This is a genomic window from Vibrio penaeicida, assembly GCF_030689305.1.
Lineage (GTDB): Bacteria > Pseudomonadota > Gammaproteobacteria > Enterobacterales > Vibrionaceae > Vibrio > Vibrio penaeicida_B.
The window spans coordinates 1-176,947 of record NZ_JAUYVM010000012.1 but is presented as its reverse complement, the minus strand read 5'-3'; the positions used below and the strand labels follow the sequence as shown (position 1 = coordinate 176,947).

Here is a 176,947-nt window from a genome sequence, read left to right as displayed (position 1 = left end):
GGTTACGCCCCAGGCATCGAGACCACGACAGGTCCGCTTGGTCAGGGCATCACTAACGCCGTGGGCATGGCACTGGCTGAGAAATCGCTTGCCGCGCAGTTCAACAAAGACGGTCACGACATCGTGGACCACTTTACCTATGCTTTCATGGGTGATGGTTGTCTGATGGAAGGTATCTCGCACGAGGCATGTTCTCTTGCAGGCACGCTAGGTCTGGGCAAGTTGATTGCGTTCTGGGACGACAACGGCATTTCTATCGACGGTGAAGTGGAAGGCTGGTTCTCTGACGACACCCCTAAGCGTTTTGAAGCGTACGGCTGGCATGTCATTCCTGCGGTAGACGGTCACGATTCCGACGCCATCAACTCAGCGATTGAAGCCGCGAAAGCGGACCCACGTCCAACCCTTATCTGTACCAAAACCATCATCGGTTTCGGTTCGCCAAACAAGTCGGGGTCACACGACTGTCACGGCGCGCCATTGGGTCATGAAGAAATTGCAGCAGCACGTGAGTTTTTAGGTTGGGAGCACGGTCCTTTTGAAATTCCGCAGGAAGTTTACGCAGAGTGGTCTGCGAAAGAAGCAGGCGCAGCTAAGGAAGCAGCGTGGAACGAGAAATTTGCAGCTTATGAAGCAGCATATCCAGAGCTTGCCGCCGAGTTCAAACGTCGAGTAAACAACGAACTGCCTGCAGAGTGGGAAGCGAAAGCAAGCCAAATCATTGCAGACCTTCAAGCTAACCCTGCTAACATTGCGTCACGTAAAGCGTCGCAAAATGCGTTGGAAGCGTTTGGGGCTATCTTGCCGGAATTCATGGGCGGCTCGGCTGACCTTGCGCCTTCAAACCTGACTATGTGGTCGGGCTCTCAATCACTGACGGCGGAAGACGCATCGGGCAACTACATCCACTACGGTGTACGTGAGTTCGGTATGACAGCCATCATGAACGGTATAGCTCTGCACGGTGGTTTCGTACCATACGGCGCGACTTTCCTTATGTTCATGGAATACGCACGTAACGCGATGCGCATGGCGGCACTGATGAAAGTGCAGAACATTCAAGTGTACACGCACGACTCTATCGGTCTGGGTGAAGACGGTCCGACTCACCAACCGGTTGAGCAAATCGCCTCTCTACGCCTAACGCCAAATATGAGCACATGGCGTCCATGTGACCAAGTGGAATCAGCAGTCGCTTGGAAACTGGCGATTGAGCGCAGAGACGGTCCAACATCGCTTATCTTCTCTCGTCAGAACCTAGCACAGCAAGAGCGTGATGCCGCACAAGTGGCTGATATCGCGAAAGGTGGTTACATCCTGAAAGACAGCGATGGCAAGCCAGAGCTTATCTTGATTGCAACGGGCTCTGAAGTTGAGTTAACCATCGAAGCCGCAGCGCAACTGACAGCAGCAGGCAAGAAAGTACGTGTCGTTTCTATGCCTTCAACCGATGCGTTCGACAAGCAAGACGCCGCTTACCGCGAATCAGTATTGCCTTCAGACGTAACCGCTCGTATTGCAGTGGAAGCCGGTATTGCAGACTTCTGGTACAAGTACGTGGGCTTCGACGGTCGTATCATCGGTATGACAACATTCGGCGAATCTGCACCAGCGGGCGAGCTGTTCAAGATGTTCGGCTTCACGGTTGAAAACGTAGTCGAGACCGCTAACGAACTGTTGGCTTAATTCGTCAGGCTTACGCCAGATTCTGTTATCGATTCAATGTCCTGCTCTTGTGAGTGGGGCATTTTTACTTTTGACCTACCGATCCCATAGGTTCATCAATATTGTCTAAATCAACCAAGTTCCAAGGCATCCCTTTGTTGCGATATATTCGCTTTTTCATCCATGTATAGTCCGCAACGTCGTGATCGAGCCGCTGCCCAACAACGATACAACGTAACGTTATGTCGCTTTCGTTGATAATAGAATGCGCTTCTCCACCAGCGGGGTGCCCAATAAAATCGCCTTCTTCAATTGAGAACTTTTCATCCCCTATCCGTGCTGTTCCCTTTCCTTCAAGTACATAAACACATTCATCCTCAAAATAATGAACATGATGTTCCGTGGATTCAAAGCCGGGTTCAATTTCAACAATGTCAAATCCAAAGCCTTTTATTCCAACCAAGTCCCCAAGTGACTTATTGGTTCTTTGAGCATTTTTATTTAAAAAATGCGTTTTATCTGTTCCTTCAAATTCGTCTATTTCTTGTTTTTTTATCAAACCATTTTTCATACATGCTTCCCTTGTGCATATTTCTTTGAATCATATCCAAACATACAGAATATACAGAACACCAAACCCTAAAGTGACGTGTATCACATTCTTCAAAACACTTTACAGAATGAAAGACCTTAAACCAACACACCAAACAGAATGTAATCCAGTTTAATTGGAAGTACTCTACTCCTTTGTATAGAAAGGTATTTTTAACAGGATGCCATCCCATTAGTTTAAGGTGCAATCTATCCGCTCCATCATTCATGCGCTCAATACTTCAGCATATAGAACGCTTGACCTTATAATGTTTTGGTTTCAGTATGTCGTTCGAATTGAGGGGAAGTCATTTTTTATCAGGCAATTAGCATGGGTAATAGACCTTTCCTCTCCGAATTCTTTTGAACATAAATGGATTAATTATGAAAAAAACTCTTTTGGCAGTGGCTGTAATGGCAGCGGCAGGTTCTGTAAACGCAGCAGAAGTTTACAACAATGATGGTTCTACTCTTGAAGTTAACGGTCGTGCATTTGCCGTTATGCAAGTTGAAGATAACGGCACTGGCTCTGAATCTTCTATCAACGATGGTGGTTCTCGCCTTGGCTTTACTGCTAAGCATCAAGCAACTGAAGGTGTCGCAGCCATCGGTCGCTTCGAAGTTCAATACGGTGACGCAGGCACAGCATTCACTTCTCGTGATTTCTACGCAGGTCTTGAGTTCACCAACATTGGTACGCTGACATTTGGTCGTCAAACTACCATTTTTGATGACGTGTCTTTCCGTGGCGGATTCGATGAGTGGTATGGCTACTCTCAAAGCCTTGAAGATCGTGGTCGTGATAACGGTATAGTAAAATTCACAGCATCTAACTTAGTTGAAAACTTAACGGCAGGTGTGACTTACCAATTCGCACAAGCAGACAACAACAAGCGCAGTGGTTTTACTATCGCAGGTGCTTATGACCTTCCTATGGGTCTTGGTCTTTCCGCTGGTTTTTACGACTATCAAGATGAAAAAGTGAATGCTGACAACGTCAACTTCTCTGGGTTCAACTTAGGCGCGAGCTACAAATTCAAAGCGTTTAAAGTGGGTGCAGACTTCTCTATGGAAGATCAAGCAGGCACAGACGTAATGGCTTGGCGCTTAGGCGGTGAGTACAACATCGATGCAACACGCATCTATGGCGGTTACGGCCAAGTTGATGAAGATAACGCACCAACAGACTCAGGTTTTTACGCGGGTGTTGGTTACGCACTAGGTTCGAAAACAACGGTATTTGTTGAGTACTCTCAGCTAGATACTGAAGCGAAAGGTGATTTCGAGTCAGGCGCGACTGCAGGTATCGTTGTTAACTTTTAATGCGTAGTAGGTTCTCTGTAGTAATGCATTGAATCTATGCGATGCGCATAACCAAAGTTAACGAAAACCTTTCCATGGTTTTAAATTTCTAAATTTCATTTTGAAGAGCAATTAATCCACTGCCTTCTGACCGGATAGAGCCTTTGTCTATCCGGTTTTTTTCTGCTTGTAAACATCCCTTTTTTGGTGGTCTTCTAAATTAAATGAAATATCTGATATGGAATGATGAGATACAGTTAGAGTCAGGTAAGTTACTTTACTAATACATATCGCTAGTAGGAGGCAAGATTATTTCGAATAAACAGCCCGACGACTCTTTATTTAATAGTGTGATGGACGCACCTAATAATTCCTCCAACATAGTTTTACAAATAGCCAGACCCAAACCATGATGCTCTCGGCACAATTCTCCAGAAAAAAATGGGTCAAATATTTGGTTACTTTGTGTTTCAGGTATACCTACCCCGAAATCTTCTATTTGAATGGCAAATTCTCCATTTGCACGGCTTTGTATAGAAATAGAAATACTGACTTCGCGCTGATCCGTAAAGGCATGATCTATCACATTTTCAAATAAAATGCTCAAGGCAGTTGCTAAAATGTATGGAGAGGTAAGTAAACTTATATCACTTTTATAATTTTTAATTAAATTTATAGGTGAAACGCGATGTTGTCGTAGGTAAGCCAAGGAAAACTTTACAACTTCTTCAAACTTTATGTTATCAGCAACGATCGAAAGTTCCTGAGGGTTGAGAAACTTAGTACGATCTATAATTGCCCTAATTTGTTCTTCTGCTCGACTTGATATTTCCATTGATCCATTTAACGCATCATGATCGCTTTTACGAAATGCGACCTTACCCTCTCTAACGCTTGTATTATTCATTAATTTGTTAGTATTTTCGCGCGTTAACTCTAAAGATAAGGAAAGGTTACTTAAAGGAGTGTTGATGTGATGGCAAATGCCTGTGATCATTGAGTTTAATGCAGATTTTTTTTCTTCTCGTACCAACGCTATTTGAGATTCGTTTAATTTATTCTGCGAAGATATTTTTTCTTTATGCTCTTTTTCTTTTTCATGCGTCTCATGCATTAATTCTTGGTGTAGGTCAGAAATTTTTCGACTAGCCAACCTGAGCTCCATTTGATCCATCACTAATTTGGCCATTTTTTCCAATAAGTCAATCTCTTCTTGTGTGATTTCTCTTGGTTCAAAATCGATAACACATAGCGTTCCCAAATTGCAGTTTGTAGACGTTTTAAGTGGCACGCCAGCGTAGAATTGTAAGCCAAACTCACCAGCCACTAGAGAGTTCGACAGTGTACGTGGGTCAACCTTGGCATCACGGACAATATAGGCACTATCATCCATGATAGCTGAGGAACAGAGACCTGGCTCTCTGTCAATTTGATTAACCTCTAAACCATGGTGAGACTTAAACCAAATTCGATTTTTGTCTACTAGGCTGACAATAGCTATAGGTGTTTTTAGAATATAGGCTGCAAGTGCTGATATATTGTCAAATGCGCCATCAGATGGCGTATCCAGTATCTCAAACCGTTCTAATTCAGCTAAACGTTTATTCTCTAGTATCTTATCCATATTAAATACTCAATATTTAATTAATTGCCTTTACTTTTAAAATTAGCTCAATTGTGAATATTTTCAACGACCGATTATTGACCCGCCAACCTGCTTTCTATTGGGTTTATAACAATCACAGTAAGTGTTCATAAATAGCGAAGGAAAAACGCTTGAGAACAAGGCAAAAAATTTCGATAAGTAGTTATTCTACAATAAAATTTTTTAATGCAGTTATCGAGTGTTTTAACATGCTAGAATGAGTAATTACTTACTACAATTGGTATTAGTTTCAATCCTACCTCAACGGTGTTCAATGCATTGGTTATGCTCTGACAGGAATGAGCGTCGAACGTAACAATTTCAGTAGGACACTTTAGTAGAGAGAAAATCACTCTTTATTAATGACGATGTAGCTTTTTATGGGGAGTTACCGGATATAACCCTTTTGTTTGTCTATCCGGCTTTTCTTGTTATCAAAAACAAAAAATGGAACTTATTTTTCTGCTAAGGCTTGGCCTTCAAAGCGGATACCTTCCCATCCGAATTTAATAAAGTTCCGAATGTTCTGATGATCATCGCCTTCTGGATTCTCTAGTACATCTTTACGGTAAAAATCGCCAAAGCAAGAAAGTGTGCTCTTCGGGTCTAAATCTTGAATCTTCGCAAACGCAAAGATCTTGCACGAACCGTTGTTTTGCCCCACTTCATTCAGTGTCTCGCCATTTTGAAATTCGGTTGGCGTGAATTCGTAGTTTGATTCAATCACTGAAATAACATCTGCAAATTGAACAGAGTTTGGAGACTCAGATAACGTAGTAAGAAGATCCTGTAAATCCATGGATAAAATTCCTTTTGTAGCTAGCTAAATTTGATAAGGTTTAGTTGGCTGAGCAGTATACCCAGCCAGCCCAAATACTCAAACCTTTGTCCCCTATCCACTTAGCGCCTTATTGGATTTGTGAACTTTCCTTGCATTAAAGATAAACACTATCAACACTGCCACGACGAATGGCGCCACATAGAGATTAAGTTTCTGCCAACCTATCGTTGCTTCTAGCCAGCCAGACAACATTGCCGTTATCGCAACACACCCAAATACAAAAAATTCATTAAATGCCTGTGCTTTTGAGCGATTTTTATTGGCGTAAGACTGGCTAAACAGCCCCGTTGCCGAAATAAACATGAAATTCCACCCAACACCCAGCAAAATTAACGCGGTGGTAAAGTGCCAAATGGATTGCCCGTGGACATTAATAGCAATACACGCAATAAAGATAAATCCACCCGTCACAATCATCGCGCGAGCACCGAATTTCTCGATCAAGCGCCCTGTGAAAAATGCAGGAACGAACATACCTAATACATGCCATTCGATGACTCCAGCCGCTCGGGTGAAATCAAATCCACACCCAAGCATAGCAAGTGGCGTTGCTGTCATTAATAGATTCATCACAGCGTAAGACACCATTGCAGCAAATACAGCGGTCATAAAGTTTGGCTGTTTAATGATCGTGTGAATGGAATCGCTCACTTCATTGCTCTTGTGTTCTTGAGGAGCAGGAAAACCTATCGTCTGTAATACTATCAAAGCAATGATATTGAGTAGCAAGACGGCGCCAAATGCCCCTATATATAGCCCCTCGGGAAACATGGTGTGAGACATTACCGCCAAATTCGGGCCCAGCACAGCCGCCAAAACACCACCAGCCATCGAAATAGATATTGCTCTGTGGCGGGCATTTTCATCACTGACTTCAATAGCCGCAAATCGATAGAGTGTCCCGAACCCGATGCCGATACCTAGCAAAGTAGTCGCGACGCAAAATAGCCAAAAATTGGTTTGGTTTAACGCGAACGTAGCCAATAGCGCGCCAGAAATCCCAATAATATTCCCTAAACTGAAACCTTTTCTTCGTCCCAATTTTCCCATGATCAAAGAAGCAGGGATCGTCGCAGCCATGAGCCCTAGGAACTGCAGACCGACAGGTAAAGTAATCAAACTTGAACTCGGCGCAATCTCTTTTCCGATAAGACCAACAACAGAAATCAATACTATGTTGCCCGTCATGAGCAATGCCTGACACAAAGATAAAAGCCAAACATTCTTATTCATTTATATTCCTTTTAAATCGCTGACGGTATGCCATTGGGCTTATACCATATTGACGTTGAAAAACATTTCTCAAGTTATCGCCACTGACTAACCCAGCGGCTGTAGCAATTCGATCCAGTGTTAAATCGCTGTTCTTTAATAGGTCACAAGCTAGAGTTAAACGCTCTTTAACCACATATTGGTTTGGGCTTAATTTAATATCTGACTGGAAAATACGGTTGAGTTGACGGCTACTTAATCCCACATGGGAAGCAACATCCTCAACTCGAATATCCACTTTTAAATGCTGATGAATATAGCGAATCGCACTGGCGACGCGTGTATCACCTGAGCTTTGAGCCATTTGCAACGAGACAAATTGAGACTGACCTCCTGGTCTTCGATAGAAAACCACAAGCTCCTGCGCAACTGCAACGGAAGTCGCATAGCCCAAATCTTGTTCGACAAGAGAAAGGCAAAGATCAATGCCAGCTGTAATACCGGCAGAGGTTGATACCTTACCTTGATGAAGGTAAATCGCATTCGAATCTACACGAATAAGTGGATAACGCTCTTGAAGAGCATCGCAGTGTCGCCAGTGGGTTGTCGCGCTTTTATTGTTGAGAATACCTGCTTCAGCTAACCAAAACGCACCAGTACAAACTGAAGTAACACGTCGGCTATTTTCCGCTCTAGCGAGAAGCCATTCACAAATATCCTCACGCCCCAAATACGTTCGAGATTGATTCCCACCTGGAATGATAAGCGTGTCTAGCTCATCCAGATCATCCCAGCTTTTTTCAGCGTAAAGCGTTAAACCACCATCCGACTTCAATTTTCCTTCTTCGAATGAAAAAATGATGACTTCATAAGCAGGATGTTCATTGAACTTATTGGCAGAGGAAAATACTTCCGCAGGACCGATTACATCAAGGCTTTGGCAACCAGGGTAAGCAAAAATCCCTATTTTTTTCATTCATACCTCATGTGCTCGATTTCTCTCTAACACTTAGAAGTATGAATTGAATCATGGTTGTCCACAACGACGAATATCAGATCATTTCGGACATAAGATTATGACGAGTGTTATGTTTCCTGTACACACCCTTCATCGAAAATCCTAAACCCATTTTTGCCCGCGGCTTTCGCTTTGTACATAGCAATATCCGCTTGCTTAATCAGCGCTTCTGCCCCGAGTTTACTTTCTGATTGTGGGTAAAATGTGATTCCAATACTCGCTGACACATGCAAAGTGTGACCTTCGTGAACCATAGGGACGGCGACCGCTTCCAGTATCCGACTGATAGGAATGTCATAGGCACACGGTTTAGATACGTTTCGAATAACAAAAACAAACTCGTCTCCACCAAACCTAGCAACGGTATCACCAGCGCGAATGCTTTTTTGGAACTGTTCTGCAACGTGTTCTAACATCATGTCACCGACAAGATGACCATAGCCATCATTGATTTTTTTGAATCCATCTAAATCCAAAAAGAGAATGGCAATGTGTTTCTTCGAACGTTCCGTTTGAAGCATAGCTTGGCTTAACCGGTCGGTGAGCAGAATTCGGTTTGGCAAGCCAGTCAACGAGTCAAAGTGCGCGATATAATTTAAGCGCTCTTCGTGCCGTTTTTTTATTGTGATATCAGAAAAAATGCCGACGTAGTGGGTAACTTGACCATGTTCATTTCGAATCGAGCTGATGTTCAAGTCCAGCGCGACTTCTTCGCCGCTGGAGCGCTTAACCCAAATTTCATCATTCCAATGCCCTTCCTTTCGCAAAGCTTGGGTCATTTCAGTAAATTGCTTGGCTTGCATGAACCTATTTTGGAATTCCAACAGATTCGCGTTTTTTGACTCGTCAATACTTGAGCCTGCAAACATAAGGCAGGCATCATTGACTTCAATAATGTCCAACTTTGCATTGCTGATGAAAATGCCTTCATTGACATGCTTAAATACGCTCGCTGCCAACTTTTCTTTTTCTTGAGCGACATAGGTGTCGGTAATATCCCTAACAGCACCTACAGTAACGTCAGGCCGACCATTAGCAGAGAACAGCGTTTTACCTTCTTGGATCACGTGCTTGATTCGCCCATCGGACATAAGCAAACGGTGACTGACATAAAAAGGCGTTTTGTTTTCTAAAGACTCTCGAAAAGCGCGATCTACTTTTACTCTGTCTTCCGGATGAATAACATCAAGGAAAAGCTGATAGGATGGCTCGTGTTCATCCTCTTCAAGCTCAAAAATATGGTAGATTTGCTCCGACCAATAGAGCGATTCGGTTTCCAAGTTAAGTGTCCAACTTCCTATATTCGCGATACGTTGCGCTTGAATTAGGTTACTTTGGCTATCTTCCAGATTTTCAGTGTGCCCACGAATAACCGTTTCAAGGTTCTTTATACTCGCCACGAACGCCCACAAAATGATGATTTCTGCCAAAACGTAACCAAGTACCCCCCACATCATGGCTTGGTTAACCGTTTTAGAAAACTGTTCGTATAGCGGCGAGGCGTCTTTCCAGAAAAATACTTTGCCTACTTCTTCATTACTACCTTTTAAGGTGTCGGCATAGCTAATGATAGGAAGCTGAATCACGTTAAGCGGTTTACCATCAAACTCAACAACGTTTTGTTTGTAACCTTGTTTGATTAAAGATGAATCCGTCAACTGCCGAATTAAGTCTGAGAAAATAGGAGTGGACTGGTGTTTGATGATACAAAGGCAGCCTTCAATGTATTGCAAACGATGGTAGTCTTCCTGATAGTCTAACCACATGGATTTCGCGAGAGATGAGGTTCGCAGTGTCACTCCCGCCTCTACATCGATATGATCTCCTATACGTTTAAGCATATTGCTTAAAGGTACCCCGACATCAATAGCAGCTATAACAGAACTATTTTCTTTTACGTCCTTATGAGCTTGCGCTTCATTGTAATCTCCAAGAACTGGGGCAACAGCCCTAAGTGCAGCAATCGTTCTACCCACTTCGTATCCAGCTTGCACATCTGCATTGGCTATTGCATTGGTTACCGTCTCCCGAACTCCATCAACCGAGTCACCATAAAGACTGGGTTGATCCAACCTCAAAAAAGCTTTTGCATCTGGAGATAAAAATATTTGCAACGTTTTAATGTAGTACTGCTCTTGAATCATTTGCCAAGCAGGTTTGAGCTGGTTGGTAAGTTTTTGCCGAAGCAAGTCATTGAGAATCTCATTGCCATTCTCTTTTTGCTGCGGATTGTTCACTCTTTCGCGGATTAAGCTTTTTACGTTGGGATCATTGGCGATGACTGTTGCCAATAAACTCATGTCGACTTTAGATTGATCCAAGACGGTTTGATAGCTCTGAGTAATTTGCTGAGCTTGCTCTTCGATAGAGACTGAAAGGGACTGTTTTGACGAGTTAATGCTAATGAAAACAAAAATCACATCGATCAAAGCAATGATCACACTGAGTATGATGAAATTATTTCGATGGTATTTTGACAGGTACTTCATAGCGTACCAACCCTCGCTCAATCGGAACTACTTACTCCGTATGCAAACATCCATATTTGCAACAGAACCATCCAACCCAACCTTCATACGCACAAAATGGGTTCACACTGACAAGGGGTTTGCGCAGAAGAAAAGGTTTGCACTGAAAAAGTTGCGCCATTAGCGCACACTTTGTTCGGGTTAATGCATCCAGTGTCCAATTTTTATTGGACGAATTCGACCCTTACGAGTACCTACTTGCAGCAAGTATCAAAAATGAGCCATAGAATGAATAGAGTTGTTAATAATTTGAAGGGTAACTGATAACAGGATTAGAGAACCTATGAGGAAGTAAGCGCCTGTAAACCTTTTCTAGAGCAACATAGCCAACATAGGGCAACAGATGATACTCAAAATAAAGGAAGTATTTGAGTATCATGACCTTGCTGCTCTAAACAATAATGACTTTTATATTTTGTTCAATAAGCGCTTGTTTGTGTTCTTCAGATATCCCACTGTCAGTAATAAGAACATCAACGGTACTGCACGGTATCACTTTGTACACACTGACTTTTCCAAATTTGCTGGAATCGGTCACCACCACAGTTTTCTTGATGGATTCACACATAACACGATACAAACGAGCCTCGTGCTCACTGTGTGTCGTAATACCGTAATCCAAGTGAATACCATCCACACCCATAAAAATCTTATCGAAGTGGTAATCTTTCAAGCTTGACTCAGCTTGGGGACCATAAAATGATTGGCTGTCACAACGTAACGTTCCACCTGTTATCATGACATCCAAACCAGACGAATTAGACAAAGTCGAAACAATATTCAAACCATTTGTCATCACGACTAAATCAGATTTATCCGCAATGAGTTTGGCTATGTATTCTGTCGTTGTCCCTGCCCCAAGAATAATCGCATCTTTGGGCTGAATGTGTTTCACCGCCTCTTTTGCTATAGCAAGCTTTTCTGGCGTGTGGTGTGTCAATTTAATTTTGTTCGATGATTCAGCCAAAGAAGACTGATTGCGAATAGCCCCACCATGAGAACGTATTAGCAAACCTTTCTCGTCAAGGTAGTCGAGGTCATTCCGTATTGTTACTAGGCTGACATCGTGTAATTCGGATAGCTCGTTTACTGAAACACTGCCGTTTAAATTCAGCCTATTCAGTATACTTTCCCTTCTTTTACTCGTTTGACTCATCTTGAGAAGCTACCCTCTTCGCAGTAAAAATTCGCGCTAACAACCAAAGCGAGGATTGTACATGAGGATAATTTTTATAACAATTACCCACTGTTAAGCCGAGAAGTAACGCAGAGTTATGCTGTCCTCCAATCGAAAAAATCGAGTACTCTAGAGCCCGTTTAGTTCTTCCAGCCGCGATGTGCCTTCCATCGGTCCGGTCACCGTTACAGAGCGCGAACCACACTTTGCCGCAATACGTAGGGCTTCCTCTATGTTTTGTCCTCTTACTCGACACGCAATATACGCGCCGCCAAAACAATCTCCGGCGCCTGTAGGGTCAACTTCGTCCACTGCGAAAGGCGGTTGAACGTACTTTTTGCTTTGAGTGAATACAGTCGCACCTTTTGAACCGCACTTTAAAACCACTTCCTTCACGTTAAAGTGTTCGAAGTAATCGTTAATTGCAGTACTCTGATCTTCAAACTTAGATAACGTCGTGATTTCCGCTTCACTTGGCAAATAGGTGTCGGTATTTTCAAGGATCTGGAGAAGTGAACGAGCCATTTTGTCATCTAACAATTCTTTACGAATATTAGGGTCAAAAGACACCGTTCCACCGTTTTCTTTGACTCGTCTTATAGCCTCAAGAGTAAGCTGTACGATGTCTTCGCTGATCAAAGAAGAACCCATGACATGAAGGTGCGTGCAATCTTTAAATACCTCTAGGTTCGCGTTGTCTAGACTCAGCTTTCCACACGCCGCATTTTTAATGTTGAAGATAAAATCACGATTACCATCCGAGTGATAAGTTACAAAGGCACTTCCGGTGGTTTCCTTCTCTAAAACGGTTATCCCACTCACATCGACGCCATCATTGCGAAGTCGATTGATGTTCAATTCCCCAAACCCGTCATTTCCAACGGCAGACACAATGGCGCATTCCACTCCTAGCTTAGCAACTTGGTCAATAAATATCGCAGGAGCGCCACTTGGAAACGGGCCAGAAAAAAGTCCGGTTTGTGATAATTGCTGGTTACGCTCTGTCGCCATTATCTCAACGACGATTTCGCCTATGGTTACAATTTTCATCATTTACCTTTCTTGTTTTTGTATACGTCTATTCCTACCGCGATGAGAATCACGATTCCTTTCACGATGAGAGAAACAAAGAAATCGACATTCATCAGGCTCATAACATTACTTAAAACAGCGATAATGAGCGCACCTATTAGGGTACCAATGATGGTCCCTCTGCCGCCGGTTAGAGATGTCCCTCCGAGAACACAGGCTGCAATGGCGTCAAGCTCCATTCCATTTGCTGATGTAGGTTGAGCCGAGAACATTCGGGACGCCAACATGACGCCGCCTATCCCGGCCATTAGCCCTGTAAGCATGTAGGAGTAGACCGTCGTTTTCGATACATTTATTCCTGAATAAGCGGCTGCTTCAGGGTTCCCACCAACGATATATATCTTTCTTCCAAATGTTGTTTTGGATAATAGAAAATGGTTGAGCGCAATCATCACAATTAGAATGATGATAGGAAATGGTATTCCAAGGAAATAGCCATTAAATACAAACTCAAAGGGCGCATTGTCATAGAGAGAAATGGCTTTACCATCACTGGTCAGCATTGCCGCACCACGCCAAATCCCCATAAAACTCATTGTTACGATAAAAGGGTGTACACCTAACCATGTAGTAATAAAGCCATTTGCAAACCCACAAAATACGGAAACCCCAAGAGCGATGGGCAACATGAGTGAGAAAGGCAATCCATTCGTTAGCCCCACAACCAATACCAGCCCAGTCAAAGCGACAATAGAACCAACAGACAAGTCTATTCCAGCCAGTAAAATGGCGTAAGTCATCCCGAATGCGACAATTGCGACAATCGATGTTTGAAGCAATATGTTGGTAAAATTATTCATCGATAAAAAGTATTCAGATAGAAATGAAGACACGACGATAAGTAGAATGAGCCCACCTAAAATCCCACCATACTCCTTTACGATCATCCTAATCATTTGAATCCACTCCTGTCGCGTATACCATAACTTTGTCCTGAGATAGTCCTTGGGTACTCAATTCTTTAACAATTCGTTTATTGCGCATGACAAACAATCGGTCACTCATATTCAGCGCTTCTGGCAATTCTGAAGAAACCAAAATCACCGCTGTCCCTGTCGCCGTCAAATCTCGAATGATGCTGTAGATTTCAAATTTTGCGCCTACATCCACCCCTCGTGTCGGTTCGTCCAAAATCAGAATGTCTGGCTTTTTTTCTAGCCATTTAGCTAGCACGACCTTCTGTTGATTTCCTCCACTCAATGACCCAACAGATTGGTTTTCATCGTGAACCTTAATGTTCATTTTTTTGATGCTGCCTTTTGTAATTCGAAGCTCTTCGCTGGGGTTTCTGATGCCTACGGTTGCCACATCTTCAAAAGAAGCAAGATTGCAATTGATATGCACACTGTGATCCAGCACCAAGCCTTCTTCTTTTCTGTTTTCCGTCACGAACGCAATCCCATATTTTATCGCGACGCTAGGGCTAGATATGTTCAGCGACTTTCCTTTCACTTCGATACTTCCTTGATACGGCAACATGCCGAAAAGCGCATTCATAACATCAGATCGACCAGAACCAACAAGCCCGAAAAAACCGACAACCTCACCAGCATGAAGATCAAAGCTGACTTCTTGGAAATAGGCCGGATTCGTTAGCGTCCGGACCTTAAGAACAGGTTCGCCCAGCGGTTGTAGCTCATCAATTTTGTCGGGATAAATATCATCCATTTCTCGACCAACCATCATGGTGATCAATGAATCTATGTCCGTTTGTTCTTTTTCTACCGTGTCGATGTACTGTCCATCACGCATCACGGTGATGTCGTCTGAAATTCTCATGATTTCAGCCATTTTATGACTGACATAAACAACGGCTTTACCGTCGGACTTAAGTTCAGCAATGATGCGAAATAAAATTTCCACTTCTGAATCAGAAAGTGAAGAAGAAGGCTCGTCAAAAATAACGACTTCAGAAAAGTAGCTTAACCCTTTGGCTATTTCGACCAGCTGTCGCTGTGCCATAGACAGTGCGCTGACTTTTATCGTTGGGGAAATGGGTATCTTGTACTTTTCAAGAAGCGCTTTGGCGTTTTCTATCATTTTTGAGTCGTCAATAATTCCTCTCGTTTGAGGTTCATTATTGGCATAAATATTTTCGGCAACGGTCAAGTTGTTACACAGAGAAAGCTCTTGGAAAATAATCGCAATTCCGCTCTCTCTAGAATCCATTGGTGATTTAAAATTTGCCTCGCGACCATTACGTGAGATCTGGCCTCGTGTGGGTGAATGGACACCAGCTAGCATTTTAAGTGTCGTGGACTTTCCACAACCATTTTCTCCCAAAATCGTGTGTACTCGGCCCGATGACAACTGAATAGTAAGACCATCCACGGCTTTTACCGCACCAAAATGCTTGCTTAGATCTTTTGTTTCTAAAAGAATTTTTTGCATAAAGACGTCCTGAATGGAATAGAGCTTTTCAGCTCTATTCCATTCCGATAGCTACATTCCAGTATAAAGAACAGGCACAATTGGGTATTCAGAATCGACTTTCTTACCATTTAAGTGATCAACAGCTGCTTTAACCGCTGTTTTACCCATAGTATCGGCATCTTGTTTAACCACGCCTATCAAATGCGCATTGTCGTCCACCGCTTTGATCCCTTCTGGCATACCATCAAAGCCAATAACAACAGCTTTTGAAGATTGTTTGGTTACCGCTAAGCCTGCGCCTATCATCATGTCGTCGCCAAACGCAAAAATCAGATCAGTCTCGGGGTTGGCTTGAAGCATGTTAATGGTTGAGGTCAAAGACTCCTCACGAGTTTTCCCAGGTTGGACAGCAACAATTTCAATGTCTGTATTGGCTACTGCATCGCGGAAACCACGTAGTCGGTCTTCTACTGAAGAAATGCCAGGGTAAGACAGCATCACAACTGTCCCCTTTCCTTTTAAATGCTTCTTAGCCAGTTTTCCAGCTTCCACACCACCACCATAATTATCGGTCGCGATATGCGAAACCACTTTACTTTTCTCTGCACCTATATCCACGGTGAGTACAGGAATATTGGCACGCTCAGCTTTTTTCAAAGGTCCTCGGATACCTTTAGAATCGACAGGTGAAATAATAATCGCGTCTACATTCTTTATAATGCAGTCTTCGATATCACTGATTTGTTTTGCCAAATCTTGGTTAGCGATAGACACTTTCAAATCTGCTTTGTTTTCTTTCGCTCCTGCTTTTAAACCTTCACCTAATGCGATGTAAAATGGGTGTGATTGAGTAAGTAGGGAGGCACAAATGGTGTGTTCATTGGCAGCGTGAACATTCATTGAGAACGCTGTCAAAATTGATAACGAAGTAAATAAGTACTTAATATTTTTCATCTTACTTTCCTTGTATTCCACGTTTGATTAGGACGTTATTCGTCCATTTATCTATTAGCGGCCTGCCCGTATATGTAACTGATACCTCATCTATTTTAGATTACCCAGTTAGGTGTACGTTTTATGACCACAAATTCAGCAAGTACAAAAATGATACAACAAGATATAAAAAGCAAAGGAAAGCTAACACAAGTTAGATATCGATCAATTTTTATCGATATCTAAGTCAATAACAAATAAAAAATGCGATTTCAGACTCGAAATTACCAATAAAAGCGATTGAAATCACATTAAATTGCATTTTCAGACTATTTTTCAATCTACGTGATCAATCTTTTGTTTTTTTTGAACACTTTCTTTTAAATTCCAGCAACAACAGAAAAGAAAGCATTCGAAAGGATTTATAGTGAAAGAGTTGCTTAATTTGGTTACGCAGCATAAATCAGGGAAAAGAGTCGGTATCTATTCTGTCTGCTCTGCTCACCCTTTGGTGTTAGAAGCGGCGCTAAAGCAGTGTTTACAAGATGGACAGCCCGTTCTCATAGAATCCACTTCCAACCAAGTAAACCAATTTGGTGGTTATACAGGGATGACCCCAATTCAATTTAGGGAATTGGTCTTTTCTATCGCAGAATCAATATCGATGCCTTTGGATAAAATTCTACTGGGCGGTGATCACCTTGGTCCTAACTGTTGGCAATCGGAACCAGCAGCGTCGGCAATGAGTAAATCTGAAGACTTGATACAAAGTTATGTAGAAGCAGGGTTTCGGAAAATTCACCTAGATTGTTCAATGCCTTGTTCAGACGACCACACACCACTTAGTGATGAAACAATCGCGCATCGAGCGGCTGTTCTTTGCTTGGTTGCAGAAGAAACCTGGAAAACCGTCGGCGGACCAGCACCTGTTTATATCATAGGCACCGAAGTTCCTACGCCGGGTGGTGCACTAGAGCCACTTGAAAGCACCCTAGAAGTTACCGACGACAAAGCGGCAGAACAAACGATCACGGTGCATAAAGAAACCTTTTCCAGCAAGGGTTTAGAAGAGGTTTGGCAACGGGTTATCGGTCTCGTTGTTCAACCCGGTGTCGAGTTCGATCACCACAATGTCGCGCATTACAAAACCGAAAAAGCAAAACCTTTAAGTAGAATGATAGAAGGTCACCAAAATCTGCTGTTTGAAGCGCATTCCACCGATTACCAAAGCCAAAGCGCATACAGACAACTCGTTGAGGATCATTTTGCGATTCTTAAGGTAGGGCCAGCCTTAACGTTTGCTTTGCGCGAGGCACTTTTTGCATTAGCCGATGTGGAAGAAGAATGGATAGACAAGAAAGAGAGCTCAAATCTTAAGAGAGTGATCGAAGAGGTTATGACAAACGAACCGATTTATTGGCAGCGCTACTACGAGACATCAGGTAAGCAGCAGTATATCGACAGGCACTACAGTTTGAGCGACCGCATTCGGTATTACTGGCCAGATAAGAAGGTAAATCAGGCCGTAGAACAATTATTCGAAAATTTGGTTCACTCTCCTCCTCCAATAACCTTGTTAAGCCAGTACTTACCTAATCAATCAAAAAAAATAGGCAATGGGGATATCTCAAACCACCCGAAAGAAATCGTTTTAGACAAGATCATGGAAGTCACCAATACCTATAGCCAAGCGTGCCACTCAAACACGTAAGCACGAGTCATCACATTTAACTTTACGGCTTGCTCTCACCGTTGGTCTCTTTAGATAGCGCGGGCATTCATTAAAAGGGAAAATTTATGAACAACATCATAAATAGCAATTACTGGTTAAACAAAGCAAGGCATGAAGGTTACGCCGTTCCCGCGTTTAATTTTCACAACCTAGAAACAGTGCAAGTCATCTTAGATACTGCCAAAGCAATGGAATCCCCTGTTATCTTGGCTGGCACGCCGGGCACCTACCAATACGGGGGTGCGAGAGAGCTGATCCATATGGTGAATGCCGCCGCATACGAAAGGAGTATTCAAGTCGTAATCCACCTTGATCATCACCATGAGATTGCTGATATAGAGCAAAAAGTGAAGCTTGGTGTTCGCTCTGCCATGGTCGATGGTAGCGCTTTGCCATTAGAAGACAATATCAAGCTCACAAAAGCGACCGTTAACCTTTGTCACTCTTATGGCTGCTGTGTGGAAGCTGAAATTGGTCAGCTTGTAGGCCAAGAGGATGACTTGATTGTCGAATCGGTCGCGGATCCCTATACCAACCCCGACGACGCGGTAAAACTAGTAGAACAAACCAATATAGACTCACTTGCTGTAGCGATAGGCACGGCTCATGGGCTCTACAAAGACGAACCGAGACTAGATTTTGACCGCCTAGAGCGAATAGCAAAACTCATTGATATCCCTTTGGTATTGCATGGTGCATCGGGCGTCAGTGTTGCGGATGTTCAGCGCTGCATTTCTCATGGCGTTGCTAAAGTCAACGTGGCTACTGAGTTAAAAATCGCCTTTGCTGATTCCTTAAAACATGCGTTTAATGAGGACCCGACAGTCAACGATCCAAGAATTTACAACGAAGCACCAAAAGCGGCCATGGCAAAGTTGGTAAAAGAAAAAATCTTGATGTGTAAAAGCGAAGGAAAACTTTAGGTTACTTGGAAAAATTAAGAACAGAATATGCGGCTCTGAATCCAGCATCTTAAGATTATTTGGATACAAAGCGCCTGTTTTTATTGAAAAACATAGGCGCTTTTTCTTTCTAATGTCTTTCGACTCAAACCTGAATGGGCTATTTTACGACGATGCGTCCATTAATAGGCTGTACCGGACGAGCGTTCATCCCCGTCGATTGAGCAAACGTATCGATTTGATCTTTGCTCGCACTCAATGGCTCTTTCATTAATACCCAACGCACACCTTCGCTGCATGGTGGTGTGGTGAGTGAGCCATTAAAGCGGTAATAATCTTGCTCCTCAGGTAGCAACTGAGCAAGATCGAAACCCGCATCTAACGGTTTTTTCTCTTTAGATTTCAGCGTGTCGCTCAATAACGCTTTCAGATACTTATTCGGCTTAGATTCCAGTTCATACATAATGCCAACGACCGCCAACTCCCCTTTCGTATTCGCGTGTACAAAGTGAACTTCTAGTGGGAACTGTTTACCTAGAATGGTGTTCTCAGACGGCGTATGGAAATGAAATTGCTTCAATTCATATTCTCCGCCTTCTAATGTGAGCGTATTATGCCCTTCAACGTTCACTTGAATGGCGTGCCCATTATTCACAACTTCGGTCGCAGAGCCGTGATAAGTCAGCGTTACTGGCTGCTTTTTTGCTTTTAGTGCATCAGATATATTCACTGGTGACTGATTTTTACCTTCCCCACACGTTGCAAACAGTTTTGCCCACTCGTCAACGCCATGCTTACCTTCGTACGACCAATCTGCCGCCATCGAAGGCATGGCAATTGATGAAGCCAAAACGCCTGCGACCAGTGTCAATTTTACATTTTTCATATAGTTGCCTCTTTCAATTAACAATTCTCACGCATTAACCAATTAAAGGTGAGGTATGAAAACCATGGAAACACTATATTGCGGAATGCCCTTAACTATTTTTATGCAATTAATGATTTCATTTCTCACATATTGCACCGCTGTAACACAATGCATATCTCCTTACCTTTCCCATGGCAAAAAGAGACACGTATCTGTCCTTGATATTAACACTAAATTATTAATATCTTTGTTATTAACTATTCCCTGCATTCCCAACTTTGTTACTGAATTTCGCGGATTACTTCTATGCTCTGCGTAGGCATTTCTTTATCATGTTTTCATCGAAATTGAGTAATCTCATGCTCAAGCAATGGAGTACAAGTGCAAACCTATAAAGATGAAATATCACGTCTCGTTAAACTGGCTACCCCCATTCTTCTCGCTTCTGTTGCACAAACGGGTATTGGATTCGTAGATACCGTAATGGCTGGTGGAGTAAGCGCAACCGATCTCGCTGGAGTCGCAATTGCCACCAGCATTTGGTTACCAACCATTTTGTTCGGAATCGGCATATTGATGGCGTTAGTGCCAATCGTTGCTCAGTTAAATGGGGCGAATCGTAAAAGCGAAATAGCAAATGAAGTGCAACAAGCCATCGCAATGAGCTTGTTTGTCAGTGTGCCTATCATCGCTGTTTTCTTCCAAGTGCAGTGGATCTTAGGGTTAATGAATGTCGAGCCTAAACTGGAAGAGATTTCAATAGGCTATATGAACATGGTGATGCCTGCTGTGCCTGCCGTGATGCTTTTTCAGGCATTTAGAAGTTTTACCGATGGTATGTCATTAACCAAACCCGCCATGGTCATTAGTTTTATCGGTCTTTTTGCGAACATTCCTTTGAACTGGATGTTTGTTTATGGGGAGTTTGGAGCTCCAGCAATGGGTGGCGTTGGCTGTGGTGTGGCAACAACCATTGTTCAATGGCTAATGCTTTCTGCCATGGTGTTTTATGTAGTGACCGCACGAAAGCTCAAACCTATCGGCACTTTTTCTAAATTGTATTTGCCCAAATTCAGTGCTCAGCGCAGGCTATTTAAATTGGGATTCCCGATTGCGGCGTCTATTTTCTTCGAGGTCACGCTCTTTTCCGTTGTTGCCATCATTATTGCACCTCTCGGTTCGGTTGTGGTTGCCGCGCATCAGATAGCGCTTAATTATTCCTCGCTTATCTTTATGCTTCCTCTCAGTTTAGGGGCTGCAGTGAGTATTCGAGTTGGGCACCAACTTGGAGAAAGTAACGCAAACGGTGCCAAAGTTTCTGCCAATGTTGGGTTTATTGTTGGATGCTCACTTGCGGTGTTAACCGGTATTTTAACAGTGGTGTTTCGCGAGGCCATTACTGAACTCTACACAGACAATGCTTCTGTTATTACCTTTGCCATGCATTTACTTTTGTTTTCTGCCGCTTACCAAATGGCAGACACCATCCAAGTTATCGCCGCTGGTGCACTTCGTGGCTATAAGGACATGAGAGCCATATTCTATTGCACCTTTGTGTCTTATTGGCTACTTGGTTTACCCGCCGGGTACGCGTTCGGGATGACGGATATCTTCGGCGAACCCATGGGGGCTGCAGGCTTTTGGGTAGGGTTTATTGTCGGGCTATCGGCAGCCGCTTTACTGCTGTCGCTCAGGTTAAAATGGATACACAAACAAGACGAATCCGTTCGTTATAGCTATATGGCTAAGTAATCGCTGAATGCTTTGCGATTGATACCTCTACTTTTTGGAAAATTCATAGACTGACCCAATAAAAAAAGAAGCTCCGACCTAAAAGTCGGAGCTTCTTTTTTGGGTTTCAGTTACGCTGTTCTTTCTTTGGTGAATTATACCTCAGTTTCTTTTAAAGCAGTAAGAAAATACGCCACGCCATTTTCATCGTTTGACCGCGTCCTTGTGCACTGAGGAATCGCTTCAACTAACTCATGCATCGCATTACCCATAACGACACCTTCGCCAGCTTGTTGCAGCATTTCTAAGTCATTCATTGCATCACCAAAGGCAACAACATCGTTCATGGTTATGCCTTTCTTCGATAAAAAATGCTTTATCGCTTCTGCTTTAGAAAGCCCTTTCATCACTATGTCGATGGTGTTTGGAGAGGACTTGCAAATATTGGTATGTTCACCAAATTCCTCTTTTAAGATCATGCAGTAATGGTTCACTTTTTCTTCACTTCCTTGAAGCAAAATTTTCAGTGCTTCGATACTCTTTATCTCTTCTTCCGTGATGTAATCACAGGTTAGCCCCGACTGGGTTATGTACTCTTCAAAGAAAGAATTCTCTTCGATCATGTGCCAACCTTTTTCCGAAAACACCGTAATATGAAATGGAAGATCTATCACCCGGTTCAATAGGGACTCACTCAATGTTATGGGTAAACACTGCGTAAATTGCGCGTAAGATTCGGACCCTTTAATCATCGCCCCGTTGCAAGAAACAATAACCGGATTAAACGAAAGCCCAGTGAGTGCACGCCTAGCGTCTGTGTCAAAACGCCCAGTTGCCACCATTACCACAACGCCATCCTGATAGAAATCTTCCAGTACCTGAATCGTTTCAAGTGATAGCTCCCCTTGGCTATTCAATAGAGTTCCATCGAGATCCGATACAATTGCTTGAAACATATAATATTCCTTTAGAGAAAGCCGCTACAAAGCGGCTTAAGTCAACCAATAAATTAGAGCATTACAAAGCGATAGCTTTTGTTCCTTCAACGACATGTTTCAAGCTTTTTGATAACACGTCTTGTGAAGCCGTAAGCTGATCTACGTTCATAATGAATCGATCGAACACCTCTTGAACGTTTTGCTTAGAAAGCTCGTTAGAATCGAAAAACAGCTTTAACATCAAGTTGTCTGGCGTTGGAACCAAGCACAAAACCGTTTGGTGGTTACTTCCACTCACGACGTCAACCACTTCATATAAAAAAGGTGGTTTTTCCGCTGTTTCACCATCCGGCATGTTTTCAAACACAAATAAGCTGCCAAATGGTGAGGTCGGTATCCATTGCTCATCGTAGTGATTAAGCTCATGGAAAGCGTATTGCTGTCTATCAAGCTGGCTTAGCGCAATGTCCTCCAAATGTTTCCCTACGGATTTGTTCTTTATTCCTTTTACTCGTAACACTGGGCTGGCAACAAATAAACCAAATAGAGACTCAACATTGTCGATTTCCGCTGGTCTGTCACTCATGGTGGTACCAATACAGATATCTTCGGTGTCCAAAACCTCTGCCAAGGTTGCGCACCAAGCCAATTGTGTTATCTGATTCGGTGTGTAGCCACTGGTTTCCGCAAACTGATAAAGCTTCTTTGTTTGGGCTTGTGTGAGCTGACCACCAATACCCTTCATCCGCTTTTCTACAAACGTATCTATGGGTTTCTCGTTAGAGAATGGTAAGCGCTGATTCAAAGATGCCCCTTCTAGATAGCCTCCCCAAAATGCGTTCGCTCCTTCACGATCAAACGTGTTCAGTAAGTACTCTGGGAAAGGCTCAAAGCTTAACGGTGTGACCGAAACAGGTTTACCTGACATCAATGTTCGATAGTCCTTCATCAACTCGGCATTTAAAATTCCAACCGACCATCCATCAAACAAAATATGATTGAAGGTTTGAATCAAATAGTGCCTGCCTTGTGATGCGCGAATACACACGAGTTTTATCAGTGGTGCATGTTCGATGTTGAACGGCGTATTTCGCTCTAACAACGTTTTGTCACGTATTTTTTGTTCTAACAGTTCGTTATCAACTTCTGTCCAATCCATCATTTCAAAGGGGATAGTCACCTTCTTTTTAATAAACAGATTAGGGTAGCCTGCAAACGCTTTGTCGGTAAATCCGGCTCTTAACACATCGTATCGTTGAGCCGCTAAATTCCACGCTTGTTCAAGTATTTCTGGATCAAAATCCCCTTTTATTTCCGTGACATTTTGGTCTATCTGAAAATCTGGGTTTATCCGATTAAAGTACATTAGCTCACGTTGAACGCCTGTTGCTTGATACACGGATTCAATCTCAAACTGGTTTTGAATTCGATCAAGCTCTTCCATACTGATTTTTGAATTAGGAAAGTCGCTTGGCGTAAAGGTTTCACGCAAGTTTTCTTGTGTGCAGTGATCAATAATGGCTTCTAGGCTTTCAATAAAATCGTGGGCAATTTTAGCCACTTTTTCTCGCTTGAAGCTGCCTAACACGTCCATGTGCAATTGGTTATCTTGAACTCGACCTGCCACAGTAAGAACATTGTCACTCTTATTCGTAGCGGCTATTTCCTCGCCAGAATATTGGTTTGCCAATGTCCACGAATTCGCTTCTTGGCTCGCGCTAAATTGACCGAGGTAATTAAAGCTCACCTTTGGCAACACCTGCTGTTTTAGGCGATTTGTTTCCGAGGGTAAGAAACTTCTCAACGCGCCATAACCCAACCCTTTTTGCGGAATTTGGCGCAAGGTTTCTTTGTTTGTTCGAATACTAGCAGCAAGGCTGTTTTCGCTGAGGATCTTGACTGGGAACGCCGTCGTGAACCAACCGACAGTTTGGTTAATGTCGTATTGTTCTCCAATGTTTTCTCGACCGTGTCCTTCCAGCGTTATGTATGAATCGTCATTACCATGCCATCCCTTAAGGCTCATGCCTAAAGCCGTTAAGAGCAAATCATTGATTTCCGTTTTGTAAGCGTGGTTCGCCTCGGTCAGTAATTTCGATGTTCTGACAGGATCCAGCGTGACCTTTGCCACCGTCGTTTCCGGCGTTACGTCTGGGTGCTGCTGATAATCGGGCTGATCTTTCGTTTGATCGAGCCAGTATTCTTGCTCGTCTGAATGATGTTTCGCGTAGTCCTTAACCGCTAACACCCATTGGCGATAACTTGTGCCTTTATCTTGTGGTTGCTCACCTTCATAGAACCTTTCTAAGTCATCGACGATGATACGCCAAGACACAGAATCCATGACCAAGTGATGGAACGCACAGTAAATCATCGACCCTGTGCTCTCCCCTCCCTTGCTTTCACTGCTCTTACTATCGCCACCGTCCAAGTACACAAACTTCCAAAACGGTCCGTTTTCGATATCGAAGTCGCTCTGCCATTGTGTCATTAAGTTATGGATTTGGTTTTGAGTATCCCTTAAATCGCAACACAACACCGCTGGCACATGAACTTTATCGATATATTCTTGTGCAACAACACGGCTATTTTGGTGTGTGAAACGTAATCTCAGCGCATCGTGCTGGTCCACCAACTTTTGAAGTGCGGCATTCAAGCGGCTTTCGTCTAAGTTGGGAACTTGAATCAGAAAAGACTGATTAAAGTGATTAGGGTTTGCCAATTTCAGTTCATCAAACCATTGCTGAATGGGCAATAAATCGAACTCACCAGCGAGGTTACCCTGCTCCGATACAATGTCATTTTGTGTGTCATTTTCGGCAATGTACTTAGCTAGCAATTCGATGGTCTTATTCTCAAAAATGGCGCGAGTAGTACACACATGCCCAAGCTTTCTGAGTTCCGTTGTCACAAGGATACTCTGGATGGAATCGCCACCAATTCGGAAGAAATTATCCCTAACACCTATCTTTTTGAGTTCCAATACCTGCATCCAAACAGCACAAAGATCTCGCTCTATCTGTGTTCTCGGCGCAAGGTAATTGTCATCGTCTATCATGGTAGGCTCTGGTAACGCTCGTTTATCGAGTTTCCCGTTCACCGTTAGAGGAATACTCTCTAGCACCGTAAAGCTGGAAGGCACCATGTAATCCGGAAGCTGGTTTTCTAATCTCTGGCGTACTTCTTCAATTTGGCAAGCCTCGTTTGTCGGGACGATATAGGCAGCCAGAGACTTATTGCCATCTTCTTCGATATCAATCACGACAGCCTGTTTAACCCCTGAAACCTGGTTTAACCTACTTTCGATTTCACCCAGTTCAATTCGGAAACCCCGTATTTTAACTTGGCAATCATTACGACCGAGATACTCTAAATTTCCACATGGTAGCCAACGTACGAGATCGCCTGTTTTGTATAGCCTACTCTCTTGATTATCCATCTCGCTATTTTGCGTAAATGGGCTCGGCAGGAATGCCTTCTCCGTTAAGTCTGGTCGATTTAAATAGCCACGAGCTAACCCACTTCCTCCAATATACAGCTCACCAATGGCACCTTTAGGGAGTGGCTGTAGTTGCGAATCCAACACATGCAACTCACGATGAGACACAGCCGCACCAATGGGTATGGTTTTGTCTGTAAGACCGGATTCTATTTCATAGGTCGTCGTAAATGTTGTGCATTCCGTCGGACCGTAACCATTAAGAATATGCTCGGGCTTGTGTGGAGATTCCGCTAACTCCTTCATAATTTCTGGTGTTAACGCTTCGCCACCAACGAGTAAGCACTTCAAGTTAGCAAAAAGGGTTTTGTCAGCAATATAGAGGTAATCAAACAGGCTGCGTGTCACCCACAGAATGGATACGTCTTCTATTACACTCCTAAAACGTTCAATGTTACTTGCCAGCTCTTTGGTGTCGGCAGGAATGATGAGTCTGCCACCGTTTAGCAACGCCCCCCAAATTTCCAGCGTCGCCGCATCAAACACTGGGCTGGATAGGAACAGGAAGGTGTCTCGGCTATCAATGTCGATGTAGTTCGCGTGAACAACAAGATCGACCATGGAATGCTGCTCAATCATGACGCCTTTCGGGTTACCCGTGGTTCCGGAGGTATAGATGATCGCGCCTAAGCTGTCACTGCTGGATTGACATGTCACATTACTTCTCGAATTCATGTGCGCGCTTAGTTCCAAGCTATCGACAGCAACCCAGCTTGCATTTGTGTGCCTTGCTTGAAGCGCTTCACTATCAACTAAAGATTGCCTGTCTGCCAGCACCAAGCTAACACCTGTATCCGCGAGGATAAATGAAGCCCTCTCTACTGGGTAGGTGGTGGATACTGGTACATATGCGCCACCCGCCTTGAGTATCGCCAGCATACTGATCACTAGATCGATGGATTTATCTTGATACAGGGCGATGCAAGTATCCGGTTCCAAGTCGGTTTGATACGCTTCTCGGTGCCAATTTTGAATATAGTGCGCCAGCGCATTGGCTTTACTATTTACTTGCTCATACGTGAGCTGCTGCTGTTCGGACTCTAGCGCAATAGCGTTTGGTGTCTGATTAGCATGATTCTCAAACCAATGCTGTAGAGTATGAGTGGATCGTTGGCTTTGGCTGGAGCGGTTCACTGAGTATGTGGGCTCTGCTACGATATTTTTCTGTAGCAACGTAGTATCGCCCAGCGATGAATTGAGGATGCTTACCAGTAAGTTAAGCAGCCGCTGGGAAGACACTTCACCTAACCAATCCTGACCGTACTTAAGAACAAGGCTCATCGATTCATCGTGTTCATACGCCATCAGTACAAGCGGGTAATCCAGCTTTTCGACAGAAGAACGGAATTCGACATGGGCGCCAATGCCCTCCGTAACCTTCTCCGGCATTGGGTAGTTTTCAAATACCATAATGCTGTGGAACAAACGTTCGCCATCGGATTGCAGATCCGACAATGCGATATTACTGTGACTGTTCAGCTCCGAGATAGATTCTTGGATACCATTTAGCACTTGCTGAACCGATTGTTCCGCGCACCAATTAACGGTAATTGGCAAGGTATTGATGTATAAGCCAACACTCTTTTCTATTCCTTCTACCGGAATGGCTCGTCCTGAAACGATGGTGCCGACGTTGGTTTGTTCATCTTGAGTGAAAACTTGAATCAATTTATGCCACGCAAACTGAAGCGCCACGTTTGCAGTAACACCCGAAGACACACATTGTCTTTTCAGCTCGTGGTACGCATCTCCATCAATGCGTAGCGACGATTCTGATGGGTTGGATATTTCATCGATATCAGTCAGTGGCACTTTTTTATCAAACATGACACTTATGTCGTTTGCTTGTTCAAATAACGCCTTCTTGTCTTGCCAAAACGCATCTGTTTCTTTTTGCTGGCTAGACAAGAATGCTTGCGCGTCGAGGTAAGTGTTCTCTGGGTTTACTCGTATCTCGCCCCCGTTCTCACTCGCATCATAATACTCATGCACTGCGCCTAACAGGAGTGGGATACTCCAACCATCACAAATGGAGTGGTGCTCTGTTTTCAATAAGGTATAACGCTGTTCTGCGAGTTTAATAACAACAAATCGAATCAGTTTTGGCTGGGACAAATCAAACGCTTTGTTTCGATCCAAACGCTGAATGTTACCAATTTCAATTTCTTGCTGATCTGGCGAAAGTGAGGTTAAGTCAACGCACTCGAAATCCTCTTCGGTTAGCTTCGCATTGCGGTGAACAATTTGGATGATTTCACCGTCTTCCCAATCGAAGCTGGTACGAAGAATAGGAAACGTCTCTGCTGCTAACGTCCAAGCTTTAACGTACGTTTTTATGTCAAGCGCACACGCATAGTCCAGTAGTAATTGAACTCGGTAGGCATCGTCGTTTGGGTGATTAAGGCTGTGGAATACCAAGCCGCGCTGCAAATGCGTTGCAGGGTGAATAGCCTCAATATCGGCAAAGCGGTTTTGTAATCGCCTTAGTCGACTAATCGAAAGCGACGGCACTGCGTAGTCACTTGGCGTTTTAATTCCGCCTTTATTCCCCAGCATATCTGTATGCTCGATAACGTTTATCAGCGAATCTTTTAGCGCTTTTTCAAAAGCAAAGGTCGATTCAGAGTTAAGACGCGAGTCGATATAGATAACAAGTTCGTCGTTCGTTACAACACAATTGAGTGCTAGCGCAGTTTTATCGTGGTTTCCTTCACCAATAGTTTGCCCGACGTTCTCTGGCCGAATTGCCCAATACTCATCTTCCCCTTTGGTACTCAGCTGCCCAAGGTAGTTGAAACTGACATTTGGCAGTGCGTAGTCGCCAAAATCGGGGGAATGATAGAAGGTGCCAAAGACCGCGCCTTTATTTGGAATGCTTCGCACGGTTTCTTTGATTGAAATTACGGTGTCTTCAATGCCAGTTCCGGTACTCAACGCTATCGGGCTGATACTGGTAAACCAACCTACTGTTTGTGTGACATCGGCTCGTTCATTAATCGCTTCTCGACCATGTCCTTCCAGCAGTACGTGTTGTGTTGACGAACCGGTCACTGTTTTTAAGGCGATTGCTAACGCACTGAGTAACAGGTCATTAATTTCCGTATGGTAGCCGTGGTTCGAGCTGCGCAAGAGCTTGGAAGTTAACGCGCTATCCAAAGAAAGCGTTGATTGAGTCGATTCTATTTTCGCTGCAGGCAAGCACTCAACGTTTTCTAATGTCGAACGCCAATACTCTTTTTCGTTCGGGTGCGCTTGTGCGTAGTCGAGAAGCAGTTGAGACCATTGGCGGTAACTGGTGCCTTTCTGAGTAAACTCACCGCCTTCAATGAGATGCTTTATGTCATTCACTAGAATACGCCATGAAACCGCATCCATGATTAGGTGGTGAAATGCGAAGAATACATGGCTCGTCCTCGCCAGTGCGTTTTTCAATAACGCGACGTTCCAAAGTGGTCCTTCAAACACATCAAAATTTGATTGAAGCTGGGTTAACGCAATTTGATCTTTGGCGTGGTCTTCCCCTATTTCTAACACTTGAATATTAGGGGCAGCCATGTGTGATCCATAGGTTTGAATCACTTCCCCATCATCCAAACTAAAGCGCGCACGCAATATGTCGTGATGCTCCGCCACCTTTGTCAAAACATCATTGAGATTTTCAACACCTAAGTCGTTTGGTATCGAGAAGGTAAACGCTTGGTTCCAGTGGTTTTGGTTGGTGAAAGATTGGTTGAAAAACCACTTCTGGATGGCATTGAGTGATAGGCGCCCTTTTAGGCTGCCTTGCTCACTGAACGGTTGTAGTGATGCTCCTCTATCTTGCATCAATTCGTTATTGTTTTTGATTCTCTTGGCAAGCTGCGCAATGGTTGGCTGGCTGATGATGTCTTTTACATCCAACGCATAGCCTATTTTTCTAAGCTCCGTTGTGACCAAAATAGCCAGTATCGATTCGCCGCCAATGCGGAAGAAATTATCGGTTACACCCACAGACTCAACCGCGAGTGTTTTCTTCCATATATCGCAAAGATCGCGCTCGATTTGATTACTAGGAGCAACATACAAATCCGACGAATCAATAGCGGGCTCAGGCAGTGCCGATTTATCCAGCTTTCCATTCATCGTGATGGGTAAGCTATCGAGCGAGGTAAAGCTCGACGGCACCATATACTCAGGCAACTTGGATTCTAATGTTTCCCGAATGGTCTCAGTGTCTACGCCTGTTCCTTCAAACTCAGCTTCTTCAAACGTAGCTTCTTCAAATGTATAGTACGCAGCGAGTACTTTTATGCCTTCATTTTCCCTGTCTACTACCGCCGCTTGAGCAATACCTTCAATGTCAGCAATGGCAGCTTCAATTTCACCCAATTCAATTCTAAATCCTCGAATTTTCACTTGGCTGTCGTTACGACCGAAGTATTCAAGATTTCCGCATGGTAGCCAACGCACTAAGTCACCCGTTTTGTACATCTTGTCAAAACCAAGCTCTATGTCTTCTGCGGTAGCATATGGGTTTTCTACAAAACTGGACTGCGTTAAGTCATCTCGATTTAAGTAGCCACGAGCCAAACCCGCACCGCCAATGTATAGCTCCCCAACCACACCTTCAGGCACTAACGTGCGTTGCTTGTTCAACACATACAATTTTCGATTGAGTATCGCTCGGCCAATTGGCAGTGTTTTGTGTGTTTCATTACGCTGAATGCGATAGGCGGTAGACACCGTCGTTGCTTCTGTCGGACCATAACCATTCACAATAATGTCTGGCCGAGACGTTTGATTGGCTATTTGATTCATGAGAGATGGCGTTAGAGCCTCTCCCCCAATCATAAGGAATTTTAGAGAGTTAAATACGTCATTATCGGAGACATAAAGGTGATCAAACAAAGCTGTCGTTGTGGCTATCATGTTGACGTTGTATTGCTGCAACATGGCTTTAAAACCTGCAACGTCACTGGCCATTTCTCTAGTATTACCCGGAACAACCAATGTCGCCCCGTTCAACAACGCTCCCCATATTTCAAAGCTTGAGACGTCAAACACTGGGCTAGATAAGAAAATGAACACATCCGTTGCTTCAATTTCTACGATACTCGGCTGCGCAACCAACGAGGTTATCGAATGTTGCTCAACCATTACCCCTTTTGGGTTTCCGGTGGTACCAGACGTATAGATGATGGCACCCAGATCGCGTGCTCCTGCGACAGGTTTCAAATTTGCTTTGCTGCGTGAATTGCCCAGATCTGTGTTATCTGTAGCTAGTAAATAAGGCGAAACTTCTAGGTTCTGACACGCTTCGCTGAGTGCAACCAGTGACTCGCTGTCGGTCAAGACCATACTTGCATGCGTATCTTGAAGAATGTACTGAATTCGCTCCGACGGATAACCAACCGCCATAGGAACGTAGGCAGCCCCCGCCTTAAGAATTGCAATGGCATCAATGAGGAATTGAACCGATTTTTCTTTAAAAATAGCAATCTTGCTATCCGGTTCAATAGCCTTGCCATGGCTAGAAAAATACAGCGACCGTATCTCCGAAGCTAACTGATTCGCGCGTTCATTCACTTCTTTATAAGTTAAAGAAATATCATGATCTTTGAGTGCGACATTATTTGGATGGCTTTCCGCCATCTGTTCAAAGCGTTGGCTGATTGAAGATAACTCGGCTGAGGTCTCGTCGTGAGTTGAACCGAACTGGCTCAGCCGTTGAATTTCATTTTTTGGAGACAGCACTAGCGAGTTTAATGGCGCTTCAGGATTCAACATGGCTTGTTCGAGCAATGCCGTAAAGTACGCAGGGATGGATTGCGCACGTACAGGGTCAATAAGAGAACTGCGGAACCGAATCGCGAAGTCAAAGTGCGTTTCACTCTCCATATACTCTACAATCATTTTGGCAGAGCCAATATCCGCATGCACATCCTCCATTTCTTGCACTTCGCAATGTTCAATGGATAGCCCAATATCTCGCCTTACGGCTTGTGAGATTGCGATATCCACATTTCGAATACCACTCGCCTTGGCAAGTAAAAGCGTCGGCAGTTCGTTGTATCGACGTTTGCCTTTTTGGTAGGTTTTCCCGAAGGAAGCGACGTTTTCATTGTAAAGTTCTTTAAACGAGCGTTCTTGGCTAATGTCTATCGGCAAAACCGCAGAGTTCACATTGGATCCAAGTGATATCGTTCGCCCTTCTTTTATAGCAACGGGATACCCTAGACCAAAACTCTCTACGCCACTGCATATGGCGATCAACGAACCCCAAACCTGTGAAAAAACATAGAAAGGAGAAATACGGCGAAGTGAAGATCGCTGTTTTAAGGACTCCCACTCTGTTTTCGCAAGGGTAAAGTTAACAGCCTGTACATCTACCTGAACCTCGCGTGCGCTCTCAAATGGAATTGCGCTACTCAAGTCAAGGTTGCGTACCCTCTCTTTCCAGTACTCTTCTCCCCCTCCAGCAATGAGCTCATCCACACTCTCCTGCATGGCAACATTCGCATGGTGAACCTCCGATTCAGATAACCATACATGGCTATAATCGCCTTTATAGTATTGGCTGATGACGTTTCCAAACTCTTCTAATGAAGCTCCACCTAACAGAAGATGGCTTATGACGATAACAAAGTCGTGCGTGTTTTCGTCGATTTTGAAAAGCCCAACGCGATACAACGGTCCCTTGTCTAATCGGATTGGTTCTTGGATAAATTGCGAATAACCATTCCGCCCTTCGAAATGTTGAAAGCTTGATATCGTTGTATTCTTAACCCAGTACAAAGCTCCATCTTCCTCACTGATGTGCCTTCCAAACAACACATGGTCTTCAAACAATTTGATACAAGCAGTCTCTAACTGGTTGATGTTGAGATCACCTGAAATTCGCTGACCATATACCATGTTGTAGTCATAGCTATCCGGATTAAGTTTGTATTCGTTCCAGAACAAATAAGAGTATGGAGATGCGGTAATTTTTTTCATTTTTTTGTCTCTTATCGTCTGTCGATTCTGCAAACCCATGTATTGTCAGGGTCGAAAGTTGGAATGGTGGTGTTGTGAAAAGCAATCAGCATATTGATAGGTTTTTCTGATTTCACGTCACTTTTCGTAAGGTCAATAACCTTAGAAATTCGTTGCTTAGGCGTGAGGATTTTGCAACGGCTGTGGAAGTTCATCGCAACGTTTATCGACCATTCAAAATGTCGGTGGCTTGTGCCAGACATGTCCAAAATTTCAGCGCATTCATCGTTTACGCCAACAATGGCGTACATGCCGTCTTTTTCCACGTAATGAATCTCGTCGTAAAGAGGGTGAAGTTTCGTATATTGAATGGCTTGTCGGTTTTTCTCTCTACCTAAGTTGTTACTAAGAGAATATGTAGAAATGTCATAGGGGTCGAAGAACTGATAGCTCTCAATATGACTACTGGTTAACACTAATTCAACGAATGGAATTACTTGCGTTGAATCTGTGAAATATTTCTCGAAGATCTTTTTATAGGTTTTGATTTTTCGATCATCGGAATAGCATATTTCTAAATCCACACCGTCTAAATGAGCGTGTTGGAAAAAATCGATTAACACACGTGAGGATTTCACGGATTTAGAGATACCTAAGTCACCCATTAGGTTAATTACGAAATGGCGTTCATTAAATTGATATTCGTAAACCTTAGACATAAATATGCCCAAGCAACTTGAAAGAGATTTATAGTAGATCCCTTTTCGGTTACGTTCCTTTTGGTAATTGGGGTCTAAGAAGTGCTTCCACTTAAAAAACGCCTCTCCTCCAAGATCTCGACCATAAAAATCCGCAAGCAGTTTGTAATGCTCTTCTTTGATGTCCGATATTTCAAATTCCAACATATTTAGTCCCCCGACGATAATATAAAATGCGCGCAGCTACTCTCTGGACACGAAGAAACAGAGCGAGCCCCTTATTAAGCTGAGTAGAAGCCATGAATAACAAGAAGCGCCACAATAGATGAGACGCCAATAATTAATGGTCATTTTCAAACAAATACAAAAAGTAACCCTACCATCGTTAGACGGTGAGCAAATATTTCATATCATTCATTAGAATTTTTATTATTTATTTTCAATAATCAGTAAAAATACAGAAAGAACGGCATAAAAATCAAAGACCCACTATCAAACCGCCAATCAAAACCAGATTAAACCATTGTATTTTATGTGTTTTATGTATTCTTGTAAGTGTCACTAGGTTTTCTTATTATATAGCTTTAAAAAGCCATCAAACTTAATGATATATAAGGTAAACACATATATTTTAAATTCATGAGCCTTGTAAAGCTGTCTCCATCCATTAACTAGCATTTAAGAACACTCAACCAAAGCAACTTTAAATAAATATTTTTACCAAACAAATAAGAAAAAATTACAATTCAAATTTACAAAGCGTTGATGACACAAGTTTCACTGAAATCCATGACGGAAGAGTTTCTCATACTAAACAATGTAATTTCTCTTACAACTAAGATCGTGAAAATAATTTTGTTCAAGTGATTTGTATCATATGTAAGAGTCTCAAACATGCAGCATTCATTTACATACTATCTTATTGTTTACAAAAGTATTAACACTGCGAGAATCAATTATTAGAATTAAGAAACTGGGGGTAGAACCCATTAATAAATGTTATTTTATTCGTGAGATTGATTCTAAAAAACAACCGTCTTTGTTTTATAATATTTTCAAATATTGGGTTATTGCAAATTATCGTGATATTCATCCAGAATGTTTAATCACTCTATTTAATTATGATATCTACCTGGTTTCGTCGGGAAATTAGACTTTTTAACGGACTATTTTTTCTTAAAAAATTTACACTCAGACAACAGAAAGTTGTTGGGCTTATGCTTAAGAGCTATCTGGTTGTAGGGTTCTGAGTACTTCTGTACGTATGTTATAAAGCGAGGTTGTTTTAGTTGATGATTCAAAATCCACAATCGTAAAACTTGTGTACGATATAGGAATCGTTTAAGCCGAATGGCTATTTGATTATGTCGTGATATGACAATTGGAACCGTATCAAAATTTTTTTGTATTCTATGAAGGTGTGCCTATCAGGACTTTCGCTGATGGAAACTATTCTCTTTTAAAGTCAACTCTCTTATAAAACCACTCCCCTTATAAAATGCAGTTCTACAAAAAAAAAGCAGAAAGGCTCTCCCCTTTCTGCTTTACCATTGAGTCACAATTAATATAGATATTACTTAATTGCGGCTTTGATTAACGCTTTTGCTGTTTCTGCATCACTCGCTGTATCTACCTTGGTAAAATAGGTCAGTGCCATATTTTTAGGCTCATCAACATTCGTAATAACAATGTAATCATCCTCGATACCATAACCAAGCAGAGTTTGTGATACCTGCATATTGTCTTTTGGCGAGCCAACAATCACGATGGCTTTCGCTCCGCTGAAACGTTCTTTTTCTAAGGAAGAACCCTGCTGCAGAACAATACTTGAATCAAGTACCGCCACCTGATGATTTTCCGAAGCATAGAGTGCTCGTTCACCCGATGTTGCCTCAACAGGTCCTTCCAAGTTGACCATTTCCGTTATCAAATCCAGCGGCGAGTTTGTGACATTCTCGACTAAAACATGAACGGGCTTCGCCAATACCGAGACAGAAAGAAACGTTGAAACAGTTAAAGCCAATATTGATTTCATTTTCATAATTTTTTTCCTGTAATAATTTATCTATTTAGCGTTCCAGTTTCATGTACTCGATACAGTTTTCCTGACGTACCCTGTTCACACTTGGTCCTCACAGAAAAGTTCTGTGCTGCGGAGTAAGTTGCGAAGCTGTCTTCAACAGTCGTAAAAACATTGCTATTGTAATCTGCATCATACTGACCACGGTCCATACTTAATGTATGTCGGAATATTTGGTTTCGTATGCCTCCATTAGGATCACAGTTTTCTGAATTAACTCTTTCGCGCCACATGGTAAATGCAGGAATATTAATATCCCTCCAAGCCGATACACCGATTCGATTATCAGCGACGTTACTCGCCCCTTCATGAGCGCCCGTATTAAAGGATGCTATCGGCCATATAGCCTCTACGTTCAGTTTATATTCTGAACTTGAACCCGTATCTGACGTTAATTCTGTACCATGCACGGTCATGACAGTTTCATTGGTTGAATACGAACGTTCATTAGTAACACCTAGGTTCAAAGACGTTCCATCCCCTGTACCACTGTCGAAACCAAAAGAAATAGTTGTCGATTTATAAATATCCAGTGTTTTATTTCTTGTGCTAGTTGCAGGGCTGAAGTCATCTAAACTCCAATAGGGTGAATTAGCATCCCCACCGGGCACCGAAGGATTATTTCTTGCGTCAACCGTTTGTATCTGTGTTTTGACGTTATTAAACACATTAGTGAGTTGATTTGCCCCCCAAGCATTCCAGCTTGCTACAAGATCTGGTGTACCAGGCAAATCGCTGTTGTTATATCTAGGCGCTCTATCGCATGCTCTTGGCAATGGTCCACCTAAACAAGAAAAACTTTGGTTCCTTAATTGGGCACCGATATCAGCGTAAATTATATATTGCGTTTGGTTCCCTCCAGATAGCATGATCAGCTCTAACTCATTGGTTATGTCAACTTGCTCGTTCATCTGAGCGTAGAAATTTCCACTCGCTGGATAAATAGTGTACTTAAACTGTGCTAATGAAACTTCGTTTTGCCCTCCTCCGATAGTCCCTTTGGTCAAAGGAATATACGTACATGTATTTTGAGACTCGACACCACTCACCTTTAATTGTTTTAACTGAGCATTAGCTACTTTGATTCGTGAATTGTACGACTCACAAATCTCCCGTACTGTTTGATTAAAGGGATTGACAACGATAGGGCTTACCGAGACCGTACTTACATTTGCATTAACGCCGAATGATACAAACGAAGCCAAAATGGCACTCGCCAATGCCCCAAGCCTAGCTGGATTGTTATGTTGATTAACTATCATAAAATTTCCTAAATAGTACTTATTGGATTAAAAATAACTCTACTAACGACGAATCAGCCGAAATGTAGAGCTGCAAAATAAGTAACACAAAAAATATTTAACACCATATATACAATTATATTATTAGGGGAAAGATCACATTTTATATATTGCACGTCATTTTATAAATTATATTTATAGGAAAACACAACATAGATATTAATCTTTGATATCAAGCAATTAGAGGTAACTACATTTCGAAGGGATCCAGTAAGGACCAATTCAACAACACATTTATCTCATTGATATTATTGTAATATTTAAGTTACTCATGTGATTTATAGTTTATATTCATCGGAATTAATAAATTTAAACTTCAGGAACAGTGTGTTCATAAAATAAGAACAGTGAATTAAAAATAAAAAATTTTTCTATTAGATTATTTAGTTACTGTATTTTTTAGGTGTTAATTGTAATTTCTAAAAAATGAGAAAATGTAGACGAAGAATTATTCGGACAGTAATACGGATTAATTTAATTTTGTAGGAAATAATTTTGATCGGAAGGTTGTTTTTTTTGATACGTTCTTTATTTTATGTATTATTTATTTGATTAAATACTAGGTGATTTCTGCCACAAAAAACTTTCTTTTATTGTTATGGGGATCTTTATTTAACTTATAAATACAGCTCAAAAACAATAAACTCTAACTATCTTAAGATGCTTGGGTATATACCGAAATGGTCTCAAGGCACTGAGTATAGAATGTAGGGTCTCGACTTATCTTTGGCGTAAAAAAATGGACGCCTCAGCGTCCACTTTTTGCCAATATCTTATGTAATTACTGCGCAATACCACCTTTCGTTAACTTCGCTGGGTCGAGCAGCTTTTGAAGTTCTTCACGTGTTAGATCCGTTTCTTCTTCCGCCACGTCGATAATAGCGCGTTGCTCTTTGTAGGCTTTCTTAGCGACTTCTGCAGCTTTCAAGTAACCGATAACTGGGTTTAGCGCTGTTACTAGAATCGGGTTCTTAGCGAGCGCCACTTGCAAGTTATCCTCACGTACATTGAAGGTCGAGATTGCTTTATCGGCTAATTGAGTAGATGCATTCGCCAATAGCTCGATACTTTGGATAATATTCAACGCGATAACAGGCAACATAACGTTCAACTGGAAGTTACCAGACTGACCACCCACGGTGATGGTTGCATCGTTACCAATCACTTGTGCTGCTACCATTGCAGCTGCCTCAGGAATAACAGGGTTCACTTTACCCGGCATGATGGAAGACCCAGGCTGAAGGGCTTGCAGTTCAATTTCACCCAGACCAGCTAATGGACCAGAGTTCATCCAACGAAGATCGTTCGCGATTTTCATGATGGCAACAGCGCCTGTTTTTAGCTGGCCAGACAATCCAACAATCGCATCTTGGCTAGACATGTTGTAGAAGAAGTTTTCACTCGAAACGAACTCTACGCCTGTTGCTGCCGAAATATTCTTCGCAAACAGACCAGCAAATTCCGGAACCGCATTGATGCCAGTACCGACTGCTGTACCGCCCTGAGCTAATGCTTTAACGCGAGGTAATGTTTCTTCAATGCCACGCTGTGCTGAGTCAATTTGGAATTTCCAACCGCGCAGTTCTTGCGACAAAGTCACTGGCATTGCATCCATTAGGTGGGTACGACCCGTTTTAACGACATGTTCAACGGCGACGGCTTTCTCTTCCGTTTTATCACTCAAATACTTAAGCGCGGGTAGAAGTTGCTTTTCTGCGGCTAGTGCAGCGCTAACAGCAATAGCGGTAGGAATAACATCGTTGCTGCTTTGCCCCATGTTCACGTGATCATTTGGGTTTACGTCTTTGCCTACTTTTTGAGAAGCCAGCGTCGAGATAACCTCGTTGGCATTCATGTTTGAACTGGTGCCAGAACCCGTTTGGAACACGTCTACAGGAAACTGTTCTAAGTGCTGACCATCAATGATTTCCTGACAAGCGGATGAAATCGCGTCGGCAACGTCTTGCTCTAACAGATTAAGCTCGGCGTTGCTTTTTGCCGCTGCTTGTTTCACAAACGCTAAAGCCTGAATGAATTTGGCTGGCATGGTGATGCCACTAATTGGAAAGTTGTCTACCGCGCGTTGAGTTTGTGCTTGATACAATGCTGCTTCTGGCACTTGCACTTCGCCCATGCTGTCTTTTTCGATACGGTAAGTGGTCATTCTATTTCCTTTATAGATCGGTAGTGTATTGGATGTTTTGCAGGTCTTTTTGTAGCGAAAGAAAACGCTCGTAGCCCGCTGATGAATGGCAGTAATGCCGCTTTAGCGCAATAAGAGGACCGTGAATTTGATCTAAACAGATTTGCCGTAATATCCGACAATTGGTGGCGTCATTGATGGTTTCTAGAAGGTTGTAATACACTCTGCGAAGAAACAGTTCTTCCAATAGTGGATTAGCGTAGTCTGTCCCCTTTCCATACCATGAAGCCAAATTAAGAGTAGCTTGGATATAGCTAAAAACCACTTCGTGCTCAAACCCGTTTTCTTCGGTATGAAACAGAAAGCGATCTTCAGCTTGATAGAACGTTTGATATAAAAAGGTAGACTCTTTCATGATCGACTCAATTAAACTAAATCTTATTGATAACCATTATCATTCTAATTGAGTCGATGTTTCAATGTTTTTGTCGTTAACTAATCAAATATTGCTGTATGAACGACATATCAGGCTCGATACACAAGCCATGCCCTTTGGGTAAACCGATCATGCCGTCTTTATCTTTAACCTGAGACAACACATCTAGCGAATGAACAAGTAGGTCTTCTCTGAATCGGTTTGGGGTTGTGTCGTATTCCAACATCGGTTGAACGGGATGTGCGCCACCAGGTAAATCGGGCATCGAAGCAAGAAGGTGAATATTAGTTGCTACAGCAATGGCGGAGCCCCAAACATGGTTAACAACAGGAACAAAATGGCTATGAGCCATGGACAAGACTTTTTGATACTCCGTTATACCACCGAGCGCACAGGTTTCTGGTTGCAACAAATCCACGCATTTGTGCTCAATCAAATCACGGAATCCCCACCTCGAAAACTCCGCTTCACCACCAGCAATACACATGTCCAAATGGGTACATAAGTCCCGATAGCCTTGTTTGTCTTCTGGCGCGACGGGTTCTTCAAACCAACTCACACCAAGCCGCTCTAGTTCTCGTCCTAAAGGCAAAGCTTCACGCGTGGTATAAGCGTGGTTGGCATCCACCATGATTTCGATGTCCTTTCCGACAGAACTTCTCACCGCTTCAACTAACTCAACATCTTTTGTCACGCCCATACCGATTTTCATCTTCATGGCTTTGAATCCCATTGAAGCAATCTTCGCGCTTTCTTTTTCGAACCTTTCTTTTAAGTCCGGAACGCGTTGCAACATCATCCCGTAGCCGTATACCGGAATTTCATCTCGAAATGCACCACCGAGTAATTGATACAACGGTTGCTCATAGAATTTGCCTTTAATGTCCCAAAGTGCGATATCAACACCCGAAAGAGACTGCAAAGGCATGCCTTTTTGTCCATGGTCGCGCAGCAAGTTGTACACTTTATGCCAAATCACTTCGTTGTCTAACGGGTTCATCCCTATTATCAATGGCGCAATCACTTGTTCCACAATGGTTTGATTCGCCAGTGCTACTCCACCGCCACCGAATGCTTCGCCGTAGCCCACTAGCCCGTTGTCCGTTGTGATCTCGATAATATGAGCCGTTCTTTTGGCGTAGTATTGCTGCGAATAACCCAACTCTTCTTCTAGGTCATATTGCAGTACATAACTCTTCACCTTTGTTATTTTCATGGTGACCTCTTTACTTCCCTGTTGTACTGACTCAAATTGCGACAAACATCATCTCGAAAGATCAGTCTTCCGAACCAAGCGATGCCACTCAGCGACAAATTCTTTAGCATTCTTTGCAAATTCACTATGCGGTATACCTACTCGATAGAGAGCACTGCCTAACCCAAAGCCACTCGCACCAGATTGTCGATATTCCGACATGTTTGAAGGGGTAATTCCACCGACTGGCAACACCTTTACATGCTTAGGTAGTATGGCTTTCCACGCCTTTAAACCTGTCGCTAAAACTTGTTCAGCGGGAAACAATTTGAGCGCAGTAGCACCAACCTTGAGTGCACCGAAGGCTTCACTTGGCGTCGCGACTCCGGGAATCACCACAAGGTTTTTGTTCGCAGCGTACTCGATGAGCTCGGTGTCCATGTGCGGCATTACGATCAATCTACCCCCTACACTCTCCACTTCGTCAATATCAGTTGTGGTTAACACCGTGCCAGCGCCAATAAGACAATCATTTCCTAAACCGCTCGCCAATATCGAGATGCTTTTAATCGCGTCTGGTGAATTTAAAGGCACTTCGATAATGGAGATGCCTTCATCAACTAATATCTTTGCGTATTGCAAAATATCGGTTGGGGTGATGCCTCTTAAAATCGCTACCAAGCCGCATTGACTTAGGTGCCGAGTTAACTCTGTTGCTTGTTGTTCTGAATCCATGAATGCATCTCCCAAATCCCTTGTGCAGCCGTATTGCTGTATTGCTTAATGTTCATTTCCGACTTGAAAAACCTCAGCGCCATTCGGTATAGGTCGCACAAGTGCTCATCACCTATCAGAGATATTTCAGCTGGCAAACCGCCCAATGCCGTTTTTGCTTCCTTGATTTCCGCACCTATCAACAAACCAGAGAGATAAGAGAACCGATGGGCGCTTTCGACTTCTTCGAACAAAACGGCACTTCGACAAGAAAACAACTCGGACATGATCCCTGCTGCATTCAAGCTTGCATTCACGCCTTTGAGAAACGAGTCGATGTCGAGCGGTTGTTCCTCTTCACTGTATCCAGCCGCAAGTATCGAGTGCTTTCTTAGGAGCGAGTACAACTCTCCCGTCATGTACGTTTGAAATTCTGCAATCTGAAGGTTTTGAACCAACACCCACTTGCAATGAGTGCCGGGGAGAACGATCCATCCATCGTAAGTTCGTTCCCAGCTATTCAGGAAAGGCAGTAACTGCGTTTCTTCACCACGCATTAGGTCGATTTGACGCCCTTGATAACTCACACCAGGAATCAAATTCACCAATTGGCAATCTTTGGTGAGGAGCGAATGTCCTCCAGCGTGCAGGTCTTCAATGGCACAAGGCGCTTCAACATACGGTACTTCTACCCAACCTATTTTGCTTGTTACCATTCCTGTCAGATAGACATGTAAGGCAGGAAAAGCCATCAACCAGTCGTCGACGGCGGCATAAAACACTTGTTCGTAAGTCAGCGTTTTTCCGCCACTTTCTGGTAATTGAAGTACCCCCCATGGAAAGCTTTTCTCTGCCATAAGATCGCCCTTATCACTGAGTAGGTAAGCTCGCAGCATGGTTGAACCCCAATCCATCGCTATAACACTGGCTGTGTGCGTTTTCATTCCGATCTGTCCTTAATCCAGCGCTCGCGTAATTCTTTTCACTGCTAAGTAATCGTGCAGAGCTAAGTGCGAGCAATCGCATCCGATACCCGACTGCTTGATCCCTCCATGGGGCAAGTCGATACCATATTTCACACCATTGATTTGGATTTCGCCAAATCTAAGCTGTGTTGCACAACGCTGGGCTTTCGCTAGATCTTGCGTAAACACATAAGCGGTGAGCCCTGCATCTGTGTCATTAGCATGATCCAGTACTTCCGCTTCATTTTCAAACTCATAGATTGAGACAACAGGGCCAAAAATTTCTTCTTGGTACATTCGCATCTCACTATTCAAATTGGTTAACACGGTTGGCATATAGAAGTGACCCGTGTGTATCGAATCAGGCTTATTTCCACCATATAACAGTGCCGCGCCTTTAATGACGGCATCTTGTACCAGCTCATCCACCCTTTTTAGAGCTTGCGTATCAATTAGAGGACCCATTTCATTGTCACTTTGAAGCCCGTAACCGACCTTAACCGCTTTCGCTCTTTCGACGACTTTAGAGGCAAATTCACTCGCGACACTTTTTTGTACAAATACACGGTTTGGGGTGACACAGATTTGCCCGCAATTACCAAACTTTACCGCACACACAATATCGGCAGCGAGATCCAAATCGGAATCGGCAAACACTAGCACAGGCGCATTCCCTCCTAATTCCATTGAATACCGCTTAATGGAGGTAGAACCTGTTTTCATAATGTGTCTGCCCGTTGCTATCGAACCTATCAGCGTTAGCATGGACGGAATGGTCGAAGCTGAAAGCGCATCGCCGACTTCTGCGTCATCGCCACACACAACGTTTACAACCCCAGCAGGAAGGCCAATATCGTGGCACAGCTTTCCAACTAAATACGCTGACATGGGTGACTTTAACGAAGGCTTGATGACAATAGGACAACCCGACGCCATAGCTGGACCAATCTTGAACGCGAAGTTCAGCAGTGGGAAGTTCCATGCAAGAAATGCCGCTACAACACCGACAGGTTCATGAACCAATTCGTGGCTGTGTGTTCCCTCTTTATCGAGAAGAGAATCGGGGCGAAATCTTGATATTTCTTCTGCATAGAAAGCGAGGCTGTTTACTAAAGACTCAAAATCTTCTTGCGTCCCCGCCCAGTTTTTCCCCATTTCTAATTGAATGGCTTCACGAAGTGCTGTTTCATTTTCAATCACCGCATCTCGCAATTTGTTCATCCACTGAACGCGCTCTGAAATGGTGGTGTTCGACCATGTAGCAAAGGCTTTTTCCGCCGCTTCAAGTGCGCGATTCGCATCGGATGCATTAGCCTTTGTTATCGAGCCTGTCACTTCTAGAGTCGCTGGGTTCACAACGTCGTAAACGGATTCGGTTGTGACCAGATCGCCACCAATGTACATAGGTAAAGTGTTCATGCTTTTCTCCTAAAACGGTTTGGTGTCTAAAAACAGATCTAGCCAGTCAACTTCAGCCTGAGACAGTGTCAGAGACGCGGCGTGCAAAGAGGTTTTCACTTGTTCGGGTGTTTCTGCACCATTAAGTGCAATCACCGGAAATGGCTGATTGAGCACATAAGCCAATGCCATTTCAAACATGTTGAGACCTCTAATTGAAGCCAGCTCTGTCGCGCGTTTTTTCCTTTCGAAATTGGCATCGGAATAGAAAACACGTACTAAATCTTCATCACTGGTATCGTTAACGTCACCTTTAGCAAAGAACCCTCTCCCCAATGCAGACCAAGCAACGAGTGGGAAGTCATGTCGAGTAAACCACTGTTTGTCGCTTTCTGAAGTCACAACCGTATCTGGCCAAAATGGCTCGTTGGCTTTTGCTAGGGAGAAATGAGGGCTTGAACTCATCATTTCAGCTTTGCCATTGACCCGTGCATAATCAATAGCTTCTTGGATCCTTTCTGTACTCCAATTCGATGCGCCATAAGCACGGATACGCCCTTTTCTTACTTCCGCATCGAGCGCATCCACTAGCGGTCCAACGGGTTGAGTAAGGTCATCTCGATGGAACATCCAAATATCAAGATAATCGGTTTTTAACCTCGCTAAGGATCCATCAATGGCACGGTGAACCGATTCTGGGTTCACTTTTGCCCCTCCCGGATGAAGAGGCGCACAGTAGCCAGTTATCAAACCCTTAGTCGCAAGCACGATTTTTTCACGTTTATCTGGGTTGGCTTCTAACCAATCCCCAATCACCATTTCTGAATAGCCGTGTTCTTCAACTGCGCCGTATACTTCCGCTGTGTCTACGTATGTGCCGCCATATTCAACAAATGCATCCAACAAACTGAAATCGCGATCCTTCGAATCAGGGTGGAAAATCATTGTTCCTAGCCCGATAGCCGAAACAGGCTTATTGATGGATTGTAATGAGTACGTTTTCATCGTCATTATTCCTTATGAACAGTTGAGATCGTTAAGAGCAGCAAACACCTCTTAAGACCTATAAACGAATGAGAAAATTAGGTTTTTCCTGTCTTCCTTGAAAGTGCATCAATCGACACAGCAATTAATAAAATTGCGCCGGAGAACATTAATTTATCCGCTGCACTGGCACCTGAGAGGTCGAGTCCATTCCCTAAAGACCCAATCACCAGCGCACCTAGAATGGCATTCCACACACTGCCTCGACCACCAAAAAGTGAAGTACCACCAATAACCGCTGCGCCTATTGCATCTAACAAAAGTGGCCCACCTGCGAAAGCATTAAACGATACAGAGGCATAACGAGAAGCCCCGACAATTCCAGCCAGTGCCGCCATTAAACCGGTAATAGCAAATGCGGCGATTTTGATTTGGTTTAGCGATATGCCGACTCGTCTTGCTGATTCCGGATTGCCACCAACCGCAAATAATGCTCGACCAAATGGGGTGGATGTTGTGATCCACGCGAATAATAAGCTGATGCCAAACAGGATGAGCACTACCAGCGGAACACCTTTGTAGCTATTGAGTGTCATAACCGCAGCCCCGGCTAGCACCGCAAAGAATAGGATTTTTCCGGCGATACCCGAGACAGCATCTTGCTCCAGCCCCATTTTCTCTCGCTGGTGATATTCACGAGTGGCGAACAAAATCATTAGGAGAATACCTGATGCAACAATCGCCCACCCGAGCCAATCTGGAAGGCTTGTTGTGGTAATACCGCGGATAAATGGGTCGCGTACGTTTATTGCCCCATGAATGCCCAAAATTTTAAGCATCAAGCCCTGAAAGCCCAATAAACCAGCCAGTGTCACCACAAAGGAAGGAATTCCAATATAGGCAACCAAGCTGCCTTGAAACATACTTAAGACAACCCCCGCTCCAATAGCAGCTATGCATGCCAGCGGCGCAGGTATACCTAAATTGGTCGTCAATACTGCTAAAATTGCCGCACAAACACCTGCGGTAGCCGCAACCGATAAATCAATATCGCCCAATAGCAAAAGTATCGTGATGCCCACAGCCAAAATGCCGACTACGGAACTTTGCATGAAGAGAAAATAAAAGTTTCGAGCACTTAAGAAAGCCGGTTCCGTGATACCGAAATACGTCCAAATGGCGAATAAGGCAAATAATACGGGCACAAAGTTGCCAAATTTGGAGCTTCTGAGCTTGGTAAATAGGCTCATATTTTGAGAAGGTTTAGCCGACATGCTTCACCTCCTCTTCATGACCGCGAGTCATCGCGACAACTATTTCATCAGGGTTGGCTTCATGAGTGTTGTAGACGCCAATATTCTCTCCGTGGCGCATGACCGTGATTCGATCGCACACTTCAAAAATATCGGATAAGTTATGTGAGATATACACAACAGCATGATTGGTTTCACGCAGTCTTTTCACTACATCGAGCACTTGCCTGGTTTGAGCAACGCCCAACGCGGCAGTGGGTTCATCCAATAGCACCACACTCGAATCTGCTCCGACTGCACGTGCAATTGCGATTGCCTGCCTTTGCCCGCCAGACAATACTTCTACTTTTGCCCTAACCGATTTCAGTGTTTTTACTTGAAGCTGACCTACCGCTTTAAGTGCTTTTTTCTCCATTTGGAGGTGATCCAATGGTTTTAGCGCTCTTGGTAGCCAATTTAACCAACCACTATCGATAACGGGTTCGCTACCGAGTGACAAGTTTGCGGCCACATCTAAATTTTCACACAAAGCCAAATCTTGATAGACAATCTGTATCCCGAGTTGATTCGCACTTTGGGGCGAATCAACGGCGACATTTTTGCCATCGACAAAGAACTCACCGTGGTCGGCAATATAAGCACCAGCAAGGGTTTTCATTAATGTCGATTTACCCGCACCGTTGTCGCCAACCAGTGCCATGACTTCCCCTCGCTGAACTTCAAAATGCACATCTTTAAGTGCTTCCACACTGCCAAATGATTTCCGAATTCCGGAAACTTTCAAATGAGGGACAACTGAGTCTTGTTCCATTGGCACTCCTTGCCTTTCTTCGTCCATGTTTTCATTCGCTGTGCCGACAACTAGATGACGTCGGCACAGTATTTACGCGTCATAACCTTGTCTGCACGTAATGACCTTATCGACACGTAATAAACTTATTTACAATTCAAAAACTTATTCACATGTCACCAGTCTATCTGTGCATCACAAATCTACTGACAGAAACGTGTTTTAGCGGCTTCACCCTGACACACATCCGATTTTTCAATTGAAGGATCGTTATCAATAACGTATGCCACGCCGTTTTCACCCACTACGGAATAGTGTTCAACAGGAACGAAGGATACATCCGCGTCTACGCCATTTTTAACCGTGCCTGATGTCAGTGAATCCACGCTTTGACCATTCAGAAGTTTGTCGACAACCTGTGCCGTCACACCCGCCATTTTGTCGAACGGTCGCCATACTGATTGCGTTTGCTGCCCAAGCAAAATTAGCTGAAGTGCTTGCACTGTCGCATCCAAACCACTGACAGGAACATTTCCCGACATGCCTTGTTCTTCAAGTGAAGCGATCGCTGCAGCAGCATTACCATCGTTCGAAGAGACAATACCCTGAACGTTGTTATCCAACTTGGTCAGTGCTTGGTCCATTGAGCGACGAGCAATCGCGGGGTCCCAACCTTGTGTCCAGTTTTCATACCCCAGCTTTCTTTCGCCAGAATCAAACAAAGGTTGAAGCACATTCATTTGCCCTTTAAAGATCACCGCTGCATTCGGATCAGTCGGTGAACCTTTCAACATGACTAAGGTGTCACCTTTACTGGTGTTATCGACGATATGTTGAGCTTGTGATTCACCCGTTTTTTCCATAGAGGCTTGAATCCAAAAGCTGGTGTTTTCTGAATGAATCATTCGGTCGTACGCGATAGTAGGTACGGACGATTCCGCAGCAGAGTCGGCAATGATCGCTGCTGATTCTCCGTCGATTGGAATAACGACCAATACTTTCGCGCCACGCGTTAAAGCTTGCTCCGCTTGGCGCTGCTGGGTGGCTGTATCGTTATTAGCGTTAAACACTTCTACTTTTGTATCTGGCGAAATGTTTTTCATCGCTTCCACAAAAAAGTGGGCGTCTTGGCTTTCCCAACGGGGATTCACGTTTTCTGGTAGTAGCATTGCGACAAAATCTTCTGCCAGTACAGGTGTGCTGGTCATCGCAACGGCAGACGCAAAGGTCGCCATTGTTAACATCGCTTTTGTTTTCACGTTCCTAATCATGTTTTACTCCTGCTGTTCATTTCCCTTTGTTACAGCCCAATCGCTCTAGATTTGAAGAGCGAACCGTTTCTATTTCCTAGTCGATCATTGAGATTTCCCGTCTAACCTTTCTTTAAGCCGATCACTGGCATCCACCAGCAAGTTCAGCATTCGGTTTTTCGCTTCTTCCCCTTCACCTTTCGCGATCAGTTCGTATACTTCACGGTGAAAGGGAATGGACGATTCGTTTTCTCTTGGGTCGGTATTGGTCATTCGAATACTGCTAAGGAGTGCAGAAAAAATGATGCCTTCTAAAGCACCTAAAAATTCATTGTGTGTGGCTCTTAATATTGAGCGATGAAATTGTGCGTCAGCGAATACGAAATCTTCCGTAGAGCTGGTTTCTTTTTCCATCGCTTCTATGGCGTGTTTAATGTTTTGCAAATCTTCTTCTGTCGCACGTTGGGCTGCCCAAAATGCGGCTTGAGGTTCGAATATCACCCGCACTTCCATTAACTGTGCGAGAAATTCGTCGGTCGGTGGTGTGGCTTGGTACCATGCCAATACATCATCATCTAACAGCCCCCAATCGTTTCGTGATCGTACTTTTGTGCCGATCCCCCTTCTTACCTCTAATAGCCCTTTGCCGACTAAAATCTTAATCGCGTCACGCACGCTAGAACGGCTGACCTGATACCTCTCAGCCAATGCGCCTTCTTCTTCTAATAGATCGCCTGGCTTATATAGCCCTGAAACCACTCTGCGCCCTATCTCTCGCGCCACTTGACTGGCTAGACTTGGGGTTAAGCCTGCTATTTGTTTCAAATTGTAGTAAGAAAGCTCATTCATAGGATGACCTTAAACATCTGATGTTTACGTTGATATTATTAATGCATCTGTTTATTTTTTAATCGAGTGAATTTTATACGCGGAATGGCCGCTTCTTAATCTTGAAACGCCATTCTCAAGATTGAAGCAAAAAGAATAAGGGATTTGATGAGTAACCAAGATCCGCATTATGGAGGTGATACAACGAGAGAGTATTGAATAAAAAAAGCACAGCCAAGATAAGCTGCGCAAAGGTTTGGAGAAATTTTATGATACTTTGAATAAGAAGTGAGGAGGGACGAGATCACCCAACAGAAAGCAATCTGTTACCTCGACTTCAGGAAACTTACTGCTCCCATAACAGAAACCACAATCAGTCCAGCTACGAACCCAGCCAGACCGTTAAGTAAAGTCGGCAGAAAACCGTTTATAAACGGGATAGACGGGATGGAGGAAATGATGGTTTCAATTAAGTGATGGATCACAGGAACACCATGAACCACTATACCTCCGCCCACCAAAAACATTGCCAGTGTGCCAACGATTGTAAGCGTGTGCATGAGTTTTGGTGCAAACGCGACTAGACCGTCACCAAGTGCAATAATAACCCCATCACCCTGCCCTTTTTCTTGCAGATAGAAGCCAAGATCATCAAGTTTTACGATACCAGCAACCAAACCATAAACACCGATTGTCATCAGTAAGGCAATCACACTCACAACCAATACCTGAGTGGTAAATACTTGGTTTTGTACGGTTCCTAACGCAATCACAATGATTTCTGCCGACAAAATAAAATCGGTACGAATGGCACCAGCAATTTTCTTTTTCTCGTACTCTTCTATGTTTTCAACATGCTCTGAGACAGAAACAGGCTCCTCTTCTTCCTCTTGTACGTGAAACATTTTCTCTAACACTTTTTCTGTACCTTCAAAGCAAAGAAAAAGCCCGCCCACCAATAAAAGAGGCGTAATCAACCATGGAGCAATAGAACTAATTAGCAGCGCTGATGGCACCAATATGAGCTTATTTTTGAACGAACCTTTAGCAACAGACCACACTACAGGGATTTCTCGGTCAGCACGAACGCCCGAAACTTGCTGAGCATTCAGGGCGAGATCGTCCCCTAAAACTCCAGCTGTTTTCTTTGCAGCGACTTTTGACATCACAGCGACGTCATCTAAAACCGTAGCAATATCATCCAACAACGTTAAAAGACTTAATCCAGCCATATAATCCTTCTGAATAGCAACGACATCTAATAGAATACGCGGCGATCCAACTTTGAGCCTTCTCTACCACGTCAAAACAAAGTTCAAATTGAAACTTTAAGAAACACATAATAACACTTTGTTACACTTCAAAATATCAGTTTTTGAATCTATTTTTCTATTGCGTTTTCTTAATTAACAAACAGTTACCGTACTATTACCGTTTTATTTTGGACCAACTTTGTGTTTTTTGCCGTGTTAGACACGGTGAAATCCCGAAATTGAAACATTTTCTCGTCATTCTCAAAATCGGTGTAAATTCGATCTTGCACATATATATAGTACGATATACTATATATGCAATTTTGATTCGATAGGTAACGTCATGAAAAATATAGCTGTACTGCTCATCTCACTTACTTTATCCACCGCTGCCTATGCAGATGTAACGATTCAGAAAAACAGAGTTGTGTGCGAAACCAACGCTTCAATGCAAAAATTCGTGAAAAGAAAAGCGGTAAAGAAGAACGCGCAATTGCCCGATGGCTGTCGTGTTCTTGAGCGGAAAAGAAAAGTGGAGGTTTTGAAAAACTTCACAAGTAAAGGCTATGTACTGGTAGAAACTAAGTTGGGCGACAAACTATTTGTCAGTAAAGAAGCGCTCTCTCGGTAAGGTCTGTTGCACTTAGATTGCAGGCTTGTACGGGAACGTAACCTCAAAAGTTGTGCCTTCTCCAGGTCGACTTTTGCAGTTTATTTTCCCGTCGAGTAAATGAGTCACAAGGTTATAAACAACGGCAAGACCTAAACCATTTCTTCCTTGCCCTCTTTGGGTTGTAAAGAAAGGATCAAAGATTTTGGCTAAGTTTTCTTCATCGATTCCTTTTCCTTTATCTTTAATCACAATACTTATGTCGGTGCCAACGACTTGAGTTTCGATTTCAATGACTTTTTTGGTCGTTTCATCAGAGTGATGGACCGCGTTTTCAATTAGGTTATTCATGACATCTAGGAGCGCTTCTTTAAAAACAAACGCCGATATGCCCGACTGCCCTTCAAGTTCAATTTCTACGTTGTCTTCAGACGTAAGATCGTGATTCGTGACGATGTCTTCGATAAGCTCCGACACCATAACTGCATCTTCATGGACACTTTCATGTTCAATCGCAATTTTCTTAAAGCATTGAATCAACTCTGACGATTTTTCTAGGTTGTCTTGCACCATCTCCAAACAAGATTGGGAATCGGCAATAAATTGTTCGCAGCTTTTCTTCGACAATTTTCCACTGGAAAGCAGCTTTTCAAAGCTCATGACTTTCTCTTTCATATGGGATGCAGAGGTGATACCAATACCAATCGGCGTATTCAGCTCGTGTGCAACGCCCTTTACAAGTACGCCTAACGACGCCATTTTCTCTGATTCCACTAGCTTTGCTTGTGCTTGTTCTAGCGCAAACACATTTTCTGTTAGATCATCAAACGATTCTTCCAATTGCTTGGTTCGCTGATCAACCTGCTCCTCTAATTGCAAATTTAAACGATCTAACTTCTTAGACGCTTTTCTTAAGCGAGTAATGAGTGAGACAAGAATCGCTATACCCGCAATAACGGCCAATGCAGTAATAGCCAACGTCGTGTATTCGCGATTTCGGTAGTCTCGTAGCAATCCATTGATGTGTTTCTGATCTTGCTGAATAAGCACTGCGAGTATTTCACTTACTTCCGTTATTTTGGGTGACAAATACTCGATGAGGTCAAACGCGATGGCATCTGAATTACGTTTGGCCAGTGCAATAATTTCGTTTCTTTCCGGTACCATTTCCTTCGTCAAAATGGCTAACCACTTCACATCGTCGTTGTTTGGTAACTGATCTCTTAAATTACTAATCGATTCTTCTAGAAGCTCATTTGTTTCTATAGAAGAAGACACACCGAGTTCGATCAAACCTGGTTCATTCTCAATCACCAATCGAACCAGCTCCGTTTCCAGTGAATTCACTGCCGATGTAGCAGTAAGAATCGCGTTGGACCGTCTTTCTGACAAGTCTATGGTTCGTTCTATTTTATTGTTGATTTGTAACAGCGAACTCGCCGCCCAAATACCCAACACAACAAGCATTGCAAGCACGAATATTGATGCTGCTAACATTCTGTCTTTACGATTGCGTAACATACTCATAGTTGGTCTCAAGTCACTCGCTTAACTCTATTTAATAACCCGTTTACGTCACGATCTATTCTGAAATCCAGCATATTCCCTTAGCAGCTCAGCGCTATTCATTCATTTGAGTATAGGCTAACAATAGGTTTGAGCTAAATTTTAACCAATGTGATCGACTTCAAAGACAATCACTCTAAGTTACCGGTAACATTTCCATCACAACGTTACCGGTAACATTACAACAATAAACCGGAGTTGATGTGAAACTTAACAGGGATAACCTCAATGAAAACTGTATCGAAAACACTTGTACCTTCGCTAATTGCTGCTGTTTTGTCGTCTTCCGCATTTGCTGCAGACTTCAAATTAAAAATCCAATCTTCCGATCCTTCAGGAGATAAAAACTTTCAGGTTCAACAAGAATGGGTTGAACGCGTAGAAAAAATGTCTAACGGGCGGATCGACATCGATCTTCTTCCTGTTGGTTCGGTGGTGAAACACACCGAAACCCTGAATGCGATCAAAATAGGCATCCTAGATGGCCATATCACCGCGACTGGGTATTTCTCGGGTAAAGATCCTGCGTTTGGTTTGATTGGTAACATGGTCGGTGCGTGGTCTGATACCACTCAACTGCTCCAATACATGAACTACGGCGGCGGCAATGAATTAATGACAGAGCTGTATGCCCCTTATGGCGTTCAGTTTGTCGGTGCCTCTACGACTGGCGTTGAAGCGTTTGTATCTAAGGTTCCCCTAGATGGTGTCGATGATTTGAAAGGGCTAAAGCTGCGCGCGCCTGAAGGGCTCGTCCAACAAGTGTTTGCTGCTGCGGGCGCAACACCGGTTAACCTACCTGGCTCGGAAGTATTTACTGGCTTGAGCAAAGGCGTTATTGATGCTGCCGATTACACGGTATTTTCAACGAACCAAAAAGCAGGCATGAACGATGTCGCTACCCACCCCGTTCAACCTGGCTTCCACTCACTGCCACTTATCGACGTTTCGGTAAGCCAAAAAGCGTGGAAAAAAATGCCAGAAGACTTGCAAACTATCCTTAAAACATCGGTACGCGATCTTTCATACGACATAACGACACAGCTTAAAATTGCTGATCAAGCTGCACTGAAAGAAGCATCTGCCAATCCTAAAATCACAATTCACGACTGGTCTGCGGATGAACGTAAGAAATTCCGTGAAATTGCGAAAAGCCAATGGAAAGTATTCGCTGAGCGCTCGCCTAACGCTCAAAAAGTCTATGACTCTGTTACCAGCTTCTTAGAAAACAACGGCCTACTTTAAGGCATCGATTTCTGGTAGTTGCACTGCATTATTACCAGCGCAGCTGCCAGAGTCTCAAGGATAAATAGTTGTATGAAACATTCTTCTACCGACACTCAAAGTGACGACGCTCCTAAAAATGCACTTGATCGCTTTATTGTTAAACTCGGTAATTTACTTAGCCTTTTGTTTATCTTTACCGTCGCAATTTCATTTTATGAAGTGTTGATGCGTTATGTGTTTAACGCTCCGACAACATGGGTACACGAGACGGCATCTTTTATTGGTGGTTCACTATTTGTGATAGGTGGTTTGTACGCGTTCGCACTGGATAAGCATGTTCGAGTCGTTCTTATTTATGATCATGTTTCACCCAAAACCCGAAAGTATTTAAACCTTGTCCACCATATTGTTGGATTAACGTTTGCAGCGATGATGGCTTACGCAGCCTACATAATGGCGGCAGAAGCTTGGTTTACGCCATGGGGTGAATTTCGTTTGGAAACTTCAGGTTCGTCTTTGAACCCTCCTTACCCTGCCTTGCTGAAAGGAACAATTTTTGTTGCGCTGAGCGTACTGACTTTGCAATTTTTACTTCACTTGATTGCCGAAATTCGCAACCTAAGGAAGAAAACGGATGTTTGATTTATCTTCAATAGGCATTGGCTGGGGCAGCCTACTCATGCTTGCGTTAATGATCGGCTTGCTGCTCACTGGTATGCAGCTTGCGTTTGTTACCGGCTTTGTTGCGTTGTTTTTCACCCTTGGTTGGTTTGGGGTAGATGCACTGCCTTTAGTTACGAGCAGAATGTACGGCTTCGTCGACGGCTACATCTTCCTTGCCGTCCCTATGTTTGTGTTAATGGCGGCATTACTTGATCGCTCGGGCATTGCTAGAGATCTCTTTGATGCCATGAAATCCGTTGGGCGCAAAGTTCGCGGCGGTGTTGCTGTTCAAACACTATTTGTTGCGGTTCTGTTGGCATCTATGTCGGGCGTTATTGGCGGTGAAACCGTCCTTCTTGGTATCCTCGCATTGCCTCAAATGCTGCGCCTAGGCTACGACCGAAAACTCGCTATCGGCACAACCTGTGCAGGTGGTGCCCTGGGTACGATGCTGCCTCCTAGTATCGTCCTTATCATTTACGGTTTAACCGCTAGCGTATCAATTGGAGACTTATTTAAAGCGTCTTTTCTGCCCGCATTCATGCTCGCAACGTTTTACATTCTGTATGTGTTAATTAGATGTAAACTCAACCCCAGCCTAGCTCCATTGCCTAGCGAGGAAGAACTTGCGCAAGACCAAGCAGAGTCGCCCAACTATTTTAAAGCGCTGTTCTTTCCATTGTTGTCTGTTGCTACTGTACTGGGCAGTATCTACACGGGCGTTGCTTCAGTTACAGAAGCCTCTGCTCTTGGTGTCGTCGGTATCATGCTGAGTGCTGTCATTCGCAAAGAAATGAACGCGACCATGCTAAAAGAAAGTGCCATCGCAACAATGCGAACCTGTGGCATGATCATGTGGATCGGCATCGGCGCATCTGCCCTAGTTGGTGTTTATAACTTGATGGGTGGTATTGATTTCGTAGAAGAAACTATTTTATCACTCAGTGGCGGTAGCCCAACGGCAACACTCATCATTATGATGATCATTTTGTTGGTTCTTGGCATGTTTCTCGACTGGGTTGGCGTCGCGCTGCTTACAATGCCAATCTTTGTACCTATCATTATAAGCCTTGGTTACGACCCAATTTGGTTTGGCGTGGTCTTCTGTCTGAATATGCAAGTATCGTTTCTTTCTCCACCCTTCGGTCCTGCTGCATTTTATCTTAAGTCGGTGGCACCAAAAGACATTAGCTTGGGAGAAATATTCACCTCCCTATTGCCCTTTATTGCTCTGCAAATACTCGCGCTGACTCTAGTGATCGTATTTCCTCAATTGGCGTTGTGGTGGCAGTAGCAAATTGATTTTAGGTAAGGTTGCCCTTTGGGTTGATCTAGTAAAGATTTTTACGTGCTGACGACATCCGTCAGCACAAAGGAAATAGTGCTCCATGAATAATAAGAAAATTTTGGTAATGGGTGTTTCAGGTTGTGGTAAGAGCCTTATCGGAAGCAAGCTCGCCCTAGCGCTCAAGTATCCGTTTTTCGATGGCGACGATTACCATTCCGCCCAGAATATCGAAAAAATGCAGCATGGCGTTCCGCTGTCTGATCAAGACAGGTTGGGTTGGCTGCATAGGCTGAATTCGCTGTTTATTGATAACGACCGAATTGTGATTGCATGTTCTGCACTCAAGCCAGAGTACCGCGACATATTGAGAGAAAATGCTCAAGACATCACTATTGTCTACCTAAAAGGCGATTTCGACACTATATGGTCTCGACACCGTTCTCGCCCTAATCACTACTTTAACGGCAAACAAATGCTAGAAAGCCAGTTCAACACGTTGGTTGAACCTTTGTCATCTGAAGCCATTACGGTCGATGTCACTGCCAACGTTGAAGACGTTCTCGCCTCCGCTCTGTGCAGTATCCGAGCTATGGAGAATCAAGCGTGATGGATGAAATCAAAACGGTGTCTGTTGTCGGTTTAGGTGTTATGGGGAAAAGCCTTGCGCTAAACCTGTTAGAGAATGATTACTCGGTCATTGGATTCGACCTCAATACCAACTTAGTTCAGCGCGCTCATAGCGAAGCCGAGAACCTAGCGACCTCTGCAAAGTTTTTTCCGGCATCGATAATGTCAGCGATCATTTCAGGTTCACAGAGGCCGAGAATCGTTATCTTATCGGTTCCCGCTGGTGATGTGGTTGATCACGCTATCGAAGACTTGTTAGAAGCAGGGCTATCCGAACAAGATATTGTTATCGACACTGGAAACAGTTTATGGACCGATTCAATTAGCCGAGAAGACAAATACAATGGGCGAGTTCGATTTTTCACAACGGCTGTTTCTGGTGGTGAAATGGGTGCTCGATTTGGTCCCTCACTAATGCCAAGTGGGAATGTTGAAGACTGGAAAAAGGTACAACCGATACTTGAAGCCATTTCTGCCAAATACAGTGACAGCGTAACCAAAGAGAATACAACGTCTAGCCCTTGCTGCGCATACATTGGTCCTGCTGGATCTGGGCACTACGTCAAAATGGTACATAACGGCATTGAATACGCCGATATGCAGCTTATCTGCGAAGCGTACCATTTGCTGCGTGATGCTTTGGATTTAAACGCAAGCGAAATTGGCAAAGTGTTTGAACGTTGGAATCAAGGTGTTTTAAGCAGCTACCTTTTAGAAGTAAGTGCGGAGGTTTTGCAACACCAAGATGACAAAAGCGGTAAACCTTTTGTTGATATCGTCCTCGATAAAGCGGAGCAAAAGGGAACAGGGCTTTGGACAGCGTTAAACAGCCTTCAAGTTGGGTGCCCTGCACCTTCTTTAACCGAAGCCGTTTATGCCCGCACACTTAGTGTCCAAAAAACGCTTCGTCAGTCCATCTCTACGCAGCCCACCCCTAAAATTCTTAGTCAGCCTTCCGCTCATGAAAGCTGTTCTGTAAAGCGTGAAACGTTCATCAATAACCTTCACGACGCCATGTACTGCGCAAAAATCAGTATCTACGCACAGGGCTTTGATTTGATGCGCGTGACGGCTTTAGAACAAAACTGGGATCTAAATTTTACCGAGATTGCTCAAATTTGGCGCGCTGGCTGTATTATTCGAGCGGACTTGTTAAACCCTATCGCTGCTGCATTTGCTGAGGGAGGTCTTGATCAATCTAAGCTGGAACACCTGTTCTTAAATCGCTCGATACACAAGATTTTGCAAGACAATCAAGAAGGTTGGCGAAAATCCGTGATGAGTGCTGTTTCATTAGGGGTTCCTATTCCGGTGATCGCATCTTGTTTAAATTATTTCGATTCACTTCAATGCGATACGTTACCTGCAAATTTGCTGCAAGCTCAGCGTGACTACTTTGGTTCTCATGGTTATTCACGTACCGATGAACCCGAGGATAAGAAATATCACACCACGTGGCACAGCCACTCCAAAGAAGAAGTCCGAATCTCCTAAAACATTTCTTTCTATCACCGATATTTCTCACATAATTTACGATTATTCGCTGCTTTTTTAAGATGCTTTCCATAGAATGTTACCAGTAACAATTCTATGGAAAGCCGTATAGTGAAGAAAAAGCGCCCTACGCTACAAGATGTCGCCGACCTCGTTGGAGTGACTAAGATGACGGTAAGCCGTTGCCTTCGTGACCCTTCACAGGTATCCGAAAATTTGAGTGTAAAAATTCAGAAAGCCGTTGAAGATCTGGGGTACATTCCTAACCGGGCTCCTGACATTTTGTCTAACGCAAAGAGCAAAGCCATTGGCGTCCTCGTACCTTCATTAACCAACCAAGTCTTTGCAGAAGTGATTAGAGGCATCGAGCAAGTCACTGCACCAGCAGGCTACCAGACCATGATTGCTCACTATGGCTACAGTTCCGATATCGAAGAGAAGAATATTGCGTCCCTTCTCTCGTACAATGTGGATGCCATGATCTTATCGGAAAGTGTCCACACTCCAAGGGCAAAAAAGATGCTTGAAGTGGCTGCTATTCCTGTCATCGAAATCATGGACAGCACCTCTGAACCACTTCACCAAGCCGTTGGATTCGATAATCACGCCGCTGCAAAATCAATGACTGAAGCCATGATCCAATCTGGCAGAAAAAACATCGCTTACTTTGCGGCGCGTATGGATTTACGTACTCGATTGAAAATGGCAGGCTATCGCGAAGCCATGACTAACGCAGGGCTCCCCCCTCTCGAACTGCAAACAGAAAGTGCTTCTTCATTTACGTTAGGTGCAGAATTGCTCCAAAAAGCCATTGCGGATAATCCAGATATTGATGGCATTTTTTGTACCAATGACGATTTAGCCATTGGTGCATTTTATGAATGCCTTCGATTGGGTATACGAGTACCGGAACAAATGGGCATTGCAGGTTTTCATGGCCACGACATAAGCCAAGTTATGACCCCAAGGTTAGCCACTGTTATTACCCCTCGTGAAGAAATTGGCGTGACCGCCGCAACGGAACTGTTAAAACGACTTAATGGAGAACCCATTACTGATGAAGTTATTGATCTGAAATACTCGGTGGATACGGGGGAAAGCTTGTAGAGCGCATTAGCTGAGTAAAATACGCAATCTAAAAAACTTAAAATAAACGAAATGGAATGAGAAAAGGAGCCGGAGCTCCTTTTGTGCTTTATTGCTTTATTGCTTTATTGCTTTATTGCTTTATTGCTATCCATTATACCCAGTATCTCGATTACGACACTGTTATCCGAAGCGACCACCAATGTAATCTTGCGTTAAAATATGCTCTGGCTGCTCAAAAACACGCGCTGTTGTGTTCACTTCTACTAAGTTTCCAAGATGGAAATACGCCGTTCTATCAGACACACGCGACGCTTGTTGCATCGAGTGAGTCACAATAACAATACTGAAGTTGGTTTTTAGCTCTTCGATAAGCTCTTCAATAATGCCTGTCGCGATAGGATCGAGTGCAGAACATGGCTCATCCATTAAAATCACTTCAGGTGCTATCGCAATAGTTCTCGCAATACACAGCCTTTGTTGCTGACCTCCCGAGAGCCCTGTGGCTGGTTGATCTAAGCGATCTTTAATTTCTGTCCACAACCCTGCACGTTCTAGCGACTGCTGAACCAATTCGTCCAATTGATCTTTGTCGTCGACTAACCCGTGAATTTTTAGCCCATAAGCGACATTGTCGTAGATAGACTTAGGAAATGGGTTAGGACGCTGAAACACCATCCCAACCTGAGAACGTAACTCTACCGTTTCGACACTTTTGTCGTAAATGTTGCTTCCATCAAGCGTTATCGACCCTTTCACCATGCAACCAGGAACCGTATCGTTCATACGATTCAAACAACGCAGAAAGGTCGACTTACCGCAACCTGATGGTCCTATCATCGCCAATACTTCACGCTCAGCAATATCAATATTCACATCTCTTATCGCAGGCTTAGCACCGAATTCATAATCTACATGAACATCTCTTGCTGCCATTCTTGGATTATCGACCAGTGGAATACCTATTGTTTTGTCGGGCGCTGCAGCGTGTTCTGGTGGTGTCGCCTTTTCCATGTGCGAACCGTTCATTGCGCCTGATGTTGTATCTAGTGTTGTTGAAACCATCGTCTTTTCTCCTACCAACGACGCTCTAGGCGTTTACGCATGATAACTGCGCATGCATTCATGAATGCCAGAAACGCCAGCAGCACCATAATTGCGCCAGAGGTGTTTTCGACAAATCCTTTTTCGGGGTTTTCCGCCCATAAATATATTTGTACTGGTAAAGCGGTTGCCGCATCCAGCGGTCCTGATGGGACGTCCACAATAAACGCGACCATACCAATCATCAGCAACGGCGCGGTTTCGCCGAGGGCTTGCGCCATGCCTATAATGGTTCCTGTTAACATCCCAGGCATCGCTAAGGGCAAAACGTGGTGCAATACCATTTGCATTTTTGATGCTCCTACACCTAACGCGGCATCGCGAATAGAAGGAGGCACGGCTTTTATTGCGGCACGGCTAGAGATAATAATCGTGGGTAATGTCATCAGCGTGAGAACTAACCCTCCGACCAAAGGGGCAGACCGCGGTAAATCGGCAAAATTGAGGAAGATAGCCAATCCGAGTAAGCCAAACACAATCGAAGGCACAGCCGCTAAGTTATTGATGTTGACTTCAATCAGTTCAGTGATTCTGTTTTTTGGAGCAAACTCTTCTAAGTAAATCGCTGCTGATATCCCTATAGGAAAACTCAGCGAAAGCGTAATAAGTAGAGTAAAGAACGAGCCAACTGTCGCACCCCATATCCCAGCCAGTTCTGGATCGCGGCTATCGCCATTCGTGAAAAAGTTGGTGTTAAACGTCGTGTTGATGCGACCTTGACCTTTGAGTTCACTAAACCATTCAATGTCTTTGTTTTTAAATTGACGTTCGTCTTCTGGCAACATTGCATCAATGTTGCCCTTATTAAACTGGTTAACGTTGTCGCCAGCGAGTGCGTAATATGTAATGGTTTGACCGACTAAAGAAGAATCCGCCAACACTTTGTCTCTCAAGTCGTATTCTGCGCCGTTAGAAAGAAATCGGTATAACTGCCTTCTCTCTTTTCTCGACTCAACGTCTGGCAGCGCGACTTTTATCGCGTCTCGCAAAACATTCCTATAGCTGGCGTTGAACAGCGTGTCTTCAGACAAGTCACCATCTTCAATGCGTAACCTATCATGTGACAATGTCACTTCCAATTTAATTTCTGTTGTATAAAACGCGGTATACCCTTCGCCAACAATGGAAAATATCAGCACGAATAGAAAACTGAACGCTAACAGAATGGACGTAATTCCATACGCTTTAAAACGACGCTCTTTGCCCATTCGGCTAGCAAGCCCAGACTTAATTCGCTCTTTCTTTATGCTGGCGAGTCGTTGCAGTTGATCAGTCATATTGTTCCCTATACTTCTTCACGATTCTTAACGCCACAAAGTTCAGCGCCAGCGTGACCACAAATAAGGTTAAACCCAGCGCAAATGCTGCCAATGTTTTAGGGCTGTCGAATTCCTGATCGCCAACCAATAACGTGACAATTTGAACCGTAACAGTCGTGACAGAATCCAGTGGATTAGCGGTTAAATTTGCAGACAATCCTGCCGCCATAACAACAATCATGGTTTCGCCAATTGCCCGAGATACCGCTAACAGTAATCCACCAACAACCCCTGGAAGAGCCGCAGGGACGACCACATGTTTAATGGTTTCAGATTTTGTTGCACCTAAACCCAGTGATCCATCACGAAGGGATTGCGGAACCGCAGTAATGACATCATCCGATAATGAAGACACAAATGGGATGATCATGACTCCCATAACAACACCAGCGGCCAGTGCACTTTCGGAAGACGAACTATCGATGCCAATACCTTGCGCTATATCGCGAATGAAAGGAGCAGCCGTCAGTGCAGCGAAAAAGCCATAAACAACAGTAGGAATACCAGCTAAGATTTCTAATACAGGCTTCACAATGTTCCGGACGCGCGCATCGGCGTATTCCGCAAGATATATCGCACTCATTAACCCAACGGGCGCAGCAATACACATCGCGATAAGCGATATCATTAGCGTCCCTGTAAATAAGGGAATGGCACCAAATGCCCCGCTTGCCCCTTGTTGATCTTCACGTAATGCTATTTGCGGTGACCACTCCAAACCAAACAGAAAATCGGTTGCAGGAATAATTTGGAAGAAGCGAATGGCTTCAAAAAGAACCGATAAGACGATGCCCGCCGTTGTTAGAATTGCCAGAGTTGAGCAAAACAGCAGGAACATCTGCAATATTTTTTCTACATGATTCCTAGCTTTAAGCTTTGGTCTTACAGCACGCCAGCCATAAGCTAGCCCTAATAACGTGACCGACAACACCGCCACAACACGCAACGTATTCCCTATTGAATTTAAGCGTTGATAATATTCTGCAGCGCTTAGTAACACATTATCTTCAGTGGATGTTATTCCAATGGCGATATTCACAACTTGGCTAAATGCCAAGTTTTCTGAACCTATTTTTGCTACCAATTCAGATGGCACTTGTGCCATAACTAATGTGGAGATGAGCGTCGGTTCAAGTGTTTGCCACAGAACCAAAAGAATAAGTGCAGGTACGGCAGCTAAAGTTGCTGCGTAGGACCCATAATAAGCAGGTCTTGAGTGAAGGCTATTCAACCCACCAGATTGAGATGCTACCGCCAAAGAACGATGTCTGGCTAAGTAAAACGCGACTGCGGTCAGTGCGAGTAGCACAATAACCAGTGTCGATGTGTCCATACTACGACTCCCAGAAAAAGGAGGAAGGAATCGCTCCTTCCTCATGCATGGGGTTACTACAGGTTAGGAGTCAATTCCATGGCTCCGTTGCGTACCACTTTCCAATCTCTTGCAGACAAAGGAATCAAACCACGATCCGCTAGATAACCTTCATCACCAATGGCATCTTCTGAAGTAAACGCGCGAACGTATTCTTTTAGCCCAGGAATGACATTCTGATGCGCTTTCTTAACATAGAAGAATAGAGAGCGAGACACAGGGTAAGAACCGTCACCGATGGCATTAAACGTCGGGGATACGCCAGCAATCTTCGACCCTTGAACCTTGTCTGAGTTTTGATCTAGAAAACTGAAACCGAAAATGCCAAACGCCGCTGGATTTGCTTCCAGTTTTTGAACGATCAAGTTGTCGTTCTCACCCGCTTCAATGAAGACACCGTCTTCACGTATACCGTGACAAATCGCTTTGTATTTACTCTTGTCTGATTTTTTAAGTGCTTTAATATCGGCAAATTTCTTACAGCCACCTTCCATAGCGAGTTCAACAAAAGCGTCGCGCGTACCGGATGTTGGTGGAGGACCAAGCACTTCAATTTTCCTATTCGGAAGCGCTGGGTTAACTTGGCTCCACGTTGTATAAGGGTTATCGATGTAATTGCCTTTGCCGTCTGGAACAACTTTCGCTAGCGCTAGGTAGATATCTTTTAACGTGAGATCCAATTGCTGAGATTTCTTCGAGTTCGCAAATGCGATGCCATCGTAGCCAATTTTGATCTCAACAATCTCACTCACACCATTTTTTGAACATAGCTTGATTTCAGAGCTCTTGATCTTACGTGATGCATTCGTAATGTCTGGTGTATTCTCTCCTACTCCAGCACAAAACAACTTCAAACCACCACCTGAACCAGTTGATTCAATTTTTGGCACAGAAAATTTACTGGTGCGTCCAAAACGTTCAGCAACCACCGTTGCAAACGGGTATACAGTGGACGAACCAACGATGCTGATGTAGTCGCGCGAAGCTGCAGCTGCGTGACTTGCACCAAATACTGCTGCTGCGGCACAGCTCGCCGCGATCAAAGCTTTCAATTTCACAATCAACCTCCAAGTCGATTTAAACGTTGCGATCCAAATCTGGATTTAAAGTGTTTTGCTCTAACGAGCACATTTAACGTATACCCACTTACCCCGCTCTGCGTTACTTCCTGTGCAGCTGCAAAATTCGCGGTCATGCCTAAGACGTTAGGATTGCTATATGACAACTTATTGACACTTTAATTAATTAGATTTGACAGAAAAAAGAAGTGAATGATCGGTCAATAATTGGTCATTATTTTTTAGGGATCTCGATATTTTACGTCTAGGGTTGTGAGATTCAAAAAGGGAATGGCTTAGAGAAATGAGGTGGAGATTTGCTATGGAAAGGCCAAACCGTCGGTTAGAACTTGATGTTATGAACCCACAGAAAGACGTGACGCCGGGCGTTAACAAAAACGTGCGTAAACCTCGTATTCTATTTCTGTGCGATGGTAAAAACGCTTGGTCTGGATTGGCAGCTTCTATCCTTCACGAAAAAGCTGGGAGCTTTTTTGATGTGTATGCGGCGTCATATTGTGAACCAAAACATTCCACCAAAACCATTCTTAATGAATTAGATATGGAGAGCCTCACTCGAATAGAAACCCGCAAACTTGAGCAGTGTAACCACTTAGACTACGAGTATCTGATCGCTCTTTCACCCAGCGCACTCGTTAACACAAAAGCACTACCAAGACATCGAAAATTCATACCTTGGAACATTGAGGATGAAGCATATCCAGAGAACCAAATTAACGAGCAGCTGAACTATTTACTCTCTCTGTACCTTTATCAGTAAGAAGCAATATACCCCACTACTTACTGCATTCGTTCGATTCTAGCCAATCCTCTAAGAAGACTTCTATTTGCTCGTACTGACGAATGTTGTAGTTACTGACATAATAATTGGCGTAGATGTCATTGATTTTCACACTACGCAAACAGGTATAATCGTTGCCAGCATCGGAATCACATGTCCCCCAGAATTCGTAGTTTCCACCTTTCTTTTTAAAAGCAAGCCAATCATAAGGGCTAGTGCCTTCATAGAAGTACAGAGACTTTACCTCTTTAGATTTCGTTAGTGGATTATTACCAAGCTTGGGCACTTCTAAACTACTCTGTGTGAGGTTAATCATGAGGTTTTCGAACACAGCACTACCATTTGGACGGATAACTTGATGCTGAAATTTTGGCACATGTTTCGCTATTTCATCGCCATCGAAATATAGCGAAGGACCATAGCCATCACTGGAATCGAAATTTTTGTCGCTGGTATTTAAATTCATAACAGTCCCAGGTGAGAGGTGGCTTTCAGGTAAACACATTCCCCCCCACTCAAGCATGCTAGCCTTAGAACTACTGCATATAAACAACGTGATACATAATAAGTATTTGATCATCTTGCCGTTGCTCCTTGATAACCAGTGGCGGAATCACAACTGTAGATCTTGCCATAATTTCCTAAAAGGCAAAGCCGTTGTTGTAACCAATACCCAGTTCTTCGATACAAATCGACATTTAAACAAAGCATCATCAATCATTAACTAGACTGTCATTTGTACCTCCTAAGTTATTACCTAGAAACGTTGTAACGACTTCAAGCAGGTTAATATGAAGCAAAAACTTGATGTTAGAAGCATGTTTATCTCAGACCTTCATTTAGGGTTTAAAGATTGCAAAGCGGATTACCTCCTCGACCTCCTTCGAAATTGCCAAGCCGATACCCTCTACCTTGTTGGAGACATCATTGACCTACAATCCCTTCGAAAACGTATGTTTTGGCCTTCCAGCCACCATAGAGTGATCCATAGGCTCATTAAGCTTCAACAAAGTGGGACTCGTGTTGTCTATATTCCGGGTAACCATGATGCCGCGATGAGGCGTTACTTAAAGCAATTTTTCGCAGGTGTCGAGATTCTGCCTTACGCTGAATACGTGACATTAACTGGAAAACGTTACTTGGTTTGTCATGGCGATCAATTTGATTCAGAGGTGTGCCTTGGTAAATGGCAAGCGACTTTAGGCGATGTGCTTTATGATCTCTTGCTGTTTATCAATCGCTGGTACAACACATTTCGAACCATGGGCGGCATGGAGTATTTCTCGCTTTCTAATTACATCAAAAAGAAGATACCTAAAGCCAACCAAGCCATTGCACGTTATCAGCAAGCGGGTTTGAACTACGCAGAAAAGAATGGGTACAACGGCATTATATGTGGCCATATCCACTACCCTGAAATCGCCTACCGTGGCGACATGACATACATTAACGACGGCGATTGGATTGAGAACTGCACGGTATTTGTAGAACATCACGATGCCAGCATGGAGCTGATCTACTGGACAAAGCAACAAGCCAGTGTTTCCAAAATACCAAAAGCAGCGTAGAACGGGTCTCATTCATGGCACTAAGGCTCTGATAAACTAGACTAATAGTTAATCCAATATGCTTGAGCTTAGAGAATGAACGTAGAGAGCACCCTATCCTCACTTTATCGCGCTGAGTCGCCCAAGATACTGGCTTCGTTGATCCGTATTTTCGGTAATCACAATATTGATCTTGCAGAAGATATGATGCACGAAGCGTTCAATACGGCACTTCTTAAATGGCACGAAAAAGGGCTGCCAGACAACCCGAAAGCTTGGCTCATTCAAACCGCTCGGAATCGCGCCATTGACGTTATTCGATCTCAAAAGAATAAACTCAAGCTTTCAGAGCAGCTTTCTGATTTACTTGAGAGTGAATGGACCATGAGCCACTCGGTAGATGAGTCATTTAACGAACCATACATTCGTGATGAACAACTACGAATGATCTTTCTCTGCTGCACCACTGACATTAAGCCACAAAATCAAATTCCATTTATATTAAAAGCACTCTGTGGCTTTAATAACCGTTCTATAGCCAGCGCTTTGTTGTTGCCTGAAGAAACCGTTAAGAAACGCTTACTGAGAACCAAACAACAACTAAAAGCCTTACCGGATCAACTGCCCAATGAAGAAGACTACCAACGGGTTATCGAGCGCGTTCATACCGTTCTTTATTTGTTGTTTAACGAAGGTTTTCATTGCTCCGACCATAAATCAGCGATTCGCAAAGAATTGTGTCAGGATGCTATTGCGCTGATGAAGTTGGTGATAGAGCACCCCACTCTTCCTAATAAAGAAACCCTTTCACTGTTTGCACTGATGCATTTTCATATAGCGCGAATAGATACACGGCTAGATGAGCACGATGCCCTGATCCCTTTAAACCTACAAAACCGTCAACTATGGAACGCTAAGTACATAGACGCAGGCTGCAAAATGCTATCCATCGCAAAAGCAGCCCAAACTTCTTTAGAAGGGCGCTTTTTTCTGGAAGCGGCGATAGCCGAGAAACATTGCACCAGCCAGACATTTGAGGATACGTGCTGGAAGGATATTGTTGGCCTTTACAAATCCTTGGTCGAACAAACCGATTCAGATGTGGCTAGGCTCAATTTAGCCGTTGCCCTTGGATACGCAGGTTTTTCAGAGCAAGCCATTGCAGTGGTGACACAACTTGGGAGTTCACCCCTCCTGTCCAAGACACATATGTTAGACGCCACCATGGCGCACTTACATGCAATGACGGGTGATGAAGAAAAAGCCTTCGCGTATGCAAAAGCATCGGGTGAAAAAGGAGGTACACCTCATGAGCAAAAATTGATGCACCAACAACTCACTCACCTTTTACGCGGTTAACTTAATTCAGAGATAACATTCGTTTGAAGTGATATATGCAATCACCTAATCCCAATACTCAGTCGCCATACCGAACCCAATTGCCAATACATCATCAATTCACAAATACAAAAAAAGCCTAGGTTGGCAGTTAACCTAGGCTGCTGTTCGATACCAATTTGGGTACTGTCTCTGAGCTCAAAGAGACAGCTCTTTATCCACCCATTTCCATGATTTCTCGCACTTCGACCGAGCAACCAGGGTGATTGAAAATCGGACACGTCTTGGTGATTTCAACCGCTTCATCAAAGCTTTCCGCTTTAACAATAGAGTAACCAGAAACCAGTTCTTTAAACTCACTCGCCGCGATGTCGGTGACAACGCCTGCTGAATCAACGCGTTTTCCACCATAGTTAAGCGGGTCCCCCCCTTCGACTAACTGACCTTTTGCACCGAGGTTTTCCATCCAATCAGTCCATGCCTGCATAGCGGTTTCCATGTCTGCTGGTGTTGTATTTTGTGCCCACTCCGGATCGCCACCTACGTAAATCAACATGTAATTGCTCATTCTATTTCTCCTTGTTAAAAAACTTGTTGTTTGAACTAACTCATAATTGGTTAGTTACTACCTAGACGAACTGCTTTTGAGTTGAGGGACACTTTTTTCGAACTATTTTTATCTTTTTAAAAAGGTTCGACTTTTCATAAGGTTAAATTGATAACAATTTCGGACATGACTTTTTAACCTAAATCCGTAAAATTCACCGCTCCCTTACTACTTGAGTATATAAGCCAATATGTCGAAGGCGCCGCGTTGTTTCACTTCTTTTGAATCGTCTACCGAGGCTTACTCGCTTCCAGAGCGTTTTACGTTTCCGTTTTACTACGAGCCCCACCCGCTTTGCGTCTTGGCCGCGGAACAGCTTCAACGACACTTGCAAACTCAAAGCGAATGGCAACATAACTTTGGTTTAGAAGGAGATGAAGCCCCCGGAAAAGGGAAAATGTTTGGTGTGCTTCTGGTAGAAACAGAGCAGTCGGAGATCGGCTTTCTATCTGCCTTTTCTGGCAAAATTGCGGATCAAAATCTATTAACGGGGTTTGTACCTCCGGTATTCGATATGCTCTCTGAAGACAGCTTCTACCAAGATGAATTGGAAGAAGTCACGCAGATCAATAGTCAAGTAACAGAACTAAAGTCGAACCCTGATATTACTTCACTTAAAGCATCCATCAACGTATTACAAAGCCAGCGAGATGAGGAAATAGAGGCGCATCGCCAACTCATGATTGCAGGTAGAGCGAGTAGAAAAATACAGCGAAAAGAAGCAGAGTTAGCCGCTTCAGAAAACACGTTAGATCAAAGTGCATTTTCCATATTGATTGAAGAATTAGGCAAACAAAGCGTTGCAGAGAAGAACAAACAAAAATACTTGAAGCTGGAATGGCAACAACGCATCTACCAAGTTCAAGCGAAACTCGATGGCTTCACCCTTCAGCTTGAGTCTCTGATGGAAAAACGCAAAGTGTTGTCTGCCAAGTTGCAAAACAAACTGTTCGACCAGTATCGATTTTTGAATCAATCCGGAGACATGAAATCGCTGCTGGATATCTTTGCCGCAACCAGTAACCCAATCCCACCAGCTGGCTCCGGTGAATGTGCTGCTCCTAAACTCTTGCACTACGCGTTTGCCCATGGCTTAAAGCCGCTCGCTATGGCGGAATTTTGGTGGGGCGTATCGCCTAAATCTGAAGTGCGCCAGCACAAAAAATATTACCCAGCTTGCCAGAACAAATGCCATCCCATTCTAGGGCATATGCTGGAAGGCATGGAATTAGACGATAACCCATTACTTGAAAACCCAGCAGAAGGTAAAGAGATTGATATTCTCTATCAAGACGAAGCCATCGTTGTGGTGCACAAACCGGCTGAATTTCTTTCCGTACCCGGGCGCTTTATTCAAGATTCGGTTTACCATAGGCTTCAACAGCAATTCCCTGACGCAGAAGGGCCTTTTGTTATCCATAGGCTTGATATGTCGACCTCGGGTATTTTGGTGTTTGCCCTTACCAGACGCGCCAATAAGAGCCTTCAAAAGCAGTTTATTACCCGCCACGTACAAAAACGTTATGTCGCCATGATTGAAGGCGAGCTTACTCCTCCCGCTGGCGATATTCACCTGCCGCTGAGAGGCGATCCAGACGACAGACCAAGACAGCTCGTGTGCTACGAACACGGAAAAGCGGCAGAAACGAAATGGGAAGTGGTTTCGGTAAACTCGGGTAAAACCAAAGTGCGGCTTTATCCCAAAACAGGCAGGACCCATCAATTGAGAGTGCATTGTGCCCACCATCTTGGCTTGGCTATGCCGATTGTTGGCGACGATTTGTATGGCACAAAAGCCAACCGTTTACACCTGCATGCAGAGTGGCTGTCGTTTGATCACCCGTACACGAAAGAGCCGATGACATTTCAAGTCGATGCCGATTTTTGATTCTGTAAAAAAACAGATCCTATTGATTTAAAGGAATGGCATTCTCAACTTTGTAAAAAATTAGGTATTTGAGATCAAGGCGCTACGTGATTGTGCAATGAAGTGATTATAATTCCTTTCACTTTAAAGACCTAAATCCATTACAGGGAAGATCACGTGTCGTCAAACGAAGAAGTTGAAGGTCGTCGCCCATTGAAGGTGCGCCAAGCCGGATTCAGTAAAAGAATTGCCGCTTGGTTAGCTGGGAAATCCATTACTCCGAACCAAATCTCCATAGGCAGTGTCGTTTTTTCCGCATTATCCGCCATCTGCTTAAGTGCCTACCCGTTCGCTTACGAATACGCAGAAACGGCTAGTGCATTCATCCCAAATACATTGCTTGTTTTAACCGCTCTGTTTATTCAATGTCGACTGCTTTGTAATTTGTTTGATGGCATGGTTGCGGTAGAAGGTGGAAAAAGTACGCCTTCTGGTGAACTGTTCAATGACATTCCAGACCGCGTTGCGGATTCCTTTATCTTTATCGCGCTTGGATTCCACCTAAGCGCCTTCTTTCCTTATGCTATGCATTTAGGCTGGGCAGCGGCGTTACTGGCTGTCTTTACTGCTTACGTTCGAACACTCGCCACCAGTATTGGCAGCAAAAGTGATTTTCGCGGACCAATGGCAAAGCAGCACCGCATGGCGTTAGTGACTCTGGCTTCAATCGCGACGATCTGGGAGCACCTTTGGTTCCCACAAGGCAGCATTCTACTCGCCACACTCATTGTGATTGTTTTAGGCTGCGTGATTACCATTGTTAGACGAGCACGCGCGGCTTATGTTTTCTTAGAATCAGGTACAGAGAGCTAATATGTTCGGAGTTCCGCAATATTCGTTTTATGTCATGGTTCTGGTTTTGGCATTATTGTGCTTGGGCAGTGCCGTATGCTGGTTCAAAAAACTCAAACACCCAGAAAAAGACTACACCGAACTGAGCCAAAGAATTACCTCTTGGTGGTGGATCATAGGCTTGGTCTTTTTCGTTTTAATACTCAGCAAAAACGCCGCTATCGCCTTTTTTGGGTTTGTGAGCTTTCTCGCCTTGAAAGAGTTCCTTTCCATCATCCCTACCCGTCTAACCGATAGACGCGTCATTTTGTGGGCGTACATTGCGATTCCACTGCAATACTTGTGGGTCGGGTATGAATGGTATGGAATGTTCCTCATCTTTATCCCCGTCTACGTATTTTTGTTCTTACCGATGCGCATGGTGTTACTGGGCGAAACCAAAGGGTTTATCCATTCTGCTGGCGTTATTCACTGGGCAATGATGTTAACCGTGCTGTGTATCAGCCACATCGCTTACTTGTTGGTGCTGCCGGTTAAGAATGTAGACGCTGGTCATATTGGTCCGATTCTGTTTTTGCTGTTTATGACGCAGTTAAATGACGTATCGCAATACGTTTGGGGTAAGTCGTTTGGCAAACGAAAAATTGTGCCGAAAGTCAGCCCAAATAAAACATGGGAAGGGTTTATTGGTGGGGTTGCAACCATTTCATTAATGAGTGCCGCTATCGCGCCTTTTCTTACCCCGTTCTCACATGCACAAGGCTTATTAGCTGGTGCATTGATTGCGTTTTCGGGTTTTGTTGGCGATCTGGTTATCTCCTCGGTAAAACGTGATCTACAGATCAAAGACAGTGGCACCCTTATTCCAGGACACGGCGGTATTCTTGATAGGCTAGATAGCCTTACTTTTACCTCGCCGCTCTTTTTCCATTTACTGTATTACTTGCACTATTAAGAGGGCACACACATGAATCGATTCGTTAAAGTGCTCTTTTTTGCCTTGGTCGTAAAGCCCTTTGTTCTCATTGTGATCGGGCTAAACGTACGTGGGCGTGATAATTTTCCTAAAACCGAAGGCTGTGTTGTTATCGCCAATCACAACAGCCATCTCGATACACTCGTATTGATGAGCCTATTCCCTCTCAATCGAATACATAAAATTCGCCCTGTCGCTGCCGCCGATTATTTCTTGGAGCAAGGCGGATTCAAAGCTTGGTTTGCCAGTGTATGTATCGGAATTTTAGCGTTAGATAGAAAAGGCAATACCGATAAAAATGCCCTTTTTGATGAATGCCATAAAGCACTCGACAATGGTGACACCTTAATTCTTTTTCCTGAAGGCAGCCGCGGGAGCCCTGAAGAATTCAGTGAATTGAAGAAAGGCATATACTATTTGGTTGAGCAACATGCCCATATAAAGGTGATACCGGTTTTGATGCACGGGCTAGGAAAAGCCATGCCGAAAGGCAGCAAAATCCCTGTTCCATTTAATTGCGATTGCATAATTGGAGAAGCTTTACCTACCAGTCATTCCGCAGATGAGTTTCTTGATAATGTCATTGTGTCTTTCACCGACCTTTCTGAGCATTGCTTAACTCGCGACAAATCCAAAGATCTTGAATTCAATCAGCCGGACATAAAGCTCAACACCGAAAGGTTAACCATTCGTCGAATCAAGCTTGCTGATAAACAAGATGTATCGCACTACGTAACCAACCCAGACGTTGCGCGCTACCTTCCTGAAGGTGCGTTGGACGCACAAAAAATGGATGAATGGCTAGAACAAGAAATCAACGGCACGCCCACAACCTATGCGGTTGAATTAAAAGGAAGTGGTAAGGTGGTTGGGCACATGATCTTTCACCCATGTTTTAACGAATACACCTTTGAGATTGGCTGGGTTATCCATTGCGACCACCAACGAAACGGATACGCCTTTGAAGCTGCTCAAGCGCTGATCGACTATGGGTTTTCTAAAGGGAACGTACACAGAGTGATCGCAACGTGTCAGCCACAGAATACCTCCTCTTATCGATTAATGGAGAAACTGGGCATGCGACGCGAAGGTCACTTTAAAGAGTGTGTTCACCGAGAAGACGGCGAGTGGTGGGATGAATACCTGTACGCGATTTTAAAAACTGAGCTTTAATCTCAAAAAGAACGTTAATCATAAAAAATCTGAGGCGGCTGTTAAAGCCGCCTCAGATTCATCTTGGCTTGGTTTACTTAACGCTTGGTTTACTTAAAGCTTAGTTTACTTAACAATACCAATCTTCTTGCGATCCAATGAAATAGCAATTGCGACAATCAGCAGCGCACCACGAGCCACCTCGCTCCATGAAGGAGGCACGCCCGCAATGGTCAGCCCGTTTGAAACGACCGTAAGTATGAGAGCGCCAATGATTGTTTTTACAACGCTGCCATGGCCCCCAGTTAACAAGGTTCCGCCCAAAGCAACCGCAGCAATGGCATCGAGCTCCATCATCATTCCTGCTTGGGGCGTTGCAGCACCAGAACGCGCTAGGTTAATAACCGCTGCAAGACCTACCATGAAACCGGCTGCCGCAAAGACTTTGACTTTCACAACATTAACGGAGACACCAGCCAAAGATAACACTTCCTCATTCCCCCCCAATGCCTTGAGTTGCTGACCAAACGCCGTTTTACGGTAAAAAATCCACATCAATACCGCGATAACCGCCGACACAATGAAAATCGTAGGATATTGCCCTAGCTCTAATAGCCACGGAGCAAAAACCGAACGAATACCACTGCTGCCTTGAACCTCATTTTCAGTAATGTAGATTGAGCTTCCATCTGAAATAATGATCAGAAGCGCTCGCAATATAATCAGCATGGCTAAAGTCGTCACAAAAGACGGAATTTTGAGCACAGAAATGATCAAACCATTGATAGCACCTACAAACATACCGGCCACAACACCAAGGACTAAACCAACGTCACCGAAGTACATCATGCCCATTGCACCAATAAAGGCACTGAAACCAAGGCTCGAACCAACAGAAATGTCGATTGAACCCGTCGTTACAATAATCAATTGAGCAAACGCCAACAGCATTAACACAGGTAACTGCTGCGCAATAAACGTCCAGTTACGTTCAGAAAGAAATCGGTCACCACTGATGATTCCAAACAGTACAATGACCAAAACAATGGAGATAAAAGGGACATTTGAACGCAGCAGCTCCATTCTCGCTGCATTCCTTGTGGATACATCTACGCTCATGCCTGTTGATCTCCTAATAACTTAAGCATTCCTAATTCCTTTTATTCCCCAACGGTTATTGCTTTAATCAACCGTTCTAGTGTTATCTCTGATTTATCAAACTCTTTCGATGTCACCCCGTGATGGGTCACAATGATTCTGTCGGCTAAACGAAGCACTTGATCCAAATTGTGGCTAATCAAGATCACTGCTGTTCCATTGTCTCTCACTTGCTCAATGAGCCGCTCGACCTCTTCCGTCTCATTGGGCCCCAACGCCGCTGTCGGCTCATCAAGAATGATGATGTCTTTTCCCCATGCGATAGCGCGCCCTATTGCAATGCTTTGTTGTTGCCCACCGGACATCTCTGATATCGGTTGAGTCAGGCTTTGAACCGTTGTCACGTTAAGCATTTTCAGCGCTTCACGTGTTTTCTTTTTCATTGCCTCTTCATCGACAAACAAGCCAAACTTGGTTGGGATTCTTCCTAAAAACATGTTGTAGGGGGCGCTCATATTCGGCACTAATGCCAAATCTTGATACACCACTTCAATGCCTAACTCGCGCATTGTTTTCACAGAATGCTCTGCCCTTGGTACGGGAACCCCTTTTATAGATATGGTTCCCGTATCCGGAGTGTGAACGCCCGAAATCATTTTAATCAGAGTTGATTTTCCTGCTCCATTTGCGCCAACAACAGCCAGAACTTCGCCACTGTTTAAAGCAAAAGATCCGTCACGAAACGCGTGAACACCACCAAAGGATTTTGCCACGTGGGATACTTCTAATATCGGTTTACTCGTTGAATCCATTCATTTGTCTCCTTGTTGGTCGAGCACTTTGCCTAAAGGGTCTATCACTATGTCAGCGGCAGATGAGCTGGATGAGATAAGTGAAGCGTTAGGTAGGTCTGTTTTGTTCACTTTGTTTTGCGCTTCTTGCTCACTCTTCCCACCAGTTAAGTGACGCTCGATCAGTCTTCTTTTCAAAACATCTCTTGGAACGTCAATAAATATCTTTAAATCAAGCGCATCACGAATGCATCGCCACTCACCTACATTGAAAAAAATATAGTTACCTTCCACGATAAAGACACGGGTCTCCCTACGGATTTCAACGCCCTCTTTTATCGGGTTGTGCAGCTCTCGGCTATACGTCGGCCAGTAAAACGGCTTATCTTCACTTCGCAGCCGGTCGATATCTTTTTTCATGCTTTGAGCATCAAAGGTATCGATTCGTCCTTTATGTTTCGTTAGCTGTTTCTCATGCAATTGCTGATTCGTGAAGTGATAGCCGTCCATAGGGCAGTATTGTGCACTTATCGCATGCTCATGATTTAGCGCGTCCACCAGTGCTAACGCTAACGTAGACTTTCCGGCTCCAGGTGCACCACTAATGCCAACTAGGATGACATCCCTATTTCTTTTCGCTTTTTCACAGATGGTTCGGATAATCGCATGGTTCATTTCATCCAGCTCCTTGTCCCCATCTGAGTACATGCTCTCGCAGCAATCACCTTTGCTTGCTCTAATGCGTTTAGAAAGTCGTGATTTTCTGCGTAGAAATAGCAAAATGCCCCGTGAAAAATGTCACCTGCGCCCAGCGTGTCTACCGCATCAACATCGCAAGCGGGCAACTCATGGATCTTGCCATCGCTAGAATACCTCACACCTTTTTGCCCTAACGTTACCGCCCAATTTTCAAACCCATTTCTATGGCTATCTGGAGCGTTAAAAGCGTTCAAGTACGACTCCACACCCAACGGCTTAAACTTTTCAGAAACAATAGGGATATCCGCTAAGTTGAGAAAAAACTCGCTCCACGGCTTCTCACTGCCCCCGTCTAACACAATTGGGCAACCTAACCCTTTTATTTCTTCTTGATACTTTTCAACAAAGTGGCGTTCATATTGATCGATCAAGACCAAATCAAATTGCTGTTCAAATACAGATAGATTATGGCTGACATCCCTACATTCTTCTTGCGCGGCATTCACTACGAGCCTTGCCGCATCATCGGCAGATGAAATGATGGAAGAAACCGGAATTTGATAGGCCTCTTCTTCACAAATATCGATGTACTTAACCTTGTGTTCTTTGAGGTCGGCTTCCACAATCTCTTTCGCTGCGCAATCTCGACCTAGCGAAGTCAACAGTGTCACATTCGCTCCTAACCAAGAGCACGTTACCGCCGCATTCAACGCAGATCCGCCAGCTCCCATGAAATTACTGATTGCTTTTGCTTTTGAATCTGGCTTAGGGAAAGACGATACCAAGCTGATCACGTCGAGGGTGGAACGGCCAATAAATAAAACGTTACTCAATTCGATTCCTCCGAGTGTGGTTTTAGTCTTCAGAGGAGAAGGCGTGATGCCTTCATCCCATGAAACGACTGACTAAAACTACGACTTGAACTCTAGGGTCTGTTGACCTTAGTTACTTAACAAATTGCTCCCAACTTTTTGAGAAGCTGTCGATAAATCCTGGGAGATTTGCGTCAGGGTTATAAACCCTAGATAAACTGCGAATGTCTTCAGGGCTTAAAATACAGCCATTGAGTAACCCGTTAGAGTAAGTATCTACGTTGGCTTTTGTTACCGGAATCAAACTGAAAAGGGGTTGTGTATCTTCAACAGGGAATCCGTGAAGGTAATCGTACAGTTGGATTAATCCAAAACCGCCAACCATCCAGTGACCACCGATACTGAACTCAAGACGATCATTTTTGATGTGTTGAGCCACTTGTTCATCTATATCGGTTGTAATCACCGAGACGTCCGTTCGTTTCGCTTGTTCGATAGCGAATTGACTGCCGAGACCGGCAACCGCGCCAAGAACAATGATGGCGTCTAACTCACCTTCTTGAAAACGCGCTAAATACTGCTCGGCGTACTTAATGCCGTTTTCACGGGTAAGTCGATCCCATGATTCTGCAATCACTTCTACATCCGAATGATTTTCAAATACACTTTCAGCGCCTTTCCAAATTTCCTCAGCCGACGTTACGCCTTTTTGGTTCCAAATCATGGCAACTTTTTTATGACCAGCGATCACCGCGGCTTGTGCAATAGCTTCACCCCATGTGGTGTTATTTTGAGTCACTTGCCCAATAAAGTACTTCCCATTGGGGTAATCTCTATCGTAGTCACTGACAACCAAACGACCTACAGCGACGCCAGGGGTTTTATTTCGCTCGAGTAAACGTGCAACTTGCAGACCCGCGGGGGATGTTAATGGGTTGAATACAACGCCATCTGGTTGCGAAGCGATAATCGACTCAGCTTGGCTAATGTGCTTTTCTTCCGAGTTTTGGTCATCGAATTCGTTTAATTTCACTCCCAGCGCATCCGCGACGCATCGCTCGAATCGATGGCGATTGATCACCCAAGGATTGGTTTCAGGTTGTCCTAAATCTGCAATTTGTAATCCCTTTTTGGGTTCTACCGCAGAGCTAGGTAATGACAATGTTGATGAAATAGCAGCGACGACTGCCATGTTCAGTAACGTTCCTTTTTTCATGTCCTCGTTCCTTCTACGTATCGATGCTTAGGCATCCAATAAACTTGGTGGATGATTACCACCCATTTTCAAGCATTCATGAGTACAACGGTTAAACACAAATGCGAGTTCTCTGATGTTCTATGCTGTTTTATGAATGTTTTCTGCTGTTAACTAATCGATAGATAACTAGCGAGAAAGGTCGCCATGCGCATATCGGCTCGCCATGTCATCCAGCGAAATTGGCGTAATCTTTGAACCATGCCCCGCGCACCCAAAACGTTCAAAACGGTTGAGGCAAAGGGTTGTTAATTCTTCCATGGCTGCCAGCAAGAATTTTCTGGGGTCAAACTCTAGTGGTTCTTGCATAGCGAGTTTTCTAAACCGACCTGACATTGCCATGCGGCAGTCGGTATCGATGTTTATCTTACGCACTCCCAGTTTGATCCCACGCTCAATCTCCTCTACCGGCACCCCATAGGTTTGAGGCATTTCTCCGCCAAATTCGTTAATGAGATCCTGTAGATATTGTGGTACAGACGACGCGCCGTGCATCACTAAATGCGTGTTGGGGAGCTTATTATGAATGGCTTCAATCACATTCATCGCGAGTATTTCACCATCGGGTTTACGGCTGAATTTGTAAGCACCGTGGCTGGTACCACACGCAATGGCAAGCGCATCGACACGCGTTTTTCCAACGAAATCTACGGCTTGGTCGGGATCCGTCAGAAGTTGGCTTAACTCTAGTTTGCCTACTGCCCCAGCCCCGTCTTCTGCCTCTGCTTCGCCGGTTTCTAGCGAGCCAATACAACCCAGCTCACCTTCAACAGAAGCCCCAACCCAGTGTGCCATTTGGGAAACGCGTTGGGTGATATCAACGTTGTACTGATATTCACTAGGAGTCGAAGCATCGCGCTCAAGTGACCCATCCATCATGACGGATGTAAACCCATGTCGAATGGCAGACAAGCATGTTTCCTCACTGTTGCCGTGATCCTGATGAAGCACGATGGGTGTTTTGGGAAACATTTCTGACAAGGCGGTCACCATTTTGTAAAGCATGATGTCACCTGCGTAGCTTTTCCGAGCATTGATACTGGCTTGTAAAATCACACCAGAATCGCATTTCGCTGCCGCTCTCACTATCGCTAGCCCTTGCTCCATGTTGCTGATATTAAATGCGGGCACGCCATAATCGTGTTCTGCTGCGTGGTCCAAGAGTTGTCTTAACGTCACTATAGCCATAATTTCCGTATATACCTTACATTTAATTGTTACCTGCAATTAAATGTAAGGTATATAATTGCACCAAACAATTAATGAGTTATCAAATTGTGAAATAGATCGTTTTTTAATCAAGAGAGATCGTAAAGGGAGATACAGATATCAAAGAAAAAGCCCTCTCCAATCAATGGAAAGGGCTTTCTACAAGGTATTTAATACGTTATTCGATTTTCTATTCTGAAACCTTCTTCATTCCAAATGTTTTGAGTGAACGAATCGTTGCGTTGCCTTTTTTAGCGTAGACATAAAGCCCATCGCTCGTTTCATCTGAAAAAATGTTGTTGGTCATTGTCGTTCTGCCATGATCAGTAAAGATTTCTACCGAAATACTGTCCATGAAAATTCGTATGTTTAACTGATCGTCTCTCGTTGATTCTAAGGCGCAGGTTCTGCGCAGTGCAGAAATATTGCCAGACTGAGAACGATCAAACGCCAACTCTCCTCGCTTGAAGTCAAGTTCAATCAACGTTTTTTGCTCCCCTTTACTGCGGATTTCAAAGACAATGCTTTCACACTCACTCGCGGATACATCAATGTCGGCAAGAATTTCACAATGAATGTTGTCTCCTGCAGTGAAAGCAAACTTTTCGCCATCACTCAATTCAATTTGGCTATACCGCTTAGGTGAAAGGCGCAACATTTCCACTTCAGAAACCGGTCTAAATGACAATTTTCCATCTTGGCAAAGTGACACTTCTCTTGGTAGGGAAATACTCCCATACCAGCCGAGATCACTAGTGTCATAGGTCCCATCACACCAAGGCATAAACGGCCAAGATCCGATCCACGCTTGAATCAAAGTTCGTCCTTGTTCATCATCGAATACTTGAGGTGCGTAATAATCAAAGCCCCAGTCAACCGATCCCATAACAGACCAGTGGAATTTGCCCGTTTTGTAATCCAAATCCCCAACCAAATATATGGCTTGTCGCTGTTGAAGTCCCATAGGTGAATACATTAAGACGTGTTTTCCACCTAATTTGAACATGTTCGGGCACTCAAGCATGGTACCTAACTCACCAAGACTCTCGACACAATACCCAACAAACTCCCATTTTTTCAGATCGTCAGATCGGTGCATGCACACTTTACCAAACCCGTTGGTCTCGTAGTTAGAGGCGTTAATTAAGTCGCTAACCCCATCAGTAACACCGGTAACCATGTACCACTTACCTTCGTGTTTCCATACTTTGGGATCACGGAAATCATGGAGGTTAATACCTTCTGGTGGGTCGGTAATAATTGGATTTCCATCGTATTTGTCAAAGTTGACACCGTCTTTCGAGGTCGCCATACATTGCACTTGTCTGTCCTGAGCGCAGCCCGTATAAAATAGAGTGAGCTCTCCATCATTGTTCACGGCACTTCCGGTAAAGATGCCACCGCCACCCCAACCATCATAATCTTCACTTGGTGCTAAAGCTTCTGGCAGCGTTTCCCAATGAATTAGGTCATTACTGGTTGCGTGCCCCCAATGCATGGTTCCCCACTTTCCACTAAACGGGTGATGCTGATAAAACAGGTGATAAACCCCATCTATTTGAACCAAACCATGAGGATCATTGATCCAACCTACAGGTGCTTGATAATGGTAATGTTCACGCCAATGATGCTGCTTTATGTCGGCACTATGTTTCCTAATATACTGTTCTACTTGATTTATTTTATCTTGATGCTTCTTTTTGTCGAATGTCATATACGTCCCTGTGCGATTCACACTTCATTTAATTGTTAGGTGCAATTAAATTAGGCTATTTAATTGTAGAGAACAAATATAGTATGGTTAACTTGAGATTGCGCTCACACTCTCTCTGTTAGATACTTAAAAGAATACGGATAACCCGTTGATTTAAATGGGTTTACAGCTCAATTGGTCATGTACTTATTAATCCATTGATATCCATAACAATAGAAGCAGATTAAGGTTTTAAACGATGAAAAGATCTCTACGCGGTGGTGTTGGTGTGTCCATGGACGACGTTCAAAGCCACAACAAACGCGTTATCCTTACCGCCCTGCACCAAAACGGAAGCTGCTCGCGCAAGGAAATAAGTCAATCCGTTGGATTAGATCAGGCAACCGTAACCCGCGCAATCAAACCTCTTATTGAGGAAGGCATAATTGTTGAAATCGGAACCCAAAAAGCGGCGCGAGGTCGGCGTTCAATCGATTTAGGCTTCAATGAACAGTACCTAAAAATCTTATCGATTAGGTTGCAACGCCTGAACTTCTCGATTTCTATTTTTGATTTATCTGGAAAACTTATCCATACGCAAACTCATCCTATCGACCACGATTTAAACTTTAGCGTGGTTGCCAACGACATCATTTCACTCGTCAAAGAGATCAAAGTAGCGCACCAAATAGAATTATTGGGGATTGGCGTCGCCATGCCTGGTCCTTTTTTAGAGTCGGATCATCGAATGATGCTCATGACAGACACAAAAAATTGGCAAGACTTCGACTTTATTGCCTATTTGGAAGAGACTTTTGAAGACTGCCCTATTTACGCCAGCCACGATGCGAAAGCTGCGTCATTGTCGGTATGGAAAGAACTGCGTGCACAATATTCACCAACAGCCTTGCTCTATGTTTCTCTGGGTCAGGGGGTGGGTTCTGGTCTTGTTATTGATGGTCAGGTGTATCACGGTAGTCTTGGTTCTGCTGGGGAAATTGGTCACACTTCGATTAACTTTCAGGGAGAGGAATGTAAGTGCGGGAACATTGGTTGCTTAGAACTGTATTGTTCAAGCAAGGCACTGATTCAACACTACGAAGATTTAACCCAAAGCCAATCGGTCACACTAGAATCTGTGATATCAAAATTTCATGAAGGCGATGTCGATGCGAAAAGTGCCGTTCATCACCTCGCAGTCTGTTTATCGCATGGACTAATCAATATTGTGAATCAGCTCAACCCAGACTTCATCGTTATTGGCGACGAACTTGCGGCACTCGGTCAAGGTTTCTTAGATGATGTTACGCTCAACACAACGAAAAGGCTTCTGCCAGATTTGGCCCATCACTTAACGATTTTGCTTGATGCAGGCTCTGAAGATATTGTTCACAAAGGTAATTACCACTTGGTTATGTCTAACGAGCTGCTGATCCCAACAACCCATCTTGGTTTTACAGGCTAACTGGTAGAATTAGGGTTAAATTAATTCGCACAAAATTTAACTGAAAAAGGGCAACACCCTCTAAAGTTTATAACATTGATTTAAATATGTTGGGCGTGAAATTAAACTTCGCCTCTTTCTTTTTTTAAATAGACTGCGATCTCTGATCGTGTTCTTTCCCTTTGTTTTTCGATTTCTCGCAGACATATTGACGCAGACTCAAATTCTCGGTTTTTTATCTTTCGTTCTGCGTCTTTGCATAATTGCGATAGACCGTCAGCACCGGCCGTGGCACTGGTGCCAGCTAAATCATGTAACAAATCCACCATGAGGTCTGGTTGTTCTTCCACTTGTTTTATTTCAATAGATACTTCATTAAGATCCAATAGGTACTGCTGCATTAGTTTTAGATAAACACGCTTGTTGCCCCCCATACGCGCAATAGCAAGGTCAGGGGAAAATAGCTGACCTTTATGCGGCACATCTTGCCATTCTTGGCTATGTCTAACTGTTCTTCTTTGAGATAACCCCTTAGATAGGGCACTGGTCAAATGTGTAAGATCAATTGGTTTAGGGACGAAGTCATTCATTCCTGCGGCGCGGCATTGTTTCTGTATTTCAATGGTGGTATTTGCCGATAATCCAACAATATAAAGCTCGTTTCCATACGGGAGGCTCCGGAGTTTTCGGGTCGTTTCCAACCCATTCAGACCTTCCATTCTGATGTCCATCAGGATTACGTCAAAACGTTCTTTATACACTTTGTCTAACGCTTCTTCACCACTTCGGACGATGCTGACAATCATTTCGAAACTTTCAAGCAATGCTGAAATCATGTCGAGGTTCATGTTGTTGTCATCAACCGCCAATACCTTTCTACCACGCAATGCTTGATTACGCTCCTGAGCTTTTTCACTATCTAAAGCTGTTTCGTTCGGATATTGACACTTCTCGACTTCTAATATCGCGGTAAATCGACATTGGGTTCCCTTACCAAATTCACTGCTAATTTCTATCTGCCCTTGCATCAATTTTGCAAGTTGTTGGCTAATCACTAATCCTAATCCCGTCCCACCATATTTTCGAGTTGTAGCGATGTCGGCCTGCTGGTATTGGTTAAAGAGCGTCGATAGTTGTTCCTCTGTCATACCAATGCCAGTGTCGTTGATAATGAAATTCAGGTTAGCTATCGCATCCGAATGATTGGTTGCAATCACATCTAAACTCACTTCACCGCGATTCGTAAACTTTACAGCGTTCCCTACTAAATTGACTAACACTTGCTGCAGCCGCAATGCATCTCCGATCAGAAAGGGCGGAACATTACCATCAATATGAATGCGAAAAGCAATTTGACGTTGAGCAACTTCTAAATTGAGCACGTGACTGACGTTATCGACCACTTGCTTTAAGTTAAAGGATGTTTTTTCAAGCTCCAGTTTCCCCGCTTCTATCTTAGATAGATCGAGAACGTCACTAATGAGGTGAGCTAATGAATGAGATGCGACATCCACTTTATAAAGGTAGTCCCTCTGTTCTTCACTGAGGTTATCCCTCAAGCAGAGAGTGGTAAAACCGATGATGGCATTGAGTGGTGTGCGAATTTCGTGGCTCATATTCGCTAGAAACTGTCCTTTAGCTTGGTTGGCTGCTTCAGCCTCTTGTTTGGCATGTTGTAACGCTTCTTCACTTTTCTGAAGTGCCACTTCGCGTTGGCGCAATTCAGAAACATCCGTTGCTGTCAGGAGTACACCTTGCAACTTCCCTTGGTGGCTGTAGAACTGCTCTCCCTTAATTAGATAGACCGCGACAGTTAACGTTCCATCACTGCGATATAACCGACTTTCTATCTCTAAATGGCTGAGACGATTAATGGTGTATACGAGATTAGAGATGCTAGTGCTATTCGGCTCTATTTGTCCGATATTCTCAAACGCGTCGGTGGGTACAATCTCATCAACATTCAATGTCCCTAAACTTATTTCCCCCCAACCAAGGTGCTCCGAAAATACACGATTAATTTGAGTAACAATGCCATTTCGATCCGCAACAATTAACAAGCTGTCCATCGTATCATTGATGCTGCGAATGTAAGCATTCAACTCCAAGAGTTGTTTGTTTTTCTTTTTCAGTGCATTCTGCTGGTATTCCATTTCCAGCAGAATTTCATCCATCGCTTTTGTTACAGCCAGTAACTGCTGCTCTTTGGCTGTCCCGGCAGCGTAAAGTGCATCAATTTCTTGCTTTAACTGCTTCAGCTCCTGTTCAGCATCTTTATTCACACCAATACTCACGTTGCCCTGAGAGTCATTCATGATTTCTTGCTGTTTGTGATCTACAATGCGCTACCCGAAGTACCTCTTTTTTCACTGTGTCGATTGCACTTTCAACGGAGGCAGATAGCTCAAGGTGAAAACTTCTGACACTTTCTATTTGCACTCCTATTAGCGCCAACTCAGGACAGGGGTCAACTAGTACTTTCACAGCATTTAATAAATAACTCAGCCCACCATTATGGTCTTCAACTTGGTTGTCTATATTGATGACTTCATTGACGTCAAGGTATCTCCAGCTACCAGCAGCATCTCCTAAATCATAAGCATCTATCATGAGTACATAGCTACAACCTGAAAAAAATGGGAGGGCATTTAAACCTACCACTCCACAATCAAATACTTTCATCTGAGTAGGCAGATTTTCGTCTAGTAGATGAGAAGCCACCATTGGTCCGACACCATCATCACCATGTAATCGATTTCCAAAACAAAGAACATGCAACATATTGCTCCTCACATCCCAAAGTGAATCTTACGTCTATCTGGTAACATATGAACCGTACACACCAAACACGGGTCATGAGATCGAATAACATGCCCAATCAATACGGGTGATTTGGTATCCTCAACTGGTAATCCAAGCAAGCTTTGTTCCCAATGTCCATGCTGACCCTGAGTATCTTTAGGGGACGCATTCCATGCAGTGGGGGTGATAATTTGATATCGATTAACAACGCCATCCTTGATGCTTACCCAATGACCTAACCCACCTCTGGCGGCCTGAACTAGACCATAGCCCTGACCATCCGTTTCTGATTGCGGATTGGGTGGAATGAAATGATCGCCTGCAAGGTTATCAATCAGAGAGTCAACTAGCCGCAGCATTTGATTGAGGCTGTGCCCTATACGACGTAGGCGCGAAAACTGACGTAACCAAGTGGATGCCCCTTCCTCTTGGAAGAGCGATTGAATGAGCTTATCTTCACCAATGAAAAGTTCTGCCATTGGACCAGTTTGCACAACTTCGTTTCCATACCGAGGAGCTTTTGCCCAGGTATATCGGTCGCTGTCTGGCTGGAAGTCAGGAAGAGTCTCCCCATTTGATGGATGCTTACCGTTTTTATAGGGTTTGAACCAAGAATGACGAACATGCTCGTTAATCAGGCTCTGATCAAAGTCGCGAATTTCGCCATTTGTCGTACTATAATACCCGGGAGGAAATACCACATCTTGAGGGCTATCAGCGTCACAAACCGCACCATAACTCAGCATATTCTCCACTCCTATACCTAACTGGTGCAAGTTCAGCTCTCTGGCGAAGCGAGTAAACAACCCCGTCGCTGATTGACGAAAATTGTTTGATTCATCTAACAACTGAAACAGTCCTTGACGATCCGTTAGCGTAAGCCACTTATCCAACGCCAACCCTGTTACACTGCGTTCGTACCAACGAACAAGATTAACAACGGTGTCTTTTGCCTCAATCAGTTTACGTATAGTAGGCTTACTGACCACGCCCCCGGGTAAAATAAATGAAGAGTGCGGCCATTGTCCCCCAAACAGTGCGACGACACCGATAATGTCGCGAGAATAGGCCAATGCCTCTAAGTGGTGCTCCCCTTTAAACGGTTCGAATTTAGACATAATATCTGCGTACAGCGCATGATGCTGATATGACGGATGACAAAAATCGACTAAAAACATAAGAAAAGACTGGCGAATATCATTTTGAACACTTTCAGCCAGTAAACATAAGCTACGAATGCGCATAGCATTATCTGGCACTGGGGTTTGCCAAATTTGTTCTAGTGCTAATGTGGCGGCATAAAGATGTGCGGTACCGCAAATACCGCAAACTCTTGGAGTGATCACCGCAGCATCACGAGGCGTCCTGCCTATCATAATTTGCTCGAACCCCCGATACATCACGCCAACGCATCTAGCATCGACCACCACGTTATCTTCAATATCCAACTCAAGCTCCAAATCGCCTTCGACTCTGTTGAGATCAATATTCAATGTGCGTCTGACCATCATGGCTCCATTTCTCTTTTTTTGACGCGCGTCGGCGCAGCCGCTTTGGCTAAATTCTTATATGCCATGTAATTAGCTCGCTCTACACCAACGGGTAACTTAACAGGGATCGGCCCCAGCTTTTCAGTATGAAACATATCTTCGTCGCTAGGAAATTGAGGAGAAGTACAACCAAAACAAGGCACGCCAGCTCTAGTTTTGCTGCTTTTGCCATTCCAAAGGTCAGTATTGCAAGTGGCTTGCGTATACGGTCCCTTGCAACCAAGATTAAAATACATACAACCATTTGACCCGAGTTCTTCTTCCTCTACATCATATTCGTGATACTCATTTCTAGTGCATCCTTGATGTACAAGAGTGCTGAAAAACTCTCGGGGCCGATTCAGCTCATCAAGCTGAAGTACGATACCACTAGCAATCATCGCCAGCGTTTTCGTGATCGTATTAGGATGCGCTGGGCAACCTGCAATGTTAATTACCGGGAAATAGGCTCCTGAACGCCACTCTGGTGGTAACAGTCCTCCCATACTATCTTTAGTAAATTGTAAACCAACACAGTCTGAGGGGTTAGGGGGAGCGGCATGTACACCTCCAAACGCTGCGCACGTTCCCATTGCAACAACATATCTTGCTTTATCGGCCAGACGAGTCACCCACTCTTTTTTGGACTTTTTACGGTATTGATCAAACATTCCGGTCCCATCAGGTGCCGTAATGATGCTACCTTCAACACACAAAATATCTAGAGCTTGTTTACCACTCAAAATATCTTCAATCACTTCATCCAGATCTTGTTCTATAGAAAGAGAGAGTGAAGGTTGCCAGAGCAAGCGCAGTCGATACGTTTCCAAGAGATTGACGAAAGAGGGGCGATCAGCGTTTAACAACGCCATAGTATCTCCACCACAACTTCCTGTTTGAAACCACAGAATGGTCATTTCCTTATTTTCCATGCTGTTTCTCCTTACTCATTTTCTTGAGTTTATCCCAAGACTTTTTTATCCCATTTAATCCATGAAGTAGTTAATAGAAATGCGTTATTCTCAGCCATTTCTTAATTTATGAGCAGCAGCAACGAATGCCTGACCTAAAGCTAAGCCGCCATCATTAGCTGGCACGTACTGGTGGGTGAGTACCGTGAATCCATGAGTTGTAAGCAAAGTATAGGTGCATTCAAGCAAGAGATTATTCTGAAACACGCCACCAGTAAGAACAATGCATGGAGTTTGGTCAAATTGCTCACAAAGTTTGAGCACCGTTGCTAGCACCGCGTGGGCTAATCCAATATGAAATCGTTTTGCGATATCCGCTTTGCTTGTGCCGGAATGCAAATCATCAATCAATGCTCTCCACATTGGCTCCGAGCTAACGATCAGGTTGTTATCAATTCGCCATTCAAACGGATACGCAATATCCTCAGGTTGACCTTGTAAGGCACAGGCTTCCAGTAGCATTGCCGCTTCACCTTCGTAGCTTGTTGATGTCGGAGTGAGTGACAACGCAGCAGCAACAGCATCAAACAAACGCCCTACAGAGCTGGTTTTCGGGCAGTTGAGTTGGTTAGTGACCATACTCCGTAGTGTTTCGAGTGGTTGCTCATTGAGCGACGCGGCCGCTTCCCAATCATTGATATAGGAAAAGTCTATCGAGTATCGGTCAAGCCACGCCAACAAATTTCGCCATGGTTGGGTGACCGCCTGAGCACCACCAATTAAAGGGATAGTGTCTAAGTGTGCTAAGCGCGAATATCCAGCGTAATCTGCCTTAAAAAATTCCCCTCCCCAAAGCGTGCTGTCATCTCCGTAACCTATCCCATCAAATACCACACCCAGCACTTCAGGGTGTTGCAATGGAATTCGATTTTCCGCTAAGCAACTCACAATGTGGGCATGATGGTGCTGTACCGAAACAACGTTGACCGGTTTCAGACCGCTGGCGATATTCTCGTTTAGGCTATTGGCATATTTTGATGCTATATATTCCGGATGTGAATCATGAGCCAGAATCGTCGGCGAAAACTGAAACAACGCTTTATAATGCTCAATCATGGAAAGAAAATCCTGCCAAACGCGATGACTTTCTAAATCGCCAATGTACTGACTTAGTACTGCCCCCTTTGACGTCAGCATACAGAAAGTATTTTTTACTTGCCCGCCAACGGCCAACACTGAACCAGTGTTTTCGAATCCTTCAGGAACTTGGATTGGTAATGGAGCGTACCCCCTTGCACGGCGTAAGAGCTGTACTCCTAAATGGGTTTGACGTGCAACGGAATCATCCACACGAGTAACGATGTCTCGATCATGCATCAACCACACATCCGCAATATCCGAGAGGTCACTCAACGCCTGCGCGTTATCTGTACACTGAGGATTTCCGCTGATATTGGCAGATGTCATGATTAAAGGGCGTTCAACGTGGCGCATCAACATTAAGTGCAACGGAGTATTAGGTAACATAACTCCAATTTCATTCAAGTTAGGAGCAACGTGCTCACTAATTTTCTTTAACCCTGCCCTCTCGTATGAAAGAGAATGTTTTTGAGGAAGTAAAACAATCGGAGCGGCACTGCTTTTCACAAGACGTTCACTTTCTGGCGTAATGTGACAATAGTGACGAACCATATTCAGCTCACTCATCATGATCGCAAAAGGTTTAGCTGGTCTAAGTTTGCGAACTCTTAATGTCTCAACCACAGTGTTGTTGGTTGCATCGCAGACCAGGTGAAACCCGCCTACCCCTTTTACAGCAGCAATTTGACCTTCAATGATCCTCTTGCCCAATTCTTCAATACCATCACTGTTTTCGAATACCAAGGAATCTCCCGACTGATCGCATAACCACACGCTCGGACCACACTCTGGACAGGCGACAGGCTGAGCATGAAAGCGTCGATCTACGGGATCCGTGTATTCGTGATTGCAAGCTTCACAAAGCGGAAAGACCGCCATGCTTGTCAGCGGACGGTCATACGGCATGGATTTGATAATAGAGAGGCGAGGACCGCAATGGGTGCAGTTGGTAAAGGGATAACGATATCGTCGTTGGCTTGGGTCTGATATTTCTTTGGCACAGGCTTCACACATGGCCGCATCAGCAGGGACTCCAGCGGTGATGTTGGCGCTAGACTGGCTCGTAGAGATACTAAAACCGACGGGACAGTTTTCCTGTTCGATGATAATACGGTCTATGCTTTCTATGTTTGCCAAAGGGGGGCATTGACGATGAAGTTCAGCAATAAACGTATCGTGGCTAGCTTTACTATTCCACAATTCAATAAGCACACCTTCACCGTCATTAAACACTTGTCCGTTAAGCCGCATATTGTTAGCAATACGCCAGACAGTAGGACGAAACCCCACTCCTTGCACTACACCAATCACTCGCAAGCGTTCACCTTTCATGCACTCCCCTCTCCGTTATGTCGTGAGAATACAACGCACATCGACACGTCCGGCACAGTAAATGAATACATACCACTTACTACACTGAGAGTGAATAAACACCACTTAATGATATAGCCACGCCAATAATCTTGGTAAAATGCCCTACATGACGGTTTTTGTCTTGTCTCGGAAGCATGAAACTAAACAAAATAGCCCCGATTGCATGCAATAGTGCCGTTGAAAAAATAAAGCCTAAGCAATAACCTATTACCCCTGCTTCAAACGGAATTTCCGCACCATGAGCAAGACCATGAAAAACCGCAAAACCCGCAACGATAAGTGCTCCAAATCTAGCACTGACATTGAGACCAGCAGTCAACAATAACCCAATCAGTACAGCTGATAATCCAATTCCGGGTTCAACAATGCTTGCTGAGATCCCAACACCCACCATAGCAAGCAGTGCTGAAACGGTCATTGCCAGTACAAAGGCCACTGGTACCTTCCAGAGTACGCTGGTATTGTGCTGCTGATAAGCGAGTTGAGCCGCCCACCCACCAACCGCTATCATCACGAGTGCGTGATCGAGTCCGGTTAAGGGGTGAAGTACTCCTGCAGCAATACTGCCCATATTACCCGTCGCATCGTGTGCAAAGACCATTCCCGAGAAAAAAACGGTAAACACCGCGCCTAATTTAACTGCCAGTTGATTCCACTTCATTGTGATAACTCCTTGTTAGGTATATATATTGATGTTTATATCCTGCGTTCAACAAATCCGTGGGAGCTGATCGCCAACCAGCATATCAAGCAGACGCTCACTGCCCAGTGGTGTTATCGTTGTCACCGCAGGTTTAGGTTGATGTTGAGCAACTGCTTCGATTTTGCCAATAATGGCCGTTTGCTCTGCACCTTCTATTCGTCTCAACACCGCTACACAGTCGTCGGCATAAGCTTGGGGAACAACAGCCACAAACTTGCCTTCATTGGCGAGGTACAAAGGATCAAGACCAAGTAATTCACACAACCCTCTGACTTCTGGGCGAACCGGAATAGCGGATTGTTCAAGTACAATTCGCACCTGACTACTGTGAGCAAATTCATTAAGGACCGTCGCCAAACCTCCCCTTGTCGCATCCCGTAGACAATGAATATCCGGACATGCTTTGTGAAGCGCTTGAACTTCCCGAGTGAGTGGACGGCAATCAGAAGTAATGGAGGCTTTGATCGCTAGATCATTTCTTTTTGTCATAATGGCGGCAGCATGATCACCGACCCAACCATTGACGATGACCACATCCCCTGGTTTCGCCCGATCAGCTCGAATGTCTATATCAGGTGCAATGACACCTACACCACTAGTATTAATAAAAATTTTATCTGCTGTTCCGCGATGCACTACTTTGGTGTCACCGCTGACAATGGCGACGTTTGCCTTATCTGCCGCTCTGCGCATACTTGCAACAATCTGGCGAAATGTTTCGAGAGGTAGACCCTCTTCAATGATAAAACCGCAGGTAAGATAGAGGGGCTGAGCACCTCCCATAGCCAGATCATTGACCGTACCATTCACCGCCAGAGAGCCTATATCACCGCCAGGGAAAAAGATTGGATCAACGACGAAAGAGTCTGTCGTAAACGCAAGCCTGTCGCCATACTCTGCTAACTGGCTCAACGAAATACGAGCTTGATCTTCCAGAGGCGCCAATATTGGGTTTTCAAAAGCAGCAACGATCTCTTTTTCAACTAGGTCCCGCATCGCTTTACCACCACTACCATGAGACAGCGTGATCGCTTCCAGAAATGGCGTGCTATCCATTGAACTTTGTTGCTGCTTCATACTTACCTCACATACCCGCTATACCGTTCGTTCGACACTGCCACATTACTCTGCGCTAATTTTTTGTTTGGGACTCTACTCTGGCACCATAACTACGCAAGTGCTGGGGCTCTGATACCATGGTTATAATAAGCCGCGCATGCACCTTCCGATGAAACCATCAACGCGCCTGTTGGGTGCTGTGGCGTACAGCTTTTTCCGTAAAGCTCGCACTGCCAAGGCTTTATCAGCCCCTTTATGACTTCCCCACATTGGCAAGCTTCCGGATCGGCGATCTTTGTTTGAACGAGCGCAAATTTACGTTCCGCATCCCACAAAGCGTACTTATCACTTAATTTGACGCCCGCTTCACCAATATCACCTAGGCCTCTCAACTCCGTGACATTATGTGCTTGATAGACTTCTGCCATCGCTGCTAGCCCTGAATAGTTTCCACTGTCGTGGACAACGCGGCTGTATTGGTTTTCGACCTCACATCGCCCTTCTGAAATTTGTGTTATTACCATGAGCAGTGATTGGAGAACATCAAGCGGTTCAAACCCAGTGATAACGATAGGCTTCGAGTAATCCTGTGCAATGAATTGAAATGGTTCAGTGCCCACTACCATGCTGACATGACCTGGGGCTAGAAAACCATCCAGATGTAAGTCTGGTTCTCTCAATACTGCTTCTATCGTTGGTGCCGTTGTAATGTGATTACAAAACAAGGAGAAATTAGTGACCCCTTCACGTTCAGCCTGCTTTACTGTCAGTGCGGTACTAGGCATTGTCGTTTCAAACCCAAGTGCAAAAAAAACCACTTCACGAGTCGGGTTTTGCTTGGCAAGTGTCAGCGCATCTAACGGCGAGTAAACCATTCGGATATCATACCCAGCCGATTTTGCGTCAAGTAGGCTTCCTTTTGAGCCCGGCACACGCATCGCATCACCGAAGGTCGTAAATATAACGTTTGGCAAGCTGGCAATATTTATGCAGTCATCAACACGCCCCATCGGCAAGACGCATACAGGACATCCGGGACCATGCACCATTTCTACCCCTTCAGGTAGCAACGATTCGATACCATATTTAAACAGGGTATGAGTATGCCCTCCACAAAACTCCATCAGTTGTAAAGGTTTAAACACGTCCCCTCTGGAAAGGGTATGACGCTCAATATCGGCAACTTTTGTATGAATCGCTTTAATGATCGCTTTTGCCTTATCTGGATCTCGGAACTCATCGACATATTTCATCTCACTTCTCCACAGGTAATCAATTTTGCTGCATTACCTTCATTTCTTCTTCCAGTTCGCCAAGTTCGGTAAGCAACGATAATGTTTTCTGCGCTTCTAACTCATCGATGATGCTCATCGCAAACCCCACGTGAACTAAGACCCAACTTCCTACATAGTTTGATAAAGCGTGAGAGTTTGATAAGGCGTGAGAATTTTCGACAATACATGCGATATTTACCGAGCGTTCAATACCTGATATATCAACGGTAGCAATGCAATTTTTCTCGTCCACGATAGCGACAATTTGACCCGGAATTCCAAGGCACATATTCATTTCTCCTCAACACGCTTGGCTTGTGACGACTAGGATCTGGTAATTTACGTATCACAACCAAAGTATGGTTAACTACTGAGTTTATTTGGCTCCAGACCGTAGCGGTCTAGTTTGGCTCTCAGACCAACCCGCGATAAACCAAGCTCTAACGCAGCCTGACTTTTATTCCATTTAAGTCTTATCAATGTTTCACGTAAGATTTTTGCTTCCAACATTTCAACTCTGTCTTTCAGATTACCTTCCATCCCTAGTAGAGATCCTTCATCGGTTTCAATGTGCCGGGTGCCTTGAATAACATGAGGAGACAATAAATCGGCGTCCAACCAGTCATTTTTTGCTAACACCAAAATACGTCGCACCTCATTTTCCAGCTCACGCACATTCCCAGGCCAGTGATAATCCGTCATGCACTCTATCGTCTGTTTAGTAAATCCTTTTACCTGTTTGTTATATGTTTTCATGGTGTTGCGTAACACGGCATCTGCGATAACAGCAATATCCATTGGTCTGTCCCGCAACGATGGGATATGAATTGGCATAGCAGACAATCGGTAGTAGAGGTCTTCTCTAAAGCGCCCTTCTTTGACGTCTTTTTTGAGATTCCGATTGGTCGCCGAAATAACACGCACATTCACGTGTCTACTACGATTACTTCCAAGAGGTCTCAACTCACCCTCCTGTAAAAAGCGCAGTAATTTAACTTGAAACTCCAGAGACGTATCCGCAATTTCATCCAACAGCACAGAACCTCCATTCGCCTGCTCAAGTAATCCAGTACGTTCTGATGCCGCTCCTGTAAATGCCCCCTTGGTGTGACCAAAAAGCTCACTTTCTAGCAATTGAACAGGCAACGCCCCGCAGTTTTCCGTAAGAAACGGGCGATCAGAACGATGGCTAGCATAATGAAGGCAGCGCGTGATCAGCTCCTTGCCCGTTCCCGACTCCCCAGTAATGAGCACAGGGATATCAAATGGTGCAACTTGTTCTACCTGGTCGAAAATAGCCATCATAGGGCTTTCAGGTGAACAGACAATTTGTTCAAAACTATGATGTCGTTTGAGTCGTTGGCGCTTTTCTCGATTAATTTTATGAACCGAATCAATCGAACGACGCAATTCCAGATTCAATAATCCATTTTCTTTTTCCAGTGCATACAGCCAGCAAGCATTTCTCACGGTAAGTAGCAACTGCTCTGGTTGCCAAGGCTTGGGAATAAACTGGTAAATCCCTGCTTCGTTAATACTTTGAATGAGCTCATTGGGCTCAGTGTAAGCAGATATCATCATACGTACGACATCTGGCCATTTTTCTCTTACCTGTGTGAGAAACTCACTACCACTAGTATTGGGCATTCTCTGATCGGCTAAGACGACTTGCACAGGCATCTCCAATAATGCCTTTTCCGCTTCTTCAACGCTTTCTGCAGTGATCACGGCAAACTCGTCCTGAAGATTTCGCCTTAGCGCTTGTAGTGACAGACGTTCATCATCCACCACCAACACCACTGGGCGTTCTGTCTGAATAAAATGTTCACTGTCACGCGGCTCGTTTAAGTCGTCCATGTATGCCTTGCTTACTGAATCTTCGGTACGGTGCCCAATTGACACTCGAGTTCCTCGAGTTGTTTACTGAGCACATCTTTACGCTCCATTAATAGAGTGTTTCGACGCTGATGAATCCAATTCAACCAGCGATCCATTCCTACTCCTGATGTGGCAGACACTTGAATAATGTCTGCGCTGGGATTAACTCTGTTGATGCACTGTATACATTCATCCAGATCAAAATTAAGGTGCGGTAGAAGATCAATCTTATTAATCAGTATTAGGTCAGAAGCCGCAAACATATCGGGGTATTTCAGCGGTTTGTCCTCACCTTCCGTAATAGAGAGAATCGCGACTTTGTGAGCCTCCCCTAAATCGAATGAAGCTGGACAAACTAGGTTTCCCACGTTTTCAATAAAGAGTACGCCGTAATCCGGTAGCTTTAACGTTTCCAATGCGTGACCCACCATATGCGCATCCAGGTGGCAACCTTTCCCGGTATTGACTTGAACCGCTTTGACGCCAGTTGATCGAATACGCTCTGCGTCATTTGTCGTTTGCTGATCGCCTTCAATAACCGCTGTAGGAATAAGAGAGGCGATACTTTCTAACGTTGCTGTGAGTAAGCTGGTTTTACCTGAACCAGGACTGGATACCAGATTTAGAACAAACTGGCTTTTCTGAGTAAAAAGGCGGCGATTTAACGAAGCATATCGGTTATTTTTTCCCAGAATATCCTGCTCGATTTGCACCATTCTAGACTGGCTTAGCTCAGGTACATGCGCGCCTGCCGGTCCATGACCAAAATGAATGTCGCCCTCATGCGTTTGATCATCATGTGAATGATGATGTTCATGTGAGTGTGTGGACTGATGTTGAATATCATCGTCCGTAGATTTCTCAATCGACACTTCACCGTCGGAGCATCCGCATACAGTACACATTAGTTCACCTCCACTTCTTTTATTCGCATCTCATCGCCTCCGGTAAGCAGCAAACCAAAGGAGCCGCAATATTGACAAGGCGAATAACGAGCTTCCAGCTCTACTGTCCTCTGGCAGGGCTCACACCAAGCACTTCCCGCAACCCGCTCGATAATTAATTCCGCACCATGCGCGATAGTGTCGTTGGCAACAACGTCAAAGCAAAACCTTAATGCGTCGATCTCCACACTGGCTAACTGACCAATTTCTAAGCAAACGGTTTTCACTCTCGAAAATGATTGCTGTTGAGCCTGCTGATCCAATGTCTGAACAATGCTTTCACAAATGGACATCTCATGCATAGACACACCTTCCAGAGTTGCAGGACCGTGGATGATGTCGTTAAAGCCCTTTTGTCGACAAATCTTCCTTGACCTGCAAGATAGTTATTTCCAAAGAATAGTTATTACTAGGAATCGTTATTACCAAGGGACCAATACAAAGATCATGCCATTTCCAGTAAATACATAGTACACATCTCTTTAACCAATAAATAACACCCACTTAACAATTGTGGGATTTATTGATCCGTTTACCCATCGAAAATATTACTTACTCCGAGTGAACAGCCTCTTTCCAGTTTGGACGAAAACTGGAAAGAGGCTGTTCACTTGACATATTCAATCTAACGCCGAGATTTATGGAAGGAACATAAGAAAAGAGCCCAAACATCAGTACAAGGGCTCGGTTGGCGAATTCTATATATCGGAAAATCATCACTTTCATAAACAGTGAATATCGCTACCTACCTTTGTATAACGTTGGATAGCTAGACTGGATTTACGAACGACCTCTGCCACCGGTGGCAATATAGTGTGTTAGCTCAGATTGCTGCTGACCGATAGCTGACACCGTGTGATGGACCCGTTTCACAATCGCTCGCATAAAGTTAAAGATAACTTTCGGGTACTCATCAACTAATGAGTCAATATCCTGCCGATCAAAGCACAGGACAGATGCATCGCCGAGCGCCTGCACAGACACGCTTCTTGGTTCACCATCAATAAAACTCAGTTCACCAATCAAGTCGCCTTCTTCAAGTACATGCAGTAGCGTAATTTTATCTGTTTTCTGGTTCTCCCTGACTAAACCAAGGCGTCCGGTTACGACCATATAGAAACTGCTTGCTGAGTCTCCCTGATGATATAAAAATGCTCTATCTTTGAGCTGTTCAATTCGAGCTGCTCGCTGAGCGAGTACCTGTGCTCCCTCCTCTCCAATGTAGGAGCCTATCGGTGCCTGAATTATCTGCTTCACTACTTGCTCTATTTGGGGTTTGTTCATTACTTCACTCCTTAATTTAATAAGACTTAAACGTTCGCCATTGCCAACCCGCACGGATAAACACCCACGGTCATCACTTCATTGATAGCGCGATTTAACCTTTTCCGTGCGCGCTCAGTAAGACCGAGTTTAAGCTCCCATTCATCACCTTTTATCGCTAACAGCCAAACATCCGGATACGACTGATACACGTTGTGGCACAGAGCTAAAATGGTCTGCACCGTAATGGCATGTGAAGTAAATGAATCATCCAGTCTTGGCTCGACTCTTGATAGGGAAAAACTCTTGGTATCAGAGCTTTTTGTGGCATCAACAAACAACACTCTTTTGTGGCGACGCAATAAATCCACGTCTTCAAAAAAGAGCTGATAGTGTCGAACCAATACGCCATTGATATCGGGCTTCTCCTCAATGTCATCAATAAAAGCCCATCCCAAACCATCATCTTGCCTACCGATATTGCCAATTCCATAGATCAGGTCAAACGAGTTAAGTGGTATCGGACTATCTGTATTTTTCATCCAATAGCCTCCCTGATTTATCAATAAGGGAGACTTTCAACGGCATTTGCCCCATTGCATGAGTCGCACAACTTAAACAAGGATCGTATGCTCTAATCCCCACTTCAATTGCATTCATCATGCCTTCAGTGATCTCTGGTTTGCCCGAAATCCAGTCCTGTGCCACCGACTGCACCGTTCGGTTCATCACTTGATTATTTTGAGTGGTAGAGACGATCAAGTTGGCAAACGTCATGTTACCGGCTTCATCAGCACGATAATGGTGAAGTAGCGTTCCACGAGGTGCTTCAACAACTCCGATTCCCTCTCCCGTCCAAGCTCCTTTTTCTGGGGTGATGATCAGTTGCTCGCCTTGTAAGTCTGGATCAACCAACAGCTCTTTAATCAGTTCTGCAGAATGAAGAATTTCAATCGCTCTCGCCCAGTTGGTATGTAACGTCATATTATTCGCTTTACCGTGTGTGTAACTATGAAAGCTTTCCAGTGCTTCTTGAGCTAATGGCGTGTTGTAACGGCGCGTTACGTTAACCCGTGCAAGCGGACCAACCCGAACAGAACCCGATTCTCTACCCAAAGACTTAAGATAAGGGAACTTCATATAGCTCCATGGCTCAGTCGCTTCAGAGAAGTAATTAAGATAATTATGATAATCCGTTTCTAGAACCGTATTCTTGTCTTTGTCGATAACTTTCAATGTACCGTGGTAGTAGTCAACGTCTCCGTTTTCGTCAACAAGACACATATCCAAGGCTTCCACGACACCAAAGCTATCAATTTCTTTTCTATGCTTTTCATGGTAATCATAGAAAAGATCTAGGGCATCTTGAGCATAATCAATGACTTGATCGATAGAAAGAATGTCTTTGTCACCGCTTAGAAAACGATCCCTTTGTTCCTCAGACATATTGCTATTTACGCCTCCTGGAATGGAGCTGATCCCGTGCATCCGTTTACCCAATACCGCCTGAATAAGCTCTTGCCCCCAACGTCGAAGCTCAATCACTCTTTTAACTAAATCGGGATTTGCTTCAGCAAGCCCTAAGATATTCCGTTTTTCTGGTGCCTCTTCAATTCCAAACACCATCTCCGGAGCAATCAGATAGAAATACGCCGTAACATGTGACTGCAACTGTTGAGCGTAATGCCCTAAACGACGCATTTTTTCTGGCGTAGGCAGCATTTGGATGCCATCACTCAATCCTACACCGACCATGTCATCAAGTGCTTTCGCGCCACACAAATGGTGGCTCACAAAACAAATACCACAAATGCGTTGTAACAACATTGGGGCTTCCCAATATGGGTGCCCCTGAATAAATCGCTCAAATCCCCTAAACTCGACAACCTGCAGTTTAGCGTCTGTTACTTTATTACTGTCATCAAGTTGCAGTGTTACTTTCCCGTGCCCTTCTATTCGGGTAACCGGATCAATCACCAATGTTCTGCTCATGAGAATCCCCTTCCATTGTGTTAGTCATACCGATTTATCGATGATGGTAAGTCGATCTCACGACCATTCACGAAATCATCTAAAACTTTAAAAATGGCGTCCCCATCAGGTGGGCAGCCGGGTATGAAGTAATCCATTTTTACAACTTGATGCGCGGGGTATACTTTGGTTGTGATACGCGGAACATCAATATGAGGGATGACGTTGTCCGAACCAGGTGGACGTGTCGTTGAAGAAATGTACGCTTCCTCTAAACATTCGGTTAAACTGACTTGATTGCGCATAGCCGGAACACCGCCCCATACAGCGCAAGCACCGACAGATATAAGGACATCGCAGTTTTCGCGAAAATGCTCAAGCGTTTCGATGTTCTCTTCGTTAGCGACGCCTCCTTCAACAAACCCGATCACACATCGCTCTGGTATACGCTTCACATCAGTAATGGATGAACGAGTAATCGTTACTTTTCCCAGTAAACCGAGGATGCGTTCATCCATATCGAGGAAAGACAAAGTACAGCCCCAACAACCGCATAACCCGATCATGGCCACTTTAATTTTTTCTTCACGAAGTGCCTTCGTTTCCGCATCCAGCGGAGTTTTCGGTAGTTCGTGAGAGTAAATCACGTTGGTATTACTAGTACTCATTTGTGCTCTCCTCTTAAAGCGCGTTCACGAACGGTTTCGATCTCGAATTTCCGCTTACCTATCGGGGCATCAAATCCCACCGCCTTTTTGAGGATGCAGCCTACCGGGCAGATATCCATCGCGGATTTCGTCTGCTCGTCGCTCATTTTATTCGCCAGTTCAACGTCTATCTCTATCCGAGCTTTTGCTCCTCGATGACTGATGTTGAAAATTTTCTGCCCAGTTTCTTCATCACGAATAAACTCGACACAGCGTTGGCAAAAAATACAACGATCACGCTCTAACCAAATGTTATCGGCGCGGAAATCATTTTCGGTGATGGGAAAACGATATGGAAAGCGAGACACCATCATGCCGACTTCGTAACCGACAGCCTGAAGATCACACCTACCACTCTTTTCACAACTTGGACAATTGTGTTTGCCTTCTACAAACAATAATTCAATCAATGCCTTACGCATATCTTGAACTTCGGGTTCTTCCACTTCTACAACCATCCCATCTTGAACGGGAACCGTACATGACGCGACCGCATTGCCGTTCACCTTACAAGTACAGACCCTACACGTTCCCAAACAAGGTTTTCCCCGTTGGTAGCATAATGATGGGATGTATACTCCAGCGTCATTGGCTACATCAATCAACCCCTGTCCTTCTTCCGCGGTTACGGTCTTTCCATCAATTGTGAGTTTAATTGTCATTTGACTGCCTCCGATGCTTCCACAGTGCCTTTCCTTGTCTTCGGCATCAGGATGTCAGATGCCACCGCATATCCTTCCATCGCTTCATTGAGATCAAAGGATGCCAATAAAGGGCCTTGTTGCAGAGTGAGCTTTTCTTGGTAGATTTCCGGAAACTGGTTCAGGGTTGTCAGAATGGGTTTAGGAGATGTCGTACCCAGACCACAACGGCTTGTACTGCGTATGATGTTTGACCAAGCAATAATTTCATCCAGATCTTCCTCAATGGCATGACCTGCAATGACTAAATTAAGTTTGTCGTAAAGCGCCACGTTACCAGCACGGCAAGGAACGCAAATCCCACATGACTCTTCCACAAAGAAGTGGATAAACTCACGTACAATGGTCAACAAATCCCGCTGGTGATTGAATACCATCACCGAGCCATTACACGACAAATCGTTGTAGTCAAACGTTCTTTGCGCGCCTTTAGACACAGAAACACATTCACCGGAAGGGCCACTGACTTGTACCGCGCGGGCATTTTGTGCACCGACTAATGACAACACGTCAGAGAGCGTCGAACCCCATTCGATTTCATAGATACCCGGTTTATCTACATCTCCAGCCACACTGATTAATCGAGTGCCCGCTGAAGAGTTTGTTCCCATCGCCTCATACCACTTCGCCCCTTTTTGCATAATGCTTGCAACGGTGGCAAAGGTTTCTACATTATTTACTGCGGTGGGTTGACCAAGATACCCTTGCTGAACTGGAAAAGGCGGTTTAACTCGAGGTGTTCCTCGTTTTCCCTCACAAGATTCAATGAGTGCAGACTCATCGCCACATATGTAGGCTCCAGCCCCCAATTGAATGCGAATGTCAAAACTGAAGTCCGTTCTACCCTGTATTTGATCGCCCAATAAATTCTGGCTTCTCAAAGCACTCAATTTTTTCTCAAGGTATGGCACCAGATAGCTATACTCTGAACGAAGATAAAGTATCCCCTCTTTAGCTCCAATGGCATACGCCGCTACAATCATACCTGCAAGCACTTGTTCCGGACTTTTTGTTAATATCACTCGGTCTTTATAGGTACCGGGCTCCCCTTCATCCGCATTACATATTAGGTACTTTTCCTTCCCTGGCGCGTCACGACAAAGCTGCCATTTCAATCCGGCAGAGAAACCAGCACCACCACGACCACGTAGCTTTGAGGCACTAGTGGAGTAAACCACCTCTTCAGGACGCTTAGCGAGAATATCAGTCACAATGGCTTTTATATCAAAATCATCTTGAAAGAAGATCGGACCCGATTGATGGATCTGACTCCCCGCTAGTGCTTCAATATATTCAATCGTATCATCCGGTAACTGTTGCGGATTTGCCAAAGCTTGAGCAGTAGTGCCGTTTTGCAAGGCCGTGATAACGGATCGGACTTTTTCAGGATCAAGGTTCGTAAAGGGAATGCCATCAACCAGCATCGCAGGCTCTTGATCAGATAATCCAATACAGTGGGTATCGAAGAGTCCAAAACGACCATCTACTGAAACCTCTCCAAACTGACACCCAACCACTTCTTCCAGCGCTTTTCGAACCGATTCGTAGCCATTCATACGTGCGATCACGGTATCGGCAAGATAGATCTTGTGCTCACCAGATGGTCTGTCATGAAAAAAGTGGTAAAACGACAGTGTTTCCTGTACATCCAGAAAAGACAGATTTAGACCAGTGGCTAACTCTTCTACGGCTGACGGGGAGATAAATCCGTCTTGGTTTTGAACTTGCCATAACATATCAATTAGCCTTTCTCGGCGATGTTGATAATGGTTTAAAATTGAAGATACGTCATTGCTCATATGTGCACTCCTTGTCACGTAATACCGGCTACCGGCTCATCCACGTTACTTCCCAGTAATTCAATTTATTTAATTTTTATTTGCTGTTACTAATTCGAGTATCTGACGAAACTCAATCAGTATGGCTAGAGGAAAAACAACAGTGTGGCTAGAGGAAAGCTATAAACGTGTTTTTCCCTTAGGTTATGTGGTTATGCAAAGGGTAAGCCAATGGTTAATAAAATGTTAAAACTCTATTTATTCAGTTAGATATGACCACACACTCGCCATCTAGGATTATCTAAACACTCAATTCCCTTCCACTTTTTGCTTAGACTGGTTACTCAACTTCCAGTTATTAAACGCAACCCAATTCATGCCTAACTGACACCTTTACTGCTTATTTCCAAGTTCACTCAGTGATGTCATAAGGAGCAAAATCAACTGCTTCACGAAATTCTGTGAGTGTTTCCTCGTAATCTGATGTTCGGAAAATGGCGGAACCAGCGACAAAGCAATCCGCGCCTGCGTTGGCCAGTAGAGCGACATTATCTAAGTTAACTCCGCCATCAACCTGCAAACGGATTTCACGACCTGACGCTTCGATCATTTTTTTGACTTCCGCTATTTTGTCGAGCGCTGAGTCAATAAACACTTGTCCCCCAAACCCAGGATTAACTGACATCACCAAAATGAGGTCAATTTTATCCATCACATATTTGAGCGTTTCAGGTGAAGTTGCAGGGTTAAGCGCGACACCCGCTTTGCAACCACAGCTATTGATTAGCTGTAAAGTACGATCGAGGTGCGAACACGCTTCTTGATGGACGGTAATCCATTCCGCACCCACTTTGGAAAAGCTCTCAACCAGTTGGTCAACAGGCTCTACCATCAGATGAACATCTAGCGGAGTGGTGATACCACGCTGGCGTAGATGTGTGTGTAAGGCTCGACATACATCCGGACCAAAAGTCAAATTTGGTACAAAATGGTTGTCCATGACATCGAAATGGATAAGGTCAGCGCCAGCATCAATCACTTTTTCGACCTCTTGACCAAGACAAGCAAAATCGGCGGCTAAAATCGAAGGGGCTATCCATGGTTTCATTGTTCTCTTCCTACTTTGTTTGATCTTCCAGGTTCAACTTGTTTGCTTTTTCAAGTTCAATTGGTTTGAGTCATCCGTTTCTTTGTAATAGCGTGTCAACCGTTCTACTTCTTCTTTGGCACCAAGAATCACCGGCACACGCTGGTGTAGTGACTCAGGTACAACAGAAAGTAAGCGCTTGTGACCGGTTGTCGCCGCTCCACCAGCCTGCTCAATAATAAAACTCATCGGATTTGCTTCGTACAACAGCCTCAAACGACCATTTTTTACATTTTCTCGACTGTCTGCGGGATAGAGGTAGATACCTCCTCGCATCAGAATACGATGAACCTCAGCCACCATTGATGCGATCCAACGGGTATTGAAGTTGCGCCCCCTTGGTCCGTCCTCGCCTTCAATCAGTTCATCGATGTAGCGACGAATGACATTGTCCCAATAACGATGGTTAGAAACATTGACGGCAAATTCGCTGGTTTTTGGGGCGATAGTCATTGCTGGGTGAGTAAGAATGAACTCTCCAATATCATGATCGAGCGTAAATCCATTCACGCCATGCCCTGATGTAAGAACCAGTGTTGTCGACGGTCCATAAAGCACATAACCTGCACAAACCTGACGTACTCCGGATTGTAGGAAATCCTGTTCCGCTGGTTCACTCACGCCTTCAGGGCAACGTAAGATAGAGAAAATCGTCCCGATTGAGACATTGACATCGGTATTTGATGAACCGTCTAGAGGATCAAATACCAACAAATACTTTCCTTTAGGGTATCGCCCTGGGATCTGATAAACGTCTTCCATCTCTTCAGACGCCATCCCCGCAAGATGACCAGACCACTCAAGTGTTCGCAACAAGATCTCGTTAGTGATTACATCCAATTTCTTCTGCGTTTCCCCTTGAATATTTTCACTTTCTGCACTGCCTAATACATCGATAAGTTGACCACGGTTAACGTCGTCTGCGATCTCCTTGCACGCAGTGATAATGGCGTTCAAGAGCAATGTAAACTCACCAGTGGACTCCGGAATGCGGCGCTGCTCTTCCATGATAAATCGAGTAAATGTAATTCCTTTGCTCATAACAACCTCCTTATGCTCTTATTTCGTTTTTGGAGAAACGATCATGAGTGGTTTCGACACTGACTCGGTTTGAGCCATGAAATACTAAATCTTCAATCAAAGGCTGCATAATCAGCTCCATCGCGAGCCCCATTTTCCCTCCGGGAACAACGATATTATTACGTCGGGACATAAATGAGCCGTGAATCATGTTCAACAAGTATTGGAAATCAACACCCGTTTTCTTTGGATCCTGGAACCGAATCACGACCATACTTTCATCCAGTGTAGGAATAGCACGTGCAATAAACGGATTCGAGGTATCGACCATGGGTACGCGTTGAAAATTAATATCAGTGCAGGAAAATTGAGGTGTGATGTAATGTACATAGTCATGCATACGGCGCAAAATGATGTCAGTAACCGCTTCACGGCTGTACCCACGTACGCTGGTATCACGGTGAATTTTCTGAATCCATTCCAAATTCACTATCGGGACAACACCAATAAGCAAATCCACATAACGAGCAACGTTACAAAATTCGGTCACCACACCGCCATGCAGACCTTCGTAAAACAGCAGATCAGTCCCTTCCTGAATAGACTCCCACGGCGTAAAGGTACCAACCCGATGATTAAACTGTTGTGCTTCCTCTTCATTGTGAACGTAATGTCGAAATTTCGCTGTTCCTGTTTCGCCATAGGTTTTAAGTGTTTTTTCAAGATCCTTAAAGAGATTCCCTTCCGGACCAAAGTGACTGAGGTTCCTTCCATCTTTCTGAGCCTTTTCAAGGCGTGCTCGCATCTCTGCACGGTCATATCGGTGATAACTGTCACCTTCAACGATCGCCGCTTTATAGCTGTTTCGCCGAAAAATCTGCTCCATAGCATTTTTTACCGTTGACGTTCCGGCACCAGAAGATCCAGTAACGGCAATAATGGGGTGTTTAATAGACATAATGGGTACTCCTTAGCTTGTGACAGCGGCTAAGTCTCCAGATTGGTAACGGGACGCCATTGATTCCAGGCTGATTGGCGTTATCTTCGAAGCCATACCTGCACAACCAAAAGCCTCGTAGCGCTCTAGACACAGCGCTTGCATTGCATCCGTAGCCGCTTGTAGAAACTTGCGTGGATCAAACTGTTCTCTGTTCAAACACAAGTACTTTCTGACTGCTCCGGTGCTTGCCATGCGTAAGTCGGTATCAATATTCACCTTTCTCACACCATGCTTTATCCCTTCAACAATTTCTTCAACCGGGACTCCATAGGCTTGCCCCATGTCACCTCCGAAATCATTAATAATGGCGAGCCAATCCTGTGGTACGGAAGAAGAGCCGTGCATGACAAGATGGGTATTAGGTATACGTGTATGGATGGCCTTAACCCTATCTATCGCGAGAATGTCTCCGGTCGGTTCTCGAGTAAATTTATACGCTCCGTGGCTAGTACCGATGGCAATCGCCAACGCATCTACATCGGTCATCGAAACAAATTCGGCTGCCTGCTCTGGGTCGGTTAACAGCTGATCTGGTTGCAATATTCCTTCAGCACCAGAGCCGTCTTCCTCTCCTGCCATACCGCTTTCGAGCGAACCCAAGCAGCCGAGTTCACCTTCAACAGAAACGCCTCCCGCATGGGCGATCTCTACAACTTGTCGGGTAACTTCACAGTTATATTCGTAGCTGGCTGGCGTTTTCATGTCATCCCGTAACGAACCGTCCATCATCACGGACGTAAATCCGTTCTGAATCGCTTGTAAACACACACTTGGTGACGCACCATGATCTTGATGGACAACAATGGGTATCTGTGGCCACTGTTCGGCAGCTGCTAACATCAAGTGACGAAGAAATGTACTGCCTGCATACGTCCGCGCACCGGCAGACGCTTGCAAAATAACAGGTGCATTACAGGTTGCTGCTGCACGCATAATGGCATGGACTTGTTCCATGTTATTCACATTAAAAGCAGGTACGCCATAACTGTATTCCGCCGCATGATCGAGCATTTGTCTAAGACTGATTAACGCCATAATAGTTATCTCCTTGTCCTAAGACAGAATAATTTAAATTGGACCTATTCAATACTTGGTTATTTTTATTACTCAATGATTCATTGGTGTAAATAAATTTTCATATAAATAACTTCGCAATTTATATAGGTGTAAATTCTGATGTAAAATCGCTTATATTCATTATTGACTTAAAAAATAATCATCTAACAACATTAATTCACAGCATGACAATACAAACCAATAAGAATTAATTAGCCAGATGATAAACATAGCTTATACGATACAAAGTTACTTTAAATATCATATAGATACAGATTAAATCACGTTGAAGCAAAAATAATAAAGCCTGTTTATCCCAATTCAAACAAACAGTTAATAATTAGTCATGAGAAAATATAAAAGCCATAAGTTAACTTTTACTTATGGAAACCATAATTATTTCCAATTTTCATAAATAAAATTGTCCTATAACAATATATATACATCGCGCTCATACCTTAGAGCTGATGAACCACCATCTGAAGAAGGAAATGATTATGGCTAAAAATTACCAAGCGGGGGTTAAGGAATATCGTGAAACCTATTGGGATCCGACTTACCTACCTGCGAACACCGATCTATTAGCTTGTTTTAAAATAGACCCTCAACCAGGTGTTCCGAGAGAAGAGGCAGCAGCAGCCGTTGCAGCCGAGTCTTCAACCGGAACATGGACAACTGTCTGGACTGACTTGTTAACCGATTTGGACTACTACAAAGGTCGCGCTTATGCCATTGAGGACGTGCCTGGGGATGATACCGCCTTCTATGCATTTGTTGCCTATCCTATTGACTTATTTGAGGAAGGATCGGTAGTCAATGTACTAACATCGCTGGTGGGAAACGTGTTTGGTTTTAAAGCGATACGTGGATTACGGTTAGAAGATGTCCGTTTCCCGATCGCTTATGTCAAAACGTGTGGTGGTCCACCAAATGGCATTTTTGTCGAACGTGATCGTCTGAATAAATACGGTCGAGCTTTGCTAGGTTGTACCATCAAACCTAAATTAGGTTTGTCTGCCAAAAACTATGGTCGTGCCTGCTACGAAGGGTTAAGAGGCGGCCTGGATTTCACAAAAGATGATGAAAACGTTAATTCGCAGCCTTTTATGCGGTGGCGTGACAGATTTGGTTACGTCGCCGAAGCTATACACCGCGCGGAAAGCGAAACCGGAGAGCGCAAAGGTCATTACCTTAATGTGACCGCAGCGACGCCGGAAGAGATGTACCGCCGCGCAGAATATGCAAAAGAGCTAGATATGCCAATTATTATGCATGACTTCTTTACTGCCGGATTTACCGCCAATACAGGATTAGCAAACTGGTGCCGAGAGAACGGCATGTTACTGCATATTCACCGTGCCATGCATGCGGTAGTAGACCGCAACCCTCGCCATGGTATTCACTTTCGCGTACTAACAAAGTGTCTTCGTTTGTCAGGGGGGGATCATCTCCACTCAGGAACAGTCGTGGGCAAACTGGAGGGGGATCGCAACGCCACACTCGGATGGATAGATATTATGCGTGAACGGACCATTAAAAAAGATCGCTCACGTGGCATTTTCTTTGACCAAGATTTTGGCTCCATGCCCGGTGTATTCCCTGTCGCATCTGGTGGTATCCACGTTTGGCACATGCCAGCATTGGTTTCCATTTTTGGAGACAACGCGATATTCCAGTTTGGTGGCGGCACACTGGGCCACCCTTGGGGAAATGCGGCAGGTGCAGCTGCAAACCGTGTTGCTCTTGAAGCTTGTACTTTAGCTCGCAATGAAGGCAAAGATCTTGAACGGGAAGGTAAAGAAATACTGAAAGCTGCTGCGAAGCACAGCCCCGAACTCAAAGTCGCAATGGAAACATGGAAAGAGGTTAAATTTGAGTTTGATACGGTAGACAAGCTAGATACCGCTCACGCTTAATAAATCCACAGTTACATCAGATTCACAACCACCTCATTAAGGAGAATGACGATGAGTGAAGTTAGAGATTACCCATCAAGGCTAACCGACCCGCACAGCCGAAAATTTGAAACCTTTTCTTACTTACCGCGTTTAACGGCAGAGCAAATTCGTAAACAGGTAAACTATATAGTGAAACAGGGCTGGAACCCTGCCATCGAGCACACAGAGTCGGAAGAAGCGAGTTCCTCCTTTTGGTATATGTGGAAACTCCCCATGTTTGGTGAGACAGATGTAGACCAGATTCTGTCGGAAGCTCAGCTCTGTCACAACAGTAATCCAAATCACCACGTTCGTATTATCGGCTATGACAACCTAAGCCAAACTCAGGGAATGGCAACCGTTATCTACCGTGCGCCTGGCTTCGAATAACATAGGCTTCGAATAACATAGGCGATACACCAGAGCGTCCGTTATTTTGGAACAAAAAGCCATGTCAGCAGACGACGTCAAGTAAGTAAGCTGGTAAAGGTGGTGAAACACCCCATATCCGGCTCTTTTCTCCACACATAGGATGGAGCTTAAACGATGAATCAAGCAATCAAAGCGTTACCCACCCTTAATCAATACATGATTGAAACAGAGCCTTATTATCAAGAAACAGGCGATGAACTTGCTGCATACCTTGCCGCGTATGATGCACGTATCCCAATGATGCTAAAGGGGCCAACCGGTTGCGGAAAAACCCGTTTTGTTGAACATATTGCCTGGAAGTTAAAACGACCGCTGATCACCATATCGTGCCATGAGGATATGACTGCATCCGATCTGGTTGGTCGGTATCTTCTCGACCAAAACGGTACTTACTGGCAAGACGGTCCATTGACTACGGCCGCGAGAGTAGGAGCAATTTGTTATCTTGATGAAATCGTTGAAGCACGTCAGGACACCACTGTTGCCATTCACTCGCTGACGGATCACCGCCGCACCCTATCACTCGAAAAAAAAGGAGAACTCATCTCCGCTCATCCTGATTTCCAGTTAGTGATTTCATATAACCCAGGTTATCAAACTCTGATGAAGGATCTGAAAACATCGACCAAGCAACGTTTTGCCTCGCTGGTCTTCGATTATCCCGAGCCGATGGTTGAAGCCGCCATTATTTGCCACGAAGCCGATGTGGACAGTGACACAGCAGAACGGCTGATCCGTATTGCTGGTCATGCTAGAAATCTGGTTGGGCATGGGCTGAATGAAGGGATATCTACCCGTTTGCTGGTGTACACAGGTCAGTTAATTAAAAAGGGAATCACCCCCATTGCTGCCTGTAAAATGGCGCTGGTTCATCCTCTTAGTGATGACCCCGACATCTGTGAAGTCATAGAAACGGCGGTTAGAGGCTGTTTTTAGAATCTGTTATTGGCGAAGATATGAGGATTGGAGCATGGAAGCGACTGAGGCACTGACAAGTCAATTACTTGAATCGATTCGAGCTGGCTCTCCGTCTATCAATGTTAAAGGAGAAAAAAGTCTAGACGATGACCTTACCCAGCTTGAGGAAGCCATCATTCAGACGACCGCAACACTCCCACAACCTGTGGTTTGGTATTGTGTTCGCGCAGCTTGCTCTATTTACCAACGAAACCCTAATCGAACTCTATTGTATTGCTGGTTTCACAACGTCACAGAAATGGTAAATACCTGCCACGGTGATACGCCTTACCGGGACAATGTTGAAGTACTATGTGCACTGGTTCAACAAACAGAGTCAACACTATTTGTACTAAGTGAATTGATGGGGACAGAGCGCCTTATACAATTTTTAGACTCACTTCTAATCGCATCCACTCGATTAAAATCGGCTGCCGCATTGAAGCAATATCTCTCTTTAACGGAGTCTCTCGCCACACAAGCGCCCCGATGTTTAGCGCCTTTTTTAAATTATTTAGATAAATACCTTCGCCAGTTATCGATATCCGGCTTAGAACATTGGGCAATGTGGGGTGTACGCGCGTTTGCTCACCAAAATGAATCATTACATAGCTATTTTTCTTTACAAACCAGTGACAGCCTTTCTGTATTTCAGCAACAGAAAAATGGTCTTTTGTTCGTCGATACTCAACGTCAGTTGCAATATTTTTTATGCGCTATTTGGGGAGAGGATTTTTTGCTCCGCCCTGTTAGTGTTCAATTTAATGACGAGAGCGCTGCTACCTCCAATATGCGGCCTTCAATATTGCACCAGATGATTCTGTTACCAGATGCTATCGATGATTACTCCAGCTCTCTCCCAGACTGCGACCACCAAGCGGATCAGGTAGGTATTCCTGCTAAACTGATGTATCGAGCTGCCGCCGCTCATTGCGCTGCCCATATTCGGTTTTCTACACCCCGTCGCCGTTGTGATTTCACACCGCTTCAGCAATTTTTTATTGGTGTCATTGAGGATGCTCGTGTTGAAGCGCTTGCCATCGAGGTGTTTCCAGGGCTCAAAACGCTTTGGCACTCAATTCTCTCTCTTCCCCGTCATCAAGTCTGTTTGCCTGAGTCAGGGTTAACCTTGGTCGAACGCGTAGTCGTTGCATTATTGAACCAAGATTCCCGTGATCCTCATCCACTGGTCGTAAAAACGTGCCAACGCTTTGCGAAACTGTTAGCGCAGCCCAATCCCACACATGCAGCCGCCGTTAATCAACTAGGGGTATGGTTAGCCGAAGCACTACCATCACATTGTCGTCATACGTCGGTTGCTCAGTATTCTCGGGAAGTCATCCCTTATCGCGACGATAACCAGTCTCTTTGGCAAGACAAAGATGAATTGGATAAATGGGCATCACTCAACCCTCCTCAGGTGAAAAAAACCGTCAGTGTTATGGAAATGGTTAATGAACTGGATTGTGAGCTTGCCGATGATGATGCTCAGGAAATATGGGTTCTTGAATCAGAATTTTTCCGTGATGGTGATCCTGAGGACGTCAGTATCAATACGCTCGAAGGAACAACGCAAGTGTCTTCCCCTTTTTATTATCCGGAATGGGATTATCGGTCAGCAAGTTCGAGAGCAAACTGGACAACGGTTACGGAACACACGGGTAAGATGGGATCATCGGCTAACATTGAACAACTGCTTGATATTCATCGCCCCTTAGTTAAACAGCTCCGACAATTAGTGGAAACAGTTCAGCCCAAAGGATTACAAAGGCTTAGAAAACAGAACGATGGTGATGATTTTGATCTGGATGCTTTGATCGAAGTTTATAAAGAAATCAAGCGTGGTAGCTTACCCGATTTAAACGTTGATCAGCGTTTAAAAAGACATCAACGCGACCTGACGGTCGTCCTATTGTTAGACTTGTCTGAGTCAACAAACGATTCCATTGACGATCATGGTACAACGGTCATCGATATGACCAAAGAAGCAACGACTTTATTAGCAAGCGCAATTGAACAAATTGGCGACCCTTTCGCCATTCACGGCTTTTCTTCTAATGGACGTCATGATGTCCAATACCAATGTATTAAAGCGTTTAAGCAGGCTTTTGATGATAATGCAAAAGCAAAATTGGCGGGGATAAGAGGAGCATTGTCCACTCGTATAGGCGCAGCCATGCGCCATGCTGGCCATTACCTTATGAAACAACCCCAAAGTAAAAAGCTGATCTTGTTACTCAGTGATGGAGAACCATCAGATATTGATGTACGTGACCCTGAGTACTTAAAATCCGACACACACAAAGCGGTTGATGAATTACTTTGTCAAGGTATTACACCTTATTGCCTAACCATCGACAAAAACGCAGAAACATACATCGATGCGATTTTTGGGCAAGGACGCTACACCATTTTGAATGATGTAACTCGATTGCCACCTTTGCTGCCGCACCTTTTTGCGAGCTTAACGAAAAAGACAGATTAGAGAACGGGTTAGCGGAATGTACCTAACCATTGAATGGATAGATAGTTTCCAATGGATAGGTATTATCGCATTCCATTGATGACGTAATTTATGCGTTCTGGATTAAAAGCAAAACGTTAAGTAAATATATTTCTATAGGCACAAATTATGCAGAACCAGTAAGCTATCTAATCGTTGTTCAGGACTGTACATGCATTTAACTCTTCGCCAACTGAATATTTTCTATGCCGTTGCGAGCCAACTCAGTTATACAAGAGCGTCAGAAACTCTTCACCTAACACAACCTGCCGTTTCTATGCAGGTAAGACAACTTGAAGAAAATATCGGACTTCCCTTATTCGAACAACTGGGTAAATCACTTTTTCTTACCTCCGCGGGTGAGGAGTTGGTGGGGTACTGCGAGCGCATAAATTATATCGTTAGTGATGCCGAAAATACGTTCAACAGCATGAAATCACTGTCTAGAGGGAAGTTAAAAATTACCGTTGCAAGTACAGCCAATTACTTTGCGGCGAGTTTACTTTCTGCTTTTTCTCAACAGCACGAACACGTACAGCTAGTGTTGAATGTGACGAATCGAGATCACTTACTAAAAGATCTAAAAAACAACCTCTGTGATTTAGCAATAATGGGTAAACCACCTTCAGAGTTGGACGCTGAGAGTACAGTGTTAATGGAGAATCCCTTAGTCGTTATTGCGCCCCCAAATCATCCGTTTTCCAAGAGAAAAGCGATTCCTCTTACCACCTTAACGCAGGAATCGATCGTGGTACGAGAAAAAGGTTCGGGTACGCGTAGCGCGATTGAGCGTTTTTTCGATTTACACGGTCTTTCATTTAACGTGTCCGCAGAAATGAGCGCCAGTGAAGCGATTAAACAAGCCGTGTCTGCCGGATTATCGTTAGGGATTGTCTCTTTACATACCATTCAACTTGAGTTGGAAGCAAACAAACTGGTCGTTCTTGATGTAGAAAATATGCCTATAATTAGGCATTGGTACTTAGTCCGCCACAAAGAAAAAAGGTTGTCACCTATCGCAGAGGCTTTTCAGCAATTCTTACTGAATCAAGTACAGAATATGTCACCAACTGATTTCCTAAACGTGGAAAATATGGTGGATGAATAGAGTCTGTTTATCATACAAGAAAATTGACAACGAGAAGTCAACACGCTCTAGTCATACCAAGGTAGTGTCAACGTAAAACATACCCCTTTGTCAGGGTTATTTTCTGCGGTAAGAACCCCCTTATGTTCAACCACTAAACCGTAACTGATCGATAAACCTAGTCCGGTTCCTTCTCCGACTTTCTTAGTGGTAAAAAAAGGATCAAATAGATGCTCTAAATGACACGGTTTAACACCAGTACCATTATCTTTAATTTTTAGAACTACACTGTCCCCACAACGTTCACCCGTTATCGTGACTTTCGGCTTGGCTTCTTCTTTCAAAGCGTCTAACGCATTGGTAAGCAAGTTCAGTATCACCTGCGTTAGTTGACCTTCATTTCCTTGTACTGGCAAATTCTTTGGCAGTAACAGCACAATATCTGCCATGGACTGGTTACTTTTTGTAATCCAATTCACTGCTTTTTTAACCAATGCGGAAAAATTAATGGCTAATTTATCTGTGGCTCCCTTAGCACTGAACGACTGCAGATCTTTAACGATATTATTGATTCTTAGCGATGCTTCAAGAACGTCATCAGCAGCAGGGACCAGCTCCGTCAATGTATCTTCAAGACAATTATCTTTATTGGAATCTCTTTCGCAAGAGAACTCATTATTACGGTGTAACTCAAGAAGTTTAGTGAGATCACGTTGAATGATATGAGCATTACCAATAATAAAACTGACAGGATTATTAATTTCGTGTGCGACCCCAGCGACTAATTTTCCTAGCGAAGCTAGCTTGCCAGTCTGGATCAGTTGTCGCTGAGCGTTTTTCAACTCTTCGAGAGTTTGAGTCAATTGGGTATTCTTCTCCTCTAGGGCTGAATGATAACGACGCAAAGACAAATGAGTTTCTATCCTCGCCTGCACCTCCGCCATTTGGATTGGTTTGGTTACATAATCCACAGCACCGACCTCAAACGCTTTCAGTTTTTCATCGATATTACTGTAACTGCTTATTACAAGCACAGGAATCTCTGACAATGCTTCATTGGACTGCATCCGTCGACATACCTCGTAGCCATCCATATCCGGCATATTCAAGTCAAGTAACAGAAGATCTGGGATATCCTTTTGCATGCCTTCTAAGGCAGCAATACCCGAATAATAGCCTTCAGTGCGAAACCCTAAATCTACAAGTAACTCACAAAACGTGTCACACAAAGTTTTGGAGTCATCAATGACTACAATTTTTTCCCGTTTTTCTTGACGTGTATCTTCTGTTTTTTTAGCCACAAACGTCAGCAACCCTATCCCAATAAATTATTTCTCACTCGTGCTTTAGCATATACCCAAACGCCCCCAAGGTACTAGGTTCAGCGAATTTTTGATTGGAAAATAAGATGATGACCAGTTTAGTTTATAGGTCATAAATCAATTCAATTACGACATTTTTGAATATGAACTTACGTTACAATTCATAATATTCTTTACTCAGCCGTCTAAAGAATCCCTTCCAACTTCAATAACGCTTCTTTGCGTTCTAACCCACCAGCGTATCCGGTTAACTTACCGCTTTTGCCTATCACGCGGTGGCACGGCACAATCACAGATATAGGGTTTTTGCCGTTGGCAAGCCCGACTGCTCGCACCGCTTTCGGGTTGCCAATAGTGTTTGCGAGATCTTGATAACTCCAAGTTTCTCCAAAAGGAATTTGCGTTAACGCTTGCCACACCTGTTTTTGGAAATCGGTGCCTTTTGCTGCAAGAGGTACATCAAAGGTTTTTCGACCTCCATCGAAGTATTCCGTAAGCTGCTTGCAAGCTTCAGCTAACACATTGTGCTTGCGATCTTCACGTCCAAGTTCTTGTGGTTTTGTCGTATACGTTTCAAACCAAATACCTAGCAAACCGTCATCATTCGCTTGGATCGTGACATCCCCCAGTTTGCTGGACAAAATGGTATAAACGTTTTCAGATAAATTTTTCATAGCGGTAAATTCCAACAATGTAAGGTGGCGTAACTGCCCCAAGGGGCGACATTTTCAGGTGACATTTCTGGATAGTGGACCATCGCCTTCTTAACGACGAGATCGCCACTTAAAAAGCAATTGGCTATGGACTGACCACGAAGCTGAGCGTAATTAATGGTCCACGGTCCAACCCCTTTTATTTCTATCCATTCAGATGGATCGGCATCGGGATTGTTCAAACAATAATCTGCAAATCGAGCCAGCGTTTCTTTTCGACTGTTGGGCATTCTAAGGAAGGTTAATTCCGCACTTGCCACTTTCTCTGGCGTAGGGAAATAACGGATACCCGAACCGTCTTTTGAGTTATCTGTCGAATTCAGTTTCTCAGTCAACAAATTAAGCTGACCTATCGCCGCTTTAACCGATACTTGCTGACCTAAGATGGCTCTTACCCCTGCTTCCCAAGGGCTCCAAACGCCGGGGATTCTGATCCCACTTTCTCGGATTAGATCTGTCGCTATCGCTGTTAGGTGATGCTCAACTTCGGTAATACTCACATCAAGATCAAACATTCGACGTAACTTGACCACGAGTGCTTTCAATTGGGTTATATCATCAAGTTCGAATTCAACCTGCATGTGCTGATTAGAAATCACAGAAGCCCGAAACCACCCTTTTGATCCATTTAAACTAAAGTGCCGCTCGTAAAAATCATCTCCAATGGTTTCGACCCCTTCAATGGAGCGCATCCGATAGAAATTCAGCATATGCTGCCAGTGCAAAGGCGATTTGAAGCCTAAACGTATATGGTTGGTTTTCGATGCATCACCCTCAGATTTTCTTACTTGGGTCGGTGTTAGCTTTAGCAAGCTTTTAAATGCATCATTGAACCGCCTTACACTGTTAAAGCCACTGGCAAACGCAATGTCACTAATGCTTATTGAGCTTTCATGCAAAAGCTGTTTTGCGAACATCAGCTTGTGATATTGGGCGTATTGCTTGGGAGACATGCCGAGGTACTTATCAAAGAGTTTTCTTAGGTAGCGATCAGATATACCCAATCGATCAGACAAATCAGAAATACCACCAGATTGCAGAGCCCCTTGCTCTATCAGTTTGATCGCACGCTGGAACGACGTTTCTGCCCCTTTCCAAGCCCACGAGCTGGGTGCGCTGTCTGGTCGACAACGCAAACACGGACGAAACCCAGCCTGCAAAGCTTGTGCTTGGTCGAAATAGTAAGTCACGTTCTTTTCCTGCGGTAAATTTGCAGGGCAAATAGGACGGCAGAAAATACCGGTTGTTTTTACGGCTACATAGAAACGACCATCAAACCGCTGATCTCGTGCCATTCTTGCTCGCTGACATTCCTCAATTGAAAGTGGTTGATTACTCATTGGCGTCGCATCCTTAGCTGAAAACTCTGATTTCATATGTGAAGCTGATGTTATCCAGTCTACTCAATTTTGAAACGCAAACTAGCCATTTTCGGAACCAAATGAGAATTCACCGAATAGTGAGATTTATAGACGTGAGGTCAGCCCAAAAACAATAAACTTTCTTAGTGACAAGCTCATATTCAACTAGTGGATATAAAACGTGAGTGATAGATTCCAATCAATCCTAACTCAATAGTTTTTAAGGAATTTTCCATGTTTAAAAAAGCATCAGCTTTAGCACTGACCATTAGCAGTGCGTTGGCGTTTTCTGCTCAGGCAACCAGCCTTTCTGTTTCTGAGCCTCTTTTAAATACCACTTTCCCTTCTGCTTCCGGCGTGGTGATAGACGGTACAACATTGTATGCAGTTGGTGATGACTCGCCTTGGCTTTACAACATGGACTTGGATTTCAATATCCTTAGCCAAGACCTGATTAAGCATTACCCAGTTGGCGACAATGGTCGAATTCTTAAAAAAGTAAAACCAGACTTTGAAGCCATGGAGTCGTTCACCGTAAACGGCCGCCCAGCTTTGGTTCTACTCGGATCGGGAAGCAAACAAGACATTCGCGAATGGGCATACGTCATCAGCAAAGATAAGGGCGTCAAGATTGAACGTTCACTGGTCGCGCTTTATGAGCAGTTATAACGCGCAAGTAAATTCAGCGGTAAGCAAGAGCTAAACATCGAAGGACTGGCTATTTCAGAAGACACGGTTTACATCTTCAACCGTGGAAATGGCGGTTCAAACATTATCTTTTCCTTAACGGCTGCTGAGTTTGAGGACTACCTTTTAGGTAAGCAAGACAAAATCAACTCTTTACGTACGTATCATGTTTCGCTTCCTAACGTTCAAGGATTTGAAGCGGGTCTTTCTGGCGGCACCTATTGGGAAGAAACGGATAGCTTAGTATTTACCGCTTCGGTAGAAGCAACAGGAGATGCCTACAACGATGGAGAGATCTTAGGCAGCTTTGTCGGCCATTTCGAAGTAGGACAGCTCAGCGAAACAAAGACATTGGATCTTAGCCCATACGCTCAATCGATCGACAAGAATGGTAAACCAGTAATTACCAAGGTTGAATCCGTTTCGATTAAGGTCAGTACCCCAGAATCCATTGAAGGCGCATTAGCCAGCGATAACGATGACGGTACGAGCGAGTTTTTCTCGTTTAGTTTACACAAGTAGGACTTAGCCCATTCGCTGCCATATATAAAACCACGCCTATTCTCACTGTAGAAATAGGCTTGGTTTGCAGAAAATATGGCAGTTTATTTTTATTCCCCCACAGATCTCATTTCAGCTATTGACTTTTAAGCCACAAAAAAAAGCTCACATCATTTCTTTTTAAGCTCATTGGTATTGAAGGAGCTTACCATCCAAAACCTGATTGTGCCGAATGTATGAATTCATAAGAGAGGCACAATGAGTGTGACTTCACTCATATTTCCGTTTAACCGCCTCATTTATTGGAATGAATATCTGGTTTACAGTATAAGTAGATGCTAATTTTCGAGATATGCATCGCAACACATTAGGGTCTGATGACCTTTCGCGGTTAAATTTTGTTCGAGTTCAATGCGTTTTAATCGCGGCTCAAGGTATGCAGCCTAGTCACTCTACGTAAATACCTTGTAACAAAGAGTAAAGCGTATTGAAACGAACCCTTTGGGCAGTATTTGTGTGCTATTTCTACTGCGTTATCGCCTATTGATGTAGAGCGACTACACCGAATAAGCTCTGCCTTGCATAAACAGCACACAAATTTCTGCAAAAATCATCTCGAAAGGTCATCAGACCCTAAGGACTATCAGTGAAAAAAGGAATTTTATTTACGGCTCTCGCTATCGGATTACCATTTTCCGCTTCCTCAGCAGATTTAACCGTTACGACACCAAAACAAAACACTGCCTTTCCGTCCGCCTCTGGAATTGTTTACACCGAAGACATGGTTTATGCCGTAGGTGACGATTCTCCATGGCTATACAAGATTGGTTTGAACTTTCGAATCGCAGACAAAGATCTCATCAAACACTACCCAGTCGAAGAAAATGGGCGCATCCTTAAAAAAGTAAAACCTGACTTCGAAGCGATGGAGTTGTTGAAGGTCAACGGTAAGCCTTCCTTTGTTATGCTTGGCTCTGGAAGCAAATCCGGCATTCGTGAATGGGCATTTGTTGTTAGCCAAGATAAGCAGATCCGTATCGAGCGTTCACTCATTCCTTTATACGAACAACTTTACCGAGAAAGCCGTGAATACGGTGTAGAAGAGTTAAATATTGAAGGCTTAGCCGCTTCAGAAGGAACTGTTTTCATCCTAAATCGCGGAAATGGTGGCTCAAACGTAATATTCACTGCCCCTGTACAGCAGTTTGAAGATTACCTCACGGGTAAAACAGACACGATCGCTAACTTAGGCAGCAACAAAATCACGTTGCCAGAAGTGGGTGGATTTGAAGCGGGTCTTTCTGGCGCAACCTATTGGAAACAAGCGAAACGATTGGTGTTTACAGCTTCAGTTGAGGCAACAGGCGACGCTTATAACGATGGCAAAATCCTTGGCAGCTTTGTTGGGTCATTCCCCGTTTCTCAACTTGAGTCTGGTAAAGAACTCGATCTCACTAACGTAGCCAAACCCGTCTCTATTAAAGGTAAGCAAGTTATCACTAAAGTTGAATCGGTATCCGTTACCCAAGACGGTTCGCAGGCAATCAAAGGCGTTCTTGCCAGTGATAACGATGATGGAACCAGCGAGTTTTTCAAATTCCGCCTTACTCAGTAGCGCTACGAAACAATAAAAACGTTATTCCAAACGCTTTCAAGAATACAACCAAAAAGAGCATCCAAATGGATGCTCTTTTTTATGTTCTTACGTTATCTAAATAGAGATTATCGACTATTTACCGCGACGCGCTTTAATTCGGTTCATCATAGAGAGTCTGCGTTCAGCAGAAGCCTGATCTTTCGGTGCGTCTGGGTTATTGGTGCGACCACGACGTTTCTTAAACGCATCTTTGCTGTTGAGTTTTTCAACATAAGCTTCACGGCGTTTTGGCTCATACCCAGGTTGCTCTACACGGCGAATACGCTGCTTGATGAGGTTTTCTACCTGAACCAACGTCAACTCTTCTTCACGGCTAACAAAAGAAACCGCATGGCCTTGTTTACCTGCACGACCCGTGCGGCCAATACGGTGAACGTAGTCTTCCGCAAGGAAAGGCATGTCGTAGTTGATTACGTGAGGCAGACTTTCAATGTCCAGACCTCGAGCAGCAACGTCTGTTGCAACCATCACTCGTGCTTTGCCTTCTTTAAAATCATCCAATGCGCGTCGGCGAGCACTTTGTGCTTTATCACCATGGCAAAGTACCGCTTTTATGCCATCTAATTTAAGCTCTTTAACAATCTCGTTAGCCGTTTCTTTGTAGTTCACAAACACGAGAACTTGTTGCCAGTTTTTACGACCAATCAGCTCAGAAAGCAGTTCGGTTTTACGCTCTTGGTCTACCGGATAAACAACATGGGCAACGGTCGCTGCTGTAGAGTTTTCATGGTCAACGCTAATGCGTTTAGGTTTGCGCAAAATATCCGCAGAAAGCTGGTTAAGCTGGCTAGATGTTGTCGCAGAAAACATCATGATCTGAGGTGCTGTTTCAACTTCCATCATGATTTCGCGTACCGCGTTGATGAAGCCCATATCGAGGATTCGGTCGGCTTCATCAAATACAAGAAATTCAAGGTTAGCTATTGAAACGTTGCCTTCTTGCATGTGTTCACTCAAGCGACCAGGTGTTGCAACAAGAATATCAACACCACTTTCCAACTGGCGAACCTGAGATGACATCTTATTGCCACCGTAAACGGCTGCCACACTGAGAGAGGTGTATTTGGTGTAAGCTTTTATATTGTCTGAAATTTGTGCAACCAATTCACGAGTCGGAGCCAAAATCAGAGCACGTGCAGTTCGGCGCGAAGGCTGCTTGCCCGAATCCAATAAGTGTTGGATCACTGGTAACGAGAACGCCGCCGTTTTACCTGTACCCGTTTGCGCGGTGGCAAAAATATCGTGCCCTTTACGCGCCATAGGGATGGCTTTTTGCTGGATCGGCGTAAGTTTTTCGTAACCGATTTCGGTCAGTGCTTTCGCTACATCAGGAGCGAAACCTTGAGAAGAAAATGACATTGAAGCAAGGTCCTTTATCAGACAACCTTTAATGGCTGAAACGCAAGCCTATACTTCGCTTGCCAGCCAAACTGGTACATGAATTTCAATTAGCGGCATAGTATACCCAACTGTACTGAATATGCGAGTACCGACACAAAAATAGCAAAAAACCAACCTTACCCTGACATTCAAAACCGTAACGTGACTTTAACCATTTTTATACTCGCTTAGGTTTTATAAACTCGAAAGCAGCGTATTCACATGCATATTAAGATCTTAGTGCGCTTCAAATTAACCGCATTAGGCACTTTTAATCACACTATGCGTTTTTCCATGTAATGGATTACTTACCCCAAAGGTTAAACGAACTTCAGTAGGATGCACAAACATGTCAGTTGCCACTCAACCCACCGAAAAGCTTTACTTAAAAGTAGAAGCCGTCAACATCTATGCCACTATTCTCGATACGTCTCAGCTAAGTGTTATTAGAGGCAGCTCGAATATCATAAAAAATGCCATAGAAGAGCTCAGTAACATAGAAGATCTTCGTGAAAAGAAAAGCGACATCGAAGGAAAGCTCATACCTATTACTACTGGGGGGTCAATTGGTATTTTCAAAATGGAAAACGCTGTTGATCAGGACAAATTGATTTGTACGGTGAGAGAATTTCTCACAAAATCAGTTGGCGGGTTGGGCAAATATTTTACCTTTGTGGTCAATACCGTCACTGCCAGCACTTACCTAGAAGCCAAAGAAGCGCTCATTGCATTGGGTAGGCACAGCCAGCTCAATCAACTCTCCTTACCTGCGCCAGGCGTTATAGACAACCCAAACGGTATATGTGCGTACAACGGTTTTCTTCCCACTGTTCAAAAATCGCAACTTCCCAATACAGCCAATGAAAATGCATCAGAAAGCGTTAACCAGCGTTTTCAAAAAGGTCGAAAACTGCGCACAAGTATTTATTTTGAAGGTAAAGACAAATCCTCTAACGAAGCACAGTACCAACTTAGCCAAGACTTACATCAACTTGCCGGAACCCACCCCACACTTTCACTAAATGGAAAAATCGCCGTTATATACGCCGACGGGAACAGCTTCGGGAAAATTCAGCGAGAGGCGATTGAAAACGCATGCAAACAAGGTAGTGAATCCAGCCAAGAAGATGCTCAAAAAAGTTACGATGACGAACTCAAAAAAATTCGGCAAGACTATCAGAAGCGACTTATCGACTTATTTGTAACCCGACAACCAGAATTGAAAGGCAACGAAAAAACTACCCCAATCCAAGTCGAAACCTTATTGTGGGGTGGCGATGAAAGCACCATTGTGGTCCCTGCTTGGTTAGGGTTTGACGTGCTGCAACATTTCTTCGAGCACCACAAAAACAAAACATTAAATGGTCACCCCATCACCTTTTCGGCTGGCATGGTGCTTTGTAGTGCGAAAACACCTATTCAGAAAGCACAACAGCTCGCAATAGAGCTTGCAGACAACATCAAAGAACAACCGAATGGTCGGCAATTCAATTTGTTCGATTACGCCGTATTGGAATCTATCGATTATTTTGTCGAAGACAGTATAGAAGACTTTTGGAAAAAACAATTCCACACTCAAGCTAAATGTCGCCGTCCTATTGGATACCAAGAAAGTGCTTCGCTGGATGAAGCCCTAAAAGCCGCTCTAGACGCCTTGCCCCGCCATCGAGTTTATTACTTTGTGAAAACCTTCCTACCCCTTCCGGTAGAAGCATTTGAGCTACAGGAAAACCTCACACCGGAACGAGTGCAAGAGCAAAAAATGCTCGCGCAGAAAGAACACGAAGCCCAACAACTGGAAAATACAACTAAGTTCCAACACCGCACTCAATTAGTGAACAACATATACACCGATTTGGTCAACGGGTTGAATGCCGAAAGCAAAGACATACTCGAAAAGCTCGGTTCGATTTTCCAATACCTACCTAAAGAAAAGAAGAAAGAAAAGAAAAACAAAGAAGAAGAAAAATTGGCACACCTCACGCACGAAAACCCTTACTTCTGGATACATCTACTGGAGCTATACGACTACTTAGCCCCAGAAGCACCAAATAACTCGAACACCCAACACCAGAGTGAGGAACAATAACATGACAGAACTACACTCATACAAATGCAAGTTAACCCTCATCCTTCGTGCGCCATTTATTACTAAGACCACAGGTGCGATTGCGTTTGGGCTTGACACCGAAACGCTAACACACAACGGGCAAATGGTGATCCCCGGTAGGCTGGTAAAAGGCAATATCAGAGACAAAGTCAGCAGATTTTATAGTGCGCTCAAAGAAGCTCAACTCCCGCTAGCGCCAGAGCTTAAAAGCCTTACAGACAAGCTATTTGGTAAGGAAGGGGATGAAGGGAATTTAAAAGAAACCGCGTTACTCACCTTCCCATGGCGTTTTATTGAAACGTCAAACAGTGAAACTCAAACGCAATCTCACATCGCATGGGAAGACACCCAACGTTTCCGTATAAAAATAAATGAAAGTACTCAAGCTGTAGAAAAGGGGCACTTGCAAATCATTGAATCCAAATACGCCACAGGGCAAAGCATCACCTTTGAAGGGGAAATTTGGCTAAATAACGCAACAGAAACCGATAGAATTAACGCTGAAAAATGGTTGAACAAAGCTTGCGAACAGCTAACAGAAGGCGCGCTTGGCGCGTTTAAAACCGTCGGATTCGGACAAGTGCAAAGCGCTACCCTAACACCATTTGCAAAACATCAGGCACGACAAAACCAAAACTGTCATCTACCCGCATTCGACGCAAACGAAAACACATTCCCAATTCGATTAAAGTTTGACCACCCTATTTGCTTTCCAAGCAAAAAAAGCAAACTCGATAACCACCTAGAATCCAGCTCAAAGCTCGCAGGCAACATCATCAAAGCCGGGTTTGCCAACGCCAAAAAGCACCTGAAAAATTCAGTGCAGCTTAACGAACACTTTGACAACGTCGTCTTTCGACACGCCAAACCAGTTAGCCCATCCATGCACAACCGGCCAAAACAACGCCCACTCTCGCTTGCCAAAATCAACGACAATCGTGAGCCGATTTTTGTCAACCTTGCAACGCTTACTAAGCCAAGCCTGTTTAAAAATGCGGAGGGAGCCTTCGTTGCCCCTACATTTTCTACCGACTGGAAGTACTCCGACTGGAACTCTCCTGCAAAAAGCTCAGAAATAGAAAAAGACAAGGAAAAACTGGTCAAGCTTTTCGAACTGGGTGATCACTTCCCAACTTCCACCTACAGCGTTCACACTGCCATTGATGAGAAAACAGGAGCCGCCAAAGAAAGCAATCTTTACAGTATGACGGTCATTGAAGTCGACAACACTGAATGGCTATCCGAAGTAGTACTTCCCAACGGGTTGTCACCGAAAATCAAACAAGAAATCTACACCAGTATTCAAGATATTCTCGCTTACGGCATACCTGAAATGGGCAAAACTAAAGCCAGAATGACAGGAATCGTAGAAGCTCCTATTGCAAGCAGCTTATTTACCAGCAAAAACGAAACAAAAGAGATTAACCTATGTGAAGAAAGCTTGATAAGTATCAAGCTCGAATCGGATGCGCTTTTGTTCTCTACTCAATCACTCCAAACACAGCAAAACCTTCACCCTTTGTATTCTGATTACTTTGATAATGCCGTAAACAAACAAAATGAAGGAAACAATGGTAATAAACAAAACGAAGTTAGTGGAGAAAGTACAGGGTTAGAACTCATCGTATTTTATGCATCACAAACCTTGGGTGGCGGCGACTATTATTACCACCGATTCTCAAAAGATCTCGCCAAAACTCAGGGCATTGAACAATACATCAACTATTTAACCTCGGCCGGATCCGTGTTCACGTTCAAAGTCATCAACGCAGAAAAAGCCAAGCAAACCCTAGAACATTGGAAAGCTTACGGATTACCACTGCCTAAAGATTTGCAAAGCCTAACATTCAACCACACCCCTTACCTCCCGCAAAATGGATTTGGTGAAATCAGCGTCATGACCAGTATGCAAGCCCCTGATTTAAAGAAACAAAATAAAATGGTGATAAAAAGTATTAACACAGCAGGAGGCAACCATGAGTAGCAACGACTTGTATTACAACGTAAAAATCCATGCAGAGCTCGAAACTACCAGCCCACTGCTGATTGGTAATGGCGTTTCCGGATCCGACAATGAACTGCAAAGCTGTACCGATCACGAAGGAAATTACTACATTCCAGGCGCAAGCATTAAAGGCTCTCTCCTGAATTTGTCCAGTAACCAAGTAGATGACAAAGCCCAAAGAATCGACATGTCCTCATTGTTTGGTGAAGAAATTTCAAATGAAAGTGATGGCACCAAAAGCCACTGTGCTGGGAAAGTTCGATTTTTAGATGCCACATCACTCAATGCCCAAATTGGCACCAGTATGCACAACAGCCTAAACCCAGTTACCCGCACCACCAAAGACGGCCACCTTTACGAACGCCACTACATAAAAGCAGGGGCAACGTTCAACGTAATCATGCAAATGGACTTCGCAACAAAAGATCAGCTTGCACCGTTGCTTGGTTTAATTGATGCTTGGAAAGCACAAAATCTTGGTGGGCATAAAAACAGCAACTTTGGCCGGTTTAAAATCCGCAGCCGCTCCGCAACGGGCGTGATTGAAAGTGATCACCTACTTTGGCTAACGGAAGACAAACCCACCCAAGCGCAACCTATAACGGTAGAACCCGAAACCATTGACGTTAAGCAAAACTCGCTTCGCCTTGAAATTTGCCTAACCCCCTACTCTCCGGTGTTTACCGCAGGTGAAGTCATAGAGAAAACAAACAAAGAATCAAAAGAAAGCGAAGAAGACAACCCTCAGGTGATCCGCGCCAAACTCAACGACAACGGCACACCCATTTTACCTTCCACCAGCGTAAGAGGCTCGCTTAGGGCGCAATCCGCCAAAATTTACCACACTATCACCCAAACCTATGGTACAGAAGCCATTAAAGAGAGTGATGAATGCCTTACCCCCATTTACGGCAGTGAAAAGCAAGGTTCTCGCTTACAAATCAGCGAGTTTGCCGCTCTTGGTGCCAAAGCATTCGAGCAAAACTTTATTGGTATTGATCGGTTTACCGGAGGGGTAAAAGCTGGAGCCAACTACAACATTGAGCGTTATGATGTGGTCAGCTACCAAGGTTCTATCAACATTTCATCACAGGCATTAGATGAAGAAGGCGTATCACTCGCCCTATTGTTGCTCACGCTGCGCGATCTCATCGAAGGACAAATCCGCTTTGGAGGCTATCAAGCCAAAGGGTTTGGATGTGTGTTCGCAACCATTACGTTCCCCGACGGCAAAACCATTGAAGACTGGGACGGTTTCCTTAAAGCGTGGGACACAAGCAAACTAACCAAAATTAAGTCGCAGCAAATCGAATCCGCACTGAAAACCTTGGTGGAAGGCAAGGAGAAAAATCATGGCTAATCAATTCTATAACCCATATCACTTTGTACCGTTAAACAACAAAGCACCAGAAAACACCGAAAGCTTTGAAGACATCAAACAAGGCAACACCCACGTTACCCATCAGCTGTGGAAAAAGGATTTACTAAGCGGTTCAATTTTTGTTGCGCTGACTAATACCAGCCCTTTGATTGTTGGTGGCGAAAGGAATCCTAGAGATGACGGTGGCTCGAATGTAAACTTTTTTAGGCAAAAAAATGGTGGTGGAAGCGACGGTTCAGCCAAGCTTTCCATACCCGGATCCACTATGAGAGGCATGATTTCTAACGTACTAGAATCGATCAGTGATGCCCCAATGAGAGTGCTGGAAGATACCAGTTTATCAGTCAGAATGCCTGCCACAGAGCAGACTTACTCTGCAATGGGGATAGTAAGGGTAGACGACGGGAAATATTATATTGAGCCGCTGACTTATCGCTCTACAAATAAAGCTAGGTATAACAACGGGCAACTAAAATTTAGCCAATGGGATGCCGAAGACGAAGAGTGTATCCACAAGGATTACCTGATTTCTGAAGGTGAGTTAAATTGGGAAGACTACTTAAAGTGGCACATCCCCGCCTACAAAAAGAAATTTGGCAGTTTAGAGCTAGATACCACCTATCTTTTCAAAGGCACCTCACCCATACCTAGTTTTCACGGCAAAACCGAAAACTACGTTTATGTTTACGAGGCCTTCAGCAACCCGACAGCTGAAGAGGATGATTTGAGTGTCGACGAATCAGAGCTTTATCATAAATCATCTTACAAGATGCTAAATGGGCTAGAGTTCAACTCCGAAAATAATCACATTCTCACCGAAGAAGAATTTATAGAGCGGTCAAAAGAGCAAAGCTTTAATCAAGAAAAATACACCAGAGCGATACTCCACTGGGTGGGAAAAACCGAAGGTCTAATGGATTCAAAAAAATACGCGTACGCCATCCCTTACCGAAGTGAAAAAGAAGAATTGAAACAAAGAGTTGAACTCCCTGAAAAAGTAATTACAAACTTCGAGAGGATATTGGAAAAGAACGGAAATTCGAATTTGTATCCACTTGGGTGGACAGATGTTAAAGGAGAGAATATTAACAAAGTAATGGAAGGTGACATCTATTACTTCGACTACAATTTTCACCCAGACGACCCAGAAGGAATTAAACAAATCGTCACCGAGCTAAGCCTATCCGCAATTTGGCACAAACAATTTGCAGGTGACACGACCTATGGTGCACTAAAGCAAAACGGATACGATCAGTATCTTCCATTTGGTGTGAGTAAATCTCGAAATGACCTATCACCTGCGGAATCACTGCTCGGGGTAGTGGAGCAAATGGATAACGAATCAGGTAAGAACGTCCAAGATGCGCGGAGCTTAGCGTCCCGAGTGACATTCCACGATGCCATATGCCTTAAAGACGACATAAAAATTCACACTTACACTAGGCTACCTGTACTGGACTCACCGAAAACACCGTCACCTAGCCTATACTTGCACGATCCACGAAGTGGCAAGCCAATTAACAAAAATGACTTAAGTGACCAAAGCCTTAAACCCATGCTAAATGGCAGAAAGCAGTATCTTATTCAGCCTGATGTAAAGGCAGTCAAACTTGAAGGTTCTGAAGGAACAGACAGCATGGCGATACACGCAGAATGGCTACCACCCAGTGATAACCCCGTTTTCGGAACTTGGATTGACTTTAATAACCTGAGTGCCCCAGAGCTTGACCTTCTACTTACCAGTTTGGGGGCTGAAAACTTCAGACCTGATGAAGTCTTCTCCCATCAGCTTGGATTAGGAAAACCTTGCGGGTATGGGCAAGTTAAACTCGATATTTTAAGTGTTATGCTTGAAGACAAACAAGTAAGATACAGAAACATTTCTGGCAAAGCTAAAGTCCATCAATTACAAGAGAGAAAAAGCTCTTCCAATGCAGTAGAACTTCTCGACAAGTTAAGTAAAGATGTGTCGCACCCGTTATTGTCCATTTGGCAAGATTCAGAACAAAAGCTTGAGATAAAAAGCCTTGGGATAGCAAGCCAAGACAGACTGATTGGAAACGGTGAAAGCTTAAAAGCGCTTAGGTATATACGAAGCCAAGAAAGCCAAATAGAGAATACCAGTATTCATTACCCAATGGCGGAAAACTCAGAAAACATCTTCGACTGGTTTGTCAACAATGACGATCACCGAAACGAAAAGCAAGGCTTAGGAAAGCTGAACACCACAAAAGCTCAGCTAGATCCTCTACAAAAAAATAGAAAGGTCAAAAAAAGGTAACCATGCGACTCTACCTAGACACCGAATTCACCGAACTAAGCCAAGCAGCGTCGCTGCTTAGCTTAGCACTGGTGGATGAACAAAACCGCAGCCTCTACCTAGAAGTAAAAAACAGCCCGATTCCGCAAGATGAATGGCTACAAAACAACGTAATTCGCCACCTTAAGTGGCGAAATACACATCAAGAATCTTTTATCAACCTCGCTCAAACACACTCAGAAGCTTACGTAACGTTCAACGAATGTGCAGAGGTGATAACCCAATGGCTCTCCCCATACTCGCAGGGAGAAGTATGGACCGATTGCGCCGTGTGGGATTGGCTATTCTTTTGTGAACTCTTTGGTGGTGCTTTCCATATTCCGAAAAGCATCAACTATCTACCACTCGACTTAGTGACATTGCTTAAAACAAAGCAATTCAACCCACAAGAAAAAAGGGATTCACTCATCAAAACATTGGGGCTGGAAAAGCAATTACTGAAACGCACACAACAAATTACCCCTCACCATGCCTTGTTTGATGCCTTTCAAACCCAAGTGTTATGCGAACACCTACTAAAGGAAGCCCCGTGACCAATCCGCCGCTCGATTCCATGGAACCTTTTGCTCATTTACTGCCTTTGCGCTCAGTTATTGTTACCCTGCAATTCACACAAGAAGTCCAAATGGGCATACTGCACCACGTTGCATTGCAAGGTTGGGTAAGAAACCTATGTGGCAGCCCAGCCGATTTTGGGCTTGGTATTGTGGTGGAACCACTCGAAAACCAACACCATCACTATTTTCCCCAATACCTTTACCGTTTTAAAGTTACCGCTACCACACTGGGTTTGCCCATATTGGAACACCTAATAACCCAGCTGCAACGGTTGCCAGAATCCGCCAAGCACATAAAAAAAAGTGGGCTATTGCACCAAAACGTTACACTGTGCGCAATACACGATGCTTACAACGGCGCGCCCTATGAAGCCATTACCGAACTTACCCTGTTTGGCTTGCCACAACTGGCTCAGCAAATAGAACAAGTCGAAAACACGCATACCCTCTCGGTGCAGTTTATTACCCCTGCTCAGTTTAAACTAAGAAAAGACGCCAAAGGCACGCAGCGCTTTTGCAGAAACAAACAAGACATCAGCTGGGCGCTGTTTAGCCAAAGAGCCTCCGACGCTTGCATTCAGCTTATTCAAAACCATACTCAAATTCGCCACGCCCGCCCAATCTGGCCCGAAGCAGAACTCAGCCAAATCAAAGCCATTTGGCTTGAAAACCGCTACGGCGGTAACGGGAAAAGCACCAAGTTCGCAGGTGGGCTGCTTACCCAGTTTACCGTAACTTTAGACTCGCCACTCACCCGCATGCAATGGGCGCAACTGCTGCTAGGGCAGCACTTAGGCATAGGCCAAAGCCGCGCATTTGGGTGCGGCATATATAACGTGTGTGCTTCCAGTGATAACGACAGCCTTCACCCATTAGCGCCGCCGCGCCCCAGTGCAGGGCACAGTTTGCTCGACCTCTCGTTTACCGAAGATAACCTAAACGCCGCCCTCCACCACAATCAGAAAAAGCACGGCATTCCACAACCCACCATCGGTGAGATAAGGGAAAAGGCAGGGTTTGATTTACTCAACATTAAGCAAGGCAACTACACGCCACCGCCGTTAACTCCTGTCGATATTGCCAAACCCAATGGCGAAATAAGAAAACTCTCGGTGCCGCCGCTGCAAGACAGAATATTACAGCGCTGCGCCGCTAAAACCTTAAGCGATATATACGAAAGCCACTGGATAAAAAACAGCTATGGTTACCGGCCCGGGCGCTCGCGCCTGAACGCCAAAGAAGAAATCAACCACCTAGTCCAAGAAGGCTATGAATGGATAGTAGAAGCCGACGTAAAAGCCTTTTTCGATTCCGTAAGTTGGGAAGAACTCACCAAGCGGCTAGAACTGCTGTTCCCGAATGAACCGCTGGATGCCATGATCATGAAATGGATCACAGCAGGGAAAGAAACACCAGAGGGCACAGTTGAGCCCAGATCCTCCGGCTTACCACAGGGAGCGCCCATTTCCCCGCTTATTGCCAACCTAATACTGGACGATTTTGATGCCGACATGCACGAACTCGGCTACAAACTGGTGCGCTTCGCTGACGATTTTATCCTGTTGTTCAAAAAAGAGGCACACGCCCACGAGGCACTTGAACACATTCATCAATCACTCAACGAACATAACCTCTACCTGCACCCCACCAAAACCAAAGTGGTGCATAAATCGAAAGGGTTTCATTTTCTTGGTTACCTGTTTATAGATGGCTACGCCATCGAAACCAGCAAAGCAGCAGAACATGAAAAAACGCTGGAGCTTCGTCCAAATATCCCCGACACGCCGCCACATACACTTCCAAACAACATCATAGGAGAAAGGCAACACCAAGGCACAATATTGATCATATGCGGTGAAACCACCGTGCTCAACTGCCACCAAAACAAGCTGCAAACCACACAAGAAGAAACCCAACACACCTACAGCTGGCAAAGCCTAGAAGCCATTGTATTGCTGGGGAATCACCCAATCACCACCCCTGCTCTTGTCAAAGCCATGGAAAATCAGGTCCCGATTTATTTTTTAAGCCAGCAAGGCGAATATCAGGGCGTTGCGACCGATGCCCTCCCCCGTGAAGGTGCGGCACTGTGGTTACTGCAAGCCCAGCGATGCCAGAACCAACATTTTGCCTTACAAAACAGTAAAGAACTGGTACAAAGCCGAATGACGGGGATCCACTCCGTTATCTACCGGCGCGACAAGCAGTGGCACGGGCTTATTCAAATAGACAAATACAAACAAAAAGCCCACAACGCCGAGGATGTAAAAACCTTACGCGGGTATGAAGGGCAAGCCGCCAAATTACTGTGGCAGTTTTTAAAAGAAACCCTAGGCAAAGAATGGGTGTTTACAGGCAGGAACCGACGCCCCCCAAAAGACCCAGTGAACGCCATGCTCTCTTTAGGCTACACTTTCTTGTACAATCTCTGTGACGCCGCAGTAAGGGTTGCGGGGTTGTGCCCAACCCACGGCGTATACCACCAACCCAGAGGAAAGCATTCAGCGCTGGCTTCCGACATGCAAGAGCCTTTTCGCATGGTAGTAGAGCGCACCGTGTTAACCCTGATTAACCGCCGGCAAATCAAACCCGACGATTTTCAAATCACCCCCGAGTTCTGCAACATGAGCAGCGAAGCAAGGAAAGTACTGCTTACCGCGCTCATGCAAGAACTCACCCAGCCCAGAAACAACCACCAAACCCGCCTGTTGGATGACATATTCAGCCAGCCCATTCGGCTAAACCAATCCATTAGACAGCAAACGGATTTTCGGGCATGGAGACCATAATGGACATCTATTTAGCTTGCTTCGATATAGAAGACGACAAAGCCCGCCGAAAGGTGGGCAACATTCTGCTCGAACACGGGGAACGTGTGCAATATTCGGTATTTGAAATCAGTGTAAAAAACGTGACAGCGCTAGATAAAATCAAGCGTAAGTGCCTGTATTATCTAGAGGATACGGATAAACTGTTTTTTTATTATTTACCCCTATCAGCAAGGAAAAAGTCCAGCGACGTGAACGGAGACCCCATCGCACGTTATCCACAAGCGGTGATCATTTAGCCTGTTATTTGGTGGAAAAACAGAAAAGCTCTTTAACAATCAGCCGCATAGTCGATTCAAGGTAAACCAAGAAAAACACCTAGGTCGTCAAGACATTGTTTTCATAGTGAAAAACAGTGTTTTATGGTGTATTTTTAAGCCCATTTTAGACATTTCGCTGTGGATAACTTTAGGGCGTCAAAAACCGTGATTTAACTCACTGAATAGACTTAAGAATTTTAGGATACTGTCGCAGAACCTCAGGCCGCATAGGCCGTTGAGACCAAAAGTTGTGGCATAATGCCCCAACCCTATTATTAGTCGCAGAACCTCAGGCCGCATAGGCCGTTGAGACTTCTGCTGTAATAGACATAATGTTCTCCTTATGTCGCAGAACCTCAGGCCGCATAGGCCGTTGAGACTCAAATTGCTTATGAAATGTATTAAATTTTAAGTCGCAGAACCTCAGGCCGCATAGGCCGTTGAGACTTCTCATTATATCCGCTTAATGATCTAGAAAAACTGTCGCAGAACCTCAGGCCGCATAGGCCGTTGAGACTTATAATTTTCATAAACGGAACCTTAGCCATTTTAGTCGCAGAACCTCAGGCCGCATAGGCCGTTGAGACTACATGGTCTGGGTGAATTAAACGCCCTTAGTGTCGCAGAACCTCAGGCCGCATAGGCCGTTGAGACCCTGGAAAGGTGTAAACAAAACCAGCCCAATAGTCGCAGAACCTCAGGCCGCATAGGCCGTTGAGACAGATACCTGAACCTCTACACCCTTAGCTTTAAAAGTCGCAGAACCTCAGGCCGCATAGGCCGTTGAGACACAAGGCTAATACAGATTGCGATTATTCCTATGGTGTCGCAGAACCTCAGGCCGCATAGGCCGTTGAGACACTTCACCTAGTGTTTCGCCTAACTCACCGAACAAGTCGCAGAACCTCAGGCCGCATAGGCCGTTGAGACTCTACGTATGACCACACTGCCAGTTCGACCTTACGTCGCAGAACCTCAGGCCGCATAGGCCGTTGAGACTCACTTCTTTTTCAATTAATACTACCGCTATTGCTGTCGCAGAACCTCAGGCCGCATAGGCCGTTGAGACGTACGTAGAAAAATACGAAAAACACGCTCCCAACGTCGCAGAACCTCAGGCCGCATAGGCCGTTGAGACATGCATAATTATACGAAGTTACGAAATCGTATATGTCGCAGAACCTCAGGCCGCATAGGCCGTTGAGACTTAATGACTGAGCCTTTTTGACAACAGCAACCAAAGTCGCAGAACCTCAGGCCGCATAGGCCGTTGAGACTTAATTAACGCGACTTGATTTTCATCTTTAAGTACTTCTAGTCACAGAACCTCAGGCCGCATAGGCCGTTGAGACCCAAAAGTTGCACCCGACTGTATAGTCAACCAAGTCGCAGAACCTCAGGTCGCATAGGCCGTTGAGACGGTGGTACGTTGTCTATAATCCAGTTCATATAAAGTCACAGCCCCCCAGGTCGCATAGGCCGTTAATACTGGAATTTGAAAACGCATCCACACATTGTGTCGCAATCCGTTGGCCGTATAGGCCGTTGAGACATTGCTATGATCGAAATGATTAAGCTAAACGTTTGAGAATGCGAGACTTTATTTGGAAATGGAAATAAAAAAACGCCGTAAAGCTTAGGCTTTACGGCGTTTTTTCTATTTAAGGGAAGCGTTTTTCAATCCTAAAATCAAAAAATTAAAATATTGCTTCTACCCATTTTCCAATCGCTTCGAATAACCAGCCAATCGATGCAAATGAAATTAGAATGGCGACTACTGCGAGTATTCGGTTCCTTTTACCATCAGCGTAATCATTGGCAGCATCCAGTTCGGACTTGATTTGCTCAAACTGGCGTTCGCTTTCCAGTGGCTTAAGCATTAGCTGAAACATCTCTTTGCCTTGGATTTGCTGAGTTAACTCAACAAACCAATATTGATTGACAAACTGAATAAACTCTTCTTTCAAAGAAGAAAATGGTCGTTTTTTTATGTGCTTATACACACCATCTGAATCTCTCCTAATAAAGAACCAAGCTAACTTGATGAGTCTCTTGATAAACCCAAATGGCACTTTTAATGGATGCTTCAAGAACCGTTCAAGCAATTTTTTATTTATTAGAGCATTGGTTTGTAACGTTATTTCACGGTTATAGTGTTCAAAAGACAGCCTGTAAAACAAGGTGGAAAGGAGCATTCGGTTGTAAATATAAGGCACGTGTATTGGAGCGATATTTGTTGAAAAGAACCCTTGCTGCCCTATGTATGTGTGGTTGTAGTCGTTAAAACTCATTAACAGCCCAGCCCCATTCCACCGCGTGTAGCTGTTGGCTTTCAGGTGCGTTTTTACAAATTCTGGATTGTAGGCGAATTCACTAAAGCACCCCCACGTCATAGAGGAGTCATCCACGTAGTGAGCATAGCTATGGAACCTTTGAATTTGCTCCTCACTCTGAGGAAAGTTTCCCGCGTAGCTGTATACCGCGGAGGTAAACATTCGGTCGTCTGGCAGAGTTTTTATGTAGCTGTCGAGGATATTCGCACAATGCGTTCTTTCTATCTCGCCTTCTTTGTTTTTTTCATTCAAATGTCCGCTAGAGGAAAGAAACTCACAAAGTAAGTGGCGCACGGGGCGCGATAGCATTTCGCTGGCTTGGAAACGTTTTTGCGATCCTACAATAAACGTTAAATCCTCTTGCTTGTCTTCTGCTAACGTTTTTCCATTTTGGGTAAGGGCTTTTGCGAAATGTTTGCCTTCTTTTTCTGCATCTACAAAGGCGGGGTACAACACCCGTGCGTTTTTTGTAAACTTTAAACAGTTTTCATACTGGTAGGTGGCTAAGTTTTCCCTTAATGTATGACTGCCCGAGAGCAAGCCTTCAACCCAGCTGGTTTCACACTTAAATTGGTGTTCAACGTGAATGGCGAGGTACATCAATCCGTTAAAATAACGGTAAAGGTAAACCTGTTTAATGGGCATTTTTACGGTTAGGTTGTCTCTTACCTTTAGCTCCCACAGCAGTGTTTCTGTGCGTGCGGCGTTCAGTAGGTCTTTTTTGTGTTCGCCAATTAAGCGGTACTCCTGAATCGGTTTAATTTTGTTTTTATCTGTACCCCTGCCCTTGCTTGAGTCCTCAACTTTTTCATTAAACAGGTAGCTTCTCTGGTGGGGTAGAAAATACATCCACGCTTCTTGTTCCGCGATGTATTGATCTTGTCGTTCTTTTTCAATTTTTTGTCTGTCTTTCTCTTTTTGGGAAGCGTCTTTTGGTAGATCCCTAAATTCTTGTGGATGGAAATGTTCTTTTAGTTCGTAGTGGTATTGTGGGGTAACTATTGGGAATTTCGCCTCTCCCTCTGCGCTGGTGGGCTTATCCAGCGGCATAAAGAAGGTATTGTTGTAGTAGGTAATGGGTTTGCCCAACACCACGACTTGATCGAGCCACCATTCTAAAAAGTAGAGCCACAACGTTTTTTTGGGTTGGCTGAGTTCAACAATTAATTGGTAAACGCCGTTTTCCGAATAAGGGGTGATGTGAAAGCCGAGTTTAGTGAGTTCCGCCTGCTTTTCTGCGCTCAATGTGGCAATGTGCTCAATACCTGAATACACAATTTTATTGAGCTTTTCATAATCGAAGGTTTCGTCGAGCGTTTGGTTTTCACCCAGTAAAAGTAAATAAGGGCTACCCACCCACTTCAGTTCCGTTTTTTGTATTTCCCGTTCTGTTTCGTGTTCTTTCGGTTCTGTTTTGTATTTTTTCAGTTTTTTCAAAAGTTCTGACGCGAACTCATCTGGAAAAGTGTAATCTTCAAACTTCTTTATTGGCTGGTTATTTTCCTTCGCTTCGTATTTCTCCTCATCATATTTTTGGTGTTCACCTGCGAGTTCTAAATAAGCACAGGCGCTGGCTAGCGCTTCGTCGGTGGTGTTCATCACGGCGATGTGTAGATCAGCCAGCTTAAGCCGATGTTGCATGGCCTTGAGTAGGGGGAGCGCCAATGTGTCATCGTTGTTTGGGGTTATAGCTGCCAAGGTATTTTTGAAGAGTGTGGTTGTATCTACGATTTTATCATTCAGTTGGCTGATTTCTTTTAGCCGTTGGATGTCTTTTCGAGGTTGAGTATCTTTTCGAGATTGGGAGCCTTGCCACTGCGCGTTCATATTGGTGCCTGAGTTATCGTGTTTATATACCAACAGTATCTATTTTTTTGAACACTTAAACAGTGAGACTGCGCTATTTTTCATGGCATTGCGACACAATGCATGGGCTTTCGCCCATGCGGATTTATTGATACTTTCGCTTAAACGCTTGCTGAGCGTGCTCTAGATCTACCATGCTTTTTATGTAATTAAATTGTGTTCCATGAAAAGCGGTAATGGCTTGATTACTTCGCCAATATAAGTAACTGGTTTTTGCTAGCAAAAACGCTTTTGTTGCTTTTTCCATTTCCAATTTGTTGGCTGGGACAAGTGCGAGTGTGGAACCATTGATACAAGCGATCTGTATTGTGATTTCTGTTTGGTTAATGGTGAGTGGGTCTTCTTCATCAAACAGTTGCCCTTCAGGTGTTAATGGGCAATCGGAGTAACTGAGTATGAACATGAGCCTAGGGTAATCCAGCTTTGTCACCTCATACATAGCGCGGCTGCCATTGCCTAAAAAACTGGTTATGCTGCCGTGCTCTTTACTTTGCATCTGCCACTTGAGTACGTCGCTACTAAGCACATTCGCGTGTCCCATCGATGTATGCAGGGCAAATAGCCCTGCAACACAAAAGAAAATCCAATTTTTCATTGTTGACCTGCCTTTTTGTTCTTTCTATTTACAGCAAAGAAGCTCAACACCATCAGCCCAAGGATCCCTGCGCTACCACCAGATGAGCCTGCCGATCCACCAACGTTAGTGGTGTTGTCGGTTTCACCATCAGGTGTATCGGGGTTTTCATTGTTGGTGCTATCAATCGGCGTAAATTCGATGTGATAGCTGTTGATGATTTCTGGGTTGTTGGTATTGAGGTAATCGAGATCGTCGTATCGGCCTGTTTGGATTCGAGCATCTGACCTTTTGTACAGGGAATTGACCTCGGAGTAGTAGTAGCTCCCCTTGGGGTGTAACCCTTTGCTGGTTGGGCGTATAGAGTCGAACCGCTCTACGATGTTGCCTTGCCAGTCTACAAAGTAGGTTTCTCGCTCCCAGTTATCGTGTAATACGATGATATTTTCATTGATAGCCTGAAAAAACACGCCAAAGGCTGGCATAACGGCACGGTTAAACAGCTCATTTCCGTTGTTATCGGTAACAATGAAATTGTCGTTGTGGTCTATCCGGTAGCGATATTCTAGGTTTCTTGTAGGTAGTGGGTCTTTGGTAGCATGCGAAACCCATGTTTGAGCATCGATGTAACTGACTGTGCCGTCTGTGGAGCACGTAAAATACCCTTGGTTAACGCTGCAACTGTCTGCTTCGATAAAATCGCTAATGTTCAGTTTGCTATCGTAAACGTTTAATCGCTTGTTTCCTTGGTCAAACAGCACCAATTTGCTGTCGGTTCGAACAATGCCCTCTGAAGTATTAAATGGCAGTGATGTTTTACGGAATGTTTTGGTTGCGGAATCCCAACTGCCCAGCTCGCCTTTAGAAAGCACCCAGAAATCTCGGTTTGGTGCCACTTGAAGCCAGTCGTAATCGTAGTGAATATCGAGTTTGTGCTCTTGCAATAAGTTGTCTTCGTGGTCGTAGTGACGGAAGTACGCTTCATCATTCCCGAATAGAATGATTTGTGTTTCCACTTCGACTCGCGACCCATCTGGCAACAGCCGTAAATCGGTTTCCATAACAGTGTTAGACCATGCCGACGCTGTGACCGTTGAAAGAAGCAATGTTGCTGCTGAAAGTCCCTTATTCATTATATATCTCTCTTCAGTTGATTTTATTTTGAGGCTTTATCGCCTTTCAATATTTTTGTTTGTCGGGAATTTGAACAATTTTTCTTTTTTTCAAAATTTTTTTTTGTTTTTTTGAAAAGTTTTCTGATTTCCGCCAAACGGAAGAGATGAGCACCTTCAAGAATGAGCGTGTCGTGTGCTTAAGGGATTTTCGCTTTATAAAGTTATAAGGCGGTCACATCTAAGCACTTAATGGCTTATCTGTATGATTCAAATTGTTAACCTATTTGTTCAACTGCGAAGGTTACCTTGAAAAACACCGGTTAAGTGCTCTCTAAAAAATCAAACGTCTGGAGCCTAGGTTTATAAATGGATAAAAAGTACACCAATTTTGTAAGAGAATGGAAACACTTGTGCAGTCTTTACCAAAGGCTACTTTGGGATTGCAAACCCTCTTTGTTGGTTGAAGACATGCGAATGGCGGGTTTGCCTGAAGATGCCGAGTTAACGGCAATACTGAATCACTGGCTTTTGGAATTTGATCAAGCATTTGAACACTTTGTCGCGGTAGAGGTTCAAAGTAAACAAGATCCGAACTCCAACCTTTCTGAACTCGCTGCCGATTGTTGGACGCTTCATTGCCACTCTAAAATTGATTTCGTTAAGGTGATGAACAAAGCTTTGAGCGAACCGGATGCGCGTTTATTGCGCTCTCACTTTGTAAACCATTGTAAAACTATTGCAGGTAAAGGGCGGGAACATTTTTTGTACGCGGATGGCGTTCACCCAAAATGTATTTTGATGATCAAGCGCTGGAGCTCGCTATACAAAAGTATTCGTGCCGCTAGGCAAGAGCTTCAAGCGGACGTTGATATACTGAGTGACGAATTTATATCTCGGGTTGCTAAAAAACAGCATGATAGCCAACAACATGCGAAACATGATGATATTCGAGAGGCGATTTGTTTTCTGTACATGGGGGAGGAGTCTCTTTACACAGAGCTGGATGAAACTGATCAACATGTTGTTTCTTCGTTTCATTCAACCAAACAAGAAACCACCCTGTTTGATAGCCCTCATTCGGTGAGCTTTGAGCAAGTGGATTACCTTGAGGCGGTGGAGGAACAAAGCCTGCGGTTAGAAGGTTGTATGAAAAAACTTGAGACTGAGAGTGTAGAACAATTTCAGGCCATTCAAATTGGTCATTTTGAGTCGGAATCCCATTGGGGCGTGAGTACCAAAATCGCGAACGCGCTAAAATGCTCTCACAAAAAAGCAACGCGCATGTTGATGAAAGGCATTGATGCTTTGAGGCAGTGCATGAAGCTGTCTTCGTTAACTAGTATTTCAAAAAATGGGAGCCAGTAATGAACAAAGGCGATACAAAGAAATTATTGGCTAGCGTGATTAACTCACAAAAAGAGGATTTGAAACACTACGTTTCCTATTCTCGCTTAAAGGAAGCGTTGGAACTTGGTCCGATTCTTACTGAAGAGGAAAAAGAGGTTATTTGGCTTTCCCCGGCCGTTCGCACCATGTATTTGCACATTAAGCAAGATTTGTCTAAGCAGGTCGATTTGCTTTGGCAGCAAGGAAACTGGGGCGCTTTGCAGCATCAACTTGCGGCATCTTCCACCAAACAAACTTCGTACAAACGGGATTTTGGTCATTTTAGCATTGCCTTTCATCAACACAGCTTAGGGTGGGATGTGGTGTTAACGGTGTCCCCCGATGTAAAACACAGCTTATTTCATTCCACCGAGGTGGCAGTGAAAGATTCATTGGGCAATATCTGGGTGAAAGGCATTCCCGATTCTCGCAATCAAGTATTTGGTGAATGGCTTAGCGAAGATGCTGGTGATGTCAACGTACAAGAAACGCTGAAACGTACTATTCGGCTCATTCACTATTAAAGTTACCCAGATTCTCAACATTCATAGGAAGAATGCATTGAATACCAGAAAGTATAGTGTTGCACCCAAAAACCCAAGCCCACACGCAGACTTGCCCATGACGGAGGTCTTCTTCCCTACCATTTCGGAAGACCATTGTGTGTTAAACCACGTGGGTATTGTTGCTTATAAATCGAACGATCGGCTCAATCAAATTAATAGCAAAATTAGACACAGTTCTTACACTAATGTCAGCAATGCTACCATTGATTCTTTCCTGAGTTGTGGGCGGTTTTGTGAATCTACGAACGAGCGGTTAGGTATTGAAATTTCTATGGGCAGCTCGGATTTTTTTGATAAGAGTTACGCGCTTGCCTTAGTGATAGCGGATCATTTGGCAAGAAAAACCACCGAAGCATCAAAACGCTATATCATCGCCGCGACTGGCGAGCTGCTCAACGAAGCGGGGCAAGTTTCAAAGGTAGAAGGCATTCAAGAAAAGGTGGATACCTTACTTGCGATAGGCAAGGATGTGGGCGTGAATGTTTTTATTTTCCCAAAGGCAAATGAACACGATGTCCCTATATCCCAACTTGAGAACGCAGGTATTCAGTGCCTAGCCATTTCAAAAGTATCTGAAGCCCTAAATGCGCTGAACATTCCAATTAATGAAGCCCCTACAACTGAAAAAGCGCCTTTCCGTTTATCTGTATCAAAACGTGCTGTTCCTATTGCCTTAGCCGCTTTCTTGGGGCTAGGAGGAGGTATCTATTTGTTGAGCGGCTCTGAATATCGACAAAATCCCGTCGATAGCTCTGAGTTCATGAGAACCGAATTGGTCAACGCATTAAACGACTTCATTCGATACCCACATCAGTGGGGGCGCGTGGAAGAAGTTGTGAGGCTATCCAGCTCTCTTTCACTCAGTGATTTGGAACGGTTAAATACCGAGCAAAGATCACTTGTTCGAAAAATTACTCAGCTTTCCAATGAAAGCGACAAGTTCCTCCAAAAGGTAAAGACAGCGTTGTTGAAAGCTGAAGGGGACGAAAGCATTGAACACTTGCAGTCAGTCCATCTGCTGTTTTCTAACATTTCGCCGCTTGATCGCGATAGGTTACGGCTGTACGACGCCAACACGCTCACGATACTTTCTTCTGTGAGTGAAAAGTATTTATTTCAGAGTTTATCCGCAGTGCTTGATCTCCCCCACTCCGCACAGCAATGGGAGCGGGTCTCTACCCATTGGACAGCGCTTTCAGACGAGCAACGTACTCGTTTTTCACAACGCTTTCCCGATAAAGCGCTAAAAGCGAGAAAGACACTGTCAGAGCGCGATAAAAGTAACACAAGAATTCATCAGTTCGCGTCTTGGGGAAACACCCTTGAAAGAGACGATGATCAATCCGTTGACCGTTTTTTAGATAGCTACACGGCATTGACTGCCGCAGATAAAAGCAGGCTTACCAACGAGCAAAGCAAACTGGTTAAATTGGCGAATGAACTTTCCGTTGCTGAACTTAGTAAAGCCGATGAGCTAAATGATAGCGCTGGGTTACTGATGGATCTGTATTTGTTGCCTCACAACTCGACCAAACCGCCTGTCGCACCTGAAGGTAATGCGATCGGCTCTTACGTCCGTTCATCTGGAAATCAGTTTTCGTTTGCTGATATTTATAATGACAAGAATATCGCTACCACCCTCAAGGATAGAGACCGTGGTATGCACTATTACGGTTTTTACCAGTTTCCTACATCTGGCCAGTATTTATTTTCATTTAATTTTCAGTCTGGGGAACATAAGGGAAAGCAATGGACAAGGGAATGCCGAATCGTGGTCTCGATTGGAGGCGCGCCCATTTTTGATAAGATACAATCTTTTGGTGAAGGGCAAAGCTTTAGCAAACAAGTTTCTTTGAATATAAACAAAGGAAAGGAACCTTTTGATCTCTGGTTTGCATGCGAGAATTTAAATAACATGCTCTTACTTGGTCCTAAATGGGATGTCGATGCATACAAGAATACGTTTCTAGAGATCCTTGTTCGATCCCCATTGGACAACAAGCTCACCGCCCTGCCATTAAGCGCATTTAGCCACTAGTAATTGCTGCCTGTTTGAAACGAAAACAACCGATCAAGTGATCGGTTGTTTAATAAAAAGGGAGCGAAGATAACTCAATGAGTCGACGAGAGATAAGAACCGTTATCAATGCTGTTAAACCATACTAAATCGCGTAAGTCCGAAATATCTTGGCTAGAGCGTACCCGAACACTTTTTCCAACCAGTTCTTGAGCCTTCGAATACACTCGCTCTGCACTTTCTTTATAACTGACGATACTCATTTTCAGTTGGCACCCTTCCTCATTAGATACCCAAACAAATTTTTCGTCTTTTGAGACGCTTTTCAGCACCCCAAAATCATTCCAACTGTTGTTACTCATAACCTCTCCTTTTTTCTTTTAGTTCTTTGTCAAACCTTCTTTTCTTAGTATTGCTAGCCTATGCAACACCGAAGACTGAACAATTAATATGCAACTAAAGTTTAAAAATGACAAGGCAAAGTTCTTATCTCTTATATCAAATGATGATAACCCCTATTATTTACCTTATAGCCATAAGGTTATTGAGATTCCACTCAAATACAATCCTACCCCGTAAGTGATATGTGCGAGCATACTCTTTGCCCTTACCACGCTTGGATTAGGTGTTTTCGCTGCTGCAATACCCAACCCAAAGGCAGGTTGCAGAATAAGAAATGGGGCGAGAACACTGATTACACCCACAGATAGTGCGACAACTAAGCTTGGCGATCTTAACCAATCTGGAAAGGCAAGGAGCAAAGCAGTGGCAAACACAATGCCTATCAGGTAATGCGCACCCCACCCTATGACGATCTCTCCGTGCACTTTGGGTGATTTGAATATGGGTTTGTGAAAATATTTCCCTTTCCTTAGTGCCAATAGCCATCGACCAACTAAGGCATAATCCAGCGATGTCACGCCGAAAAACCGATTTTGTACCCACGCGCAGGTATCCATGAACAATGTGGCACCGATGCCCAAGACTACTGCATTTACTGCTGTTTCCACCACGACCTCTCCTTATCTTATTTTCAACGCCTTGAATTTGGCGGGTTTTCGATGTTTAAATGTTACTACTTGAAGTTAACTTGAGGTCAAGATGAAAACACTCGATATCGGCGTCGTGGCAAAGCGAAGCGGTTTGAATTCTTCGGCGCTCCGTTATTACGAAAGCATTGGTCTGATTCATTCCATTGGGCGAAATGGCTTAAGGCGGCAATATTCCGAAGATGTTTTGCAAAAATTGGCTTTGATTCATTTGGGAAGAAAGGCAGGATTATCGCTCGAAGAGATAAAAGCAATGTTTAATCAAGACGGTAACTTGGATATCAATCGTGACGCTTTACTTGAGAAAGTGTCTGAAATAGAAAAGTCCATCCGACAACTGATATGTGTTAAAGAGAGCCTATTACATGTCGCTAACTGCCCGGCAGACGATCACCTTAGTTGCCCTTCCTTTCAAAAAATGCTCAATGAGCTGTAAGCCCTTTGGTATCGAATAGCTTTTGGTATCGACTCGCTTTGGCATCAATGAGTATTCGGTAGATAGCCGAACACAGAGGTTCGGCTTTAAGTTTGTTTGCCATGCGTTTGTTAGTTTACCAAACGTTAGTTAGTGGAAGTGCACCAACATCTCAACTTCATCCCCTTGTTGCGGTGCGTTCAGCGAGAAGTGCAAATAGCCCGCTTCCGTTACTGGGATTTGCAGATATTCATTGCTGCCCGAATAATTAGACACGTATTCGTGCTGCTCTGCTGTTGGCCAGTACGCTTGGCTCGCGTACAGGTCCACGTTGCCATTGTTTGGCTTGTTAGCATTTTCGGTTTCGCTAATTTTACCCGTTAGCCACACACGCACCTCTTGAACACCTTGCGGGACATAAACCGCAGCATAACGTTGTTGATGTACCGTTAAGGTCTGTGCTTGCCCCGATTCCAATACCACTGGCGCTAAGTCATCTTGCTCCGGTTTTTGTGGAGTTGGCGCTTTGGTTTCTAATGAAGCAGTGAGCGTCACTGTATCAAATGCAGTTCGACCCGCGATGCTCATGTAGTAGCGACCTGGTTTGATGTAACCCGATGGCTCTGGCTCAAACGTTACGATCTCATTGCTGCCCGTGTCATATTGGCTGAACTCAAAATCGTAGTAATGTGCGACTTTCTCATAGCTCATGTACAGATCCGCATCGCCTTGGCTGCCACCTTGGATCTCAACTTCAAAGTGAGTGGCGTTCTCTGGCACATCAACGTAGAACAACTGTTCGCTGTAAGCCGCACCGCTTAACACCACGCTTTGGTTTACCGCTAACGGTGTTACTTGATCAGAAGGCTCTGTTGGCTCACCCGGATTTGGGTCTGGGTTCGGATCAGGCTGTTCTGGTTCACTAGAGATAGAATCCAACCAACGGTCAAACTCACCATTGTATTGCTCACCGAATAATTGAACCTGTTTTGCCCATTCAGCAAACTGACCAGAACGAGAAAGCGCCAGTAAACTGTCTGCCTCTTGCGGGTGCTCTTCCAACATAAAGCGTACCGCTAAGTAACTCCAACGGTACACGCGATTCGAATCATGAGAATAAGTCGTCGCAAACACATCCGATAGGCTCATCTTTCCATTAGCAATTACACTAATCGCCGCGTCGTAGCCTTGTTTATAATGCATGTACTCAGCAAAGCCCTCTAGCCACCACACAATGTAGCTATGAGCCAAGTTATCGCTGAATGAGCCATATTGGTTGAAGCGTGCATCTAGATAGTGAACGTATTCATGTTCTAGATTGAGAACTGATAGCTCGTCACCATTTGCGAAACGATAAGCGACAAAACGCGCCACGTTGCCTTCCTTTGCCGGATCCCCTTCAAGATACTGACCGCCGTTATCCGTCGAGTTACCAAACAAGAAAGACGAGTAATCCTCGTAGCTTCCATTATTCGCAAACACCGCGACTTCAACTCGCTCGTTGTTGTCGTCTGCCACTGGCTGATTGCCCGTGTTCGCCACTTGATGGAGGTCCGCCTCTGTTGCCGCTAAAACCTCACACGCTTCAACCGCTTGGGTTTGCGTTAAATCTTGAGAGCGAATGATTGCCGGACCATCACATTCATGACGGTTAGGCAGCACGCGAGCCGCCAAATCACGTTTCGCTTGGTCTAAATCTAGACCGTTCAAATGCTCTGGTGCGAAGTAGTTCATCATCTCAACCGCCGCTAACCAAAGCTTGTCGTGTTCGCTACCAAGTGGGTTTTGTTCCATCACTTGCTGCATCACACGCAGTGCCTTTTCTTTGGTTTTTTGGTTTGGGCTTGCTAACAAACGTCCGGTTTCGCGCACTGCGTTGTAAACCAAGAAGCTCGCGTCCGTATCCAGAGCCCACGCGTTATCACGAGCAAACACCGCCAGCGTGTCGATGTGTTGCGTATTGCTCGCCATATAGTTGTAGAAGTCATCTCGCGCAGAGTGACCGGCCATTGCACGAAAGAGATTGTTAAGCCCATCCACCCACTGTGTATCTTTCGCTGTTTCACGATTGAACTGGCGCAGTGCCGTAAGTTGTGCGCTCATCGTCAAAGGAAGCTGTTTTACGTTATCGACCATCAAAGTCAGGCTTTTCATTGCCCCCACTTGTTCGCGACCTTGTTCTAAAGCGTGTGGGTTAGCTAAAAACGCATTAATCGACTGAGCAAAGCGTTGGCCTAATGCCTGTGAAAAGTCCGGCTGCTGGGCGTTATAGCGAACGTAATAAGCCGCGCGTACAAATTCACCAAGGTTTTCTAGTTTGCGTGCTTGCTCTGCCTCACCTTTGTAAGTAGCAATGGCTTGGTTTAACGCGATTTGAATATGGCTTAGGCTCGCTTCACTGTATATGTCGCTAAGGGAATCAGCAGGTGCAGAGAACCAAGCACTATAGCAATTATGATTTGCGTCAGAGACGGCTAAAACAAGATCAGGTGCCTGTTGGAGATCAGGAATATCACACTGCTCTTGAGCAAAGGAAAAACTGGAAACACTGGCAAGCATACAAGCTAGCGCCAAGCGATGACGTGGAAATAAACGGGGATGGGACATAGCTACACTCATTAATTAGTTATATGTTTGAGGGCGCTGTTATATTCTTTATACTCAATAAGATGAATTCAGTTGCATAAAATTTATGAACTCAGTTCAGGAATTAGAATATATGATCTAATTTTAAAATTGTTCACTAAATGTGTTGATCACCTCTCTCCGAAAACTTCACGCAATGTTGAATTATCAATATAAATCAAAAGATTAGAAACAGAAAAAACTGAAATGCACCTGTCTTTTTGGTTAGCAGCGTTTACCACCGAGATTCCATTCACTCAGATTTGTCGGTACAGTACGCCCATACATAGGGTGCCTCGACAGCGCGCAATAGAAATACGAAGTACAGGAAAAGAAAATGAATAACGATCTCCCGATAATTGAAACCTTAGATGAACTAGAACTGTTTTTAACCGCAGTTGAAAGTGGCGGTTTGGGGCTAGAAGGAGTAACGGGCATTGCGATGGCAACAAGTAACTCTGATGGGCGCCCTTTCGTTGCAGTACTAGGTGAGAAACATCAATTGTTGCTTGGTCGTTGGGTATCCCAAGATGTCTACGAAAATGGCAAAGATCGTGTGCGAAACGGCCCGAGCAAAAAACACTAATCCAGCTTCAATATAAATGGAACTAGGAAAAAGCTCAGAACATCATGTGATGGTCTGAGCTTTTTTGTTTCTGTTATTTGCACCTAAGCCCTTATATTTGAACCAGAACTTAAGCACCCTTCAAGTATTGAGTGATCTTTTCTCTTAACCACACATGGGATGGGTTTGTCTGCGTGCGATTGTGCCAAATCATGTGCTGCTCTATCGGAGTTACTTTGAATGGCTGCTCTATGATCTGCAAACCAAACAACTCGGCATATTGTGTCGCTACGGTGCGAGACGCACTACCAATAGAATCACTGTTCGACACCAACGCCATCATTGTGATCAGAGAATCACACTCTGCACTGATGTTGCGCTTCTCTAAAGACTCACTGGTAAAATAGTCCACTGCATATAAATTTCCCCTTCTAAGCCTCAAGGTTATGTGTTTCTCGGCGTAAAATTGCTCCATCGTTATAGAGCCCTGTACTCTTGGGTGAGAATGACGCGCCACTAAAACAAGTTCATCCGTCTTAATCGGTGTTGATTTAAACCCAGAGTCATGAGGCCTAAAAACATCGATAGCCAAATCGGCTTTTTGCAGGCTCAGCGCTTGCAACATCATCTCTTCATTGCTGGAAACCATATTGAATATGATCGAGACATTGGCGAGATCTTTATCTGACTCGACAAGGGGCTGAAGTGCCAGCAGCGCCATCTCATTTACCAACACGTTGAATTGCCTTGGCTGATCGGGTGTAAACTGCTTAATACTCCCAATCGCTCTTGAAACGTTTTGCAACGCCGGTTCAAGTTGGTCAGCCAACTGCACAGCGGCATGAGTAGGAGAAATACCGCGACCCTCCCGAACAAACAACTTCGTTCCGATCTGATCTTGTAGCCTTTTTAGCGAACCACTCACGCCCGGCTGAGTCATGTCTAAAGACTCGCTTGCCAAAGTAATCGAGTTAAGTCGGTACACCTCCAAAAATACGCCTAACAGGTTTAAATCAAGCTGTTCAGATAAATACTTCGCCATTACATAACCAATTGTGATGTTTTAAATAAACTTTACTTTATTTTTAGTTATGTTTCACGTCGATACACTGATTTCGAAATCTAAAAAATAGTCTTTTAAGAGGTCAGTATGAAAGCGCAAACAACAAATAAAATCATTAGCAAAAAAGCCACACTAACCCTCGCCATCATGTTCGCCATGCCTGTAATGGCATCAAACCATGACCACGACCATGTTCACGGCGATCTGCAAGTGCAAGGCAAAAACGCAACAGCTCATACCATTCAAGCAAACAACGACTTCTCGAAAACACTCAACTGGGACGACAGAGATGCCTTCGAGCGCAATACTAAAGGGCTCATCGTCCCTTTAGATCAGCACAGTGCAAACATCATGAGGAACAATTTTGACTTTATTTCTCAAGATGAGATATCCGACTCCGTTAACCCATCTCTATATAGACAAGCGCAAGTCAACAACACCGCGGCAGGGCTTTATGAGGTTACCGATGGGATCTACCAGGTTAGGGGCACCGACCTTTCAAACATAACCTTCATACGCGGTAAGACCGGTTGGATTGTTTATGATGTGCTGCTAACAAAACAAGCAGCAGAAATTTCCACAAAATTCTTCCTAGAGAATGTGCCAACGGGAGGCGACCTTCCCATTACTGCGATGATTTATTCTCACAGCCATGCCGACCACTTTGGCGGTTCCCGTGCTATTCAGGAGATGTTCCCTAACGTAAAAGTGTACGCCCCCGTGAATATGACCAAAGAAGTGGTTGATGAAAACGTGCTGGCTGGTAATGCGATGTCGAGACGTGCTGCCTACCAATATGGCGCAACATTGGGCACACACGAACACGGCATTGTCGATGCTGGGCTAGGCAAGTCCATGTCCACCAGCTCTCCGGAATACGGAAAAGGGGAAATCACCTACGTCAAACCGGACTACAACTTCAACCAAGATGGGAAATTTGAAACCTATAGCATCGATGGCGTAGAGATGATTTTCATTGATACGGCTGGCACAGAAGCGCCTTCTGGAATGGCAACCTACATCCCTTCTAAAAAGGCATTGTGGTCGGGTGAAATGATGTATCACGGCATGCACAACATCTACACATTACGCGGAGCCAAGGTTCGGGATGCATTGAAGTGGTCGAAAGACATTAACGAAATGATCAATGCATGGGGTGAAGACATTCAAGTGCTGTTCGGCTCTCACTCCTCCCCTGTTTGGGGGCAAGATGAGGTCCTCGATTTTATGAAATTACAACGCGATAACTACGGCTTTGTTCATAACCAAACCCTAAGGCTGGCAAACAATGGCGTCGTTTTACAGGACATCGGAGACGCGATTTTAGAAGAACTGCCAGAATCGATTCGCAAGTCTTGGCACACCAACGGCTACCACGGCTCATACAGCCACAACGCCAAAGCTGTCTACAACATGTATTTGGGTTACTTTGACATGAACCCAGCCAACTTAAACCCACTTCCAGTGCAAAAAGAATCGCTCAAATTTGTTGAATACATGGGAGGCTCAGACGTTATTGTGAAGAAAGCCCATAGCGATTTTGAAAAAGGAGAATATCGCTTTGTCGCCACAGTGCTAGATAAAGTGGTTCGCGCGGAACCAGACAACAATGAAGCGCGAAAACTCTTGGCCGACACCTATGAACAATTGGGCTACCAATCGGAAACCATGGGCTGGAGAAATACCTACTTAACGGGCGCACAAGAACTTCGAGTCGGCACCTTACCAGGCACACCGAAAACGGCATCACCGGACGTTTTGTCTGAAATGACGGTAGAGAACTTGTTGGACTACATCGCTGTGCGAGTGGATTCTAAGAAAGCGCAATTTACGCCATTCTCGATGAACGTGGTTGTGCCCGACACTGGCGAGATCTATTTTGTAGAGATGTCGAATGGCAACCTAAGCAACGGTAAGGTAGACAGCGAAAAAGAAGCCGATGCCACGCTTTACCTAAACAAAGCCGACATTACTCAAATGCTACTGGGTAACACCGACTTAACGGCACTTTTAAAGCTCAAACAAGCAGGCATTAAAGGGAAAACAGAGGTTCTGACTACACTACAGGACACGCTCGTAGACTTCGATACCAGTTTTGAAATTGTCCCTCGCCCAGCGAAAGGCAAAGAAGTGGATGCCAACCTGTACCAGCACAGCCACTAAACACCAGTAAACACCAGTAAACAGACTGAGTGTGTAACGAAAAATGGGACGTAAAAGCCCCATTTTTTTATGGCGAGCGAAGCTAATCCAATTTGCCTTTTGACCAACTCTTTTAGTTAAACCACTAAAGAACAGCTTTCTAAGGGTATATTAGTTTGTTCTGTAACTTGGAATTGGGTAGCCCCATGTTAGGCTCTTAACTAAATTAATGTTTAATTGGTTAGTTATTGTGTTGCACATATCGAGACAAAGGACAACATTCATTCATCTAAGACAAAGCATCTAAACAAAAAAAGTTGATGACAACGCTTCCTTCAGAACAGTAGCACCCTATGTAAGCACTTGTAAATAATGAGTAAAATCAGTCTTCCACTATCTCATACTTCACTGCTTAATCCGTAACCCTATCAAAATTTTGTGTTTGCATTTTTAGTTTGATACAAGATCAATTGCCAAAGTAATTTGATTAAGGTAATTTGAGAGCCCTAAAACCCTAAGCTATTGATAATAATAGCAATAAGGGTAGTTATTGATTACTAGCTAAGGCTTATAATGGCAAACAAACTTTTTCTAATTGGAATAAACTCATACAAACATCATGATAATCTAGCCGGTTGTGTAAGAGATATAACAGATTTTAAGAATGTATTATTGGAGAAGTATGATTTCAAATCTGAAGATGTCTATGAAATCATAGATGAAAATGCCAACTCAAAAAACATCCAAGATGCTCTAAAAGGTTATGGTAAGAGTTTAAGCTCAGATGATAACTTAATAATATACTATTCTGGGCATGGTGAATATGACGAGGAATTAGATATAGGATACTGGGTTCCTCATGAAGCTGACGTATATACTCAGTACATCCAGAACTCTAACATTATTACCTTTTTATCTCGCATAAACTGTAAGCACATAATATTAATTTCAGATAGCTGTTTCTCTAATAGTATATTTAGAGAAGGAAGATTTAAGAAGGTTGACGAATACTTTGAAAAAAGTTCCAGATGGGCATTAACATCAGCTTTTTATGAAGCTAAGGATTCTGATGAAATATCCAACACTTTATTTGCCGAATGTATTATTGATTGCTTAAAAGAGACAGAAAAAGATATAAGATTTTCTGAAATAATAGAAAAAGTTAAAGCTAGATTTGAAATAAACTTGTTTCAATCGCCTCAAGGCGCTCCATTAAATCTCGAAGATCATCATGGAGGAGAGTTTATTTTCAAAATAACTAAGACCTATGATTCTAGAAATTTGAAAGGATATGTAGACTTTATAAAAATATTAAATTTTTATAAAAGAAATTCCATTTTTAAAGAAGTGGCAATATTTGAAGATAAGTCAAAAAAAATAGGCTATCAACTATTTAGTGAATTTGATTCTGTTCTAGATACATCAACGTATTACTTATATTTATACGAAGGTATTAATCAGACACAAACATATTCAGACTTAAAAAATAAACACGGTGAAATTTTCTCTGGTAAAACAGTGATATTCATCCCTATTGAAAAAGATCAAAAAAATATTGAACTTCGAAAGAATAATATAAAAGAAAAATTTAAGCCTATAAGTTTATTTTATATCGATGAATTTATTAGAGAGCACTGTACTCCAAAAGTAATACAGGATGAGAGTGAGAAGTATTTAAATATTAAGAATTTTATAACTCCTGAAATTCATATTGGCGATGAAACCACTAGCTTGAAGTTATATTTTGAGAAATGGCATAAACAAATAGACGAGCCAATTTTGGTCGTAAAAGGTAGTGGCGGTATAGGGAAAACGACACTAGCATACTATTTTGCTGATAGATTAATTGAGTTTACACCATCAAATTATGTGTTATTTATTGATTCATCCCTCATTAAAGATAGCCTAATAAAGAACAAAAATAGAGAAAACCTCAACTTATATAACTTCTATGAAGCCCTTTTTGATATTACGGATAATATCCATGAAAAGCTGTCAGAAGATTTATTTCAGTTAAATGTTGATGCTGGAAACATCTTAATTATAATCGACGGTTTGGATGAGATAATATCAAAAGTTCCAAACTTTGACACAACAAAATTTCTAGAGTCAATAAAATTATCATCAAGTGATCTTGGTAATGGAAAAGTAATTATAACTTGTAGAAGTTATTTTTGGGATAGTTCAGGTTTTTCTGGCAAGACCTTTCCTGTCATTGAATTGGAACCATTTACAGAAAGCCAAAGCAAAGAGTTTTTCAAAAAGAGTTTTGAAAATGACACAATAAAGCTTGGTAACGCGGTAAGGTTAGCTAACGGTTTTAAGTTTCCCGAGGGTGAAAACAAAAACATCTACCATCCGTATGTTTTAGATATAATTCGTTCTATTATTGAAAGTGATAATAACCTGGTTGATTTTGACCTTTCTGAAGTTGAATCATCGTATTTGTGTAAAGGCATTAGTAATGATTATATCACTTATCGTATTTGTGATCGTGAAATAAAGAGAGTCGGTCAGGTTTCTGTTGATGACCAGATTAATATTTTTATTTATATGTCTGTCAATCGTGGTGGTCTAATTATGGCTGACAACCTCCACAGTGAGGTAACAAAGGCTTTAGGAAGAACTGTAGATAATACAAATGTAGAAGCATTTAAATCACATCCTTTCTTAATGTGTAAAGATAATGTTATTAAGTTCAAATATGATTTTCTACTAGATTTGTTCAAGGCTATATATGTTTCTATCTTTTTAAAATATGATAATGATTCCGAAACAATAACAGATGAGCTTTTAGAAATAATAAATGATAGTTGTTGGTATGGTGCGCCAATAAACTCAGATATACCTAAAAGAATAGCGAGTTGGAATGAAGATAATTTTCTGCTTGTTTCTGACTTCATCACTCAGATAAAGAACAAGCTTAATACTATCAAATCACGAAAGACTATCGCAAATATATTTAATTTATGCTTACAGATTAATCACAAATTTTATCCCAACGATATAGAAAACAACACTAATTTAATTAGAAGTTTATTTGAGATCAAAAATGGTCAACTTGATGGTGTATCTATAATTGATCTTAATGGTGATAAAAGCATCAAGTTCAATTTTGAGAGTGTAACAATATCTAATAGCAACATAGATAACTTTGGTAACTTTTGGAAGTGTAAATTTGATACTTCTACTAGGTTTATCAAATCAGAACTTGTCAACTTAAATGAGAAAGTATCTAGTTCGATATTAGGTAAGGATAACTTTATTGATTGTATATTTGACTCAGGTCTGACTTCTGCAATTGAGACGATAGACAGAAACAAAGGGAATCGTAAAGCAAAGATTAGAATATTTGTACATGATTTTTTCCATTTATTTGTTAGTAATGGCAAATTAGGTCGACAATGGGAGCATAAGGTAATAGCTCCTAGATTCAATGGCATAAACAAGTGTAACCTTAACTATAAAAAGGTAGTTAATATATTTAAGTCAAATGGAGTACTTGTTATCACCGATGAGCTAGGTAAGCGCAAGTTTACTATTAACGATGATAGTAAAGCTGATGTTAATAATTATTTAAACGATGGAACTCCATCAAATTCAATAACTAGGATTATAAAAGATCTTTTATGATGTTAACGGTGAGGGTTTAAGGTATACAAAGCTCTTAAACTCTCATTTAATATTATTTGATCCTTTTTAAAGTTATTAAAATAATGCAAAATAACGGGGACACTCACTCTAAGAAAATACGAAACCCATCAATTACAGTGAGTTGCGCCTAAGTCCACAAAGGCTGCACTCGCCCGTTTTCCGCTATGAACCTTTCGCGCTCGTTAGCAGTTTTCTATCATATTGGGAAAGGGCGCAGTTCAGCGTAGTCTGTAGTAATTTTTATACCTTTGTCGACGTTGATGATCACACCATCACCCACCACTATTGTCGCCTCATCTAGTATTGCGCAAGCTTGTAGCTAGAGAATGGTTAACTTTTAGAAGGGCAAAAGCTCGTGAACAGGGTATGAATGAGTATTTACTCTGGTAGATAATAGGACAAAAAAGAGCCAACCAAACGGTCTGACTCTTTTGAATAGGAACAGATTTCTTTTGAGAGAGTTTAAGAAGGATGTCGCAGTTCAAAACCGCTTATTACTTAGGCTGATACCCCGTCTTATTCGCGAACTTTTGCATCGCCTCGGTAAACGTTGTTGTTCCGCCTTTGGCTTTAACCTGTACTACCTTGTATCCCATTTTTTCTAGCGCTTGGCGCTCTGCCAAAACGGCTTTGTCGTCTTGCTGGCTGCCTTGGGCAGGCTGATGAATGTAACACCCTTCTAGTTGACCAACTTCGACCAGTTGATGGTGTCAAAGCAGACCAGACCAATCTATTGATTTAATCTTGGTTTAGAGGGGCTTGGTTGCTTGATAATAAATAGCGGTGAGTGACACGAATGATTCTGAAATAGATTAAATTGTTTTAATTAACAACTCTGCAATGCGCTTAAAAGACGCAAAACAGGTATCAAAATCATGAGGTTCGGTGCTAAACACCATTGGCGTAACAAAGTCTAGAAAGCGTTTGCGGAAGGCTGGGTTTTCTTCAATTTCTTGCAATCCGAGTTGGAGCTCTTGTTTTGGGTTGGCGACAAACTCTGCATGTTGACTGCCAAAACGCTCAATATCTTCTTCTAACACTGTTTTAAATATCGGTGTTAGCGCCTCAAGGTCTAGGCTTTCTGTCTGTTCTTCTGCCTTTAAAATGCAGTAAACATCATAGATATGGCGTACTAGTGTGGCATCATCCTTACGCTGTGCATCGCGCTTCACCGACATGGTACGGCGCAACATTGAAATTACTTTTTCGACTAATGTAGCGTGGATAGAAATGCAATCGAAAGCGCTCACTTCTTGTGGTTGTTTATACAGCTCTGCAACCAGTGATTGAATGCTACGAGGTTCTACATCGAGTAATGGGATTGTTTCCATCAGCTCCAGTTTAATAATGGGGCGAAGGCACGGTGACTGGCTAAATTGCTGTGGGTATCTGAATTCGAATTCAACATAACGATATTCATCCTTTACAGTACGCTCTTCAATCGTAAATAGCTTTGATTGAGTGATGGCCTGTTCAACTTCATTAATGCATATTTTACGAACCGCTTTCTTTTTAGCGCGGCTTAGCTCATTAAACGCTGGATTGGGGATTAACTTAATGTCTACATCTTCTGACATTCTAAGAATTTTAACGTTTGATTTTGCAAGGGCTGTACCGCCAGAAAAGACCATTTGATGGGAGGCTGCTTTCACTTTAGCTAGCTCAGACAATAGCGCAACAACCCAATAATCTTTTTCAATAATGGCAGGGTTTCCGAGCTCAAGCGCATCGGAAACTTCAAGGAATTGTTGTTTTAGTTTTTCCATATTAACTTGGCGAATTTAATACTCGGTTACCGACAACCAATTTGCGATTAAACTGTTTGGGGTTCCACGAGTATTGAACAGATGATGGAATTTGGGTGCTTTCACCGGACAGGCTTTGCAAAGATAGGCTGTCTATCTCAAAATCGACGCCTTTCATCTTTAATATCTCACGCATCAGAGCATCGCTTCCACCGGGGTTAGTGGGCATAGGTTTGCCTGTTAAACTGTTAATCCTTGCCTTGGTGTAAAGACCATAGCCAAGCTTTATTAACTCACCTTGTTTGACCAACTGCCTTAGCGCTCGACCAATTTGGTCGTAGCTGGCAAAACCATCAAAGTCTTTGCGCTCAAAAACATAGCGCCTGGAACGCTTTATCTTTTGATAAACACGATCAACTGCTGTCATTTGAACCCCCTAACTTTCGTACGTTTTCGAAGTATAACGCAAGGTTGTAATTATAGGAATAAATACGGCATATATAGAAGTATAAATACGTCTTGATAGTTGACAATTAACCACATAAAACATTGTATTTATGAATATTTAATGAGAAAAAATGTCAACGACCTTATTCTATCCCACTACCTGACCTTGCTATGAGCCGCCCTCCTTTCAAGATATTCAGCGCATCCTCAATTTCAACGCCAAAATAGCGAATGCCATTATCCAGTTCCGTGATGTTTCCTTCAATTTCGAGCCTAGTGCAAATTCACCAAATACCCCAAAGCTTGGAGGGCTTTTCTTTTGAGAGAGTTTAAGATGGATGTCGCAGTTCAAAACCGCTTATTACTTAGGCTTATACCCCGTCTTCTTAGCAAACTTTTGCATCGCTTCGGCAAACGTTGTTGATCCGCCTTTGGCTTTAACCTGTATTACCTTGTATCCCATTTTTTCTAGCGCTTGGCGCTCTGCCAAAACAGCTTTGTCGTCTTGCTGGCTGCCTTGGGCTGGCTGGTGAATGTAACACCCTTCTAGTTGGCCATCTTCGACCAATTGGTGGTGTCTCAGTGCATTGATATCGAAATTCATAGTATGTCTTTTATTTTTAATGAGATGTGCTGTGGTGGGTTACATTCGCTTTAAAGGCTTAACCACGCTATCAAGCCCTTCTATTTTCAGTGCTAGGCAAAGCTTCAAAAGCTCACCTAGTTCGCCTTGTGGCCAGCCTTTCTTGTCGAACCAGAGCAAGTATTCTTCTGGCAAATCGATTAGTACCCTGCCTGCGTATTTTCCAAATGGCATTTGCATTCGAGCGAGTTTGATTAAATTTTCTTTTTCCAACATATACCCAAATCACCCAAAAAATTATTTCGCAGCAGAATACCAAATCTTTTAAACAAAAGCTGATTCTATCTCAACCTTAATTGTGATAATGATTATCATTTGTGATATAAGGGACGCAATTAAATAATAATCATATTAAGGATTTAAATATGTTTAAAAAATGGTTAATGCCCACCCTTTTGCTCCTCACCTTTCAGGCGTTTGCATCCATTGAAGTTAAAGACGAACTGAGCACATTAAAACTAGAAAAAGCGCCTGTTCGAGTTGTGGCGCTGGAATTCAGCTTTGTTGATGCGTTAGCTAACCTTGGTGTTTCTCCTGTTGGTGTTGCCGACGATGGCGACGTTAACCGAGTTATAGAGCCAATACGCAATAAGATCTCAGATTGGACATCGGTAGGATCTCGCTCTCAACCGAGCTTAGAAGTTATCTCGTCACTAAAGCCCGATTTGATCATCGCCGATATCGAACGTCATGAAGCGATCTATGAAGATCTTAAACGTATTGCGCCAACGCTTATTCTTAAAAGCCGTGGCGAAACCTACAAAGATAACCTCGCAGCAGGTGTAAAAATCGCCGCTGCATTTGATCGCGAAAAAGAAATGAAGTCGCTGGTTGCCGCGCACAGTAAGCGCATGGATGAGGTTGCGAATCGCGTGAACAAAAAAGCGACGGTTATGTTTGCTGTCTCGACATCGAAGGGGGTTTGGATGCACGGCCCTAAAGCTTACGCTGGCGGTGTCGTTTCTCGTTTAGGTCTTAGCTCTCCGATTACAGAAGATGGTGGCAAAGCTTACATCGGCACGACATTAGAAAACCTGGTTAAGCTGAACCCAGACTATTTCCTTGTGGGCGAGTACGGCTCAGAAACCACCGTCGATAAATACAAGCAAAACCCACTTTGGCCATTAATGACATCGGTTAAGAACGATCAATACGTAGAAACAGATGCAAGATTGTGGTCTCTAAACCGTGGAATGATTGCTGCGGAAATCATGGCTTCAGAAATTGAGCACTTGCTAAGACAGTAATGGACACAACATTTTCAATTACAAAACGTCAGCCCTACCGCTTTCCGGCGATGATCTTAGGGCTGATGTTTTTTCTTATTTTGGGTATGGGCTGGTCGCTGATTAATGCGGCCAGTTTTCCTATGAACTGGGCTGATGTCGCGGATCTCCTACTGGGCAGAGAAGGCAATGTTATCCACCAACACATTATCTATTCCATCCGTTTACCACGCACTTTAACCGCGACCTTTGTGGGCGTTGGGCTTGGTGTCGCGGGTTTATTGATGCAGTCGATCACGCGAAACCCACTCGCCTCCCCCTCTATCTTAGGGGTAAGTGCAGGTGCCGCTTTTGCGTTTGCCTTCGCATCTACGGGTTTACTTCCGTGGCTTGAGTCTGTCCCTGTTCTGGTTGTTACGTTTGCAGGTGCTGCATTTGCAGGCACGTTGGTGTTCTTCCTTGCTGGGCTTCATACAGCTAGACCGCACCCACTTCGTATTATTCTTGCCGGTATCGCACTGAACTTTTTGTTTATCTCTCTTACGCGTGCTGCCGTTATCTTTGCCGACGAAAATGCCTATGGTGTGCTGCATTGGCTGACGGGTTCCGTCGCGAATACGGATTGGGACGACGCATTATTAGTGATACCGAGTGTAACTATTGGCTTTTTGGTCTCGGTCTATCTGGCGTTTCAGCTCAACCTGCTCAAACTGGGAGAAGAATTGATGCGCTCGGTTGGCGGCAATCTTTTCCGTGTTCGAACGATAAGCAGCATTGTTGTTGTATTGCTTATTGCATCTAGCGTTAGTGTCGCAGGGCCAATCGCCTTTGTTGGTTTGATAGCTCCGCATCTTGCTCGCTTTTTGGTGGGTTCCGATATTCGATCTCAACTGCCTGTAACGGCGCTTCTTGGTGCAAATCTCGTTATGTATTCTGATATTGCCAGTCGATACCTTTCGCAAGGGCAAGAAACGCCCGTCGGCATTATTACCACAATGATTGGTGCATTGTTCTTCCTTGGTTTCGTTCGTTTGAAAATGGGAGAGATCCGATGATTCGTTGGTATCACTGGACTGCGTTGCTCGGTTTTATTTGGGTAGGATTCGCGACATGGCACGTTAGCGCAGGCGCGGTTGTTATTCCATGGGATCAAATATTCTCGACATTATTTGGGCAGTCCACGGAGCATGAGTTTGTGTTGTACGGATACAGAATGCCGAGAATGTTGGTGGCAAGCTTAGTTGGTGGAGCGTTAGCGCTCTCTGGATTACTGGTTCAAGGCGTCGTGAGAAACCCATTAGCTTCGCCCGATATTCTTGGTGTAACGTCTGGAGCCAGTTTCGCGGTTGTTGTTGCCAATATATTTTTTAACGACATGCCCATCCATTGGTTGCCTGTTGTCGCGCTCACGGGCGGAGCTGTATCTACGCTTATTTTGTTGTTACTCGCGAAAGGCTTGTTAGATAGACCCGCCTCTTTTGCCTTGGTCGGCATTGCGCTTGCCGCTGTTTTTTCTGCTGGTATCGATTTTCTTTTGGTGAGTTTCCCATTGGAAATCAATACTTCAATGGTTTGGCTAACTGGATCGGTCTGGGGCCGAAATTGGACACACGTGCCGACATTGGTTCTTTGGTTACTTTGTTTAGTGCCTTTTGCTGTATACCTCGCTTATAAGCTGGATCTCCTCAGCCTAGGCGACGATACGGCCCACAGTTTGGGTGTGGCGGTGCCATTCACTCGGTTATTTGCTTTGGTGGTCTCCATTGCGCTGGCGTGTGTGGCAGTGTCTATTTGTGGCAACATTGGTTTTATCGGTTTGGTTGCACCACACGCGGCACGAATGATGGTAAGAGGGAGCCACCTTGTACTCATTCCGGCAACCATTCTCATTGGGGCGGTTTTGCTACTCAGCGCCGACCTGTTTGCTCGAATATTAATGCCACCTATCGAGCTTCCTGCTGGTGTGCTCACTGCCTTCATTGGTGCACCCTACTTCATCTATTTACTCAGCCGTTACAAACATTGGTAATTTATGAATCAATCTACTGCATTCCGCGTGAACAACCTGGAATTAAAATACCAACAAAACATCATTATCGAGTCACTCAGCACCTCTATTCAAAAAGGAAAAATGACGGCGCTGATTGGCCCTAATGGCTGTGGTAAATCGACCTTTTTAAAATCACTTGTCCGGTTACTTAAGCCTTCTAAAGGGGATGTTTTTCTTTATGATGACAAACCTGTTCAGGGTTTTAAAGATAAAGAATACGCCGCTCAGGTTTCTCTCCTACCCCAAACTCCAATTATTCCTGAAGGCATTACAGTAAAAGAGTTAGTGGGATATGGCCGCGCACCTTATCTCAACGCCATGGGGAGGCTTTCAGTCGCAGACAAGCAAGCCGTAGACGAGGCAATGGAAACCACAGGCGTGACCGAATTGGCAACCAGAAGGGTTGATGAACTTTCAGGAGGTCAACGACAGCGTGTTTGGATTGCCATGGTATTGGCACAAAATACGGATATCATTTTGCTTGATGAACCGACGACGTATCTGGACTTATCACACCAATACGAGCTGCTCGACTTGATGGAAAAGCTTGTGAAACAAGGAAAAACCGTCGTTGTGGTGCTTCACGATCTTAGCCAAGCGTGCCGTTATGCCGATGAACTCATCATTCTAAAAGCTGGCGATTTGTACGCCCAAGGCTCACCAAACACCGTGTTTACTGAAAATATGCTTGGCGAGGTATTCAACCTAAACGCGCGCATTATTCTAGACCCAGAAACACAAACGCCAATGGCGATTCCAAGAGCGACTAAGCCAATAGAATGCCTTGCCTAATCGCGTTATGAATTCAACAGCCCACCAAATGTGGGCTGTTCTGTCTTCTAGAGGTTTAATATTACTACTTATTTATAACCCAGATTCAAGCTTACTTTTTGTAGATGCTCACGCCATCTTTTAGCGTTTCTAACACTTGTACATCTTTAATTGACATGGGATCTACTTCCAGCGGATCTTTGTCTAACAATACTAAGTCTGCCCTTTTGCCAAACTCGATTGTGCCTTTTTCGTTTTCTTCAAAATTTTGATACGCGCTGTTTATTGTTATGGCTTCAAGTGCTTGATACGCGCTAATTTTATGATGCTCACCGAGTATTTTCCCTGTGCGTGTCACGCGGTTAACCGCCGTCCACATGTTCGTCATCATATCTGGAAATAGAACGGGAGCATCCATGTGAATGGTAAACATGAGGTCGTTTGAGTTTGCCCAACCCATTGGTGATATGTTCGAGGCTCGCCAAGGACCTAAAACCGAATCACGATGCCAGTCTCCCCAAAAATACGTATGAGCAGGAAAAAATGACGGAATCATTCTGTTTTGTTTCATCCGCTTGATTTGATCAAGTCGCGTGGTTTGAGCATGTATAACCACTGTTCTGCGATCTTTCAAACCGTAGATTGAATCGGCCCTTTCAACCGCGTTGAGTAGCAAGTCTGCAGAGGCATCTCCATTGCTGTGGCTAAGGATCTGCGCATCCATTTTGTATGCCGTTTCAACCCACTGGTTCATCTCTTCTTGAGATAAAACTGGATAGCCGTGGTAATCGTAAGCATGGCTGTGTGGCGGAACATAGTAAGGGGTGGAAAGATACGCGGTTTTGCCTTGAGGTGAACCATCCCCTACGAGTTTTACTCCCGCTAACGTAAAGCCATTTATGTTGGTCTTCATTGGAATAAGCTTTGAGGCGGCGTCTAAATCCACCCACTTGGCGTACGCGAGTAAATCAATTTTCATTAGATTTTGTTCCGCCATCGATTTCATCGCAGAGATAGTAGGAAGCGTCGCCAACCCCTCTTGTGCCGTTGTAATACCATAACTGGCAAAGAGGTCTTGCACCTTGGTAAATTTTCTTATCGCGTCTTCTTTCGTGGTTTCTGGCAGGCTATTGAGAATTGCATAAACGGCAGATTCCTCTAGAACGCCCGTCATTTCCCCATCTTCGCTACGGCGTATTACCCCACCTGCGGGATCGGGAGTGGTATTGTCATAACCAATCAATGCTAACCCTTTCGTGTTACACGTGGCTAAGTGCCCCGAAATATGGACGGCACAAAATGCGAACCCGTAGCTTATTGCATCGAGTTCTTCTTTGGTTGGGTGTCGGTTTTCTTCTAGTTCTGCATCATCGTAACCAAAGGCAACATGCAATATGTTCTGGTTGGGGCTTTGTGCGTCAAAATATGGTTTCATCGTTGTGCCGATGTCGGTCAATGAATTTACATTGCCCATCGGCGCTGGGTAGAGAAACTGGCTTTCGATTAAGGGAATGTATTGTGCGAAATGGCCATGCGAGTCAATAAATCCAGGAACAACGGTCTTCCCTTCGAGGCTACGCACAACTGTGTTCTCACCTTTCAGTTGAAGCATCTCGATATTGCTCCCGACTGCTATTACGTTCCCATCTTTTATGGCAATAGACTGGGCACGATCTTGTTCTCCCGTCATTGGGATAACATTACCGTGCGACAAAATTAAATCAGGGCTCGCAAAACAGAAAGAAGAAACAAGGGCTAAGCTCGCGGCGACTGGCGCATATAATTTCATATTTAACTCACGAAGGTTGAATCAACCATTGGTTACGTTAAATCAATAATACGACCTTTAATCACCCACTAAAAACCACTTTTGAACGTAACTTCCCATCACAAACACTCATTGATGCAGCTATTGAAGAATTTAATCACGAGATAAGGTCATCGAATCGAGGGTTACCGCGTAAAGGTTCGAAATCTTTTTCTTCATAGATATGGTCCCGAACAGATGGGCTAGATTGGATGGCTTTTTCCAAATCCTCGATTGCTTGATCTTCTGCGCCTAAACGAGAATACGCACAGGCTCTCTGATACAGGGCTGGACCATTCAATTCGTCCAGATCCAAAACGCGATTACACAAGCTTAATGCCCAGTGATATTCACGGATTTCCATTGCAGCATCGGCTTTGTATGTCATCGCTTCTAAATCGCCGGGGCGAATACGCAGTATTTCATCGTAAACTTCCATTCTTTGTTCTGGCGTCGGCATGCTTTGCGCTCTTAACCACAAGTTGTGGATCTCGTTAATTACTTCTATATCTTTGTTATTTTGGCTAATAATACGAGTTTTACGTTTTAAATCTCTTTCTAATTCAAGAAATTTTTTCTCGTATTCCAGCGCAATCTCATCTAAACGCTTATCAGCCATCTCTTGGGTATTGTTTTTAAATTCTCTGAGCGATTGCCAGCCCACCAGCGCAATAAGCGACGCAACACCCGCAATGATGTAGAAGAAATACGTTACGGTGACATTCGCATAATTCAATGACTTGTCGGCGACTTGCAGCTCTCTTTCGGTAAACTGCACCGTGAGCCGTTTTTCTAACGTTTGCTGTTCCGATCTTAGCGCTTTCAGTTCATCCAGTATGTAGCGCTCCATTAATGGTCTATCCAACATTTCAGTATCAGAGTACTTCTGAGGAGTTTCTGCACTGACAAAACCTGACAACATAACAGTGAGCAGGAGCAAAAAACGTATTTGCATGGCTGGCCTATTGATAAAATAAATATGTATTTAATTAACTCTAGCAATACCAGTAACTGATTCAAAGAATGGAAATAACGTGTGTGTTTAATGATGTGAGCTAACGCTACAAAAATAACGGTTAATCAATAAGGTCTGAGTTTTTAAGGAGGAAGGTTCTTTAGGGGATTACTACAAAGTAAGGGAATTCAAGAAAATGGAGGCGCCTCCCGGAGTCGAACCGAGGTCCACGGATTTGCAATCCGCTGCATAGCCACTCTGCCAAGGCGCCATTTTCTAATTTGAAGAACGTGTTCTGAATGAACAAGTCAACAGGGTAAAACGAAATATTTATGGTGTCCCGGGCCGGAATTGATGGTCCGACTTTTCGGCCGGTCAGTTCGAGCGCTGAGATTATGAATCTCAATAACAGTTCACTAAAAATATCATATTGATGGTGCCCCGGGCCGGACTTGAACCGGCACAGCGCGAACGCCGAGGGATTTTAAATCCCTTGTGTCTACCAATTCCACCACCAGGGCAACGCAATATTCTTGCGATGCTGTTTACTGAAGAAGTAAGACACCATCATAGAAACGATTTAACTGTTTCTATTTTTCAGCACCTTAAGCGCTGAAGACGAGGTGTACTTTATCGTAATTCTGTTTTCAGTCAACGGTAAATTTGAAATTCCTGTTTGTTCGGTCAGATTCTATCCAAGTCGCACACAGAAAAACCGAAAAGGCCAATTAAAAAGAGCTATTTTCAATTTGGTACAGGAAACTCTTCAGTATTTTCTGGCTTTCAGCCAACTCCACCGCTTTCTTATCCGAAATTCGAATTTGTTCTCGCAACAATAACCTAAGTTCGTCACAAGGTTCAAAAACGGGTTCATCACCTCGGATACAAGGCAAAAATTGCAGAATGGTATTCAAATTCATACCTGCACTGCTTAGAAGTTTGATCCTTTCAATCGTACGGATTTCTTTCGAGTCAAAGTCACGATACCCAGCATGAGTGCGATGAGGTTTAAGCAATCCATGTTCTTCGTAATAACGCAGCATCCGAATACTTACTCCTGTTTGCTTGGATAATTCACCAATCTTCACATTTCCTCCTTGACCCTCACAGTACTGTGAGGGTTTATGCTAATCGCTCTAAAACATTAGTTCAATTAGGATCTTACATCATGACAAAACACATAATCGCTGAACAAACTCTAATGAATGAGCAATCGATACCAAGTTCTGAAATAACAAGGCTCGCATTTTCTGGCTTTGCACATTTTACAGCACTTCAAGTCCGTAACAGAATGGTTAAAGCGTTGGACTTGCATTTGAACCGATTGCATAAGGCTTCAATTGAACTTTTTGGTAAAACAATATCAGACGGGGTTATACGATCTTATGTTCGAACTGCGATAGAGAATGGACCTGCGGATCAATCACTCACCATCACGGTGTATTCAGTGGAAGGAGAATTTACAACAGACAGTATGGATGTCCTACCTAAGGTGCTCATTCGTACGGGTTCACCTTCAAACGGTCCCAATGGTCCACTCCGATTGGCAACGGTGAATTATGAAAGACCGCTCGCTGAAATTAAACATGTGGGAGAAATAGCAAAAACGTATTATTTGCACCAAGCGACACGGCGCGGTTTTGATGATGCCATTTTTATAAACAAGTATGGTCATTTGAGTGAAGGGACCATTTGGAATCTCGTTTTTTGGGATGGCGAAACCGTTATTTGGCCACAAGCCAGTATGTTAAAAGGGACGATGATGCAGATGATTCAAAGGCAACTCGAACTGCTTGAAATTCCACAACGTAGCGAAACGATAACGCTTGAACGCTTACAACAACTCGATGGTGCCGCAGTGATGAACTCTTGGACTTCAGGTATCGCAGTTTCTATGATTGAAACCAAAAGGTTCAGTCAATCAGAACCACTCATTTCACTTCTACAAAAAGCCTACAACGCTGAGCCCAGTGAAACGTGTTAACGCCACTTTAGCTTGTGGTGAAGTTGGGTGACTTCCCCAACAACGATCAACGATGGGCTTTCCGCTTGCTCCGCGACGATAGGGAGTTCTTTTAATGAGCATACCCACACTTTTTGATCTCTCGTGGTGCCTTTTTGGATGATAGCGCACGACGTATCTTCTGAAAGCCCATGAGTGATCAGGTTGTTCGCGATATTGCCGCTTTGCTTTAAGCCCATATAAAACACCAACGTATTGTTGGATTGAGTGAGTGAATCCCACTGAATTTCTTGGCCGTTTTTTTGAATGTGACCCGTAATAAACTGAACGCTCTGAGCGTAGTCTCGATGAGTGAGTGGTATGCCAGCGTAGCTGGTTGCACCAGCAGCAGCTGTAATACCCGGAACCACTTCAAAATAAACGTTATTTTCTGCCAGTGTTTCTAGCTCTTCTCCACCGCGACCAAAAATGAACGAGTCGCCGCCTTTTAAGCGAACCACGCGTTTTCCTTCATTCGCTTTATCCACTAGGATTTGGTTGATTTGATCCTGAGGCACGCAGTGATAATCCAGCTTTTTACCTACGTAAATCATTTCTGCATTTTCATTTGCTAACGCTAATATCTCCTTTGATACCAAGCGGTCATACACAACCACTTCCGCTTTCTGAATAACACGATACCCCTTCATTGTGAGTAAATCTGGATCGCCGGGACCTGCACCAACCAACGAAACAAATCCGTTTTCTGCAGAAACACGTTTTTTATCAGACAACTCAGCTGTTTTTTCAGCGATAGCCGTTTTTTCAGCAATAGCAATTGGAGAAGAAGACATAGGCAGCTCCATTGGTGACATCAGAAAAAGAAAAAAGAAAAAAGAAAAAAGAGAAAAGAAAAAGAGCCCCTCGTAAGGGGCTCAATGATGGTTTATTTAGCGTTGCGAGCTGGAAGTGTTTTCGCGTGAGTCACGTAAAGGCTCATACCCGTGATAAGAAGACCACCGACTAAGTTACCCAAAGTCACTGGAATTTGGTTCCATACTAACCAATCCGTAATGGTGAACTCCGCACCAAGCATCATGCCAAGTGGGAATAGGTACATATTTACTACAGCGTGTTCGAATACTAGGCCAAAGAAAATGAAAATTGGGAACCACATTGCCAGAACTTTACCGCTTACGGATTTAGAAACCATTGCCCCAACAACGCCTAGCGATACCATCCAGTTACACAGAATGCCTTTAACAAAAACAGTAATCCAGCCATCCATACCATGTTCTGCAAAGCCAAGAGTACGAGAGGTCGACGCTTTAATAAACGCTTGCCCCACTGCTCCTGGGTCCATGCTGAAGTTCATTGTGAAGGTAAGCGCAACAAGGAAAGCAACAGACAAAGCGCCAATTAGGTTGCCTAAGCCGACAAGCAACCAATTACGCAGTATGCCCGCTTTGGTTACACCTGGACGTTTCTCGAATAATGCTAACGGCGCCAAAGCAAATACGCCCGTCAACAAATCAAAACCCATTAAGTTTAAGATACAAAAACCGACGGGAAACACTAACGCGCCGACAATTGGAATGCCCGTTTGTACTGCAGCGGTAATCGCTACGGCAACGGCAATCGCTAATACAGCGCCAGCCATTATCCCGCGAATAAGCGTATCACGCGTAGACATGAACACTTTGCTTTCGCCAGCATCAATCATAGTTTGAACGAATTCAGCAGGTTTTACGTAAGACATACTCGACCTTATTCCCTAAGAAAGTTAAAAATTAAAATTGAATAGACAAAGGCTCCCCGCACTTCCTCGCTCACTTACCTTGCTGAAGAGCGGGAAACCTTTTTGCTATTAAATTTCTGTAGGCTTGAATCCCGTTTGGATTTTAGAAACGCGACGCAGTTTAAGCGGAAATTTCAACAATGCCACTATTAACTCGCGCTTGATAAGATTTCACGTTAAAACGCTCATCTTCCATACAAACACCTGTCGCAAGGTTGAAGTGTTGCTTCTTGAGAGGGCTTGCTACCCATAACTCCCCTTTATGCTCCCCTATCAAACCACGTGACAACACATTGGATTGAGCGAAAGGGTCGGTATTGCTGATGGCAAATACTGCCTCTTCTTCTGTAGGGCGAAATACCGCTACTTGCTGCCCGTTCACTAATGCACAAACGCCGGTGCCGGGTACGATGTCGTTGATATCGCAAATTTGTTCAAACATTTGAGCTTTACCTTTCGTCATGATTACCCCTCCAGTTCCACATGCAAGATGTCGCCTTTCGCATCGGGATGTTTTTCAGTAAACGTTGCAGGGCGATGTTGCTCTCGCTCTGGGACAAACAATACGTTGTCATCTCGCTTATCGGAGTTAATGAAATGAGAGAAACGCTTAAGTTGGTTTTCGTCATTAATCGTATCCGTCCATTCGCAACGGAATTCCGAAACCAACTTGGCAATGTCAGCTTCTAACTGGTCGTTAAGACCTAGCTTGTCATCGACAATAACTTCTCTTAGGTAATCCACACCACCTTCTAGATTGTCTAACCACACAGAGGTGCGCTGAAGCGGCGCAGACGTTCGAATGTAGAACATCATGAATCGGTCGATGTAACGGATCAGCGTCTCTTCATCTAAGTCCATGGCGAGTAGGTCTGCGTGTCTTGGCTTCATACCGCCATTACCACAGACATACATGTTCCAACCGGCATCCGTCGCGATGATACCCAAGTCCTTACCTTGCGCCTCTGCACATTCACGGGTACACCCTGACACACCAAACTTCATTTTGTGTGGAGTACGAATGCCTTTGTAGCGATTTTCGATGCGAGAACCTAAACCGACAGAATCCTGTACACCATAACGACACCATGTCGAACCCACACACGTTTTCGCCATGCGGAGTGCTTTCGCGTACGCCTGACCTGTTTCAAAACCGGCGTTAATCAGCTTGCGCCAGATCTCTGGAAGATCGTCTTTTTGTGCACCAAACAAACCGATACGCTGTGCACCCGTCACTTTGGTGTATAAGTTGTATTCTTCACCTACCTGAGCCAACGCTGCTAGTGCTTTTGGTGTGACTTCACCACCCGCCATTCTAGGAATAACCGAGTAAGTGCCGTCCTTTTGGATGTTTCCAAGGAAGTTGTCGTTGGTATCGTGCAATTTGACCAATTGCGGTTTAAGAATGTGTTCGCCCCAGCACGATGCCAAGATAGAACCCACCGCAGGTTTACAAACTTCACAGCCGTACCCTTTACCGTGCTTCTCTAATAATTCGTCGTACGTTTTGATTTCTTCAATGCGAATCAAGTGGAAGAGTTCTTGGCGTGAATAAGCAAAGTGTTCACAAATATCACTTTTCACTTCAATGCCAGATTTCGCCAGTTCCGCGTTTAGAACAGAAGTAACCAGCGGAATACAACCCCCACATCCTGTTCCAGCACCCGTAACAGCTTTGATGTCTGCCAGAGTGTGATGCCCTTCTGCAACTGCTGTGGCAATTTTGCCTTTGGTTACATCGAAACAAGAACAGATAACCGCGGTTTCAGGCAATGAATCTGCGCCTAAAGAGGGTTTTTCTGCCCCTGCATGAGCAGGAAGAATTAACGTATCTGGGTGTTCAGGTAAGTCAATTTCATTCAGTTTCAGCTGAAGTAAATCGCCGTAGTCAGACGTGTCGCCAACGAGCACAGCACCTAGCAGCTTTTTGCCGTCTTCTGAAACGGTAATGCGCTTGTATACTTCGTCTTCTTCGTTTTGATAAACGTAGCTTTTTGAACCCGGAGTGCGACCGTTGGCATCGCCAATGGAGCCCACTTTCACGCCCAGCAATTTAAGCTTGGCGCTCATGTCAGCACCTTCAAACTGGCTTTCGTTGCCCAACAAGTGATCGACAGCGACCGTTGCCATTTTGTAACCCGGAGCCACTAGACCGTAGAAAGTTTGATTCCAAGAAGCACATTCGCCTATGGCGTAAATGTTTTGGTCGGTTGTTTGGCAGTGATCATTAATTTCGATACCACCACGAGGCGCTACGCCTAACCCCATTTGACGGGCAAGTTTGTCTTGCGGGCGGATACCTGCGGAGAACACAATAAAATCGGTTTCCAGTTCAGTATCGTCTGCAAAACGCATTACGTTGCGAGCTTCGACGCCTTCTGGTGCAATTTCTTGGGTATTTTTACTGGTATGTACTCGAACGCCCATCCGTTCGATTTTGTTACGCAGCTGCAATCCACCTTGTAAATCAAGTTGCTCCGCCATTAGAACAGGGGCAAATTCCACAACATGCGTTTCAACGCCCAGTGCTTTTAGCGCGCCTGCCGCTTCTAAGCCAAGTAAACCACCACCGATGACCACACCACTTTTGCTTTTCTTAGCGCAAGTTTCGATTTCTTTTAGATCTTCAATGGTGCGGTACACGAAGCAATCTTTGCTTTCGTTACCTTTTATCGGTGGGACAAACGGAAAAGAGCCTGTTGCAAGCACCAACTTGTCGTATTGGATTTCGCGACCGGTACTTGAATACACCATTTGTTTTTCACGGTTAACGTTGATAGCTCGCTCACCGATTAGCATGTTGATGCCGTGTTTTTCGTAGAAGCCTTCTTTTACTAACGAAAGCTCGTCAGCAGTATGGTGAGAGAAATAAGACGATAAGTGGACTCGGTCGTAAGCGACGCGTGGTTCTTCACAAAACACAGTAATGTCTAATTCAGACACGTCCGTTTTGTCGACTAAATCTTCGATATAGCGATGGCCGACCATGCCATTCCCTATTACGACTAGCTTCAACTTGCTCATAAGACTTCCTGACGGTTTTTATTCTTAACTGAGCTTATTCTTAATTGTGAACGAATATGAAGACATGATGTAAATCAATTACGTTTTCAAACTACCCTAAAGTGGTAGATCAAACGGATAAAGATCCATCAATCTAATTGCAATATCATCATCAAACCTTTAACAACAATGTGTTAAGACCAACATTTAACCAATCATCAATGTGTAAAAATATTTCATTTAAATAACTAATTTACGTATATATCAATTAATAACCTGACAATTAGTGTAATTATGCAAGACCATTTACTAAGGCTTGTTGATCTTTTATCGAATACGCAGACCTATGCGAGTCAATTTGAGCGCCTCGATAAACCTCCAATTGTGATGGTTGAGCTCGTGTATTTCTTCCCAAATAAACTCGATACCATAAGGTTTAAATATTGAATTAGAAGCCCAGTATGTGTCTTATTAGTCGAGCAACACACTACTGGGCTAAATTTTGAAGGCGTTAGGTTCTACGCGTTCTAGTCGTGAATGTCAGAATCCATTGAATCGGAGTATTCAAGCCAAAGTGCGTTAATAATGCCAAACGCTGCCGCAAGCAGTAGCCCCAAAATCCATACGAAATACCACATACTTTCTCTCCTAGTACAACGACCGACTGTTATTTTCGACAAATTGGGTATCCAATCGACCAAACATTTTGTAGTAACTCCATGCTGTATAACAAAGAATGGTAGGCACCATAACAAACGCCACAATGGTCATCGCATTCAATGTAAGTTCGCTTGATGTTGAATCCCATAACGTTAAGCTGTGATTAGGGCTGTGGCTGGAAGGAATGATAAAGGGAAACATCGTACAGCCTGCTGTTGCAATGATGGCGGCATTGGCAAGGCTGCTAAACAAAAACGCCCAGCCATTTTTAGAAAAGCCAGACATAATGCTCGCAAATAAGGGTAAAGCAATACCTAAGATAGGCGCTATCCAAAACGCTGGGTACAAAACATAATTTTTAAACCATAACCCTTCGCCTTGAACCACTGATTTTATCAGTGGATTTGAATCTGCATTTACACCTAGCTGCCCCACTAATTCGTAACCGTTAACCTTGGTTAACATCCAGCCTCCGGCAATAAAACACAGCGCCAAAACGACGCCAACCCATTTGGAGATCTTGTTGGCTCGTGCATACACTTCCCCAGAGGTTTTCATCGATAACCACGCGGAGCCTTGCATCAGAGCCATTAAGAAGCCAACAACACCGCATAATAAGGCAAACGGGTTAAGCAATTCGAAAAAAGTCCCGTGATAACTCGGCATAAGAAGGGCGTTCAATTGAAATGGAATACCTTGGATAAGGTTGCCAAACGCGACACCAAACATAATGGGAGGGACAGTGCCCGAGAAACAAATGGCGATATCGCAGTTACGACGCCAAGTTTCACTTTCAATTTTTGCGCGATACTCCAATGCTAAAGGGCGAAACCACAGTGCAATTAATGTGATGTACATCGCTACGTAAAAGCTCGAAAAGGACGTGGCGTAAACCAAAGGCCAAGCCGCAAATAGCGCGCCACCTGCGGTAATAAGCCACACTTGGTTACCGTCCCAATGTGGGGCAATAGAATTAATCATTACTCGGCGTTCAGTATTCGTGCGCCCAACAAATGGCAGCAGTGCTCCTACGCCCATATCAAAGCCGTCGGTGATCATAAAACCGATGAGTAAAACACCAATCAATACCCACCAGATGAGTCGAAGCGTATCGTAATCAAACATCTTTATTCTCCTTTACGCCATCACTTGCTTAGAAATGTGGGCGTGAACATCTTCTTGCTGATTTTCATAGTGATATCGCCCTGTCTTTAAGCTACTTGGTCCTTTTCGTGCCACCTTCACCATCAAATAGGCTTCAACAATCATAAATACGGTATACAGCGCGAGTATCACAGCTAAAGAGAAGATCAAATCCGAAATAGGTAAGGCAGAGGCCGCCACATCAACAGGAAGAATCTCGCCAACCGCCCAAGGTTGTCGGCCATATTCCGCAACAAACCAGCCTGCTTCAATTGCTACCCATGGCAGTGGAATACTGAACAACGCCGCTTTCAATACCCAAGGCTTTTGAGTGATTTTTTGACGGCAGGTTTGCAAGAAAGCCATGCCAAAAACAAACAACATAATGAATCCACACCCAACCATAATTCTGAATGACCAAAACAGTGGCCAAACCGTTGGAATCGAGTCGTCGGCTGCAAGTTGTATCTGCTCTTCACTGGCATCGGACACCTTGTCGGTGTAGCGCTTAAGGAGTAGCCCATACCCTAAATCTTGTTTCAGCGCATCAAACTGTTGTAGGGAATGATCTGTTTGATCGCCTGCCCTGAGTTTTTCGAGTAACTCATAAGCCAGCATGCCATTGCGGATACGTTCGATATGCTCTTCACGCAAATCAATGAGTCCCGTCACTTGCTCTGTCAGTGAACGCGTCGTGATTATCCCCATAACGTAGGGTATTTTAATCGCGTAGTCGTTACGCATGTTTTCTTGATCCGGAATACCAACTAAAGTAAACGCAGCGGGTGCAGGTTCGGTGTGCCATTCCGCTTCTATCGCGGCAAGCTTTACTTTCTGAACACCACCCAGCTCATATCCAGATTCATCACCCAAAATGATCACTGAAACAATAGAAGCCATACCAAATGAGGCAGCGATGGCAAAAGAGCGACGCGCAAACGCCACATCCCTGCCCTTTAACAAGTAATACGCGCTGATGCCGAGAATAAACATTGCGCCGCAGGTGTAGGAGGAAGCGACGGTGTGTACGAATTTCACTTGCGCTACCGGATTCAGTACCACTTCCGCAAAACTCACCATTTCCATTCTCATGGTGGTGTAGTTAAATTCGGAGCCAACGGGATTTTGCATCCACCCGTTTGCAACCAATATCCAGAGTGCAGAAAAGCTCGACCCCAATGCCACCAACCACGTTGCCAAAAGGTGCTGACGTTTGGTTAACCTATCCCAACCGAAAAAGAACAACCCAACAAAAGTGGATTCGAGAAAAAAGGCGACTAAAGCTTCAATCGCCAGAGGTGCGCCAAATATGTCGCCCACATAGTGTGAGTAATAAGACCAGTTAGTACCAAATTGAAACTCCATGGTTAGCCCCGTTGAAACACCCAGCGCAAAGTTGATTCCAAAGAGTTTTCCCCAGAACTGAGTCATGTCTTTGTAGATAACTTTTCCGGTCATCACATAGACAGATTCCATAATGGCGAGTAGGCAAGACATACCAACGGTAAGCGGCACAAATAGGAAGTGAAACATCGCAGTTAAGGCGAACTGCAAACGCGATAGCTCTATAACATCAAACATTAAAGCTCCAAAACATCAGCTAACATTTTTACCGAGCCAACTTGTTTGCTTTAAAAGACGATTAGAATTGGAAAGCTCGCAAATCGAAGCTCGATTTCGCGGGCTATTCCAACATAAGGGAGGATTTTCTAACTAGAACAGATTATGGAACAAAAAATAGAACAGTTTGTTGAACAAAAAAAGGGAACGATAACATTTTCTCACTGACTCGCTATCCACTTTCAGAGTCAGATAACGCCTGAATTAAATTACCCAGTTGCGTGATTGCCGCCAGAATTCGATCGTCACATGGATACGATGTGTTGATTCTTAGGTGATGACAAAACAGCTTATCGCTACTGAAAATGATCCCGGGAGCGATCGAAATATTGGCTTTCAACGCTGCTTCGTACAATGTTTCTACATTCACTTTCGGCTCTAGTTCAACCCAAACAAAATACCCACCATCGGTCGCTTTAACCGTCGTACTCTTGGGAAGCTTTTCATTCAAGCATTCAATGTAAGCCTGTTTCCGCTCGTTGAGTATTTTTCTCAACTTTTTTAAGTGATTGTCGTAGTTGTAAAAGGTCAAATAATGAGAGAGTGCCAATTGAATAGGAATGCTGGTAGATAAAGTAGAAAGATGCTGCAAGCGCTGGATAGATAGTGCCCGATCCCCAGCGACCACCCAACCGATTCTAAACCCCGGAGAAAGGGATTTGGAAAACGAGCCACACAGCAATATTTGATTCGATTCATCATACGCTTTGGCGGGTAATGGCGCGATTGCCCCAGTATAAAGTTCGCCGTACACATCGTCTTCAATCATTGGGACGTTGTATCGAGAAACGAGAGTAGCGAGATCTCTCTTTTTTTCTTCAGAAAGGCTGTAACCGACGGGGTTTTGGGCGTGTGTCATAAACCAGCACGCTTTAATATCCATCGTAGCAAGCGCAGATTCCAAAGCCCCAAAATCAAGACCATTCACCGCATCTGTAGGGATTTCAACGGCGGTTAAATTTAACCTTTCAATGGCTTGTAACGCACCATAAAACGCTGGATATTCGATGGCAACCAGATCGCCTGGCTCAGTGCACGACTGCAAACTTAAACTCAGTGCTTCCATCGCACCCGAGGTGATCACAATGTCGTCGGGTAATACATTCACCCCACGGTGCTGATATCGCTGGGCAATCTGCCTACGCAGAGAATCGCTCCCCGGCGGTAAGTTGGTTAGCATACTGTTACTTGGCATTTGCCTGCTAGCATTGGCAAGGCTTCTGGATAATGCTTGGTGTGGGAACAGCGCGGGATCGGGAAAGGCTGAACTGAGCGGGATGATGCTTGGGTCTTTTGCCCTTTGCACCACATCGTACAAAAGATCACTGATTTTGACAGGAAAAGGCTGAAGCTTTTTACGTTCATTTTGGCTTTGAACTTCTGCTGTTCTTCTTGGCAAAACGAAGTAACCAGATTTGGGTTTCGATTTTACATAACCTTGATTTTCCAGCAACTGATAGGCCTGCAAAACCGTTTCAATACTCAAACCATAACGCTTACACGTTTCTCGTATTGAAGGGATTTTTTCACCGCTCTGCCAGATTTTATGCTCTATTTGCTTCTTCAATTCACGAGCCAGTTTTTGCGGTTTCTTCATGCCGTTAATTCCTTACAATACTCAAATAACGTCAAAGCGAAGAAAATATAATAGTCTCATAGGGTTAATACAAGCCGATTGACCAACTACTGTCCATATGTGCCAAAATCGCGGGATAACTGGAGCGCCGATTAACTTAAGTTCCGATACAACTTTCACGACCACGATATGTGACAACGTCACTATTTAATTGATTTTTTGCTTCATCCAATACTGGAAGCAAAACTTTAACAAGCACACAATTTGGCACTTTTTACCCATACAGATGTTGATGGTCTTTCAGGTATAAATCTCAGCCATCTTTACTTATAAATCTATAAATATATTTTTTGCATTCACCAACAATAAAAGACAAACCCTATGCAAAAAATAACGAAAATGACCATCGCGGCTTTGGCTAGCCTCGCCGTACCTCAATTCGCTTCCGCAGAAGCTATTCTCCATGCATTTAACTGGAAATACTCCGATGTAACCGCAAAGGCAGAACAAATTGCCCAAGCGGGTTACAAGAAGGTTTTAATCTCTCCGGCTATGAAATCGCGTGGCGATCAGTGGTGGGCTCGCTACCAACCACTCGATTTTCGAGTGATTGACTCACCTATTGGAAACAAACAAGATCTTCAAGCAATGATTGATGCTCTTAACCGCCATCAGGTGGCTGTTTACGCCGATGTTGTTATGAATCACATGGCCAATGAGTCATTAAAAACCGACGGGCTGAACTATCCCGGTAGTGACGTTTTGCAAGACTATGCATCACGAGCCGCCTACTATCAAAACCAAACCTTGTTTGGCGATATAAGCGATAACCAGTACTCCTCCTCCGACTTTCACCCAGCTGGGTGTATCACCGATTGGAATAACCCAGGTCACGTTCAGTACTGGCGATTGTGTGGTGGGAATGGTGACACAGGCTTACCCGATTTGACACCTAATCACTGGGTTGTGAATCAACAGCGCCAGTACTTACAAGCTTTGAAAAATATGGGGATCAAAGGCTTTAGGGTTGATGCAGTTAAGCACATGAGTCCACTCCACATAAACCAAATATTCACCCCTGAAATTACGGCAAACATGCACATTTTCGGCGAAGTCATAACCGATGGCGGCAGAGGAAATGCGGGTTACGATGGCTTTTTAGCCCCCTACCTGAACGATACCAATCATTCGGCATATGATTTCCCCCTATTTGCTTCGATACGCAGAGCGTTTTCGTTTAACGGCAGCATGAACTTGCTGCACGATCCGCTCGCATACGGACAAGCGTTGGAAGGGACACGAGCCATCACCTTTACCGTTACTCACGATATTCCGAACAACGACGGATTTCGCCATCAAATAATGGATCCGAAGGATGAAGAACTCGCGTATGCCTACGTATTAGGAAGAGACGGTGGAACACCACTTATCTACAGTGATGAGTTACCTGACCATGAGGACAGAGACAATGGTCGTTGGGCGAACGTGTGGAACGATAACACCATGAAGAACATGCTGCGTTTTCATAACGTAATGCAAGGACAACCAATGACCATGCTGCATAGCGATGCGTGCTCGTTACTGTTTAAACGTGGAAAAGTGGGTGTGGTAGGCATTAATAAATGTGGCGAGTCTCGCAATGTGACTGTCGATACATACCAGTATGAATTTAATTGGTACATGCCCTACACCGATACGTTATCGGGTGCTCAGACGACGGTAGATTCCCGTTACCACACATTTGAGCTGCCTGCTCGCAGTGCGAGAATGTATAAGCTTTAGATCGGGGTAGTAACGTAGATAGGAGCAATAGAATAGATAATGGAGGCGCCTCCCGGAGTCGAACCGAGGTCCACGGATTTGCAATCCGCTGCATAGCCACTCTGCCAAGGCGCCATTTTCTATTTTTTAATGCGGTTTTTTTGAATGATGGTGCCCGGGCTGAACTTGATGGTCCGACATTTCGGCCGGTCAGCTCGAGAGCGAGATGTTGAATCTCAATACCATTTTGCTATCAAAATTAAATGATGGTGCCCCGGGCCGGAATTGATGGTCCGACATTTCGGCCGGTCAGCTCGAGAGCGAGATGTT

Annotated in this window: 138 protein-coding genes, 3 tRNA genes, 2 pseudogenes and 1 CRISPR repeat array; of the genes and pseudogenes, 48 read left to right on the top strand and 95 right to left on the bottom strand. The window is 44.0% G+C overall.

The genetic code is table 11. The features are described from left to right. On the top strand, positions 1-1,686 hold a 1,686-nt coding region (gene tkt / locus Q8W40_RS19110), incomplete at its 5' end, for a transketolase (protein WP_305399439.1). Between the two features lie 64 nt (positions 1,687-1,750). Here the strand turns inward: tkt and Q8W40_RS19105 are convergent. Continuing rightward, positions 1,751-2,236 carry a cupin domain-containing protein gene (locus Q8W40_RS19105; RefSeq protein ID WP_305399438.1) on the bottom strand — a complete coding sequence of 162 codons (486 nt, stop codon included), beginning with the start codon at positions 2,234-2,236 and terminating at the stop codon, positions 1,751-1,753. Between the two features lie 404 nt (positions 2,237-2,640). On the opposite strand from Q8W40_RS19105, the gene Q8W40_RS19100 reads away from it, so the two are divergent. Next, positions 2,641-3,579 carry a porin gene (locus Q8W40_RS19100; RefSeq protein ID WP_305399437.1) on the top strand — a complete coding sequence of 313 codons (939 nt, stop codon included), beginning with the start codon at positions 2,641-2,643 and terminating at the stop codon, positions 3,577-3,579. 259 nt (positions 3,580-3,838) lie between these two features. On the opposite strand, the gene Q8W40_RS19095 is transcribed toward Q8W40_RS19100, so the two are convergent. The 10 genes from Q8W40_RS19095 to Q8W40_RS19050 form a co-directional block, all read right to left on the bottom strand. Further along, on the bottom strand, positions 3,839-5,182 hold the full coding sequence (locus Q8W40_RS19095) for a GAF domain-containing sensor histidine kinase (protein ID WP_305399436.1): 1,344 nt from the start codon (positions 5,180-5,182) through the stop codon (positions 3,839-3,841). A gap of 475 nt (positions 5,183-5,657) precedes the next feature. After that, the gene (locus tag Q8W40_RS19090; RefSeq protein WP_305399434.1) at positions 5,658-6,002 is read right to left on the bottom strand and encodes a HopJ type III effector protein; all 345 of its coding nucleotides are present in this window, start codon (positions 6,000-6,002) and stop codon (positions 5,658-5,660) included. Positions 6,003-6,095: 93 nt separating this feature from the next. Further along, a complete protein-coding gene (locus Q8W40_RS19085; protein ID WP_305399431.1) occupies positions 6,096-7,277 on the bottom strand; it encodes an MFS transporter in 1,182 nt (393 codons plus the stop codon). Then, complete coding sequence (locus Q8W40_RS19080; RefSeq protein WP_305399429.1) at positions 7,270-8,232, bottom strand: GlxA family transcriptional regulator; 963 nt, start codon at positions 8,230-8,232, stop codon at positions 7,270-7,272. The genes Q8W40_RS19085 and Q8W40_RS19080 overlap by 8 nt, the downstream gene beginning before the upstream one ends. 110 nt (positions 8,233-8,342) lie before the next feature. Then, positions 8,343-10,763: a diguanylate cyclase domain-containing protein gene (locus Q8W40_RS19075; protein WP_305399428.1), complete on the bottom strand. Its 2,421-nt coding sequence runs from the start codon at positions 10,761-10,763 to the stop codon at positions 8,343-8,345. Positions 10,764-11,193: 430 nt separating this feature from the next. Continuing rightward, positions 11,194-11,958 (bottom strand): transcriptional repressor AgaR, encoded by a 765-nt coding sequence (gene agaR, locus Q8W40_RS19070; protein ID WP_126608247.1) that lies wholly within the window; start codon positions 11,956-11,958, stop codon positions 11,194-11,196. 150 nt (positions 11,959-12,108) lie between these two features. After that, complete coding sequence (locus Q8W40_RS19065) at positions 12,109-13,032, bottom strand: sugar kinase (protein ID WP_305399427.1); 924 nt, start codon at positions 13,030-13,032, stop codon at positions 12,109-12,111. Continuing rightward, complete coding sequence (locus Q8W40_RS19060) at positions 13,029-13,967, bottom strand: ABC transporter permease (protein ID WP_305399425.1); 939 nt, start codon at positions 13,965-13,967, stop codon at positions 13,029-13,031. The genes Q8W40_RS19065 and Q8W40_RS19060 overlap by 4 nt, the downstream gene beginning before the upstream one ends. Then, complete coding sequence (locus Q8W40_RS19055) at positions 13,960-15,462, bottom strand: sugar ABC transporter ATP-binding protein (protein WP_305399423.1); 1,503 nt, start codon at positions 15,460-15,462, stop codon at positions 13,960-13,962. The genes Q8W40_RS19060 and Q8W40_RS19055 overlap by 8 nt, the downstream gene beginning before the upstream one ends. Before the next feature lie 51 nt (positions 15,463-15,513). Next, positions 15,514-16,398, bottom strand: a complete 885-nt coding sequence (locus tag Q8W40_RS19050; protein ID WP_305399421.1) for a substrate-binding domain-containing protein — start codon at positions 16,396-16,398, stop codon at positions 15,514-15,516. A 406-nt stretch (positions 16,399-16,804) separates the two neighbouring features. Between Q8W40_RS19050 and Q8W40_RS19045 the strand changes: the two genes are divergently transcribed. Beyond that, positions 16,805-18,088: a D-tagatose-bisphosphate aldolase, class II, non-catalytic subunit gene (locus tag Q8W40_RS19045; protein WP_305399420.1), complete on the top strand. Its 1,284-nt coding sequence runs from the start codon at positions 16,805-16,807 to the stop codon at positions 18,086-18,088. A gap of 86 nt (positions 18,089-18,174) precedes the next feature. Continuing rightward, on the top strand, positions 18,175-19,032 hold the full coding sequence (gene gatY, locus Q8W40_RS19040) for a tagatose-bisphosphate aldolase subunit GatY (RefSeq protein ID WP_305399418.1): 858 nt from the start codon (positions 18,175-18,177) through the stop codon (positions 19,030-19,032). A 139-nt stretch (positions 19,033-19,171) separates the two neighbouring features. Here gatY and Q8W40_RS19035 read toward each other — a convergent pair whose 3' ends face one another. Continuing rightward, complete coding sequence (locus Q8W40_RS19035; RefSeq protein ID WP_305399416.1) at positions 19,172-19,897, bottom strand: carbonic anhydrase; 726 nt, start codon at positions 19,895-19,897, stop codon at positions 19,172-19,174. A gap of 363 nt (positions 19,898-20,260) precedes the next feature. Between Q8W40_RS19035 and Q8W40_RS19030 the strand changes: the two genes are divergently transcribed. Then, a complete protein-coding gene (locus Q8W40_RS19030) occupies positions 20,261-21,631 on the top strand; it encodes an MATE family efflux transporter (RefSeq protein WP_305399414.1) in 1,371 nt (456 codons plus the stop codon). Between the two features lie 134 nt (positions 21,632-21,765). Here Q8W40_RS19030 and Q8W40_RS19025 read toward each other — a convergent pair whose 3' ends face one another. The 17 genes from Q8W40_RS19025 to Q8W40_RS18945 all read right to left on the bottom strand — a co-directional run bounded on the left by Q8W40_RS19025 (position 21,766) and on the right by Q8W40_RS18945 (position 50,268). Continuing rightward, positions 21,766-22,566: a Cof-type HAD-IIB family hydrolase gene (locus tag Q8W40_RS19025; RefSeq protein ID WP_305399413.1), complete on the bottom strand. Its 801-nt coding sequence runs from the start codon at positions 22,564-22,566 to the stop codon at positions 21,766-21,768. Positions 22,567-22,627: 61 nt separating this feature from the next. Continuing rightward, positions 22,628-33,022 carry a non-ribosomal peptide synthetase gene (locus Q8W40_RS19020; protein WP_305399412.1) on the bottom strand — a complete coding sequence of 3,465 codons (10,395 nt, stop codon included), beginning with the start codon at positions 33,020-33,022 and terminating at the stop codon, positions 22,628-22,630. Between the two features lie 11 nt (positions 33,023-33,033). Continuing rightward, on the bottom strand, positions 33,034-33,906 hold the full coding sequence (locus Q8W40_RS19015) for a hypothetical protein (protein WP_305399410.1): 873 nt from the start codon (positions 33,904-33,906) through the stop codon (positions 33,034-33,036). Positions 33,907-35,272: 1,366 nt separating this feature from the next. Next, on the bottom strand, positions 35,273-35,740 hold the full coding sequence (locus Q8W40_RS19010; protein ID WP_305399409.1) for a hypothetical protein: 468 nt from the start codon (positions 35,738-35,740) through the stop codon (positions 35,273-35,275). Between the two features lie 20 nt (positions 35,741-35,760). Then, positions 35,761-37,041: a hypothetical protein gene (locus tag Q8W40_RS19005; protein WP_305399407.1), complete on the bottom strand. Its 1,281-nt coding sequence runs from the start codon at positions 37,039-37,041 to the stop codon at positions 35,761-35,763. An 820-nt stretch (positions 37,042-37,861) separates the two neighbouring features. Then, complete coding sequence (locus tag Q8W40_RS19000; protein ID WP_104403332.1) at positions 37,862-39,244, bottom strand: class II fumarate hydratase; 1,383 nt, start codon at positions 39,242-39,244, stop codon at positions 37,862-37,864. A gap of 10 nt (positions 39,245-39,254) precedes the next feature. Further along, positions 39,255-39,638: a hypothetical protein gene (locus Q8W40_RS18995; protein ID WP_305399405.1), complete on the bottom strand. Its 384-nt coding sequence runs from the start codon at positions 39,636-39,638 to the stop codon at positions 39,255-39,257. Between the two features lie 76 nt (positions 39,639-39,714). Then, positions 39,715-40,875 carry a mandelate racemase/muconate lactonizing enzyme family protein gene (locus Q8W40_RS18990; protein ID WP_305399403.1) on the bottom strand — a complete coding sequence of 387 codons (1,161 nt, stop codon included), beginning with the start codon at positions 40,873-40,875 and terminating at the stop codon, positions 39,715-39,717. Between the two features lie 48 nt (positions 40,876-40,923). Continuing rightward, positions 40,924-41,589 (bottom strand): 2-dehydro-3-deoxy-6-phosphogalactonate aldolase, encoded by a 666-nt coding sequence (locus Q8W40_RS18985; RefSeq protein WP_305399402.1) that lies wholly within the window; start codon positions 41,587-41,589, stop codon positions 40,924-40,926. Then, complete coding sequence (locus tag Q8W40_RS18980) at positions 41,559-42,512, bottom strand: 2-dehydro-3-deoxygalactonokinase (RefSeq protein ID WP_305399400.1); 954 nt, start codon at positions 42,510-42,512, stop codon at positions 41,559-41,561. Before Q8W40_RS18980 ends, Q8W40_RS18985 begins: the two co-directional genes overlap by 31 nt. Positions 42,513-42,524: 12 nt before the next feature. Beyond that, positions 42,525-43,952, bottom strand: a complete 1,428-nt coding sequence (locus Q8W40_RS18975; protein WP_305399399.1) for an NAD-dependent succinate-semialdehyde dehydrogenase — start codon at positions 43,950-43,952, stop codon at positions 42,525-42,527. Positions 43,953-43,961: 9 nt separating this feature from the next. Beyond that, the gene (locus Q8W40_RS18970; protein ID WP_305399398.1) at positions 43,962-44,936 is read right to left on the bottom strand and encodes an aldo/keto reductase; all 975 of its coding nucleotides are present in this window, start codon (positions 44,934-44,936) and stop codon (positions 43,962-43,964) included. A gap of 77 nt (positions 44,937-45,013) precedes the next feature. After that, on the bottom strand, positions 45,014-46,189 hold the full coding sequence (locus Q8W40_RS18965) for a sugar ABC transporter permease (RefSeq protein WP_305399397.1): 1,176 nt from the start codon (positions 46,187-46,189) through the stop codon (positions 45,014-45,016). Continuing rightward, positions 46,179-46,979, bottom strand: a complete 801-nt coding sequence (locus Q8W40_RS18960) for an ATP-binding cassette domain-containing protein (protein ID WP_305399396.1) — start codon at positions 46,977-46,979, stop codon at positions 46,179-46,181. Before Q8W40_RS18960 ends, Q8W40_RS18965 begins: the two co-directional genes overlap by 11 nt. A gap of 182 nt (positions 46,980-47,161) precedes the next feature. Continuing rightward, the gene (locus tag Q8W40_RS18955) at positions 47,162-48,229 is read right to left on the bottom strand and encodes an ABC transporter substrate-binding protein (protein ID WP_305399395.1); all 1,068 of its coding nucleotides are present in this window, start codon (positions 48,227-48,229) and stop codon (positions 47,162-47,164) included. 84 nt (positions 48,230-48,313) lie between these two features. Then, positions 48,314-49,057 (bottom strand): FadR/GntR family transcriptional regulator, encoded by a 744-nt coding sequence (locus Q8W40_RS18950; RefSeq protein WP_101114387.1) that lies wholly within the window; start codon positions 49,055-49,057, stop codon positions 48,314-48,316. A gap of 305 nt (positions 49,058-49,362) precedes the next feature. Further along, positions 49,363-50,268 carry a DUF808 domain-containing protein gene (locus Q8W40_RS18945; RefSeq protein WP_305399393.1) on the bottom strand — a complete coding sequence of 302 codons (906 nt, stop codon included), beginning with the start codon at positions 50,266-50,268 and terminating at the stop codon, positions 49,363-49,365. A 364-nt stretch (positions 50,269-50,632) separates the two neighbouring features. Here Q8W40_RS18945 and Q8W40_RS18940 point away from each other — a divergent pair, with 364 nt between their 5' ends. Next, on the top strand, positions 50,633-50,920 hold the full coding sequence (locus Q8W40_RS18940) for a hypothetical protein (protein ID WP_305399391.1): 288 nt from the start codon (positions 50,633-50,635) through the stop codon (positions 50,918-50,920). Positions 50,921-50,932: 12 nt separating this feature from the next. On the opposite strand, the gene Q8W40_RS18935 is transcribed toward Q8W40_RS18940, so the two are convergent. Beyond that, positions 50,933-52,426: a sensor histidine kinase gene (locus tag Q8W40_RS18935; RefSeq protein ID WP_305399389.1), complete on the bottom strand. Its 1,494-nt coding sequence runs from the start codon at positions 52,424-52,426 to the stop codon at positions 50,933-50,935. Between the two features lie 267 nt (positions 52,427-52,693). On the opposite strand from Q8W40_RS18935, the gene Q8W40_RS18930 reads away from it, so the two are divergent. From Q8W40_RS18930 to gntR, 6 genes are all read left to right on the top strand, one after another. Next, positions 52,694-53,710, top strand: a complete 1,017-nt coding sequence (locus tag Q8W40_RS18930) for a TRAP transporter substrate-binding protein (RefSeq protein WP_305399387.1) — start codon at positions 52,694-52,696, stop codon at positions 53,708-53,710. Between the two features lie 72 nt (positions 53,711-53,782). Beyond that, positions 53,783-54,334, top strand: a complete 552-nt coding sequence (locus Q8W40_RS18925; RefSeq protein ID WP_126609266.1) for a TRAP transporter small permease subunit — start codon at positions 53,783-53,785, stop codon at positions 54,332-54,334. After that, positions 54,327-55,649 carry a TRAP transporter large permease gene (locus Q8W40_RS18920; protein WP_305399385.1) on the top strand — a complete coding sequence of 441 codons (1,323 nt, stop codon included), beginning with the start codon at positions 54,327-54,329 and terminating at the stop codon, positions 55,647-55,649. Before Q8W40_RS18925 ends, Q8W40_RS18920 begins: the two co-directional genes overlap by 8 nt. Before the next feature lie 94 nt (positions 55,650-55,743). Continuing rightward, the gene (locus Q8W40_RS18915; protein WP_305399384.1) at positions 55,744-56,250 is read left to right on the top strand and encodes a gluconokinase; all 507 of its coding nucleotides are present in this window, start codon (positions 55,744-55,746) and stop codon (positions 56,248-56,250) included. Then, the gene (gene gndA, locus Q8W40_RS18910; RefSeq protein WP_305399382.1) at positions 56,250-57,764 is read left to right on the top strand and encodes an NADP-dependent phosphogluconate dehydrogenase; all 1,515 of its coding nucleotides are present in this window, start codon (positions 56,250-56,252) and stop codon (positions 57,762-57,764) included. Before Q8W40_RS18915 ends, gndA begins: the two co-directional genes overlap by 1 nt. A gap of 96 nt (positions 57,765-57,860) precedes the next feature. Further along, positions 57,861-58,871, top strand: coding sequence for a gluconate operon transcriptional repressor GntR (gene gntR / locus Q8W40_RS18905; protein ID WP_305399380.1), 1,011 nt, complete (start codon positions 57,861-57,863; stop codon positions 58,869-58,871). 162 nt (positions 58,872-59,033) lie between these two features. Here gntR and pstB read toward each other — a convergent pair whose 3' ends face one another. The 4 genes from pstB to Q8W40_RS18885 form a co-directional block, all read right to left on the bottom strand. Then, positions 59,034-59,786: a phosphate ABC transporter ATP-binding protein PstB gene (gene pstB, locus Q8W40_RS18900; RefSeq protein WP_305399443.1), complete on the bottom strand. Its 753-nt coding sequence runs from the start codon at positions 59,784-59,786 to the stop codon at positions 59,034-59,036. 140 nt (positions 59,787-59,926) lie between these two features. Next, positions 59,927-61,231 (bottom strand): phosphate ABC transporter permease PstA, encoded by a 1,305-nt coding sequence (gene pstA, locus Q8W40_RS18895; RefSeq protein WP_305399378.1) that lies wholly within the window; start codon positions 61,229-61,231, stop codon positions 59,927-59,929. Next, positions 61,224-62,606: a phosphate ABC transporter permease subunit PstC gene (pstC, locus tag Q8W40_RS18890; protein WP_305399377.1), complete on the bottom strand. Its 1,383-nt coding sequence runs from the start codon at positions 62,604-62,606 to the stop codon at positions 61,224-61,226. The genes pstA and pstC overlap by 8 nt, the downstream gene beginning before the upstream one ends. 56 nt (positions 62,607-62,662) lie before the next feature. After that, positions 62,663-63,703 carry a PstS family phosphate ABC transporter substrate-binding protein gene (locus tag Q8W40_RS18885; protein ID WP_305399375.1) on the bottom strand — a complete coding sequence of 347 codons (1,041 nt, stop codon included), beginning with the start codon at positions 63,701-63,703 and terminating at the stop codon, positions 62,663-62,665. A gap of 322 nt (positions 63,704-64,025) precedes the next feature. Here Q8W40_RS18885 and Q8W40_RS18880 point away from each other — a divergent pair, with 322 nt between their 5' ends. Further along, a complete protein-coding gene (locus tag Q8W40_RS18880; protein ID WP_305399373.1) occupies positions 64,026-64,484 on the top strand; it encodes a hypothetical protein in 459 nt (152 codons plus the stop codon). A 16-nt stretch (positions 64,485-64,500) separates the two neighbouring features. Here the strand turns inward: Q8W40_RS18880 and Q8W40_RS18875 are convergent, their stop codons facing one another. Then, complete coding sequence (locus Q8W40_RS18875) at positions 64,501-64,971, bottom strand: hypothetical protein (RefSeq protein WP_305399371.1); 471 nt, start codon at positions 64,969-64,971, stop codon at positions 64,501-64,503. Positions 64,972-65,296: 325 nt separating this feature from the next. Here Q8W40_RS18875 and Q8W40_RS18870 point away from each other — a divergent pair, with 325 nt between their 5' ends. Both Q8W40_RS18870 and Q8W40_RS18865 read left to right on the top strand, forming a co-directional pair. Continuing rightward, positions 65,297-66,073: a UDP-2,3-diacylglucosamine diphosphatase gene (locus Q8W40_RS18870; protein WP_305399370.1), complete on the top strand. Its 777-nt coding sequence runs from the start codon at positions 65,297-65,299 to the stop codon at positions 66,071-66,073. A gap of 75 nt (positions 66,074-66,148) precedes the next feature. Continuing rightward, complete coding sequence (locus Q8W40_RS18865) at positions 66,149-67,411, top strand: RNA polymerase sigma factor (RefSeq protein ID WP_305399368.1); 1,263 nt, start codon at positions 66,149-66,151, stop codon at positions 67,409-67,411. A 193-nt stretch (positions 67,412-67,604) separates the two neighbouring features. On the opposite strand, the gene Q8W40_RS18860 is transcribed toward Q8W40_RS18865, so the two are convergent. Then, the gene (locus Q8W40_RS18860; RefSeq protein ID WP_305399366.1) at positions 67,605-67,958 is read right to left on the bottom strand and encodes a YciI family protein; all 354 of its coding nucleotides are present in this window, start codon (positions 67,956-67,958) and stop codon (positions 67,605-67,607) included. A gap of 229 nt (positions 67,959-68,187) precedes the next feature. Between Q8W40_RS18860 and Q8W40_RS18855 the strand changes: the two genes are divergently transcribed. The 5 genes and pseudogenes from Q8W40_RS18855 to Q8W40_RS18835 all read left to right on the top strand — a co-directional run bounded on the left by Q8W40_RS18855 (position 68,188) and on the right by Q8W40_RS18835 (position 72,865). After that, on the top strand, positions 68,188-69,885 hold the full coding sequence (locus tag Q8W40_RS18855; protein ID WP_305399364.1) for an RluA family pseudouridine synthase: 1,698 nt from the start codon (positions 68,188-68,190) through the stop codon (positions 69,883-69,885). A gap of 156 nt (positions 69,886-70,041) precedes the next feature. Then, positions 70,042-70,737 (top strand): CDP-alcohol phosphatidyltransferase family protein, encoded by a 696-nt coding sequence (locus tag Q8W40_RS18850; protein ID WP_305399362.1) that lies wholly within the window; start codon positions 70,042-70,044, stop codon positions 70,735-70,737. 1 nt (position 70,738) lies between these two features. Further along, positions 70,739-71,671, top strand: a complete 933-nt coding sequence (locus Q8W40_RS18845) for a phosphatidate cytidylyltransferase (RefSeq protein ID WP_305399360.1) — start codon at positions 70,739-70,741, stop codon at positions 71,669-71,671. A 12-nt stretch (positions 71,672-71,683) separates the two neighbouring features. Continuing rightward, positions 71,684-72,325 (top strand): annotated as a pseudogene (locus Q8W40_RS18840) (lysophospholipid acyltransferase family protein); the annotation flags it as partial. A gap of 27 nt (positions 72,326-72,352) precedes the next feature. Continuing rightward, on the top strand, positions 72,353-72,865 hold the full coding sequence (locus Q8W40_RS18835) for a GNAT family N-acetyltransferase (protein WP_305399442.1): 513 nt from the start codon (positions 72,353-72,355) through the stop codon (positions 72,863-72,865). A 105-nt stretch (positions 72,866-72,970) separates the two neighbouring features. On the opposite strand, the gene Q8W40_RS18830 is transcribed toward Q8W40_RS18835, so the two are convergent. From Q8W40_RS18830 to Q8W40_RS18800, 7 genes are all read right to left on the bottom strand, one after another. Beyond that, positions 72,971-73,963, bottom strand: coding sequence for an ABC transporter permease (locus tag Q8W40_RS18830; RefSeq protein WP_305399358.1), 993 nt, complete (start codon positions 73,961-73,963; stop codon positions 72,971-72,973). A gap of 41 nt (positions 73,964-74,004) precedes the next feature. Next, entirely contained in the window at positions 74,005-74,754 is a 750-nt protein-coding gene (locus Q8W40_RS18825; protein WP_305399357.1) for an ATP-binding cassette domain-containing protein, read from the bottom strand. After that, positions 74,755-75,408, bottom strand: coding sequence for an AAA family ATPase (locus Q8W40_RS18820; protein WP_305399356.1), 654 nt, complete (start codon positions 75,406-75,408; stop codon positions 74,755-74,757). Next, a complete protein-coding gene (locus Q8W40_RS18815; RefSeq protein WP_305399355.1) occupies positions 75,405-76,265 on the bottom strand; it encodes a PfkB family carbohydrate kinase in 861 nt (286 codons plus the stop codon). The genes Q8W40_RS18820 and Q8W40_RS18815 overlap by 4 nt, the downstream gene beginning before the upstream one ends. Positions 76,266-76,377: 112 nt before the next feature. Then, entirely contained in the window at positions 76,378-77,460 is a 1,083-nt protein-coding gene (locus Q8W40_RS18810; protein WP_126609253.1) for a sugar ABC transporter substrate-binding protein, read from the bottom strand. A gap of 168 nt (positions 77,461-77,628) precedes the next feature. Continuing rightward, the gene (fba, locus tag Q8W40_RS18805) at positions 77,629-78,687 is read right to left on the bottom strand and encodes a class II fructose-bisphosphate aldolase (protein ID WP_305399353.1); all 1,059 of its coding nucleotides are present in this window, start codon (positions 78,685-78,687) and stop codon (positions 77,629-77,631) included. Between the two features lie 211 nt (positions 78,688-78,898). Beyond that, entirely contained in the window at positions 78,899-80,422 is a 1,524-nt protein-coding gene (locus Q8W40_RS18800; protein ID WP_305399351.1) for a glycoside hydrolase family 32 protein, read from the bottom strand. Positions 80,423-80,660: 238 nt separating this feature from the next. Here Q8W40_RS18800 and Q8W40_RS18795 point away from each other — a divergent pair, with 238 nt between their 5' ends. Further along, positions 80,661-81,866, top strand: coding sequence for an ROK family transcriptional regulator (locus tag Q8W40_RS18795; RefSeq protein WP_305399349.1), 1,206 nt, complete (start codon positions 80,661-80,663; stop codon positions 81,864-81,866). Between the two features lie 101 nt (positions 81,867-81,967). Here the strand turns inward: Q8W40_RS18795 and Q8W40_RS18790 are convergent, their stop codons facing one another. From Q8W40_RS18790 to fba (Q8W40_RS18685), 22 genes are all read right to left on the bottom strand, one after another. Next, a complete protein-coding gene (locus Q8W40_RS18790; protein ID WP_305399347.1) occupies positions 81,968-84,160 on the bottom strand; it encodes a PAS domain-containing hybrid sensor histidine kinase/response regulator in 2,193 nt (730 codons plus the stop codon). After that, a complete protein-coding gene (locus tag Q8W40_RS18785; RefSeq protein WP_305399345.1) occupies positions 84,153-84,626 on the bottom strand; it encodes a hydrogenase maturation protease in 474 nt (157 codons plus the stop codon). Before Q8W40_RS18785 ends, Q8W40_RS18790 begins: the two co-directional genes overlap by 8 nt. 8 nt (positions 84,627-84,634) lie before the next feature. After that, the gene (locus tag Q8W40_RS18780; protein ID WP_305399343.1) at positions 84,635-86,155 is read right to left on the bottom strand and encodes a nickel-dependent hydrogenase large subunit; all 1,521 of its coding nucleotides are present in this window, start codon (positions 86,153-86,155) and stop codon (positions 84,635-84,637) included. Next, positions 86,155-87,108, bottom strand: coding sequence for an NADH:ubiquinone oxidoreductase (locus Q8W40_RS18775; protein WP_305399342.1), 954 nt, complete (start codon positions 87,106-87,108; stop codon positions 86,155-86,157). The genes Q8W40_RS18780 and Q8W40_RS18775 overlap by 1 nt, the downstream gene beginning before the upstream one ends. Positions 87,109-87,198: 90 nt before the next feature. Beyond that, the gene (gene hypF / locus Q8W40_RS18770) at positions 87,199-89,559 is read right to left on the bottom strand and encodes a carbamoyltransferase HypF (protein ID WP_305399341.1); all 2,361 of its coding nucleotides are present in this window, start codon (positions 89,557-89,559) and stop codon (positions 87,199-87,201) included. A 79-nt stretch (positions 89,560-89,638) separates the two neighbouring features. Further along, positions 89,639-90,262 (bottom strand): HupE/UreJ family protein, encoded by a 624-nt coding sequence (locus Q8W40_RS18765; RefSeq protein WP_305399339.1) that lies wholly within the window; start codon positions 90,260-90,262, stop codon positions 89,639-89,641. 48 nt (positions 90,263-90,310) lie between these two features. Then, positions 90,311-91,381 carry a hydrogenase expression/formation protein HypE gene (gene hypE / locus Q8W40_RS18760; RefSeq protein ID WP_305399338.1) on the bottom strand — a complete coding sequence of 357 codons (1,071 nt, stop codon included), beginning with the start codon at positions 91,379-91,381 and terminating at the stop codon, positions 90,311-90,313. 92 nt (positions 91,382-91,473) lie between these two features. Beyond that, positions 91,474-92,616 (bottom strand): hydrogenase formation protein HypD, encoded by a 1,143-nt coding sequence (gene hypD, locus Q8W40_RS18755; RefSeq protein WP_305399337.1) that lies wholly within the window; start codon positions 92,614-92,616, stop codon positions 91,474-91,476. 19 nt (positions 92,617-92,635) lie between these two features. Further along, positions 92,636-92,926 (bottom strand): HypC/HybG/HupF family hydrogenase formation chaperone, encoded by a 291-nt coding sequence (locus Q8W40_RS18750; RefSeq protein ID WP_305399335.1) that lies wholly within the window; start codon positions 92,924-92,926, stop codon positions 92,636-92,638. Positions 92,927-93,000: 74 nt separating this feature from the next. Then, complete coding sequence (locus tag Q8W40_RS18745) at positions 93,001-94,539, bottom strand: sigma-54-dependent transcriptional regulator (protein WP_305399334.1); 1,539 nt, start codon at positions 94,537-94,539, stop codon at positions 93,001-93,003. Next, positions 94,506-95,420, bottom strand: a complete 915-nt coding sequence (hypB, locus tag Q8W40_RS18740; protein WP_305399332.1) for a hydrogenase nickel incorporation protein HypB — start codon at positions 95,418-95,420, stop codon at positions 94,506-94,508. Before hypB ends, Q8W40_RS18745 begins: the two co-directional genes overlap by 34 nt. Then, positions 95,420-95,761 (bottom strand): hydrogenase maturation nickel metallochaperone HypA, encoded by a 342-nt coding sequence (hypA, locus tag Q8W40_RS18735; protein WP_305399330.1) that lies wholly within the window; start codon positions 95,759-95,761, stop codon positions 95,420-95,422. Before hypA ends, hypB begins: the two co-directional genes overlap by 1 nt. Positions 95,762-96,239: 478 nt before the next feature. Then, on the bottom strand, positions 96,240-96,743 hold the full coding sequence (locus tag Q8W40_RS18730) for a Crp/Fnr family transcriptional regulator (protein ID WP_305399328.1): 504 nt from the start codon (positions 96,741-96,743) through the stop codon (positions 96,240-96,242). A gap of 26 nt (positions 96,744-96,769) precedes the next feature. Next, on the bottom strand, positions 96,770-97,264 hold the full coding sequence (locus Q8W40_RS18725) for a hydrogenase maturation protease (protein ID WP_305399326.1): 495 nt from the start codon (positions 97,262-97,264) through the stop codon (positions 96,770-96,772). Next, a complete protein-coding gene (locus tag Q8W40_RS18720; RefSeq protein WP_305399325.1) occupies positions 97,248-98,714 on the bottom strand; it encodes a Ni/Fe hydrogenase subunit alpha in 1,467 nt (488 codons plus the stop codon). The genes Q8W40_RS18725 and Q8W40_RS18720 overlap by 17 nt, the downstream gene beginning before the upstream one ends. Before the next feature lie 20 nt (positions 98,715-98,734). Then, a complete protein-coding gene (locus Q8W40_RS18715; protein ID WP_305399323.1) occupies positions 98,735-99,361 on the bottom strand; it encodes an NADP oxidoreductase in 627 nt (208 codons plus the stop codon). Further along, on the bottom strand, positions 99,358-100,062 hold the full coding sequence (locus Q8W40_RS18710; protein WP_101114350.1) for a 2Fe-2S iron-sulfur cluster-binding protein: 705 nt from the start codon (positions 100,060-100,062) through the stop codon (positions 99,358-99,360). The genes Q8W40_RS18715 and Q8W40_RS18710 overlap by 4 nt, the downstream gene beginning before the upstream one ends. Continuing rightward, positions 100,059-101,900, bottom strand: a complete 1,842-nt coding sequence (locus Q8W40_RS18705; RefSeq protein ID WP_305399322.1) for an NAD(P)H-dependent oxidoreductase subunit E — start codon at positions 101,898-101,900, stop codon at positions 100,059-100,061. The genes Q8W40_RS18710 and Q8W40_RS18705 overlap by 4 nt, the downstream gene beginning before the upstream one ends. Positions 101,901-102,291: 391 nt before the next feature. Then, positions 102,292-102,987 carry a ribulose-phosphate 3-epimerase gene (gene rpe, locus Q8W40_RS18700; protein ID WP_305399321.1) on the bottom strand — a complete coding sequence of 232 codons (696 nt, stop codon included), beginning with the start codon at positions 102,985-102,987 and terminating at the stop codon, positions 102,292-102,294. A gap of 33 nt (positions 102,988-103,020) precedes the next feature. After that, a complete protein-coding gene (locus tag Q8W40_RS18695; protein WP_305399320.1) occupies positions 103,021-104,067 on the bottom strand; it encodes a class 1 fructose-bisphosphatase in 1,047 nt (348 codons plus the stop codon). 10 nt (positions 104,068-104,077) lie between these two features. Then, positions 104,078-105,004 (bottom strand): phosphoribulokinase, encoded by a 927-nt coding sequence (locus Q8W40_RS18690; RefSeq protein ID WP_101114346.1) that lies wholly within the window; start codon positions 105,002-105,004, stop codon positions 104,078-104,080. Between the two features lie 12 nt (positions 105,005-105,016). Then, positions 105,017-106,081, bottom strand: a complete 1,065-nt coding sequence (fba, locus tag Q8W40_RS18685) for a class II fructose-bisphosphate aldolase (protein ID WP_305399319.1) — start codon at positions 106,079-106,081, stop codon at positions 105,017-105,019. A gap of 518 nt (positions 106,082-106,599) precedes the next feature. Between fba (Q8W40_RS18685) and Q8W40_RS18680 the strand changes: the two genes are divergently transcribed. From Q8W40_RS18680 to Q8W40_RS18660, 5 genes are all read left to right on the top strand, one after another. Beyond that, positions 106,600-108,018: a form I ribulose bisphosphate carboxylase large subunit gene (locus Q8W40_RS18680; RefSeq protein ID WP_104403138.1), complete on the top strand. Its 1,419-nt coding sequence runs from the start codon at positions 106,600-106,602 to the stop codon at positions 108,016-108,018. A gap of 51 nt (positions 108,019-108,069) precedes the next feature. Then, entirely contained in the window at positions 108,070-108,429 is a 360-nt protein-coding gene (locus Q8W40_RS18675) for a ribulose bisphosphate carboxylase small subunit (RefSeq protein WP_305399318.1), read from the top strand. A 156-nt stretch (positions 108,430-108,585) separates the two neighbouring features. Continuing rightward, entirely contained in the window at positions 108,586-109,407 is an 822-nt protein-coding gene (locus tag Q8W40_RS18670) for a CbbQ/NirQ/NorQ/GpvN family protein (RefSeq protein WP_305399317.1), read from the top strand. A 34-nt stretch (positions 109,408-109,441) separates the two neighbouring features. Beyond that, positions 109,442-111,913, top strand: coding sequence for a nitric oxide reductase activation protein NorD (locus Q8W40_RS18665; protein WP_305399316.1), 2,472 nt, complete (start codon positions 109,442-109,444; stop codon positions 111,911-111,913). A 190-nt stretch (positions 111,914-112,103) separates the two neighbouring features. Beyond that, the gene (locus tag Q8W40_RS18660; protein ID WP_305399315.1) at positions 112,104-113,039 is read left to right on the top strand and encodes a LysR family transcriptional regulator; all 936 of its coding nucleotides are present in this window, start codon (positions 112,104-112,106) and stop codon (positions 113,037-113,039) included. Between the two features lie 47 nt (positions 113,040-113,086). Here Q8W40_RS18660 and Q8W40_RS18655 read toward each other — a convergent pair whose 3' ends face one another. The 3 genes from Q8W40_RS18655 to Q8W40_RS18645 form a co-directional block, all read right to left on the bottom strand. Next, entirely contained in the window at positions 113,087-114,319 is a 1,233-nt protein-coding gene (locus tag Q8W40_RS18655) for a sensor histidine kinase (protein ID WP_305399314.1), read from the bottom strand. Between the two features lie 206 nt (positions 114,320-114,525). Beyond that, the gene (locus Q8W40_RS18650) at positions 114,526-115,014 is read right to left on the bottom strand and encodes a methylated-DNA--[protein]-cysteine S-methyltransferase (protein ID WP_305399313.1); all 489 of its coding nucleotides are present in this window, start codon (positions 115,012-115,014) and stop codon (positions 114,526-114,528) included. Further along, positions 115,011-116,393 carry a DNA-3-methyladenine glycosylase 2 family protein gene (locus Q8W40_RS18645; protein ID WP_305399312.1) on the bottom strand — a complete coding sequence of 461 codons (1,383 nt, stop codon included), beginning with the start codon at positions 116,391-116,393 and terminating at the stop codon, positions 115,011-115,013. Before Q8W40_RS18645 ends, Q8W40_RS18650 begins: the two co-directional genes overlap by 4 nt. A 255-nt stretch (positions 116,394-116,648) precedes the next feature. Between Q8W40_RS18645 and Q8W40_RS28160 the strand changes: the two are divergent. Next, a pseudogene (locus Q8W40_RS28160) lies at positions 116,649-117,623 on the top strand (DUF6929 family protein). A gap of 625 nt (positions 117,624-118,248) precedes the next feature. Then, complete coding sequence (locus tag Q8W40_RS18630) at positions 118,249-119,217, top strand: DUF6929 family protein (protein ID WP_305399308.1); 969 nt, start codon at positions 118,249-118,251, stop codon at positions 119,215-119,217. 114 nt (positions 119,218-119,331) lie between these two features. Here Q8W40_RS18630 and Q8W40_RS18625 read toward each other — a convergent pair whose 3' ends face one another. Next, entirely contained in the window at positions 119,332-120,618 is a 1,287-nt protein-coding gene (locus tag Q8W40_RS18625) for a DEAD/DEAH box helicase (protein ID WP_305399307.1), read from the bottom strand. A gap of 370 nt (positions 120,619-120,988) precedes the next feature. Here Q8W40_RS18625 and Q8W40_RS18620 point away from each other — a divergent pair, with 370 nt between their 5' ends. Genes Q8W40_RS18620 through cas2 form a run of 7 tightly spaced genes read left to right on the top strand, consistent with a single transcriptional unit; the run spans position 120,989 to position 132,079 of the window. Beyond that, the gene (locus Q8W40_RS18620; protein ID WP_305399306.1) at positions 120,989-122,728 is read left to right on the top strand and encodes a Cas10/Cmr2 second palm domain-containing protein; all 1,740 of its coding nucleotides are present in this window, start codon (positions 120,989-120,991) and stop codon (positions 122,726-122,728) included. A 1-nt stretch (position 122,729) separates the two neighbouring features. After that, on the top strand, positions 122,730-124,733 hold the full coding sequence (locus Q8W40_RS18615; RefSeq protein ID WP_305399305.1) for an RAMP superfamily CRISPR-associated protein: 2,004 nt from the start codon (positions 122,730-122,732) through the stop codon (positions 124,731-124,733). Beyond that, positions 124,726-126,114, top strand: coding sequence for an RAMP superfamily CRISPR-associated protein (locus Q8W40_RS18610; protein WP_305399304.1), 1,389 nt, complete (start codon positions 124,726-124,728; stop codon positions 126,112-126,114). The genes Q8W40_RS18615 and Q8W40_RS18610 overlap by 8 nt, the downstream gene beginning before the upstream one ends. Further along, a complete protein-coding gene (locus tag Q8W40_RS18605) occupies positions 126,107-128,416 on the top strand; it encodes a TIGR03986 family type III CRISPR-associated RAMP protein (RefSeq protein ID WP_305399303.1) in 2,310 nt (769 codons plus the stop codon). The genes Q8W40_RS18610 and Q8W40_RS18605 overlap by 8 nt, the downstream gene beginning before the upstream one ends. Before the next feature lie 2 nt (positions 128,417-128,418). Next, positions 128,419-128,988, top strand: coding sequence for a 3'-5' exoribonuclease (locus Q8W40_RS18600; RefSeq protein WP_305399302.1), 570 nt, complete (start codon positions 128,419-128,421; stop codon positions 128,986-128,988). Further along, positions 128,985-131,801, top strand: a complete 2,817-nt coding sequence (gene cas1 / locus Q8W40_RS18595; protein WP_305399301.1) for a CRISPR-associated endonuclease Cas1 — start codon at positions 128,985-128,987, stop codon at positions 131,799-131,801. Before Q8W40_RS18600 ends, cas1 begins: the two co-directional genes overlap by 4 nt. Then, positions 131,801-132,079 carry a CRISPR-associated endonuclease Cas2 gene (cas2, locus tag Q8W40_RS18590; protein ID WP_305399300.1) on the top strand — a complete coding sequence of 93 codons (279 nt, stop codon included), beginning with the start codon at positions 131,801-131,803 and terminating at the stop codon, positions 132,077-132,079. The genes cas1 and cas2 overlap by 1 nt, the downstream gene beginning before the upstream one ends. Before the next feature lie 228 nt (positions 132,080-132,307). Then, positions 132,308-133,589: a CRISPR direct-repeat array (repeat unit 35 nt; unit sequence GTCGCAGAACCTCAGGCCGCATAGGCCGTTGAGAC). 208 nt (positions 133,590-133,797) lie between these two features. Here the strand turns inward: cas2 and Q8W40_RS18585 are convergent. From Q8W40_RS18585 to Q8W40_RS18575, 3 genes are all read right to left on the bottom strand, one after another. Then, positions 133,798-136,260 carry a hypothetical protein gene (locus Q8W40_RS18585; RefSeq protein WP_305399299.1) on the bottom strand — a complete coding sequence of 821 codons (2,463 nt, stop codon included), beginning with the start codon at positions 136,258-136,260 and terminating at the stop codon, positions 133,798-133,800. A gap of 124 nt (positions 136,261-136,384) precedes the next feature. Further along, entirely contained in the window at positions 136,385-136,894 is a 510-nt protein-coding gene (locus Q8W40_RS18580) for a hypothetical protein (RefSeq protein WP_305399298.1), read from the bottom strand. Next, positions 136,891-138,006: a hypothetical protein gene (locus tag Q8W40_RS18575; RefSeq protein ID WP_305399297.1), complete on the bottom strand. Its 1,116-nt coding sequence runs from the start codon at positions 138,004-138,006 to the stop codon at positions 136,891-136,893. The genes Q8W40_RS18580 and Q8W40_RS18575 overlap by 4 nt, the downstream gene beginning before the upstream one ends. Before the next feature lie 348 nt (positions 138,007-138,354). Here Q8W40_RS18575 and Q8W40_RS18570 point away from each other — a divergent pair, with 348 nt between their 5' ends. The 3 genes from Q8W40_RS18570 to Q8W40_RS18560 are packed head-to-tail and all read left to right on the top strand — an operon-like array spanning position 138,355 to position 141,978. Further along, complete coding sequence (locus Q8W40_RS18570; protein WP_305399296.1) at positions 138,355-139,353, top strand: hypothetical protein; 999 nt, start codon at positions 138,355-138,357, stop codon at positions 139,351-139,353. Next, on the top strand, positions 139,353-139,898 hold the full coding sequence (locus Q8W40_RS18565; protein ID WP_305399295.1) for a hypothetical protein: 546 nt from the start codon (positions 139,353-139,355) through the stop codon (positions 139,896-139,898). Before Q8W40_RS18570 ends, Q8W40_RS18565 begins: the two co-directional genes overlap by 1 nt. Before the next feature lie 37 nt (positions 139,899-139,935). Beyond that, entirely contained in the window at positions 139,936-141,978 is a 2,043-nt protein-coding gene (locus tag Q8W40_RS18560) for a hypothetical protein (RefSeq protein WP_305399294.1), read from the top strand. A 74-nt stretch (positions 141,979-142,052) separates the two neighbouring features. Here Q8W40_RS18560 and Q8W40_RS18555 read toward each other — a convergent pair whose 3' ends face one another. Beyond that, positions 142,053-142,319 carry a hypothetical protein gene (locus Q8W40_RS18555; protein WP_101114334.1) on the bottom strand — a complete coding sequence of 89 codons (267 nt, stop codon included), beginning with the start codon at positions 142,317-142,319 and terminating at the stop codon, positions 142,053-142,055. A 165-nt stretch (positions 142,320-142,484) separates the two neighbouring features. Continuing rightward, on the bottom strand, positions 142,485-142,967 hold the full coding sequence (locus Q8W40_RS18550; protein WP_305399293.1) for a DUF2938 domain-containing protein: 483 nt from the start codon (positions 142,965-142,967) through the stop codon (positions 142,485-142,487). Between the two features lie 91 nt (positions 142,968-143,058). On the opposite strand from Q8W40_RS18550, the gene Q8W40_RS18545 reads away from it, so the two are divergent. Further along, entirely contained in the window at positions 143,059-143,442 is a 384-nt protein-coding gene (locus tag Q8W40_RS18545; protein WP_305399292.1) for a helix-turn-helix domain-containing protein, read from the top strand. 129 nt (positions 143,443-143,571) lie between these two features. Here Q8W40_RS18545 and Q8W40_RS18540 read toward each other — a convergent pair whose 3' ends face one another. Beyond that, positions 143,572-146,028 carry a M9 family metallopeptidase gene (locus tag Q8W40_RS18540; protein WP_305399291.1) on the bottom strand — a complete coding sequence of 819 codons (2,457 nt, stop codon included), beginning with the start codon at positions 146,026-146,028 and terminating at the stop codon, positions 143,572-143,574. A gap of 355 nt (positions 146,029-146,383) precedes the next feature. Between Q8W40_RS18540 and Q8W40_RS18535 the strand changes: the two genes are divergently transcribed. Next, positions 146,384-146,632: a hypothetical protein gene (locus Q8W40_RS18535; RefSeq protein WP_101114331.1), complete on the top strand. Its 249-nt coding sequence runs from the start codon at positions 146,384-146,386 to the stop codon at positions 146,630-146,632. 109 nt (positions 146,633-146,741) lie between these two features. Here Q8W40_RS18535 and Q8W40_RS18530 read toward each other — a convergent pair whose 3' ends face one another. Continuing rightward, positions 146,742-147,653: a LysR family transcriptional regulator gene (locus Q8W40_RS18530; protein ID WP_305399290.1), complete on the bottom strand. Its 912-nt coding sequence runs from the start codon at positions 147,651-147,653 to the stop codon at positions 146,742-146,744. Positions 147,654-147,761: 108 nt separating this feature from the next. Between Q8W40_RS18530 and Q8W40_RS18525 the strand changes: the two genes are divergently transcribed. Continuing rightward, a complete protein-coding gene (locus tag Q8W40_RS18525; RefSeq protein ID WP_305399289.1) occupies positions 147,762-149,837 on the top strand; it encodes an alkyl/aryl-sulfatase in 2,076 nt (691 codons plus the stop codon). A gap of 552 nt (positions 149,838-150,389) precedes the next feature. Continuing rightward, the gene (locus Q8W40_RS18520) at positions 150,390-153,449 is read left to right on the top strand and encodes a caspase family protein (protein ID WP_305399288.1); all 3,060 of its coding nucleotides are present in this window, start codon (positions 150,390-150,392) and stop codon (positions 153,447-153,449) included. 515 nt (positions 153,450-153,964) lie between these two features. Here the strand turns inward: Q8W40_RS18520 and Q8W40_RS18515 are convergent. The 5 genes from Q8W40_RS18515 to Q8W40_RS18495 all read right to left on the bottom strand — a co-directional run bounded on the left by Q8W40_RS18515 (position 153,965) and on the right by Q8W40_RS18495 (position 156,521). Beyond that, positions 153,965-154,171 carry a hypothetical protein gene (locus tag Q8W40_RS18515; protein WP_305399440.1) on the bottom strand — a complete coding sequence of 69 codons (207 nt, stop codon included), beginning with the start codon at positions 154,169-154,171 and terminating at the stop codon, positions 153,965-153,967. Between the two features lie 111 nt (positions 154,172-154,282). Beyond that, positions 154,283-155,236 carry a nucleotidyl transferase AbiEii/AbiGii toxin family protein gene (locus tag Q8W40_RS18510; RefSeq protein ID WP_305399287.1) on the bottom strand — a complete coding sequence of 318 codons (954 nt, stop codon included), beginning with the start codon at positions 155,234-155,236 and terminating at the stop codon, positions 154,283-154,285. A gap of 1 nt (position 155,237) precedes the next feature. Then, entirely contained in the window at positions 155,238-155,642 is a 405-nt protein-coding gene (locus Q8W40_RS18505) for a DUF6088 family protein (RefSeq protein ID WP_101114323.1), read from the bottom strand. Positions 155,643-156,023: 381 nt separating this feature from the next. Further along, positions 156,024-156,266, bottom strand: a complete 243-nt coding sequence (locus Q8W40_RS18500; RefSeq protein WP_305399286.1) for a hypothetical protein — start codon at positions 156,264-156,266, stop codon at positions 156,024-156,026. A gap of 39 nt (positions 156,267-156,305) precedes the next feature. Then, positions 156,306-156,521: a DUF3820 family protein gene (locus tag Q8W40_RS18495; RefSeq protein WP_101114321.1), complete on the bottom strand. Its 216-nt coding sequence runs from the start codon at positions 156,519-156,521 to the stop codon at positions 156,306-156,308. Positions 156,522-156,670: 149 nt separating this feature from the next. On the opposite strand from Q8W40_RS18495, the gene Q8W40_RS18490 reads away from it, so the two are divergent. From Q8W40_RS18490 to Q8W40_RS18475, 4 genes are read left to right on the top strand one after another with little or no spacing between them, the layout of a single operon-like run. Beyond that, positions 156,671-157,552, top strand: a complete 882-nt coding sequence (locus tag Q8W40_RS18490; RefSeq protein WP_305399285.1) for a Fe(3+) dicitrate ABC transporter substrate-binding protein — start codon at positions 156,671-156,673, stop codon at positions 157,550-157,552. Beyond that, the gene (locus tag Q8W40_RS18485) at positions 157,552-158,586 is read left to right on the top strand and encodes a FecCD family ABC transporter permease (RefSeq protein ID WP_305399284.1); all 1,035 of its coding nucleotides are present in this window, start codon (positions 157,552-157,554) and stop codon (positions 158,584-158,586) included. Before Q8W40_RS18490 ends, Q8W40_RS18485 begins: the two co-directional genes overlap by 1 nt. Beyond that, positions 158,583-159,560 carry an iron chelate uptake ABC transporter family permease subunit gene (locus tag Q8W40_RS18480; RefSeq protein WP_101114318.1) on the top strand — a complete coding sequence of 326 codons (978 nt, stop codon included), beginning with the start codon at positions 158,583-158,585 and terminating at the stop codon, positions 159,558-159,560. The genes Q8W40_RS18485 and Q8W40_RS18480 overlap by 4 nt, the downstream gene beginning before the upstream one ends. A gap of 3 nt (positions 159,561-159,563) precedes the next feature. Beyond that, positions 159,564-160,373 carry an ATP-binding cassette domain-containing protein gene (locus tag Q8W40_RS18475; RefSeq protein ID WP_305399283.1) on the top strand — a complete coding sequence of 270 codons (810 nt, stop codon included), beginning with the start codon at positions 159,564-159,566 and terminating at the stop codon, positions 160,371-160,373. 91 nt (positions 160,374-160,464) lie between these two features. On the opposite strand, the gene Q8W40_RS18470 is transcribed toward Q8W40_RS18475, so the two are convergent. The 5 genes from Q8W40_RS18470 to Q8W40_RS18450 all read right to left on the bottom strand — a co-directional run bounded on the left by Q8W40_RS18470 (position 160,465) and on the right by Q8W40_RS18450 (position 164,202). After that, a complete protein-coding gene (locus tag Q8W40_RS18470) occupies positions 160,465-162,141 on the bottom strand; it encodes an amidohydrolase (RefSeq protein WP_305399282.1) in 1,677 nt (558 codons plus the stop codon). A 136-nt stretch (positions 162,142-162,277) separates the two neighbouring features. Then, entirely contained in the window at positions 162,278-163,081 is an 804-nt protein-coding gene (locus Q8W40_RS18465; protein ID WP_370693404.1) for a tetratricopeptide repeat protein, read from the bottom strand. Positions 163,082-163,311: 230 nt separating this feature from the next. After that, positions 163,312-163,385, bottom strand: a tRNA-Cys gene (locus tag Q8W40_RS18460). 163 nt (positions 163,386-163,548) lie between these two features. Further along, positions 163,549-163,635, bottom strand: a tRNA-Leu gene (locus Q8W40_RS18455). Positions 163,636-163,842: 207 nt separating this feature from the next. Further along, positions 163,843-164,202: a MerR family transcriptional regulator gene (locus tag Q8W40_RS18450; RefSeq protein ID WP_305399280.1), complete on the bottom strand. Its 360-nt coding sequence runs from the start codon at positions 164,200-164,202 to the stop codon at positions 163,843-163,845. Positions 164,203-164,282: 80 nt separating this feature from the next. Between Q8W40_RS18450 and Q8W40_RS18445 the strand changes: the two genes are divergently transcribed. After that, a complete protein-coding gene (locus Q8W40_RS18445; protein WP_305399279.1) occupies positions 164,283-165,098 on the top strand; it encodes an aminotransferase class IV family protein in 816 nt (271 codons plus the stop codon). On the opposite strand, the gene cobA is transcribed toward Q8W40_RS18445, so the two are convergent. The 8 genes from cobA to Q8W40_RS18405 form a co-directional block, all read right to left on the bottom strand. After that, on the bottom strand, positions 165,095-165,910 hold the full coding sequence (gene cobA / locus Q8W40_RS18440) for a uroporphyrinogen-III C-methyltransferase (RefSeq protein WP_305399278.1): 816 nt from the start codon (positions 165,908-165,910) through the stop codon (positions 165,095-165,097). The two genes, Q8W40_RS18445 and cobA, sit on opposite strands and share 4 nt — an antisense overlap. 92 nt (positions 165,911-166,002) lie before the next feature. After that, entirely contained in the window at positions 166,003-166,815 is an 813-nt protein-coding gene (locus Q8W40_RS18435) for a formate/nitrite transporter family protein (RefSeq protein ID WP_101114313.1), read from the bottom strand. A gap of 160 nt (positions 166,816-166,975) precedes the next feature. Continuing rightward, a complete protein-coding gene (gene nirD, locus Q8W40_RS18430; protein WP_305399277.1) occupies positions 166,976-167,317 on the bottom strand; it encodes a nitrite reductase small subunit NirD in 342 nt (113 codons plus the stop codon). 2 nt (positions 167,318-167,319) lie between these two features. Next, positions 167,320-169,878: a nitrite reductase large subunit NirB gene (gene nirB / locus Q8W40_RS18425; RefSeq protein ID WP_305399276.1), complete on the bottom strand. Its 2,559-nt coding sequence runs from the start codon at positions 169,876-169,878 to the stop codon at positions 167,320-167,322. 506 nt (positions 169,879-170,384) lie between these two features. Next, positions 170,385-170,495 (bottom strand): cytochrome bd-I oxidase subunit CydX, encoded by a 111-nt coding sequence (cydX, locus tag Q8W40_RS18420; RefSeq protein WP_305399275.1) that lies wholly within the window; start codon positions 170,493-170,495, stop codon positions 170,385-170,387. A gap of 10 nt (positions 170,496-170,505) precedes the next feature. After that, complete coding sequence (gene cydB / locus Q8W40_RS18415; RefSeq protein ID WP_305399274.1) at positions 170,506-171,642, bottom strand: cytochrome d ubiquinol oxidase subunit II; 1,137 nt, start codon at positions 171,640-171,642, stop codon at positions 170,506-170,508. Positions 171,643-171,654: 12 nt separating this feature from the next. Continuing rightward, complete coding sequence (locus Q8W40_RS18410; RefSeq protein ID WP_305399273.1) at positions 171,655-173,241, bottom strand: cytochrome ubiquinol oxidase subunit I; 1,587 nt, start codon at positions 173,239-173,241, stop codon at positions 171,655-171,657. 211 nt (positions 173,242-173,452) lie between these two features. Continuing rightward, the gene (locus Q8W40_RS18405; RefSeq protein ID WP_305399272.1) at positions 173,453-174,877 is read right to left on the bottom strand and encodes an aminotransferase-like domain-containing protein; all 1,425 of its coding nucleotides are present in this window, start codon (positions 174,875-174,877) and stop codon (positions 173,453-173,455) included. A gap of 360 nt (positions 174,878-175,237) precedes the next feature. On the opposite strand from Q8W40_RS18405, the gene Q8W40_RS18400 reads away from it, so the two are divergent. Further along, positions 175,238-176,638 (top strand): alpha-amylase family protein, encoded by a 1,401-nt coding sequence (locus Q8W40_RS18400; RefSeq protein WP_305399271.1) that lies wholly within the window; start codon positions 175,238-175,240, stop codon positions 176,636-176,638. A 40-nt stretch (positions 176,639-176,678) separates the two neighbouring features. Here the strand turns inward: Q8W40_RS18400 and Q8W40_RS18395 are convergent. Next, positions 176,679-176,752 (bottom strand) — tRNA-Cys (locus Q8W40_RS18395). Positions 176,753-176,947 lie beyond the last annotated feature (195 nt).

Bases quoted from the DNA above. Each gene is read 5' to 3' on its own strand.
- Q8W40_RS19105 (WP_305399438.1), bottom strand. From the start codon at position 2,236: ATGAAAAATGGTTTGATAAAAAAACAAGAAATAGACGAATTTGAAGGA.
- Q8W40_RS19100 (WP_305399437.1), top strand. From the start codon at position 2,641: ATGAAAAAAACTCTTTTGGCAGTGGCTGTAATGGCAGCGGCAGGTTCT.
- Q8W40_RS19095 (WP_305399436.1), bottom strand. From the start codon at position 5,182: ATGGATAAGATACTAGAGAATAAACGTTTAGCTGAATTAGAACGGTTT.
- Q8W40_RS19090 (WP_305399434.1), bottom strand. From the start codon at position 6,002: ATGGATTTACAGGATCTTCTTACTACGTTATCTGAGTCTCCAAACTCT.
- Q8W40_RS19085 (WP_305399431.1), bottom strand. From the start codon at position 7,277: ATGAATAAGAATGTTTGGCTTTTATCTTTGTGTCAGGCATTGCTCATG.
- Q8W40_RS19080 (WP_305399429.1), bottom strand. From the start codon at position 8,232: ATGAAAAAAATAGGGATTTTTGCTTACCCTGGTTGCCAAAGCCTTGAT.
- Q8W40_RS19075 (WP_305399428.1), bottom strand. From the start codon at position 10,763: ATGAAGTACCTGTCAAAATACCATCGAAATAATTTCATCATACTCAGT.
- agaR (WP_126608247.1), bottom strand. From the start codon at position 11,958: ATGAGTCAAACGAGTAAAAGAAGGGAAAGTATACTGAATAGGCTGAAT.
- Q8W40_RS19065 (WP_305399427.1), bottom strand. From the start codon at position 13,032: ATGATGAAAATTGTAACCATAGGCGAAATCGTCGTTGAGATAATGGCG.
- Q8W40_RS19060 (WP_305399425.1), bottom strand. From the start codon at position 13,967: ATGATTAGGATGATCGTAAAGGAGTATGGTGGGATTTTAGGTGGGCTC.
- Q8W40_RS19055 (WP_305399423.1), bottom strand. From the start codon at position 15,462: ATGCAAAAAATTCTTTTAGAAACAAAAGATCTAAGCAAGCATTTTGGT.
- Q8W40_RS19050 (WP_305399421.1), bottom strand. From the start codon at position 16,398: ATGAAAAATATTAAGTACTTATTTACTTCGTTATCAATTTTGACAGCG.
- gatY (WP_305399418.1), top strand. From the start codon at position 18,175: ATGAACAACATCATAAATAGCAATTACTGGTTAAACAAAGCAAGGCAT.
- Q8W40_RS19035 (WP_305399416.1), bottom strand. From the start codon at position 19,897: ATGAAAAATGTAAAATTGACACTGGTCGCAGGCGTTTTGGCTTCATCA.
- Q8W40_RS19025 (WP_305399413.1), bottom strand. From the start codon at position 22,566: ATGTTTCAAGCAATTGTATCGGATCTCGATGGAACTCTATTGAATAGC.
- Q8W40_RS19020 (WP_305399412.1), bottom strand. From the start codon at position 33,022: ATGAAAAAAATTACCGCATCTCCATACTCTTATTTGTTCTGGAACGAA.
- Q8W40_RS19015 (WP_305399410.1), bottom strand. From the start codon at position 33,906: ATGTTGGAATTTGAAATATCGGACATCAAAGAAGAGCATTACAAACTG.
- Q8W40_RS19010 (WP_305399409.1), bottom strand. From the start codon at position 35,740: ATGAAAATGAAATCAATATTGGCTTTAACTGTTTCAACGTTTCTTTCT.
- Q8W40_RS19005 (WP_305399407.1), bottom strand. From the start codon at position 37,041: ATGATAGTTAATCAACATAACAATCCAGCTAGGCTTGGGGCATTGGCG.
- Q8W40_RS19000 (WP_104403332.1), bottom strand. From the start codon at position 39,244: ATGACCACTTACCGTATCGAAAAAGACAGCATGGGCGAAGTGCAAGTG.
- Q8W40_RS18995 (WP_305399405.1), bottom strand. From the start codon at position 39,638: ATGAAAGAGTCTACCTTTTTATATCAAACGTTCTATCAAGCTGAAGAT.
- Q8W40_RS18990 (WP_305399403.1), bottom strand. From the start codon at position 40,875: ATGAAAATAACAAAGGTGAAGAGTTATGTACTGCAATATGACCTAGAA.
- Q8W40_RS18985 (WP_305399402.1), bottom strand. From the start codon at position 41,589: ATGGATTCAGAACAACAAGCAACAGAGTTAACTCGGCACCTAAGTCAA.
- Q8W40_RS18980 (WP_305399400.1), bottom strand. From the start codon at position 42,512: ATGAAAACGCACACAGCCAGTGTTATAGCGATGGATTGGGGTTCAACC.
- Q8W40_RS18975 (WP_305399399.1), bottom strand. From the start codon at position 43,952: ATGAACACTTTACCTATGTACATTGGTGGCGATCTGGTCACAACCGAA.
- Q8W40_RS18970 (WP_305399398.1), bottom strand. From the start codon at position 44,936: ATGAAAACGTACTCATTACAATCCATCAATAAGCCTGTTTCGGCTATC.
- Q8W40_RS18965 (WP_305399397.1), bottom strand. From the start codon at position 46,189: ATGTCGGCTAAACCTTCTCAAAATATGAGCCTATTTACCAAGCTCAGA.
- Q8W40_RS18960 (WP_305399396.1), bottom strand. From the start codon at position 46,979: ATGGAACAAGACTCAGTTGTCCCTCATTTGAAAGTTTCCGGAATTCGG.
- Q8W40_RS18955 (WP_305399395.1), bottom strand. From the start codon at position 48,229: ATGATTAGGAACGTGAAAACAAAAGCGATGTTAACAATGGCGACCTTT.
- Q8W40_RS18950 (WP_101114387.1), bottom strand. From the start codon at position 49,057: ATGAATGAGCTTTCTTACTACAATTTGAAACAAATAGCAGGCTTAACC.
- Q8W40_RS18945 (WP_305399393.1), bottom strand. From the start codon at position 50,268: ATGGCTGGATTAAGTCTTTTAACGTTGTTGGATGATATTGCTACGGTT.
- Q8W40_RS18940 (WP_305399391.1), top strand. From the start codon at position 50,633: ATGAAAAATATAGCTGTACTGCTCATCTCACTTACTTTATCCACCGCT.
- Q8W40_RS18935 (WP_305399389.1), bottom strand. From the start codon at position 52,426: ATGAGTATGTTACGCAATCGTAAAGACAGAATGTTAGCAGCATCAATA.
- Q8W40_RS18930 (WP_305399387.1), top strand. From the start codon at position 52,694: ATGAAAACTGTATCGAAAACACTTGTACCTTCGCTAATTGCTGCTGTT.
- Q8W40_RS18925 (WP_126609266.1), top strand. From the start codon at position 53,783: ATGAAACATTCTTCTACCGACACTCAAAGTGACGACGCTCCTAAAAAT.
- Q8W40_RS18920 (WP_305399385.1), top strand. From the start codon at position 54,327: ATGTTTGATTTATCTTCAATAGGCATTGGCTGGGGCAGCCTACTCATG.
- Q8W40_RS18915 (WP_305399384.1), top strand. From the start codon at position 55,744: ATGAATAATAAGAAAATTTTGGTAATGGGTGTTTCAGGTTGTGGTAAG.
- gndA (WP_305399382.1), top strand. From the start codon at position 56,250: ATGGATGAAATCAAAACGGTGTCTGTTGTCGGTTTAGGTGTTATGGGG.
- gntR (WP_305399380.1), top strand. From the start codon at position 57,861: ATGGAAAGCCGTATAGTGAAGAAAAAGCGCCCTACGCTACAAGATGTC.
- pstB (WP_305399443.1), bottom strand. From the start codon at position 59,786: ATGGCAGCAAGAGATGTTCATGTAGATTATGAATTCGGTGCTAAGCCT.
- pstA (WP_305399378.1), bottom strand. From the start codon at position 61,231: ATGACTGATCAACTGCAACGACTCGCCAGCATAAAGAAAGAGCGAATT.
- pstC (WP_305399377.1), bottom strand. From the start codon at position 62,606: ATGGACACATCGACACTGGTTATTGTGCTACTCGCACTGACCGCAGTC.
- Q8W40_RS18880 (WP_305399373.1), top strand. From the start codon at position 64,026: ATGGAAAGGCCAAACCGTCGGTTAGAACTTGATGTTATGAACCCACAG.
- Q8W40_RS18875 (WP_305399371.1), bottom strand. From the start codon at position 64,971: ATGAATTTAAATACCAGCGACAAAAATTTCGATTCCAGTGATGGCTAT.
- Q8W40_RS18870 (WP_305399370.1), top strand. From the start codon at position 65,297: ATGAAGCAAAAACTTGATGTTAGAAGCATGTTTATCTCAGACCTTCAT.
- Q8W40_RS18865 (WP_305399368.1), top strand. From the start codon at position 66,149: ATGAACGTAGAGAGCACCCTATCCTCACTTTATCGCGCTGAGTCGCCC.
- Q8W40_RS18860 (WP_305399366.1), bottom strand. From the start codon at position 67,958: ATGAGCAATTACATGTTGATTTACGTAGGTGGCGATCCGGAGTGGGCA.
- Q8W40_RS18855 (WP_305399364.1), top strand. From the start codon at position 68,188: ATGTCGAAGGCGCCGCGTTGTTTCACTTCTTTTGAATCGTCTACCGAG.
- Q8W40_RS18845 (WP_305399360.1), top strand. From the start codon at position 70,739: ATGTTCGGAGTTCCGCAATATTCGTTTTATGTCATGGTTCTGGTTTTG.
- Q8W40_RS18830 (WP_305399358.1), bottom strand. From the start codon at position 73,963: ATGAGCGTAGATGTATCCACAAGGAATGCAGCGAGAATGGAGCTGCTG.
- Q8W40_RS18825 (WP_305399357.1), bottom strand. From the start codon at position 74,754: ATGGATTCAACGAGTAAACCGATATTAGAAGTATCCCACGTGGCAAAA.
- Q8W40_RS18820 (WP_305399356.1), bottom strand. From the start codon at position 75,408: ATGAACCATGCGATTATCCGAACCATCTGTGAAAAAGCGAAAAGAAAT.
- Q8W40_RS18810 (WP_126609253.1), bottom strand. From the start codon at position 77,460: ATGAAAAAAGGAACGTTACTGAACATGGCAGTCGTCGCTGCTATTTCA.
- fba (WP_305399353.1), bottom strand. From the start codon at position 78,687: ATGGCTATAGTGACGTTAAGACAACTCTTGGACCACGCAGCAGAACAC.
- Q8W40_RS18800 (WP_305399351.1), bottom strand. From the start codon at position 80,422: ATGACATTCGACAAAAAGAAGCATCAAGATAAAATAAATCAAGTAGAA.
- Q8W40_RS18795 (WP_305399349.1), top strand. From the start codon at position 80,661: ATGAAAAGATCTCTACGCGGTGGTGTTGGTGTGTCCATGGACGACGTT.
- Q8W40_RS18790 (WP_305399347.1), bottom strand. From the start codon at position 84,160: ATGAATGACTCTCAGGGCAACGTGAGTATTGGTGTGAATAAAGATGCT.
- Q8W40_RS18785 (WP_305399345.1), bottom strand. From the start codon at position 84,626: ATGTTGCATGTTCTTTGTTTTGGAAATCGATTACATGGTGATGATGGT.
- Q8W40_RS18780 (WP_305399343.1), bottom strand. From the start codon at position 86,155: ATGGTCAGACGCACATTGAATATTGATCTCAACAGAGTCGAAGGCGAT.
- Q8W40_RS18775 (WP_305399342.1), bottom strand. From the start codon at position 87,108: ATGGAAAATAAGGAAATGACCATTCTGTGGTTTCAAACAGGAAGTTGT.
- hypF (WP_305399341.1), bottom strand. From the start codon at position 89,559: ATGAAAGGTGAACGCTTGCGAGTGATTGGTGTAGTGCAAGGAGTGGGG.
- Q8W40_RS18765 (WP_305399339.1), bottom strand. From the start codon at position 90,262: ATGAAGTGGAATCAACTGGCAGTTAAATTAGGCGCGGTGTTTACCGTT.
- hypE (WP_305399338.1), bottom strand. From the start codon at position 91,381: ATGAAGCAGCAACAAAGTTCAATGGATAGCACGCCATTTCTGGAAGCG.
- hypD (WP_305399337.1), bottom strand. From the start codon at position 92,616: ATGAAATATGTCGATGAGTTCCGAGATCCAGATAAGGCAAAAGCGATC.
- Q8W40_RS18750 (WP_305399335.1), bottom strand. From the start codon at position 92,926: ATGTGCCTTGGAATTCCGGGTCAAATTGTCGCTATCGTGGACGAGAAA.
- hypB (WP_305399332.1), bottom strand. From the start codon at position 95,420: ATGTGTACTGTATGCGGATGCTCCGACGGTGAAGTGTCGATTGAGAAA.
- hypA (WP_305399330.1), bottom strand. From the start codon at position 95,761: ATGCATGAGATGTCCATTTGTGAAAGCATTGTTCAGACATTGGATCAG.
- Q8W40_RS18730 (WP_305399328.1), bottom strand. From the start codon at position 96,743: ATGAACAAACCCCAAATAGAGCAAGTAGTGAAGCAGATAATTCAGGCA.
- Q8W40_RS18725 (WP_305399326.1), bottom strand. From the start codon at position 97,264: ATGAAAAATACAGATAGTCCGATACCACTTAACTCGTTTGACCTGATC.
- Q8W40_RS18720 (WP_305399325.1), bottom strand. From the start codon at position 98,714: ATGAGCAGAACATTGGTGATTGATCCGGTTACCCGAATAGAAGGGCAC.
- Q8W40_RS18715 (WP_305399323.1), bottom strand. From the start codon at position 99,361: ATGAGTACTAGTAATACCAACGTGATTTACTCTCACGAACTACCGAAA.
- Q8W40_RS18710 (WP_101114350.1), bottom strand. From the start codon at position 100,062: ATGACAATTAAACTCACAATTGATGGAAAGACCGTAACCGCGGAAGAA.
- Q8W40_RS18705 (WP_305399322.1), bottom strand. From the start codon at position 101,900: ATGAGCAATGACGTATCTTCAATTTTAAACCATTATCAACATCGCCGA.
- rpe (WP_305399321.1), bottom strand. From the start codon at position 102,987: ATGAAACCATGGATAGCCCCTTCGATTTTAGCCGCCGATTTTGCTTGT.
- Q8W40_RS18695 (WP_305399320.1), bottom strand. From the start codon at position 104,067: ATGAGCAAAGGAATTACATTTACTCGATTTATCATGGAAGAGCAGCGC.
- Q8W40_RS18690 (WP_101114346.1), bottom strand. From the start codon at position 105,004: ATGTCTATTAAACACCCCATTATTGCCGTTACTGGATCTTCTGGTGCC.
- fba (WP_305399319.1), bottom strand. From the start codon at position 106,081: ATGGCGTTAATCAGTCTTAGACAAATGCTCGATCATGCGGCGGAATAC.
- Q8W40_RS18680 (WP_104403138.1), top strand. From the start codon at position 106,600: ATGGCTAAAAATTACCAAGCGGGGGTTAAGGAATATCGTGAAACCTAT.
- Q8W40_RS18675 (WP_305399318.1), top strand. From the start codon at position 108,070: ATGAGTGAAGTTAGAGATTACCCATCAAGGCTAACCGACCCGCACAGC.
- Q8W40_RS18670 (WP_305399317.1), top strand. From the start codon at position 108,586: ATGAATCAAGCAATCAAAGCGTTACCCACCCTTAATCAATACATGATT.
- Q8W40_RS18665 (WP_305399316.1), top strand. From the start codon at position 109,442: ATGGAAGCGACTGAGGCACTGACAAGTCAATTACTTGAATCGATTCGA.
- Q8W40_RS18660 (WP_305399315.1), top strand. From the start codon at position 112,104: ATGCATTTAACTCTTCGCCAACTGAATATTTTCTATGCCGTTGCGAGC.
- Q8W40_RS18650 (WP_305399313.1), bottom strand. From the start codon at position 115,014: ATGAAAAATTTATCTGAAAACGTTTATACCATTTTGTCCAGCAAACTG.
- Q8W40_RS18645 (WP_305399312.1), bottom strand. From the start codon at position 116,393: ATGAGTAATCAACCACTTTCAATTGAGGAATGTCAGCGAGCAAGAATG.
- Q8W40_RS18625 (WP_305399307.1), bottom strand. From the start codon at position 120,618: ATGTCATTTTCTTCTCAAGGTTTCGCTCCTGATGTAGCGAAAGCACTG.
- Q8W40_RS18620 (WP_305399306.1), top strand. From the start codon at position 120,989: ATGTCAGTTGCCACTCAACCCACCGAAAAGCTTTACTTAAAAGTAGAA.
- Q8W40_RS18615 (WP_305399305.1), top strand. From the start codon at position 122,730: ATGACAGAACTACACTCATACAAATGCAAGTTAACCCTCATCCTTCGT.
- Q8W40_RS18610 (WP_305399304.1), top strand. From the start codon at position 124,726: ATGAGTAGCAACGACTTGTATTACAACGTAAAAATCCATGCAGAGCTC.
- Q8W40_RS18605 (WP_305399303.1), top strand. From the start codon at position 126,107: ATGGCTAATCAATTCTATAACCCATATCACTTTGTACCGTTAAACAAC.
- Q8W40_RS18600 (WP_305399302.1), top strand. From the start codon at position 128,419: ATGCGACTCTACCTAGACACCGAATTCACCGAACTAAGCCAAGCAGCG.
- cas2 (WP_305399300.1), top strand. From the start codon at position 131,801: ATGGACATCTATTTAGCTTGCTTCGATATAGAAGACGACAAAGCCCGC.
- Q8W40_RS18585 (WP_305399299.1), bottom strand. From the start codon at position 136,260: ATGAACGCGCAGTGGCAAGGCTCCCAATCTCGAAAAGATACTCAACCT.
- Q8W40_RS18580 (WP_305399298.1), bottom strand. From the start codon at position 136,894: ATGAAAAATTGGATTTTCTTTTGTGTTGCAGGGCTATTTGCCCTGCAT.
- Q8W40_RS18575 (WP_305399297.1), bottom strand. From the start codon at position 138,006: ATGAATAAGGGACTTTCAGCAGCAACATTGCTTCTTTCAACGGTCACA.
- Q8W40_RS18570 (WP_305399296.1), top strand. From the start codon at position 138,355: ATGGATAAAAAGTACACCAATTTTGTAAGAGAATGGAAACACTTGTGC.
- Q8W40_RS18565 (WP_305399295.1), top strand. From the start codon at position 139,353: ATGAACAAAGGCGATACAAAGAAATTATTGGCTAGCGTGATTAACTCA.
- Q8W40_RS18555 (WP_101114334.1), bottom strand. From the start codon at position 142,319: ATGAGTAACAACAGTTGGAATGATTTTGGGGTGCTGAAAAGCGTCTCA.
- Q8W40_RS18545 (WP_305399292.1), top strand. From the start codon at position 143,059: ATGAAAACACTCGATATCGGCGTCGTGGCAAAGCGAAGCGGTTTGAAT.
- Q8W40_RS18540 (WP_305399291.1), bottom strand. From the start codon at position 146,028: ATGTCCCATCCCCGTTTATTTCCACGTCATCGCTTGGCGCTAGCTTGT.
- Q8W40_RS18535 (WP_101114331.1), top strand. From the start codon at position 146,384: ATGAATAACGATCTCCCGATAATTGAAACCTTAGATGAACTAGAACTG.
- Q8W40_RS18530 (WP_305399290.1), bottom strand. From the start codon at position 147,653: ATGGCGAAGTATTTATCTGAACAGCTTGATTTAAACCTGTTAGGCGTA.
- Q8W40_RS18525 (WP_305399289.1), top strand. From the start codon at position 147,762: ATGAAAGCGCAAACAACAAATAAAATCATTAGCAAAAAAGCCACACTA.
- Q8W40_RS18520 (WP_305399288.1), top strand. From the start codon at position 150,390: ATGGCAAACAAACTTTTTCTAATTGGAATAAACTCATACAAACATCAT.
- Q8W40_RS18510 (WP_305399287.1), bottom strand. From the start codon at position 155,236: ATGGAAAAACTAAAACAACAATTCCTTGAAGTTTCCGATGCGCTTGAG.
- Q8W40_RS18505 (WP_101114323.1), bottom strand. From the start codon at position 155,642: ATGACAGCAGTTGATCGTGTTTATCAAAAGATAAAGCGTTCCAGGCGC.
- Q8W40_RS18500 (WP_305399286.1), bottom strand. From the start codon at position 156,266: ATGAATTTCGATATCAATGCACTGAGACACCACCAATTGGTCGAAGAT.
- Q8W40_RS18495 (WP_101114321.1), bottom strand. From the start codon at position 156,521: ATGTTGGAAAAAGAAAATTTAATCAAACTCGCTCGAATGCAAATGCCA.
- Q8W40_RS18490 (WP_305399285.1), top strand. From the start codon at position 156,671: ATGTTTAAAAAATGGTTAATGCCCACCCTTTTGCTCCTCACCTTTCAG.
- Q8W40_RS18485 (WP_305399284.1), top strand. From the start codon at position 157,552: ATGGACACAACATTTTCAATTACAAAACGTCAGCCCTACCGCTTTCCG.
- Q8W40_RS18480 (WP_101114318.1), top strand. From the start codon at position 158,583: ATGATTCGTTGGTATCACTGGACTGCGTTGCTCGGTTTTATTTGGGTA.
- Q8W40_RS18475 (WP_305399283.1), top strand. From the start codon at position 159,564: ATGAATCAATCTACTGCATTCCGCGTGAACAACCTGGAATTAAAATAC.
- Q8W40_RS18470 (WP_305399282.1), bottom strand. From the start codon at position 162,141: ATGAAATTATATGCGCCAGTCGCCGCGAGCTTAGCCCTTGTTTCTTCT.
- Q8W40_RS18465 (WP_370693404.1), bottom strand. From the start codon at position 163,081: ATGTTGTCAGGTTTTGTCAGTGCAGAAACTCCTCAGAAGTACTCTGAT.
- Q8W40_RS18445 (WP_305399279.1), top strand. From the start codon at position 164,283: ATGACAAAACACATAATCGCTGAACAAACTCTAATGAATGAGCAATCG.
- cobA (WP_305399278.1), bottom strand. From the start codon at position 165,910: ATGTCTTCTTCTCCAATTGCTATTGCTGAAAAAACGGCTATCGCTGAA.
- Q8W40_RS18435 (WP_101114313.1), bottom strand. From the start codon at position 166,815: ATGTCTTACGTAAAACCTGCTGAATTCGTTCAAACTATGATTGATGCT.
- nirD (WP_305399277.1), bottom strand. From the start codon at position 167,317: ATGACGAAAGGTAAAGCTCAAATGTTTGAACAAATTTGCGATATCAAC.
- nirB (WP_305399276.1), bottom strand. From the start codon at position 169,878: ATGAGCAAGTTGAAGCTAGTCGTAATAGGGAATGGCATGGTCGGCCAT.
- cydX (WP_305399275.1), bottom strand. From the start codon at position 170,495: ATGTGGTATTTCGTATGGATTTTGGGGCTACTGCTTGCGGCAGCGTTT.
- cydB (WP_305399274.1), bottom strand. From the start codon at position 171,642: ATGTTTGATTACGATACGCTTCGACTCATCTGGTGGGTATTGATTGGT.
- Q8W40_RS18410 (WP_305399273.1), bottom strand. From the start codon at position 173,241: ATGTTTGATGTTATAGAGCTATCGCGTTTGCAGTTCGCCTTAACTGCG.
- Q8W40_RS18405 (WP_305399272.1), bottom strand. From the start codon at position 174,877: ATGAAGAAACCGCAAAAACTGGCTCGTGAATTGAAGAAGCAAATAGAG.
- Q8W40_RS18400 (WP_305399271.1), top strand. From the start codon at position 175,238: ATGCAAAAAATAACGAAAATGACCATCGCGGCTTTGGCTAGCCTCGCC.